202 protein-coding genes, 9 tRNA genes and 4 pseudogenes (2 of these 215 running past the window's edge) are annotated in these 230686 nt (G+C 63.2%); 118 read left to right on the top strand and 97 right to left on the bottom strand.

Annotated elements, in window-relative coordinates; translation table 11 throughout:
- From pgm to CE_RS12010, 7 genes are all read left to right on the top strand, one after another.
- On the top strand, positions 1-995 hold the 3' portion of the coding sequence (pgm, locus tag CE_RS12040; RefSeq protein WP_006768439.1) for a phosphoglucomutase (alpha-D-glucose-1,6-bisphosphate-dependent). It extends 670 nt beyond the left edge of the window; 995 of the gene's 1665 nt are visible here — the last part of the coding sequence; the start codon falls outside the window, past its left edge; it ends in the stop codon at positions 993-995.
- 188 nt (positions 996-1183) lie between these two features.
- Positions 1184-1921 carry a DsbA family protein gene (locus CE_RS12035; protein ID WP_006768437.1) on the top strand — a complete coding sequence of 246 codons (738 nt, stop codon included), beginning with the start codon at positions 1184-1186 and terminating at the stop codon, positions 1919-1921.
- Positions 1922-2126: 205 nt separating this feature from the next.
- Positions 2127-2199, top strand: a tRNA-Ala gene (locus CE_RS12030).
- Between the two features lie 31 nt (positions 2200-2230).
- Positions 2231-2303: transfer RNA gene (locus CE_RS12025), tRNA-Ala, on the top strand.
- 140 nt (positions 2304-2443) lie between these two features.
- Positions 2444-3496, top strand: coding sequence for an MDR family oxidoreductase (locus CE_RS12020; RefSeq protein WP_006768436.1), 1053 nt, complete (start codon positions 2444-2446; stop codon positions 3494-3496).
- Positions 3497-3600: 104 nt separating this feature from the next.
- Positions 3601-4023 (top strand): pyridoxamine 5'-phosphate oxidase family protein, encoded by a 423-nt coding sequence (locus tag CE_RS12015; protein WP_006768435.1) that lies wholly within the window; start codon positions 3601-3603, stop codon positions 4021-4023.
- A gap of 6 nt (positions 4024-4029) precedes the next feature.
- Positions 4030-4779, top strand: coding sequence for a fructosamine kinase family protein (locus tag CE_RS12010; protein WP_006768434.1), 750 nt, complete (start codon positions 4030-4032; stop codon positions 4777-4779).
- A 7-nt stretch (positions 4780-4786) separates the two neighbouring features.
- Here the strand turns inward: CE_RS12010 and nadE are convergent, their stop codons facing one another.
- A complete protein-coding gene (gene nadE, locus CE_RS12005; RefSeq protein ID WP_035108878.1) occupies positions 4787-5620 on the bottom strand; it encodes an ammonia-dependent NAD(+) synthetase in 834 nt (277 codons plus the stop codon).
- Positions 5621-5818: 198 nt separating this feature from the next.
- Between nadE and ykgO the strand changes: the two genes are divergently transcribed.
- The 4 genes from ykgO to nrdE all read left to right on the top strand — a co-directional run bounded on the left by ykgO (position 5819) and on the right by nrdE (position 9621).
- Complete coding sequence (gene ykgO, locus CE_RS12000) at positions 5819-5941, top strand: type B 50S ribosomal protein L36 (RefSeq protein WP_003857945.1); 123 nt, start codon at positions 5819-5821, stop codon at positions 5939-5941.
- A gap of 518 nt (positions 5942-6459) precedes the next feature.
- Positions 6460-6693 carry a glutaredoxin-like protein NrdH gene (nrdH, locus tag CE_RS11995; RefSeq protein WP_006768431.1) on the top strand — a complete coding sequence of 78 codons (234 nt, stop codon included), beginning with the start codon at positions 6460-6462 and terminating at the stop codon, positions 6691-6693.
- A 219-nt stretch (positions 6694-6912) separates the two neighbouring features.
- Entirely contained in the window at positions 6913-7371 is a 459-nt protein-coding gene (gene nrdI, locus CE_RS11990) for a class Ib ribonucleoside-diphosphate reductase assembly flavoprotein NrdI (protein ID WP_006768430.1), read from the top strand.
- Positions 7372-7515: 144 nt separating this feature from the next.
- Positions 7516-9621: a class 1b ribonucleoside-diphosphate reductase subunit alpha gene (gene nrdE / locus CE_RS11985; protein WP_006768429.1), complete on the top strand. Its 2106-nt coding sequence runs from the start codon at positions 7516-7518 to the stop codon at positions 9619-9621.
- Positions 9622-9684: 63 nt separating this feature from the next.
- Here nrdE and CE_RS11980 read toward each other — a convergent pair whose 3' ends face one another.
- On the bottom strand, positions 9685-10419 hold the full coding sequence (locus tag CE_RS11980; protein ID WP_006768428.1) for a FadR/GntR family transcriptional regulator: 735 nt from the start codon (positions 10417-10419) through the stop codon (positions 9685-9687).
- Positions 10420-10655: 236 nt separating this feature from the next.
- Positions 10656-11144 carry a ferritin gene (locus CE_RS11975; RefSeq protein ID WP_006768427.1) on the bottom strand — a complete coding sequence of 163 codons (489 nt, stop codon included), beginning with the start codon at positions 11142-11144 and terminating at the stop codon, positions 10656-10658.
- A gap of 506 nt (positions 11145-11650) precedes the next feature.
- Between CE_RS11975 and nrdF the strand changes: the two genes are divergently transcribed.
- From nrdF to CE_RS11955, 4 genes are all read left to right on the top strand, one after another.
- Complete coding sequence (nrdF, locus tag CE_RS11970) at positions 11651-12655, top strand: class 1b ribonucleoside-diphosphate reductase subunit beta (protein ID WP_006768426.1); 1005 nt, start codon at positions 11651-11653, stop codon at positions 12653-12655.
- Between the two features lie 660 nt (positions 12656-13315).
- Positions 13316-15058, top strand: a complete 1743-nt coding sequence (ctaD, locus tag CE_RS11965) for an aa3-type cytochrome oxidase subunit I (protein ID WP_006768424.1) — start codon at positions 13316-13318, stop codon at positions 15056-15058.
- Positions 15059-15145: 87 nt separating this feature from the next.
- Positions 15146-16444: a phosphoserine phosphatase SerB gene (gene serB, locus CE_RS11960; RefSeq protein ID WP_006768423.1), complete on the top strand. Its 1299-nt coding sequence runs from the start codon at positions 15146-15148 to the stop codon at positions 16442-16444.
- A gap of 7 nt (positions 16445-16451) precedes the next feature.
- Positions 16452-17180 (top strand): aminoacyl-tRNA hydrolase, encoded by a 729-nt coding sequence (locus tag CE_RS11955; RefSeq protein WP_006768422.1) that lies wholly within the window; start codon positions 16452-16454, stop codon positions 17178-17180.
- Here the strand turns inward: CE_RS11955 and CE_RS11950 are convergent.
- Both CE_RS11950 and CE_RS11945 read right to left on the bottom strand, forming a co-directional pair.
- Positions 17177-19192, bottom strand: a complete 2016-nt coding sequence (locus tag CE_RS11950) for an ATP-dependent DNA helicase (protein WP_006768421.1) — start codon at positions 19190-19192, stop codon at positions 17177-17179. The two genes, CE_RS11955 and CE_RS11950, sit on opposite strands and share 4 nt — an antisense overlap.
- 40 nt (positions 19193-19232) lie before the next feature.
- Positions 19233-20471, bottom strand: coding sequence for a glycosyltransferase 87 family protein (locus CE_RS11945; RefSeq protein WP_006768420.1), 1239 nt, complete (start codon positions 20469-20471; stop codon positions 19233-19235).
- A 171-nt stretch (positions 20472-20642) separates the two neighbouring features.
- Between CE_RS11945 and CE_RS11940 the strand changes: the two genes are divergently transcribed.
- Positions 20643-21590 (top strand): SGNH/GDSL hydrolase family protein, encoded by a 948-nt coding sequence (locus CE_RS11940; protein WP_006768419.1) that lies wholly within the window; start codon positions 20643-20645, stop codon positions 21588-21590.
- Here the strand turns inward: CE_RS11940 and CE_RS11935 are convergent.
- Both CE_RS11935 and CE_RS11930 read right to left on the bottom strand, forming a co-directional pair.
- Positions 21587-22924 carry a nicotinate phosphoribosyltransferase gene (locus CE_RS11935; protein WP_011075909.1) on the bottom strand — a complete coding sequence of 446 codons (1338 nt, stop codon included), beginning with the start codon at positions 22922-22924 and terminating at the stop codon, positions 21587-21589. The two genes, CE_RS11940 and CE_RS11935, sit on opposite strands and share 4 nt — an antisense overlap.
- 21 nt (positions 22925-22945) lie before the next feature.
- On the bottom strand, positions 22946-23482 hold the full coding sequence (locus CE_RS11930) for a CAP domain-containing protein (RefSeq protein WP_006768417.1): 537 nt from the start codon (positions 23480-23482) through the stop codon (positions 22946-22948).
- Between the two features lie 359 nt (positions 23483-23841).
- Between CE_RS11930 and clpS the strand changes: the two genes are divergently transcribed.
- The 5 genes from clpS to CE_RS11905 all read left to right on the top strand — a co-directional run bounded on the left by clpS (position 23842) and on the right by CE_RS11905 (position 26955).
- Positions 23842-24102 carry an ATP-dependent Clp protease adapter ClpS gene (gene clpS, locus CE_RS11925; RefSeq protein ID WP_006768416.1) on the top strand — a complete coding sequence of 87 codons (261 nt, stop codon included), beginning with the start codon at positions 23842-23844 and terminating at the stop codon, positions 24100-24102.
- 11 nt (positions 24103-24113) lie between these two features.
- Entirely contained in the window at positions 24114-24656 is a 543-nt protein-coding gene (locus CE_RS11920; RefSeq protein WP_006768415.1) for a DUF2017 domain-containing protein, read from the top strand.
- A gap of 19 nt (positions 24657-24675) precedes the next feature.
- Positions 24676-25611 (top strand): P1 family peptidase, encoded by a 936-nt coding sequence (locus CE_RS11915; RefSeq protein WP_006768414.1) that lies wholly within the window; start codon positions 24676-24678, stop codon positions 25609-25611.
- On the top strand, positions 25608-26369 hold the full coding sequence (locus tag CE_RS11910; protein WP_011075905.1) for a rhomboid family intramembrane serine protease: 762 nt from the start codon (positions 25608-25610) through the stop codon (positions 26367-26369). Before CE_RS11915 ends, CE_RS11910 begins: the two co-directional genes overlap by 4 nt.
- An 85-nt stretch (positions 26370-26454) precedes the next feature.
- Positions 26455-26955, top strand: a complete 501-nt coding sequence (locus CE_RS11905) for a MarR family winged helix-turn-helix transcriptional regulator (protein ID WP_173362578.1) — start codon at positions 26455-26457, stop codon at positions 26953-26955.
- An 18-nt stretch (positions 26956-26973) separates the two neighbouring features.
- Here CE_RS11905 and CE_RS11900 read toward each other — a convergent pair whose 3' ends face one another.
- Positions 26974-27609, bottom strand: coding sequence for a hypothetical protein (locus CE_RS11900; RefSeq protein WP_006768411.1), 636 nt, complete (start codon positions 27607-27609; stop codon positions 26974-26976).
- A 135-nt stretch (positions 27610-27744) separates the two neighbouring features.
- Between CE_RS11900 and murI the strand changes: the two genes are divergently transcribed.
- From murI to CE_RS11880, 4 genes are all read left to right on the top strand, one after another.
- Positions 27745-28566, top strand: coding sequence for a glutamate racemase (gene murI / locus CE_RS11895; RefSeq protein WP_006768410.1), 822 nt, complete (start codon positions 27745-27747; stop codon positions 28564-28566).
- 63 nt (positions 28567-28629) lie between these two features.
- Positions 28630-29397 carry an MBL fold metallo-hydrolase gene (locus CE_RS11890; RefSeq protein ID WP_011075903.1) on the top strand — a complete coding sequence of 256 codons (768 nt, stop codon included), beginning with the start codon at positions 28630-28632 and terminating at the stop codon, positions 29395-29397.
- A gap of 58 nt (positions 29398-29455) precedes the next feature.
- A complete protein-coding gene (gene rph / locus CE_RS11885; protein ID WP_006768408.1) occupies positions 29456-30193 on the top strand; it encodes a ribonuclease PH in 738 nt (245 codons plus the stop codon).
- Between the two features lies 1 nt (position 30194).
- Positions 30195-30818 (top strand): non-canonical purine NTP pyrophosphatase, encoded by a 624-nt coding sequence (locus CE_RS11880; protein ID WP_006768407.1) that lies wholly within the window; start codon positions 30195-30197, stop codon positions 30816-30818.
- A gap of 100 nt (positions 30819-30918) precedes the next feature.
- Here the strand turns inward: CE_RS11880 and CE_RS11875 are convergent, their stop codons facing one another.
- On the bottom strand, positions 30919-31296 hold the full coding sequence (locus CE_RS11875) for a DUF3817 domain-containing protein (protein WP_035109013.1): 378 nt from the start codon (positions 31294-31296) through the stop codon (positions 30919-30921).
- Between the two features lie 109 nt (positions 31297-31405).
- Complete coding sequence (locus CE_RS11870; RefSeq protein WP_035108872.1) at positions 31406-31885, bottom strand: membrane protein; 480 nt, start codon at positions 31883-31885, stop codon at positions 31406-31408.
- A 133-nt stretch (positions 31886-32018) separates the two neighbouring features.
- Here CE_RS11870 and CE_RS11865 point away from each other — a divergent pair.
- A tRNA-Leu gene (locus tag CE_RS11865) sits at positions 32019-32100 on the top strand.
- Between the two features lie 153 nt (positions 32101-32253).
- Here the strand turns inward: CE_RS11865 and CE_RS11860 are convergent.
- Positions 32254-32835 carry a M23 family metallopeptidase gene (locus CE_RS11860; RefSeq protein ID WP_006768404.1) on the bottom strand — a complete coding sequence of 194 codons (582 nt, stop codon included), beginning with the start codon at positions 32833-32835 and terminating at the stop codon, positions 32254-32256.
- A 592-nt stretch (positions 32836-33427) separates the two neighbouring features.
- Between CE_RS11860 and CE_RS15520 the strand changes: the two genes are divergently transcribed.
- From CE_RS15520 to CE_RS11835, 6 genes and pseudogenes are all read left to right on the top strand, one after another.
- A complete protein-coding gene (locus tag CE_RS15520; protein WP_006768403.1) occupies positions 33428-33892 on the top strand; it encodes a GntP family permease in 465 nt (154 codons plus the stop codon).
- A complete protein-coding gene (locus tag CE_RS11850; RefSeq protein WP_006768402.1) occupies positions 33889-34842 on the top strand; it encodes a GntP family permease in 954 nt (317 codons plus the stop codon). Before CE_RS15520 ends, CE_RS11850 begins: the two co-directional genes overlap by 4 nt.
- A gap of 51 nt (positions 34843-34893) precedes the next feature.
- Positions 34894-35654 (top strand): annotated as a pseudogene (locus tag CE_RS11845) (3-hydroxybutyrate dehydrogenase).
- Positions 35655-35719: 65 nt separating this feature from the next.
- Positions 35720-35926 carry a hypothetical protein gene (locus CE_RS11840; RefSeq protein ID WP_006768399.1) on the top strand — a complete coding sequence of 69 codons (207 nt, stop codon included), beginning with the start codon at positions 35720-35722 and terminating at the stop codon, positions 35924-35926.
- 313 nt (positions 35927-36239) lie between these two features.
- Positions 36240-36944 (top strand): annotated as a pseudogene (locus tag CE_RS15880) (hypothetical protein); the annotation flags it as partial.
- A gap of 102 nt (positions 36945-37046) precedes the next feature.
- Positions 37047-45308, top strand: coding sequence for a fatty acid synthase subunit beta domain-containing protein (locus tag CE_RS11835; RefSeq protein WP_407921260.1), 8262 nt, complete (start codon positions 37047-37049; stop codon positions 45306-45308).
- Here CE_RS11835 and CE_RS11830 read toward each other — a convergent pair.
- On the bottom strand, positions 45305-46432 hold the full coding sequence (locus CE_RS11830; protein WP_162096722.1) for a KUP/HAK/KT family potassium transporter: 1128 nt from the start codon (positions 46430-46432) through the stop codon (positions 45305-45307). The genes CE_RS11835 and CE_RS11830 overlap by 4 nt on opposite strands.
- A 202-nt stretch (positions 46433-46634) precedes the next feature.
- Between CE_RS11830 and CE_RS11825 the strand changes: the two genes are divergently transcribed.
- Positions 46635-48095 (top strand): MDR family MFS transporter, encoded by a 1461-nt coding sequence (locus tag CE_RS11825; RefSeq protein WP_006768395.1) that lies wholly within the window; start codon positions 46635-46637, stop codon positions 48093-48095.
- 6 nt (positions 48096-48101) lie between these two features.
- On the top strand, positions 48102-48527 hold the full coding sequence (locus CE_RS11820; RefSeq protein ID WP_006768394.1) for a holo-ACP synthase AcpS: 426 nt from the start codon (positions 48102-48104) through the stop codon (positions 48525-48527).
- Here CE_RS11820 and CE_RS11815 read toward each other — a convergent pair.
- Together CE_RS11815 and bcp are read right to left on the bottom strand one after the other, a co-directional pair.
- Positions 48500-49198, bottom strand: coding sequence for a TetR/AcrR family transcriptional regulator (locus tag CE_RS11815; protein WP_006768393.1), 699 nt, complete (start codon positions 49196-49198; stop codon positions 48500-48502). The two genes, CE_RS11820 and CE_RS11815, sit on opposite strands and share 28 nt — an antisense overlap.
- A gap of 12 nt (positions 49199-49210) precedes the next feature.
- Positions 49211-49687 (bottom strand): thioredoxin-dependent thiol peroxidase, encoded by a 477-nt coding sequence (gene bcp, locus CE_RS11810; protein ID WP_006768392.1) that lies wholly within the window; start codon positions 49685-49687, stop codon positions 49211-49213.
- Positions 49688-49836: 149 nt separating this feature from the next.
- Between bcp and CE_RS11805 the strand changes: the two genes are divergently transcribed.
- The gene (locus tag CE_RS11805) at positions 49837-50112 is read left to right on the top strand and encodes a DUF3618 domain-containing protein (protein WP_006768391.1); all 276 of its coding nucleotides are present in this window, start codon (positions 49837-49839) and stop codon (positions 50110-50112) included.
- A gap of 71 nt (positions 50113-50183) precedes the next feature.
- Here CE_RS11805 and CE_RS11800 read toward each other — a convergent pair whose 3' ends face one another.
- The 10 genes and pseudogenes from CE_RS11800 to CE_RS11760 form a co-directional block, all read right to left on the bottom strand.
- On the bottom strand, positions 50184-50744 hold the full coding sequence (locus CE_RS11800; protein WP_006768390.1) for a nicotinamidase: 561 nt from the start codon (positions 50742-50744) through the stop codon (positions 50184-50186).
- Positions 50745-50859: 115 nt separating this feature from the next.
- Positions 50860-51360, bottom strand: a complete 501-nt coding sequence (locus CE_RS11795; RefSeq protein ID WP_006768389.1) for a gluconokinase — start codon at positions 51358-51360, stop codon at positions 50860-50862.
- A gap of 233 nt (positions 51361-51593) precedes the next feature.
- On the bottom strand, positions 51594-52235 hold the full coding sequence (locus CE_RS15875; RefSeq protein ID WP_231295055.1) for a cytidylate kinase-like family protein: 642 nt from the start codon (positions 52233-52235) through the stop codon (positions 51594-51596).
- Between the two features lie 195 nt (positions 52236-52430).
- Positions 52431-52868: pseudogene (locus tag CE_RS15870) on the bottom strand (MFS transporter); the annotation flags it as partial.
- A complete protein-coding gene (locus tag CE_RS15865) occupies positions 52751-53698 on the bottom strand; it encodes an MFS transporter (RefSeq protein ID WP_011075890.1) in 948 nt (315 codons plus the stop codon). The pseudogene CE_RS15870 and the gene CE_RS15865, both read right to left, overlap by 118 nt.
- 39 nt (positions 53699-53737) lie before the next feature.
- Positions 53738-54166 (bottom strand): glycoside hydrolase family 2 TIM barrel-domain containing protein, encoded by a 429-nt coding sequence (locus CE_RS15760; protein ID WP_006768386.1) that lies wholly within the window; start codon positions 54164-54166, stop codon positions 53738-53740.
- Positions 54167-54200: 34 nt separating this feature from the next.
- Entirely contained in the window at positions 54201-55580 is a 1380-nt protein-coding gene (gene uidA, locus CE_RS11775; RefSeq protein WP_006768385.1) for a beta-glucuronidase, read from the bottom strand.
- Between the two features lie 11 nt (positions 55581-55591).
- The gene (locus CE_RS11770) at positions 55592-56977 is read right to left on the bottom strand and encodes a mannitol dehydrogenase family protein (protein ID WP_006768384.1); all 1386 of its coding nucleotides are present in this window, start codon (positions 56975-56977) and stop codon (positions 55592-55594) included.
- Complete coding sequence (gene uxaC / locus CE_RS11765; RefSeq protein ID WP_006768383.1) at positions 56974-58383, bottom strand: glucuronate isomerase; 1410 nt, start codon at positions 58381-58383, stop codon at positions 56974-56976. The genes CE_RS11770 and uxaC overlap by 4 nt, the downstream gene beginning before the upstream one ends.
- A gap of 140 nt (positions 58384-58523) precedes the next feature.
- Positions 58524-59666: a LacI family DNA-binding transcriptional regulator gene (locus CE_RS11760; protein WP_006768382.1), complete on the bottom strand. Its 1143-nt coding sequence runs from the start codon at positions 59664-59666 to the stop codon at positions 58524-58526.
- 192 nt (positions 59667-59858) lie between these two features.
- Here CE_RS11760 and CE_RS11755 point away from each other — a divergent pair, with 192 nt between their 5' ends.
- Positions 59859-61130: a glutaminase gene (locus CE_RS11755; protein WP_006768381.1), complete on the top strand. Its 1272-nt coding sequence runs from the start codon at positions 59859-59861 to the stop codon at positions 61128-61130.
- Positions 61131-61178: 48 nt separating this feature from the next.
- Positions 61179-61859 (top strand): hypothetical protein, encoded by a 681-nt coding sequence (locus tag CE_RS11750; protein ID WP_231295038.1) that lies wholly within the window; start codon positions 61179-61181, stop codon positions 61857-61859.
- Positions 61860-61878: 19 nt separating this feature from the next.
- Here the strand turns inward: CE_RS11750 and CE_RS15755 are convergent, their stop codons facing one another.
- The 3 genes from CE_RS15755 to CE_RS11735 form a co-directional block, all read right to left on the bottom strand.
- Positions 61879-62115, bottom strand: a complete 237-nt coding sequence (locus CE_RS15755) for a TspO/MBR family protein (protein WP_011075888.1) — start codon at positions 62113-62115, stop codon at positions 61879-61881.
- Positions 62116-62157: 42 nt separating this feature from the next.
- Positions 62158-62233, bottom strand: a tRNA-Lys gene (locus tag CE_RS11740).
- Between the two features lie 93 nt (positions 62234-62326).
- Positions 62327-62399, bottom strand: a tRNA-Lys gene (locus CE_RS11735).
- A gap of 397 nt (positions 62400-62796) precedes the next feature.
- Between CE_RS11735 and CE_RS11730 the strand changes: the two genes are divergently transcribed.
- Positions 62797-63972, top strand: coding sequence for a L,D-transpeptidase (locus CE_RS11730; protein WP_006768378.1), 1176 nt, complete (start codon positions 62797-62799; stop codon positions 63970-63972).
- 205 nt (positions 63973-64177) lie between these two features.
- On the top strand, positions 64178-65428 hold the full coding sequence (locus CE_RS11725; RefSeq protein ID WP_006768377.1) for an alpha/beta hydrolase: 1251 nt from the start codon (positions 64178-64180) through the stop codon (positions 65426-65428).
- Positions 65429-65441: 13 nt separating this feature from the next.
- On the opposite strand, the gene orn is transcribed toward CE_RS11725, so the two are convergent.
- The 6 genes from orn to CE_RS11695 all read right to left on the bottom strand — a co-directional run bounded on the left by orn (position 65442) and on the right by CE_RS11695 (position 69455).
- On the bottom strand, positions 65442-66107 hold the full coding sequence (gene orn / locus CE_RS11720; protein ID WP_006768376.1) for an oligoribonuclease: 666 nt from the start codon (positions 66105-66107) through the stop codon (positions 65442-65444).
- A 13-nt stretch (positions 66108-66120) separates the two neighbouring features.
- Positions 66121-66921, bottom strand: a complete 801-nt coding sequence (gene cmrA, locus CE_RS11715; protein ID WP_035108869.1) for a mycolate reductase — start codon at positions 66919-66921, stop codon at positions 66121-66123.
- Between the two features lie 34 nt (positions 66922-66955).
- Positions 66956-67717, bottom strand: a complete 762-nt coding sequence (locus tag CE_RS11710; protein WP_006768374.1) for a hydroxypyruvate isomerase family protein — start codon at positions 67715-67717, stop codon at positions 66956-66958.
- Between the two features lie 338 nt (positions 67718-68055).
- Positions 68056-68532 (bottom strand): BLUF domain-containing protein, encoded by a 477-nt coding sequence (locus CE_RS11705; RefSeq protein ID WP_006768373.1) that lies wholly within the window; start codon positions 68530-68532, stop codon positions 68056-68058.
- Positions 68533-68537: 5 nt separating this feature from the next.
- Positions 68538-68801 carry a hypothetical protein gene (locus CE_RS11700; RefSeq protein WP_006768372.1) on the bottom strand — a complete coding sequence of 88 codons (264 nt, stop codon included), beginning with the start codon at positions 68799-68801 and terminating at the stop codon, positions 68538-68540.
- Positions 68802-69382: 581 nt separating this feature from the next.
- Positions 69383-69455 (bottom strand) — tRNA-His (locus CE_RS11695).
- A 494-nt stretch (positions 69456-69949) separates the two neighbouring features.
- Here CE_RS11695 and nrdD point away from each other — a divergent pair.
- The 3 genes from nrdD to larC are packed head-to-tail and all read left to right on the top strand — an operon-like array spanning position 69950 to position 73905.
- A complete protein-coding gene (gene nrdD / locus CE_RS11690) occupies positions 69950-72136 on the top strand; it encodes an anaerobic ribonucleoside-triphosphate reductase (protein ID WP_006768369.1) in 2187 nt (728 codons plus the stop codon).
- A 9-nt stretch (positions 72137-72145) separates the two neighbouring features.
- On the top strand, positions 72146-72733 hold the full coding sequence (gene nrdG / locus CE_RS11685; protein ID WP_006768368.1) for an anaerobic ribonucleoside-triphosphate reductase activating protein: 588 nt from the start codon (positions 72146-72148) through the stop codon (positions 72731-72733).
- Positions 72730-73905 (top strand): nickel pincer cofactor biosynthesis protein LarC, encoded by a 1176-nt coding sequence (gene larC, locus CE_RS11680; protein WP_006768367.1) that lies wholly within the window; start codon positions 72730-72732, stop codon positions 73903-73905. Before nrdG ends, larC begins: the two co-directional genes overlap by 4 nt.
- Positions 73906-74050: 145 nt before the next feature.
- Here larC and larB read toward each other — a convergent pair whose 3' ends face one another.
- From larB to CE_RS11665, 3 genes are read right to left on the bottom strand one after another with little or no spacing between them, the layout of a single operon-like run.
- Complete coding sequence (gene larB, locus CE_RS11675) at positions 74051-74707, bottom strand: nickel pincer cofactor biosynthesis protein LarB (RefSeq protein ID WP_173362616.1); 657 nt, start codon at positions 74705-74707, stop codon at positions 74051-74053.
- An 11-nt stretch (positions 74708-74718) separates the two neighbouring features.
- Complete coding sequence (gene larE / locus CE_RS11670) at positions 74719-75573, bottom strand: ATP-dependent sacrificial sulfur transferase LarE (RefSeq protein ID WP_006768365.1); 855 nt, start codon at positions 75571-75573, stop codon at positions 74719-74721.
- Between the two features lie 25 nt (positions 75574-75598).
- Positions 75599-76921, bottom strand: a complete 1323-nt coding sequence (locus CE_RS11665; RefSeq protein WP_006768364.1) for a lactate racemase domain-containing protein — start codon at positions 76919-76921, stop codon at positions 75599-75601.
- Between the two features lie 216 nt (positions 76922-77137).
- Between CE_RS11665 and CE_RS11660 the strand changes: the two genes are divergently transcribed.
- The 3 genes from CE_RS11660 (at position 77138) to CE_RS11650 (ending at position 79522) form a co-directional block, all read left to right on the top strand.
- The gene (locus CE_RS11660) at positions 77138-78106 is read left to right on the top strand and encodes an asparaginase (protein ID WP_006768363.1); all 969 of its coding nucleotides are present in this window, start codon (positions 77138-77140) and stop codon (positions 78104-78106) included.
- A gap of 37 nt (positions 78107-78143) precedes the next feature.
- Positions 78144-79022 (top strand): polysaccharide deacetylase family protein, encoded by an 879-nt coding sequence (locus CE_RS11655; protein ID WP_006768362.1) that lies wholly within the window; start codon positions 78144-78146, stop codon positions 79020-79022.
- A 98-nt stretch (positions 79023-79120) separates the two neighbouring features.
- Positions 79121-79522, top strand: coding sequence for a hypothetical protein (locus CE_RS11650; protein ID WP_006768361.1), 402 nt, complete (start codon positions 79121-79123; stop codon positions 79520-79522).
- Positions 79523-79590: 68 nt separating this feature from the next.
- On the opposite strand, the gene CE_RS11645 is transcribed toward CE_RS11650, so the two are convergent.
- From CE_RS11645 to CE_RS11630, 4 genes are all read right to left on the bottom strand, one after another.
- Positions 79591-80943 (bottom strand): SLC13 family permease, encoded by a 1353-nt coding sequence (locus CE_RS11645; RefSeq protein ID WP_006768360.1) that lies wholly within the window; start codon positions 80941-80943, stop codon positions 79591-79593.
- Positions 80944-81141: a hypothetical protein gene (locus CE_RS11640; protein WP_006768359.1), complete on the bottom strand. Its 198-nt coding sequence runs from the start codon at positions 81139-81141 to the stop codon at positions 80944-80946.
- Positions 81142-81426: 285 nt separating this feature from the next.
- Positions 81427-81855: a hypothetical protein gene (locus CE_RS11635; RefSeq protein WP_049783620.1), complete on the bottom strand. Its 429-nt coding sequence runs from the start codon at positions 81853-81855 to the stop codon at positions 81427-81429.
- Between the two features lie 149 nt (positions 81856-82004).
- A tRNA-Arg gene (locus CE_RS11630) sits at positions 82005-82078 on the bottom strand.
- Between the two features lie 219 nt (positions 82079-82297).
- On the opposite strand from CE_RS11630, the gene CE_RS11625 reads away from it, so the two are divergent.
- From CE_RS11625 to CE_RS11605, 5 genes are all read left to right on the top strand, one after another.
- A complete protein-coding gene (locus CE_RS11625) occupies positions 82298-84517 on the top strand; it encodes a cytochrome c oxidase assembly protein (protein ID WP_011075878.1) in 2220 nt (739 codons plus the stop codon).
- A 166-nt stretch (positions 84518-84683) separates the two neighbouring features.
- A complete protein-coding gene (locus tag CE_RS11620; RefSeq protein WP_011075877.1) occupies positions 84684-85337 on the top strand; it encodes a single-stranded DNA-binding protein in 654 nt (217 codons plus the stop codon).
- A gap of 181 nt (positions 85338-85518) precedes the next feature.
- The gene (gene ettA, locus CE_RS11615) at positions 85519-87189 is read left to right on the top strand and encodes an energy-dependent translational throttle protein EttA (RefSeq protein WP_006768355.1); all 1671 of its coding nucleotides are present in this window, start codon (positions 85519-85521) and stop codon (positions 87187-87189) included.
- 195 nt (positions 87190-87384) lie between these two features.
- Positions 87385-87846 (top strand): acyl-CoA thioesterase, encoded by a 462-nt coding sequence (locus CE_RS11610; RefSeq protein WP_035108867.1) that lies wholly within the window; start codon positions 87385-87387, stop codon positions 87844-87846.
- Positions 87846-88481: a hypothetical protein gene (locus CE_RS11605; RefSeq protein WP_006768353.1), complete on the top strand. Its 636-nt coding sequence runs from the start codon at positions 87846-87848 to the stop codon at positions 88479-88481. Before CE_RS11610 ends, CE_RS11605 begins: the two co-directional genes overlap by 1 nt.
- Before the next feature lie 5 nt (positions 88482-88486).
- On the opposite strand, the gene chrA is transcribed toward CE_RS11605, so the two are convergent.
- Together chrA and CE_RS11595 are read right to left on the bottom strand one after the other, a co-directional pair.
- The gene (chrA, locus tag CE_RS11600) at positions 88487-89620 is read right to left on the bottom strand and encodes a chromate efflux transporter (protein ID WP_006768352.1); all 1134 of its coding nucleotides are present in this window, start codon (positions 89618-89620) and stop codon (positions 88487-88489) included.
- Between the two features lie 25 nt (positions 89621-89645).
- Positions 89646-90056: a globin gene (locus CE_RS11595; protein ID WP_006768351.1), complete on the bottom strand. Its 411-nt coding sequence runs from the start codon at positions 90054-90056 to the stop codon at positions 89646-89648.
- A 66-nt stretch (positions 90057-90122) separates the two neighbouring features.
- On the opposite strand from CE_RS11595, the gene CE_RS11590 reads away from it, so the two are divergent.
- Positions 90123-90929, top strand: coding sequence for an ABC transporter ATP-binding protein (locus tag CE_RS11590; RefSeq protein ID WP_006768350.1), 807 nt, complete (start codon positions 90123-90125; stop codon positions 90927-90929).
- 27 nt (positions 90930-90956) lie between these two features.
- Positions 90957-92186: a cystathionine gamma-synthase gene (locus CE_RS11585; RefSeq protein ID WP_006768349.1), complete on the top strand. Its 1230-nt coding sequence runs from the start codon at positions 90957-90959 to the stop codon at positions 92184-92186.
- A 102-nt stretch (positions 92187-92288) separates the two neighbouring features.
- Here the strand turns inward: CE_RS11585 and CE_RS11580 are convergent, their stop codons facing one another.
- From CE_RS11580 to CE_RS11575, 3 genes are read right to left on the bottom strand one after another with little or no spacing between them, the layout of a single operon-like run.
- Complete coding sequence (locus tag CE_RS11580) at positions 92289-92939, bottom strand: response regulator (RefSeq protein ID WP_006768348.1); 651 nt, start codon at positions 92937-92939, stop codon at positions 92289-92291.
- The gene (locus CE_RS15380) at positions 92936-93085 is read right to left on the bottom strand and encodes a hypothetical protein (RefSeq protein WP_006768347.1); all 150 of its coding nucleotides are present in this window, start codon (positions 93083-93085) and stop codon (positions 92936-92938) included. Before CE_RS15380 ends, CE_RS11580 begins: the two co-directional genes overlap by 4 nt.
- Before the next feature lie 56 nt (positions 93086-93141).
- A complete protein-coding gene (locus tag CE_RS11575; RefSeq protein WP_162096721.1) occupies positions 93142-94248 on the bottom strand; it encodes a sensor histidine kinase in 1107 nt (368 codons plus the stop codon).
- Positions 94249-95046: 798 nt separating this feature from the next.
- Between CE_RS11575 and CE_RS11570 the strand changes: the two genes are divergently transcribed.
- On the top strand, positions 95047-95289 hold the full coding sequence (locus CE_RS11570; protein WP_006768343.1) for a hypothetical protein: 243 nt from the start codon (positions 95047-95049) through the stop codon (positions 95287-95289).
- A 59-nt stretch (positions 95290-95348) separates the two neighbouring features.
- Here CE_RS11570 and CE_RS11565 read toward each other — a convergent pair whose 3' ends face one another.
- Positions 95349-96092 (bottom strand): TetR/AcrR family transcriptional regulator, encoded by a 744-nt coding sequence (locus tag CE_RS11565; RefSeq protein WP_006768342.1) that lies wholly within the window; start codon positions 96090-96092, stop codon positions 95349-95351.
- Positions 96093-96210: 118 nt separating this feature from the next.
- Between CE_RS11565 and CE_RS11560 the strand changes: the two genes are divergently transcribed.
- Complete coding sequence (locus CE_RS11560; protein ID WP_006768341.1) at positions 96211-96924, top strand: SDR family oxidoreductase; 714 nt, start codon at positions 96211-96213, stop codon at positions 96922-96924.
- Here CE_RS11560 and CE_RS11555 read toward each other — a convergent pair.
- Complete coding sequence (locus CE_RS11555) at positions 96921-98321, bottom strand: aspartate aminotransferase family protein (protein WP_006768340.1); 1401 nt, start codon at positions 98319-98321, stop codon at positions 96921-96923. The genes CE_RS11560 and CE_RS11555 overlap by 4 nt on opposite strands.
- 76 nt (positions 98322-98397) lie before the next feature.
- The gene (locus tag CE_RS11550) at positions 98398-100389 is read right to left on the bottom strand and encodes an FAD/NAD(P)-binding protein (RefSeq protein WP_006768339.1); all 1992 of its coding nucleotides are present in this window, start codon (positions 100387-100389) and stop codon (positions 98398-98400) included.
- 257 nt (positions 100390-100646) lie between these two features.
- Between CE_RS11550 and CE_RS11545 the strand changes: the two genes are divergently transcribed.
- From CE_RS11545 to CE_RS11525, 5 genes are read left to right on the top strand one after another with little or no spacing between them, the layout of a single operon-like run.
- Positions 100647-102344: a TIGR04028 family ABC transporter substrate-binding protein gene (locus CE_RS11545; RefSeq protein ID WP_006768338.1), complete on the top strand. Its 1698-nt coding sequence runs from the start codon at positions 100647-100649 to the stop codon at positions 102342-102344.
- Complete coding sequence (locus tag CE_RS11540; RefSeq protein WP_006768337.1) at positions 102345-103286, top strand: ABC transporter permease; 942 nt, start codon at positions 102345-102347, stop codon at positions 103284-103286.
- A 4-nt stretch (positions 103287-103290) separates the two neighbouring features.
- Complete coding sequence (locus CE_RS11535; RefSeq protein ID WP_006768336.1) at positions 103291-104172, top strand: ABC transporter permease; 882 nt, start codon at positions 103291-103293, stop codon at positions 104170-104172.
- A gap of 5 nt (positions 104173-104177) precedes the next feature.
- The gene (locus CE_RS11530; RefSeq protein ID WP_006768335.1) at positions 104178-105863 is read left to right on the top strand and encodes a dipeptide ABC transporter ATP-binding protein; all 1686 of its coding nucleotides are present in this window, start codon (positions 104178-104180) and stop codon (positions 105861-105863) included.
- Positions 105864-105889: 26 nt separating this feature from the next.
- Entirely contained in the window at positions 105890-107134 is a 1245-nt protein-coding gene (locus CE_RS11525; protein ID WP_006768334.1) for an alkylhydroperoxidase domain protein, read from the top strand.
- Positions 107135-107203: 69 nt separating this feature from the next.
- On the opposite strand, the gene CE_RS11520 is transcribed toward CE_RS11525, so the two are convergent.
- The 8 genes and pseudogenes from CE_RS11520 to pepN all read right to left on the bottom strand — a co-directional run bounded on the left by CE_RS11520 (position 107204) and on the right by pepN (position 120807).
- On the bottom strand, positions 107204-110401 hold the full coding sequence (locus tag CE_RS11520; protein ID WP_006768333.1) for a type I restriction endonuclease subunit R: 3198 nt from the start codon (positions 110399-110401) through the stop codon (positions 107204-107206).
- Between the two features lie 104 nt (positions 110402-110505).
- Complete coding sequence (locus tag CE_RS11515; RefSeq protein WP_006768332.1) at positions 110506-111663, bottom strand: restriction endonuclease subunit S; 1158 nt, start codon at positions 111661-111663, stop codon at positions 110506-110508.
- Positions 111660-113231 (bottom strand): type I restriction-modification system subunit M, encoded by a 1572-nt coding sequence (locus tag CE_RS11510; RefSeq protein ID WP_006768331.1) that lies wholly within the window; start codon positions 113229-113231, stop codon positions 111660-111662. The genes CE_RS11515 and CE_RS11510 overlap by 4 nt, the downstream gene beginning before the upstream one ends.
- Positions 113232-113388: 157 nt before the next feature.
- On the bottom strand, positions 113389-115185 hold the full coding sequence (locus CE_RS11505; protein WP_006768330.1) for an N-6 DNA methylase: 1797 nt from the start codon (positions 115183-115185) through the stop codon (positions 113389-113391).
- Positions 115186-115239: 54 nt separating this feature from the next.
- Positions 115240-116437: pseudogene (locus CE_RS15005) on the bottom strand (IS3 family transposase).
- 641 nt (positions 116438-117078) lie between these two features.
- Entirely contained in the window at positions 117079-117210 is a 132-nt protein-coding gene (locus CE_RS15750) for a hypothetical protein (RefSeq protein ID WP_006768326.1), read from the bottom strand.
- Between the two features lie 187 nt (positions 117211-117397).
- Complete coding sequence (locus CE_RS11490; protein ID WP_006768324.1) at positions 117398-118126, bottom strand: GntR family transcriptional regulator; 729 nt, start codon at positions 118124-118126, stop codon at positions 117398-117400.
- Between the two features lie 80 nt (positions 118127-118206).
- The gene (gene pepN, locus CE_RS11485) at positions 118207-120807 is read right to left on the bottom strand and encodes an aminopeptidase N (protein ID WP_006768323.1); all 2601 of its coding nucleotides are present in this window, start codon (positions 120805-120807) and stop codon (positions 118207-118209) included.
- Positions 120808-120976: 169 nt separating this feature from the next.
- Here pepN and CE_RS11480 point away from each other — a divergent pair, with 169 nt between their 5' ends.
- Positions 120977-121597, top strand: a complete 621-nt coding sequence (locus CE_RS11480; RefSeq protein ID WP_006768322.1) for a DsbA family protein — start codon at positions 120977-120979, stop codon at positions 121595-121597.
- 48 nt (positions 121598-121645) lie between these two features.
- Positions 121646-122119, top strand: coding sequence for a ribose-5-phosphate isomerase (locus tag CE_RS11475; RefSeq protein ID WP_006768321.1), 474 nt, complete (start codon positions 121646-121648; stop codon positions 122117-122119).
- Positions 122120-122253: 134 nt separating this feature from the next.
- On the opposite strand, the gene CE_RS11470 is transcribed toward CE_RS11475, so the two are convergent.
- The 3 genes from CE_RS11470 to CE_RS14995 all read right to left on the bottom strand — a co-directional run bounded on the left by CE_RS11470 (position 122254) and on the right by CE_RS14995 (position 123876).
- A complete protein-coding gene (locus CE_RS11470; protein WP_011075862.1) occupies positions 122254-123075 on the bottom strand; it encodes a hypothetical protein in 822 nt (273 codons plus the stop codon).
- A 252-nt stretch (positions 123076-123327) separates the two neighbouring features.
- Complete coding sequence (locus CE_RS15000; RefSeq protein WP_006768319.1) at positions 123328-123585, bottom strand: helix-turn-helix transcriptional regulator; 258 nt, start codon at positions 123583-123585, stop codon at positions 123328-123330.
- A gap of 96 nt (positions 123586-123681) precedes the next feature.
- A complete protein-coding gene (locus CE_RS14995) occupies positions 123682-123876 on the bottom strand; it encodes a hypothetical protein (protein ID WP_006768318.1) in 195 nt (64 codons plus the stop codon).
- A 337-nt stretch (positions 123877-124213) separates the two neighbouring features.
- On the opposite strand from CE_RS14995, the gene CE_RS11465 reads away from it, so the two are divergent.
- From CE_RS11465 to CE_RS11445, 5 genes are all read left to right on the top strand, one after another.
- A tRNA-Gly gene (locus CE_RS11465) sits at positions 124214-124285 on the top strand.
- Between the two features lie 371 nt (positions 124286-124656).
- Positions 124657-124730, top strand: a tRNA-Pro gene (locus tag CE_RS11460).
- Positions 124731-124847: 117 nt separating this feature from the next.
- Positions 124848-126212 carry a trigger factor gene (tig, locus tag CE_RS11455; RefSeq protein WP_006768317.1) on the top strand — a complete coding sequence of 455 codons (1365 nt, stop codon included), beginning with the start codon at positions 124848-124850 and terminating at the stop codon, positions 126210-126212.
- Between the two features lie 205 nt (positions 126213-126417).
- A complete protein-coding gene (locus CE_RS11450) occupies positions 126418-126999 on the top strand; it encodes an ATP-dependent Clp protease proteolytic subunit (RefSeq protein WP_407921259.1) in 582 nt (193 codons plus the stop codon).
- A 30-nt stretch (positions 127000-127029) separates the two neighbouring features.
- A complete protein-coding gene (locus CE_RS11445) occupies positions 127030-127656 on the top strand; it encodes an ATP-dependent Clp protease proteolytic subunit (RefSeq protein ID WP_006768315.1) in 627 nt (208 codons plus the stop codon).
- Positions 127657-127942: 286 nt separating this feature from the next.
- Here CE_RS11445 and CE_RS11440 read toward each other — a convergent pair whose 3' ends face one another.
- The 6 genes from CE_RS11440 to benA form a co-directional block, all read right to left on the bottom strand.
- Positions 127943-129355 carry an MFS transporter gene (locus CE_RS11440; protein WP_006768314.1) on the bottom strand — a complete coding sequence of 471 codons (1413 nt, stop codon included), beginning with the start codon at positions 129353-129355 and terminating at the stop codon, positions 127943-127945.
- Positions 129356-129638: 283 nt separating this feature from the next.
- The gene (locus CE_RS11435) at positions 129639-132326 is read right to left on the bottom strand and encodes a helix-turn-helix transcriptional regulator (RefSeq protein WP_006768313.1); all 2688 of its coding nucleotides are present in this window, start codon (positions 132324-132326) and stop codon (positions 129639-129641) included.
- 49 nt (positions 132327-132375) lie between these two features.
- A complete protein-coding gene (locus tag CE_RS11430) occupies positions 132376-133206 on the bottom strand; it encodes a 1,6-dihydroxycyclohexa-2,4-diene-1-carboxylate dehydrogenase (RefSeq protein ID WP_006768312.1) in 831 nt (276 codons plus the stop codon).
- Positions 133203-134768, bottom strand: a complete 1566-nt coding sequence (gene benC, locus CE_RS11425; protein ID WP_006768311.1) for a benzoate 1,2-dioxygenase electron transfer component BenC — start codon at positions 134766-134768, stop codon at positions 133203-133205. Before benC ends, CE_RS11430 begins: the two co-directional genes overlap by 4 nt.
- A 10-nt stretch (positions 134769-134778) precedes the next feature.
- Positions 134779-135285 carry a benzoate 1,2-dioxygenase small subunit gene (gene benB / locus CE_RS11420; protein WP_006768310.1) on the bottom strand — a complete coding sequence of 169 codons (507 nt, stop codon included), beginning with the start codon at positions 135283-135285 and terminating at the stop codon, positions 134779-134781.
- Between the two features lie 70 nt (positions 135286-135355).
- Positions 135356-136852 (bottom strand): benzoate 1,2-dioxygenase large subunit, encoded by a 1497-nt coding sequence (gene benA / locus CE_RS11415; RefSeq protein ID WP_006768309.1) that lies wholly within the window; start codon positions 136850-136852, stop codon positions 135356-135358.
- Positions 136853-137332: 480 nt separating this feature from the next.
- Here benA and catA point away from each other — a divergent pair, with 480 nt between their 5' ends.
- From catA to pcaC, 7 genes are all read left to right on the top strand, one after another.
- A complete protein-coding gene (catA, locus tag CE_RS11410; RefSeq protein ID WP_006768308.1) occupies positions 137333-138193 on the top strand; it encodes a catechol 1,2-dioxygenase in 861 nt (286 codons plus the stop codon).
- A gap of 77 nt (positions 138194-138270) precedes the next feature.
- Positions 138271-139392: a muconate/chloromuconate family cycloisomerase gene (locus tag CE_RS11405; protein WP_006768307.1), complete on the top strand. Its 1122-nt coding sequence runs from the start codon at positions 138271-138273 to the stop codon at positions 139390-139392.
- Between the two features lie 9 nt (positions 139393-139401).
- The gene (gene catC / locus CE_RS11400; RefSeq protein ID WP_006768306.1) at positions 139402-139695 is read left to right on the top strand and encodes a muconolactone Delta-isomerase; all 294 of its coding nucleotides are present in this window, start codon (positions 139402-139404) and stop codon (positions 139693-139695) included.
- Positions 139696-139926: 231 nt separating this feature from the next.
- A complete protein-coding gene (gene pcaH, locus CE_RS11395; RefSeq protein ID WP_006768305.1) occupies positions 139927-140619 on the top strand; it encodes a protocatechuate 3,4-dioxygenase subunit beta in 693 nt (230 codons plus the stop codon).
- A gap of 36 nt (positions 140620-140655) precedes the next feature.
- The gene (pcaG, locus tag CE_RS11390; protein ID WP_006768304.1) at positions 140656-141270 is read left to right on the top strand and encodes a protocatechuate 3,4-dioxygenase subunit alpha; all 615 of its coding nucleotides are present in this window, start codon (positions 140656-140658) and stop codon (positions 141268-141270) included.
- A gap of 37 nt (positions 141271-141307) precedes the next feature.
- The gene (gene pcaB, locus CE_RS11385; protein WP_006768303.1) at positions 141308-142414 is read left to right on the top strand and encodes a 3-carboxy-cis,cis-muconate cycloisomerase; all 1107 of its coding nucleotides are present in this window, start codon (positions 141308-141310) and stop codon (positions 142412-142414) included.
- Between the two features lie 3 nt (positions 142415-142417).
- Positions 142418-142816 carry a 4-carboxymuconolactone decarboxylase gene (gene pcaC, locus CE_RS11380; RefSeq protein ID WP_006768302.1) on the top strand — a complete coding sequence of 133 codons (399 nt, stop codon included), beginning with the start codon at positions 142418-142420 and terminating at the stop codon, positions 142814-142816.
- Positions 142817-142944: 128 nt separating this feature from the next.
- Here pcaC and CE_RS11375 read toward each other — a convergent pair whose 3' ends face one another.
- The 4 genes from CE_RS11375 to CE_RS11360 are packed head-to-tail and all read right to left on the bottom strand — an operon-like array spanning position 142945 to position 147979.
- Positions 142945-145128, bottom strand: coding sequence for a helix-turn-helix transcriptional regulator (locus CE_RS11375; protein WP_006768301.1), 2184 nt, complete (start codon positions 145126-145128; stop codon positions 142945-142947).
- Positions 145129-145172: 44 nt separating this feature from the next.
- On the bottom strand, positions 145173-145931 hold the full coding sequence (gene pcaD / locus CE_RS11370) for a 3-oxoadipate enol-lactonase (protein ID WP_006768300.1): 759 nt from the start codon (positions 145929-145931) through the stop codon (positions 145173-145175).
- Positions 145932-145933: 2 nt separating this feature from the next.
- Positions 145934-147154, bottom strand: a complete 1221-nt coding sequence (locus tag CE_RS11365) for an acetyl-CoA C-acetyltransferase (RefSeq protein ID WP_006768299.1) — start codon at positions 147152-147154, stop codon at positions 145934-145936.
- Between the two features lie 57 nt (positions 147155-147211).
- Complete coding sequence (locus CE_RS11360; RefSeq protein WP_006768298.1) at positions 147212-147979, bottom strand: IclR family transcriptional regulator domain-containing protein; 768 nt, start codon at positions 147977-147979, stop codon at positions 147212-147214.
- Positions 147980-148050: 71 nt separating this feature from the next.
- On the opposite strand from CE_RS11360, the gene CE_RS11355 reads away from it, so the two are divergent.
- From CE_RS11355 to clpX, 3 genes are all read left to right on the top strand, one after another.
- Entirely contained in the window at positions 148051-148794 is a 744-nt protein-coding gene (locus tag CE_RS11355; protein WP_035108993.1) for a CoA transferase subunit A, read from the top strand.
- A complete protein-coding gene (locus CE_RS11350; RefSeq protein WP_006768296.1) occupies positions 148794-149444 on the top strand; it encodes a CoA transferase subunit B in 651 nt (216 codons plus the stop codon). Before CE_RS11355 ends, CE_RS11350 begins: the two co-directional genes overlap by 1 nt.
- A 158-nt stretch (positions 149445-149602) precedes the next feature.
- Positions 149603-150883: an ATP-dependent Clp protease ATP-binding subunit ClpX gene (gene clpX, locus CE_RS11345; protein ID WP_011075854.1), complete on the top strand. Its 1281-nt coding sequence runs from the start codon at positions 149603-149605 to the stop codon at positions 150881-150883.
- 161 nt (positions 150884-151044) lie between these two features.
- Here the strand turns inward: clpX and CE_RS11340 are convergent, their stop codons facing one another.
- A complete protein-coding gene (locus tag CE_RS11340) occupies positions 151045-152493 on the bottom strand; it encodes an IS1182-like element ISCef1 family transposase (RefSeq protein ID WP_006770545.1) in 1449 nt (482 codons plus the stop codon).
- A gap of 456 nt (positions 152494-152949) precedes the next feature.
- On the opposite strand from CE_RS11340, the gene CE_RS11335 reads away from it, so the two are divergent.
- Together CE_RS11335 and CE_RS11330 are read left to right on the top strand one after the other, a co-directional pair.
- Positions 152950-153486, top strand: coding sequence for a hypothetical protein (locus CE_RS11335; protein ID WP_143758466.1), 537 nt, complete (start codon positions 152950-152952; stop codon positions 153484-153486).
- 6 nt (positions 153487-153492) lie between these two features.
- On the top strand, positions 153493-154425 hold the full coding sequence (locus tag CE_RS11330) for an AEC family transporter (protein WP_006768292.1): 933 nt from the start codon (positions 153493-153495) through the stop codon (positions 154423-154425).
- A 6-nt stretch (positions 154426-154431) separates the two neighbouring features.
- Here CE_RS11330 and CE_RS11325 read toward each other — a convergent pair whose 3' ends face one another.
- Complete coding sequence (locus tag CE_RS11325) at positions 154432-155211, bottom strand: TetR/AcrR family transcriptional regulator (RefSeq protein WP_035108988.1); 780 nt, start codon at positions 155209-155211, stop codon at positions 154432-154434.
- A 454-nt stretch (positions 155212-155665) separates the two neighbouring features.
- On the opposite strand from CE_RS11325, the gene CE_RS11320 reads away from it, so the two are divergent.
- Entirely contained in the window at positions 155666-156637 is a 972-nt protein-coding gene (locus CE_RS11320; protein ID WP_006768289.1) for a malate dehydrogenase, read from the top strand.
- A gap of 96 nt (positions 156638-156733) precedes the next feature.
- Here the strand turns inward: CE_RS11320 and CE_RS11315 are convergent, their stop codons facing one another.
- Together CE_RS11315 and CE_RS11310 are read right to left on the bottom strand one after the other, a co-directional pair.
- On the bottom strand, positions 156734-158209 hold the full coding sequence (locus tag CE_RS11315; RefSeq protein ID WP_006768288.1) for an Hsp70 family protein: 1476 nt from the start codon (positions 158207-158209) through the stop codon (positions 156734-156736).
- Between the two features lie 360 nt (positions 158210-158569).
- On the bottom strand, positions 158570-158872 hold the full coding sequence (locus CE_RS11310) for a hypothetical protein (protein ID WP_006768287.1): 303 nt from the start codon (positions 158870-158872) through the stop codon (positions 158570-158572).
- 121 nt (positions 158873-158993) lie between these two features.
- On the opposite strand from CE_RS11310, the gene CE_RS11305 reads away from it, so the two are divergent.
- Genes CE_RS11305 through CE_RS11295 form a run of 3 tightly spaced genes read left to right on the top strand, consistent with a single transcriptional unit; the run spans position 158994 to position 163656 of the window.
- Positions 158994-161705: a valine--tRNA ligase gene (locus CE_RS11305; RefSeq protein WP_035108985.1), complete on the top strand. Its 2712-nt coding sequence runs from the start codon at positions 158994-158996 to the stop codon at positions 161703-161705.
- On the top strand, positions 161705-163225 hold the full coding sequence (folC, locus tag CE_RS11300) for a bifunctional tetrahydrofolate synthase/dihydrofolate synthase (protein ID WP_006768285.1): 1521 nt from the start codon (positions 161705-161707) through the stop codon (positions 163223-163225). Before CE_RS11305 ends, folC begins: the two co-directional genes overlap by 1 nt.
- Positions 163222-163656 (top strand): DUF4233 domain-containing protein, encoded by a 435-nt coding sequence (locus tag CE_RS11295; protein ID WP_006768284.1) that lies wholly within the window; start codon positions 163222-163224, stop codon positions 163654-163656. The genes folC and CE_RS11295 overlap by 4 nt, the downstream gene beginning before the upstream one ends.
- A 99-nt stretch (positions 163657-163755) precedes the next feature.
- Here CE_RS11295 and CE_RS11290 read toward each other — a convergent pair whose 3' ends face one another.
- Positions 163756-164106, bottom strand: coding sequence for a GNAT family N-acetyltransferase (locus CE_RS11290; protein ID WP_035108864.1), 351 nt, complete (start codon positions 164104-164106; stop codon positions 163756-163758).
- A gap of 88 nt (positions 164107-164194) precedes the next feature.
- On the opposite strand from CE_RS11290, the gene CE_RS11285 reads away from it, so the two are divergent.
- Both CE_RS11285 and ndk read left to right on the top strand, forming a co-directional pair.
- On the top strand, positions 164195-164503 hold the full coding sequence (locus tag CE_RS11285) for a hypothetical protein (protein WP_006768282.1): 309 nt from the start codon (positions 164195-164197) through the stop codon (positions 164501-164503).
- Between the two features lie 58 nt (positions 164504-164561).
- Positions 164562-164972, top strand: a complete 411-nt coding sequence (gene ndk / locus CE_RS11280; RefSeq protein ID WP_006768281.1) for a nucleoside-diphosphate kinase — start codon at positions 164562-164564, stop codon at positions 164970-164972.
- A gap of 65 nt (positions 164973-165037) precedes the next feature.
- On the opposite strand, the gene CE_RS11275 is transcribed toward ndk, so the two are convergent.
- The 3 genes from CE_RS11275 to CE_RS11265 all read right to left on the bottom strand — a co-directional run bounded on the left by CE_RS11275 (position 165038) and on the right by CE_RS11265 (position 167339).
- Complete coding sequence (locus CE_RS11275; protein WP_006768280.1) at positions 165038-165490, bottom strand: carboxymuconolactone decarboxylase family protein; 453 nt, start codon at positions 165488-165490, stop codon at positions 165038-165040.
- Positions 165491-166534 carry a pirin family protein gene (locus CE_RS11270; protein WP_035108862.1) on the bottom strand — a complete coding sequence of 348 codons (1044 nt, stop codon included), beginning with the start codon at positions 166532-166534 and terminating at the stop codon, positions 165491-165493.
- A gap of 76 nt (positions 166535-166610) precedes the next feature.
- On the bottom strand, positions 166611-167339 hold the full coding sequence (locus CE_RS11265; RefSeq protein ID WP_006768278.1) for a hypothetical protein: 729 nt from the start codon (positions 167337-167339) through the stop codon (positions 166611-166613).
- Between CE_RS11265 and CE_RS14990 the strand changes: the two genes are divergently transcribed.
- The 4 genes from CE_RS14990 (at position 167338) to rpmA (ending at position 171887) form a co-directional block, all read left to right on the top strand.
- Complete coding sequence (locus tag CE_RS14990) at positions 167338-167565, top strand: hypothetical protein (RefSeq protein ID WP_006768277.1); 228 nt, start codon at positions 167338-167340, stop codon at positions 167563-167565. The genes CE_RS11265 and CE_RS14990 overlap by 2 nt on opposite strands.
- Before the next feature lie 20 nt (positions 167566-167585).
- Complete coding sequence (locus tag CE_RS11260; RefSeq protein ID WP_006768276.1) at positions 167586-171032, top strand: translation initiation factor IF-2 N-terminal domain-containing protein; 3447 nt, start codon at positions 167586-167588, stop codon at positions 171030-171032.
- Positions 171033-171275: 243 nt separating this feature from the next.
- Positions 171276-171581, top strand: coding sequence for a 50S ribosomal protein L21 (gene rplU / locus CE_RS11255; RefSeq protein WP_006768275.1), 306 nt, complete (start codon positions 171276-171278; stop codon positions 171579-171581).
- 39 nt (positions 171582-171620) lie between these two features.
- Entirely contained in the window at positions 171621-171887 is a 267-nt protein-coding gene (gene rpmA, locus CE_RS11250) for a 50S ribosomal protein L27 (RefSeq protein ID WP_006768274.1), read from the top strand.
- Positions 171888-172436: 549 nt separating this feature from the next.
- On the opposite strand, the gene CE_RS11245 is transcribed toward rpmA, so the two are convergent.
- Positions 172437-173102: a hypothetical protein gene (locus CE_RS11245; protein ID WP_006768273.1), complete on the bottom strand. Its 666-nt coding sequence runs from the start codon at positions 173100-173102 to the stop codon at positions 172437-172439.
- 110 nt (positions 173103-173212) lie between these two features.
- Here CE_RS11245 and CE_RS11240 point away from each other — a divergent pair, with 110 nt between their 5' ends.
- On the top strand, positions 173213-174130 hold the full coding sequence (locus tag CE_RS11240; RefSeq protein ID WP_006768272.1) for an aldo/keto reductase: 918 nt from the start codon (positions 173213-173215) through the stop codon (positions 174128-174130).
- On the opposite strand, the gene CE_RS11235 is transcribed toward CE_RS11240, so the two are convergent.
- Complete coding sequence (locus tag CE_RS11235) at positions 174127-176061, bottom strand: solute carrier family 23 protein (RefSeq protein WP_011075843.1); 1935 nt, start codon at positions 176059-176061, stop codon at positions 174127-174129. The two genes, CE_RS11240 and CE_RS11235, sit on opposite strands and share 4 nt — an antisense overlap.
- 216 nt (positions 176062-176277) lie before the next feature.
- Between CE_RS11235 and obgE the strand changes: the two genes are divergently transcribed.
- The 3 genes from obgE to CE_RS11220 all read left to right on the top strand — a co-directional run bounded on the left by obgE (position 176278) and on the right by CE_RS11220 (position 180296).
- Complete coding sequence (gene obgE / locus CE_RS11230) at positions 176278-177786, top strand: GTPase ObgE (RefSeq protein WP_006768270.1); 1509 nt, start codon at positions 176278-176280, stop codon at positions 177784-177786.
- A gap of 448 nt (positions 177787-178234) precedes the next feature.
- Positions 178235-179344: a glutamate 5-kinase gene (gene proB / locus CE_RS11225; protein WP_143758542.1), complete on the top strand. Its 1110-nt coding sequence runs from the start codon at positions 178235-178237 to the stop codon at positions 179342-179344.
- 79 nt (positions 179345-179423) lie between these two features.
- Positions 179424-180296, top strand: a complete 873-nt coding sequence (locus tag CE_RS11220) for a D-isomer specific 2-hydroxyacid dehydrogenase family protein (protein ID WP_006768268.1) — start codon at positions 179424-179426, stop codon at positions 180294-180296.
- A 35-nt stretch (positions 180297-180331) separates the two neighbouring features.
- On the opposite strand, the gene CE_RS11215 is transcribed toward CE_RS11220, so the two are convergent.
- Positions 180332-181630, bottom strand: a complete 1299-nt coding sequence (locus CE_RS11215) for a DUF2254 domain-containing protein (RefSeq protein ID WP_173362577.1) — start codon at positions 181628-181630, stop codon at positions 180332-180334.
- Between the two features lie 74 nt (positions 181631-181704).
- Positions 181705-182259, bottom strand: a complete 555-nt coding sequence (locus CE_RS11210; protein ID WP_231295037.1) for a hypothetical protein — start codon at positions 182257-182259, stop codon at positions 181705-181707.
- 441 nt (positions 182260-182700) lie between these two features.
- Between CE_RS11210 and CE_RS11205 the strand changes: the two genes are divergently transcribed.
- From CE_RS11205 to CE_RS11175, 7 genes are all read left to right on the top strand, one after another.
- A complete protein-coding gene (locus CE_RS11205; RefSeq protein ID WP_006768265.1) occupies positions 182701-184017 on the top strand; it encodes a glutamate-5-semialdehyde dehydrogenase in 1317 nt (438 codons plus the stop codon).
- A 47-nt stretch (positions 184018-184064) separates the two neighbouring features.
- Positions 184065-184937: a hypothetical protein gene (locus CE_RS11200; RefSeq protein ID WP_143758465.1), complete on the top strand. Its 873-nt coding sequence runs from the start codon at positions 184065-184067 to the stop codon at positions 184935-184937.
- Between the two features lie 62 nt (positions 184938-184999).
- Positions 185000-186148, top strand: coding sequence for a cutinase family protein (locus tag CE_RS11195; protein WP_231295036.1), 1149 nt, complete (start codon positions 185000-185002; stop codon positions 186146-186148).
- Position 186149: 1 nt separating this feature from the next.
- A complete protein-coding gene (gene nadD, locus CE_RS11190; RefSeq protein ID WP_006768262.1) occupies positions 186150-186776 on the top strand; it encodes a nicotinate-nucleotide adenylyltransferase in 627 nt (208 codons plus the stop codon).
- Between the two features lie 198 nt (positions 186777-186974).
- Positions 186975-187448: a ribosome silencing factor gene (gene rsfS, locus CE_RS11185; RefSeq protein ID WP_006768260.1), complete on the top strand. Its 474-nt coding sequence runs from the start codon at positions 186975-186977 to the stop codon at positions 187446-187448.
- A 65-nt stretch (positions 187449-187513) separates the two neighbouring features.
- A complete protein-coding gene (locus tag CE_RS11180; RefSeq protein WP_006768259.1) occupies positions 187514-188227 on the top strand; it encodes a histidine phosphatase family protein in 714 nt (237 codons plus the stop codon).
- A 55-nt stretch (positions 188228-188282) separates the two neighbouring features.
- Positions 188283-189083, top strand: a complete 801-nt coding sequence (locus CE_RS11175; protein ID WP_006768258.1) for a DegV family protein — start codon at positions 188283-188285, stop codon at positions 189081-189083.
- A gap of 244 nt (positions 189084-189327) precedes the next feature.
- On the opposite strand, the gene CE_RS11170 is transcribed toward CE_RS11175, so the two are convergent.
- Together CE_RS11170 and CE_RS11165 are read right to left on the bottom strand one after the other, a co-directional pair.
- Positions 189328-190542, bottom strand: coding sequence for an IS4-like element ISCef4 family transposase (locus CE_RS11170; protein WP_011074783.1), 1215 nt, complete (start codon positions 190540-190542; stop codon positions 189328-189330).
- A gap of 38 nt (positions 190543-190580) precedes the next feature.
- Positions 190581-191291: a superoxide dismutase family protein gene (locus CE_RS11165; protein WP_143758464.1), complete on the bottom strand. Its 711-nt coding sequence runs from the start codon at positions 191289-191291 to the stop codon at positions 190581-190583.
- Between the two features lie 230 nt (positions 191292-191521).
- Here CE_RS11165 and CE_RS11160 point away from each other — a divergent pair, with 230 nt between their 5' ends.
- From CE_RS11160 to CE_RS11140, 5 genes are all read left to right on the top strand, one after another.
- On the top strand, positions 191522-192235 hold the full coding sequence (locus tag CE_RS11160) for a ComEA family DNA-binding protein (RefSeq protein ID WP_006768256.1): 714 nt from the start codon (positions 191522-191524) through the stop codon (positions 192233-192235).
- Positions 192232-193878 (top strand): ComEC/Rec2 family competence protein, encoded by a 1647-nt coding sequence (locus CE_RS11155; RefSeq protein ID WP_006768255.1) that lies wholly within the window; start codon positions 192232-192234, stop codon positions 193876-193878. Before CE_RS11160 ends, CE_RS11155 begins: the two co-directional genes overlap by 4 nt.
- Positions 193879-193895: 17 nt before the next feature.
- Positions 193896-194882 carry a DNA polymerase III subunit delta gene (holA, locus tag CE_RS11150; RefSeq protein ID WP_006768254.1) on the top strand — a complete coding sequence of 329 codons (987 nt, stop codon included), beginning with the start codon at positions 193896-193898 and terminating at the stop codon, positions 194880-194882.
- 94 nt (positions 194883-194976) lie between these two features.
- Complete coding sequence (locus CE_RS11145) at positions 194977-195378, top strand: ankyrin repeat domain-containing protein (protein ID WP_006768253.1); 402 nt, start codon at positions 194977-194979, stop codon at positions 195376-195378.
- A 4-nt stretch (positions 195379-195382) separates the two neighbouring features.
- The gene (locus CE_RS11140) at positions 195383-196057 is read left to right on the top strand and encodes a LysE family translocator (RefSeq protein ID WP_006768252.1); all 675 of its coding nucleotides are present in this window, start codon (positions 195383-195385) and stop codon (positions 196055-196057) included.
- A 121-nt stretch (positions 196058-196178) separates the two neighbouring features.
- Here the strand turns inward: CE_RS11140 and rpsT are convergent, their stop codons facing one another.
- Entirely contained in the window at positions 196179-196442 is a 264-nt protein-coding gene (rpsT, locus tag CE_RS11135) for a 30S ribosomal protein S20 (protein WP_006768251.1), read from the bottom strand.
- A gap of 224 nt (positions 196443-196666) precedes the next feature.
- Positions 196667-197296: a type II toxin-antitoxin system PemK/MazF family toxin gene (locus CE_RS11130; RefSeq protein ID WP_006768249.1), complete on the bottom strand. Its 630-nt coding sequence runs from the start codon at positions 197294-197296 to the stop codon at positions 196667-196669.
- Positions 197297-197611: 315 nt separating this feature from the next.
- On the opposite strand from CE_RS11130, the gene lepA reads away from it, so the two are divergent.
- From lepA to CE_RS11105, 5 genes are all read left to right on the top strand, one after another.
- On the top strand, positions 197612-199459 hold the full coding sequence (lepA, locus tag CE_RS11125) for a translation elongation factor 4 (RefSeq protein WP_006768248.1): 1848 nt from the start codon (positions 197612-197614) through the stop codon (positions 199457-199459).
- 384 nt (positions 199460-199843) lie between these two features.
- On the top strand, positions 199844-200887 hold the full coding sequence (locus tag CE_RS11120; protein WP_006768246.1) for a TRAP transporter substrate-binding protein: 1044 nt from the start codon (positions 199844-199846) through the stop codon (positions 200885-200887).
- Positions 200884-201462, top strand: a complete 579-nt coding sequence (locus CE_RS11115; protein WP_006768245.1) for a TRAP transporter small permease — start codon at positions 200884-200886, stop codon at positions 201460-201462. The genes CE_RS11120 and CE_RS11115 overlap by 4 nt, the downstream gene beginning before the upstream one ends.
- The gene (locus tag CE_RS11110; protein ID WP_006768244.1) at positions 201462-202778 is read left to right on the top strand and encodes a TRAP transporter large permease; all 1317 of its coding nucleotides are present in this window, start codon (positions 201462-201464) and stop codon (positions 202776-202778) included. Before CE_RS11115 ends, CE_RS11110 begins: the two co-directional genes overlap by 1 nt.
- A 312-nt stretch (positions 202779-203090) precedes the next feature.
- On the top strand, positions 203091-203651 hold the full coding sequence (locus CE_RS11105) for a CAP domain-containing protein (RefSeq protein WP_006768243.1): 561 nt from the start codon (positions 203091-203093) through the stop codon (positions 203649-203651).
- Between the two features lie 313 nt (positions 203652-203964).
- Here the strand turns inward: CE_RS11105 and CE_RS11100 are convergent, their stop codons facing one another.
- Both CE_RS11100 and CE_RS11095 read right to left on the bottom strand, forming a co-directional pair.
- Complete coding sequence (locus tag CE_RS11100) at positions 203965-205956, bottom strand: lamin tail domain-containing protein (protein WP_011075832.1); 1992 nt, start codon at positions 205954-205956, stop codon at positions 203965-203967.
- A 198-nt stretch (positions 205957-206154) separates the two neighbouring features.
- Complete coding sequence (locus tag CE_RS11095) at positions 206155-207147, bottom strand: hypothetical protein (protein ID WP_006768241.1); 993 nt, start codon at positions 207145-207147, stop codon at positions 206155-206157.
- A 395-nt stretch (positions 207148-207542) separates the two neighbouring features.
- Between CE_RS11095 and CE_RS11090 the strand changes: the two genes are divergently transcribed.
- Positions 207543-207818, top strand: a complete 276-nt coding sequence (locus tag CE_RS11090; RefSeq protein ID WP_006768240.1) for a three-helix bundle dimerization domain-containing protein — start codon at positions 207543-207545, stop codon at positions 207816-207818.
- Between the two features lie 96 nt (positions 207819-207914).
- Positions 207915-208508: a metallophosphoesterase gene (locus CE_RS11085; protein ID WP_006768239.1), complete on the top strand. Its 594-nt coding sequence runs from the start codon at positions 207915-207917 to the stop codon at positions 208506-208508.
- Between the two features lie 19 nt (positions 208509-208527).
- On the opposite strand, the gene CE_RS15745 is transcribed toward CE_RS11085, so the two are convergent.
- On the bottom strand, positions 208528-208656 hold the full coding sequence (locus tag CE_RS15745; protein ID WP_006768238.1) for a hypothetical protein: 129 nt from the start codon (positions 208654-208656) through the stop codon (positions 208528-208530).
- 68 nt (positions 208657-208724) lie between these two features.
- Positions 208725-210020 (bottom strand): isocitrate lyase, encoded by a 1296-nt coding sequence (aceA, locus tag CE_RS11080; RefSeq protein ID WP_006768237.1) that lies wholly within the window; start codon positions 210018-210020, stop codon positions 208725-208727.
- A 515-nt stretch (positions 210021-210535) separates the two neighbouring features.
- Here aceA and glcB point away from each other — a divergent pair.
- On the top strand, positions 210536-212740 hold the full coding sequence (gene glcB, locus CE_RS11075) for a malate synthase G (RefSeq protein ID WP_006768235.1): 2205 nt from the start codon (positions 210536-210538) through the stop codon (positions 212738-212740).
- Positions 212741-212867: 127 nt separating this feature from the next.
- Here glcB and CE_RS11070 read toward each other — a convergent pair whose 3' ends face one another.
- A complete protein-coding gene (locus CE_RS11070) occupies positions 212868-213632 on the bottom strand; it encodes an aldose 1-epimerase (RefSeq protein WP_006768234.1) in 765 nt (254 codons plus the stop codon).
- A gap of 151 nt (positions 213633-213783) precedes the next feature.
- Here CE_RS11070 and CE_RS11065 point away from each other — a divergent pair, with 151 nt between their 5' ends.
- Both CE_RS11065 and thpR read left to right on the top strand, forming a co-directional pair.
- The gene (locus tag CE_RS11065) at positions 213784-214812 is read left to right on the top strand and encodes a bile acid:sodium symporter family protein (RefSeq protein ID WP_006768233.1); all 1029 of its coding nucleotides are present in this window, start codon (positions 213784-213786) and stop codon (positions 214810-214812) included.
- A 363-nt stretch (positions 214813-215175) separates the two neighbouring features.
- Positions 215176-215733, top strand: a complete 558-nt coding sequence (gene thpR / locus CE_RS11060) for an RNA 2',3'-cyclic phosphodiesterase (RefSeq protein ID WP_006768232.1) — start codon at positions 215176-215178, stop codon at positions 215731-215733.
- A 23-nt stretch (positions 215734-215756) separates the two neighbouring features.
- Here thpR and CE_RS11055 read toward each other — a convergent pair whose 3' ends face one another.
- The 5 genes from CE_RS11055 to CE_RS11035 all read right to left on the bottom strand — a co-directional run bounded on the left by CE_RS11055 (position 215757) and on the right by CE_RS11035 (position 221385).
- Entirely contained in the window at positions 215757-217217 is a 1461-nt protein-coding gene (locus tag CE_RS11055; RefSeq protein ID WP_035108861.1) for a dipeptide ABC transporter ATP-binding protein, read from the bottom strand.
- Positions 217180-217941 (bottom strand): ABC transporter permease, encoded by a 762-nt coding sequence (locus CE_RS11050; protein WP_231295053.1) that lies wholly within the window; start codon positions 217939-217941, stop codon positions 217180-217182. The genes CE_RS11055 and CE_RS11050 overlap by 38 nt, the downstream gene beginning before the upstream one ends.
- 107 nt (positions 217942-218048) lie before the next feature.
- A complete protein-coding gene (locus CE_RS11045; RefSeq protein ID WP_006768229.1) occupies positions 218049-218984 on the bottom strand; it encodes an ABC transporter permease in 936 nt (311 codons plus the stop codon).
- On the bottom strand, positions 218981-220522 hold the full coding sequence (locus tag CE_RS11040; RefSeq protein ID WP_006768228.1) for an ABC transporter substrate-binding protein: 1542 nt from the start codon (positions 220520-220522) through the stop codon (positions 218981-218983). The genes CE_RS11045 and CE_RS11040 overlap by 4 nt, the downstream gene beginning before the upstream one ends.
- Before the next feature lie 149 nt (positions 220523-220671).
- Entirely contained in the window at positions 220672-221385 is a 714-nt protein-coding gene (locus tag CE_RS11035; RefSeq protein ID WP_143758463.1) for a GntR family transcriptional regulator, read from the bottom strand.
- Positions 221386-221507: 122 nt separating this feature from the next.
- Between CE_RS11035 and CE_RS11030 the strand changes: the two genes are divergently transcribed.
- Genes CE_RS11030 through CE_RS11020 form a run of 3 tightly spaced genes read left to right on the top strand, consistent with a single transcriptional unit; the run spans position 221508 to position 225856 of the window.
- The gene (locus CE_RS11030; RefSeq protein ID WP_006768226.1) at positions 221508-224363 is read left to right on the top strand and encodes an FAD-binding and (Fe-S)-binding domain-containing protein; all 2856 of its coding nucleotides are present in this window, start codon (positions 221508-221510) and stop codon (positions 224361-224363) included.
- A gap of 6 nt (positions 224364-224369) precedes the next feature.
- A complete protein-coding gene (locus tag CE_RS11025; RefSeq protein WP_006768225.1) occupies positions 224370-225296 on the top strand; it encodes an AEC family transporter in 927 nt (308 codons plus the stop codon).
- Positions 225297-225316: 20 nt separating this feature from the next.
- A complete protein-coding gene (locus tag CE_RS11020) occupies positions 225317-225856 on the top strand; it encodes a hypothetical protein (protein WP_231295034.1) in 540 nt (179 codons plus the stop codon).
- Positions 225857-225882: 26 nt separating this feature from the next.
- On the opposite strand, the gene CE_RS11015 is transcribed toward CE_RS11020, so the two are convergent.
- Together CE_RS11015 and CE_RS11010 are read right to left on the bottom strand one after the other, a co-directional pair.
- Positions 225883-227730 carry an FAD-dependent oxidoreductase gene (locus CE_RS11015; RefSeq protein WP_049783619.1) on the bottom strand — a complete coding sequence of 616 codons (1848 nt, stop codon included), beginning with the start codon at positions 227728-227730 and terminating at the stop codon, positions 225883-225885.
- 250 nt (positions 227731-227980) lie between these two features.
- A complete protein-coding gene (locus CE_RS11010; protein WP_231295033.1) occupies positions 227981-228976 on the bottom strand; it encodes a helix-turn-helix domain-containing protein in 996 nt (331 codons plus the stop codon).
- 204 nt (positions 228977-229180) lie between these two features.
- On the opposite strand from CE_RS11010, the gene CE_RS11005 reads away from it, so the two are divergent.
- A protein-coding gene (locus CE_RS11005; RefSeq protein WP_006768221.1) for a BCCT family transporter crosses the window boundary here: on the top strand, positions 229181-230686 show its 5' portion. Its footprint extends 342 nt past the window's final position; the window shows 1506 of its 1848 coding nt (coding positions 1-1506); it begins with the start codon at positions 229181-229183; its stop codon lies off the right edge, out of view.

Genomic DNA, 230686 nt, shown 5'->3' with positions numbered 1-230686 from the left:
CCAATGTGATCAACATCGAGGCCATCCGGGAGGCCGGCGTCCGCATCGGAGCCGACCCGATGGGTGGGGCCTCCGTGGACTACTGGGGTGCCATCGCCGAGACCCACGGCCTGGACCTCACCGTGGTCAACCCCCATGTGGATGCCACCTTCCGTTTCATGACACTCGACTCCGACGGCAAGATCCGCATGGACTGCTCCAGCCCGCACGCCATGGCCTCCCTCATCGCCAACCGGGACAAGTTCGACGTGGCCACCGGCAATGACGCGGATGCGGACCGTCACGGTATCGTCACCCCGGACGCGGGGCTGATGAACCCGAACCACTACCTGGCCGTGGCCATCGACTACCTGTTCGCGAACCGTCCGGGCTGGTCGGAGAACACCGCGGTGGGCAAGACCCTGGTCAGCTCCTCCATGATCGACCGCGTGGTGGCGAGCCTCGGCCGCACCCTGGTGGAGGTGCCCGTGGGTTTCAAATGGTTCGTGCCCGGCCTGATCTCCGGTGAGATCGGTTTCGGTGGCGAGGAATCCGCCGGTGCCTCCTTCCTGCGCATGGACGGCACCACCTGGTCCACCGACAAGGACGGCATCATTCTCAACCTGCTGGCCGCCGAGATCATCGCCGTGACCGGCAAGACCCCATCCCAGCGCTACGCCGAACTGGCGGAGCAGTACGGTGCCCCGGCCTACGCACGCACCGATGCCGAGGCCAACCGCGAGCAGAAGGCTATCCTCAAGGCCCTGTCACCGGAGCAGGTCACCGCCACCGAACTGGCCGGCGAACCGATCACCGCCAAGCTCACCGAGGCACCCGGCAACAACGCCGCCATCGGTGGCCTCAAGGTGACCACCGAGAACGCCTGGTTCGCCGCCCGTCCCTCCGGCACCGAGGACAAGTACAAGATCTACGCGGAATCCTTCAAAGGCGAGGAACATCTCAGGCAGGTCCAAGAGGAGGCACAGGCTCTGGTCAGCCAGGTGCTGGGTCAGTAGAGCATGCTCACTGGTGGGGCAGTAGTGGACATGTCAAACAACCGGTTGATGGTTTAAAGTCTAAGGTCATGCCCGTTTGCGGTAGTTCCGCACCGCAGGGGTGGGACACCGGTTCTGCTCAAGGCGCGTGAGGGGCACCCCGATCGGCGCGCGGGAAAACAACATAGGAAAACAAGGTAAGGCATTACATGAGCAACAAAGTACAAAACCCCAACCAGGGAGGCAGCAAGGCTTTCCTCTGGGCACTGGTTGCCGTTGTGGTCGTGGCGATCGTCGTTGTCGCCTACATCGTCATCAACGGTCAGGGGGCAAAGACGGAATTCGTCGCGGACCGGGAGTATGAGAATACCTCCATCAGCGCCACCCTCAACGAGGACAAAATCACCCTGGAGGCCGAGGACGGCGCAGCCGACGATGCCGATGTGGTCCAGCTCTACGAGGACTTCTCCTGCAGCTACTGTGCACTCCTCGCAGAGAACACCGATGATGACATGAGGGCCGACATCGAATCCGGTGACCTGGTCGTCGAGGTCCATTCCCTCAACTTCCTGGACCGGGGTAATGCCGAGGGACACTCCACCCGTTCCCTCGCAGCCATCCTCGCTGTAGCCGATTCCGGTGACTCCGATCTGTACTGGAACTACCGCACCCTGCTCCTGGAGGAGCAGGATGACGTGATCAACCAGTGGACCAATGATGACTTCGCCGATGCCGCCGGCCACATGGGTGCGGAGTCCAGCGTTGTGGACGCCATCCGCAACGGTGACAACATCGAGCGGGCCGTGGAGATAGCCACCTCCAACGCCGAGCTGCTCAACCAGCAGACCGGTTCCGTCTCCTCCCCACGTGTCCTGCAGGACGGCCAGGATCTGCCGGTTGATGACATCAACCAGTGGATCGAGTACCTGCGCGCACAGCGGGCCTGACCCACTGCGGTACCTCTCCTGAATGTGATCCCCCACCCAGTCTCCCGGGCGGGGGATCACCGCATTCTGTGGGTTGCCAATCAGGGAGGCGACCGGTGTGACGGAGCGGCCGGTGAGGGCTGGGGGATGGAGGGGGGGATAACTGCACAACCTGCCGATTTGGATAAAACACCGGGTGGGATGTAGATTTACATGAGTTGAAAGCGGGGCTATGGCGCAGCTGGTAGCGCACCACACTGGCAGTGTGGGGGTCACGGGTTCGAATCCCGTTAGCTCCACTGGGTTGAATCCCACTAATTGAATATGCACGGGGCTATGGCGCAGCTGGTAGCGCACCACACTGGCAGTGTGGGGGTCACGGGTTCGAATCCCGTTAGCTCCACTGGATAAGAAAACCCTGTTCCACCCCCTGAGGATGGAACAGGGTTTTTCTGTGTCACGAGATTGGGTTGCGAACGGCCCATCGGAACGGCCCGGTGAATCCCCGCAACCGGTGGGTTGTTTTCATTACACTTGGGCGACATGACATCAACGACGCCAGACAATACAGACCAGATCAACAGCATCGTCGTCTCCAAGGCTGATACCCATGCTGATTCCACGGCGGGGGATGGCCAACCGGAGATCACCGTCTCCTACACAGACACCTCCGCCCAGCCGGAGTTCCTCGGAGATGGTGACCTGCTCATCGAGGTGGGCTGGAGCAGCCTGAACTACAAGGATGCGATGGCGTTGCGCGGGGACCAGGGGGTGGTGCGCACCTGGCCACTGATCCCCGGCATCGATGCGGTGGGCACGGTCATTGAATCCCACAACCCGCGTTTCGCGCGTGGGGATGAGGTGGTGGTCAACGGTGCCGGACTGGGGGAGAACCGTCACGGCGGCTACACCCGCAGGCTGTGGGTGGAATCAGACCATACCCTCCACATTCCCTATAACCTCAGCGCACAACAGGTCGGGGCGCTCGGCACCGCGGGTTACACCGCGGCCCTGTGCGTGGATGCCCTCCTGCACCAGGGGGTGACACCCGGGGACGGGGAGATCCTGGTGACCGGTGCCACCGGTGGCGTGGGATCCATCGCCCTGCATCTGCTCAACCAGCTGGGCTACACCACCGCGGCGGTCACGGGACGCCGGGAGGAGCACGCGGACTACCTCACGGGTCTGGGTGCATCGGAGATCATCGACCGCGCCGGGTTGAGCGAACAGGGCCGACCCCTGCAGAAAGCCCGCTGGGCGGGTGTGGTGGATTCAGTGGGATCGCACACACTTGTCAACGCCCTCGCGCAGACCAGGTGGGGTGGAATCGTCACCGCCTGTGGTCTGGCACAGGGTGCCGATCTGCCGGCGACCGTGCTCCCGTTCATCCTCAGGGGTGTGCACCTGGTGGGGATCAACTCCGTCGATGCGCCCCGTGAGCTGCGGCAACGTGCCTGGACGCTGCTCTCGGAGTACCTGGACCCTGACGTGCTCGATGCCATGACCACCGTCATTGAGCTCCGTGACGTGCCCCAGGCGGGGGTTGATCTCATGGCCGGGAAGCTGCATGGCCGCACGGCGGTGCGTATTCATTAGACCCCCGGGATGAGCGCCGGCGGGTAAACTGGTTAATGGAAAACATTTCTAACCTGGAGTGTCTCCTCCAGGCCTCTCATCCATCACCAGGGAGTGTTGCAGCGATGTCAGACGTAAACGGCCCAGTTCAGGAACTCACCGAGGCGGAGTCAAGGGAGCGACTCGCAAGGACCACTCTCGGGCGGGTTGTCGTCCGTCGAGGCGATGATCTTGATATCTTCCCGATCAACTACGTCACCAATGGTGAGAACCTCTATTTCCGTACCGCGGAGGGCAACAAGCTCTTCACCATCACCCTCAACCATGATGTCCTCTTCGAGGTGGATGAGGTCAGGGATGGTGTGGCCTGGTCCGTGGTGGTCCGTGGCGACGCGGAGCTGGTGCAGGACTTCAAGGAGATCCAGGAGGTCGATGAGCTCGATCTCAAGCCCTGGGTGCCCACCCTGAAATACAATTATGTCCGCATCACCCCGAATGAGATCACCGGCCGTGAGTTCCAGCTCGGTGAGGAACCGGCGCGGTACTGATCAACCGTGGAGATCTTCACCAAGAGGCCCGGCGAGCCCCAGTCAGCACTGGCTGAGGCCGCCGGGCTCAGTTGGCTCGGTGAGGCTTCTGATGCGGTGGCCCGGGTGGTCAGTGCGGATGAAACCCACATCTCCACCGTCAGGGTCGAGACCACCCGGCCGACACCCGAAGCCGCCCGTATCGCCGGTCGGGAACTCGCCCGCATCCACCTCGCCGGTGCACCCGCCTTCGGCTCACCACCCCCGGGCTGGAAGGGACCCAACTACATCGGCACCCAACGCCAGGACTGCTCACCCACCGACAGGTGGGCTGATTTCTACGTGGAGCAACGTGTCCTGCCCTTTGCGGAAAACGCTTATCGACGCGCGCACCTCAGCCCCGACGGTCTGCGCACGGTGCAGGCCGCCTGCGCGGTGATCAGGCAACAGGATGTCGAGGTGACCCCCGCCCGCCTCCATGGTGACCTGTGGAGCGGGAATCTCCTGTTCGGGATGCAGGGGCCGGTGATGATTGACCCAGCCGCGCACGGCGGGCACCCGGAAACCGATCTGGCGATGCTGGCACTGTTCGGCGCACCCCACCTGGATCAGATCCGCGCCGGGTATGAGGAGATCAACCCATTGGGTGATGGGTGGTTGGCACGCACCCCGGTGCATCAACTGCACCCCCTGGCCGTCCATGTATCCTCCCACGGCCCGGGTTATGCCGCCCCGTTGATCCAGGCTGCGGAGGCGACCCTCGAGCTGTGGGGCTGACCCCCGTCTACTGACGCCACCACTGATCCTGTGGGGTGACCGGCATGTGACGTTTATGCTGGCCGACCTTCCACAGGTGTTCAATGCGCGCGGCTGCCTCGGGGGAGACCTCTCCGCTGTTCTCCAGGTAGGTGTCGATCTCCCGGTAGGTGACACCGAGTGCCTCCTCATCGGGAAGCGCCGGGCGGTCCTCCTCCAGATCGGCGGTGGGAACCTTGGTCCAGGTGGACTCCGGGGCGCCGAGGTGCTGGAGGAGCAGTGCGCCCTGGCGCTTGGTCAGCCCGGCGAGGGGGAGAACATCAGCGGCCCCGTCACCGTATTTGGTGAAGAAACCGGTCACGTTCTCGGCCGCGTGGTCGGTTCCCACCACCAGCAGCCCAAGCTCCCCGGCGATGGCGTACTGTGCCACCATCCGCTGACGGGCCTTCACATTGCCCTTGTTGAAATCCCCCAGTTCATCGATGCCGAGGGCGGCGGCGGTGGCGGCCGACAGGACATCGGTGGCCTCGCGGATGTTGATACTGATGCTGCGGTCCGGCTGGATGAAGTCGAGGGCCACCAGGGCGTCATCCTCATCTGCCTGCAAACCGTGGGGTAGGCGCACACCGACGAACTGATGATCGCTGCCATCCTCACGGCGGATGCGTTCCACAGCGAGCTGGGCCAGGCGACCTGCGATGGTGGAATCCTGACCGCCCGAGATACCCAGGACATAACCCCGGGCATGGGAAACCCGGAGGTAATCCACCAGGAACTGCACCCTGGCTTCGACCTCGGCCGCGGGCTCGATGCTGGGAACGACGGAAAGTTGTGAGATGATATGGTCTCGAGTGTCTGTCATGGTTTTCATCGTAGGCTTTTATGCTCCCCGACGGCGTCGCGCAGCTGTAGAGGATGCTGAAAGCAGACGGGGTTTGGTGTTTACCGCCGCGTCAGATAAGATAGATCCTCGTGTCATAGCTGGTATGACGTGCGGTTTATCCCGCACCTCACTCGAGCTTCAATAGCCTTATAGCGCATGAGAGAAAGGAGCGCCCGAATGAAGGTACGCAATTCCCTTCGGTCGCTGAAGAACAAGCCGGGCGCCCAGGTCGTGCGTCGCCGTGGCAAAGTCTACGTGATCAACAAGAAGGAGCCACGTTTCAAGGCTCGCCAGGGTTAATCCCGGGTAAAACTGGAACAAGCCGTTGTCCACCATGATTTTCATGGTGGACAACGGTTTCTTCTTTTTACGTGCCGCCCGGGTGGGTATCCCCGGGAGCGTGGGCGAGGGGCCAGGGGTGGTGGGGTCGGCGGGGGTAACCCAGCAACGAGTGCTGTTTATAACAAATTAATAACACCGACAAGGGTGCTCACTGGACGTGCTGGGTAAATGACAACTTTGTAGTTACAGTGCCTGGGTTCCTGGGCGGCCCAGGGCGCAACATGTGGGGGCTGGAGAAGTGATGTACTGGGAATACCCTTCGTGTAACTACTATATGTAGTGCTTCTTGCACTAATTCACCACAAAGTATAGTGTCTGTGTTGTCGCCGTAAGAGAACACACCACCAGAGGTGGGAACTCGGAAACTGGCTGATCATTCGGCCAGAGATGGCAGAAAAGACTTAATAAAACCGAAAAAGTGAGATGAGGTTCCAGCCCACGGCGGCCGGAGCTGAAAGGGAAAAGGGTCCGAAAACATGGCCATCACTGTTTACACCAAGCCAGCCTGCGTCCAGTGCACCGCAACCAAGAAGGCCCTTGATCGCGCCGGCCTGGACTACGAGCTCGTGGACATCAGCCTGGACGATGAGGCCCGCGACTACGTCCTCGCCCTCGGTTACCTCCAGGCGCCGGTTGTTGTGACCGAGGCCGACCACTGGTCCGGCTTCCGCCCGGAGCGCATCCGTGAGATGGCCGCGGCTGTCGCTTAACACGCCTGCGCCTTCACCGGTCTGGAGGCTACTGCGCCCGGGAGTCCCCGATGGGGATCGTCCGGATGCCCACGTCGCCTATCTGGCGGCGTTTTGTCTTTCTCTACCCGTGGGCGGGGAAAATCATTCCGGGAGTATCCTCAACAGGGGATATCCTCACCGGGCCGCCCGCACCGTCGGACACGGTGCGAGTTCTTCAGAAGGGAAGTGAGTTCGGGGATGCTGGTTGTGTACTTCTCCTCGGCCACCGACAACACGCACCGTTTCGTGCAGAAGCTCGGGCTACCCAACGTTCGTATCCCATTGACCAGGATGGAGGAACCACTCCTGGTCGATGAACCCTATGTGCTCATCGTGCCCACCTACGGCGGGGGAGTCACCATGAGCGGGAAGAATTCCCGCCCGGTGCCACCCCAGGTCATCCGGTTCCTCAACAACAAACACAACCGCAGCCTCATCCGCGCGGTCGTGGCGGGCGGTAACTCCAACTTCGGAGCCGATTTCGGGCTCGCCGGAGATGTGATCTCCCGGAAGTGCAAGGTGCCCTACGTCTACCGGTTCGAACTGATGGGCAATGAAGAAGACGTGCGGATACTCCGTGGCGGGCTCATCCAGAACGCCGAGGCACTCGGCCTGGGTCCCGTCCCAGAATCCCTGCAGGAGTTGGTGGGGAGCTGACCCCAACCCGACACTTCGGCGTCATGGATCAGACATCCCGGTTGAGCCCACCGACTGGCCACCGGATCTAAGTTAAAAACAATCTTGAAAGGGACCATTCCTTTGACTGCAACGGGAACCTCCGTCATACCACGCGGAGACCAGATGGATTTCCACGCTCTCAACGCGCTGCTCAACCTCTACGATGATGACGGAAAGATCCAGTTCGACAAGGATCGTGAAGCCGCGAATCAGTACTTCCTTCAGCACGTCAACCAGAACACCGTCTTCTTCCACAACCTCCACGAGAAGCTCGACTACCTGGTGGAGAACAATTACTACGAGAAGGAGGTGCTGGACAAGTATGACTTCGAGTACATCAAGGACCTGTTCAAGCGCGCATACTCCTACAAATTCCGTTTCAAGTCCTTCCTGGGTGCCTACAAGTACTACACCTCCTACACCCTGAAGACCTTCGATGGTCGTCGTTACCTGGAGCGCTTCGAGGACCGCGTGTGCATGGTCGCCCTGACCCTCGCCGACGGCGACCGCGAGACCGCCAACGCGCTTGTCGACGAGATCATGACCGGCCGTTTCCAGCCGGCGACCCCCACCTTCCTCAACTCCGGTAAGGCACAGCGCGGCGAGCCCGTGTCCTGCTTCCTCCTGCGCATCGAGGACAACATGGAGTCGATCGGCCGCGCCATCAACTCCGCACTGCAGCTGTCCAAGCGCGGTGGCGGCGTGGCGCTGCTCCTGTCCAACCTCCGTGAAGCCGGCGCGCCGATCAAGAAGATCGAGAACCAGTCCTCCGGTGTCATCCCCGTGATGAAGCTCCTCGAGGATGCCTTCTCCTACGCCAACCAGCTCGGTGCCCGTCAGGGGGCCGGTGCGGTGTATCTCAACGCACACCACCCGGACATTCTGTCCTTCCTCGACACCAAGCGTGAGAACGCCGATGAGAAGATCCGCATCAAGACCCTCTCCCTCGGTGTGGTCATCCCGGACATCACCTTCGAGCTGGCCAAGCGCAACGACGACATGTACCTCTTCTCCCCGTATGACGTCGAGCGCATCTACGGCAAGCCCTTCGCGGACATCTCCGTCACCGAGCTCTACAACGAGATGGTCGACGATGACCGCATCCGCAAGACCAAGATCAACGCCCGCCAGTTCTTCCAGACCCTGGCGGAGATCCAGTTCGAGTCCGGTTACCCGTACATCATGTTCGAGGACACCGTGAACGAGGCCAACCCGATCGAGGGTCGCGTCACCCACTCGAACCTGTGCTCGGAGATCCTGCAGGTCTCCACCCCGTCGACCTACCATGAGGATCTTTCCTACGATGAGGTCGGCGAGGACATCTCCTGTAACCTCGGTTCCCTCAACATCGCCATGGCGATGGACTCCCCGGACTTCTCCCGCACCATCGAGACCGCCATCCGGGGTCTCACCGCGGTGTCCGAGCAGACCAGCATTGATTCCGTCCCGTCGATCCGCAAGGGCAACGAGGCAGCACATGCCATCGGACTGGGACAGATGAACCTCCACGGCTACCTGGGCCGCGAGCACATCTTCTACGGATCCGAGGAGGGTCTGGACTTCACCAACGCCTACTTCGCGGCGGTGCTCTATGAATGCCTGCGTGCGTCCAACAAGATCGCCCGTGAACGCGGCCAGCGGTTCGCCAACTTCGAGAACTCCGATTACGCCTCCGGCGTCTACTTCGACCGCTTCGACCCGGCTGAGTTCGCCCCGAAGACCGACAAGGTGAAGGAGCTGTTCGCCAACTCCACCATCCACACCCCGACCGCGGAGGAGTGGGCGCAGCTCAAGGCTGATGTCATGGAGCATGGTCTGTTCAACCGTTACCTGCAGGCTGTCCCGCCGACCGGGTCGATCTCCTACATCAACAACTCGACCTCGTCGATCCACCCGATCGCCTCGAAGATCGAGATCCGGAAGGAAGGCAAGATCGGCCGCGTTTACTACCCGGCGCCCCACATGGACAATGACAACCTGGAGTACTTCCAGGATGCCTACGAGATCGGCTACGAGAAGATCATCGACACCTATGCGGTGGCCACCAAATACGTGGACCAGGGCCTGTCGCTGACCCTGTTCTTCAAGGACACGGCAACCACCCGTGACATCAACCGTGCGCAGATCTACGCATGGCGCAAGGGCATCAAGACCCTGTACTACATCCGTCTGCGTCAGGTAGCCCTCGAGGGCACCGAGATCGACGGTTGCGTCAGCTGCATGCTGTAAGGCCACGGCCATGACAAACACCCCGGAGGAAATCCTCCGGGGTGTTTGTCATAGGGGGGAGTGTCACCGCAGGGATGACAACGTGTCCCGGACCTCGTTGAGGATCTCGCGGGAGGCGGACTCCGCGCCGTCGGCATCACGGGCCACGATGGCGTCGGCAAGCCGGTCGTGGTTGTCCAGGGCAACCTGCTCAGGGGTGTCCGGCTGCAGACCGTGGGCGGTGCGCCCCTCGAGGACCGCACTGATCGAGGGGATCAGGGCGGCGAACATCTCATTGTGGCAGTAGCGCAGGATCAGCTCATGGAACATGATGTCTGCATCCAGGAAATTCTTGGACGCGCCCATGCCGGATTCTCCGAGCTCACGCATCTCGGTGGCCAGCTCCTTGAAACGCCTGCGCTCCTCATCCGAGGCATGAAGGGCCACGCTGCGGGCCGCAATCGGTTCGATGGCGATGCGCAGCTCCGTCAACGACTGCAGCTGACCCTCGCGCTGGCCTTCGTCGTTGAGCCGCCAGCGGATGATGGACTTGTCGAACACCGCCCACTCGTCGCGGGGACGCACTGTGATACCGATGCGCCGGGAGGAAGACACCAGCCCGAGTTGTTCCAGGGCGCGCATGGCCTCACGGGCAACCGTCCGGGAGATCCCGAAACGCTCGCTGAGATCCATCAATTTGAAGGTATCGCCCACGGCGACTTTGCCACTGACGATCTCCTGACCAAGTTCGTCGAGAACATGCTCGAGCAGTGGCTTGGCGGGCGAGCCCGTTGATTTCTTTTCAGGGATCGGGGGCACCGTGCCTCCTCGTTTTCTATCTGATTGTTGTGCGGGCGGAAAAGACATCGAGGTGTTAATCCTGAGACATCATTAATGTGATTACCATTATTACTTTTTTTCACTTATTTTTCGAGGTTTTGCTACCCCCGATATCCAAAATCACAATAAAATCCATCTTCGAAACAGTAAAATCCCGGGTGTCCCTCCCCGCTGAGGGGTGGGACGCAACCCGGGATGGTCGGATCAGGTGGGGATTAACGTGCGCCCAATTCGGCATCGAGGTGTAGCAGACCGGAGCCGGAGTTACCTGCGATGCGGAGGCGGTCGAGGATCTCACCGACAGCTGCCTCCTCCTCGACCTGCTCCTCGAGGAACCAGTTGATCAGGGCGCGGGAATCATAATCCCGCTCAGCGTCCTGGACGGCGGCGAGTTCACGGATGAGACCGGAAATCTTCTGCTCGTGTGCCAGCGCCGCCTCGAATGCGTCGACGGCTGTGGATATGTCCAGCTTCGGAGGGGCGATGTCCCCGATCTGGGGGACGTATCCGCGGTCCAGCAGATGCTGGGAGAACTTGTGGGCGTGTTCCAGCTCCTCCTCACTCTGGGTTTTCATCCAGTCACGCATGCCGACGAGACCGAGATCATCAAGGACGTAGGAGAGCTGGAGATAGACCAGTGAGGCCTCCAGCTCTGCGGTGACCTGACTGTTCATTGTGTGTGCGAGTCGTTCGTTGATAGCCATGTTCCCGAAGATACACCCGCCTCGCCGTTGCGTCAGCCAAGGTTAGCGCACCATAACCTCCCTTTTTGTGAGTTGATGGAGCCGGTGTGGGCCATGTGGTGTGGCGCACGGCTCCCTTTTGTGGAAGGGGTGGAACGTGGCTGGTCTTCAAGACGTATTTAACTGCTGTGGTCAGCGTCATAATCGCCCGACTGTGCTCCCCGTGGCCGTGAGGGCTGTCTCCGGCACCGGTTCCGGAGGGGTGGGGTGGGTCCCGGTCGGGGCGGGGAGGGGGCGGCTGAAAATATATGCAGTTGTGATGAAATTAACTACCGGATCAGCGCTTCCTGGTAGTTCCGGTGGGGGTCTGAATGCCTCCTCACCCACAGGTGCGGCCGCCTACCTGAATGGGGCCGTAGCAGGTAGGGTCAGAGGGGTAATCGGGCCCCCATGCTGAGCGATGAGCACTGCTCGCGGGTTGCCCCGATCCCCATCCCCTTCATTCCTAGAGAGGAACAGCGCACCCCATGGCTGTAGATTCTGATCTGAGTGTCCACGAGGCATATCTGGCGAACCACCCGGCGCCCGTCGCTGCCATCAACTGGAATTCCATTCCTGATGACAAGGATCTCGAGGTGTGGGATCGCCTCACCGGTAACTTCTGGCTGCCGGAGAAGATCCCGGTGTCCAATGACATCAAGAGCTGGGGGACACTCACCGACAAGGAAAAACAGGCCACCATGCGTGTCTTCACCGGCCTGACCCTCCTGGACACCATCCAGGGCACCGTCGGTGCGGTATCTCTGCTGCCCGATGCGGAGTCCCTGCACGAGGAGGCCGTGCTCACCAACATCGCCTTCATGGAGTCGGTGCACGCCAAGTCCTACTCCAATATCTTCATGACCCTGGCCTCCACACCGCAGATCAATGATGCATTCCGGTGGTCCGAGGAGAATGAGGCGCTGCAGCGCAAGGCCAAGATCATCCTCGCCTACTACGAGGGGGAGGATCCGCTCAAGCGCAAGATCGCCTCGGTGATCCTGGAGTCTTTCCTCTTCTACTCGGGTTTCTACCTTCCGATGTACTGGTCCAGCCATGCGAAGCTCACCAACACCGCCGATGTGATCCGTCTGATCATCCGTGATGAGGCCGTGCACGGTTACTACGTGGGTTACAAGTATCAGAAGGCACTGGCGCGCGAATCTGCGCAGCGCCAGGAGGAGCTGAAGGAATACGCCTTCGATCTGCTCTACGATCTCTACGAGAATGAGACCCAGTACACCGAGGATCTCTACGATGAGCTCGGATGGACCGAGGATGTCAAACGATTCCTGCGGTACAACGCCAACAAGGCGATGAACAACCTCGGCTATGAGGGGCTGTTCCCGGCGGATGAAACCAAGGTCTCGCCGGCGATCCTTTCTGCGCTGTCCCCGAATGCGGATGAAAACCACGACTTCTTCTCCGGGTCGGGCTCCTCCTATGTCATCGGCAAGGCTGAGCACACCGAGGATGAAGACTGGGACTTCTAGGATTCCCGCGGCCTCCGTCCGATCCGCCTGGGGAGGGATGAGGGGGAGACGATCAGATCGCACGCCTGGCGCGTGCGATCTTTTTGTTTTTCGACACCTATATATAAGGAAGGCCATCGATGGGGGAGTGCCCGCACGGGGTCCGCGGGTAGGGGAAAACTTGTAATTCACTCCACCCGTACCCGGTGTGCGTCGGATTCCGTACCTGGGACTTGATCGCGGGGGTCCGCAGTGGGACAGCGAATTACAAGTTTTTCCTACCGTTGGATGGAGGGGTACGTCGTGGATAATTTTCGCCACGACAGCGATTTCCCCCTCGTTTCGGCCGGTCTCAACCTTTAGGTTGAGCCCACACGGGGGGTTATCCGGGTGGGGGTGGGGCGGGCCGATCGGGGTGTACCGTGCTGGTGAAATACAGCCCGGGTGTGAGGGGGTTCACACGAATGAATGAAACCCCATGGGAAACATCAACCGGTAGGTGAGGGGGAGGTCATCCAATGTAGGGAAAACATTTTTTCTCGGCCTGAAAAGGGATTACAGTTAGCTGCATACCGGCCTTTTTGGGCTGGCTTCGGATCCTGCCTGTCACCTAAGATAAGGCAGTGTTGTTAAAGGACGATCGGTAATCCGAATGGATCGTCCCGTAGTCAGGAGGAACCTATGACCGCTGTGGCGCCCAGGGTCGACGGACACGTCGCCCCGCAGAGGCCCGAGCCGACAGGCCATGCACGCAAGGGCAGCAAAGCATGGTTAATGATGACCACCACCGACCACAAGCAGCTGGGCATCATGTATATCATCATGTCCTTCAGCTTCTTCTTCCTCGGTGGCCTGATGGCTCTGCTCATCCGAGCTGAGCTTTTCACCCCGGGTCTTCAGTTCCTGTCGAATGAGCAGTTCAACCAGCTGTTCACCATGCACGGAACCGTTATGCTGCTGCTCTACGGCACCCCGATCGTTTGGGGCTTCGCCAACTACGTCCTGCCGCTCCAGATCGGTGCGCCTGACGTTGCCTTCCCTCGACTGAACGCCTTCGGCTTCTGGATCACCACCGTCGGTGGTGTCGCGATGCTGGCCGGCTTCCTGACCCCGGGTGGTGCTGCTGACTTCGGTTGGACCATGTACTCCCCACTGTCTGACTCCATCCACTCACCGGGCATCGGCTCCGACATGTGGATCATCGGTGTCGGCGCAACCGGTATCGGTTCGGTGGCATCCGCCATCAACATGCTCACCACCATCCTGTGCCTCCGTGCACCGGGAATGACCATGTTCCGTATGCCGGTCTTCACCTGGAACATCTTCGTCACCTCTGTTCTCGCTCTGCTGATCTTCCCGCTGCTGCTCGCTGCAGCCCTGGGTGTTCTGTACGACCGTAAGCTCGGTGGACACATCTACGATCCGGCCAATGGTGGCTCCATCCTCTGGCAGCACCTGTTCTGGTTCTTCGGCCACCCTGAGGTGTACGTCCTGGCACTGCCGTTCTTCGGCATCATCTCCGAGATCATCCCTGTGTTCTCCCGCAAGCCGATGTTCGGTTACATCGGCCTGGTGTTCGCAACCCTGTCCATCGGTGCACTGTCCATGGCTGTGTGGGCTCACCACATGTTCGTCACCGGTGCGGTTCTGCTGCCGTTCTTCTCCTTCATGACGTTCCTGATCTCGGTTCCGACCGGTGTCAAGTTCTTCAACTGGGTGGGAACCATGTGGAAGGGTCACATCACCTGGGAGACCCCGATGATCTGGGCTGTGGGCTTCATGTCCACCTTCCTCTTCGGTGGTCTGACCGGCATCATGCTGGCCTCCCCGCCGCTGGACTTCCACCTGTCCGACTCCTACTTCCTGATCGCGCACTTCCACTACACCCTCTTCGGTACCGTGGTGTTCGCATCCTGTGCAGGCGTCTACTTCTGGTTCCCGAAGATGACCGGCCGCATGATGGACGAGCGTCTGGGCAAGATCCACTTCTGGCTGACCTTCGTCGGTTTCCACGGCACCTTCATGGTCCAGCACTGGCTGGGCAACATGGGTATGCCACGTCGTTACGCCGACTACCTGGACTCCGATGGTTTCACCACCCTCAACCAGATCTCCACGATCTTCTCCTTCCTGCTCGGACTCTCCGTCATCCCATTCGTGTGGAACGTGTTCAAGTCCTGGCGCTACGGTGAGCTTGTGACCGTCGATGACCCATGGGGTTACGGCAACTCCCTGGAGTGGGCTACCTCCTGCCCTCCTCCTCGCCACAACTTCACCTCCCTGCCCCGCATCCGCTCCGAGCGCCCTGCGTTCGAGCTGCACTACCCGCACATGATCGAGCGCATGCGCCGTGAGGCTCACGTCGGTGAGCACGATCTGCGTGCAGAAACCACCCAGTCGCCTACTCCAGCTGAAGTACGCTAAGGGCTAGATAAGTCCCCTCCGACTGCAATGACCCCGGTAGATAATCTGCCGGGGTCAATGTCGTTTCCCCCGTTGAATCATGAGAGAATGATCGTCGTGACTGAAAGTTTCCAGATCGATAACGAACCCGCCCAGACCGGTCAGCAGGTGGCGCTGCGTGAGGGATACAGCCCCGCAGTGATCACCGTCAGCGGCAAGGACCGCCCCGGTGTCTCCGCCGCCTTCTTCCGGGTGCTGGCGGCCAACAAGGTGCAGGTTCTGGATGTTGAACAGACCATCTTCCGTGGCTTCCTCAGCCTCGCCGCCTTCGTCGGCATCGAGCCGGGCCGCGTGGAGACCGTGACCGATGGTCTGACCGAGACCCTCAAGGTGCACGGACAGTCCGTTCTCGTGGAGATGCAGGACACCCTCGTGTCCTCCCGTCCCCGTTCCTCCCACGTCGTGGTCATCCTCGGTGATCCGGTAGACGCCATCGATCTGTCCCGCGTCGGCCAGACCCTCGCCGATTACGATGCCAACATCGATACCATCCGTGGTATCTCCGATTACCCCGTCACCGGCCTGGAGCTGAAGGTCACGGTGCCGGACACCAGCCCGGGCGGTGCCCAGAAGATCCGTAAGGCGCTTGCCGGACTGACCACGGAACTCAATGTTGATATCGCCATCGAGCGTTCGGGTCTGCTGCGTCGATCCAAGCGGCTGGTCTGCTTCGACTGCGATTCCACCCTCATCACCGGTGAGGTCATCGAGATGCTCGCGGCTCACGCCGGTAAGGAGGCTGAGGTCGCCGAGGTCACCGAACGTGCCATGCGCGGTGAGCTGGATTTCGAGGAGTCGCTGCGTGAGCGGGTCAAGACGCTCGCCGGTCTGGATGCCTCCGTCATCGACGAGGTGGCCCGCGACATCGTCCTGACCCCGGGGGCCAGGACCACCATCCGCACCCTCAAGCGCCTCGGTTACAAGACCGCGGTGGTCTCCGGTGGGTTCATCCAGGTGCTCGAGGACCTGGCGGAGGAGCTGGAGCTGGATTATGTCCGCGCGAACACCCTGGAGATCGTCGACGGCAAGCTGACCGGCCGTGTGACCGGTGAGATCGTGGACCGTGCCGCCAAGGCGAAGCTGCTGCATGAGTTCGCCGAGGATTCCGGGCTGAAGATGTATCAGACCGTGGCTGTCGGTGATGGTGCCAACGACATCGACATGCTCTCCGCCGCGGGTCTCGGCATCGCCTTCAATGCCAAGCCGGCGCTCAAGGAGATCGCGGACACCTCCGTCAATCACCCGTTCCTGGATGAGGTCCTCCACATCCTGGGTATCTCCCGCGATGAGATCGACCTCGCCGACCTCGAGGACGGCAGCTACCGTCGCGTCCCCCTGGAGCGCTAGACCACCGATGCTTGACGACGCTTCGCTGGCCACCGCCCACCGTCTGCTCAGCGCGCGGGTGTCCGACGGGCCCCACTCGGAGGACCCGTCGGACCCGTCCACGGTGCAGGCCATGCAGTTGGCACTGCATATCCCGAAGACTGATCCGCCGCGCAGGACAGATGTGTTGGATGCGGCGGCGAGAAGCGTCGTCAAGCTCTGTCTCGACGGGCGGGTGGCCACCGACCCGGATTTCCGCGCGGCGCTGGAGCGCTGGTATGACCACCTGATCCGGAAGGTGGCGCGCAGGGCGCGCAACGCCGCATGGGACCGGGTGCAGGAGCTGCCCGGTGTCACGGTCACCGATGATTCCGCCCAGGTGCGTGCCTTTGTGCCCTGCGCGGTCAGTGAGGTGCCGGACGCGGTCCGGAAACTGCAGATCTCCGGCACGGAGCTGCCCCTGGATGAGCCGAAACCCATTGACGATGATCATCCGGTCATTTACATCGACGCCTCCCTGGAGATGACCTTGGGCAAGGCCGCCGCCCAGGTGGGTCACGCCTCGATGCTGCTGGCGGCACATCAACCACTCGAGTGGGTCCGGGAGTGGGCCGCCGCGGATTTCGCCCTGCATGTCCGTGAGGTCCCACCGGCGGAGTTCGCCGGGAAGCTCTCCGCCCCCGGTGCGGTGCCGGTCCGTGATGCCGGTTTCACCGAGGTCGCAGCGAATTCCGTGACGGTGGTCGCGGTTCCCTAGTCGGTAGCCACCAGGCGTTTCAACGCCGCACGCACGGTATCACCGTTGGTGGTCTCCCAGAACCGCGGCATGGAAGAGCGCAGGAAACTGCCGTAGCGTTTGGTCACCAGCCGCGAATCCAGCACCGCCACCACGCCACGGTCGGTGACGTGTCGCAGCAGGCGGCCGGCGCCCTGCGCCATGAGCAGGGCCGCGTGGGTGGCGGCGACCTCCATGAACCCGTTGCGTCCCTCCGCGTCGGCAGCCTCCTTGCGGGCCTGCAGCAGGGGATCATCCGGGCGGGGGAAGGGGATGCGGTCGATCAGGACCAGCGACAGGGACCTCCCCGGCACATCCACACCCTGCCACAGGGTGAGCGTGCCGAACAGACAGGTGTTCTCGGACTCGGCGAATTTCTTCACCAGTGCGCCGGTGCTGTCATCACCCTGGCACAGCACATCAAAGGGCAGGCGCAGGCGCATGGCCTCGGTGGCCTGGACCGCGGCCCGCTTCGAGGAGAACAACCCGAGGGTCCTGCCACCGGCGGCCATGATGAGCTCGTAGATCTCATCCAGGGTCTCCTGTGGCAGGCCATCGCGTCCCGGATCCGGCAGGTGCCGTGCGGTGTAGAGGATCCCCGACTTCGCCGGGTCGAAGGGGGTGCCGGCGTCGAGGGAATCCCAGGTGCCCTTCGGCAGCCCCCAGCTGGCGGCCATGGCATTGAAATTGCCGCCGATGGTGAGCGTCGCACTGGCCAGCACCACGGTGTTGTCGGTGAACAGTTTCTGGTGGAGCAGCCCCGCCACGGACAGCGGCGCCACGTTGAGGGAGTCACCGCGCCGATCATCCTGGTTGTGCCACACCACGTCCTGCTGCTTGGCGGCGTCCTCCTCCTCGAATACCTCCAGGATGCGCACGATGGAGTCGTGGATCTCCTGCAGATGGTTGGTGAGGTTCTGCCGCTCGGCGTTGCGCTCGGGATCGTTGGCGGCCTCGCCCTCGGGGGCGGCGGCGATGGTCTGGCGCAGTGACCACAGGGCGTCGCGAAGCGCCACGAGGGTGCCCTTGGAGCCGTCGTCGAGATCGCGCCACCTGCCGGGACGCATGGTCTGGAACAGCAGCTCCAGGTCACCGGCGAGCTCGGTGAGCTTCTCCTCGCGGCCGTTGGAGTCGAGCTTCCCGGCGCGGCGGGCCGCCAGGTTGAGGGAGTTGACGGTGATCTCCGCGGAGGCAACCGCGGTGATACGGCCATCGAGTTCATGGGCCTCGTCGATCACCACGACATCATGCTCGGGCAGGACATTGACATCCGAGAGCGCATCGATGGCGAGCAGCGCGTGATTGGTGACCACCACGTCGGATTCCCGGGCGGTGGCGCGGGCGAGTTCGGCGAAACACTCCTCACCGTGGGGGCAACGGGAGGCGCCGATGCATTCACGGGCGGTCACACTGACCTGCTTCCACGCCAGGTCCGGCACACCCGGATCCAGATCGTCGCGGTCCCCGGTCTCAGTCTCATTGGCCCACTCATGCAGCCGGACGATGTGTCTGCCCAGCCAGGAGATGTCCTCCTCCCCGATGAGGGCATCCTCCGGTTCCGGTTCGCGGGCGATCTTGTTCATGCACAGGTAGTTGGACCGGCCCTTCATGATGGCGAAGGTGGGACGTCGTTCCAACAGGGGTTCCAGGGCATCGGCCAGACGTGGCAGGTCACGGTTGACCAGCTGACGCTGCAGGGCGATGGTGGCGGTGGAGACGATCACTGTGGAATCAGTCGTCTGCGCGTACCGGATCGACGGCACCAGGTACGCCAGGGATTTACCCGTGCCGGTACCGGCCTGGACCGCGAGGTGACGTTTGTTGTCGAAAGCCCGGGTCACGGCCTCGGCCATGGCCTCCTGGCCCGCGCGCCGGGCACCACCGAGTGACTCGACGGCGGCGGTGAGCAGCTCCCCGGTGGTGGGGGTGCTGGTTTCCTCCGTGCTGGTTTCTTCCGTGACGGACTGCTGGGTGGTGGGATCGGCGTCAGACATCCCCCACAGTGTATCGGCCGGTGTGCGGGGTGCGAAAACCTCAGGATCGGGGGGAATCACCTGCGCTTTCGGCCCTGTGTTCGGCAACCAGACAGACCCAGGCCCACCGGCAGGCCAGTACCGTCACCACGAGCATGAGGAGGTTGCGCAGGGTGAGGACGACCACCGACAGCAGTGATGGTGGTCCCTCAATGAAGTAGTCGAAGAGCAGGGGGAAGAACCAGGATGTCAATCCGGCGGCGATCACCATGAGTACCCCGATGGACCGGGTGGGGCGACCACCGTCGAGGGCGATCATCACCGCGATGAGCGGGCCGAACCACAACAGGTACTGTGGCGAGAACACCTTGGAGGTCACCACGATGAGCAGGACCAGCGCCAGCCAGTAGGCACGGGTCGCCACAGGGAGGGGCTCCCCGGTGCGGAGGAGGCGTCGGGTGGTCACCACCACAGCGGTCAGCGCCACACCCAGAGAGGCCACGCCCGACATGATCAGTGCGGCATTCACGCCGGTGCCGAAGACCTCGAAGCTTTTCGACGATGCATACGTGACGCTCCACCCAGTATCGAACGCAGCCAACCAGATGAAGGGAGTGGCCAGCAGCGTCTCCGACTGGAGTCCACGGTCCACCTGGTACTGCAGGGGTGAGACCACCCGCCACCACCCGGAGGTGACCAGGGTCAGCACCGCCAGAAGGAGGATGGCACCGGCCCACCAGGCGAGGCGGGCCCAGGTCCCACGGTTGCGCCACGGCCCCACCAACCCCGTGGCCAGCGCCAGCGGCCAGAGTTTCACCGCGGTGGCCACCCCCAGGAATGCGGCAGCGATCCGGGGGTTCCTCCCGATCCACACCGCCGCCCCCGCCACGAGGACACCGGGCAGCAGATCCAACCGGGCGATCATCACCGGCCCGATGAGCATGCCGAACAGAATCCAGAAGGAGAAACCCCACCACGCATCCCACCGGTTTTCCCCTCCGGCGCAGCGTCGCGCGAGCCAGACCGAGAGTGCGGCATCCAGGAGCAGACAGAAGATGATCACCCCCAGGGTGAAGGAGTTCAACCCCTCGGTGAGCCATCCGATCACCCGCAGCGGGATGACCGTGGCATCCGGGTATTCCACGAGGGCACGGCCCCCGACGGCCTCCTTCTCCACCCCCTCCAGGTAATAACGCACATCACCCCACTGTTCGTGCTGTCGCAGTGAGAACCACACCATGACCAGCCGGGTTGCCACCCAGGAACCAGTGGTGAGGAGGAGGGATGCGCGTCGGGACATAGCGGAAATCTTAATGGCTGTGCCCACACCGGGTAGTCACTACTTGGGCTGGGTGATGCACGCTACCGTTGCAGGCCGGTGGAGAGGTGTCTTAACCTGGAGAAATCACGTCACTATCCACACCCGGACTATGAAGACGGCCCCCGTACGGGCCGGCGCAGGAGGACGCCGATGACGCAGCAACTGGTACGCAGGGCAACGACGATCCTGGCGATGGCGATCCTCACCACCTCCGCCGGTGGGGTGGTGGCTTCCGCGCAGGAATCCACCGTCCCGGGTTCTATCGGGCAGCGGCTCACACAGACGTCCACGGACCTCATGCCGGAGATCCGCCCCCCGGCGACCACCGCCCGTGCCTACGTCGCCTTCGGTGATTCCTTTGCAGCCAACCCCGAGATCCCCCTGCAGATGGTGGGCCTGCTCAACCGGAAATGTGTGCAGAGTCCCCAGGGATACCCGGAACGGGTGGGCAGGGAGCGGTTCGAGGGGGATTACGCCAACTACACCTGTAATAATGCGACCCTGACGGGTGCCGCCGGACGTGGCGTCATCGACATGATCCACCAGGCGCAGGCCAATGGCGATCTCGGTTCTGACACCCGATTGGTCACCCTTGGCGCCGGGGGTGCGGATGACTGGAACCCCCAGCTGGGTGGGCTGCCTGATTTCGGAGCGTTCCTCGGTGGCCAGAACGTCACGCGGGAAGCATGGGTGGCCAGGATGACCCCGGTGCTGGAGGCACTACGGGCCGCGGCACCCCGGGCGAGGGTGATGTTCATCGGTTATCCGGAGATCGACGATGGCAGGGGCGGTGTCTGTGTGCTCAACCTCAGCGACGGGCCCGGGGGCAGCAGCGACACCAACCTCCCGGTCGCGGTGCCGGTGCGGATCGGAGAGCTGCTGGACACCATCAACGGTCATGCCGCCGACAATGAGCACCTGGGGTATGAGTTTGTCGATACCGATGTCCCCGGGACGGGGACCTGTGCGGATCCGAGCCAGCAGTGGGTGCGCTCCGTGGTTGATCTACCCGGCGCAGGTGACGGACTGCGGATGCCGGTCCATCCCACCGCACTGGGGGAGCGGGGTATGGCCGACCTGATCATCTCCCGTCTCTAGGAGGCGGGGAAGCCGGTGAACCGGGTGTGCAGGACCGGTTCATCCCGGGATAACGCCAACCCCTCCCAGGGCAGGGTCACCAGCTGATCAGCCAGGTAGGACCGTGACTGCTCCAGGGTTGCCAGGCCATCGACCGCCTCACCATCGCGCATGAGGGGAATGGTCAGGTCCAGGGTGGCCAGCTTCCCGGTGTCCGGACGGTCGGAGTGGTAGGGGTAGACGATCTCCTCGATGGCGGTGCCGGTGGAACGGTGGGTGCGCACCGCCTTCTTCGCACCACCATGGCTGGCCTTGTTGCGTGACCGCTTGGCCACGGGGTGACCGTCGACCTCCACCAGCTTGTACACCAGGCCCGCGGTGGGCGCCCCGGAACCGGTGACCACCGAGGTACCCACGCCGAACACATCGACCGGTTCACCGCGCAGCCCCGCGATGGTGAACTCATCCAGGTCGGAGGAGACCACGATCTTGGTGTTGTGTGCACCCAGGTCATCGAGCTGTTGCCGCACCTGTCGCGCCAGAACACCCAGATCCCCGGAGTCGATCCGGACCCCACCGAGGTCGGTGCCGGCAACCTCGATGGCGGTTTCCACACCCCGGGCGATGTCATAGGTGTCCACCAGCAGGGTGGTCTCCACACCGAGCTGATCCACCTGGGAACGGAAGGCCGCGGCTTCATTCGGGGTGCCGTCATCATTGATGTGCAGCAGGGTCCACGCATGCGCCGAGGTGCCGGAGGCCGGGATTCCGTAGCGGAAGGACGCCTCCAGGTTGGAGGTGGCGGAGAACCCGGCGAGGTAGGCGGCACGGGAGGAGGTTACCGCGGCATATTCATGGGTCCGACGTGACCCCATCTCGATGATCGGGCGGCCATCGGCTGCGGTGACCATCCGGGCGGCGGCCGAGGCGACGGCGGAATCCGCATTCATGATCGAGAGGATGACGGTCTCCAGCACCACGCATTCCGCGAAGGTGCCACGCACGGTGAGCAGCGGGGAGTGGGGGAAGTAGAGCTCGCCCTCGCGGTAACCGTCGATCTGACCGGTGAACCGGTAACTGGCGAGGAAATCACGGGTGCGCTGATCCAGGAAATCAAGATCGGCGAGCTGCTCGTCGGTGAAGGTGAAATCCTTGACCGCGTGGAGCACCCGGGCGGTTCCGGCCACCACACCGTAACGGCGTTCATTGGGAAGGCGGCGACTGAACACCTCGAAGGTGACCTGGCGGTCGGCGGTGCCGTCCGCGAGCGCCGCCTGGAGCATGGTGAGCTCGTACTTATCGGTCAACAGTGCCGTTGACCTCTCTGGGGGGATGGAGGATGCGGTTGATTTCACCCCTTCGATCCTACGGAAAAGCTACAGCTGTCTGAACTGCACCACGGCATAGGTGGTTCCGTCGGTCTCGGCGACCCCGACTCCGATCTCCCGGTTATCCGGGTGCATCAGTGCGGCGTAGTTCAAACCATCGTCCGCCCACAGCTCGAGAAAGTCATCCACGGAGGCACTGTCGGTGTCCTGGTGGGCCTGGAGCATGAGGATGCGCCCTGAATCGGCGGTGGTCATTTTATGTCCACCTGCGGTGGCGTTGACCACGGCCTGTCGCTGGGCGCTGGCATGCAGTTCGAGGTCGAAATCGACCGGGATGTCCCGGTGGTAGTTGATCGCCCGGAGCAGGTCGGTGCGCATCTGTTCATTGACCACCGGCGGCGGGTTGTCACCATCGGTGTCACCACTGGAATCATCCAGACCGGTGAGCACCGTGGCGACGGTGATGACCAGCGTCAACAGGACCGACAGGATGGGTACCAGGTTGGTCAGGGAATCCACCACGGTGCCGTTGGTAATGCCGGGCCTGCGGATCGCAGCCCTGATCGAGGAATCGAGATCCCGCATCGAGTCGACCTCCCGTCGAATGCCTGTCGTATTGTCCGTTCAACGATAACAGAGCGCCGTTGCAGTCAGCGAGCCCCGCGGATGCCGCACCGACGGTGACCGGTCCGGGAAATCCCCTGGTAGAACCAGTGCTGTGGAGCCGGGAGTGGATTAACCGTGATGTGCCCTGCACCGGTGGAAGGGAGTTGACTAGGCTGAACCATATGAATGGCCTGCATCACTTACACTGTCACGGGGCTGTTGACACACCCGACCTGCCTCCGGTGTCCGCAGAATCGGACACCGCGGTGGTGGGGGCATCCGGCGTGCCACCCGTGTGTTCATCACCGTCCGCACCCACCGCCGAACCCGATGTGGAGATGGATGTCCACACCGTCTCCAGCGAGAACCTGCCCTGGTTGTGCATCGTCTGGGATGACCCGGTGAATCTGATGAGTTATGTCACCTACGTCTTCCAGACTGTGTTGGGCTATAGCAGGAAACGTGCCAATGAGCTGATGATGCAGGTACACACCGAGGGCAAGGCGGTCGTCAGCTCCGGGGAGAAGGACAAGGTTGAAGGTGACGTGAAAAAGCTTCACGTCGCGGGCCTGTGGGCAACAATGCAGCAGGCCGGATAGGGGATTAGTATATGCAGCCATGGAAGCGCAGGAAGGCGCTCATGAGATCCGCCCGGTACACCTGTGTGCTGGAACCGATGGAACGCGAGGTGCTGGGTAATCTGTCCGCGGTGGTGCTGGAGGCCCTGATCCACCGTGCGCAGGACGCGCCGAAGGATCCCCTGGCCGAATTGACCGGCATCCCGAGCGGGCACAAGGAGGCGCCCCGGGACCCCGCCCTGGCACGGTTGCTCCCGGATTTCCAGCAGGAGGGCGATGAGGAATACGACGGTGACAACTCACTCTTGCGCTCCCTCCATGAAAATGACATCACCCGGCAGAAGATCGCCAACCTGCAGGTGATCAACTCCGCACTCGGGCCGGATGGGGGCGTCGCGGTCTCCATCCCCGAGGAGGAGGCCCACGCCTGGCTGGCGGGACTCAATGACATCCGCCTCTACCTGGCCTCCGGGGAGCTCAAGGGCGGGGAGGCCGCGGAGGAGGACCGCGAGAATCTGGTGCAGTGGCTGGCCTACAACCAGGAATCCCTGCTGGAAGCGATGATGGGGTCCTGAGATGAGCCCTGTCGGCGGAATGCTGTGCGATGTCCCGGGAATCCACCTGGGCCATGTCACCTCAGGTGACACCGGTGTGACCGTCGTGGTGGCACCGGGTGGTGCCTTCGCCGGGGTGGATGTCCGCGGCGGGGGACCGGGCACCCGGGAGACTGATCTCCTCGAACCCCACAACACGGTGCAGCAGGTCCATGCCGTGGCCCTGTGCGGTGGATCGGCCTATGGGCTGGCCGCCGCCGACGGGGTGATGTACGCACTGGAGGAACGCGGAATCGGTTTCCCGGTGCTGGGACCTGACCGACCGGGGCCGATCGTCCCGATCGTGCCCGCCGCGGTGATCTTCGACCTGCTGGTCGGTGATCCCACCAACCGTCCCACCCGTGAGCACGGGCTGACCGCCGTGGACCATGCGCTCGCCGGCCGCCAGCGTGAGGTCTCCGGCAGCATCGGCGCCGGCACCGGGGCCACCGCCGGTCACCTGCGTGGCGGTTTCGGTCAGGCCTCCACGACGGTGGGGGAGTTCGTGGTGGCCGCGGGCATCGTGGCGAACCCGGTCGGGGAGGTCGTCGACCCGACAACCGGCACCCTCTACGGGGCGCCGGGACGGCCGGCGGTGGACGTCGACAAGCTCGCTGCCGTGCCGCACCCCGCCGCGGACCTCAACACCACCATCGGCGTGATCGCCACCAACGCGCCCGTGACCAAGGCGCAGGCCAAACGCCTGGCACTGACCGGGCACGACGGGCTGGCGCGGGCGGTGCGTCCCTCGCATTCGCCGATGGACGGTGACACCCTCTTCGCCCTGTCCACCGGGGATGGAACAGGCGTGGACGCGACACTTCTGGCATCCTTGTGCGCAGCGGCCGCCGACTGCGTGCAGAACGCCATCGTCGACGCCGTCACCTCCGCCAGCCCGGGCCACGGGCTGACCACCTACCGAGAACTGATCCCATGAGTTACAACAACTTCGGAAATTCCCCCTACAACAACACCGGATTCGGTTCCAGCGGATTCACCCCACCCACCGGCGGGCCTGTCAAACCCTGGCAGCGCCGCACACCCCAGATGGGCCAGCAGCTGAAGGACAAGTCCTCCATCCGGACGGGCCTGACCTTCGCGGTCGGTTTCGTGGTGGTGATCTGGGCGGTCCACTTCATCAACGTACTCACCGGTGGGCTGCTCAACTACTGGGGTATCCACCCCCTGGACACCAGCGCCCTGTGGCATATCTTCACCTCACCGCTGCTGCACTCCAACTTCGACCACCTCATGAGCAACACCGTGCCCGGTGCGATCTTCTGTTTCATCATCGGCATGAGTGGCAAACGGGTGTTCTGGGAGGTCACGCTGCTCATTGTGCTCATCGGCGGCATAGGCACCTGGCTGTTCGGCGGGGTGGGAACCAACCACATCGGTGCCTCCGGGCTGATCTACGGCTGGCTGGGATATCTCATCGTCCGGGGCCTGTTCAACCGTGATTTCAAACAATTCCTCGTCGGCCTGGCACTGGCCTTCATCTACTCGGGTCTGTTCTGGGGCCTGCTGCCCATCTACCCGGGTGTGTCCTGGCAGGCGCACCTGTTCGGTGGCGTCGGTGGCGTGGCCGCGGGGGCGTTCATCGCCTCCGATGACCCGGCGGCGCTGCGGGCGAAAAAGGAGAAGAAACAGCTGAAGAAGCAGATGAGGAAACAGGGGCGACAGCAGGGATACTGAAAAATCCGACCTGCGCGCCGATCAGGGTGTGTTAACAGGGCCCTCGATGGGCGGGCAGTAGCGAATGTCACTATCCTGGGTTGACATGACAAGCGAGAACACAGTTTCAGCGACTTCGGATGATGTCTGGTTGAACCAGGAACAGCAGGATGTATGGCTGAACATCTGGTCCATGCGCGTATGGCTCCCCGCTCGCCTTGATGCCCAGCTGAAGAAGCAGAACGGCCTCAGCAACTTCGACTACTTCGCCCTCGCACAGATCTCCATGGCTCCCGAGCGTCGTCTGCGCATGAGTGAACTGGCGGAACTGTCCGACATGACCCTGTCCCACCTCTCGCGCGTGGTGACCCGCCTGGAGAAGGCCGGCTGGGTCCGCCGCGAACCCGACCCCACCGACGGCCGTGCCACCGTGGCGGTGCTCACCGAGGACGGGTGGGACAAGGTGGTGGAGGCCGCGCCGGGACATGTCGGTGAGGTCCGCCGTCTCATCTTCGACAATCTCACCGATGAGGAGCTCAAGGTTCTGGGCACCGCGATGGAGAAGATCATCGCCGCGCTCGACCCACCCCGGATGCCCCGGGTGTAGCGGCCGGGGTGGAAGGGATCAGCTGATGTAGATCACGGCGTTCTCACCCGCGGTGCAGGTGACAAACTCGCCGTTGTCCACGCAGTCGACATCGTAGGTCATGCCGGTCGCCGGGCTGGTGGCGCGCACCTGCCCGTTCAGCTGCCCGGTGTCCAGGTAGTAACGGACGAAGGCATCCCGGACATTGAGCGCGAACCCCGGTGAGGTGCTCGAGGTGCCGGTGTAGACATTGTTGAGGTCCCCACCCGGGAGATTCTGGGTGGCTGCATCATTGACGGGGGAGTGTCCGGCGGGCAGCGCCGGCGCGGTGGGGCGCCCGGCCGGAATGTCGGTGGGCTCGGCGGGTTCCGGGGTGGGCTCGGGGGCAGGTTCGGGTGCCTGCTCCGGTTCGGCCTCCACAATCGGGGTCTCGGTGACCACCACGGTCTGCGGCACCGGATCGTCGGAGCCGAGACCTGTGACCACATAGGCGACCGCACCCACGACAACCAGCAACAACACCACCAGGAGACCGATGGTGATCCCGGTGGCGCGGGTGTCGCGCCGCACCGGCGCGACAGTGATCCCCGGACCGTGCACAGCGACCGGGGCGTCCATGCCCTCCTGGATCGCGGGGAATTCATCGGTATCGGGACCGGGCCGCGTATCCGACATGGGGGAGTGTCCTCTCGATCAGCAGGGGGTGTGCCCATATTGTGGCATATCCCGCCCATGACATCAGCTGGTCCCGTCTGGGCCAGTGGTGGCGCCGGGCTACTATTGGACCCTGTGAGTGATTATAGTGCCTCAATGATCGAACGACCCATCCCGGGTGCGGACGCCCCCATCGGAATCTTCGACTCCGGGGTCGGGGGGCTCACGGTGGCCCGCACGATCATCGACCAGCTGCCGCATGAATCGATCATCTACATCGGTGACACCGCCAACGGACCCTATGGTCCGCTGCCCATCGCGCGGGTCCGTGAGCACGCGCTGCGAATCGCCGATGAACTGGTGGAGCGCGGGTGCAAGATGATCGTCATCGCCTGCAACACCGCCTCGGCAGCCTTCCTGCGCGACGCCAGGGAGCGTTACGACGTCCCGGTGGTCGAGGTTATCCTTCCCGCGGTACGCCGTGCGGTGGCCGCCACCCGCAATGGGAAGGTCGGTGTCATCGGCACGGTGGGCACCATCAACTCGGGGGCTTACCAGGATCTGTTCGCAGCCAGCCCCTCCATCGAGGTGCATGCCGCGGCCTGCCCCCGGTTCGTTGATTTCGTGGAACGCGGCATCACCTCCGGCCGACAGATCCTCAACATCGCCGAGGGGTATCTCGAACCGCTCCAGGCACAGGGGGTGGACACCCTCGTGCTGGGGTGCACCCACTATCCGTTGCTCTCCGGTGTCATCCAGCTGGCCATGGGGGATCATGTCACCCTGGTCTCCAGCGCGGAGGAAACAGCCAAGGACGTGTTGCGCATCCTCAGCCAGAATGACCTCCTGGCGGATCCCACGATGCACCCCACGCCCACCTACAGCTTTGAATCAACCGGCGATCCGGAATTGTTCTCCCAGCTCAGCCGGAGGTTCCTCGGCCCGGTTGTGACCCAGATCCGTCATAATATGGTGTAAGGGTTTGACTACAAAAAGGGCCAAAAGCGCGCACCTGGGCAGAACTCGTGGCAGAGTAGCCGTATGAGATTGACCATCCTCGGAAGCTCCGGAAGTGTGCCCGCACCGGGCAATCCCGCCTCCGGATATCTGGTGTCCTCCCCGGGCGCGCCCTCCCTGCTCATGGACATGGGCCCCGGGGTGCTTGCAGCTCTCCAAAAGATACAGGACCCCACGGACACCCATGTGGCCTTCTCCCATCTCCACACCGATCACTGCGCGGATTTCGCCTCCCTGTTGGTGTGGCGCCGCTTCCACCCCTACGCCCCCGCACCGGGGCGTAATCTGTGTTTCGGCCCCACGGACACCCCCAACCGTCTCGGGCGTCTGAGTTCGGATGATCCCGAGGGGATCGATGACATGGCCGACACCTTCGCCTTCTCCCCCTGGGTCAGTGGTCAGCCGGAGCTGGTGGACAAATTCACCGTCACCCCCTTCCGTGTGGTCCACCCCATCCAGGCCTATGCCATGCGGGTGGAGGAGCACGGCACCGGTGCCACCCTCGCCTATTCCGGGGACAGTGCCTACACCGAGGCGCTCATCGACGCGGCCCGGGATGTGGATGTCTTCCTCTGTGAGACCACCTGGGGTCCGTCGTGTGAGGGTAAGATCCCGGGCATGCACATCTGTGGTCAGGATGCCGGTCAGATCGCCGCGGCCGCCGGGGTGAAGAAACTGATCGTCACCCATGTCCCGCCGTGGGCGGATAAGGAGGCAACCCTCGCCGCCGCCGCGCAGTACTATGACGGACCCATCGAGCTGGGTGTACCGGGAATGGAGATGACCATCTAGGGCTGTCGGTGTTTCGTCGATAAGCATCCCCGGGTGGGGCACAGGTAACCTGTTACCCATGACTTCAACAACGAGCTTCACCCGCGCCGACGGTCGCGCCCAGGACCAGATGCGTACCGTCAAGATCACCCGTGGTTTCACCACCAACCCCGCCGGCTCCGTGCTCATCGAGTTCGGCAACACCCGCGTCATGTGCACCGCATCCGTGGAACTGGGGGTACCCCGCTTCAAGCGTGACTCCGGCGAGGGCTGGCTCACCGCCGAGTACGCCATGCTGCCCGCCGCCACCGCGGAACGCAACCGCCGCGAGTCCATGGCCGGCAAGGTCAAGGGCCGCACCCACGAGATCTCCCGCCTGATCGGCCGTTCCCTGCGTGCCGCTGTGGACCTGTCCCAGCTCGGTGAGAACACCATCGCCATCGACTGTGATGTCCTCCAGGCCGACGGTGGCACCCGCACCGCCGCGATCACCGGTGCCTACGTCGCCCTCGCCGATGCCATCCGGGTGCTCAAGGAACAGGGCGTGGTCCCCGGCGACCCTCTGCTGCCCCCCGTGGCCGCCGTCTCCGTCGGGCTTATCGACGGCCAGCCCTGCCTCGACCTGCCCTACGAGGAGGATGTCCGCGCCGACGTGGACATGAACGTGGTCATGACCGAATCCGGTGAGTTCGTCGAGATCCAGGGCACCGGTGAGGAAACCACCTTCACCCGCGCCCAGCTCAACGAGATGCTCGACATCGCCGAGAAGGGCTGCCGTGAACTCGTCCATGCACAGAAGGCCGCCCTGGGAATCTGATATGAAGCTGCTTGTCGCCTCCAACAACGCCAAGAAACTGGGTGAACTCCAGCGCATCCTCGACCAGGCCGGCATCGAGAATGTGGAACTGCTCGCCCTGGCGGATGTCCCGTCCTACCCCGAACCCGTGGAGGACGGCCGCACCTTCACCGAGAACGCCCTGATCAAGGCCCGCGCCGGGGCCTCCAACACCGGCCTGATCACCCTGGCCGACGACTCCGGTCTGGAGGTCGATGCCCTCAACGGCATGCCCGGCGTGTTGTCCGCCCGGTGGGCGGGTAAACACGGCAACGACCAGGCCAACAATGATCTGCTGCTGGCACAGATTGCCGACATCCCGGAGGAACACCGGGGCGCGGCGTTCGTCTCCGTATGCGCGATCGTCACCCCGGATGGGCGGGAGTTCGTGGAGGAGGGCCGCTGGCATGGCACCCTGCTGCGCGAACCCGTGGGCACCAACGGCTTCGGCTACGACCCACTGTTCGTCCCCATGGAGGAATCCCTCATCGAGGGCCGCGACCGTTCCTCCGCGCAGCTGACCGCGCAGGAGAAGGACGCCCTGTCCCACCGTGGCAAGGCGCTGCGTGCCCTGGTGCCCGCCATTGCAGAGCTCGCCGGGCAGTAGACCCACACCTGCACAACAACAGCACTGTGGCCGCTCACATCCCTTCGGGGATATGGGCGGCCACAGTGCTGTCAATGCTGTCGGGCCGGTTGCCGGTGGCTCAGACCGTGTCCGGCTGGTCGAGCTGAAAGGTCTCGATGACCTCCTTGCGACGGTTGTTCTCCACGAAGAAGGACAGCAGGGGCACCACACCGGCGATAGCGGTGGTGAACCAGCGCTTGGGATCCCACCGCGCCTTCAGACCCAGGTTGAGGGTGCACAGCAGGAAGACGATGTACACCCAGCCGTGGGCGATGGGGATGAACGTGGCCCAGGAGGGGAGGTCCATCTGCAGGATGTATTTCATCACCATCTCCACCACCAGGGCCAGCAGGAACACACCGGTGACCCATGCGGCAACAGAGAAGGCGGTCAGTGCTGTGCGGACGCGTTTCTTGCGCTCCGGGTGGATCTGGATGGTCTGGGTCGGCGTAGTCACGGGGTGAAAATCCTCGGGGTCCTCGGGGGCGGAAAACCGCTGGGCGGTTCTACTGGAGTGGTTCTGGTGAACAGGTCGGTTGGTGGGCCGGGAAAGTTCCCCGGTGGGGTCAGGCCCGGTGGCGTCGACGACGCGATGGATCATTGAGGCGGTTGAATTCCTCAACATCAAGGGTGGGCCGGCTGGGGAGGAAGTCATCATCGATCTCAGTGACCGCGTCCGGGTTGTCCACCAGGCTGGGGCGGCGGGAGATCATGAAATCCTCCTCCTCGGCATCCCCTGCAGGCGGGGTATCCCGCGGCTTGTCCGCGTCCGGATGGCGGGCGAGTTCGGCCGCCAGGTTCTCCCGGTCAATCGACTGGTTTTCATACTCCAGATACTTGCGGTAGGCGAAGATGAGGAAACCACCGATCACCGGCCACTGGAAGGCATAACCCAGGTTCTGAAACGTACCGGAACCCGACTGGAAGCGGGTCCACTGCCACCACGCCAGGGCCAGAGCCACAGCGAAGCAGATAATAAGGAAAACGACATGGCTCAGTCGTACCTTCTTCTTGGTTTTCAATTCAGACCGACCTTGCTCACTCACAAATACCAAGGATACCCCCGTTTTCCTTCCACGCGAATTTCGTTATGGACACCACATTGTTTGTTGTGTATCAGGCACCATGTATGATCAAGTGCGCTGTCGCACCGGGATCACCCCGGGCAGATACAATACGGCGCCTGTGGCGGAATTGGCAGACGCGCTGGATTTAGGTTCCAGTGTCCCAGGACGTGAGAGTTCAAGTCTCTCCAGGCGCACAGAATAGTTGCACAACAGGTACAGGGAAAATGCCCAGTAGGAGTGACAACGGATAGCCCGGTCGATTGACCGGGCTATCTCTGTATTGTCTTCACCTTTTCCGGGGTCTGCGAAGCGCAACGGTGAGTTGTGTCGGGCTGTATAGGACGCTACTAGAAGTAGATGCCGTGGTTGGCGAACCAGCCGACCGGATCAACCGGTCCCATGCCGGCGGGGTGGATCTCGAAGTGGAGGTGGGAGCCGGTGGAGAAACCCTCGCTGCCCATGCCGGCGATGGTCTGGCCGGCAGACACCCGCTCGCCGACGGAGACATAGAGTGCGGACATGTGTCCGTAGACCGCCATGGAACCGTCGTCGTGCTGGACGCGGATCCACTGGCCGTAACCGGAGGCGGGGCCGGAGTTGATCACGGTGCCGCTCATGACGGAATAGATCGGGGTGCCGATGGCGTTGGCGATATCGATGCCGTTGTGCATGGTTCCCCAGCGGGGACCGAACCCGGGGGTGAAGGTACCGTGGGCGGGGCGGACCACACTGGGTGCTGCGATCGTGGCGTTGTATGGCGCGACGGTGGTCAGCTGGGAGGACATGGCGGCGAAGTCCGCGGGGATGGCGGGCTGTGCGGTGGCGGTGGGTGCGCCGGCCAGTCCGGCGGTTGCGACGGTGCCGGCTGCCACGGCGGCCAGGGTGAGGCGCCTGCGGAAGATGTTGCGGGTGCATCCGGAGTTGAACATGGGGTTCCTTCAGGGGGATCGACGACAAGCCTTGAATCATTTTGTGATTGGCTCGTTATTAATTTGTGATCACCCTAGGGACAATTCCCGCCGTGGGCCAAGTTCCGGAGGCGGTTAAACTTATGTATTTATCAGCCTTTGACACCTGTACGCAGGAGTTCCGGCAGGATTGTTAGATGGCTCACTAATTGATGCTCCCCCGCGACCCGGAGGGGAAAAGCCGTGCCCCTTTGACACTGTCATGCCCCCGGATGGGATGGGGTATCTCGGGCCCCATTCCCGCCCCCTGGGCAGAGGGGATGGTTGACGTGTGACTGTGCCCTTCGGTGACATCCGGCGATTCTGACCTGCCGCGGATTCGGCCCATTCTCACGCCGTCGCGCTGGCGGTCGGATCGTGTCACACTGGCCCGTGGCCATATGGAGAAAACTGCAAAAAACGCCGAAAAAGCTTGGGGCTTTAGATGTAGCCTGGGTCACGCCTGGTGATGCATCCTGAACAGGTCACCGCATGTTGGTGCCCTCTGACCTTGGGATCGGAGGGTTGAGCTCTGTGGCGAACCACATGTCCGCATTTGCCAAAGGAGGTGCCAATGATCCTCGGCATCATTGGAATCCTGTTATCTCTGGCCCTGTTGATCACACTCGCGTACCGGGGTATGCCGGTTCTCATCGCCGCCCCCATCGCATCAATTGTGGCGCTGGTGTTCTCCCAGGCGCCGCTGCTTCCGGCCTACACGGAGATCTTCATGCCCGCCATGGCCGGGTTCATCGGAAGCTTCTTCCCGGTGTTTCTCACCGGTGCCATCTTCGGCATGTTGATGACGGTGACCGGGTACGCGAAATCGATCGCCGCCACCGTCACCTCCCTGATCGGGAGCAAGGCTGCGATCGCCGCCACCGTGATCACCTCGGCCCTGGTGACCTACGGCGGCATCAGCCTCTTCGTGGTTGCCTTTGTCATGTACCCACTTGCCCGTGAGCTCTTCCGGGTGGCGGACATTCCCCGCCGGTTGATTCCCGCAACCATTGCCCTGGGCTCTTCACCTTCACGATGACCGCACTGCCGGGCACACCCCAGGTGCAGAACATCATCCCGGGTCAGTTCTTCGGAACCGGCTCCTTCGCCGGTGCGGCTATCGGCATCATCGGTTCCATCTTCGTCATGGTGTTCGGCCTGGCCTGGTTGGAGTTCCGTACCCGTCAGCTGCGTAGGAAGGGCGAACACTTCTCCAGTGTGCATAACGGTGGAGAGGAGGAGCTGCAGAATGGAAACGGCACCAAGCAGGCCACGGTGACACTCGCAGAACCCGCCAACCGGGTTATCCCTTTCCTTCCCCTGCTCACGGTGTTCGCCGTCAACTTCGCCTGCACGCTGTACATCTTCCCCGCAATGGACTGGAGTTATCTCTCGGGTGAGCAGTACGGCGGGATCACCCTGGCCAACAGGGCGGCACTGTGGGCAGTTCTGGTGGGTATCACCGCCGCTATCCTACTCATCCTCCTGATCAATGCCCGACATTTCCGGGAGCTGGTCCGTGCCGTGGGTGAAGGGGCGAAAAACTCCATGTTCCCGGCATTCAGTACCGCCTCCGAGGTCGGATACGGTGCGGTTGTGGCCTCGGTGGCAGCGTTTGCCGTGGTTCGTGATTCCATCTTCAACATGGGTGCCAATGCCATCATCACCTCGGTGGTGACGGTTTCGATCACTGCTGGCCTGACCGGATCCTCCTCCGGTGGCATGACCATCGCCCTGAATGCACTGGGCGATGATCTCCGAGAGATGGCCATCGCCGATGACATCAGCCTCGAGGTCATGCACCGTCTGACCGCCATGGCCTCCGGTGGCCTGGATACGCTGCCACACTCCGGTGCCGTTGTCACGCTCCTGATCGTCTGCGGTCTCACCCACAAACAGTCCTACAAGGATGTCGCGATGATCACCATCGTGGGTCCAGTCACCGCCGTGGCACTGCTGGTCGGCGCGGTTTCCCTCGGAATGTTCTAAATCGACACATCACTCCTTGAACACCATCTCCCATCATCGAAAGGCGGAACAATGAACACCACCAATGGAATCTCTCTGGACGGCCGTAAGGCACTGATCACAGGAGGTGCCTCCGGTATCGGAGCGGCCTGCGCCCGGGCCTTCTCCCGGGCCGGTGCCCATGTGACCATCTGTGATCTCAATGAGGATGCGGCTCGCGACCTGGCCGCCGAGGTCAACGGCGACCACTGGGCCTGGACCTCTCGGACACCGCTGCGCTGGAGGACCTCACTCTCGAGGTCGATATCCTGGTCAATAATGCCGGTGTCCAACGTATCTCCCCGATCCATGAATTCGATCCCGAGAACTGGCGTCTGATCAACCGGCTCATGCTGGAGGCCCCCTTCCTCTTGATGCGTGCCGCGATCCCCCATATGTATGGGCAGGGCTTCGGGCGCATCATCAATATCTCGTCGGTCCATGGATTGCGTGCCAGCGCGTTCAAGTCCGCATACGTCGCCGCGAAACACGGTCTGGAGGGGCTGTCCAAGGTCGCGGCCCTGGAGGGCGGCCCACACGGGGTGACCTCCAACTGCATCAACCCGGCCTATGTGCGCACGCCCCTGGTGGAGAAGCAGATCGAGGATCAGGCAGCCATCCACGGCATCGATCCGGATGAGGTGGTGGAGAAGATCATGCTCACCGAATCCGCCGTGAAACGGCTGGTGGAATCTGACGAGGTCGCGTCCCTGGCCACCTGGCTGGCCTCCGAGCATGCTGGGATGGTCACCGGCGCCGCCTACACCATCGATGGCGGGTGGACCGCGAGCTAGGTTCCATCGGGGGATGTTCAGGAAGGGGATGTTCAGAAGGAGGTGTTCGCGTTAACCTGGGGTGCATGAGTATCTCCAGGGATTTCGACGCGTGGATGGCTGACAACGGCATTGTTCCCGAGGTTGAGATCGTGCCCGATCATGCCTGTCAGGTTTTCCTTCCGTCCGATGGTGTGAGAATTTCCCTAGACCGGACGGAAGGTGAAGAAGGACACACCTCTTCCGCCGTCCTCTCGGAGGCGCGCGACCTCATCTCGCGACATCTCCGCTGAGATGAAACCGCAGGTATCCACCCCGAATGGTCCATCCCTGATTTCGACGGGGAAGTTTTTGTATCAAACACGCGAGGTGGCACGATAGGGGGAGCGGAATGATCCCATTCGGGACCGCAGGATGCAGCGGAAGACGCGCGTCAACAAAAGATGACGTTTTCCTCATGATTTATGGCATATTGTTTCCTATCCAATGACACCCTGGTGTAACAGGTGTGCCATTTTCCAGTTTTCATTATCTGAGCATGCACAGACCGATGGTTCCGGCACGGGGCCTTGAGGTGTCTGAGTCAAACAAGGAGCGAGTTCACACGTGACCGAACCAGGCAGCAACTTCGGGACCAGCCGACTGATCAACCGCTTCGATCAGGAACCCTATGCCTTCGCCTTCTCAGGCCAGGGCTTCAACTGGTTGAAGACCCTCCGCGCCGCGGTCGCCGCAGGCGCCGGCACCAATGTCCAGGGAATCGTCGAGCGCGCGCAGGAGCTGCTGGCTCCCGTCGCTGATGAACTTGCAGGTACCTTCCCCTTCGGTTTCGACCCGGTTGCCTGGGCCAACGCCGTGGACACCCCTAACTTTGATACCGCCCAGGCCGCCGTGAGTGTGCCCGGCATCTTCGTCTCCCAGATCGCCACCCTGGATTCCCTGGAGTCCCAGCGCCTGGATGTGGAGAAGTCCGTGGCAGCCATCGGCCACTCGCAGGGTGTGCTCGGTGTGCACCTGCTGAGGGACCTGACCCGTGCTGATGAGTATGTGGCACTGGCGCAGCTCATCGGAGCCGCCATCACCCGCACCGGCCGCATGACCGGACTTATCGCCCAGGGCACCCGGTCCCCGATGGTCGCCGTCGCCGGGGTCACCCGTGAGCAGCTGCAGGCCGCCATAGATAAGGCCGCCGCCGATGTGCCCGAGGAGATCCGCCCCGTCATCGGTCTGCGCAATGCCCGCACCACCTATGTCCTGGTCGGTCGCCCCGATGACAACCAGCGTGTGATCACCGCGCTGGAGGCCATGGCCGCCGCTGATGCCAAGGCGATTGAGAACAAGGAGCGCGGCGGTCAGCCGTTCGCCCCGCGCATCACCCAGCTGGATGTCCAGGCCGCCTTCCACCACCCGGCGATGTCCATGGCGGTTGAGCAGACCGTCGCCTGGGCGACGGCCTGTGGCCTGGACGCGGAGACCTCCCGTGAGGTCGCCGCCGACGTGCTGGTCAACCCCGTCGACTGGGTGGCTGCCGTCACCGGTGCGCTGGATGCCGGCGCCCGGTGGATCCTCGATGTCGGTCCCGACGGTGGCGTGGTGCCCCTGACCAACTCCATCCTCGCCGGCCGCGGTGCCGCCTCCTTCGCCGTGTGCGACACCGACGGTCAGGCCCGGGTCTTCGATGCCGGCATGGCACCGGAGCTGCCCCGCTCCTATGACGAGTTCGCCCCTCGGGTGGAATCCATCGATGGTCGTCCCCGCCTGGTCACGCGCTTCACCGAACTGACCGGCCGCAGCCCCATGCTGCTCGCCGGCATGACCCCCACCACCGTCGACCCCGAGATCGTCGCAGCCGCCGCCAACGGTGGACACTGGGCCGAGCTCGCCGGTGGTGGCCAGGTCACCCCGGAGATCCTCGAATCCAATATCGAGAAGCTCACCGGGCTGCTCGAACCGGGCGTCAATGTCCAGTTCAACTCGATGTTCCTCGATCCCTACCTGTGGAAGATGCAGATCGGTGGCAAGCGCCTGGTGCCCAAGGCACGCGCCAACGGTGCCCCCATCGACGGCATCGTCATCACCGCCGGCATGCCGGAGAAGGACGAGGCCGTCAGCCTCGTGCGCGAGCTTGTCGACGGCGGATTCCCCTGGATCTCCTTCAAGCCGGGCGCCGTCAAACAGGTCCACGCCGTCCTCGCGATCGCCCGTGAACTGCCCGACACCCCGATCATCATCCATGTGGAGGGCGGGATCGCCGGTGGTCACCACTCCTGGGAGAACCTCGACGATCTCCTGATCGCCACCTACGCCGACATCCGCGCCCTGGACAACGTCGTGCTCTGCGTCGGCGGTGGCATCGGCACCCCGGAACGCGCCGCTGACTACATCACCGGTTCCTGGGCGACCGCCCACGGCCTGCCCGCCATGCCTGTCGACGGCATCCTCATCGGCACCGCCGCCATGGCCGCCAAGGAGGCCACCACCTCCCAGTCCGTTAAGGAACTGCTGGTGGCCACCCCGGGCACCACCGAATGGGTCCCCGCCGGTGGCGCCGCCAACGGTATGGCCTCCGGACGCTCCCAGCTGGGTGCGGACATCCATGAGATCGACAACTCCTTCGCCCGCGCCGGACGTCTCCTCGATGAGGTCGCCGGTGATGAGGAAGCCGTCCAGGCCCGTCGTGAGGAGATCATCGCCGCCATCGGCAAGACCGCCAAGGTCTACTTCGGTGACCTCGGTTCCATGACGTACCAGCAGTGGCTCAACCGCTACCTGGAACTGTCCGGACCGGTCAACGGTGAGTGGATCGACGTCTCCTGGGCGAACCGTTTCGCCCAGATGCTCGAACGCGCCGAGGCCCGCCTCATCGACCAGGACCACGGACAGTTCACCCCGTCGCACACCCTGGAAGACGGAGTGGAGCCCCAGCAGGTCGTCGACAAGCTCGTCGCCGACCTCCCGCACGCCGCCACCGACCTGCTCACCCCGGCTGATGCGGCGTGGTTCCTCGGACTGTGCCGCACCCCGGGCAAGCCGGTGTGCTTCGTGCCGGTCATCGACAAGGACGTGCGCCGCTGGTGGCGTTCGGATTCCCTGTGGCAGTCCCACGACGAGCGTTTCGACGCCGACCAGGTCGCCATCATCCCCGGCCCGGCCGCGGTCGCCGGCATCACGAAAGCCAATGAGCCGGTCGCTGACCTGCTCGACCGGTTCAACGCCGCCTCCATCGAGCGCATCACCGAGGTGCACGAGGTCGAGCGCGACCTCATCGACGAGCTGCTCACCGCGCCGGGCACCTACTGGGCCGGCCGCAACACCATCTCCATGATCCACCGCCTCGGTGACGTGGACGCCTGGGAGCGCGACGGTGAGACCGCCCACCACGCCCCGACCGGTGCCCGCCTCGAGGTCGAGGACACCGAGCATGTCCTGCTCACCGTGCCGCTGGCCGGATCCACCGCGTTCGGCACCACCACCGATCTGGTCATCCGTTTCACCCTGCCCGGGGACACCATCCCCGGTGCCGTCCCACAGGTCACCCAGGCTGACGCCGAGGCCGCCATGGGTGAGCTCACCCGTGTCGCCGCCGGTGGCACCCTGGCCACCATCACCGATGGTGTCGCCGAGTGGGAGACCACCCTGGACGCCAGTCACCTGGCCGACTATGACAATGTCACCGCCGCGCACCTCCCGGCCACCGTGACCCCGGCCGCCACCGCACCCGATGTGCTCGTCGGTCGCGCCTGGCCCGCCGTGTTCGCCGCGGTCCGTTCCGCCGTGATCCCGGGTACCGATTCCGCGTCCGTGGTTGAGGGCATGCTCTCCCTGGTCCACCTCGAGCACCACATCAAGCTCACCGCCGAGCTGCCCTCCGTGGCCGACGGTGAGGTAGCGCTGCAGGTCACCGCCACCGCCGATGAGGTCTCCGATACCTCCATGGGCCGTGTCGTGGTGGTCCGCGCCCGCATCACCGCCGGTGATCAGCAGATCGCCACCCTGTCCGAGCGTTTCGCCATCAAGGGCCGCAACGGTGACACCGTCGCACGCACCAACACCTCCACCCTGCCCACCATCATCGACACCCCACGCTCCCACCGGGCCGTGGCCGAGGTGGTCGCACCGGAATCCATGCGCCCCTTCGCCGTGGTCTCCGGGGACCGCAACCCGATCCACGTCTCCGACACCGCAGCAGCCCTTGCCGGCCTGCCCGGCGTGATCGTCCACGGCATGTGGACCTCCGCCATCGGCGAACTGATCGCCGGTGCCGAGTTCACCGATGAGCAGGCCCACACCCCGGCCGCCCGCGTCGTGGAGTACACCGCCACCATGCTGGCCCCGGTCATGCCGGGGGAGACCATCGTGTTCACCGTGGAACGCTCCGCCGTGGATTCCCGCCCCGGCCACGGCGAGGTCCGCTCCGTCACCGCCACCGTCAACGGCAACCTGGTGCTCACCGCCACCGCCGTGATGGCCGCGCCGACCACCTTCTACGCCTTCCCCGGCCAGGGCATCCAGTCCCAGGGCATGGGCATGGAATCCCGCCGCAACTCCGCGGCCGCCCGCGCCATCTGGGACCGCGCCGACGCACACACCCGCGCCAAGCTGGGCTTCTCCATCCTCGAGATCGTGGAGAACAACCCCACCGAGGTCACCGTGGGCGGGGAGAAGTTCTTCCACCCCGACGGCGTGCTCTTCCTCACCCAGTTCACCCAGGTCGGCATGGCCACCCTCGGTGTGGCCCAGGTCGCCGAGATACGCGAGGCCCACGCCCTGAACCAGCAGGCGTTCTTCGCCGGTCACTCCGTCGGTGAGTACAACGCCCTGGCCGCCTACGCCGGTGTGCTCTCCCTGGAGTCCGTGGTGGAGATCGTCTACCGCCGCGGCCTGACCATGCACCGTCTGGTCGACCGCGATGAGAACGGCCTGTCCAACTACGGCCTGGCCGCCCTGCGTCCCAACAAGATGGGCCTGACCGCCGATGATGTCTTCGACTATGTCGCAGGTGTCGCTGAGCAATCCGGGGAGTTCCTCGAGATCGTCAACTACAACCTGGCCGGTCTGCAGTACGCGGTCGCCGGAACCCAGGCGGGCCTGAAGGCCCTGCGTGCCGACGTGGAGCACCGCGCACCGGGCCAGCGTGCCTTCATCATGATCCCGGGCATCGACGTGCCCTTCCACTCATCCAAGCTGCGTGACGGCGTGGGTGCCTTCCGCGAGCACCTGGATTCCCTCATCCCGGCCGAACTGGATCTGGAGACCCTCGTCGGTCGTTACATCCCGAACCTGGTGGCCCGTCCCTTCGAACTCACCCGTGAGTTTGTCGAGTCCATGGCCGAGGTCGTCGACTCCCGGTACGTCAACGACATCCTCGCCGACTTCGAGGCCGCCGCACGCGAGGAGCAAAAGCTCGCCCGCACCCTGCTCATCGAGCTGCTGGCCTGGCAGTTCGCCTCCCCGGTCCGCTGGATCGAAACCCAGGACCTGCTCATCCGTTCCCGCGAACAGGGCGGTCTGGGTGTTGAGCGTTTCGTGGAGGTCGGTGTCGGTTCCGCCCCGACCGTGGCCAACATGATGGGCCAGACCCTCAACCTGCCGCAGTACCGCGAGGCCGAGATCGAGGTCCTCAACATCGAACGCGACCGCCCGGTGGTCTTCGCCACCGATGAGGTGGTCCGCGAACTGGCCTCCGAGCCTGCCGACGCTGACTCCTCATCCGTCGACACGCCTGCGACGGAAGGTACCCAGGTTGCCGCCACCGCAGCGCCCGAGGCCGCACCGGCCGCTGTGCCCGCCGCACCCGTGGCCACCGGTGGCCCCCGCCCAGAGGACATCGAGTTCACCCCGGCGGATGCCACCGAGATGCTCATCGCCATCTGGACCAAGGTCCGCCCGGATCAGATGGGTGCCACCGACTCCATCGAGACACTCGTGGAGGGTGTCTCCTCACGCCGCAACCAGCTGCTGCTGGACCTCGGCGTGGAATTCGGCCTGGGTGCCATCGACGGTGCCGCCGACGCGGAACTCGGTGACCTCAAGGTGACCGTGTCCAAGATGGCCAAGGGCTACCAAGCCTTCGGGCCGGTGCTCTCCGATGCCGCAGCCGATGCGCTGCGCCGTATCACCGGCCCCACCGGCAAGCGCCCGGCGTACATCGCCGAGCGTGTCACCGGCACCTGGCAGCTCGGCCAGGGCTGGGCCGATCATGTCGTCGCCGAGGTGGTCATCGGTGCCCGCGAGGGAGCCTCCCTGCGCGGTGGTGACCTGGCCACCCTGGCTCCCGCCGCACCGTCGAGCGCCGCCGAGCTTGATGCGCTTATCGACGCCGCCGTGGCCGCCGTCGCCGCCCGCCTCGGCGTTGCCGTCTCCCTGCCGTCCGCAGGTGGCGCAGCCGGTGGAGTTGTCGACTCCGCAGCACTCGGCGAATTCGCCGAGCAGGTCACCGGTAAGGCCGGTGTCCTGGCCGCGACCGCACGCACCATCCTCTCCCAGCTGGGTCTGGATGCCCCCGCACAGGCCGCCTTTGAGGAGGCTGAGTCCGACAACGAGCTCTATGAGCTGGTCTCCCGTGAGCTCGGTTCCGACTGGCCACGCCAGGTCGCACCCAGTTTCGATGCCGACCGCGTGGTGCAGATCGACGACCGCTGGGCCTCCGCCCGCGAGGACCTCACCCGTGTCGCCCTGGGCGAACTGGATGAAGCCGACATCGATGTCACCGGCGCCGGCGAGGTCGTGGCCGTCCAGGCCGAGTACCTCGGTCTGGACGCGCTGGCCGAGCAGGCCCGCGACACCGCCGCTCTGGAGTACGCCGATGATGTCGCCGTGGTCACCGGTGGGTCGCCGAACTCGATCGCGGCGGCGGTCGTCGAGAAGCTCCTGGCCGGTGGTGCCACCGTGGTGGCCACCACCTCCAGCCTCAACCACGACCGCCTGGAGTTCTACAAGGAGCTCTACGCCCGTTCCGCCCGTGGCACAGCCGCCCTGTGGGTGGTCCCGGCGAACCTGAGCTCGTACACGGACATCGACGCGATCGTGAACTGGATCGGCACCGAACAGACCGCGACCGTCAACGGCAAGTCCAAGCTGATCAAGCCGGCGATGATCCCGACCCTGCTGTTCCCGTTCGCCGCACCGCGTGTGTCCGGGTCCATGGCGGATGCCGGTGGTCAGACCGAGGCCCAGATGCGCCTGTTGCTGTGGTCGGTGGAACGCCTCATCGTGGGACTGGCACCGCTGGGGGCTGACACCCGCGTCGGCCACCGCCTGCACGTGGTCATCCCGGGTTCACCCAACCGTGGCCGCTTCGGTGGCGACGGTGCCTACGGTGAGTCCAAGGCCGCCCTCGATGCCGTGGTCACCCGCTGGAATGCCGAGCAGAGCGCCTGGGGTGCACACACCTCGCTGGTCCACGCCCACATCGGTTGGGTCCGTGGCACCGGCCTCATGGGTGGCAACGACCCGCTCGTGGCCGCCGCCGAGGAAGCCGGCGTGGAGACCTACTCCACCGGGGAGATCGCCGAGAAGCTTATCTCCCAGGTTGCTGCTGAGGTCCGTGAGGAGGCCGCGCAGTCCCCGATCACCGTTGACTTCACCGGTGGCCTGGGGGAGTCCGACATCAACCTCGCGGAGATGGCCCGTGCACTGGAACAGGCACCGGCCGAGGAGATGGACAAGCCCCGCACCATCGCGGCACTGCCCACCCCGTACCGCCCGATTGTGCAGACCACCCCGGACTTCGACGGTCAGGTCACCCAGTCGCTGGACGGCATGGTGGTCATCGTCGGTGCCGGCGAGCTCGGACCGGTCGGTTCCGCCCGTACGCGTTTCGACGTCGAGGTCTCCGGCGAGCTGTCCGCCGCCGGTGTCATCGAACTGGCCTGGACCACGGGACTGATCCACTGGGATGAGGACCCGACACCTGGCTGGTACGACGCCAATGACGAGGCCATCGCCGAGGAGGACATCTACGAGCGCTTCCACGACGAGGTCCTGGCACGTGTGGGTGTGCGCCGCTACCACGACATGCCCGCCTACGGCATGTTCGACAACTTCGCCCCCGAGCTGACCACCGTCTACCTCGACCACGACCTGACCTTCTCGGTCGGGTCCCGCGAGGAGGCACTGACCTATGTGGAGTCCGAACCGGAGCTGACCACCGCCTCCTACAACGAGGCCGATGGTGAGTGGTCGGTCACCCGCAAGGCCGGTTCCGCCATCCGCGTGCCACGCCGCATGGCCATGACCCGCTTCGTCGGTGGCCAGGTGCCCAAGGACTTCGACCCTGCCGTCTGGGGTATCCCGGCCGACATGATCGACAACCTCGACACCGTGGCACTGTGGAACATCGTCTGCACCGTGGATGCGTTCCTATCCTCCGGTTTCGACCCGGCGGAGCTGCTCGCAGCCATCCACCCGGCACGCGTGTCCTCCACCCAGGGCACCGGCATGGGTGGCATGGAATCCCTGCGCGGTATCTACGTCGACCGTCTGCTGGCCGAGCCGCGCGCCAACGATGTTCTGCAGGAGGCCCTGCCGAACGTGGTGGCCGCGCACGTCATGCAGTCCTACGTCGGTGGCTACGGCCAGATGATCCACCCGGTGGCCGCGTGCGCCACCGCGGCTGTGTCCGTGGAGGAGGGTCTGGACAAGATCCGTGTGGGCAAGGCCGACTTCGTGGTCACCGGTGGTTTCGATACACTGTCCGTGGAGGGTATCACCGGCTTCGGTGACATGGCGGCCACCGCCGATTCCGCGGAGATGGAACGCAAGGGCATCGAGCACCGCTTCTTCTCCCGCGCCAACGACCGCCGCCGTGGTGGGTTCATCGAGTCCGAGGGTGGTGGCACCATCCTGCTGGCGCGTGCCTCCCTCGCCGCCGACATGGGACTGCCGGTCCTCGGTGTCGTCGGTTTCGCGGAGTCCTTTGCCGACGGTGCGCACACCTCCATCCCGGCCCCCGGCCTGGGTGCGCTCAGTGCCGCCCGTGACGGTGTGGAATCGCGCCTGGTCCACGCACTGGCCGAGGTGGGTGTGACCGCTGATGAGATCTCGATCATCTCCAAGCACGACACCTCCACCAACGCCAATGACCCGAACGAATCCGACATGCACGAGCGCATCGCCGCCGCGATCGGCCGGACCCCGGGCAACCCGCTGTATGTGGTGTCCCAGAAGTCCCTGACCGGCCACGCCAAGGGTGGTGCCGCAGCCTTCCAGCTCATCGGCCTCACCCAGGTGCTGCGCTCCGGCATCGTCCCGGCCAACCGTGCACTGGACTGCGTCGACCCGGTTCTGGCCCGCCACCAGCACCTGGTGTGGCTGCGCAAGCCGCTGGACCTCTCGTCCAAGGCGCCGAAGGCCGGTCTGGTGACCTCGCTTGGTTTCGGTCACGTCTCCGCGCTGGTCGCGGTCGTGCACCCGGATGCCTTCCACGAGGCGGTCCGCGTCGAGCGTGGCGACGACGCCGCCGAGCAGTGGCGCGCCGCCGCCACCGCCCGCGAGGATGCAGGTCTGCGCCGCATCGTCGCCGGCATGCACGGTGGTGTGCTCTATGAGCGCCCCGTCGAGCGCAACCTCGGCGTCCAGGCCGGTGCGGCCCGTGAGATCGAGGCGGCCGTGCTGCTCGACTCCCGCGCCCGGCTTGTCGACGGTGTCCTCAAGCCGACCGGTTACGAAGGCTAAACCCGGTGCGCCAAACCCGCCCTGTGGACCGTTGGTGGTCCGCAGGGCGGGTTTCGCCTTTCCCACAGTTCCGGGTGGATTACAGATGCAGTTCGGTGCCCAGCACAATGGTGCGGGTGGGTGGGGGGGTGGAAGATCTCGGTCCGGTTGGCCTGGTTCTTCTCCAGGCTGAGGAACAGTCTCTGCCGCCAGTCGCGCAGGCGGGACACCCGCGATGGACGTAGCGTCAGTACCGACAGCACATAGGATGCCTGCTCAAGATCGATCGTCAACTCGGGGGTCGTATCGACAGCCAGGGCGAGGTTGCGGGGGATGTCCTGATCATCGGTGAAACCCACCCGGATCCCCACGTGGACGATCCCGTCTGAGGCGGAGCCCACCTCATCCACCGTTATCCGATCACCGGGCTGTATATGGGGGACATTCTCGTGGATGATCCGCACGATGACCACATGTCCGGGGAGGATGTGGAAATCGGTGACGAATTTGACCAGCGCCAGGGGTGTCGTCCCTGCTGATGCATGCGGGAACACCGCCACCCCGGGAACCCGACGGATCTGCCGGTGGGGGAGGGATGCCATAAACTGGTGCAGTGGGCCCTCCAGCGCTCTGCGGGTCCGGGCGACATGCCGGCTGCCTGATTCCCAGGTTGTCATCACCACCATCAGGATCAGCGCGATCAACAGGGGCAGCCACCCACCGTCGAAAAGCTTCGTGGCACTGGCGGAGAACAACCAGATCTCCACCGAGCCCATGATGACGGCGAAGAGCGAGATCCTCCACGCAGCCCAGTGCCATACCCGGGCAGCGAACAGTGAGAACAACACGGTGACCAGCAGGAGGTTCCCGGTCACCGCCAGGCCGTAGACATTGTCCGGGGCGATGGTGACAGCATTGTGCTCCATGCTGAAGGCAGTGTGGAGCGCATACAGGGGGCTGGTGCCGATGTCACCGAAGACCACTCCCAGCGCACCGAGTGCCAGCAGCCACGAGGGGGAATGGGTGGGTTGGTCCGGGGCTTCTGGGGGGTCTGCGGGATCCTCGGGTGCAGGTGATGAGGTGTCCGTGGACTGTGGGGTCGGTTCGGTTGACCCCATCGGCCCGGTGGGCCGGGAATGTTCCATGCGGTAATTATGCGCCTGTGAATCCCGAATCGCTACAGTTTTTCTGGGTACGGGCAACAGGGCAGGTATGTCCACGGTGGGCCCGGCTTTATGGCCCGGCTGGCTGCGGAACGGGATCGTGGGGACGCTGATAGGATCTCCTGGTCGCATCAACCTTGACAGGTCCCACCCCCCCGTGACATGAAAGGATCCGCGGTCCACCATGACCTCCACCAAGACCAACCCGGATAACACCGTCATCCCCAGGCCCGTCGTGCTCATCCTCGCCGTCCTGGTGTTCACCGCCTTTGTGATGATGCTCAACGAGACCACCCTGGCGGTGGCGCTGCCGGCGATCATGGCGGACTATTCGATCGAGGCGAACACCGCGCAGTGGCTGCTCACCGGTTTCATGCTCACCATGGCCGTGGTCCTGCCCGCCACCGGGTGGATCCTGGAGCGGTTCACCACCCGACAGGTGTTCATCTTCGCCACCGCGGTCTTCCTGCTGGGTACCGTCATCGCCGCCCTGGCACCGACCTTCCCCATCATGCTGGGCGCCCGCGTGGCGCAGGCCATCGGCACCGCCGTGATCATGCCCCTGCTGATGACGGTGGCCATGACCGTGGTGCCCGTCCCGCGCCGGGGTGCGGTCATGGGGTTGATCTCCGTGGTCATGGCGGTGGGGCCGGCACTGGGGCCCTCCGTGGCCGGGGTGATCCTGAGTGTTGCATCCTGGCACATGATCTTCTGGGTGATGGTGCCACTGGTGGGTATCGCGGCCGTTCTCGGTGCCGTGAAGATCGGCAACATCAACGAGCCACGTTCCACCCCCTTCGATGTGCTCTCCCTGGTGTTGGCGGCCCTCGCCTTCGGTGGTCTGGTCTACGCGCTGAGCTCCATCGGGGTGATCCTGGACGGCGGTGACACCGCCCGCAACGCACTGATCATCCTGGCCGTCGGCGTGGTGGCGTTGGTGGTGTTCGTCTGGCGTCAGCTGTCCCTGGCGAAACAGGACCGTGCCCTGCTGGATCTGCGTCCCCTGGGCATCCGCAACTACACGGTCTCCCTGATTGTGTTGTTGGCGTTGTTCGGGGCGCTGCTCGGCGTGATGAACACGCTGCCGCTCTACATGCAGGGCTCACTGCTGGTTTCCGCGCTGGTCACCGGCCTGGTGCTGCTGCCCGGTGGTCTGCTGGAGGGTGTGCTGTCACCATTTGTGGGTCGCATCTACGATCGACGTGGCCCCCGGGCGCTGGTGATCACCGGCATGATCGTGGTGGTCGGTTCGCTGTTCTGGCTGTCGACGGTGGATGAGACCACCCCGGTGGGCATGCTGGTGGCGGTCCATGTGCTCTTCTCCATCGGCCTGGCACTGCTGTTCACCCCGCTGATCACCACCGCCCTCGGATCGGTGCCCAAGCACCTCTATGGGCATGGGTCGGCGATCATGAACACCCTCCAGCAGCTCGCCGGTGCCGCCGGCACCGCCGTGATGATCGCCGTCTACAGCGGGGTCAGCCAGTCGGCCATGGCGCGCGGGGTGCGGGAGGAGGTGGCGCTTGCCGACGGTGCGAACTCCGCCTTCTTCGCGTGTGCCTGCGTGGCGGTGGTGGCTCTGGTCTTCGGGTTGTTCATCACCCGTGTGCCCACCACGGATGGGACCTCCGATGGGGCAGAATAGGAACCCATGATCTCGATTGGAACCGATCTCGTCCATATCCCGGCCTTCGCGGACCAACTCGCCCAGCCGGGCAGTTCCTTCATGGATGTGTTCGGGGCGGGGGAGCGTCGTCTGGCGTCGAGACGCGCCGGCAACCGCAACGCCGAACACCTGGCCGGCCGCTGGGCGGCGAAGGAGGCCTTCATCAAGGCCTGGTCGCAGGCGATCTACGGGCAGCCCCCGGTGATACCTGAGGAGGATGTGCAGTGGGCGCTGATCGAGGTGCGCGCCGACCGCTGGGGGCGGGTGGCCCTGGACATCGCACCGTCGCTGGACACCCAGGTCCGGGAGAGCATCGGTGATTACACCACCAGCCTGAGCATCAGCCACGACGGCGACTACGCCACCGCGGTGTGCGTGCTGAGCTACGCCGTGGCCACCGAGAACAGGTAGGACACGAGCATCCGCTTGATCTCCTCGACGATGGATTCGAAGGCTTCGTCATACTCCGGGCCGCTGCCGATGTCACGCACCGCGTAGTTGAGCAGGGAGCTGACGGTGTGCACCAGCAGGCCAGCCAGTGACATCCGCTCCTCATAGGAGGCGCCACGGGCCAGTGGTCTCATCACCTCGGCGATGATCTCCAGCATCTCCTTCTCCGTGGCGGCGGCCGTGGCACGGGTGGCCGGGGTGGACTGGATGGCATGCCACACCGCACGGCGGGAGGGGTCCTCCCGCCACAGACCAGCCAGGTGCTCGATGAACTCATCGAGGATGTCCGGCCACTGCAGCGCCGGGACCTGCTGGGAGAACTTCTTCAGCTCCGCCACCGCCTCGGCGTTGTCCACCCGGTCCAGCTCGCAGATGAGCACATACTTGTTGGCGAAGAACTGGTACAGGGTGCCGATCGGCACCTCCGCACGCTTGGCCACCTCATCGAAGGTGAAGGATTCAAAACCCAGATCGACCAGCACCGATCGGGCGGCGGTGAGGATACGGTTGAACCGCTCCCGGCTGCGCTGCTGGGCGGGACGCCGCCTCGGAACCAGAATCTCGGTTCCGTCGAGGGCGGGGTCGGCTGGGTCGGCTGTTCCTGCCGTGTCTGAATCTCTACTGGAATCCATGGTGGCTGAGGTTTACGCGGCCTCGAGATCGCGCAGGATGCGCGCGACATGACCGGTCGCACGGACATTGTACTTCGCCAACCCCACGGTGCCATCGGGTTCGATGACGAAGGTGGAGCGGATGACGCCCTGGACAATCTTGCCGTAGTTCTTCTTCTCGCCGAAGGCACCCCAGGCGGTCATGACGGCCTTGTCCTCATCGGACAGCAGTGGGAAGTTGAGATCATGGTCCTCCCGGAACTTCACCAGCTTGTCCACCGGGTCCGGGGAGATGCCGATGACCTTGACACCGAGATCATTGAGCTGAGCGAGGGAGTCACGGAAATCGCAGGCTTCCTTGGTGCATCCCGGGGTGTTGGCCTTGGGGTAGAAGTAGACCACCACGCGCTCACCGGCGAAATCGCTGAGGGAGGTGGTGGAACCCGAATCGTTTGGAAGGGTGAAGGCTGGTGGGGTGTCTCCAACATCAAGGCGTCGCGCATCAGTCATGACTTCCACAATAGCGGGTGCCGTCGTGTTTTCGGGGATGGGCGTACGCTCAGGTGAGGAGTTAAGTAATATGGGTCCGCAGTAACGGGTTTTCATGACGCGTTAAGACAAAACAGTTGACCGCAGATATACCAACCAGGAGTAGCCCCGTGGCACGCAATATTGATGACATTCAGCGCGACATTGAACGCACCCGCCGTCAGCTGGCGAACACCCTCGACGAGCTGGCCGAGCGTGGCAAGCCCGCCAACCTGGTTGATGATGCCAAGTCACAGGCAACCGCGAAGCTGCAGGACCCGGATGTGCAGAAGATCCTCATCGGTGCAGCCAGTGTCGTCGTCGGTGCCATCCTGTTCAGCATCGCGCGTAGCCGCAAGAAGTCCAGGGATCTCAGGGAGATCCAGCGTCTGCTGTCCGAACGTTAGGAAAAACATCCACAGGACCCGGCCACCATCATCGGTGGCCGGGTCCTGTGGTGTGTGTCCGTCGGCCCTGCTCAGAGCAGCTCTGCGCCGGCGGTGTGCATCTCCTCCAGGGCGCGATCGCCTGTTTTCGTATCCACCGCCGCGCAGAAACCGGTGAGCACACGCACCCGGAACCCTGCCTTCAGGGCATCGAGGGTGGTGGCCTTGACGCAGTGGTCGGTGGCGATGCCGGCGATGTCCACATCGGTGATCCCACGGGCGTGCAGCCAGTCCACCAGAGGGGTGTCATCACTGACCGCGGTGCCCTCAAATCCTGAGTAGGCCGCCGAGTACTGGCCCTTGCGGAAGAACTCATCGATGCGGTCGGTGTGGATCTTCTCGTGCATGGCGGCACCATCGGAGTCGGCCACGCAGTGGACGGGCCAGGAATCGACGAAGTCGGGGCTGTCGGAGAAGTGGCTGCCCGGATCGATATGCCAATCCTGGGTGGCCACCACGGCGTCAAAGTCCTGGGGGTGGGAGAGCTGGAAGGCACCGAGCAGTCCTGCGACCTCATCACCCCGGGCGGTGGCAAGTGTCCCACCGGGACAGAAATCCTTCTGGACATCAACCAGAATCAGTGCGCGAGACATAATATGGGGCCCTTTCACGTATCCAAGTGTGTTACCTGAACCCCAAGTTTACGCACTGGAGGGTGACACGCACGCGCGCACGGTGGGGGACGCGGCGTCGACAAGCACGCTTGTGCTACCTGTTGCGCACCCAGTCGGCGGCCTCGGCGACGATCTCATCGACCGACAGGGCGATGTCGAATACCTTCGCCTCCTCGTCCTCACCGAGCGGCTCCAGGGTGGCGAACTGCGAGTCCAGGAGAGTGGATGGCATGAAGTGGTCCTCACGGGAATTCATCCGGGAGAGCAGCAGGTCATAGTCACCGTGCAGGTGGACGAAGATGGTGCCCGGCGCCTTGGTGCGGATCAGGTCGCGGTAGGAACGCTTGAGGGCGGAGCAGGCGATGACACCGCTGTCGCGGTCGCGCAACCACTTGCCCACCTGGACGAGCCACCAGGCGCGGTCATCATCATCGAGGGCCTGGCCTGAGGCCATCTTGTCAATATTGGACTGGGGGTGCAGTTCATCACCGTCCTTGTACTCCAGTCCGAGTTCTGCGGCCAGGTGTTCGCCCACGGTGGATTTACCGCAGCCGGACACCCCCATGACGACTATTTTTCTGTTCTGCGTGTCCATCGTGACAGTTCCTTTCTCAGTGCAACCCTCTCAGGGGTGCGGGGGCGAGACGCCGGAGTTAATGGTAATATCATATCGCGTTTGGCGGGGGAAAGTAGGATCACCGCGCAGTTGTCGCGGTGTGATTACTCACATCGGATCCGTGGGGCGGGGTATCTCGGAGCAGAAAAGGGAACATCCCACCGGCGCGCGGTGCAAACGGGGCGCGCTGGTGGGATGAGCGGTGCGGTGCATTACCTGGATGGGGGCACGCTGTCCGGGTACTTGGAGCGGTAGAGATCCGCAATCAACTCAGCGATCTGCTGATAGGTGATCGAGGCGGTGTTGATCGTCAGGTCGTAGTCCTCATCCTCGTTCGGGTCCCACTTGTAGAGCTTGAGACTCATCTCGGCGCGGAGGCGGTCCTCGATCTCACACTGTTCCGCAGCCGCGGAGGCGGACAGGCCGGCCTTCTGCATGACGCGTTCGATGCGCTTGTCCATCGGTGCGACCAGACGCACGTGCAGCGTGCCGACGACCGGCCCCAGCACCAGTGCGCCATTGCGTCCCAGGATGACACCGCCGTCTTCCACATCCGCCAGGACCTCGGCGGTGTTGGCGGTGGCCATCTCCCGGTTGGAGGCGGATTCCATGGCGGCACCCAGTTCGGTGCCCTGACCACCCGCACCGGAGAGGCCACGCAGGAATCGGTCGAAGGCGGAGTCGGACAGCAGGGTGCTCTTGTCCACCTGCGCGAGTTCCTTGGAGGAGAACTTCTGGTCGATGTACTTCACTCCGAGCAGTTCCGCCACCAGCGGACCGATATCGGTGGCACCGGAACCACGCTGACCGAACAGGGTCACGATCGGTGGGTTGGGCAGACCGGGTTTGCGCATCAGGGTGGTGCTACCATCACCCGCACCAGCCTCACCGAGCCTGGTGAGCTCGGCGTCGACGCCCTTGGCGGACGCGATGGAGGACTGCGTGCGACGCTGCGTCAGGTCATCCACCACCTTCATGTGGGTGTCACCATCGAGACGGTAGAAGAAGGCGGCAGCCAGGGCGATGATCGCCAGGAGGGCGGGGACAGCACCGGTGGCCACGCGCAGGCCCAGGGAGATCTGGTCACCGTCGACGATCTCAGCACCGGCGACGTAACCGTAGGCGCCGATGACCGCGCCACCGACCCAGCCACCGACACCCTGTCCGATCTTGCGGGTGAAGGAGAGGATGGAATAGGAGCCACCCTCGGAACGGATCCCGGAGACCCACTCGCCGTAGTCGACGGTGTCGGCCTGCATGGAGAACATCATGGCGTTGGAGCCACCCACACCCAGGCCGACGAAGAACGAGGCAATCAGGGCGAAGGAGAGGGTGCCACCGGGGATGAAGAAGACCAGGCCGTAACCGACTACGGCGAGTAGGGCGGCCAGCATATAACCGGTGCGTTTGCCGTATCGACGCGTGATAGTCGGGGCGAAGGAGGCGAACAGGATGGTACCGCCGGTCTGGGCCAGCTGCAGGAAGACGAAGTAGGCTGCGTTACCCGTGATCGCACGGACGTAGTACACAGTGCCACCGCATTGAAGACGAAGTTCGCGGTCAGGAACAACAGGGCCACGAGCAGCAGGATCTGCAGCGGACGGTTCTGCTTCAGCATGGTGAAGGTCTGCTTGAAGGAGATGGACCCCGCCGCACGCGGGACGACCTCACGGGAATTGGCGAAGCAGATCAGATACAGGATGACCGCGAGGATGATACAGGTGATCGTGAACTTCAGGCGGATACCATCAGCCTCGGTGTCCTGGAACTGCGGGGAGACAACCCAGGCCAGGGCAACCGACGCCAGTGCGGAGGCGATGGCGCGGGAACCGGACAGCTTGGAACGGTCAACTGGATCCTGAGTCATCGACGAGGCCAGGGAGCCGTAGGGGATGTTGATGAAGGAATAGGCCAGCTGGTACAGGGCATCGAAGATGAAGATCCAGGCGATCGTCGCCGTCATGCTCATGTTCGCCGGGGTGGAGAACAGAGCCACGAAGACGATGGCCAGGGGAGCCGGGCCGAAGAGGAGGTAGGGACGCAGGCGACCCCACCGGGAATTGGTCCTGTCGACGGTGTTGCCGGCGATCAGGTCGGCGCAACCGGCCCAGATCTTGGTGATGCCGTAGATGGCGCCGGCGACACCGGCGGAGAGGCCAACGATGTCGGTCATGTAGACCATGAGGAACATCGAGGTCATCATGAACGAGAAGTTGTTGGCTACATCACCGAAGGAATAGGTCAGAACCCGGTGGCCGGGCATCTGACCCTGGCCGGGTTTGCCGGCCTTGACCGGTGACGAGGTTTTAGTGGACACGGTTGCTCCTTTGTAAGAAAACCATGATAGGGGGAGTATTTAGTTCTGTTTCGGCTCGCGGCGTCCATAGGCCGCGGCGTCAAGATTGGTCCAGCGTTCCCGGAGATAGCGGGCTACCGCCTTGGGGCGACGGTCACGGGTGAAGGCACCCTTCTTGTTGCCATCCACACGCACGATCCCGAACTTCGTCTGGAAGTCGGCGAAATTCCACATCTGCTCACCGATGATCTCGTCATAGGCATCGAAGACCCGGGGGTTCATCCGGTGGTAGGCCACCTGGAAATCCTCGGTCCACGGCTGGTCGTAGATCGAGTGGAGGCCGGCGACGGTGTCGGCGCCGAACTCGGTGAAGATGATCGGCTTGCCGGGGTGTGTGGTGATCCAACCTTCGACCTCGGCGCGCATCTCGCGCTCGGCGTTGGCGAGGTCCCCGGTCTGGAAGTACCAGCCGTAGTAGCGGTTGAGCATGATGACATCGAACAGGTCGGTGATCTTGTCCCGGTCATAGGGGGGCGAGCATGACGTTGACGAATCCGACGGGCCGGGTGGGATCCGCGTCGCGGGCTGCCTGCGCGAGTGGGGCGAAGTAGTCACGGGAGGCGTCCGTCTGAGACTCCGGCTCGTTGGCGATGGACCAGAGAACCACCGACGGGCGGTTCTTGTCACGGGAGATGAGACGTTCGATCTCTAGTTTGTGCTGGGCCTGGGTCTCATGGTTGAGGGTGTCGGGGCCGAAGGTGGAGGGGACTTCGGTACCACCGAGGATGCCCCCGGCCACACCGAGGTTGAGCCCCACCGCCGGGGTCTCATCGATGACGACGATGCCCTGACGGTCGCAGTAGTCCATCCACTGTTCGGAGTAGGGGTAGTGCGAGGTGCGCAGGGAGTTCGCGCCGATCCAGCTGAGCAGTTCCATGTCCTGGAGGACATGCGCATCGACATGGCCCTTGCCCACGGTCTCATGATCCTCATGCATGCCGAAGCCGGTGAAGTAGAAGGGGTGGCCGTTGATGAGGAACTGGTTGTGGGCGACCTCGACGGTGCGGACACCGAAGTGCTGGCGGTAGAGGTCGATCAGCGTTCCATCCGGCCCGGTGAGACGGATCTCCAGGTCGTAGAGGCCTCCGACACCCGGTGTCCAGAGGTTGACGTCGGGGATGGTGGCGGAACCCACGCGACCGGAACCGGAGGCCACCGGTTCGTCGGTGCGCTGGTCGATGATGGTGACTGAGCAGTCGGCTGGCTCGCCCTCGGTGGTGATGTCCCAGTTGACGCTACCGGTGGTGCCAGCATCATTAGCAGTGAAATCCGTGGTGATGGTGACATCGGAGACATGCGTCCGGGGACGGCTGATCAGATGCACCGACCGGTGGATGCCTGAGTAGTTGTAGAAGTCATGCAGGTACTCCTGCTCCCTGCGGCCATCACCGAGGACGTTGATGCGCCCCGGCGGGATGCAGGTGTAATCCAGGCGGTTGTCCACCACCACGGTCAGGCGCACCGTCCCGCCCGGGGTGGCGTGGGCGGTGAGATCTGCCTCAAACGGCATGTACCCGCCCTTGAACCGGGCGATCTCGGTCCCGCCGGCGAAGACCACCGCGTGAGGGGTCACGGACCCGAACCTCACCACGATCTGCCGGTCAACCCACTCCACCGGGATCTGGACATCACGCTGGTAGAAATAACAACCAACGTGGTTACGGACCGCCTCGTCGGCGAAGACATCATTGACGGAGGCGGGCACCGCCATCTCGTGGCGTGTATCCAGACGGGAGTTCTGCCATCCGGGGTCGATTCCGTCATTGTTCCAGTCCACCCGGAAACGCCACATGCCATCCAGGGAGATGACAGTCCGGGTCGGAGTGAGCTGTGGGGCGAGCATGATGAGTGGGCTTATTCCTGGATCAGTGCGATGTGGGAGCGGATGAGGGAGACGGTGGCGGTGTCCGCTGCCAGCTCCTCATCGAGGACGGCAACCAGGGCCTGCACCGGGTCAGCGGCAGCCTTGGCGGTGGCGATCTCCACGGCGCGGGTGTCGTTGACATCCTCCACGCCGAGGACGAAGGCGATCCAGGCGGCGATGGAGAATGCAGCACCGGTGCCACTGCGGCCCGACGCGAGTTCTGCCTTGAGGATCGGCACGGCACGCATGCGCTGCTTGGTGCCGCCGTCAATGGCGATCTGGGCGAGGTTGTGGACGATGCGGGGGTTCTCGAAACGCTCAATGAGTTGGGCCCGATACCCGGAGATGTCCAGCCCCTCAGCGGTGAGGTGGCGGGCCGCCTCATCCCACAGCTCCTCCACCCGTGCCCGGCAGTCGGGGTCGTTGATGGCATCGGCGACGGTGGCATGCCCCCTGAGCTGGCCGTAGTAGGCCATGAGGGAGTGCGAGCCGTTGAGCAGCCACAGCTTGCGACGCTCGAACTGATCGATGTCATCAACGAACTGCACGCCCGCGTTCTCCCAGGCCGGACGTCCGGCGGGGAACGCACCCTGGATGATCCAGGAGGCAAACGGCTCGGTGACCACGGGGGCGCTGTCCCGGAAACCGGTCTGCTGCTCCACATCGGCGATCAGGGTGGCCTCGGTGGCCGGGGTGATGCGGTCGATGGAGGTGGAGGGGAAGCTCACGTATTCCCGGATCCACGCAGCCAGATCGGAGTCGACCCGGTCGGCCATACCCAGGATGGAGGCCTGGGTGGTCTCACCATTGGCGGCGATATTATCGCAGCTCATCACCGCCAGACCGCCGACACCCGCCGCGCGCCGCGCAACCAGACCGTGGATGATCTTGCCCGCCGCGGTCACCAGTGCGGTGACAGGCACATTGTCATGGGCGGAGGTCAGGGCGGCGATGTCATCACGCACCGCGGGGTCATCGGCATCGAGCTCACCCGCGGCATCGAGGTGGTAACCCGCCTCGGTGACGGTGAGGGTGACCACCGCGACCTGCGGATCGGCCATGAGCTCCACCAGACGGTGCAGGTTGTCGGCGGGCTGGGCCTCCACCAGCGCGGTGATGAGCTCAGGGGAATCCCCCGCACCGGAGCGGGTGACCAGGGTGTAGAGACCATCCTGCGGGGACAGGGCATCAGCCATGGTGGGGCGACGACCGGTGAAGGAGGCATAACCCCACTCCGGATTCTCCGGATCAGCCTCGGCACGCTGGGTGTACCAGACCTGGTGGGCACGGTGGAAGGCACCGAGACCGAGGTGGACCAGACGCGCCGGGGCTGTGGTGGTGACACCGGCGTTGGCGCGGTTCAGTGGCTTGCTCATAGCTTGAAGACCCTCCTCGGGGAGGCATCGATCAGGTCGACGATGATCTCGGAGGCACGGGTCTCGGAGATGCGGTGCTCGGCGACCAGACGTGCCAGGTAGTTGGCCTCCACGCGTCGGGAGGTGTTGTGACGTGCGGGGATGGAGCAGTAGGCGCGGGTGTCATCGATGAACCCGGAGTAACGGGAGAACCCGGTGGTGCCGGTGGTCAGGGACCGGAAGCGGTTCATGGCGTCGATCTCGTCGATGAACCACCAGGGGGCACCCACGTAGGCGGCTGGGTAGTACCCGGCCAGGGGTGCGACCTCACGGGAGAAGACGGTCTCGTCGATGGTGAACATGACGAAGTGGAAATCCTTGTTCTCACCGAAGTCGGAGAGCAGTGGGCGCAGACCGCGGGTGTATTCCAGCTGGAAGGGGATGTCGGCGCCGATATCGTTGCCGAACTTCTTCTGCGCGGAGGCGGAATGGTTGCGGTAGACACCGGGGTGGAGGGTCATGACCAGACCATCGTCCTGACACATCTCCGCGAACCGGTAGGTGGTGTTGGCCTCGAATGCGCGCATCTCCGCCAGGGTGGCGGTGCCGGCCAGGCCCTTGTCCAGGATCCGCTGGGCATCCTCGTGGGACAGGGGGGTGGTGTCCGTGTCGTGGGTGCCGTGATCGGCGGAGGTGGCGCCGTGGTCGATGAAGTACTGGCGACGGTTGCGCATCGCCTGCAGGTACCCCTCCCAACCGGCCTTGCCGTCACCGGCGACGTCGATAAGCCTGGTGGTCTTCTCCGCCCAGCCCGGGTTGTACATCTTGGTGTAGGCGTCCGGGCGGAAGGTCGGCAGCACGCGCGGGGAGAAGGTTGGGTCCTGTGCCAGGGCCTTGTGATCGGCCAGGTCATCGAGGGGATCATCGGTGGTGGCGAGGATCTCCAGGTTGAACTGTTCCGCCAGGGCACGCGGGCGGAAATCCGGGCGGGCAAGAATCTCGGAGAGCTCATCGTAGATGTCATCGGCGTTCTCGGCGCTGAGGCGATCCGGGTTGATGCCGAAGACATGCTCGAACTCCTGCTCCACCCAGTAACCGGTGGCGGTGCCGGTGTAGAGATCCCAGTTGGAGGCGAAGATACGCCAGGCCTCACGGGGGGTCTTACCCTCGGTGCCACCGACGCGCAGATCGGCGAGGTCAACCCCGGCCGAATGCAGCACGCGGGTCAGGTAGTGGTCCGGGCTGATGAGCAGGGTGGTGGGATCCGCGAAGGGCTCATCCTTCACGAACATGGAGGCCTCGAGGTGACCATGGGGGGAGATGATGGGAAGGTCCTCAACATAGGTGAGGAGACGACGGGCGATATCCCTGGTTGCGGGATCTGCAGGCAGGAGCCTGTCCGGGTGGGCAGCGTGTGAAGTACTCATATGACCATTTTGGGTCTGTTCGGAGACCGTACTCAATTAGTTGCCAAAAGTTTCAGTGGCCCAGATGCAGATATCGCCCGTTCATGAGGTAATTCACTACATCTGCTGGTTGGGGTCATCCAACCAGCATCAATGGTGGATCAGAGGTCCAGCCGTAATGAGGATTCCCGGACGATGAGCCTGGTGGGCAGTTCACGGGGTTTGGCCATCAGCGGTGCCTTCATGCCGTTGATGATGGCGATCAGGTTGGCGGTGCCGACCCGCCCCACCGACCTCAGGGGACCTGCCACGGTGCTCAGCGAGGGGGAGACCAGGACGGAGATCTCGGTGTTGTCGAACCCCACCACCGCCACATCCGCGGGGACCCGGATCCCCGTCGACTCGGCCTGCTGGATGAAACCCACCGCCACCATGTCGTTGAAGCAGATGACGGCGTCGGTAGGCTCCTTCGCCCACTCCCCGAACGCGCGCCGACCACCGACCAGGGAGGGCTCGTCGGCAGGCAGCTGTCGCACCGTCGGGCGGGTCAGATGCCGCATGCGTGACGGCTGGACGGTGACGGTCCGCGAGACCCGGAGCGACGCGCTACCGGCCTGGTCACCGGCCAGGGTGCCCAGCGCTGTGGCCGCGTCGACAATGCCGCGCCACCGCGTGGAATCCGACCAGGATCGGTGCGGGCCGGAGACATAGGTGATGGAGCGACAACCCTGATCCACCAGGTGCACCAGGGCCTTGACCGCGCCGTCATAATTGTCCACCATCATGCTCGGGATACCGGAGATGGGACGACTCACCACCACCGTGGGCACCGCCCGCGCGATCTTCTGGATCTCGCTGGAATCCATCCGTGAGGACACCAACAACAGTCCATCCACATGTGGGGTGATCCGCTCGATGGCGGTGCGGGCCCGCGAGGTGGATTCATTGGCGTTGAGCAGGGTGACCACCATGCCCTGGGCGGCGGCCGCGTGTTCGGCCCCGCGGAAGATCTCCACGAAGAATGGATTGGAGACATCCGGGGCGACCATGCCGATGATGCCCGTACGCCGTGTCCCGAGCCCCCGGGATTCAGGCCGCGCATCCACCCCGGTTTCCAGCTCATTCCCATAACCGACCTGCCGGGCTGCGATGCGGACCTTCTCCGCCGTCTTGTAACTCACGCGCCCCGGCTGGGTGAACACCCGGGACACCGTCGAGGGGGAAACCCCTGCCACACGGGCGACATCGTAGATCGTGGCCTTCGGTTGAGTTCCAGACTGAGCCCCGTCACCCCTGTGTGTCATGGCCCTGAGTATATCGCCGCGACTCACGCCCGGGGTGGTGTACAGACGGTATGCGACAGTGTCATCCTGGTGATTTCCGTAAGGTGGCAGAGGTGACGCGCGCGCGGGGCACCGCCTGTATCAACCAGCTCCACCCGCGTCACCCGAGAAACACGCGCTGGAAAATATCGAAGGACACCAAAGGACACAGTCATGACCACCCATCCCCTGACCATGCCCATCCCCGAGTATTTCGAGGAGATCCTGGAATCCGTCCGCTCTGATGTCAGTGGCGAGGTGGCACAGTACATTCCGCAGTTGAAGGATGCCGACCCGAATCCCCTGGCCCTGGCCATGTGCACGGTGGATGGACACATCTATGGTGCGGGGGATGATGAGCATGAATTCACCATGCAGTCGGTTTCGAAGCCGTTCGCGTATGCGCTCGCGCTCCAAGAGCAGGGCCCGGAGAAGGTTTTCGCCACGGTGGGGTTGGAACCGTCCGGTGAGGCGTTCAACGAGTTGTCCCTGGACGGTAGTACCAACCGGCCGATGAATCCGATGATCAATGCCGGCGCGATAGCGGTCAACCAGTTGATCAACGGGTCGGAATCCTCGGTGGAGGACCGTGTGGAGAAGATCCGTTCCTATTTCTCCGCGCTGGCCGGTCGCGAACTCAACATTGACCGCCAGCTCAGCGAAACCGAGATCGAGGGCGCTGACCGCAACCTCTCCATCGCCCACATGCTGCGCAATTACGGGATCATCGAGGATGATGCCCATGACGCGGTACTCAGCTACACGCTGCAGTGCTCGGTGAAGGTCACTGCGCGTGACCTCGCGGTGATGACGGCGACGTTGGCGGCCGGCGGCACCCAACCGCTCACCGGGGAGAAGCTTGTCGACGCCAGGGTCGCCCGCCTCGTACTCTCCACGATGGCCTCGGCCGGCATGTACGACGAGGCCGGTCAGTGGCTGGCCACCGTGGGCATCCCCGCGAAATCCGGTGTCTCCGGTGGGCTCGTCGGTGTCCTGCCCGGTCAGCTCGGCCTGGCGACCTTCTCACCACGGTTGAATTCCCAGGGCAACCCGGTGCGCGGTGTGGAGATCTTCAAGGCCTTGTCCGAGGACATGGGTCTGCACCTGATGTCCGCCGAACTGTTGACACAGCATGCGGTACGTGCGATTGAGGAACGCGGCGATACCACGGTCATCCAGCTGCAGGGTGCGATGAACTTCTCCGCAGCCGAGAATTTCCTGTTCACGGTCACCGACCACGACTTCACCGGTGAGAAGGTTGTGCTGGACATCTCCAGGGTGCCGATGTTCCGACCCATGGGGCGCCGCCTGGTCAAGGAGGGTCTGCGACGTATCCGCGACAACGGCTTCAAGGTCGCCATCTATGACCCCGAGGATATCCTGCCCGATTTCGACTTCTCCGACGGGACCAAGTCCCCGCAGGTCGATGACCCGGAGGAGCTGTAGTTCTCGGGTAACTTTGACATGAACCTTTACCACGACCCAGGAGTGCTCATGACCAGGAAAATTATCAGACCAGCGTCGGTTGCGGTCGGTGGTCTCGCCCTCGCGTTGGTGCTGACAGCCTGTGGCGAGTCCAACGAGGTGGAATCCGTGGCGGCCCAGGATGGTGCGACACTCCAGGAGCTGCTGCTCACCGATGAGGAAAGCGGCCTGGACGGTGCCACCGGGGTTAATGACACCATGCTGGAGGGGGAGACCATCCCGCTGGTGGTGGTTGCCGAGGCCGGGAAATTCGAGGGTGCCTGTGGGGAGGCGCTGCAGGCTGCGGAGTCTGCGGAACTGGGGACCGTTGGGTCCGCGGCCCGGACCTTCCAACGGGAGGACGGCACCGGGGTGGCGGTGGCACAGTTCTCCACCGACACCACCGATGTCTCCCCGGCTCAGCTGTACAACGACATCGCCGAGGCCTGCGGTGAACCACTCAAGGATGAGGAAACCGGTGCGGAATACACCTTCACCCCGCTGGATTCCGATGCGTCCGGTTTCATCTTCGATATCACGGTGACCCCCGGCAATGAATCCTCCAGCGTCATGATGCTGAAGGACCTGGGGCACCATCACATCCTGGTCGCCGGGGTGGATGCGGATGAGGCTGATGTCAAGGCTGTCTTCGACGCGCAGGTGGAGAAAACCGAACAGGGGTTGCGCGAGGTGGCTGAGCAGGGGGCATAGTCCAAACCCCGCGGGCCGGTCAGCGGTTCTGGTGCCAGATGGTGGCTGTGAGCACGGTGGCGAAAGTTGTCCAGGCGGTATAGGGCAGCAGGAACACGCCACGGGTGGGGTTCACCGCCCGGCTGCGTCGGACCAGGTCGGCGCTGGAGACCGCCAGTGCCGCCGCCTCCACCGTCGCGGGCCCGGGGAGTGGTGAGAGCGCGGGTATCCATAAGTCATAGTGTATTGAATTCCGGTGGGGAGCGTGGGCGCACAAAGAAACCCTCCACCCGGAGAATCTCCCGGTGGAGGGTTTGAATGGTGCGTCATCAGGGAATCGAACCCCGAACCCTCTGATTAAGAGTCAGATGCTCTACCAATTGAGCTAATGACGCATGGTGTCTGCTGGAGATGAACTTACCCGCAGGGGCTGTCAAGAAGCAAACCGCAGCCTGTGCGTGACAGGCTGCGGTTTGTCTCTTTCGCTGTGCGTCATCAGGGAATCGAACCCCGAACCCTCTGATTAAGAGTCAGATGCTCTACCAATTGAGCTAATGACGCGTGCTCTGCGTGAGATGAATACCTCGCTTGCAACGAGGAAAAATATATCAGCTGTCTTCGTTCCTTGTAAAATCTGCAGGTCACGGCCGATGGTGGGGTGCGTGTTCCACACGCTCCCGGGTAACGGGAATCGACTGTGTTGCGATAGAAGAGGCGATATCATGGTCCAGCGGACAACCCAGTCACCCTCGCGCCGGTCTAGACGTTTATGTCTTTCTGCTAACAATTTGGGAAATTATTGGAATGGCGCGCGTGAGGGTTGCGTTGAGGGGGCTGTGGGCTTGTAGCGTTATCCCGTGGTTGGTTCGATGTTTATCTCACCCACCACCTTTATTGCTTTGTTGCCAGGAGGGCGAAACAGTTGAAGAGAGTTCGTGGATTTGTCACGGGTTCGATATTGGCACTTCTCACGGTTGGTGCCCTCACCCTTAGTGGTTGCACCATTGAACGTAGTGGTCACGCCCAGGAGGAAGAGGGGAACTCCGCCGCCTCCGGCACGGAGGAGACCACTGAACTCGCCGCCCCGGCTGTCTCGGTGGAGGATGACGCCACCGACGTGGACCCCTCGGAGCCCGTGGTGGTCAAATCCCTCGGTGACGGCCTGGAGAAGGTCACCATGCTCAACGAGCAGGGGTACGAGGTGGAGGCCGACTACAGCGATGACCGGCGTTCCTGGACCACCTCCGAGGTGCTCGGTTACAACCGCACCTATACCCTGACCGCCACTGACCGCAACGGCGAAACCAGCACCACTGTGTTCTCCACCGCGCAGCCGGCGGCCACGACCACGGTGGCGCTGTCCCCCCTCGCTGATTCCGTGGTGGGGGTTGGCCAGACCATCGCCTTCCGTTTCGGCACCCCGATTGCAGACCGCCACGCGGCTGAGGAGGCCATCACCGTGACCACCTCGCCGGAGGTGGAGGGTGGTTTCTACTGGCTCAACAACAGTGAACTGCGCTGGCGTCCGGCGGAATACTGGGAGCCGGGTACCGAGGTCACGGTGGAGGCCGATATCTACGGCACTGACCTCGGTGATGGTGTCTGGGGTGCCTCCGACAACGCCACCAACTTCACCATCGGTGACCGCGTTGAGGCCGTGGTTGATGACAACACCAAGACGATGGAGGTCTACCACAATGGCACACTGCTGCGGACGATCCCCGTGTCCCTGGGCCGTGACACTGATGAGTGGGCCACCCCGAACGGCATCTACATCATCGGTGACCGCAATCCCTCGATGATCATGGATTCCACCACCTTCGGCCTGGGGTATGACCAGGGTGGATACCGCACCCCGGTGGACTTCGCCACCCAGATGTCCTATTCCGGCATCTATGTGCATGCGGCGCCGTGGTCGGCCGCGGAGCAGGGGTACAGCAACGTCTCCCACGGGTGTATCAATGTCACCACCGAGGCGGCGCAGTGGTTCCAGAACACTGTGAAACGTGGTGATATCGTCACCGTGAAGAACACCGTCGGTTCCACCCTGAGTGGATATGACGGTCTGGGTGACTGGAATATCCCGTGGTCGGTCTGGAAGGACGGCAACGCTGACGAGACCTCGGCATGGTGATCCCGGGAGCTTAAATCCCTGGTCGCCTATTAATATTGCCTGCATGAAATCTCTGAACTAGACTGACTATCTGTTTTTCAACCGGCAGACATTCTCCGGCGCACCACCAGCCATGTCGGTTGCGCCAGCAGAGGGGATTGACTGCCGGTGTTGCACGTTCAGCAGCTACATTGCTCATTATCGTAAAGGCCAGGGTTATTTTCAGATGCCACCGTTGAGGCAGACGAAGGTGTGGGTGGACCGTTTCGGTCGCACCCACCGCGAGCTGTCTCCGGTGACCTTCCCCACCGCTGATCTGCGCGCCGCGCGGGTACCGGGCCCCATCGAGAAGGCCTGGACCCAGGCGCTGAGCATCGGTGGGGAACAGGCCGCCCGCCAGTGCGGGGACATGGCGGTTGCGGCCCTGGCTCAACCCAATCCCATCATCACGGAGGATCCCGAGGGGGATCCCGACATGCGTCTGTACACCTGGGTGGTGGAAAGCCCGGGGGCCACCGCTGTGCTCATGTGGGCCAATGGAGTGTTCGATCATGACAATGTCACCGGTTCGGAGATGCACCGCCTCGAGGGTTCTGATCTGTGGACGCTGACCCTGCGCATGCCGGCGGACTGGCGGGCCAGTTACACCATCACCTCCTGGGATCACGATGAGACGCCTCCGTGGCGTGCGGCCACCGGCCGCATGGAGATCCGCCGCGCCGCGATGGCCGATGGTCGCCTGGATGAGCGCAACATCGGGCGCGTCATGAACTCCTCCCTCGTGGAGGGTCCCGTGGCGCTGGCTGACCGGTGGGCTGCGGCGTCGCAAAGCACCTGCGCCGACGAGCACGTCCTGGAGGGGGTGCGGTACTGGGTGTACGCGCCCGAGACCAGCGAGAACACCCCGCTGCTCATCCTGTTTGACGGCCAGCACTGGAACGGCCCGCTCAACCTGCCGCGACAGCTGGACGCCGCGATCCGCTCCGGCGCGATCCCGCCCGTCCACGTGGTCATGATCGATTCCCGCGATGTGGAGCACCGCTGGGAGAACCTCGGCGTGCCGGGTGGCCAGGTGGATGTGCTTATCGACGCCATCCTCCCGCACGTCCGCGCGACCTACCGCGTGTCCCCGAGCGGGGAGGACACGATCATCTCCGGCGCCAGCATCGGCGGACTGGCCTGCCTGTGGGCGCTCGCCCTCTCTGATGGGGAGATCGGTCACGCCATCGCGCAGTCACCGAGCCTGTGGCGTTTCGACATCGCCGATGCACTCTCCGCCGCGGAGAACTGGGTATCCATCCACCTCCAGGCAGGCGAATACGAAAGCGAGATGCTGCACCTGTCGCACAAACTCGCCGAGGACCTCTCGGGGGATATCCGGGATGTCCGCGTGCGTGCCGTCACCGGTGGTCACGACTGGGCCTGGTGGCGGGTGCACATGCTCAACGAGCTCACCAGGCTGTTGTCGGACCGCTGACGCTACTCCGGGTCTATTCCAGGTAGTGGGCGAAACGTGCGACCGAGGTCTCCGCGTCCGCCTCACACTGGGCTGAGGTGGGGCCGGGATCGGCCACGAAGAAGGACCGGCGGTAGTAGTCCAGCTCGCGGATCGACTCGACGATATCGGCCAGCGCGCGGTGGGCCAGGCCCTTGGTGGGCTGCTTGTAGTACACGCGCGGACACCAGCGGCGCGCCAGCTCCTTCACCGAGGACACATCCACCATGCGGTAGTGCAGGGCCGCATCCAGACGGGGCATCTGCTCCCGGATGAACGCACGGTCGGTGGCGATGGAATTACCCGCCAGCGGAGCCGGGTGGGCCGGATCGCAGTGCTCCTCGATGAGGGCCAGCACCGCATCCTCCGCATCCTTCAGGGACACGGTGGAGGCTCTGATCAGCGGGGTCAGACCGGAGGAATCGTGCATCCTGGTCACGAAATCATCCATCCGGGCCAGCTCCTCATCGGTGGCGTGCACCACCAGATCCACACCCTCGCCGAGGATGTTGAGGTTGGCGTCGGTGACCAGGGCGGCGACCTCCACGATGACATGGCGTTCCAGATCCAAGCCGGTCATCTCCAGATCCACCCACACCAGGCGGTCATCGCGGGCGGCGACGGCGGGGAAGTTCTCGCCGTTTCCAACAGTTTCAGACATTATTATTTCCTTGTCAGCTCATCTTCGAATAGACCCAGCCCATGACCGGGGACAGCACCGCGGTGGGGGCGATGGTGGAGATCGCGTTCATCGCCTTGGACAACGGGCCCGGCACCACACGGCGACGGTTGCGTGACAGGGCACGCAGGGTCTCGGCGGAGCAGGATTCATAGGTGGTCCACAGGAAGTCCGGCACCACCTTGTCCACAATGGACTGCTCGGATTCCGGTACCACCGATTCCCGCACCGGACCCGGTGCCAGGAGCGTGCAGGCCACGCCGGTGCCCCGCAGCTCATAGTGCAGGGCCTCGGTAAACGCGTTGACCCCGGCCTTGGTGAGCACATAGGTGGCGTTGTTGGGGATCGGCACATTACCGGCCGCGGAACCGACATTGCAGATCGCACCGGTGCCACGTTCCAGCATGCCGTCGAGCACCGCGCGGGTCAGCTCGAACACGGCGGTGGCGTTGAGATCGAACTGCGTGGTCTCATAGTCCCAGTCCTGATCCTTGAAGGGGCCGAAGCTGGCGATACCGGCGGAGTTGATGATGATGTTGATCTCACGCCCCCTGATCTCCTCGATCAGCTCCGCGCGCTGCTCCCGGTCGGCCAGATCCACGGCGCGGACCTCCACGATCACGCCGTGGCGGGACTCGAGCTCCTCCGCGATCTCCTGCAGCAGCTCGCCGCGGCGGGCCGCCAGGATGAGGTTGTGGCCATAGCGGGCGAGATCCCGGGCAATGGCCAGGCCGATTCCCTGGCTGGCGCCGGTGACCAGTGCGCGGGCACTGTGGCTCGGGGTGGGCAATGCCATGGCAAACTCCTTGGATTTGATAATCACTACCGGGCTAATGGTACGTCACCCATGGCTGTAGCCAGCCGAGTCCCTCAACGGTGGTGTCCGCGGGATGGTATTCGGCGCCGACGAAACCGGGCCAGGGGAGGGCGTCGATAAGCTCAAAGAGGCGGGCGTCATCCACCTCGCCGGTGCCGGGTTCGTGGCGGGAGGGCACCGCGGCCACCTGGAGGTGGCCCAGGAGATCCTGCTGGTGCAGCGCGGTGAGCCGGCGGGTGAGATCGCCGTGGATCTGCTGGATGTGGAAGATGTCGAAGAGGATCTTCACATTGGGGATGTTCTGGATGAGTCCAAGGGCCTGATCCAGGTCGTGCAGGAAGTAGCCGGGAACCGTGTGGTGGTTGATGGGTTCGACCACGATGAGCACGCCACGTTCTGCGGCCATGCGGGCAGCGGTGGTGATGTTGCGGCGGTACAGGGCGGTGGCGTCGGGGGATGGTTCCGTGATGCCTGCCATGACGTGTAGCTTCTCGGCGCCGAGTGCGGTGGCGTAGCGGAGAGCCTCGGTGATGGATGACTCGAAATCGGTGGAGTTCAGGGCCGCCTGGCCGAAGGTGTCACCCGGCGGGGCGTTGATGAGTGCGACGGGCAGACCGGCCTGTTGTGCGGTCTGGGTGAGCGTTTTCAGGTCATGGTCGTAGGGGAACTGGAACTCCACGGCCTCGAAGAGCCCGGTGTTGGCCGCAGCGGCGAACCGCTCGGGGAAGGGCAGCTCCGTGAAGAGCAGGGAGAGATTCGCGGCGAATTTCGGCATGGGCAACTCCTCGTGACCAGATTCATAACCCCCGGGGCAGGGTGGGGTCTGGCACCGAATCTACCCACGAAACCCCAGCTTTACGACGCCCGGATGTCTCCAGGGTGCGACGTTTGCGCAGGGGGTCGGTGTCGGCGCGGGCGTCGGGGTGGGGTAATATACGCCGTTGGTTTTCCCGCCATCTCAGGCGGTGTTAAGGTGGTGGACGGATTCAGTCCCATTTCTAGAGTGGGATGAGCAGGAGTTTTCTTGCCTGGATCCGGTAGGGGCGAGGGCCGCAATCTGTAGGGGGTTGCGGTCCTCCTTGCATTTCCGGATGCGGTATTTGGCACCTCGCGTTAGTGGGAGCCGGAGGCTTCCGTCACCTTGAACCAGAGGGAGAACTCCCGGGCGGCTCTTTCGATGACAGCCCGCCTCGAGTCGGAGGTGATGTCCGTGAAGCTGTCGCGCATATTGGCCTGGCGGAGGGAATTCGGTTCAAGGGGAACCCGGTACCCCATGCGCCAGTCGGGGAAACGTCGGTGGTCTACCGGCTCCTCGATGATCACCCGGACGTCCTGATGGCGGTCATCGAGGCGGATGCGGGAGATCAGCTGATCAATCTCCTCTGCGGCCCCCTCGAGGAACTGAATGAAGGTGCCGGTCCTGAACAGGAGCAGTCCGGTGATCTCGGCTGAGGCGTTATGTTCCCTGGCTGTGGTCAACATCGACTGCACGCTTTCCTCAGTCAGATCAGGGGAGGCGATGCTCGTATAGACGAGATACTTCAGTTTTCCTGTGTACCGGGCGCTATCGGCATGGTTGGTGAGCGACATCTTCCCTATACCTCTTCTTCCGGTTCTTCCGGGGACAAGAAAAACGCCGTCAGGTTCTCAATGGCGTCATCGATGGTGGGAAATTTTCCCCTGACCCTGGATTGCATATCGTGTGCGACAAAGGCTCCCCGCGCATTTCGTTCGATATATCCGACGAAGTTGCCCTCACAGCTGCCCGCGTAGAAACCCCGGGCAACCTCAGACCAGGTGAACTCGGGTTCTTCTCCCTCCGCTCTCTCTAGGCCATCTACTATCGAATGTGTATTCATTTGGTCCTTTGAAGTGGAGAATTAGTTATATCTAATATGTAGCCGGGAGATCGGCATGAAATATGGGCGCCTGCGTGATATTAGATATTATTAATCTTAGGGTACAGGCCTTTTCGGGCTGCGGCCGGGCGGGGTGCTGGTCGGGTGATCTCTGGCGTGGCACCCTTTGTTGGCGGGGTGCCTGTTCGGCATGGCATCGTCCCAGCTGGCCCGTGGGTGTTCCAGTGTGGGCGCACTAAAAAAATTCCTGACTCCCAAATGTGCGGAGTCAGGAATTGGTAGAAATGTGGGCTGGGCCCGGTTAAGTCAGGCCCAAGGTGCTTTTCTACACTAGGCCCAGGGAGATAAGGAGGAGGTAGAGCAAACCGGCGATGGAGAACATGGGGACAACCTTTCTTTGAGTGGGCAAGGCGGCACTGGCCTCCCTGTCATCATAAGTGCTATCCGTCCGGTGGCGGGCGGGATGATGTTGTGATTATTTCCGCACCGGGTTTGTCGGCGCGGGGGCCGGGCGGATCTCGCGTGGCATGCTATGACGAAACCCCTTGGCCTTATATCTAAGGCCAAGGGGTTTCCTTGGGGGTGGCTGACGGGGCTCGAACCCGCGACACCCAGGATCACAACCTGGTGCTCTACCAGCTGAACTACAGCCACCATCGCTGTTCAAAAGCAGCGAGACTAACATTAGCCCACTCTCTGGAAATAACAAAAACGCCTGTTCATGGCCGGTAAGAGGGTTTGATTCGAGGTCTTGGTTGCCGTGATGACCTTTGGGGTGTGGTGAGTGGTTTTACCTGTCGTCGTCCGGTGCTCCCGGTGGGGCGGGGTTGATTTTCCGGGATTCTTCGGGATTTCCCTGGCCGTGGATCCCTCTTTCGGGGGTGTTTGGCGTTCGGGGAGGGTTCTAGATGTGGGCCCCTGTCAATGGGGTGACATTTATGGACCCGACTTATCCTGCTGGGTCGGCGGGGATGATCTCGCCGGTAGTTGATCGCCTATTCGGTGGTTCAGTGGCGGGGGTGTCACTAGATGTAGTGGTTGGGGTGGGAATTATTCCTATGGGTGCAATATGAATAAATAATGAATGGGGGTTATGGTGCTTTACAACAATGTAATTACACCGCCTTTTCAGAAGAAGAGAGTTTCACATGACCGCACCCGACACGCTCCCCGCCGAAGAACTGATCATCGGACTTTCAGTGCTCAAGAAAGATGGCCGTGTCGTCGACTACCGTCCCCGCAAGATCCTCAACAGCCTGGAGGCAGCGGAACGCACTTCCGGAGAACCGCTCCACGCACCCAGCGACCAGCTGCTGGGGGAGATCACCCGGCGTGTGGCCGAGCACCATATCATCAGCACCGAGGATCTGTCCCGCCTCGTGGAGCAAACCCTGGCGCAGTCTCCCGCTGTGCTGGCCGCCTACCGTGATTATCAGCGCAGGCAGGAGGAGAAGATCAACAGCTCCACCGATATCACCCACGCGATCACCGGGGTGGTGGAGGGTGATGCAAAGATCCTGGCAGAAAACGGCAATAAGGATGCCCGCACCTTCACCACCCAGCGCGAGATTCTGGCCGGTGCTGTCAGTAAGGCCAAAGGGTTGCAGATGCTGCCGGAGGATATCCGCCGTGCCCACCTCAAGGGGCTCATCCATGTTCACGATCTGGACCGGTCGCCTTTTGCCGCCATGCCGAACTGCTCGCTTCCGGATTTCGACTACCTGCTCTCCCATGGTTTCACCCTGGGCAACGCCCGGATCGAACCTCCGCGTTCCATCGGGGTGGCGGCCACGCTCCTGGTGCAACTGCTCGGTGCGATCTCCGGGGAACAGTATGGTGGCATCTCCATCCATGAGATCGACCGTCTGCTCGAGCCCTATGCAGAGCTGACCCTGCAGAAGAACCGACGTCTGTACAGCGATGCCAGTGGGCTGCTGTGCTCTGATTCCGCAACCGATGCGCAGGATGACCTGGTGGAGGAACTGGCCCGTAGGAAGACCGCCAAGGACATCTTTGATGCGATGCAGGCGTTTGAATACCAGGTCAACACCCTGACCACAGCTGCGGCCCAGACCCCCTTCACCTCCATTTCCCTGGGTATGACCACATCCTGGTGCGGCCGCGAGATCCAGAAATCCATCCTGGCGGTGCGGGAGAACGGTATGAGCGGGGAGACCGCGATCTTCCCCAAGATCATCTTCTTCGTCGATGAGGGCGTCAACCATGCGCCCGGGGATCCCAACTACGACATCAAGATGGCGGCCATGCGCTGTTCCATGCGGCGTATCTACCCGGACCTGGTGTCGGTACCACGGATCCGTGAGCTGAAGCAGGGACAACTGATCACCCCGATGGGATGCCGCTCCTTCCTCCACCCCTGGAAGAACAGCGACGGCGACTATGAACTCCTGGGCCGTAACAACCTCGGCGTGGTGTCCATCAACCTGCCCCGCATCGCGATCGCGGCACAGCAGTCAGTGGATGATTTCTTCACCGGACTGGACGAGGCCATCGACCTCGGTGTCCGTGCCCTCCGGATCCGGGAGGAGGTGGTCCTGTCGGCTGATCTCGAGCAGGCCCCGATCATGTACACCCAGGGTGGGATGGGGAACCCGGCGGGGAAGACCAGTGTGCGTGATTTCTACACCGGTGATAATCACAAGAGATCATCGATCTCCCTGGGGTACACCGGAATCCACAACGCCATGGTGGCGCTGACCGGGGAGGAACACTGGCACACCGTGGCCGGCCACCGTGCCCTGTCCCACCGGATCCTGGAACACATGAATACCCGCGTGGTGGCCGTACAGGATCAGTTCCATGCCACGGTGTCGGTCTACGCCACCCCCTCGGAATCCCTGTGCGACCGTTTCGCCGAACTGGACCGCGACCGTTTCGGTGAACTGCCCGGCATCAATGACCGGGACTACTACGAGAACTCCTTCCACTTCCCGAGCTATCTCCACACCAATCCGATGGACAAGATCCACTTCGAGGCCCAGTACATGCCCCTGACCCCGGGTGGGTTCATGTACTACGTGGAGGCACCGAACCTGCTGGTCAACCCGATGGCGTTTGAATCGATCTGGGACGAGGCCTTCGACCACGTCGGTTATTTCGGGATCAACTCGCCGGTGGATCACTGCCTCGTCTGCGGTTTCGAAGGCGAATTCCACTGTGATGAACAGGGCTATACCTGCCCCGGCTGCAGCAACCGCGATGAGACGCAGGCCTCGGTGACCCGCCGACTCTGCGGTTACCTGGGGGCGCCGATGAAACGGCCGGTGGTCAGTGGTCGGCAGGCCGAGATCAACTCCCGCATCAAACACATGTGAGGTAACCCCATGACCTATCACGAGCGCGTGGCGCGCATGGATTACCGGTCCCGCACCTGGGCGCAGACCGACACCTTCCGCATCGCCGATTACAAACCCTTCCAGACCCTCGACGGGGAGGGGCTGCGTTGCTCGCTCTATGTGTCCTATTGTCCCTTCAACTGCCTGGGGTGTTACAACAGGGCCGCGCAGAAGAAGGGCTACGGGATGGAGTACACCACGGAGCTGGAGGACCGCATCCTCGGTGATCTCGCGGGGCGTCACGTCGCCGGTCTCACCCTGGTGGGCGGTGAACCGTTTCTCTCTGCGCGGTACCTGCTGCCACTGGTGCGCCGCATCCGCCGCGAGCTGCCGACCAAGACCATCTGGGCGTATTCCGGGTACACGTGGGAGGCCCTGCAGATCTTCACCGATGAGCGTCGCGACCTCCTCCGCTCACTCGACGTGCTTGTCGACGGCCAGTTCATCCAGGAACTCCGCAACGAGACCAGCCCGCCGGCGTTTGCCGGCAGCAGTAACCAGATGCTTATCGACGTCCCCGCTTCCCTCAGCACCGGCCACCCCGTGGATCACCGGGTTGTATCCTTGACCGCATGAGCCTGTGGATTGATGCGAGCGCCGGTGTTGCCGGAGACATGTTGCTGGGAGCCCTGGTCGATGCCGGTGCGGATCTGGATCAGATCCAGCAGGTGGTGGATGCGGTGGTACCCGGTGATGTGCGCCTGACCTCCGAGGTGGTCCAGCGCGCCGGGCAACGTTGCCTCAAGGTGGAGGTGCATACCACCCATGAACACCACCCGCACCGCACCTGGACCACCATCCGCACGATGCTGCAGGAAGCTGACCTCCCCGACCAGACCCACGCAGACGCCCTGGCGGTCTTTGAGCTCATCGCGATTGCCGAGGGCGCCGTCCACGGCGTGGACCCGGAGACCATCCACTTCCACGAGGTGGGTGCCCTGGATTCCATCGCTGACATCGTCGGTGTGTGCGAGGCCATCCGGCAGCTGGGGCAGACCCGCATCTCCTCGTCACCCATCGCCTTGGGATTCGGTCGCGTGCAGGCTGCCCATGGTGACATCCCCGTCCCGGTGCCTGCCGTGGCGGAACTGGCCCGTGACTGGCCGACCCTCTCCGGCGCAGTGGGGGGTTCCCCGGAGCCGGTCGGAGAGCTGGCGACCCCGACCGGTGTCGCCCTGGTCCGGCACTTCGCCAGCCAGGCCGGCCCGCTTCCCGACGGAGCCATCACCACCATCGGTGTGGGGGCGGGAACCAAGGACATGCCGGGGCGCCCCAACATCACCCGCGTGCTGCTCCTGGATGATGCGGCCCCCAACGCCGATACCGGAAAACTGGTCCAACTGGAGGCCAACATCGACGACATGGATGCCCGCCTGTGGCCCGGTGTCCTGGAGCAGCTCCTGGACTCCGGTGCACGGGATGCGTGGCTGACCCCGATCATCATGAAGAAGGGTCGGCCCGCGCACACCATCCACGTCCTGGCGGCTGCTTCAGAGGTCGAGATGGTGAAACAGGTGTTGTTCGCCCACACCACCACCTTCGGGGTGCGGTCCTGGGCTGTGGACCGTGAAGGTCTGGACCGCCGGTGGGAGACCGTGCACGTGGATGGCCATGAGGTGCGCGTGAAGATCGGCTCCCGCGGCGGCGTGGATCAGACCACGCAGCCGGAATTCGAGGACGTCCGGGCAGCCGCCCAGGCCCTCGGGATCAGCGAATCCGAGGTGCTCCGCCGGGCCCAGGGGCAGTAGCCGCGTTAACCCCGAGATCCTGTCCCCAGAGACCACTGTGCTTAACCCAGAGATCGCTGGTGCTCTCTGGGGACAGGATCTCTGGGTTAAGCACAAGGCCCACCCACGACCTCACTGCTGAGGTCAGGGTGGGAAGAAAAACAGGTCAACGGGCCGCGATCTGCGCAGCCAGATGCCCGGCACCGTACCCATTGTCGATGTTGACCACTCCCACACCCGGCGCGCAGGTGTTGAGCATGGTCAGCAGGGGAGCGATGCCACCGGCCCCGGCGCCGTATCCCACGGAGGTGGGCACGGCCACCACGGGGCAGGACACCAGGCCCCCCACCACGCTCGGCAGGGCCCCGTCCATGCCCGCGGCGATGACGATGACCCCCGCAGCCTGCAGTTCGGCCTCGTAGCTGAGCAGGCGGTGGATGCCGGCGACACCGACATCGGCAATCAGTGACACCGACCGGCCCAGGTAGCTAGCGGTGTGCAGGGCTTCCCTGGCCACCGGCAGGTCGGAGGTTCCGGCGCACAGCACCAGCACCGACACCCCGGTCGGTTCGGGTGCCGCCGCGGGATAGGCGAGGAAACCAGCCACCGGGTCATAGAAGACATCATCCAGCACCTCCATCACGGCGGCCGCATGGTCCGGGTTGGCGCGGGTGAACAGCGTGGTCTGGTCCACCTCCCGCAGGCTCGCGGCAATTGCGGCGACCTGCTCCACGGTCTTGCTCTCGCAGTAGATCGCTTCCGGGTACCCACGGCGGCGGACCCGGTCCAGATCCAGGTGTGCGAAATCGCCTACTTTTTTCATGCGCTCGTCGGTCACAGGGTTCCCTTCGCGTTGAGGATGGACAGCGTCATGGCGCCGGACTGGATGCCGCGCAGATCCACCACAGCGTAGGTGAAGCCGGCTGCGCTCGCGGACGCCTGGATCTGTCGGGCCACGTCGGGGGTGGTGGCGCGGGGGAGTTCGTCGATAAGCAGCTCGATGCGGGCGATGTCGCCGTGGTGGCGCACGCGGGAATCGCTGAACCCCAGTTCATACAGGGTGAGTTCCACCGCCTCGATCTGCTTGAGTTTGGCCTCGGTGACCTCCTGGCCGTGCGGGATGCGCGACGCCAGACAGGGGGCTGCGGGTTTGTCGGCGACGGGCAGCTGGAATGCCCGGGCGACGGCACGGACATCGGCCTTGGTCAGGCCGGCCTCCGACAGTGGGCGCAGCACCCCGTGTTCGGTGGCGGCCCGCGCGCCGGGTCGGTCGATGCGACGGGAGTCGTCGGCGTTCTCGCCGTACGCTACCGCCACCAGGTTGTGCTTGTCGACGACCCCCTCATCAATCCGCTCGAACATCTCGTTCTTGCAGAAATAGCACCGGTCCACATCATTGTCGCGGTACCCCGCCACGGCCTGTTCGTTGGTCCGGATCTGGAGCACCTCCGTGCCGATGAACGTGGCTGTGTCCAGCGCCATCGCCTTCTCCCGGGCGGCCAGGGAGGGGGAGACCGCCATGATGGCCAGGGTGCGGTCGAGGCCCAGGACGTGGTGGGCGATGGCGAGCAGCGTCGCGGAATCCACGCCGCCGGAGTAGGCGATGCCGAGCCTGCCGGTGGTGGGCAGGTGCGCGGCGACGCGGTCGATGAGGTCACCGGCGGCGGGAGCCGGCTGGGGGAGAGACATGAGGCGGGGAACTTTCGGGGTCAGGTCAGTGCTGGGATTCAAGGCGGTGCAGGATCTCGCCTGCGTGTTCCACCACGAGGGTGTCGGGGTCGGCCTCGAAGGCGGCCCAGTCGAGGGTGTCGGGATCGGCGTAGCCGAGGTTGTAGGCCGCGCACACCTCCGGGGGTACCTGGGAGGCCAGGGTGATGTTGATGCGCAGTTTCTCCTCACCGGTCTCCGGATCATAGGTGCCCAGGCCGCGGACGTGGGTGGAATGCGCGATCTCACCCCAGGGGTGGTCTTTGAACTTGTCCCACTGCTTGGTGAAGTAGTCGATGCAGTGATATCCGATCTTGCCGATGCCGGGGTGCATCTCGGAGATCTCGGTGATGTGTGGGGCGTAGACGATGATCTCGCCGCCGTCGGCGCAGACCGGTTCCATCTTGTACACACCCTTGGCTCCGGTCCACAGGTCCTCGTACATCTCCGGGACCTTGGACACGATGCGCGGGTAGGGCCGGTCCATCCATTTGATGTGGGTGCGTGACGCGATCTGCGCATTGGCGGCCCAGGCAGCCCGGGTGGTGCCGAACGCCACCGAGTGCAGGTTGGAACCACCCCCCTTGGCGGAGGTGGCCACATAGGTGATGGCGAGTTTCTCACCGGGGATCATGTCGGAGGCGGTGTCGATGAGCTGGCGCACCGGGGTGATCCCGAGGGTGCCGATGATATCGGAGGCGGTGATCAGTGCCCCGACCCAGTGGGAGATGTCGATGACATCATGGACTGAACAGCCGGGGAAGAAATACTTGTTGCCGCCGGAGAAACCCACCACCTCATGCGGGAAGACGGGGCCGACCACCAGGTTGATGTCCGCCTCCGCGACGATCTTGTTGATCTGCACGGCCATATCACGGTCGGTGAGGAGACCGCGGGTGAGGCGTTCGATCTCCGCGGCGGGCACGGTACCCAGCGTGGCGATGGCCTCTGGGTTCTGCCAGTCGTGGTTGAGCACCTGCGCCTTGGGGAAGCGCTCACCGATGCGGCCCGGGGGGACGTCGAGAAGCTTTGCGACGGCCGGCTCCTCCATCGCGGCGTGGGTACCCAGGGCGATGAGGATGGTGATGGACCCCGCGCGCTCCGCGATGGCATCATAGGCCGCCTGGATCATCAGGCCGTGCGGGCCGGATCGGGTGCCGTCGGGGATGATGATGCAGACATTCTTGCCCTCCACATCCACGCCGGACACCTGCTCGATGACGAAATCACGAGCCTGCTCGGCGGTGAGATGGCTGGTGGCACTGCCCAGCAGCGCCGCGGACTCGGCGAGACCCGCCGGGACGGGCAGGGTGAGACTTTCGTTGTTCATACCTTTCAGTGTTCTCGGTGGCCAGGTACTTTTCAACACCTTGCCAGTTGTTGCAGGCGGTGATGGGGTCAGCCTTCCTAACGATTGGGAAACATTCATCCGCTGTGACAGCGGGCCAATCCATTAACTTTGTTCTATGTGACGTGGTGTCCGCTTTTCGTTTCTGGTGTCCCAGCTCGCAGGGAAAGTGCGGGAAAAGAAGAAGAGAGGTGCTCTATGACCCACGTCCTCGTCCTGGCAACGGGTGGGACCATAGCGTCGACAGCCGGGCCGTCTGGATCGGGTGCCGTCGCCACCGAAGGTATCGATGCGCTCCTGAACAAGGTGGAGGTCAGTGGCATCACGGTGAGTGGACGCAATGTCCTCACCACCAATTCCTTCCTCCTGTCACATCGGGACCTACGGCTGATTGTCGAGGCGGTCACAGACGCGCTGCGGGACGAGGGCGTGGACGGTGTGGTGTTGACCCACGGCACCGACACCATGGAGGAATCGGCCTACCTTTTGGACCTGATCCACGACAGTGACAAACCCGTGGTACTCACCGGCTCCCAGCGATCCAATGATGGCATTGGATACGACGGGGATATCAACCTGGTGGACGCCATCACCGTCGCAGGAGCCCCCGAGGCGCGGGGACAGGGGGTCCTCATTGCATTCGCCGGTGGGATCCACCCTGCCCGTGGCACCCGGAAACTCCACACCATTGACCCGTCGCCCTTCGGCGGCACAGGGCCCCTCGGCTATGTCACCGGCGGGGCGGTGGGGTTTCACGCCACCGCACGCAGGGGTCCGGCACTTCCGCCACCCGACAGGGGCTTCGATGACACCCGGGTGGATGTTGTTGTCTCCCATCCCGGAGCGGACGCCACCGCCGCTCGGGCAGCGGTGGCAGCCGGTGCCAGAGGTGTGGTCATTCTGGGCACCGGTGCCGGTAACGGCAATCAGGAGATCCGGTCATGGGTGGCGGAGGCTGTGAGCCGGGACATCACCGTGGGGGTCAGCTTCCGCGCGGTCGGCGGTCCGGTTCGTCCGCTCTATGGCAACGGTGGCGCCTCGGACCTGGCGGACGCCGGTGCCCTGTTACTGGGTGACCTGCCGTGGCCCCAGGCCCGGATCCTGCTCGCCCATCTGATCTCCATTCACGGCATCGTGTCCTCGTCGATGGTGGCTCCCTATATCTGATCGGTTATCCACTTCCCACTACAGAAAGGCTCCACTCATGTCCAAGAAGATCACCATTGCATTCGGTGTCGATGTCGATGCCGTCGGCGGCTGGCTCGGTTCCTACGGCGGTGAGGACTCACCCGGTGATATCTCGCGGGGAATGTTCGCCGGCGAAATCGGGATCCCACGCCTGGTTGACCTGTTCAGGAAATACGACCTGCCGGCCACCTTCTTCTGGCCCGGCCATTCGATCGAGACCTTCCCCGAGCAATTCGATCTCACCGCCAACGAGGGTTTCGAGATCGGCGTCCACGGCTACTCCCATGAGAACCCGCTGGCCATGACCCGTGAGCAGGAGGAGGAGATCCTCGACTACTGCATCGAGCTGATCACCAGGCGCACCGGCAACCGACCCACAGGCTACGTCGCACCCTGGTGGGAGTTCTCACATGTGACCAACGAGCTCCTCATCGACCGGGGCATCAAGTATGACCACTCCCTCATGCACCGTGATCACGAGCCCTACTACGTGCGGGTGGGTGATTCCTGGACCAGGATCGATTACGACAAGCCAGCCTCGGAATGGATGAAACCCCTGGTCCGTGGTGAGGAAACCGACCTGGTGGAGATCCCCGCCAGCTGGTACCTGGACGATCTACCCCCGATGATGTTCATCAAGTCCAGCCCGAACAGCCATGGCTTTGTCAACCCCCGAGATATCGAGGAGCTGTGGCGGGATCAGTTCGACTGGGTCTACCGCGAATATGACAATGCGATCTTCCCGATCACCCTCCACCCGGATGTCTCCGGTCGGCCGCAGGTGCTGCTCATGCTGGAACGGTTGATCGATCATTTCAAGACGCACGAGGGTGTTGAGTTCGCCACCTTCGATGCCATCGCCGATGATTTCATCGCGGCCAACCCACGATCCTGATCCCGGGGACCTGAATGTGCGGAGCATGTGGAATCAAGGTGGACTGGGCCGGGCCGGTGGTAGCCGGGCCACTCCGTCGCAGGGACATCGCCCGGTGTATGACGGCCGTGTGCCCCACCGTCACCGTGGACGCCATTTCCCGGGGCTGGATGGTCAGGGGACGCACCGGGGTGACCACACCGGCATCCACCCTCGATGAGCTTTGCGACGCGCTGGTTCCACATGTCCGTCTCCCCGGGTGGGAACACCTGGAGGAGGCCCTGCTCACCGTACCCGCTCCGTCACGGGTTGATGCCCCGGAGGGGGAATTGGCTTGCCCGTCCATGATCCCGGAGGGGTCGACACCGGTGCTCGGTGCGGTCACCCACCTGCCGGGCCATATGAAGCTGGCTGCATTTGCCCTCGGTGTGCGCTCCTTCGCCTCTGCTGCAACGGTGGTCACCACTATCGACCCGGGCTACCACCTCGCAGCTCGGGGTGGGCATCTTCTCGGTATATAACGACGGGAAAGCCCCGGTGGTTGGGACCACCGGGGCTTCTCATGGTGACAGGGGAATGTCGACCGCTTCTAGACGCTGACGTTGAACACCAGCGGCACCAGGGTGTACAGCACGATCATGACCAGGATCAGGGAGATGACGTTCAGCCACACACCGGCCCTGACCATCTGTTTGATGGTCACCTCACCGGAACCGAAGGCCACGGCGTTGGAGGGTGTGGCCACCGGCAGCATGAAGGCGGAACACACCGCCAGGGTCACGGCGATCGTCATGATGAGCGGATCCACACCCACGCCGACGGCCACGGCCTCGAAGATCGGGAAGAAGGCGGCTGCGGTGGCGGTGTTCGATGTCAGCTCTGTCAGGGCCAGTCCGACGATGATCACCACGAGGATGATGCTCCAGTTGGGGAGGTCAGCCAGTCCGGAGACCTGGTTGCCGATCCACTCGGACAGACCGGCGGCGGTGAACATGGCAGAAAGCGACAGGCCACCACCGAAGAGCAGCAGCAGACCCCAGGGGATCTCACGCGACGCCGACCAGGCGAGCAGCGCCTTGCTGCGGGGATTCTCGCTGCGCTTTTCAGCAGGCACGATGAAACACGCCACGGCGGCTGCGATGGCGACCTGGGTGTCGGAGATCGACGACAGGAAAGGCAGGTATTCCGCGACCACCGGGATGTCCGCGATGAAGGGGACGAACACCCAGAAGAAGATGGCCATCAGGAAGATGAGGCCGACCCGCTTCTCGGGGGTGCGCATCGCGCCGAGTGCCTGGTATTCCTCACGGATCATCTCCTTGCCACCGGGGATCTCATCGACCTCGGGACGGAAGACAATCTTGGTCAGCACGAACCAGGCCACCGCGGTCATGACGATCGCCCACGGCACGCCAACCAGCATCCACTGGCCGAAGCCCATGTCGAAGTCCTGTGACTCCAGCAGGTAGGCCTTCATCAGGGCCATCGGGGGCTGGCCGATGAGGGTGGCGGTGGAGCCGATGGTGACACCGTAGGCAACACCGAGCAGCATGGCGGCGGAGAATTTCCTTCCGGTGGCCTTGCTATCGACCTTGCGCACCAGCTGGATGATGGAGGTGGCGATCGGCACCATGATCACCGCGGTTGCAGTGTTGGATACCCATGCGGAGATGAATCCGGAGGCGATCATCATGCCCAGGACGATCTGGGCGGGTTTGGTACCGACAGCCCTGATGGTCAGCAGCGCCACCCGCAGGTGAAGCTTGGACTTCTCGGTTGCCAGACCCAGGATCACGCCACCCATGACCAGGAAGACCACGGAGTTGGCGTAGGGCGCGGCGACCTGTTCCATGGTGCTCGCCCCGACGAGCGGGAAGAGGATCAGGGGGAGCAGCGAGGTCACCGGGATCGGCACGGCCTCGGTCATCCACCACAGGGCCATCTAGATGGCGATACCCGCGACGGCGCGTCCCTCAAAGGCGAGACTGTCGGGGAGCAGGATGGTCAGCACGATGGCGACTACGGGCCCGGCGAGGATCAGCCACCAGTTCCGGCCACCGCTGGAATCCATCGGGTCAACGGGTTGTGAGGAGGCGGTGGAGATTCTCTCACCGGTCGTCACGTTTTGATGTTCACTCATCGTTTACTTTCTGTGTTCCGAATAACTTCGGGACACGGTACAGACCCATCTCATAATGCGAGATTCGGAATGCTTACTATTCCCCCCGCTGGGATGGCCTGCGCTATTGCTTACCAAATCCTGAAATGAAATCAGCGGTCTGCTGAGATCCTCATGGGGTGTGCCCGAATCCTGAGGTCCGATGCCGGATCCCGAGACCCGGGTAGGGCATCGGGGAATTTTCTGCCCGGTATGTATTAGATGCCAATTATATGTAGCCCCTGAAATAAGCCCGCCTGTGACTAGCTATGACCTCCGTGAGGCGGCCCAGCGCAGGACTGAAACGGTTATCACCGTGATCAGACCGGTGCCCATGAGTGAACATGCCACCAGGATCACGAAGCCCACCCCCCACAACCCGGTGGAGTCAGAGGGCGCCGCAATCGCGGCGAATGCAGCGCCGAAGGCCGTGCTGAGGCTGATTGTCACGGTTCCGGCGGTCCGGGTCGCAGGGATGTTCATGCGATAACCCAGATAGGTCAGCAGTGCGGTGACCACCACGACATTGATGCTGGCCCCGGCGACCTGGGCATGCGAAAAATCATGGCGTCCGCCCATGACCAGCACGCCGTAGATCCATGCCGCAGCGAATACCGCACCCACCGTGAAACTGACCATGCCCAGCGTCAGTGCGCTCCCATTGCCATTGCCCGCATGCGGCCGCGTGGTTCCCATATATCCTCCGGGGATGAAAAATGTGGTCAGGTACTGGGCAGTGTAGCGGGGAGAATGCATCCCCGGGGAGTTTTATGTATTGCTGCATAAAGGCGTCAGGGGCACTCTCCGAAACCATGGAGAGTGCCCCTGAACTGGTGAAACTCTTGCGCCCCCAGCAGGATTCGAACCCGCGACCAACCGGGTAGAAGCCGGTTGCTCTAATCCACTGAGCTATGGAGGCATTGGACGGTAGCCAGGTCGGAAGAAAGACCCGGTCAGCGTATCCAAGAAATACACTATATAGGGTGCGTTTGGCAGAAGGTTATTGACCCTCCTGTGTGAAAGCCCACAAAAACTGCCCGTGGTGGAACTTTAGCGCACACCCGGGTTCGGCTACCAGCCGGATCGGCCGAGAAGTGAAACTAGGGATACCGGTGGGGGCGGGGTTACATTAGGGGGTATGGATGAGCAGGTCGCAGTCAGTGGCACTCCGGGGCGTTCCCGGGGTGCCTCTACCTCAAGTGCCCCCGGTGTTGGAAGTGAATTGAATCAACCCACCGTAAACCCAACCGCTGCTGATAAAGCGTCGACAAGCACCGCCCGCAACCGTCGGGTGCGGCCGACCTGGCCGCTCTACGTCCTCTTTCTCGTGGTGGCGGGCGTGGTCGGTGGCACGATCTCGTGGGGGTTCCTCTCGGATTCCCTGGCGGCCCTCGGTATCCCCGATCCCGGTGCCGTGACCACCGCCGGTCTACCGTCCCTGCGTGCCGCCGGGTGGATGATCGCGGCGTTGTCGGTGGGTAGTTTCCTCGCCTCGACGTTTCTGATCAGTCCGCGCACCGTGGACGGGGTCAATGATCTGCGCAGGGCGGTGCTCAACGTGGATGGCACGCTTGCTGCCCGCACGGGGGCTGTTGCCGCGCTCTGTTTCGGGCTGGTGGGCATCCTAATGATCCCGCTGGTGATGTCTGATCTGTCGGGTCAGCCCTTCTCGGTCGCGGTGCAACCGGCGAACTGGCTGGTCGCCTTCGAGCAGGTGGCGGTGGCCAAGGCGTGGCTGTGGTGTTCGATCTTCGCCTTCATCACCGGTGTCGGCGGGTTACTCACCCACCGGTGGTTGGCCCAGCCGTTGCTGTTCATCGGATCGATCGCCATGATCGTGCCGCAGGGCCTGGAGGGACATTCCGCGGCCGGCGGTAACCATGATTACGGCACCAACTCCCTGCTGTGGCATCTGTTGTTCATGGTGTTGTGGGTCGGTGGCCTGATGGCGCTGATCGCGCACTGCAGGCGCCTGGGGCCGGACCTGGATCTGGCCATCAGGCGGTATTCCACCATCGCCACCTTCGCGCTGGTCGGCATCGCCGCCTCCGGTGTGGTCAACGCCGCGATCCGTATTGAATGGTCCGACTGGTTCACCACCCGTTATGGCCTGATTGTGGTGGCCAAGACCGTCGGTCTCATCGTGCTGGCCGGGTTTGGTTTCCTCCACCGCGCGATGGTGATCCCGAAGATCAGGAGGGATCCCGGCAACTCGCGACTGTTCGCCAGCGTGGCCATCGTCGAGGTGCTGGTCATGGCGGCGGTCGTGGGCATCGCCATCTCCATGGGGCGCACCCCGCCACCACCGCCACGTGATCCGAACCTGTCCTACATGGCCATCGAGATGGGCTACGACCTCTATGAGGAACCGACCCTGACCTCGGTGTTCACCATGTGGCGTTTCGATATCATGCTCGGCACCATCGGCATCCTGCTCGCTGCGTTCTACCTGCGTGGCCTGTATGTTATGCACCGTAAGGGCAAGACCTGGAACCACCTGCGCACCTTCTGGTGGCTCCTGGGCTGTGTCACCCTGGTGGTCACCGTCTCCTCGGGTATCGGCATGAACATGCCGGCGACCTTCTCCATGCACATGGTCGCCCACATGCTGCTGTCCATGGTGGTGCCGGTGTTCCTGGTGCTCGGTGCGCCACTGACCCTCATCCTCGAATCGGTGGACCCGGGTGAGCCGGGCCGACCCACCATGCACGACTGGGTGAAGGCGATGGTGGACAACCCGCTGCTGGATTTCATCCTGCACCCGGCGGTCAACACCATCCAGTTCATCATCATCTTCTACGTCCTCTACCTCACCCCGCTGTATGACCTCATGGTCTCCGAGCACGCGGGCCACCTGATCATGAACTTCGTGTTCGTGATCTCCGGTTACCTCTACTACTGGGAGATGATCGGGCCCGATCCGACACCGGTGCAGCGCACCCACGTCTCCCGCCTGGCGTGGTTGACCTTCTCCATGCCTTTCCACCTCTTCTTCGGCGTGTATCTCATGCAGCTGCAGGAGATCCTCGCCGAGGACTTCTACACCCGCCTGGACCTGCCGTGGGAGGTCGATCTGGCCTATGACCAGCTGGTCGGTGGCGGTATCGCGTGGGCGTCGGGATCCTTCCCGCTCATCGTGGTCTTCGGTTACCTCTTCCGCGGCTGGCTGCGTGAGGAACGCATCGTGGAGCAGAAGTATGAACAGCATGCCGAGGAAACCGGGTTCGCCGACATGGAGGAGTACAACCAGATGCTCGCCCGCCTCAACCAGGGCCAGGACATGCACCAGGATTACTACGCTGCGGAATTCGAGACAGAAGGCGAACCCACCCGGGAACAGCCCAAACAACAAGAATAAGGGCGCTTGTCGACGCCCTGTCAAGCCCGCCCCACCCGCGCCGGCGTCAGCCTGTGGATAGACCGAAACGATCCACAGGCTGACGCCTGTGGTGTTTTACGGGGTGAGTGATTGCTGCCAGACTGCGCGGTGAAACCACACACTGACAATGAAAGGCACGACAACCATGTTCAACTCACCAGTCACCATCACCGGCCGCATCGTCGACGACCCCGCCTACCACCTCACCCCGGATAAGAAGGATGGGGTCATGCGCATCCGCGTCGCTTCCTCCCGCTCGTACCTCAAGGACGGTGAATGGAAGAACTCCGATGTTCTCTACGTCAACGTCGAGGCATGGGGCCGCCTCGGGGTCAACGCACACCAGGCCCTGCTCAAGGGCACCGCCGTGATCATCCAGGGCATCCTCTATACCAATAGGTGGGTGATCCAGGAGGGGAAGGACACCCCGGACGGCAAAGATGTCATCCGTCAGGACAACCGCCTGCGGGCCACCTCGATCGGCGTGGACATGAGCTTCTACAAGGTCGGTTACAAGGATGCCCGCCCGCAGCTGGCGAGCAATCTCAACGAGGTGGAGCTTGCCGACGGGACCGATGCCCACTATCCATCCTTTGAGGTACGCACTAGGACTGCCCGGGATGCTGCCCCCGCCGAGACCACCCAGGAACAGGAGAACCAGGAGCAGGACCGCCGGGAGCAGCCGGGAGACCAGCACCCCGAGCAGCACCCCGAGCAGCAGCCCGACCACGAATCCGACCGGGAGCATGAGCTCGTCGGCGCCACTGCCGGTGCAGATCAGGAGGAGGCACCGTTCTAGACGGCTCCCCGCTGGCCGGTGACCCCGGTAAACCCCCACTGCGGGTTGTCCGGTGTCGTCGGTACTGCGCGGTTCGCAGCCCGGTTTGATGTCCGGTTTTATGCGAGGTCACTTTCTGGGGCGTGCTCATGTAATCTGATGCGTTGAGTACTCAAACGCAATACGCATAAAAGGGGATACATTGGCCGAGTTCATCTACACGATGAGAAATGTGCGCAAGGTTATCGGTGAGAAGGTCATCCTGGATGATGTCACCATGGCTTTCTACCCGGGCGCCAAGATCGGTGTCGTCGGCCCGAACGGTGCCGGTAAGTCCTCGATCCTGAAGATCATGGCAGGCCTGGATCAGCCCTCCAACGGTGATGCCTTCCTTGATCCGGGTGCCACCGTCGGTATCCTGCTGCAGGAACCACCGCTGAACGAAGAGAAGACCGTCCGCCAGAACGTGGAGGAGGGTCTCGGCGAGATCTTCGAGAAGAAGCAGCGCTTCGAGGCCATCGCCGAGGAGATGGCCACCAACTACACCGATGAGCTCATGGAGGAAATGGGTGTGCTCCAGGAGGCTCTCGACGCGGCTGACGCGTGGGAGATCGACTCCAAGATCGAGCAGGCCCTGGAAGCCCTGCGCTGCCCTCCGGGCGATGAGCCGGTCACCCACCTCTCCGGTGGTGAGCGTCGCCGCGTCGCACTGGCCAAGCTCCTGCTCTCCGAGCCGGATCTGCTGCTGCTCGATGAGCCCACCAACCACCTGGACGCCGAGTCCGTGCTGTGGCTGGAGAAGCACCTGGCCGACTACAAGGGTGCCGTCCTCGCCGTCACACACGACCGTTACTTCCTCGACCACGTCGCGCAGTGGATCTGTGAGGTCGACCGCGGCAAGCTGCACCCCTACGAGGGCAACTACTCCACCTACCTGGAGAAGAAGTCCGAGCGCCTCGAGGTCGCCGGCAAGAAGGACCAGAAGCTGCAGAAGCGTCTGAAGGACGAGCTCGCCTGGGTCCGCTCCGGTGCGAAGGCACGTCAGGCCAAGAACAAGGCCCGTCTGCAGCGCTACGAGGAGATGGTCGCCGAGGCCGAGAAGTACAGGAAGCTGGACTTCGAGGAGATCCAGATCCCGACCCCACCACGCCTGGGCAACAAGGTCGTCGAGGTCGAGAACCTCACCAAGGGCTTCGATGGTCGCACCCTCATCAAGGATCTGTCCTTCACGCTGCCACGCAACGGCATCGTCGGTGTCATCGGCCCGAACGGTGTGGGTAAGACCACCCTGTTCAAGACCATCGTCGGTCTGGAGGAGCCGGATTCCGGAAAGGTCACCGTCGGTGAGACCGTCAAGCTGTCGTACGTGGACCAGAACCGTGCCAACATCGACCCCGAGAAGACCGTCTGGGAGGTTGTCTCCGACGGCCTGGACTACATCATCGTTGGTCAGAACGAGATGCCGTCGCGCGCGTACCTGTCCGCCTTCGGTTTCAAGGGTGGGGATCAGCAGAAGCCGGCCAAGGTGCTCTCCGGTGGTGAGCGCAACCGCCTCAACCTGGCGCTGACCCTCAAGCAGGGCGGCAACCTGATCCTGCTGGATGAGCCGACCAACGACCTCGACGTGGAAACCCTGGGTTCCCTGGAGAATGCCCTGGTCAACTTCCCGGGTTGTGCCGTGGTCATCTCCCACGACCGCTGGTTCCTGGACCGTACCTGTACCCACATCCTCGCGTGGGAGGGCAACATCTCCGAGGGCCAGTGGTACTGGTTCGAGGGTAACTTCGAGGACTACGAGAAGAACAAGGTCGAGCGCCTCGGTGCCGACGCCGCACGTCCTTCCCGTGTTACCCACCGCAAGCTGACCCGCTAGGGTCTGACCTCCGCGGTTCACACCACCCGCATCCATCTCCCCGCACCGGGGAGTGGGGATGCGGGTGGTGTTTCCGGGCCCGCCCGCTGGGCAGGTGACTATATGTCTGTGGTGAGTACCCGCTTGCCCACGAGGTCGGTAGAATGCTTCCAGACGCACGAACACCCCTATAAGAAAGAGGCCGAGGTTAAAACCATGGCAGCCAGCGAAGAGAAGAACCACCAGTCCCTCCACACCGCGGAGGTTGAGTTGCGTTGGTCTGACTTTGACCGTTTCGGGCATGTGAACAACGCCGCATTCATCGAGATCGCCCAGGAGGCACGCCTGGCCTTCGCGGAGGATCAGTTCCGCGAACGTGGATATGAGATCCCGGCGGTGTTCGTCCGCCACCTCGAGGTGGACTACCTGCGGGCGATCCTGCCGGACACCACCACCGCGATCGTGGAGACGGTGGTCACCCACCTCGGCAACACCTCCTTCACCACCCGCCAGGAGATCAAGGACCGCACCGGGCGTGTGTGCTGTGTGGTGGAGTGTGTGCAGGTCACGGTGAACATCCAGACCGCCGCGCCCCGCGCGATCAGCAAGACCGAGCGCAAGGTCCTCACCCGCGTCGCCAGCTCCGAGGTGCAGGAGAAGGAAGCACTCGAAGCCTAGTGGTTGCACAGGAGACCTTCACCATCACCGCCGGCGCTGCGGGGCTGCAGGCGCTGCTCGCGCGGGCGGTCGGCATTGACTCCGGGGCGAGTGTGCGTTTCCGGCAGCTCGACGAGGGCACCGTCGATGTCTTTGTCACCACGCCCTTCGATGTGACGGTGTCCAGGCGTGTGCAGGGTGTGGTCGGACGTGACGGAGCGACCGTCGGTGCGCAGGACCTGCTGGGTGCCCTGACCGATAACCGCGCGGAGATCGGTCCGGCGCGCGATGCGAGCTGGCCGGGGTCGCTCCCCCCGGCCCACGGTTTCACGCTTGTCGACGACATCCCCGTCACCGTGGTCCGCCAGCTCGCCGACCAGGGCCAGGCCCTGGCCCGGCAGTTCTCCGGACCACTGGGTCCGCCGTCCTCACTGATGGATCAGAAGGTGATCTCCGTGGAGGGCAATGGCCAGACCGCGCAGATCCCGATGCGGACCATCTTCACATGCACCTCGCTGGGCCTCATCCCGGGGTTCTCCGCACCGGATCATGTTCCACGTCACCTGCGGGTCTCGGTCAATGGCCGGTGGACCCGCGTGGATGCCCCCTTCGGCACCGTCTACCGCTCCACGGGTCTGGGCCTGAGCGTGTTCTAACTGCCCTAGAGCAGCACCCACCCCGCCATGGCCGCACCCACTGCGACGGACCAGGGCGGGGTCTTCCATTTCGCCAGCCCCAGCCAGCACACCGCGGCGATCGCCAGGGTGGGCACACCGGTGATGCCGTGGGTGAACACCGGATCATAGAGCGCTGCGGCCAGCAGGCCGACCACGCCGGCGTTGATGCCCCGCACCGCCGCCTGCAGTGTGGGCTGGGTGCGCCACTTCCCCCAGAAGTGCAGGCCAGCGAGCATGAGCAGCGCGCCGGGCAGGAAGATCAACACCGTCGCGATGACGGCACCCAGCACCCCGCCGTGCACGGCACCGAGGTAGGTGCCAAAGGAGAACATCGGCCCGGGAACCGCCTGCGCGGCAGAGTAACCGGCGAGGAAATCCGTCTGGTTGATCCAGCCCGGCACCACCACCAGCTGCTCCAGCACGGGCAACACCACATGGCCGCCGCCGAAGACCACGGAACCCGCCTGGAAGAAGGCGGGGTAGAAACCACCGACCACGACCGCGGCGACCAGGCCAACCGCCAACAGTACCAGTGAGCCCACTCCGGCCCAGGCCGGGACCGGGCGGGTGCCGGTGGCCTGCTCCGCAGCCCCATTGCTATCGGATCGCAGCAGCACCGCCCCCACCACACCGGCGACCACGATGATCAGCAGGTGCGTGATGGTGGAGGGCAACGCCAGCACCGCGATGCCGGCGGCGACGGCGATGCTGGCGGTGATCGCGGTGGAGGCCATGGACCGGGCCATGCCGCTGACGGCGTGGAACACCACGGCGACGGCTGCCGCCAGGAGACCCCGGGTCCAGCCGGCGTCCGGCGCGTCGATAAGCATCGCGAACGCGGTCATGAGGACGGCCGCGGGCAGGGTGAAGGCGAACCACGCCGCCAACAGCCCGCCAAAACCGGCGCGGTGATAACCGAGTGCCAGGCCGACCTGGGAGGAACCGGGGCCGGGCAGCAGCTGGCTGATGGCCACCACCTCGGAGTAGTCGGTGTCGCTGAGCCACCTGCGCCGCACCACGAACTCCTCGCGGAAATAACCCAGGTGGGCGGTGGGGCCACCGAAGGCCGTCACACCGAGCAGCCCGAAACTACGTAGCACTTCCAGGATTCGAGTCATGATTCATGACTCTAAACCCGATTGGTCAATCCCGCTGGTGGGGGTCCGGATTGGAGTTGATGAGCATATCGGCCGCGCGCACCATGTGATCCCAGATGGCGGCACGCTGATCATCGGTGAGGGTGCCCTCCTCCAGGCTGTCGAGAGCCCTGGTCATCAGCTCCAACCAACGCTCGGCGGCGGTGACACCGATGGGGAAGTGGGCATGGCGCATGCGCAGGCGCGGATGGCCACGCTGCTCGGAATAGTCCTTCGGCCCACCCCAGTACTGGACCAGGAACATCCGCAGACGTGCTTCCGCCCCCTCCCAGTCATCCTGCGGATACATCGGCCCGAGGATGTCATCGGTGCGCACCTGCTCGTAGAAGCGGTGGACGATGAGGTTGAAGGTCTCCTCGCCACCCACGCTGTCGTAGAAATTCTCCGTGCTTGTCATGCCATCAAGTCTAGGCCCGGTGCCCGCTGACGGAACCCGCGGTGTCCGGATTGTAGGGTGGGTTCCATGCCAGTCGATGCTCAGCGGGAAAACTGTCTCGCCTTCACCAACGTGACCGTCCGCCGGGGTGCCACCCGCCTGGTGGAGGACATCACCCTGGAGTTCCCGCGGGGTTCCCACTGGGCGGTGCTGGGGCCCAACGGCGCCGGCAAGACCACCCTGTTGAAGATGGCCGGCACGCTGCTCTACCCCTCCGAGGGGACCGTCGACGTGCTCGGCCACCGTTTCGGGCGGGTGGATACCCGCATGCTGCGCCGCCACATCGGTTATGTGGATCCGCGGCAGCGCCTGGATGACATCCCCGTCCATGAGGCCGTTCTGTCTGGCCTGACCGCCTCGAACGGTCTGTTGGATCGGTGGGAACCCACCCGGGCCCAGCTGATCCGGCGTGATGAACTCCTGGCGCTCGTCGGTATGGGGGACCGCGCCGACCGCCGCTGGTCCGCACTGAGCCAAGGGGAACGCGCCCGTACCCTGATCGCCCGCGCGCTCATCCCCTCACCCTCCCTGCTGCTTCTCGACGAACCATGCACCGGCCTCGACCTGCCCGGTAGGGAGATCCTCCTGACGGTCATCGACACCCTCCGCCGGGAGACGGAGGGGCTGAGCACCATCATGATCACCCACCATGTGGAGGAGATCGCGGCAACCACCACCGATGTGCTCATGATGCGTGATGGCCGGGTGCTGGCCACCGGCCCGGTGGGGGAGATCCTCACCTCCGGCAACCTCAGTGAGCTGTACGGCATGGATGTTCACCTGGAACAGATCCGAGGACGGTGGTTCGCATTCGGGGCGGGTGATGGGGCATGAATCTAATACCCGTGGGTTTGCCCTGAAATGGACAGCTTGGTCTATTATTGCCCACAGCCCCGCAGTATATTTCTTCAGGAGTTGATCCAGTTGTCCCACAAGCCCACCGACCAGGGTTTTTCCACCGCCTCGATCCACGCCGGATACGAGCCGGACGAATACTATGGTTCGATCAACGTCCCGATCTACGCCTCCACCACCTTCGCGCAGAACGGCCCCAATGAGCTGCGCCGTGGTTATGAATACACCCGTGTGGGTAACCCCACCATCACCGTGCTGGAGCAAACCGTCGCCGCACTCGAGGGCGCCGAGTACGGTCGTGCCTTCTCCTCCGGCATGGCGGCCACCGACATCCTGTTCCGCATTCTGCTCAAGCCGGGCGACCACATCATCCTGGGCAATGACGCCTACGGTGGCACCTTCCGGCTCATCGACACCGTCTTCGTCGCCTGGGGTGTGGAATACACCGTGGTGGACACCTCCAACGTTGATGAGGTCAAGGCCGCCATCCGCGACAACACCAAGCTGATCTGGGTGGAGACCCCCACCAACCCGGCACTGGCCATCACCGACATCGAGGCCGTGGCCAAGGCCGCCGAGGGCACCGACGCCAAGCTCGTGGTGGATAACACCTTCGCCTCCCCCTACCTGCAGCAGCCGCTGAAGCTCGGCGCCTACGCCGTGCTGCACTCCACCACCAAGTACATCGGTGGTCACTCCGATGTGGTCGGTGGACTCGTGGTGACCAATGACCAGCAGCTGGATGAGGAACTGCTGTTCATGCAGGGTAGCATCGGCCCGATCCCCAGCGTGTTCGACGCCTACCTCACCGGCCGCGGCGTCAAGACCCTCGCTGTGCGCATGGACCGCCACTGCGACAACGCCGAGAAGATCGCCGAATTCCTTGACTCCCGCCCCGAGGTGTCCACCGTGCTCTACCCGGGCCTGGAATCCCACCCGGGACACGAGGTGGCCAAGCGCCAGATGAAGCGCTTCGGCGGCATGATCTCCGTGCGCTTCGCCGGCGGAGAGGAGGCCGCCAAGAAGTTTTGTACCTCCACCAAGCTGATCTGCCTGGCGGAATCCCTCGGCGGTGTGGAATCCCTGCTGGAGCACCCCGCCACCATGACCCACCAGTCCGCAGCCGGTTCCCAGCTGGAGGTGCCCCGTGACCTGGTGCGCATCTCCATCGGCATCGAGGACATCGAGGACCTGCTTGCCGACGTTGAACAGGCCCTGGACCAGCTGCCCCAGTAGCACCCCCGGTTTCCCCCGCCCCGGAGCGTGACCAGCGCGCCACCTCCGGGGACCTATGCTGACCTGGTCCTCACCGGGGGCACGCAGGCTGGCCGTCTGGTTTCAGTTCCTGTTCTGCCCCATGCCCAGCGCCTTGACGGCCAGCGCCACCCGGGAACCCACCTGGAATTTACGGAGCATGGCGGAGACCTGCTTTTTCACCGCGGCCTCCGAGTAGTGGAGCTGCCGGGCGATCTGCGCGTTGGTCAGTCCCTGACACACCAGATCGAGGGTTTCCCGCTCGCCGCTGCTCAACTCCACACCGAGTGCCCTGGGTTGGGGAGGTTCTCCGCGCCGGATGGTCGCATCCACCAGACGGGACGTGCAGGATGATGAGAGCGCCGTGCCACCCTTGATCGCTTCCCGCACCGACCAGATGACGGACTCCGGCGGATCACTCTTGGCGAGGTAGCCGGCGCTGCCCGCAGCGAGCACACCGAGCATGGCCTGATCCGTGTCGAAGCCGGTCATCGCTATGAAAATCGGTGGGTTGTCCAGTTCCCTCACCGCTGACAACAACTCGATACCGCTCATGCCGGGCATGCTGAGATCCGACAGGATGACATCGCACGGGGTGTGCTCCATAAAGGCCAGTGCGTCCCGGCCGCCTGCTGCGGTGCCGACCACGGTGAGGTCCTCGGCCATGGAGAAGAACACCGGGAGGTTCCGGAGAATGGTGGGGTCATCGTCGACGATGAGGATCCGGTAGGTCATCGGCACCAGGGGCGTTGTGGGTTCCGGTCGCAGCTGAACCAGTCCCCGATGCTCTGGATGGCAGCTACGGGTTCGGTCACCACGGGAGCAGATACCGGGGAGGTGATAACCGTCACGGACAGCAGGACGGGAATGAGCATGTTCATGTTTCAAGGAGACCTTTCACAACAGGGATCGGGGTAACGGCAGCTTGGTGGTGGAATCATGTGGTTGGAATGGAGATCACCACCGTCCACACCCGCCCGCTGTCACTGATGTGGAGATCACCACGATCAGCGGCGAGATGACGCTGCATGGTTTCAATCCCAAGCCTGTTCGAACCCGTCCTCGCCTCCTCATCTGTGTAGGAGTTCTCGATGGTGATCTCCGTCCTCCGCGGTGAGCAGTCCGCCACGATCCGGACCTGCTCCTCTGGATCCCCATGTTTGGCGACATTCGCCAGTGCCTCGCCGAGTACCTTGTCCAGGGAGGCACTGATGAGGGGAAGCCCGGTGGTGCTTCCCGATCTGATGTCACAGTTGACGTCGAAACCCTGTCTGCGCAACGAGTCCGCTCCGTGCATCAGGAGGGGAACGAGTGATGTTCTCCCGGTGTCCGCCACCGCGTCGACGGGCGAGCTGAGATTGTCGATCAACATGCGTAACGACGCCAACGTGGTGCGCACGGCGAGTGCCGAGTCTGTCAGGTCGGCGACAAGGGCGGGATTACTGTTGGCGGATCTGATCCCGGCGGCTTCCAGCTGGACAATGACCGAGCTCAGACGTGTTGCGATGTCATCATGAAGGGCATGGGACAGCTCCTCCCTCCTCTCCCGGATTCTTCTCTGTTCCGCTTCCCGGGAACGGGCTACGGCACCGAACCAGCTGCCACCACCGAGGGGAAGAAGGAACATCAGGAACCCGATGAGAAAGGATTCGACATCGACAACGAACCGGCCTTCAGACGGTTGATGGAAACCGGACAGCATGGCCGTGGCCAGTGGGAGGAGGGCCCACCACCAGTGGCGTCGAAAAGCAAGGACCCCCACCACACAGGGCGCGATGAGGAACAACAGACCCGGTCGGGCATCGGCGGCCAGCACGCCGAGATAGGCAATCGCCAGCATGATTGCGGTAGCCCGGGGGAAATGGACGGACAGCGGGAGGGAACTCGCGATGGAGAGGAACAGGATCAACTCGATGCCCGACCACGTGGGTTCTTCCGGGAACCATTGGAGGGCGAAAATGAGGAAGGCGAGGAGGGCGAAAGCCGCCGTGAGCGCTGGCGTGCCCGGAAACCGGGACGTGGGAACGAGCCGGGACGTGCCCATTTCTTGCATTATCGTGATCCTCGCATTAGTTTTCACACTACCGCTGCCGCCTGCCCAGATCAGAGGTCTGCCGTGGCGGGTGAGCTGATCACCGGAAAGCAGAAAACAACAGGGAGAATTCCGATGACCAGCGCTATGTTACCGAGGACCTCACAGGCAATGAAGTCCCTCACGACACCGTGATGATGCGCGTCCAGCCGGGCCCCTGAGGGTGGGCCACCCGCACGTGGAGATACAGCCTTCAAGTTTAACTCCGTGGCCCACGTCATCAGGGGAATCGGATCGGGAAGTAGTCTTTCGGATACGGTGAGCGTAAAACGGTTGACTTATCTCCGCGGGGGAGTTCAGCCGTTCTCGGTGGATACCTGGGTATGTCCGTGGGGACGGCACTGCCATATGGGTTGCAGGAAATCAATGGGTTTCATCATCCGGTAGTCGAAGGTATACAGGTGAGCTCCGGAAGGCACAATGCCCTGGTGGAAGAGCTATGGTCAGAACTACGGGAAAACCACGGGCTTCAGGGGCATCGGTAGGTGAAGAGGCGGAGCCGGTAGCTTTGCACTCTCCACCCCGGATAGCGGATGGATGAACGGGATTATTGTGACACCCTCTGAAAAACAGCGGTGAGGCGCTGGTTTCGGAGGGAGCTCCGGGCCGGTTGGCTGCCACGTCTGCCGTCCCTGCAGATGATCGCATTGCGCATGTGAGCGCCGGGATGTGCTCACATGCGGTGGTGGGATCCCAGATGGGTCTCCGGGGTGACAGCCCGGGGAGAACACACTACAAGGAAAGAACACTATGTCATCGCCCAACAGCATCGGAGACAGGGAAGTGCATTCCTCCTGCACCCAGAACTACTTCGGTGGTCCGGGAATCCTCGTGATGCTCCTGGCCGCAGCCGTGCTCATCGGCTCCATCATCATCGACGCAACGACGGGCATGGAGTCGTCGCGGTACATCGCCACCGTTGTGGGAGTCGTCTTCCTGGCATCTGTGGCCTGGAAGGCGTTCCGCGCCACCCGCAGGGCTGATCAGCGGTAGTGCCCCGGCGGGGTGGGTAGCGACGTTCCCGGGCTGAAGGGCTCCCGGTGGGATGAGGTCTACAGCTCGGTCCGTCCTTCGAGGACCTTCTCCACATAGGCGATGCGGGCCTCCACGATGTAGCTGAACAGTTCGTCGGAGGTGGTGACGGCCTCGTCGACTGCCTTCCGGGTCAGAGGCGCATCCACATCGGGTTCCTCATCTAGCCACGCCTGGGGGACCGGCCGGAAGGTCTCCGCTCGGGTGTCTTCATCCCGACGGTCGTAGTTGTAGTCCGCGTTGAGGGCGAAGTTGAACAGGTCCGCCATGAGCATCTCGCGGATCACGATGGCCTGCCGCAGGGTCAACCCGATATCGACGAAGAACTGTAGGCTCTTCTCCACCAGGCCGATACCGATGGGGGAGGTCGCAGAGGTGGTGATCGTCTCGTCCTGGGCGACGAGCAACAGGCGCGGGTGCTTGCGGAACTGCTGCCGCAGTGATCCCCACAGCTCGTGGAAGGAGTCACGCCAGTTCTCGGGGTCCAGATCGGGTACCTCGAGCGCGTCGGTGAACCGTATCCAGACGCGGTCGATGATCTCCTGACGGTTGGCCACGTGGTTGTACAGGGCCCTGGGGGTCACGCCCATCTCGCGGGCGAGACGGTTCATGGTGACGGCCGCGAAGCCCTCCTGGCCGGCGATGGTGAAGGTACGGTCGATGATGGACTCAACAGTGAGGATTCGTTGTGTTGGCCGTCCCGGGCGACGACCTGTGGAACCGGTGACGGGGGATGCAGCGGGTTGTGAGTTTTCGCTTGGCATGACTCAAGAGATTACGCTGTGCCTACAATTAAATCCATAGGATTGAGATAATTAACATCACAGTCCCTACAGCTACACCTGTTTTTGGGTAGAAACTATTTTCTGAGGAGTAACCATCATGAGTGAAGCAGTGGCAGTGGTTACCGGGGCGACCGGTGGAATGGGCGTGGAGATTGTCCGTGATTTAGCCCGTGACCACAGGGTTTATGCGCTCGGTCGTAATGCCGGGGTGCTCGCACAGCTGGAGGGGATCGACAATGTCGTGGCGGTGGAGACCGATATCGTCTCCGATCTCCTCGGTGACAACGGGGCTGGAATCCCCCAGCTGCCCGACCTCCGGCGTGTGGATGTCCTCGTCCACGCCGCGGCGATCGCCCACAACCGGAGTGTGGAATCCGCCACGGTGCGGGACTGGCACGATCACCTGGATCTCAATGTGGTGGTGCCCGCGGAACTGACCCGCCAGCTGCTGCCGGCGCTGCGTGCGGCACAGGGACAGATCGTGTTCATCAACTCCGGTGCCGGCACCGGTGCCCATCCGGGCAACACCATCTACTCAGCGAGCAAGCATGCCCTGCGGGGCCTGGCCGATGCGCTGCGCAGGGAGGAATCCGTCGCCGGGGTACGGGTCTCCACCGTCAGCCCCGGACCGACCGACACCCCCATGCTGCGGGGCCTGGTGGAGGACAAGGGTGGTGAGTACCGGCCCGAGTGGTATATCGAGCCGGTGGAGGTGGCCCGCGCGATCCGCTTTGTGGTGGATGCGGGGGAGACCACCCAGATCACCAATGTGGATGTGCGTCCCCGGGTGGAGCTGGCCGACAGGAACTAACGCGCCAGGGCGAAGATCTCCGCATCCACCGCGGCAGCCGCCACATCGATGGCCTCCAGCAGCTGCTCCAGCTGGGTCTCGGTGGTGATCAACGGGGGTGCGATGTGGAAGCGGTGTCCGGAGACCATCGGCCACACGCCGTGTTCCTTGAGTGCGGCGGCACCGGCGGCCATGGCATCGGCGCCGGCGGGGGTCTTGGCCTGCGCGTCGCTGACGAACTCCAGGGCCCAGAAGAAGCCGATGCCCCGCACATCACCCACGGCGGCGTATTTCTGCCCGATCTCCGCCAGGCGGGGACCGATGAGGTTCTCGCCCAGGGAGGCCACCCGCTCGAAGATCTTCTCATCCTCATAGACCTTCAGTGCGGCCAGTGCCGGGGCCACCGCCAGGGGATGACCGGAGTAGGTCAGGCCACCGGAGTAGGCCTGGGCGTCGAAGGTGTCACGGATGGCGCGGGTCATCACCACACCACCGAGCGGGGCGTAACCGGCGTTGATGCCCTTGGCGAAGGTGATCATGTCCGGCTCGACATCCGCCCCGGCGTGCTCATAGGCGAAGAATTTGCCGGTGCGGCCCAGACCCACCATGACCTCATCGGCGATGAGCAGGATGCCGTGCTGGTCACACAGCTCACGGACACCTGCGAGGTACCCGGCCGGCGGGACGATGATGCCGGAGGAACCGACAACCGGTTCGATGACGATGGCTGCGATCATGCCCGGCCCCTCGAAGGCGATGGTCTCCGCGAGGTGGGTCAGGGCGCGCTCACACTCCTGTTCCTCGTTCTCTGCGAAGAAGGAGGAGCGGTAGAGGAATGGTGCCCAGAAGTGGTAGATGTCACCGTCGGTGGTGGGGTTGCCCAGACGACGGTGCTCACCGGTGAGCATCATCGCGGATCCGGTCGCGCCGTGGTAGCTGCGGTAGGCGGAGAGGATCTTGTTGCGGCCGGTGTGCAGGCGGGCCATGCGGATGGCGTGTTCGATGGCGTCGGCACCACCGTTGGTGAAGAACACGTGGGAGAACTCCCCCTGCGCGCACGCGATAATCTGCCCGGCCAGCTCGGAGCGGATGTCATTGGCGAACGCCGGGTTGAGGTTGGTGATGCGACCGGCCTGGGTGCGGATCGCCTCCACCAGCGCCGGGTGGTTGTGGCCCAGGTTGGCGCTGACCAGCTGGGATCCCATGTCGATGAAGGCCCTGCCCTCATAGTCATAGAGAATCGCACCATCCGCGGTGGCCCAGGCTTTCGGGGTGATCTTGTCCTGGGCGGACCAGGAGTGGAAGACGTGGTCCCTGTCCAGTGCGGTGGTGCGGGCCTCCTCCGCGAGGGCCTCGGGCGAACCGAATTCAATGAAATCGCCGTTGAAATTGGTGTACCCGGTGGGGGCTGCGGACATGGCTATCACTCCTGGAGAAGGTGGTTGGTTGTTGGTGGGGGTGTCTGAGGCCCAACCACCGACTCTATCCCGGCGGTTACGCCAGTCCCACCCGGCGCAGGAGATCCACCGCTGTTTTATCCGTTTCCTGCAGCATGAGGGGGTCGGTGCCGGGCATGGGGGAGATGGTGGTGTCGGGCAGCTGGGCGTAGGTGGGGATGCCGATCAGCTGCACGCGTGGATCGAGGTCGCCGTCGGGGTGGATGAGCAGGCGGGTGTCGGGGTCCACCTCGGGGGAACCGGAGGGGGCCTCGGTGCCGTCGGAGGTGTAGTTGGCGAAGGGACGCACGCGGCCGTCGGCCATGAGTGCCTGGCCGAGTGGGTCACCGGGGACGCGGATGTCGGGGTTGTGCATCCAGGCGTCGATAAGCACCCGGGAGCGCAGCGGCGTGTCGCCGGTGGTGGGGGAGGTGAGCTGCCACGTGGCGGTCCCCCCGTCCGTCTGGACGCTGACCTGCGGGCGGGCGCCGGCGAAGGTAGCCAGGCCGGCGTCGACAAGCGCGAGCAGTTCGCGGGTGCGGAACAGCGGCGGGCCGGACCCGACCATCTGGCCGATCGCCATGACCGCGGCGAAGCGGTTGCGGCGGGATTCGAAGGTGAGGCGGCCCTCCGCGCCGAGGAGGCTGCTGGGTTTGCGGGACGCGGAGATCGACCACAGGGCGGATTTTAAGGGGCTGTCCCACGCCAGTTCCGCGTGTCGGATGTCCTCGGCCATGCGCGCGGCGATGCGCGTGGTGACATCGGCGACGGTGCCGTTGACCCCGGCCAGCGGGTACTCCCACGCGCGCAGGTCGAAGACGTGGTCGGTCGAGGTGACGTGCGGGCGCAGTGCGGTGGGGAGCTTGTCGACGTCCACCGCATCGATCGTCTCCGTAATGGCCTGCAGGGAGGTGGTGATGGCCTCCGGGTTCACGCGGTGGAGGTTTTCGTAGTAGGCCTCGTAGGCATCACGGGCGACCGCCGGCCACACCTCGGTGTCGTAATTGATGGAGGCGACGTCACGGTTCTGTGCTTTAAGCGCACTGATGACAGCCTTGAGGCGGGCGAGTTTCGCGGATGGGGGCAGGGACTTGTAATCGGATTTGGGCAGGTAGGGATAGCCACGCCCGGAGGAGATGACAAAGTGGGGTTCCCGGCCGGTGGGTTCATAGCGCAGGCCGGAACGGGTGGTGGGATCCTCGTGGAAGACGCCGCCGCGGTCGATCGTGGTCAGGGCCATGATGTCGAAGAAGCCCATGCCGAGTCCGCGTACGAGTACCGTCTCCCCCTCGGGGATATCCCGGTGGTTCTGCTCCACCGGGTTCCCCGGGCGGATCCAGATGAGCTCGGGATGATCCTCGACCGCCTGCGCCAGGGCCTGCTCCTCGGCGTTGGGGGCCGGGGTCTGCCACCCGACGGCCAGGACGGTGGCATCGGCGGTGACCATGCTGGCATCGGACAGGGTGATCACATCCCGGTCGCCGTCCTCGCGGATGGTCACCGCGCGGGCGTGGTGCTGTTCCACCTGCACCCAGTCCGGCAGCAGGGCGAGTGCAACATCGAAGGCCCACCGCAGGTAGGCGCCGTAGAGGGCGCGTGAGGGGTTGGACTGTGGCACGGTTTGGTCGATCTCCTCCCGGAAATCCTCGGCGACCTCCGGTGCCGGTGGGTGGGCCCGGAAGAGGTCAATGGCCGGTTCGGGGATGTCGGTGAGGGTGTCCTCGGCGTCACCGCGTAGCAGACGGATCCAGTCGTACTGGGTGGGGCCCTCCACGACCGGTGCGGTGACGGTGGAGCCGGGTTCGGTGAACAGGGTGACCGCACCGGCGAGGGTGTTCATGCACAGGGTCCGGGTCTGGTCGGTGCGCCAGATGTTGCCGGCGCCCATCTGGGAGTCCTCGATGAGGTGGAGGATGAGGCCACGCTCTGGTTGTCCGGTGGCGTCTGTCGCGGTGAGCTGGGCGGCGATGCGTTCGATGACGGAGATGCCCCGCGGGCCGACACCGATGATCGCGACCTCTGCCGGGGGTGTGTGCGGGGACTGGTTCACGGGAAACTCCTGCTCAGAAAGATATAGTGCTTGTGCTAGACAGATTGGTCTACTGCAATAGTACCGATCAGTCTAATTGTGTGTTAACTTCTAAGTCTAATTAATAAATGACGAAGAAAGTAAACGACGGATCCAGAAGGGAAACGCAAGTGTTAGGAAAGCACGTGTGGGGCAAACGCCCACGACGGGCGGATGGACCGGTTGGTCGGGATAAGCATACCGCTCGGTTCAGTAAGGTGGCCGGATCGGTCGCAGCGATGGTCACCAGCCTGGCGGTACTGGCCGGGTGCACCACCGCACCCGCCGAGGAGGGGGACCGCAACAGCCTCACCTACCTGGAGCCCGGATTCTTCGCCACCCTCTACCCACCGTCCGCCGGTTTCTACCCCAACGGTGCCGTGGTCAACAACATCACCGACCGCCTCCTCTACCAGGACCCCGAGACCCTTGAGCTCAAGCCCTGGATCGCCACCGAACTGCCGGAGATCAATGAGGACGCCACCGAGTTCACCTTCACCATCCGCACCGATGTCACCTACTCGGATGGCACACCCCTGACGGCTGAGAACGTGGTGAAGAACTTCGATCTCTACGGCAGGGGTGACAAGGACCGCCGCCTGACCACCTCGGAGCAGATCACCAGCTACGACTACGGCGAGGTGATCGACGAGAACACCGTCCGCTTCCACTTCACCGAACCGGCCCCGGGTTTCGCCCAGGCCACCAGCTCCTTCAACGCCGGCCTCTACTCCGACGCCACCCTGGACCTGAGTACCGAGGAGTTCGCACCGGGCAACGCCGTCAACATCATCGGCTCCGGCCCCTTCGTGATCACCTCGGAGACCCTCGGCACCAACCTCACCCTCACCCGCCGTGAGGATTACAACTGGGCACCACCGTCACGTGACCACCAGGGACCGGCCAAGCTCGAGGAGATCGAGTACGTCCTGGCCGCCGAGGAATCTGTGCGCACCGGTGCGCTGGTCTCCGGGCAGGCGGACATCGCCCGCCAGATCGAGGCCCCCGTGGAGGCACACCTCATCGATGAGGGCCTCAATGTGGTCTGGAACTCCACCAGCGGTGTCAACAACGGGTACTTCTTCCGTTTCAAGCACCCCCTCCTCCAGGACATCCGCGTACGCCAGGCACTGATCCGGGGCGTGGACCGCGAGACCATCATGGACGTGCTCTTCAGCCCCTCCTACAAGCTCGCCACCTCGACCCTGGCGTCCAACGCCCTGGGCTACAAGGAGCAGGAGGGCGCCTACGACTACGACCCGGCGGAGGCTGAACGTCTGCTGGACGACGCCGGTTGGGTCATGGGGCCGAGCGGCTACCGCGAAAAGGACGGCCAGATCCTCGAACTGACCTTCAACGAGGCCGTCCCGCAGCCACGCTCCCGCGAGGTGACCACCATGGTCCAGGACCAGCTGGCCGCCATCGGCGTCAAGGTCAACCTCAACCCCGGTGACCACGCCACCCAGACCGCGGATTCCCTGGACATGGACAAGATCCAGGTGCGTCACTCCATGGTCGGCCGCGCCGACTACGACGTGTTGAAGTCCAAGTTCTACTCCACCAACCGCAACGCCTTCCTCAACTTCACCACCGCTGAGGACGGCACCGAGGACATCGGTGATCCGAAACTGGAGGAGCTGCTCTTCGCCATCGCCTCCAGCCCGAAGGAGGAGGACCGTGCCGCAGCGTCCGCCGCGGCCCAGGACTACATCACCGAACAGGCCTACGCACTGCCCCTGTTCGAGGAACCCGTCGTCTACGGCCTGCAGCCCTATGTCCAGGGTTTCGCCCCGGAGGTCATCGGCCGACCGGATTTCTACGAGACCTACCTGGATTTCTCCGTCGAGGACGACGGATCCGGTGAGGTTGAGGGCGACACCGACACCACTGCCCCTGACGGAACCACTGATGCAGCAGCCCGCAAGGAGGAGGACTAGATGACCACCGCACAGATTCTGCGCCGCATCGGTCAGGCGGTGGTGGTGCTTCTTGTCACCTTCGTCCTGGCTTTCATCCTGCTGTCCGCACTGCCGGGCGATGCCGTCAGCGCACGCTACGCCAGCCCCGATCTCGGTCTGTCACCTGCCCAGCTGCAGGACATCAGGGAATCCTACGGTGCCGATCAACCACTGATCGTCCAGTTCTTCCTGGCGCTGGGAGGCTTCCTCACCGGTGACTTCGGGTACTCCGTCCAGTACGGCACCCCGGTGTCCACCATGATCGCCGAGGCCTTCCCCGGCACCCTCACCCTCGCCGTCCTGGCGTTCAGCCTCGCGGTGGTCCTCGCCCTGGGGATCGCCATCCTGGCCACCCTGGACCGGTTCGCCTGGCTGCGTGCCTTCTTCAACGCCCTGCCACCGTTCTTCGTCTCCCTGCCCAGCTTCTGGCTCGGCATCATGCTCATCCAGGTGGTGTCCTTCCGCCTGGGGTGGGTCCCGGTCATCGGTGCCAGCACCGGCCAGGCCCTGATCCTGCCGACCATCACCCTGGCCATTCCGATCGCAGCCCCGCTGGCCCAGGTGCTCATCCGCTCCATCGAAGAGGTGAAGAACCAGCCGTTCATCGCCGCGGTGCGGGCACGTGGTGCCAGTGAGATGTGGGTCTTCTTCCGCAATGTGCTCCGCAACGCCCTGCTGCCCACCCTGACCATGGCGGGCATCCTCTTCGGCGAACTCGTCGGCGGTGCCGTGGTCACCGAGACCGTCTTCGGTCGCGCCGGCATCGGAGCCATGACGGTCAACGCCGTGGCCAACCGTGACACCCCGGTCATGCTGGCCATCGTCGTCATCGCCGCCGCCATCTACGTCCTGATCAACCTCATCGTCGACCTGCTCTACCCGGTCCTCGATGCACGTCTGCGCCACAGGGAGAGGGCATAAACCAATGAGTAACACAGAGATGCCGAAGAAAATGGTGTTCCCCAACCCGCGCAGCGGTACCGCCGATGGTGCCCGGAAACGTCGCACTGCCACCAACCCGTGGACCCGCCCCGGCGCGCTCCTGTCCATCGTGGTCCTGGCCCTCGCTGTTCTCATGGCGCTGATTCCGGGCCTGTTCACCTCCCAGAGCCCGTTTGATTCCCAGACCACCGCGCTGCTGGCCCCCAGTGGTGAGCACTGGTTCGGTACCGACTCGGTGGGCCGTGACCTCTACGCCCGTGTGGTCTACGGTGCGCGTGAAACCCTGCTGGGTGCGCTCATCGCGGTGCTCGTCGGCCTGATCGTGGGCACCCTGATCGGCCTGCTGGCCGGTTCGCAGCGTGGCTGGGTGGATACCCTGCTCATGCGTTTCGTGGATGTCCTGCTGTCCATCCCGGCGCTGCTGCTGTCCCTGTCGGTGATCATCCTGCTGGGATACGGCACCATGAACGCCGCCATCGCGGTCGGTGTGACCTCCGTGGCCACCTTCGCTCGCCTGGCCCGCTCCCAGGTCATCACCGTTGCGGGTTCCGATTTCGTCGAGGCCGCCTACGGTTCCGGTGGCACCCAGGTGCAGGTGCTGTTCCGCCACATCCTGCCGAACTCCCTGACCCCGGTGTTGGCATTGGCCGCCCTGCAGTTCGGTTCCGCCATCCTGCAGCTGTCCATCCTCGGATTCCTCGGTTACGGTGCACCGCCACCGACCCCGGAGTGGGGTCTGCTCATCTCCGATGCCCGTGACTACATGGCCACCTCCTGGTGGCTGACGGTCCTGCCCGGTCTGGTCATCATCGTCGTCGTCCTGTCCGCCAACTACCTCAGCCGCATCATCCGAAAGGAGGCGTAACCCTGATGAGTACCCCACTGTCTGCCACGAACTCCGCAGCAGGCGCCACCACCCAGCCACTGCTGGAGATCGAGGACCTGGTCGTCTCCTACGGCACCGCCAAGGGTGTCGTGCACGCCGTGAACAACGTCAGCCTCACCGTGCACCCGGGACAGATCACCGCCATCGTGGGTGAGTCCGGTTCCGGTAAGTCCACCACCGCGCAGGCGGTCATCGGCCTGCTGGCCGATAACGCCGAGGTGGATTCCGGTCAGATCCGTTTCCAGGGCAAATCCCTGGTGGGTCTGACCCCGCGCGAGTGGCGGGAGATCCGCGGCACCAGGATCGGTCTGATCCCGCAGGATCCCAACAACTCCCTCAACCCGGTCAAGACGATCGGTGCATCGGTGGGGGAGGGCCTGGACATCCACCGTCGCGGAACAACGGCGGAGCGTAAGAAACGGGTCATTGAACTGCTGGCGCGTGTGGGTATCGACAACCCCGAGGTCCGCTACAACCAGTACCCGCATGAACTCTCCGGTGGTATGAAACAGCGTGCCCTCATCGCCGCGGCCATCGCCCTGGAACCGGACCTCATCATCGCCGATGAACCAACCTCCGCCCTGGATGTCACGGTGCAGAAGATCATCCTGGATCTGCTGGAGGAGATGCAGGCCGAACTCGGTCTGGGCATCCTGTTCATCACCCACGACCTGGCTGTGGCCGGCGACCGTGCTGATCAGATCGTCGTCATGCAACAGGGTGAGGTCCGCGAACACGGACACGCCGCATCGGTCCTCACCGACCCCCAGCACCCGTATTCCCGGCAGCTGCTAGCGGATGCGCCGTCGCTGACCATCGGTGATATCACTACCCGTGTGCCGGCCGTCGACCCCGCCGAGGCCCGCGCCAAGGGCCCTCTGCTGGTGGTGGACAACCTCCGCAAGGAATACACCCGCGGTAAGGACGAGGTCTTCGTCGCCGTCAACGATGTCTCCTTCGAGGTGCTGCCCGGCACCACCCACGCGGTGGTGGGCGAGTCCGGTTCCGGCAAGACCACCATCGGCCGGGCGATCTCCGGGTTCAACACACCCACCTCGGGTTCCATCGTCATTGCGGGCCGTGACACCACCACGCTGAACAAGACGCAGCGTCGGGAGTTCCGCCGCGAGGTGCAGCTGGTCTACCAGAACCCGTACTCCTCCCTGGACCCGCGCCAGACCATCGGCGCCACCATCGGGGAGCCGCTGCGCAATTTCACCAAACTGTCCAAACAGGAGATCAACGCCAAGGTCGAGCACTACCTCGATTTGGTGGCACTGGATCCGCGGATGTCCACGCGTCGCCCGCGGGAGCTCTCCGGTGGCCAGCGCCAGCGTGTGGCCATCGCCCGCGCCATGATCCTGGAGCCCGAGCTCGTCGTCTTCGATGAGGCGGTGTCCGCCCTCGATGTCACCGTCCAGGCGCAGATCCTGCGTCTGCTCGATGATCTGCAGCGCGAACTGGGGTTGACCTATGTGTTCATCTCGCATGATCTCGCGGTGGTTCGTGAGATATCCGACACCGTTTCCGTCCTGAGTCGGGGACAACAGGTGGAATACGGTCCTACGATGGATGTGTTCAACAATCCGCAGTCCGATTTCACCCGCCAGCTCATCGACGCGATCCCGGGTTCCCGGTACCGTGGCGGTGACCTCAACCTCGGCCTCTAACACGCCGTTCAACAGGAGATATTTACATGGCAGACATCATCGACATGCTTGTCGGCACCGATCTTCCACACCTGCGTGACAACCGTCCACAGGCGCGCGACAACGCCCAGAAGAGCTTCGAGGCACTCCTCGAGCCCATCAACCCGGGCACCTTCAGCTTCGGGGAGCGTTATGCCGTGGCCACCTATGTGGCAGGCCTGCACCAGTTCACCCCGGCGGTCGAGCTCTACTCGGATCTGCTTCTCGACGACGCCCCCACCACCCTGGCCAACGCCGTCACCGACGCCATCGACGCGACCCTGTCCGCCGGACCGTATGGCACCTACCGCGAACCGGGCCTGGCTGCCGAATCCCAGCCAGGTGGTTCCGTACACACCGACGCCTCCGTGCTCGGCGAGCGCCTGGCCGCGGCCTTCGATTACGCCCACCTGCTGGTGTTCCACCCGCGTGATTCCCGCCCCGAGGTCCTCGGTCGACTGTCCGAGGCCGGCTGGAGCGCGGATGACACGGTGTCACTGTCCCAGCTGATCAGCTTCCTCACCTTCCAGCTGCGCGTGGCCTACGGTCTGCGCACCCTGAATGGTGAGGACATCAAGGTCAAGATCAAGGGCCGCCTCGCCGTTCCCGAGGTCGAGTGGACCCTGTCGGACAAGGGTTTCCCCATCACCACCTACGAGGACATCAACCGACCCGAGGCATTCGTCAACCACGCCCTCGGTTGGAAGCCGTGGGTGCCACCGGTGGCCAAGGCGGATCTGACCGAGGAACAGCTCGAATCGCTCATCAAGCCCGAGCGCGCTGACATGCCGTACTTCCGCCTGCTCGCCCGCGACCCCCAGGCGCTGAAGGCCCGCACCCTGACCGACCTTGACATCTTCTACAACACCGACGGTGAGGGCGTGGGCCGCGCCGAGCGTGAGATCGCCGCCACCGTCACCTCCCGGTTCAACGGCTGCGTCTACTGCGCCTCCGTACACGCTGGCCGTTCCGTCGAGGAGGCCCCGGAGCGTCTCGATGATGTCAACGCGCTCATCGACAACGGTGTCGACGCCGACCTGGGGTCCGATCAGTGGAACGTCATCCGCGATGCCGCCCGTGCCCTGACCGCCACCCCGATGGCCTTCAACCAGGGCTGCATCACCAAGCTGCGTGGCGTTGGCTTCACCGATCTGCAGATCGTCGACCTGATCAACTCCGTGGCCTTCTTCAACTGGGCCAACCGCCTCATGCTCTCCCTCGGCGAGCCCGAGGTGCCGAAGCGCTTCCTCTAGAGCGCTTGTCGACGCCCCACCCCGACGGTCCCTGCGCACCGTCGGGGTGGTTTCCGTTCCCCACCTGGTCTACGCCCGGTGTTGGGCCATCGTCTCCATCTGCTCGATGACCAACTTGATGGCCTCCGGTTGCTTGTCCGGTGGATAACCATTGAGTATCAAGAGTCGCTTCACCGAGGACCGAAGTTTTGCCCGGACATCCTCCCGTACGGTCCAGTCAGTCCGGACATCACGTCGCATCACGGCCACCAACTGGCGTGCGATCTCAGCCAGCATGTTGGGTCCCTGTTCAGTGACGGCCGATTCGTTCACCGCCACGGCATCATAGAAGGCGAGTTCATCCTCATTGAGGGGTGGGGAGAACTGCTGTCCACGGTTGGATTCCTGGGCCACCTCCTTGGCCAGGGCGACCAGCTCGGCGATGACCTCAGCAGACGTCAACTGCTGGTTGGTGTACCTGTTCATCAGCTCGGTGATCCGTTCGGAAAACGCCCGCTGCCTGATGGCGTTATTCCGCGTGCTCCGTCGGGACTCCTCGGAAATCAGAGCACGTAGCGCCTCGATCGCGAGCTGCGGGTTGCGCGCCTTCTGAGTCCTGGCGATGAACTCGGGGGTCAGATCATCTAGAGAGGGGTGGGGCATGCCGGCAGCCTCGTAGATGTCCAGGACCTCGCCGGTGGCATCGGTGGCGGTGGCGATGAGTTGGCCGAGCATGCGTTGAACATCCTCAGGCACGGGTTCACCACGGCTGGCGCGATCCTGGGCATCATATTTGCCCATCCACACCCTGATCTCCTCATATACCTGAATCTCAGGCCGCAGGTCCTCCAGCTGCCCGGAACCGGTGCACAACGCCCACGCCCTCGCCAACTGCCCGGCGGTGTTCCGGTAGCGGGCAGCCAGAGTCTCCGAGTCATCCTCGGCTGCGGCATTGCCCGGAGTGGCGGGATCACGCAGGTAGTTCACCGTTCCGGTCACGGCGTTCAAGAAGGACTTCGGTCCTGGTTGGTTCAGCACCGCCTGCCAGTCGTGATCGGCAAGTAGTTCCCGGAGCCGGCCCACGAGCACGGTGACCATGGCGGCGGCTTCGTCGATATTCTTGCCGACGGGTTTGCGGGCCTGGTCGGTATTCGAGTATTCAGCTAGAGCTTTGGCGAGGTTGTCGGCCAGAGGAGCGTAGGCGACGAGCAGACCGTCGGTTTTCCCGCGGAAGGTGCGGTTGACCCGGGCGAGGGTCTGCATCAGCAGTGCACCCTTGAGCGGACGGTCGAGATAGAGCGTATGTAGTGGCGGGGAATCGAAGCCAGTGAGCATCATGTCCTTGACGATGACCAGCTCAAGTTCATCTTCCGGGTCTTTCAGACGCTCCTTGATCGTGTTGTTCGCCGATTGACGGCGCACATGATCTGCGACCGGCGGGGTGTCGGAGGCGGAGCCGGAATAGACGACCTTGATCTTGCCCTTGTCGATCTCCTCAGAGTGCCAGTCCGGGCGCAGGGTGGTGATCGCGGTGTAGAGGTTCGCGCAGATCTCCCGGGTTGCACCGACGATGAGTGCCTTGCCGAAGGTGGGGGCGCCGTCCGGGTCAGCGATAAACGGTGCCACGGCCCGGTGGCGTTGCTCCCAGTGGGTGACCAGATCCTGGGCGAGGATGGCTAGGCGGTCCGGAGCACCGTAAACGGCGTTGACCACGGCCGCGGACTGCTCGATCCGGGCCCGGTCCTCTATCCCCAGCCCGGTCGTGGCCTCGTCGGCGGCAGTATCCAGGTCATCCTCGGTGACGCCGTCTGCCAGTTGTACCTTGATCAGGCGGGGCTCGAAGTACACCGGGACGGTTGCCCCGTCGTCGACGGCACGCGACAAGTCGTAGATGTCGATGTAGTCGCCGAACACGTCGCGGGTATTGCGGTCCTCAAACGAGATCGGCGTGCCGGTAAACGCGATAAGCGTGGCATTAGGCAGCGCATCACGCAGGTGGCGGGCATAACCGTCGAGGTCGTCGTAGTGACTGCGGTGGGCCTCATCGACGATGACGATGATGTTTTTCCGGTCGCTGAGCAGTGGATGCTCGGTGCCGGAGTCTTTTTCCACTTGGGTGAGGCTGAATTTCTGCAGGGTGGTGAAGTAGATTCCGCCGGTTCCCCGGCTGGTGAGTTCTTCGCGTAGTTCCGCACGTTTGCTGATTTGTTTCGGGGTATCAGGCAACAGCTGGGAGCGGGCGAAGCTGGAGTAGAGCTGGCCGTCGAGTTCGGTGCGGTCGGTGACCAGGACGACGGTGGGGTTTTTCAGCACCGGGTGGCGCATGACCGCGGCGGTGTAGAGCTCCATTTCCATGGACTTGCCCGAGCCCTGGGTATGCCACACCACGCCAGCCTTGCCGTTGGTGCGCACCGCATCAATCGTCGATCCCACGGCCTTGGTCACCGCGAAGTACTGATGCGGCTTGGCGATCCGTTTGACCAGGCCTTCGGCCCCGGCATCGAACGCGGTGTAGGAACGCAGCAGCTGCAGGAACCGAGTGGGGTTGTACAACCCGGCGATCGCGGTTTCGATCGGCAGCACGGCTTCCCCGTCGAGGGTGTGGCCGGCAGGGACGGGGGCTCCGTCGTCGTCGACGTTCCAGGGGGAGAAGTGGTTGAGCGGGGTAAACGGGGTACCGTACTTGGCGTCCAACCCATCGGAGGCAAAGGTAAACACGCAGAAGCGAAACGCCAGGGGAAACTCACGCAGATAGGTCTGCAGCTGGGCGTGCGCGGCGGCGACATCAGCTGTATGTGAGCCGGCTTTTTTCAGCTCCATGATGCTCACCGGCATGCCGTTGCAGTACAACACCACATCGAACCGGCGTCGGTAGTCGCCCTGGACGAGGGGGACCTGGTTGACGGCGAGGAAGTCGTTGTCGATCTCCTCGGTGCCGATGATCCGCAGGGTGGGGTTGTGCTCGGTTCCGTCGGCGTCGAGGTAGGTGATGCGGTGACCATCAACGAACATTTTGTGGATGCGGTGGTTCTCGGTGATCGCATCCTGCGACGAGGGCGCGATGATCTCAGCTAACGCCTGCTGCAGGTACTGATCCGGCACCTGGGTGTTGAGCCGGCGCAGCGCAGCCAGCAGGCGGGGGCGGATGAGCAGCTCATCCCAGGAGTCGCGCTCACCGGTGCCAGGAGCGATGTCATCACCGTGGACGGGCAGCCAGCTGTTCTCGCCGAGCTGGTCGAGGACTAGGGCTTCCCAGTCGGCCTCGGAAAAACTGGTCTGCATTCCCATCACACGCCTCTGTCTTCATATATTTAGGTTCTTTGACCTCACTCTAATCAGCCCCACCTGCAGCTCAAGCACAAGTGCAGACAAAGACGGCACCATCGGGTGGATCAGAACGCGTCCTTGACGATCTTCTCAGCGTCCTTGACCCGGAGATTACCCGACATTAGCTGGGGTAACAGGGCATCACGGGTGGCGACGAGCGTCCGATTTTCCGTGGTAAAAGCGCGTTTAGCGGCTACCTCAGCAGCAATTATGGCTTCCGTGGAGGTTCGAGATTCGGGGGCGGGAAGGGCAAGCTGAAGACGTTTGAGATTTCCCATATTTATCTTCGGTTGAACCGCTCCGGTAACCAATGTAGACACTTGGCTTCGTCGGATGGCGTAGTAAAGGAGTTCCGTTGAAACCAGTTTCCCCTTCAAAGCATGAGCATGATTATTGACCCACGAGGGTCCCCAGATGTATTGGATGACAGGTGTTCCGTCGGAGTTGATCACTGAACCGTCTTCTCCTACCAACACAAGAGGCTCATCGAAGATCGCCTCGTTCACATAGCCGAAAACCCCACTTGCTCCGTAGTAGGGTACGGCTCCCGGGCGTTCATCTCGCTGCTTAGCCGATAGTGGGATGCGGCGCTTGTTATGGAACTCCGCGATAACTCCTAGCTCTTCGACGACCTCTCCTTGTTGAAGAGTCCGTTCGTATTCGGCAGCTAAGTGTTCATCGATAAGACGGATGCAAGCGCTGTTGGCGGCGATCTTGTCGTCGAGAGCACCCAGAACCTCCGCGATGGCCTGCTGCTCGCCCAGGTCGGCATGAACCGAGAGGACTAGCTTAGGGAAATCGCCCTTCTTGAAGTGAGGAATCATTGTCCCAACATGCATATTTTCTATCTGATGTCGGGTTTTTTGAGATTGCAACATGTAATACAAGTAACGATTATTTACGACTGTTGGATCCACACGAAGTGCCACCATGTCCTGTGCTATGCAAAATGAGACGGGGTCAGGTACAAGAGCTGTTCTCCCGGGACTTCCCTTGCAAACAAAGAGTATGTCTCCAGGTTCTGGATGAGCCCGGAACCACGTCTCGTACGTGGTTTCGTCGACAAACCGGACTTTCTCGAAAACAGGGTACAGCTCATCGTCTTTAACGCAGTTTGTCGCGATAAGGGGGATCCCGGTTTCGGATGTAGGACAAGTCCTGCCGCGATTGTCCACGATGAAAGACAAGAGGTCGGTAAGCCTGCGTTGTACCAACTGGCTCATGACACCCCCCTAAGCTGCTCGCGCACTACAGCCGCAAGTCGCTCAGATTCGTCGAACTGGTCGAGCAATTCTTTCTTTAGGCGTTCGATCTTTTCATCGATCGGCTCGCCGTCGTCTTCGATTTCGGCTGCGCCCACGTAGCGGCCCGGGGTCAAGGCGTAATCGGCGTCCTTGATTTCTTCCAGGGTGGCTGAGTAGCAGAAACCGGCCTCGTCTTCGTAGGTCCTGCCCTTAGCGGATGGGGTTCCGCGCCACGTGTGGAAGGTATCGGCGATCTTGGCGATGTCCTCATCACTCAAGGCCCGTTCAGCGCGGTCGATCATGTGGCCGAGGTTGCGGGCATCGATAAACAGCACCTGACCGGTACGATCAATCGCCCCTTGGTCGCCGACGGTTTTGTCCTTGGCGAAGAACCAGACACACACCGGGATTCCGGTGGAGCGGAACAACTGGGTGGGCAGTGCCACCATGCAGGAGACGAGGTCGGCTTCGACCAGTTCGGCACGGATCTTGCCCTCTCCACCGGAGTTCGAGGACATGGACCCGTTGGCCATGACCACACCGGCGGAGCCACCGGGGGCGAGTTTGGAGATGATGTGCTGGATCCAGGCGTAGTTGGCGTTATTTTTCGGTGGCACCCCGTAGCGCCAGCGGGGGTCTTCTTCGTTTCGTGCCCAGTCCTTGATATTGAACGGGGGGTTGGCCATGATGTAGTCGGCTTGCATCTCTGGGTGCAAATCGCGGGCGAAGGTATCTCCCCAGCGGGGGCCGAGGTTGGCGTTGAGACCGTGGATGGCCAGGTTCATCTTGGCCATACGCCAGGTGCGTTCGTTGAGCTCCTGGCCGTAGACAGCGATAGCGGTTCGATCTTTGTTATGGGCATCGAGGAACTTCTCCGTCTGCACAAACATGCCACCGGATCCACAGCAAGGGTCGTAGACGCGTCCACTCGTCGGTTCCAGGACTTCAACCAGAACTCGGACAACACCAGCAGGAGTGTAGAATTCTCCGCCGCGTTTTCCTTCGGCGCGGGCAAATTTCTCTAGGAAGTATTCGTAGACCTCACCCAGGAGGTCTCGGGCTCTTCCCGGGCCCTGGCCGGTGAAACGGGCGGTGTTGAACAGGTCGATCAGCTCACCCAGACGACGCTGGTCGACTGATTCGCGGTTGTAGATCCGGGGCAGAGTGGCTGACAGCGCCGGGTTGGCAACCATGATTGCATCCATGGCGTCGTCAACAAGTTCACCGATGTTCCGCGGTGCGTTACCATAGTTTGCCGAAAGCCCTTTGGCGTTCTGGGCCAGGTACTCCCAGCGGGCGTTGTCGGGAACCCAGAACACGCCGTGACCGGTGTATTCATCAGTGTCGTCGATAAGCATGGCGGTCTGGTCGTCGGTCATACCTTCGGCTACGAGCTCGTCGTGAAGCTGGGTGCGTCGCTCGGCGAACGCGTCAGAAACATACTTGAGGAAGACCAGGCCGAGGATGACGTCCTTGTATTGGGAGGCATCCATGGAACCACGCAGCTTGTCGGCGGCCTTCCAGAGTGTGTCTTTGAGTTCTTTCATGGTCGAGGGTGTGGCCTCGACGGTGTTCTTCGGTGGCACTATGAGTGTTTCTTTCTACGAAATGTTTATTAAGAGTCTAGATGGTAGTCAGGACACGGATCCTGACTACCTCAGTGGGAATCGAACGTACTTCCGTTCGTGGGTAATTAAGCGGCTGCTATGCGGGGCGGTTGTCGAACCGCACCGCATTAAGGACAGCGGCTTCCGCTGCCGCCGCCTGCTGGGCAAGATCCTCAGCGCCGGTCTTTAGCGAGGACAGTTTCTCCAGTGACGCCGTCAGCTGCTGCTGCTGATCGTGATCAAGTTCCGGAATCTGAATCTGTTTGAAATCCCGACGCGGAATGGCAGATCCCTTGGTGGCGGGCTCATTGAAGGGAGCATTGATACAGGAGACGAGGTATTGCGGGTCCAGGTCCGGGTCATTTACCCGTAGCACGATAATGCTCGGGGACACCACCCAATTGTTGCCATCGGCTTTGAAAATCCACGCGGAGCCCATGGAGTGAAGAGGGACGACAATGTCACCGTCCTGAATCCAGAGGTCGGCTTCCGTCGCCTTCACCTTCTTCGGCTGACGATTGCTTTTCGCCGGTGACAACATGAATGCCTCGATGCCGTCCTTCGGCGCATTGTCACGTCCCTCCAAAAAGGGTTTGCGGATCCGGGTGATTGCGTTGGTGTCGATGAGCTGCTTGAGGTTCGTGAAGCTTCTCGACGAAGGAACCCGCTCGACAATCTGCTCGTCAAGGTCGAGATCACGCAGCTTTTTGACGCTGGAGGAAAGAGCACTCATGGCCTTCTTGAGATCCTCCCGGACCTCATCCTCCTCGAGTTCCGCGCGCAATAGTGCTGGGGGAACGATCGAACCATCATTGGTGATCAACTCAGCCAGGGAAAGTCGACGCGCCGGAATGGCGATCTCTCGCCCTGCCCGCAGGTCTGTCAACCACTGTGCAATTTCATCCTGCGGATCGGACACAGTGGAGGCATCAGCAATGAGCAGCGAGGTCTCTGGGTCTCCTACAGGACGGTGGAGAACCCACAGCAGAGTGGGAATGCCCGAATACGGGAGCAACCGTGACGGAAGCTGAATGACTGCTTCCACCAGTCCGCGGGCGACCAACTCCTGACGGATTTGTTGGGATGCTCCTCGGAAGCCTGCGGCGGTGCTGGTGAGAACATATGCATACCCACCAGGGGTTAAGTTGCTCAAAGCCATGTAGAGGAACAATTCGTCGGAAGTCAGTGCACCGGCAGCGTCGAATCCGGCCCGGGCCAGAACGTTCTGTTGGACATCCCGGTCAGGGCGCATTCCCATCGGAGGTTCTGTAATGATTGTCTGACTACGGAGTTCCCCATGGATCTCGCTGGTCAGGGAATCAGAATGCGTGAAGGTGGCAGGGATACCTGCCAGGTACGCATGCAACTGGGCGATCGTAACGGCGACCCCGTCGATATCGTTGCCGATCAACGCCAAGTTCTGCTGTTTGTTATAAAGCCTCAAGAGGGTGCCACCGATGCCGCAGGCAGGATCGAATACTGTCGTGTCGCTCTCGAGCGTGGTTGCAGCAGCATTGATCAAGAGAGCTGACTGGCGTGAATTCGAAGTGCTCAGGGCGCTCAGGTCTCCGCGCCCTCCCAAGCCAAAAAACCTATCGACGATAACACTGGCGGTGTCTCCGTAATCATCGATCTGAATGTTGTTCACAGTGGAGACCAGCTCAACAACCATCGAGTCTGTGAGCGCGGGACTGATCAGTTTAACCACCCTGGTGGGCACGGAACGGTCCACCCCATTCGGAGCTTCCGCCTCGATCAGGGGCCTAGAAAGCCCCTCCACAGTTGGGGTGGCGGTGATGGTCTGCCAGGTCGAATCAGATGTGTCTGATTCAGACCTCTTCCGGAGGGCTAGAAGATAAAGCACCAGGATTGCAATGTCGCGGGGATCTGCCACTGCACCGCGAAGGAGGTGGGCCCGACCCCCGGATAGTAGACACGGAGGATTTAATCAGGAAGCAGATTTCAGGATAGCAGGACAGCGCTCCTCAAACACCGTTGGCGCGAGATATTTACACCAGGAATGCCGGCGCACCGTGTTGTAACGAGTACACCAGCGGAAAACATCCCGGCGGCAGATCAACTGGTTCGCAAAGGTCTTGGAATCTTGAAGGACTTCCCGCTTCATCGCGGCATTGAAAGACTGAAGCCAACGCGTTATCCGCACTGGTCCCGATTGATCCCATCGACTCCCCTCGATACCCAGGTCCTTGCAGGTGTCCTGGAATGCATGAGAGGTATAAACACTGCCGTGATCTTCAGTGGAAAATCGCCCCAGTCAGGCTTCCACGCTGGCCCTTGGCCATGGTCAGTGCGTCCTGCACCAGGGAGGTACGCATGTGATCTGCGATAGAAAAACCCACCAACCTGCGGGAATAGCAGTCAATGACGGTGGCCAGGTACATATTCGACCCATCCGCGATCGGCAGGTAAGTGATGTCCCCGACGTACACCTGATTCGGCTTCTCAGCAGTGAACTTCCGGCCCACCAGATCAGGAAACACTGGTTTCTTCTGATCCGACACGGTGGTGGTGACCTTGCGTTTCTTCGTGTAGCCAAACAGCTTCAACGACCGCATGATCCTCGCGACCCGCTTGTGATTTACGGGGTCATGATCGGCCTGGTCTTTGAGTTGAAGCGGTAATCCGCTTGGCACCATAGCAACCTTTTTCAGCAGTGAAGACCGTCTTGACCCGGACACCGAGGAGGGCGTCGGACATGAGGCGTTTGCTGCGTGCTGAACTGCTGTTTTTCCATTTGTAATAGGAGGACCTGTTGAGTTTCAACACCTCGCATAACCGCTTAACTTCAGTGGTTCTTCTGGGCGTCATCAACGAACCGGAAGCGGATCTAAAGTCTCGTCTCTTCCGCGAAATACTTTGCTGCCTTGGCGACAGGATGTCGCGTTCCTCCCGGAGTTTGCGGACTTCGCGTTCCAGCTTTCGGATCCGCTCGGCTTCGTTCACGGAGGTTGGCGAGGGTTTTTCAGTGGCAGCCGCGGTGCCGTATTTTTTCACCCAGTTCGCTAACGTGGCTCGGTTGATCCTTCAGATCGGTGGCGATGGTCTGGATTGAGGCGCCGTCGGAGTTCTCGTACAAGGCGACTTCCGTCGCGCTTGAACTCCTCTGTGTAGGTCTTGCTTGGCATGGTGGCAGATTACCTTTCGGTCCCAGATTGTTGGGATGTTAGGTGTCCACCAAACGGGGGTCAGGTCCCTCGCACCAGTATTTCTCTCCATCCGAGGCTAGGCAAAGGAAAGGTTTACTCCCGGTATTGTGTGCTATCCGAATTGGTACTTGAACGAAAGGTCTACGCCTCCGGGCATCAAGACTGATGATGTTGTTGGGCAACTCACTCATAATAGACAATTCTTATATTTCCCAGTCGTATATTTCCCGAATCCGCTTGTCATAGCTTACGGGCTCAGAATGGGCGAGATGGGGGAACTTTAAATCTGGAAGAACCATCCCGCTACGGCCCTGGGGGCACATTACAACTTCGCCTTTTTAAAACTAGCGCTCTCATGAAACCCCAGAGAGGTATTGTTAACTCTGGTCGGCTACCTGCAGGACCGTATACAAAAAGTACATAGAGACGATTCATTCGTTCTCGCTGGTTGCGCCTTATCTAAAGATGATTTTGTCTAAGTCTATTTATACGCATTCGCTCTTCACGAATGAGATGTTCATGGATAGTTGAATTGGACTTAGCGGCATCAGGGCGGGCGTGCTTAGGGCTGTCTGCGAACTAGGGGGCCACAGGTCAGATCTAGTGCAAGACATGGCAGTTCAATCGTTGAGCTGGTGGACCAGGAACTGCCACTGTCCGGGCGGGGAATCCAGCATCTGGTCCTCATCATCGCCCATGGCCTGTTCAATGGCGGAGAACTCCACCCGGCCCTCCAGCCACAGGTTCTTCATTGTGGCGAGTCACGCGAGGGCCTGGGGGTGGGTGGTTCGTCGAAAAGCGCGGTGAACGGTGCGGCGAAGGTGGGCACCCGCGTGCCTGCCAATCTCATTCATCGACGTGGCGTGACACCGCTGCCGGGTGTCGGCGGCCTTCCGGTCATAGACGTGCATGGTGTCCTCCCTGGCTGAACACACCACACTAGTTGGAGAACGCCGTGGACACCCGCACCGCCGCAGCATCCGAGCGCAGCACATCCTCGGAGTACTCCAGCACACGGTGGTTGTGCAGCTCGGTGATCCGCTGGATCCGCAGCAGCGGCATGGCGGGGCTCACGCCCAGGTGTTCCTGCTCGAAGGGGGTGGCCACGCCCGGGGCCAGGGTCTCCTCCTTGCGCGCCGGGGACAGGGACCAGTGACGGTCCAATAACTCCGCCAGGGACCCGTTGAGGTCCATGTGTGCGATGCCGGGCACCAGGTGGGCGGGGAAGTGGGAATCGCTGATCAACACCGGGGTGTCCGCGGCATGGTGGACCCGCACGATCCTCACCACCGGCTCCCGGAAGGGCACCCGCAGTTTCGCGGCGAGCGTGGCCGGGGCGTTGAACTCCTCCACCGTGAGCACCTCGGTCACCACCGCATGGCCGCGGGCATCAAGCTGGGGGAGAATGCCCCGACGGTGGGTGAGTTCCACCACGGGGCGGTTGCCCAGGACGAAACTACCCCCCGAGCGCCCACGTTTCCGGCCGATGACCCCATCCATCTGCAGCTGGTCCAGGGCCTGCCGCACCGTCATGCGTGCGACGCCGAACTCCTCGGCGAGGTCACGTTCCGCCGGCAACCGGTCGCCGGGGGAGAGGGCATTGGCCTCGATCCGGGCGATGATCTCAGCGGCGATCCGGGCGTAGGCGGGACCAGAACGGGAAGTCATGGTCCTTATAGTGCCGTCAACCCGGAGGTTGCGCAGCGCAAGGGGAGGGGGTGAAACCCCCACCCGGCGGCCGGGGTGCGTCAGCTGGCGTCGACCTCCCGGTTGCGCAGCGCACGGGCGACACGGTCGCGTTCCTCCGACACCACGCGCTTGAGACCCGCGGAGTGCTCCCCGGCCAGGAAATCATCCGCCAGGGCCAGTGCCTCGGCGGTGACGTTCCACGAGGGGTACAGGCCGGTGAGGATCTGCATGGCGATCTCATTGCTGAACGCCTCCCACACCGTCGGCGCGATCTCGAAGTAGGTGCCGGTGTAGTTGTTGAGCAGGTCAGCGGAACCGGTGAAGGTCAGGCCCTCGATGGTGTGGCGCAGCTCCAGGTTGCTGAAGGTGTTGTCGGCGGAGACCGCCTCGCCGTAGATGCTGGCCTTGTTCTCCGCGGTATTGACCGCCGCCCGGGCGCGCAGGGCCGACAGGTTGGAGGCAGACGAGCGGTCACGGGTGAGTTCCTCGGCGATGGCCGCATCCGGGTCCTCCACCGCGCCGTGGGCGATCAGGGCGGTCAGCGCCCACCAGCGCAGGTCGGAATCCACCTCGATGCCTGCCTCGGATCCGTCGAGAAGCCCCCGGAAGAACGCCACAGCGTCCTCATCCAGCGCCGTCTTGGCCAGCGTCTGGATGAAGGCGAGCTGGGTGTTGGTGTTGTCACCTGCCGTGCGCACCCCGTCGAGCAGGAGCTTTGCGACGACCGATTCCCCCTCAGCCTTCACCCACTCCGGATCGGCATAGTTCTTCAACGCCGAGACCGCCTGGGTCAGGATGCGTTCCAACACCGCGATCTCGGTTTCCGCGGAGGCACCCCGGGCCACCAGCGCGATGAAATCACGGGCCTTCATCTGGCCTGCGCGGGTCATCTCCCAGGCCGCAGACCACGCCAGGGTGCGTGGCATCGGATCGACAAACTTGTCAATATGGTTGACCACGAAATCCAGGGACCCCTGATCCAGATCCAGCAGGGCGTAGGTCAGATCATCATCATTGACCAGGACGACATCAGCCTTGTCCACACCGATCAGCTCCGGCACCGCGGTGGAGGCACCGTCGATGTCCAGTTCGACCTGTTTGAAGCGGGTGAGCTGGTCGTCGATAAGCGTGTAGAGCCCCACCGCGATGCGGTGGGTGCGCAGCTCACCCGCGCCGGGGACGGCACCGGTCTGCACGACGTTGAAGGAGGTGTAGGTGCCGTCCTCGACGGTGAAGTCCGCGGAGAGGGTGTTGATGCCGGTGGTCTTGAGCCACTCGCTGGCCCACCCCGACAGGTCACGGCCCGAGGCCTGCTCGAGGGCGGACAGCAGATCATCGAAGGTGGCATTGCCCCACGCGTGGTTGGCGAAGTGCCTGCGCACACCGGCGAGGAACTCCTCCCGACCGACATAGGCCTGCAGCTGCTTGAGCACCGACGCGCCCTTGGCGTAGGTGATGCCGTCGAAGTTCTGCTCCACGGTCTCGATGTCGTGGCTGTCCGAGGACACCGGGTGGGTGGAGGGCAGCTGATCCTGCTGATAGGCCCAGGACTTCTCCACATTGGCAAAGGTGACCCACGCGCTGGTGTACTCGGTCTCCTCGGCCTGGGAGATCACCGCCGACCAGGTGGCAAACGACTCATTGAGCCACAGATCATCCCACCAGCGCATGGTGACCAGATCACCGAACCACATGTGTGCCAGCTCGTGCAGGATGGTCTCCGCGCGACGCTCATAACGGTAGCGCGTGGCCTTGGAGGCGAAGACATACTCATCGCGGATGGTCACCGCACCGGCGTTCTCCATCGCGCCGGCGTTGAACTCCGGCACGAAGATCTGGTCATATTTGCCGAACGGGTAGGCCACCCCGAAGTTGCGGTGGTACCAGTCAAAACCCTGCTTGGTCTCGGTGAAGAGCCGCTCCGCATCGAGGTGCGGGGCCAGGGAACGACGGCAGAACAGACCCAGCGGGACGGTGAGTTCGGTGGGCTGACCGGCGGGGGTCTCGGGGTGGTGGGTGAGCTGGCCGGCCCAGGTGTCGTGCACCTCGTGGTAACGCCCGGCGCAGATAGCCACCAGGTAGGTGGAGATGGGGTAGTCCACCTCGGAGACATGGGTGTCATACTCCGGGTGCTGGGTGGACACCTCCTGCTCCGCATTGGAGATGACCTTCCAGCCCTTCGGGGTGGTGATGTGGAAATCATAGGTGGATTTCAGATCCGGCTGGTCGAAGCAGGCGAACACCCGCTTGGCATCGGCGGTTTCAAACTGGGTGTACAGGTAGACCTCATTGTCGGCCGGATCCACCATCCGGTGCAGGCCCTCACCCGTGCGGGAATAGGGGATGGTGGCTGCGACCCGCAGGGTGTGCTGCCCGGGCGTGAGACCACGCAGGGTGATGCCCGGGGTCTCGTCATAGCCGTTCACACCCAGGGTGATGGCGCGGTCGCGGATGTCCACCCCATCGAGGTAGACCTCATCCACAGTGGCGGCACGCAGATCGATGAAGGTATCACCCGCCTCACGGACGGTGAAGCTGACCACGGTGATGGAGGTGAACACATCCTCCCCGGTGAGATCCAGGGAGATTGAGTAATTCTCCACACTGAGCAGCCAGGACCGCTCGTCCGCCTCGGTCCTCGTGAGATTGATTGACGTCATGTACCGCTCCTGGTGGTTGGGGAAACTTCGGGGAGGTGCCGGCGTGACGACGGGAGATGGTGCCCCATTCCCCGAATACAACCCGACACCTGTGATGACACCACGATACTTCCGGCCTAGGCTTGGGTGCCACGTACCCATGTTCTAAAAGGATAGGAAGAAACCACCCATGGCCGAGAAAGTCACATTCTGGTTCGACACGAGCTGCCCATTCGCCTGGGCGACCTCCCGCTGGATCAAGGAGGTGGAGAAGGTCCGTGACATCGAGGTCGCCTGGACCCCGATGAGCCTGGCCATCCTCAACGACGGCCGTGACATCCCCGCAGACTACGCAGACATGATGAAGGCCAACTGGGGTCCCGCCCGTGTCTTCGCCGCGGTGGCCACCAAGGAACCGGAGAAGGTCGGGGACCTCTACACCGCAATCGGCACCCGCGTCCACCATGAGGGCAGGCCTGAGGTGCGCAACGATTACGGTGCCTACAACGAGGTGATCGCCGAAGCCCTCGCCGAGGTCGGCCTGGATGCCTCCTACGCCGAGGTTGCCGATACCGAGGAATGGGATGATGCACTGCGCGCCTTCCACCAGTCCGCCATGGATGAGGTCGGCGATGATGTGGGCACCCCGGTGATCAAGCTGGGCGACACCGCCTTCTTCGGGCCTGTGATCACCCGCATTCCGACCGGGGAGGAAGCCGGGGAGATCTTCGACGCCTCCGTCCGCCTCGCCGCCTTCCCCTACTTCTTCGAACTCAAACGCTCCCGCACCGAAAGCCCGCAGTTCGACTAATCCATAGGTGGTCACCCACGGTGGTTTCGCTCCAGTAGACTAAACCGCATGCGCGTATACCTTGGAGCAGACCACGCTGGTTTCGAAACTAAAAATGCAATTGCAGAGCACCTCAAGGCCCACGGCCACGAGGTGATCGACTGCGGAGCCCACACCTACGACCCCGACGATGACTACCCGGCCTTCTGCATCGAAGCAGCCAACCGGACCGTCAACGACCCCGGTTCCCTCGGCATCGTGCTGGGTGGATCCGGTAACGGTGAGCAGATCGCCGCGAACAAGGTCAAGGGCGCACGCTGCGCACTGGCCTGGTCCGTGGAGACCGCCCGCCTGGCACGTGAACACAACAACGCGAACCTGATCGGCATCGGTGGCCGCATGCACTCCACCGAGGAGGCACTCGAGATCGTCGATGCCTTCCTGGATCAGGAGTGGAGCAACGCGGAGCGCCACCAGCGACGCATCGACATCCTCTCTGATTATGAGCGCACCGGTGTCGCACCGGTTGTCCCCAACGAGTAAGCAATAGGCAGATAATCAGTCTCGACAGAGTTGAAGGCCGGAGGGAAAGGTTCCTCCGGCCTTTGGTTATGTGTTAGGTGGCATCCAACCGCACCCCATCCGGGTGGGATGCAGGATGCCGTGGTGATGGCGCGTTAGAAATCGAAGTCGAAACCGCCGCCGTCGAAGAATCCTCCGCCGTCACCGCCGAAGAACCCGCCGCCGTCACCACCCATGTCGCCGCCCATGTCGCCACCGGCATCGCCCATGTCTCCGCCACCGTCACCCATGTCGCCGCCGGCATCTGCCAGACCGTCTTCGTATCCTTCGCCATAACCGCTTTCAAAAGCCTGTGCGGAGTACCCCACACCCGCCATCCCACTGAACAGGGCAGAGAACATGAAGACCGAACCGGCGGTCCAGATACCCGTGCGCAGGGCGCTGGCCCACCACGGCTCTGAATACCAACCCGCGGGAACCGGGCGGCCTGCAACATTGCCACCCGGGTAGTAGTTCGGGGTGGCATCCGTGGCCACCGGGGAGGCCGTGATGGAACGACCATCCTGCTCAATGGTGCGGGTCTCGGTCACGCGACCTGCATTGCGCTGACCCTCCAGAGGCGGCAGTTCAGGACCCGCAGGCATGCCCATGATCTCACGCGCTGCATTCATGTAGTGGAGACCCTCAAGTGCGGACTCCCTGGCCAGTTCAGCCTGGCGCACCGTCTGGGCGGTGCTGATCTGGGAGGATGCGGCATTGTAGCGCTCGGAGGCATCAGCGATGGCCTGTGTGGAGGCGGCATCATTTCCGGCGATGGTGAGCACCTGCGAACCGAGACGTTCGATCCACCGACGCGCATCAGCCTGGGCATCCTCGAACTTCTGTGCTTCCTGCTTCTTGGTGTTGTTGCCCGACATTCTGGAGGCGATGAACACACCACCTCCGACGACGATTGCAATTAGGAGTAGTGCTTCCACTAATTCTTCAACTCACTCAGATCTCCTGGCCGACCGATGAACGATTCCACATGCAACCGCACACAATCGGCGAAATGTTCTTTACACCCTGCCCAACGAAGAAAACGACCGGATAGTTCCCCTGAAACCTCCAGGGCCTGCCCCCAGCTCCTGATGCTCTTCCGGGGAGAATCGGACGTGGGGGTGGGAAGAGAAAAACCACCGCATTCACCTGGGTGAATGCGGTGGTTGGGTGATGAACCCCGGAGGGTTCTACTGGGTGACTGAATCCTCTGAACCGACACCGACTGTGGTCAGGCCCTTATTGCCTGCAGCTCGTTCGTCGACCCATTCACGAATAGTCTGTGAATCCCACAGAGTTAAACCGTGGAGCTTAGCGACGGGCTTAGGTGCCCGTCCACGTCCGGCATAACTGGTGAAGGTGCCGCGGGCTGTGCCGGAAAACTCTGCACACTCAATGGCGGTCCACAGCTCTCTTCCTGATTCAGCATCAATGATGGTTGGCTTCATGACCGATAGATTACGCCACCAATGGCAGTTGTGTCGAAAACGTGAGCGTAAGGCAACAATGATGGGGAAAAATCGTTTGATTATTGGTGCTACAAGCTAAATCCATGGCTTGAGCAGTGAGTATAAACCGATAATGATATCCCAGTCCGCAGCCAGTTTTTTCAGGCTATTTCCAGAAATGACAGGTGTGGAGGGTTGATCTGACGCAATCCGTCCGATCGGTGTATGCAGTGTCGGAAAATGCGCGTGGAAAGAGGAAAGCGGAAATGTGGTCTTGGTCACGAGTGGCATGCGGGGGCCTGTGGAGTGTGTTTCTGTGAATCTACTACCACCTTTTCAGCCCTTTTGTGGTGACCCCAATTGTGGGGGATTGTTGTTGCGGAGTGGTAGCAAACTTATGTTTCCTAAAGAACATTTTAAGGAAATGTTGTATTGCTTTTGACGACACTCTGTCGTGGCTGGCGGGCCGGTGGGACTGGGCGGCCCTGTCGTGGGGTGAGGGGTGCTGGGCGTGTGGGCAGGGGAATTGCCTGCCGGGGGTCTGGGGTTTGGCCTGCGGATTTTTACCTGTTGTGATTTTGGGCTAACATGATCCCAGACCGAACCGGGTGCGCCCATATTCGGTTGTGGGAATGTCGTATAATGGCTATTACCTCAGCCTTCCAAGCTGATGACGCGGGTTCGATTCCCGTCATTCCCTCAGGGTAAATCCCCCAGGCCAATCAGGCTGGGGGATTTTGCGCTTCCTGTATGTGGGCTTTCTATTTAATCGTTCTGTTTAAACGGTTATGACGCTGTGTTTTGCCCCACGTTTGGTCGGTGGTGCCCCATATATACAGGGACAGTCTGTATGAAGGTGTGTTCCGTGGTGGTGCAGGTATGCATTGTGGGGTCCTTTGGGTGGCATTTATCCCCTCTTTCCTGCTGGTTCCTTCCCTGGCAGGGGGTCGTTTAGGTGAAATCACCATGACCATGTACACTTTCAAATCGAACCACAGAACGCATCAGGGTTTATCACTGCCATTTATGTGGTGGGATTCACCATGTGCCCTTGTGGGGAAAAATTAATATCGGGGCGTGGCGCAGTTTGGTAGCGCACCTGCTTTGGGAGCAGGGGGTCGCAGGTTCAAATCCTGTCGCCCCGACTTGAGGACGAGCCCGGTTTCGGACGAACGCGAAGAAAATCGCAGATCGTCGGAAACCGGGCTTGTTTTTGAATTTACTGAGTTTCAATCCTATCCGACCACCCAGGAGATTTCCTCGTGAAGAGTTCCGTCGAGCAGCTGAGCGACACCCGTGTAAAGATCACCGTTGAAGTTCCCTTCGAGGAACTCAAGCCTGAACTTGATCAGGCTTACGCTGCACTCGCTCAGCAGGTCCAGATCCCTGGTTTCCGTAAGGGCAAGGCTCCCCGTCAGCTTATCGACGCACGCTTCGGTCGTGGCCCTGTTCTGGAGCAGGTCGTCAACGACATGCTGCCGACCCGCTACGGCCAGGCCATTGAAGAAAATGACATCAAGGCCATCGGCCAGCCTGATGTTGAGATCACCAAGATCGAGGACAACGAGGTCGTCGAGTTCACCGCTGAGGTTGACGTCCGTCCGGAGATCACCCTCCCAGACTTCTCCGCCATCAACGTCGAGGTCCCTGCAGTCACCGTTGATGACGCAGCTGTCGACGAGGAGCTCGAGAGCCTCCGCGCTCGTTTCTCCACTCTCAAGGATCACAACCACAAGCTGAAGAAGGGTGAGTTCGTCACCCTGAACCTGTCTGCATCCGTGGACGGCGAGAAGGTTGAAGAGGCCACCACCGAGGGCCTGTCCTACGAGATCGGCTCCGGCGACCTGATCGACGGCCTGGACGAGGCTCTTCTCGGCCAGAAGAAGGACGACACCGTCGAGTTCACCACCGAGCTCGCTAACGGCGATTACCAGGGCAAGGAAGCCGTGGTCACCGCCGAGATCACCGCCACCAAGCAGCGTGAGCTGCCCGCGCTTGACGACGAGTTCGCTCAGCTGGCCTCCGAGTTCGACACCATGGAAGAGCTCCGCGAGTCCACCAAGACCCAGGTCGAGACCCGTCTGAAGAACGAGCAGGCCGCCAACATCCGCGATGAGGTTCTCAAGGCCGCACTGGAGTCCTCCGATTTCGCCCTGCCGAACTCCATCGTCGAGGAGCAGGCCCACTCCCAGCTGCACCAGCTGCTCGGTGAGCTCGCACACGACGACGCTGCACTGAACTCCGTTCTGGAGTCCCAGGGCACCACCCGGGAAGAGTTCGAGAAGCAGAACCGTGAGGATGCCGAGAAGGCTGTCCGCACCCAGCTGTTCCTCGACGTGCTCGCTGAGACCGAGGAGCCTGAGGTCTCCCAGCAGGAGCTGACCGATCACATCCTGTTCACCGCACAGAGCTACGGCATGGACCCGAACCAGTTCATTGGCCAGCTGCAGCAGTCCGGTCAGATCGCTAACCTCTTCGCTGATGTCCGTCGTGGCAAGGCACTGGCCCAGGCCATCTGCCGTGTCAACGTCAAGGACTCCGAGGGCAACGAGATCGACCCCAAGGACTACTTCGGTGAGGAAGAAGTCGCCGAGGACAGCAACGACGAAGCAGCTGACCAGGAGTAGAATCCCCCAGCACTAAAGCCCAGCAGACAAATGTGTGCTGGGCTTTTGCCATGCCTGGAAAGGCCAGGGGAACCACCCCGAAACGCTGTTAGCGAACAGAGGCGGTGTCCCGGAAATACGCGGGTAGTCTGGTGACATTGAAACCGACGTACCCAAAAACAATTCACTTGTAGGAGTTGACACATTCATGAGCGATAACCTCAACATGACGGCACCGGGCGCAGGGACCGGTTACAGCGGCGACATCTTCGACCGTCTGCTGCGCGAGCGGATCATCTTCCTGGGCAGCCAGGTCGATGATGAGATCGCCAATAAGCTGTGCGCCCAGATCCTGCTGCTGTCCGCCGAGGACCCCACCAGGGACATCTCGCTGTACATCAACTCCCCCGGTGGCTCTGTCACCGCCGGCATGGCCATCTACGACACGATGAAGTACTCCCCGTGTGACATTGCCACCTACGGCATGGGTCTCGCCGCCTCCATGGGACAGTTCCTCCTCTCCGGTGGCACCCCGGGCAAGCGCTACGCCCTGCCACACGCACGCATCATGATGCACCAGCCCTCCGCCGGTGTCGGCGGTACCGCGGCCGACATCGCGATCCAGGCAGAGCAGTTCGCCCAGACCAAGCGCGAGATGGCCAAGCTCATCGCCGAGCACACCGGCCAGACCTTCGAGCAGGTCACCAAGGACTCCGACCGTGACCGCTGGTTCACCGCCGAGCAGGCCAAGGAATACGGACTCGTCGATCATGTGATCACCCTCGCCGAGGGCCCGATCAGCAACTAGGCACACGGAAACTTCAAGGAGATTATTCAAATGAGCAACGGATTCCAGATGCCTTCGTCCCGTTACGTGCTGCCTTCCTTCATCGAGCAGTCCGCCTACGGCACGAAGGAGACCAACCCCTACGCCAAGCTGTTCGAGGAGCGCATCATCTTCCTGGGTACCCAGGTCGATGACACCTCCGCCAATGACATCATGGCTCAGCTGCTCGTGCTTGAGGGCATGGACCCCGATCGCGACATCACCATGTACATCAACTCCCCGGGCGGTTCCTTCACCGCCCTCATGGCCATCTACGACACCATGCAGTACGTCCGCCCGGATGTCCAGACCGTCTGCCTGGGTCAGGCAGCCTCCGCAGCAGCTGTTCTGCTGGCCGCGGGTGCACCGGGTAAGCGTGCTGCACTGCCCAACGCCCGTGTGCTCATCCACCAGCCGGCAACTCAGGGTACCCAGGGCCAGGTGTCCGATCTGGAGATCCAAGCAGCCGAGATCGAGCGCATGCGCAAGCTGATGGAGACGACCCTCTCCCAGCACACCGGCAAGACCCCGGAGCAGATTCGCATCGACACCGACCGCGACAAGATCCTCACCGCCGAGGGTGCCCTCGAGTACGGCATCATCGACCAGGTCTTTGATTACCGCAAGCTCAACACCTAAGCCCGCTTAGACACCGGAGGTGGCACATGCCCACCTCAACGAACTGCCCCCAGATACTGGATCTGATTCTTCAATCCGGATATCTGGGGGCAGTTTCATGTGGGCCCACATCGTCGATGTTACTGACCGGGGGAGACATCTTCTTCCCGTCGCTGGCGGGTTTGGCCTACGTAACGCCGCTTGTGCGACAGGGAGGGACGTGGGTGGAATACGTTTCATAGCGAGGACCGGCCCCCTGCTGGTGCAGGGGGCCGGTCGTGTCATGGCTGCTTAATCAGTATGGAGATCAGCTCTGTGGCTGGGGGGTGCGACGCGGTGCGACTGGTTCCCTGGAGGCGCTGGGCAGGGTGGAGATCGTGACCTCGGCGGGGGAACGCGGGATCAGGGCGGTGCAGATGGCACCGAGGATGGCGGCACCGGCGAAGATGAAGAAGGCGACGGTTGGTCCGAGGCCCATGCCGATGATCAGGCCACCGACGGCTGGCCCGACAATTCCACCGAGGCGACCGAAGCCTGCACACCAGGCCACACCGGCGGCGCGGCAGGCGGTGCCGAAGTAGTTGGAGGTGAGACCGTAGGTGAGCACCTGGGTGCCCAGCACGCCGATGCCGGCGAGTGCGATGGCGGTGTACATGAGAGGCCATGCGGAGATGAACGGCAGGGCGCCCAGGCAGAGTGCGGCGAGGAAGAAGGTGGAGGTGATGATGGTCTTAGCGCCGATGCGGTCAGCGAACCAGGAGGCGATAAGACCGCCGATAACCGCACCACCGTTGAGGAAGAGCAGGGAGTAGAGGGAATCGTGGGCGCTGGCGCCGTTGGACTCCATGATCTTCGGCAGCCAGGTGTTGAGACCGTAGGTGGACAGCAGTCCGATGAAGCTCATGGCACCGATCAGCAAGGTACCGGGCAGGTAGGCGCGGGAGAAGATGCCGGCGAAACCGGTGCGCTCGGTGGCTGCCGGGGCGGTAACCGCGACGGACTCGGAAGCAACCGGGGCGGGGGTTGAGGGAACGAAATCTGCAATGGGCAGACCCTTGCGCTCACACAGGGCGATAGCTTCTGCACGACGGCCACGCGACGCCAGCCAACGGGGGGATTCCGGCAGGGCGAACAGTGCCAGGGGGAACAGGAACAGCAGGGGGGTGGCACCGATGAAGAACAGTCCACGCCAGCCGAGGTAATCCTCGAAGAGCAGGGCGAAGACGGAGGCCATCACGCCACCGGCGGGGACACCGGAGTAGACGATGGCGTTGAAGAGGTTACGGCGGTTGCGCGGTGCGAATTCGGCGATGATTGCTCCACCGGTGGCGACGATCATGCCGACACCCAGGCCGGTGAGGAAGCGCAGGAAGCCGAACATGGTGATGGAGGTGGCCATGGCGGTCAGTGCCATGCCGACGGAGAACCAGATGATTGCGGTGAGCATCACCTTGCGGCGGCCGACCCAGTCACAGATGGCGCCTGCGGTCAGTGCCCCGATCATGACACCGATCAGGGCGTAAGACCCCAGGGTGCCGGCGACGGCCGGGCTGAGTGCACCGATGTGGGATGGATCGTTCAGCAGAGTGGACAGGACCGCGCCGTAGATGACGAGATCATAACCGTCGAAGAGGATTGAGATGCCGACGATGGCGAGAACGGAGTAGACGGTGCGACGATGCCGTGGGCTTTGCCAGACATCGGGGGAAGAGGTGGCCATGACGCCCTCCTTTGGACGGTGAGTGATCTTTTCATCACCCTGAGCAGGTGATCTGATTCACAAGTCAATCCTGTGGTGCCGTCTTAATAAACTAGGGAACCCCCTAAAGACTTCTAGGGGGTCATTGTCCGTTGCTGTTTTTGCTGCTAGGCGGGGTGCATAATCCGGGTAACAGATCATCTCCCGGGCTGTTCGTGCCGGTTTAACTGGGATTATCCGGCGGGATGAAGGCGGAGCGGAGGCGGTCGGGCGTCGATAAGCACCCCGCTGCGGCGACCGCCCGCTAGAGGGTGGCCCGGTACTGCTCCAGAGCATCCCGCAGCTCCATGCGGGTGCGGATCTGGAGCTTCCGGTACACACGGGTCAGGTGGTATTCCACCGTCTTGGGGGAGAGGAAGAGCTCGTGGGCGACCTCCCGGTTCGAGTTGCCGTCGGCGACAAGCAGCGCAATCTCGTATTCCTGCGGGGTCAGGCCACCGGTTTTGCCCGACCGTGGCCCCAGGCCACCGACACGACGTTCGCGGTTGGCCATGGACACCAGTGCATTGGCACCCATCTCCTGGAACATCGAGGAGGCACGGGCGAAAATCTCATCGGCGCGCCGGCGCTGCCCCTGCCTGCGCAGTGCCTGGCCGTACTCGAAGAGGATCCGTGAACGGTAGAAGGGCAGCGTCAACCCGTCGAGCATGTCCAGGGCCTCCTCGAAACGTGCGAGGCCCCTGCTCACATCCCCGTGATGGATCATCAACATCGCCTCGGGAACGGCAATTTTCGCCTTCACGGACATGATATCGGTGGTGCGGTAGCTGTCGATGGTGGATTCGACCACCTCCGTCGCACGCTCGATATTGCCCATGCGGATGAGGTTGGTGGCGTGGATGTCCTCCCACGGCCAGAAACCCGGCTGGCTGATGTTGTGGTTCGCGGCGATCTTCTCCATGGTGCCGCCCGCGATCCGGGCGGCCGCCATCTCATTGCGACGCGAGTACACCCACATCCGACACATGGCCGAGGGGATGGACTGGATTACAAAGGAATCCTGATCGGAGCTCAGGCGACTGAGGTAATGGCGCGCCAGATCATTGTTACCCTTGGCGGTGGCTACGGTCGCACCGGTCCACAACAAAAGGGGCTCGAGGAAGCGGATACCGAACTGTTCGGCGCGGGCCAGACCCACCTCCACGGTCCGCAGGGCTGATTCCCACTCACCGAGGATGAGCTGCGCGCGTGCCAGCCACGCATCCTGCCACAGACTGATGCGCTCGGAGCCACTGATGAAGGTGCGGCGTTCCAGTTTCTGGCGCGCGGTGATCGGATTGTCATGGATCAGGTTCAACCAGCCCATGGCCATGTGGCGGCGCTGCGCATGCAGGGTGGTCTCACCGGGGATGGGGGCATCCTCGGGGAGCTTGCCATCAATGATCGATTGGCCGATCAGTGAGATCGCCTGTGCCTCAACCTTCTCCCCGGCGTCCTCATCAGACCAGTCGATGGCCCGGTTAGCCCAGAGAAGAAGCTCCTCCGGATCCCAGTCGAGGAGGTTGAGCAGCACCTTCCTGGCTGCCAGGCGGGGTCCGTGGATCGGGTCGATGGGGTCCTGCGCGAGGATCGCCTTCGCGGTCCGGTCCAGAAGGCTGCGGGCCTCCGATTGCCGGCCCTCATGGATGGCGAGATAACCCAGCATGGAATCCTGCTGGATCCCATGCTCACCGAGATCCAGTGTGGCGGCCCGGATGCGGGCCTGTGGCAGGTCGGAGGCGGAGATCAACGCGTCGATGGACTCCAGCATGTAGCGGTCCGCCTCCTCAGAGTAGGCGGTCCGGTTCGTGGCCAGCGACAGAGCGTGTGCGGCCTCCATCCACCGCCCGCTGCGTCCCAGTGCCAGACCCCGCTCGGCCAGCGCCTTGACCGCGGGGCTGTCCGGTTCCGTGGCCGCGAAGGCCTCGTGCTGGAGGGCCTGGTCGATCTGGTCGAAGGAACGGTAGTACTGCGCTGCCTTCAGATGCAGATCGGTGAGCACCTTCAACGGAGTCCGGGAGCGGATCACTGCCCGGTCCGTCGGCAGCGCCAGGTCCAGCGTGGGGGGACCATCGAGCGGCAGGATGGTCAGCAGATTATGCCTGACCGCCTCATCGCAGGCGGCCCCATCAGGATCATCGGCCAGCTTCTTGATCAGATCGATGGGGCCACCACCCGGTAGCACGGAGGTGGCCAACAGGACCGGCCACAGATCCATTCCCCTGATGCGGCGGGAGAGATTGCTCCACCAGCTTTCCGGAATGGGCACATTCGGATTGGTCTGTTTCCAGTGATCGGGGGAGACGGCGTGCAGGACCTCCAGCACATGCCCGAAGACCCCACCGGTGATTCTCTGGATGTCCGTGGCGGTGGAGGCGGTGATCCGACCACGCACTGTGGTCAGCGCCACCTGCCTGATCTCCTCGATGCTCATCGGGGGCAGCACATAGGTGACATCGGCCAGATCCTGGAAGTTCAGGGAACTGCCGTCCAGATTGGGGGTCTGCCCCTCCAGCCCAATGAGGATGAGAACGAACCTGCCGGAGACCATCCGGCGGCTGAACTCGATGAGTTTATGCAGGGATTCCTGGTCCGCCCAGTGGACATCATCGACGATGACCACCGTTGACGCCCCGCGGCGGTCGATCACACCGCGGATGGCATTGGATGACGAAGCCCCCAGCTTGTGTCCGATGTGGGTGAGCAGTGCCCGCTGGGAATCCTGCAACCAGGACAGTGCTGACACCTTCACCACGGACCAGCCGGGGAGCAATTCGGTCAGGCTCGAGGCGAACTCGGATTTTCCCGCACCGTGCCGCCCCCCGATATAGAACAACCTGCCCTCGCAGTCCGGGAGCTTCAGGATGGCAGAGGACATCTGCTCCAGAATGATCGAACTGCGTGGCAGGAAGGTCTGAGAAAAGGAGGGGGTGAACGGCACGGACGAAACCATGCCTAGATTCTAGCCCTAGAGGTCACTCAGGAATCCAGGCATGGATGTGCTAACCCTGGTCGCCTCCACCCACGGGCAGCACGGTGCCGGTGATGTAGGAGGCCTCCTCGGAGGCGAGGAAGCAGATCGGTGCGGCCTGTTCCTCCAGGGTGGCGTAGCGGCGCATGTGGCTGGAGTTGATCGTCTGGTCGACGATCTCCTGATACCACTGCTGCTCCTTCTCACCCTCCGGACCCGGACCGCGTTTGACCTTACGCTCCGGGGCCAGGGTGCCACCCGGAGCCGTGGCGACGACACGCACATTGTGGTGCGCGGCCTCATGGGCAAGCGCCGAGACGATGCCGTTGACCCCGCCCTTGGCCGCCGCATACGGCACCCGGTTGATGCCACCGGTGGCGATGGACGAGACATTGACGATGGTGCCGCCACCATTTTTGATCAGGCACGGCAGGGTCGCACGACACATCCACAGGGTGGGGAAGAGGCTGCGCTGGATCTCCTTGGTGATCTCCTCCTCGGTGTACTCCTCGAAGGGCTTCGCCCAGATGGTGCCACCGACATTGTTGATCACGATGTCCAGGTTCTTGAACTTCGTGCGCGCGAACTCAATCGACTGCTGGGCACCCTCATAGGTTTCCAGATCCGCAGTGACGGAGTCCACGGTTCCCTTACCCACGCCACGCAGCTGCTCGGCGACCTCATGCACGAGCTCGGAGCGGTCGACGAGCACCAGGTTGCCATCCTCGTAGGCGATGCGGTGGGCGACGGCGAGGCCGATGCCCTGCGCAGCACCCGTGACGATGATGCTCTGGCCGAAGAACCGCTCGGCCGTGATGTGGGTGGGTGGGCCTGAGATCCCCTGTCCTACAGGTGCGTTCATTCAGACTCCGCCTTCCGCATGGTCTCAATGCCGTGCTGCGCGTGGGTGCGGATGATCTCACGGGCCTTCTCGATGTCCTTGGCTGCGACTGCGTCGACAAGCTCAAGGTGCTCGGTGGCGATGTTGGGATCGATCCACTCCGCGCCGGGCAGCGCCTTCTTCATCTCGGTGATCACGGTGAGGTTCTGGTAGGCACCCATCAGTGCGGAGTTGTCCGCACGACGGAACAGGAACTCGTGGAAGTCCGCATTCGCCTCGGTGAACTTCTCCGCGTCGATGATGCGGTCACCATCGATGAAGGAGTTCGCGGTCTCGGCCAGGGTACGGAAACGCTCGATGTCGCGGTCGCCCAGCTTGCGGATCGCCAGCTCCAGGGCACCCAGTTCGAGGGCCATACGGGCCTCCAGCTGGGACTCGGAGTCCGGACGGGACACGTGGACCTCACCGGTGGTCATACCCGGGGTGGAGACCTCCACCACGGAGCGCTCCTCGCCGTCACGGGCGGACTCGACGGTTTCGGTGGTGACCTCGACATCGGTCTTGCCCGGGGTGCCGGCAGCGGAGGTGAACTTCTCGTAGTAGAAGTCCAGCGGCGGGTTCTCCAGGGTGCCGAAGAACTGACGCACGGCCTCGACCATCGGTGGCGGGCCACAGAGGTAGACGTCGGTGTCCTCGTCCGGCTCGTACTCACCGGTCAGGTGCGCCGGGACGTAACCCTTGCGCTCATGGTTGGACGCATCATCGGAGATGACCGTGATGTAGTCGAAGTCCTTGATCTTGTCCTTGAAGGAGTCGATGCGGTCGAGCTCCACCAGGTCATGATCGAAGGTGGCGCCGTAGACCATGCGGATCGGGACGTCGAGAAGCTCATCGGTGGCGAGCTTCTCCAGGATGGCCAGGATCGGGGCCAGACCGGTGCCACCGGCGAGCAGCAGGATCGGACGGACCGGCTCACGTAGGAAGAACGAGCCCATCGGGCCGGTGAGTTCCAGCTTGTCACCGACGGCGGCCTGCTCATCCAGGTAGGTGGTCATGAGACCACCCGGGGTGTTCTTGATGAGGAAGCTGACCTTGTCATCCTCGGTGGAGGAGGAGAAGGAGTAGGAACGGGTCTGGCCCGTCCCGGGAACCTCGATGTTCATGTACTGACCCGGCAGGAAGGCCAGATCAGAACGGTTCTCCAGCTCAATGGTGATGCCGAAGGTGGAATCGGACAGGCGGTTCAGCTCAACCAGCTCACCGGTGAAGGTGGCGGCGCCTGTCTTAGCCAGAACCGAGGTGGTGGCGATCTGGAGGATCAGATCGGTGCGGGGGAACATCTGGCAGGGCAGGCAGTAACCCTGCTCAGCCTCGTCCTCGGAGAGGGCATCCTCGATGTAATCGCCCTCTTCGTAGTCGCCAGACTCGCAGAACGCCTTGCAGGTTCCGCAGGCGCCATCGCGACAGTCGAAGGGAATATTGATGCGTGCCTGGTAGGCGGCATCGGCAACAGTCTGCTCGTCCTCGCATTCGATGAAACGAGTGATTCCGTCTTCGAAAGCCAGTGCAACTTGGTGGGACATGGGGTGGCTCCTAGACGTGATAGATATCGATGACGTGGTGAATGTAGTCGTTCTGGAGAACGACCTTCTTCTTGGTGATCTTCATCGACTCACCACTGGTGTCGATGGTCAGGAAGGTGTTTCCGTAGTACATGTCGGTGTTGTTGTACCGGAAGTAGTTGGTGATCCAGTTGAAGCGGATGTCCACCTCACCGTCACGCTGCTCCAGGATCTCCACGTTGGAGATGTTGTGGACGGTGCGTGGCTCCGGCAGGGAGGTCGCGGAGGAACGCTCGGTGCGGATACGGAACACACGGTCCTCGAGGCCACCGCGGTTCGGGTAGAAGATCAGGGAGATCTCGGACTGGGGATCTTCGGTGAGCTCACCGTTGTCGTCCCAGGCCGGCATCCAGAATTCTGCGTCCTCGCGGTAGCACTGCAGCCAGTCCTCGAAACGGCGGTCGTCGAGGAGGCGGGCTTCATAGTAGAGGAAATCTTCAATGTCGTTGCGGGTGACCTGCGCAGCAGTGGTGGTCATGGGTTTCTCCAATGAAAGTCGGAATAAGGGAGGGGAATCAGGAAATTCGAGAGGGGATTAGCCACTGAAATTAGCCGCGGGAGCGGCGACGGCGGCGGGGCTGCTCGCCGGTGCTGGCCTTGGCTGCAGCCTTGGCTGCCTCACGGGCCTGAGCTGCTGCGCGGGTGACCTCAGCGGTGGCGAGGTCATCGTTGGCTTCCTTCTCCTGGATGCTCTGGGCGTTGACAGCCCTCTGCATGAGGTCGTGCCAGTAGTGGTGCTGGACCGGGTAGAGTCCCTCATCCTCGGTGCGGGCACCGGAGGAGAGCACCTCGTTCATGCCCAGGCCCTTGGCGACCTCGTTGGGCCCCTCGATCTGGTGGCCGAGTCCGCGGGTCATGTCGTTCCATGGGAAACCGGTGGCCAGGTAGGTCTTCTGGCAGGAGCGGAACTCCTCCAGGTCATCCGGGGTGGCCATGCCGGTGGCGTTGAAGAAGTCCTCGTACTGGCGGATGCGGTTGGCGCGTGCCTGTGCAGACTCACCCTTGGGGGCGATGCAGTAGATGGTCACCTCGGTCTTGTCCACGGAGATGGGACGGAAGTGACGGATCTGGGAGGAGAACTGGTCCATGATGTAGACGTTCGGGTACAGGCACAGGTTGCGGGATGCGCCGACCATGAACTCGCCCTTCTCCTCGCCGAACTTCTCCTTGAGCTCGTCACGGCGATCGTAGAGTGGGCGGTCCTCCGGGTTGCCCCACCACATCCACAGCAGCATGTGGCCGTTGGGGTAGGAGAAGTAACCGCCACCCTGCTTACCCCAGGTGCCGGCATCCATGGCCTTGGTCTCGTTGGCGGACTCGCCGGTGCCACGGCGGGAGGTGGTGGCTGCGTAGTTCCAGTGGGTGGAGGAGACGTGGTAGCCGTCAGCGCCGTTCTCGGTCTGCAGCTTCCAGTTGCCGTCGTAGGTGTAGGTGGAGGAGCCACGCAGCACCTCGAGGCCGTCCGGGGACTGGTCGACCAGCATGTCGATCACGGTGCGGGTGTCGCCGAGGTGCTCCTCGAGGGAGACAACGTCGGGGTTGAGGGAACCGAAGAGGAAACCACGGTAGGACTCGAACTTGGGCACGCGACGCAGGTCGTGGGAGCCGTCCTTGTTGAAGTTCTCCGGATACGCCCCGTCCTTCTCATCCTTGACCTTGAGCAGGGCACCGTCGTTGGAGAAGGTCCAGCCGTGGAAGGGGCAGGTGAGGGTGGTGCGGTTGTCGGTCTTGCGACGGCACAGCATGGCGCCGCGGTGGGAGCAGGCGTTGATCAGGCAGTTGAGCTCGCCGTCCTTGGAGCGGGTGATCATGATCGGCTGGCGGCCCATGTAGGTGGTGAAGTAGTCACCGGGGTTTGGGATCTGGGACTCATGTGCCAGGTAGATCCAGTTGCCCTCGAAGATGTGGCGCATCTCCAGCTCGAAGATCTCCGGATCGGTAAAGATGTTGCGGTTGACGCGAACAATGCCCTCCTCGGGGCGGTCCTCGAGTGCGCGGTCCAGGGTGTTCTGGACGCTTTCAAGGTTAACGATAGGGGTGGACATGTTGTACCTCCGTGAGTTGCTGATGAGGGGATTGCCAACCGTTTTCCCAGGTGTCGCGCCTTGCGCATTGTCTCCAGCGGCAGGTGACAGGGTGGAAATGCAGATGGTGCTCTGGTGGCGTAGTACCCACTATGCACCACCCATGACCTGAATCACATTAGGGAAAAACCTAGGGTTACATCGGGGGTTCTTGTTCGCAGAGTGAATTATTGTACGAAAAGCGATTCTGCGACCAGCGATAATGTCGCTCTGCGCCCGTGAAATGGTCTGAAAGTGTCACATTGGGCCAAAAGTGACCTCTTGACTCCCATCATGAATGGGGCCACAGTAGTGATATCCAGTTGGACGGATCACATGACGGGTCGGAAGCGTCACGTGAAACGAGAAGACTGCTGGACCTCAACTCGCCGGGCGGGCGGGGTGGAGTGGGCATTTCCCTCCCATCACCCCCGCCTTGCCCCCGCACTAAGGAGTATCAAGATGACTTCGGTCGAGAATCAGACTGTTGATCCCACTGCCCACGACTCGGGCAACAAGGCCACCGAGAAGTTCAAGGCGCAGCGCGTGTCTTCTGACACCTCCAAGGAGCGTGCCAACGCGATCTACACCGATCTGCTGGCCGCCATCGCTGAGGTTGCCCACAAGCACGAGGTCACCTACGAAGAGTACGCAGTGCTCAAGCAGTGGATGATCGATGTCGGCGAGTACGGCGAGTGGCCACTGTGGCTCGACGTCTTCGTGGAGCACGAGATCGAGGAGATCAACTACAACCGCCACGACTACACCGGCACCAAGGGTTCCATCGAGGGCCCGTACTACGTCGAGAACTCCCCGAAGCTCCCATGGAACGGTGAGATGCCGATGCGTGACAAGGACAAGGCCTGCACCCCGCTGTACTTCGCTGGCCAGGTCACCGACCTCGACGGCAATGGTCTCGCCGGCGCCGAGATCGAGCTGTGGCACGCCGATGAGGATGGCTTCTACTCCCAGTTCGCACCGGGCATCCCCGAGTGGAACCTGCGTGGCACCATCGTCACCGACGAGGAGGGGCGCTACAACATCAAGACTCTGCAGCCTGCTCCGTACCAGATTCCTCACGACGGCCCCACCGGCTGGTTCATCGAGTCCTACGGTGGACACCCATGGCGTCCAGCCCACCTCCACCTGCGCGTTTCCCACCCGGGTTACCGCACCATCACCACCCAGCTGTACTTTGAGGGTGGCGACTACGTCGAGAACGACGTGGCAACCGCTGTGAAGCCTGAGCTCATCCTCCACCCGGAGGCGAAGGAGGACGGCAACCACGTCCACTACCCATTCGTCCTGGACAAGGAAGACTAGAACTCTCCGCCCTTTGCTTGAAGTCCCGATCACCGTTTTTCCGGTGTCGGGACTTTGGCCGTATTGAAAGTGATTTGATGGCTGACCTGACTATCAACCGAGTTGAATCCCGAATCCTCGATGTTCCCCTCATCCGTCCCCACGGTTTCGCCACCACCACCTCCACCGTGCAGCACATCCTCCTGGTGAGCGTGCACCTGGACAACGGCGTGACCGGTTACGGTGAGGGCGTTGTCCCCGGTGGTCCCTGGTGGGGTGGCGAGTCCGTCGAGACCATGAAGGCGCTTGTCGACGGCTACCTCGCCCCCGTACTCGTGGGCCGCGAGGTCTCCGAGCTGGCCGGCATCATGGCCGACCTGGAGCGCGTCGTCGCCCGCGGTCGGTACGCGAAGGCCGCCGTGGACGTCGCAATGCACGATGCCTGGGCGCGTGCCCTGAACGTGTCCGTCCGCGACCTGCTCGGTGGCACCGTGCGCACCGAGCTCGACTGCACCTGGGCACTGGGCGTGCTGCCCCTCGAGGTGGCTGTCGAGGAGATCGAGGAGCGTATCGCCACCTGGGGTAACCGTTCCTTCAAGCTGAAGATGGGTGCCGGCGAGCCCGCCGAGGATACCCGTCGTGTGGCTGAGCTTGCCCGCGAGGTCGGTGACCGGGTGTCCCTGCGCATCGACATCAATGCCCGCTGGGACCGCCTCACCGCGCTGCGCTACCTGCCCGAGCTTGCCGACGCCGGCATCGAACTCTTCGAGCAGCCGACCCCGGCCGATGACCTGGAGACCCTGCGCGAGATCACCCGCCGCACCAACGTCTCCGTCATGGCCGATGAGTCCGTCTGGACCCCCGCCGAGGCACTCGCCGTGGTCAAGTCCCAGGCCGCCGATGTCATTGCGCTGAAGACCACCAAACACGGTGGTCTGCTGGAGTCCAAGAAGATCGCCGCCATCGCCGAGGCCGGGGGACTGGCCTGCCACGGTGCCACCAGCCTGGAGGGCCCGATCGGCACCGCCGCCTCCCTCCAGTTCGCCGCTTCCACCAAGGCGGTGTCCTACGGCACCGAGCTGTTCGGTCCGCAGCTGCTCAAGGACACCTACGTGGTCCAGGACATCGAGTACCGCGACGGCCTGGTCATTGTTCCTCAGGGTCCGGGTCTGGGCGTTGAGCTGGACATGGACAAGATCAACTTCTACACCCGCAACTAAGGAGCTTCAATGCTGTTTCTGGCACGTATGGATGTCCACTTCCCCGAGTCGATGACCCAGGAGGTCATGGCTGACTACCAGGCCCGTGAGAAGGCCTACTCCGGTGATCTGCAGTCACGCGGAATCATGAAGGCCATCTGGCGCGTGGTGGGGGAGTACGCCAACTACTCCATCTTCGATGTCAATGACCATGATGAGCTGCACTCCATCCTCGGCGGCTTCCCCATGTTCAAGTACATGGATGTCAAGATCACTCCGCTGGCCAAGCATCCCAATGCCCTGGAGTACTACCTGTTCGACTAGTTGTCGCACGGGATCATTAAGGGGGAGGTGTCACCACCCGGTGGTGACACCTCCCCTTATCTTTACCCTAAACCCTTATGCACACCCCTAGTTAACCCCTTGGTACCCCCAAAGCTGCTGGTGGTCACCCCACGCCCCTGCGCCCATCTGTCCGCTCTGCGAACTCCTTGTCTGTGCTGTGGAAACTCTCTACTTTGAGATCTACATCACTGGATAAGAAAGGCCCCCGTAATGGAGATTCCACACTTCGCGCCGACGGCCGGGCAGTACGCCCCCCTGCACTTCCCCGAATACCGCACCACCATCAAGCGCAACCCCAGCAACGATCTCATCATGATCCCGGACCGCCTGGGTGAGTCCACCGGGCCGGTCTTCGGTGATCGTGACCTCGGCGGCATCGACAATGACATGACCAAGGTCAACGGTGGCGAGGCCATCGGCCAGCGCATCTTCGTCCACGGACGCGTCCTCGGCTTCGACGGCAAGCCGGTGCCCCACACCCTCGTGGAGGCCTGGCAGGCCAACGCCGCCGGACGCTACCGTCACAAGAACGACTCCTGGCCAGCCCCCCTGGACCCGCACTTCAACGGTGTGGCCCGCACCCTGACCGACAAGGACGGCCACTACAGCTTCTACACCGTCATGCCGGGCAACTACCCGTGGGGCAACCACCACAACGCCTGGCGTCCGGCGCACATCCATTTCTCCCTGTACGGCCGCCAGTTCACCGAACGCCTGGTCACCCAGATGTACTTCCCGAATGATCCCCTGTTCTTCCAGGACCCGATCTACAACGCCGTGCCCAAGGGCGCCCGCGAACGCATGATCGCCGTCTTCGACTACGACGAGACCCGCGAGAACTTCGCCCTGGGATACAAGTTCGACATCGTCCTGCGTGGCCGCAACGCCACCCCCTTCGAATAGCAGCCGCCCCTTTCAACAGAAACAGGAATCACCGCAATGATTGACACCGGGAAGAACGGCGAGTTCCGTTACGAGCAGTCCACCATCACCGACCAGGATGAGGCCGAGTTCGGCATCACCCCGTCCCAGACCGTCGGCCCCTATGTCCACATCGGCCTGAGCCTCGAGGATTCCCACCTCATGGTCGAACCGGGCACCGAGGGCGCGATCGAACTCGAGATCACCGTGGTTGACGGTAACGGCGATCCCATCGCGGATGCCATGTTCGAGATCTGGCAGGCAGGCCCCGACGGGGTGCATAACTCCGACCTGGACCCCAACCGCACCACCCCGGCCACCGTCGACGGTTTCCGTGGACTCGGTCGCGCCATGGCGGATGCCAACGGTGCCGCCACCTTCACCACCCTGACCCCGGGTGCGGTGGGCGACGAGGCCCCCCACTTCAAGGTCGGCGTGTTCGCCCGTGGCATGCTGGAGCGTCTCTACACCCGCGCCTACCTCCCGGATGCCGATCTCAGCGCCGACCCGGTGCTGAGCGCCGTGCCGGATGATCGCCGCGACCTGCTGGTCGCCACCGCAACGGACAACGGCTACCGTTTCGATATCACCGTCCAGTCCGAACAGGGCGAGACCCCGTTCTTCGCCCTGTAGGATCCGTACTCTAGGCTCCCAGGAGACCACCGACCCGATGACCCGCTCCCTCTACTCCGATCTCGCCGGCGAATCCGCCGCGCACCGACACCTCTCCGACGAGGCCTTCCTGACCGGTCTGTTCACCGTCGAAGCAGCATTGTCGGTGGCTGCGGCCCGGGCCGGGGCTCTCAGTGATGCCGAGGCCGCCACGGCGGTGGAGACCATCCGGAACTACCAGCCCGACCTCGAGGAGATCTCGCGACAGTCGGCGGAGGGGGCGAACCCCACCATCCCGGTGGTCAAGGCCCTGAAAGCCATTGATCCCACCGGGATCCACCCGGGCGCGACCAGCCAGGACATCATCGACACCTCCCTCATGCTGTGCCTGAGGGACGCCACCGGGGAGATCATCGCGGACCTGGGAGAACTGGCGGAACTACTGGCGGAACTGACCCGCACGCACCGTGACACCCCGATGATGGCGCACACACTCGGGCAGCAGGCCGTGCCCACCACCGTCGGGTGCATCACCGCGGGGTGGCTCCAGGCCGTCCTGCGCTCCAGGGCTGCCCTGCAGGAGCTCCGCTTCGAGGTCTCCTACGGCGGTGCCGCCGGTACGATGACCGCCACCCACCCGCACGGGTTCGCCATCCAAGATGAGCTGGCCGCGGAACTCGGGTTGCACAATTCAGGCCTGGTCTGGCACAGCGACCGTATCCCGGTCACCACCATCGCCGCAGCCCTGGCCACCGCAGCCGGCGCGGTCCGCAAGATCGCCGGTGATGTCATCTTCCTCTCCGCCTCGGAGATCAGCGAACTGCGCGAGGCACAACCCGGCGGCAGCTCCGCCATGCCCCACAAGGCGAACCCGGCGGCGGCGATCGCCTGCGACGGTTATGCCCGCCGCGTCCCCGGCCTCCTGGCGACGCTTTTCGATGCCCTCGACTGCCGCCTCCAGCGCGGCACGGGAAGCTGGCATGCTGAATGGCAGACCATCCGGGAACTCGCCGCCGCCACCGCATCCGCCGTCGGCAGATGCCGACGCAGCATCGATGGCATCGTGGTGGACACCGGCCGCATGCGTGAACACCTGACCGGCCTGGATGTCGGCCACGCCCCGGAGATCGCCGACCGGGTACTTGAACTCTACGAAGGGAAATAACCGATGAGCCTGTATGACCAGGGCCGCGAGGCCGCCTACGAGACCGGGATGAAAAACCGCCGCGCCGTCCTCGGGGACGCCCACGTCGATGCCGCGCTGGAGAAACAGACCGAGGTCACCCGGCCGTTCCAGGATTTCATCACCCGCACCGCCTGGGGGGATGTCTGGGAACGTGAGGGACTGGACCATACCCAGCGCCGTCTGCTGACCATCGCCATCCTCACCGCCGTGGGCAACCACGGTGAATTGGACATGCACATCCGCGCGGCACTGCGCGCCGGGGTGGATTCCGAGACCATCGGTGAGACCCTGCTGCACACCGCCATCTACGCCGGTGTGCCCAATTCCAACCACGGTTTCAAGTTGCTCAATGATGCCGTTGAGGAGCTCGGGGGCAAGTAACGCCTGACTTTTTCGACACAACCGGGCCATGGGGGAGGGGTTGTGTCGAAATAATCGCGTGTCGGCGGGGGTTGGCCTTCGACTTTTTCGACACCGATGCTCCCCGGGAGCGCCGGTGTGTCGGGATCCTAGATGGCCTCCAGTGCCGTGCCCAGGGCCGCACGCCCATTGACGCCGAACTTCTTGTACACGCGTGTGAGGTGGTACTCCACGGTCTTGGTGGACAGGGAAAGTTCCCGGGCCACCTCGGCATTACTGGCACCCTCGACCACCAGGGCGGTGATCTGTTCCTCCTGCGGGGTCAGTCCCTGCGGGGAGCGGCGGCTGCCACCGAGACCACTGACCCGGCGCTCACCGGCGCAGCGTGCGGCCATGGTGACCGCGCCCATGGCGGTGAAGACCTCCTCGGCGCGGGTGAACATCTCGGCGGCCTGACTGCGCCTGCCCATCCGGCGCAGCACCAGCCCGAATTCGAAGAGGATGCGGGCCTCATAGGCGGGCATGGTCACCGAGGTGATCGCATCGACAGCCTCGGACAGCATCTTCACACCCCGGGCGGCGGCACCGCGCTGGATCTCGATGATCGCGGAGGGCACCAGGTTGCGGGCCCGCAGCGACAGGATCCCGGAGTCCTGCTGGCGCTGCGCACTCTCCTCCATCACCAGTGCCGCGGTGTCCACGCGCCCCGACCGGATCAGGGACAGGGCGTACATGTCCTCCCAGGCCCAGAAACCGGGTTGTTGGGTGTCGGTGTCGTAGACGATGGAGGCCAGGTTGTCACCGGCTGTTGCGGCGGTCCGGGTGTCATAGACCATGGCGGCCACGATCATCCGGCCCATTGCGGCGGGTAGTTTCTGGATCATGAAGGCATCACCGGGCACCGCGATCCTGGACAGGTAGTGCCGTGACAGGTTTTCCTGCCCACTCAGTGCGGCCACCTGCGCGCCGGTCCACAACAGCACCGGCTCCAGGAGTGGGGTGCCGGTGCGGTCGCCGGTGGCCAGGCCCCGTTCGACCACCGCGGCGGCCTGGGGGAACTCACCGAGCACATAGTGGGCACGCGCGAGGAAGGCGGACTGCCACAGTCCGATGAGTTCGGAATCGCCGTGCCGTCGGCGGGACAGGAGTTGTCTGGCCTGGGTGGGATCGTCATAGACCAGGGACAGCCATCCGGTGATGAAATCACGCAGCTGCTGGCCCGTGGCGGTCTCAGGTGTGGGGAGTGCGCCGACGCGTGGCCTGGTGCCGTGTTCCAGGGCGTCGGCAAGCAGACCGAAGGTCGCGGCATCGTGGGAACCGCCATGGGTGGCGAACTCCCGAATTCCCCGGGGATCCCAGCGCGCCACGCTGTGCATGGCGGTCAGCAGTGAGGGAGGGCAGCCGTCGAGAAGCTGTGCGGTGGCACGGGACTGCCCCGCATACAGGCGCAGCTCGGCGCGGTCACCGGGCAGATGGTGGGCGTGGATCCGGGCCAGGTGGAGATTACCCCGGGCGATGTGCTCATCCACCACGGCCTCCGAGGTGCGCCACCCGCTGGTATCCAGGTGGTGGGAGAGCTGACGGGCCACACCCGGTGGGGTGGCGGACCGGACCGCGGCGCGGACCTCCGGCCGGGGGAAACGGACATGGTCGGAGTGCACAACGAGCCGTCCCGCCGCCACCTGCTCATCCAGTTCGGCAGCGAGATGGTCGGGGAGCTCACCGAGTGGGGCGCCGTCCAGGGGGTAGGAGGCCACGACCTGCAGCACTTCCCCGGTGTGTCGTTCCCAGTGCTCGGGGATGATGATGGCCGGTTCGTCCTGGGACCAGTGGTCGAGGGGGGCGGCGTCGACAAGCTCCCGGACCAGATCGGACAGACCCCCGGAGGTGTCGTGGAGGCGGTGGGCGGTGACCGGCGTGCAGCGCCCCACCAGCTGCAGCACCAGCTCGTAGACCTCATCCACCGTCAACGGCGGCAGGGGCACCACATCGGTGGCCTCAGCCAGCCGACGCGTCGAGGTGCCGAGGATGATCACCTGCGGGGTGTCCGGATCGTGGACGACAGCCAGGACCTCGTCGAGGTTGGTGGCGCGGTCCACATGGTCCGCGACGATCACCGTCGGCGTGGTCGGAGGGGTGAAACCCGACAGCGAGGGCAGCGTGAGCACCTGGTGCTCGGTCAACTGCCGGGCCAGCTCCCGGGTGAAATGCTCCCTGTTCACCCCGGCCGGGCCCGTCACCAGGATGAAGCGACTGCGATCCGAGGACGCGATGTCCGCCAGGATCCGCTGCCGCAGCAGAAGACGCCTGGGGAGGAGACCGGTGGTGAGCATGAACTGGGGCACTTCCTAACTATTTTCCCAACTATGGAACTGGATTACCTGAAATGAGCGGCCAGCAGCGCGTTGACCTCCTCCGGGCGCTCGAGGGTGGGCACGTGCGCGCCGGGGGAGAGGACCTCGGCGGTGCCGGGGCCTGAGACACCATCGGCGATGATCTGCAGGGTCTCCGGCGGGGTGGAGGGGTCATCGGCACCGGCGATGGTGAGCACCGGAACGGTGATCTCACCGAGACGGTCGGTGAAGTCCCAGGTGGCCAGGGCCTCACAGGCCAGGGCGTAACCTTCCGCGGGGGTGTCGATGATCATGTGCTCGTAGTTCTCCTTCGACGCGGGGTGGGCCTCGAGCCACCCCGGGGAGAACCACCGCTCGATGACGGCCTGGGACAGCGACGCCGTGCCGTTCTCCCGGGTGGCGGCGGCGCGGTCGTACCAGCCCTGTGGCTCACCGAACTTCGCGGCGGTGCACAGGAAGGCGGCGGCGGTGACGCGGTCGGAGGTGGCGGCCAGGTACTGGGCCACGGCGCCGCCCAGGGACAGGCCGATCACACCGAACTTCTCCACACCCAGCGAGTCGAGGGTTTCCAGGACATCGGTGGCCAGGTCGGCGACGGTGGGGGTGACGTTGACCAGGGGGGAGCTGCCGTGTCCGCGGTGGTCGACGGCGATGACGTGGAAGTCCTTGTGCAGGGCGTCCAGCTGCGGCACCCACATGGCGGTGGTGGACCCCAGGGAACCGATGAATACCAGAGTCTTGTCGTTATCTTCGCCATAGGCGACGTGGTGCAGGATGGTCATGTTTAGTTCTCCTTCTCAAAGACTGCTGCCAGGCCCTGTCCGCCACCGATGCACATGGTGCACAGGCCGTAACGGGTGTCCTCGCGCTGCATGCGGTGGGCGAGGGTGACCACCATGCGGGCACCGGTCGCGCCGACGGGGTGGCCCAGGGAGATGCCGGACCCCAGTGGGTTGAGGCGCTCATCCTCCCAGGTGATGCCCCATTCATCGAGCACGGCCAGGGCCTGGGCGGCGAAGGCCTCGTTGAGTTCGATGGATCCGATGTCGTCGAGGGTCAGGCCGAGGCGGTCGAGGACCTTGCGGGTGGCGGGGACGGGGCCGATGCCCATGGTCTCCGGGGGCACGGCGGCCAGGGCCCAGCCGGCGAGGCGGATCATGGGGGTCAGGCCGAGCTCCTCGGCCTTGGCGCGGGTGGTCACCACGACGGCGGCGGCGCCGTCGTTCTGGCCGGAGGCGTTGCCGGCGGTGACGGTCGCGTCCTCGTCCTGGCGTCCCATGACGGGACGCAGCTTGGCGAGCTTCTCGACGGTGGTATCAGGCCGCGGGTGCTCATCCTGATCGATGACAATCGGGTCGCCCTTGCGCTGCGGGATGGTGATCGGCACGATCTCATCGGCGAAGAGGCCGTTTTCCTGTGCGGCACCGGCGCGCTGCTGGGAGGCGGCGGCCATCTGGTCCTGGGTCTCGCGCGGGATGTTGTACTCGCGGCGGAGGTTCTCGGCGGTCTCGATCATGCCACCGGGGATCGGGTGGTTGCGGCCACCGGCGGTCTCACGTGCCTCGGAGAGACGGTCACGCAGCTGCATGTCGCCGCCCTTGACGCCCCAGCGGATGTCACCGGAGACGGTGTACTCGGTGCGGCTCATGGACTCCGCACCGCCGGCGATGATCAGGTCGGCGGCGCCGGCGGAGATGTGCGCGCCGGCGGTGACGATCGCCTGCAGACCGGAGCCACAGCGGCGGTCCAACTGCAGACCGGGGACGTTCTGGCCCAGCTTGGAATCCAGCGCCACCACGCGACCCAGTGCCGGGGCGGAACCGTTGGGGGAGCCCTGGCCGAGGATCAGGTCATCCACATCGTCACCGGTTAGGCCGGTCTTGTCCACGATGGCATTTACCACCGCGGTGGCCAGTTCCTGGACCGGGACTCCGGTGAAGACACCACCGTAACGGCCCACGGGGGTGCGCAACGGGGAGCAGATGACAATATCTTGGGGATTCATGAAAAAAGCATCCTTACAGGTTTGTGTTGTCTGGTTGTTCTGGACGGCCCGGCTGGTCTAGATGGTGGCAGCCAGGTCCGCGGAGATGGCCCGCGCGGTGTCCAGCAGGTGGGGCAGGAACTCCCGGCGGACATCCTCCACGGAGTTGGAGGCCGACTGGGTGGAGATGTTGATCGCCGCGACCACCTCGCCGTGGGCGTTGGTCACCGGTGCCGCCAGTGACCGCAGACCAGGTTCGAGTTCCTGATCCACCAGTGACCACCCGCGTTGGCGGGTCGCCTCGATCTCATCCCGGATCATCTCCGGCGACAGTGCCCGGGCGGTCAGCTGGACCGGCGGTGTCCGGGTGAGGATGGATTCCATCTCCTCTGGGTCGAGTCCCGCCAGCAGCACGCGCCCCATCGAGGTGGCATAGGCCGGGAACCGGGTGCCCAGGGTGATCGATACCGTCATGATACGCCTGACCGGCACGCGGGAGACGTAGATGATGTCGGTGCCGTCCAGCACCGACATGGAACTGGATTCACCGACCTCACGCGAGAGTGCCTCCAGGCGGGGCTGGGCGATGGCAGGTAGGGTCAGCGCGGAGAGATAACTGGTGCCCAGTTCCAGCACACGGGGGGTGAGCTGGAACTGTGTGCCGTTGGTGACGGCGTAGCCGAGATCTACCAGGGTGTGGAGGAAACGGCGTGCCGTCGCCCGGGAGAGTCCGGTGGCGGTGGCAACCTCGGAGAGGGATTGGGATGGGGAATCCGCGCTGAAACTGCGGATCACGGATAGTCCTCGGGCAAATGACTGCACGAAATCCGGGGAGGTTTGGATCATTCGATCAACTCCTTTTTGTTCGCTCAGCGAACTCTTGTGCATTGGATGAACATTACGATAGCATGGACCGCATGATTGACAAGACCTTTTCATCCACTGCTGAAGCCGTGGCCGATATCCCGGACGGCGCCTCCATCGCCGTCGGCGGATTCGGCCTCGTCGGTATCCCCACCCTGCTCATCAACGCACTGCGTGAACAGGGCGCCGGTGAACTGACCATCATCTCCAACAACTGCGGCACCGACGGCCAGGGACTCGGACTGCTGCTGGAGGATGGCCGGATCGTTAAAACCATCGGCTCCTACATCGGCTCCAACAAGGAGTACGCACGCCGCTACCTCGAGGGTGAGCTCACCGTCGAGTTCACCCCCCAGGGCACCCTCGCCGAGCGCATGCGCGCCGGTGGCGCGGGTATCCCGGCTTTCTACACCACCGCCGGTGTGGGCACCCAGGTCGCCGAGGGTGGCCTGCCCCAGCGTTACAACAAGGATGGCTCCGTGGAGATCTACTCCAAGCCGAAGGAGACCCGTGAATTCAACGGGCAGCTCTACGTCATGGAGGAGGGCATCCGCGCTGATTTCGCCCTGGTCCACGCCCACAAGGCCGACCGCTTCGGCAACCTGGTCTTCCGCAAGACCGCCCGCAACTTCAACCCTGATGCCGCGATGAGCGGCAAGATCACCATCGCACAGGTCGAGCACCTGGTCGATGACCTTGACCCCGATGAGGTGCACCTCCCGGGTATCTACGTCAACCGTGTGGTCCATGTCGGCCCACAGGAAACCGGTATCGAGAACAGGACGGTGTCTAACTAATGACTTGGGATCACAACCAGATGGCTGCACGCGTAGCCCAGGAACTTGAAGACGGCCAGTACGTCAACCTCGGCATCGGCATGCCGACCCTCATCCCGGGCTACCTGCCCGAGGGCCTTGAGGTCATCCTCCACTCCGAGAACGGTGTCCTCGGTGTCGGACCGTACCCGACCGAGGAGGAGCTCGACCCCGAGCTCATCAACGCCGGCAAGGAAACCATCACCGTCAACCCGGGTGCCTCCTACTTCTCCTCCTCCGATTCCTTCGCCATGATCCGCTCCAAGTCCGTCGATGTCGCCGTCCTCGGTGTCATGGAGGTCTCCCAGTACGGTGACCTGGCGAACTGGATGATCCCCGGCAAGCTGGTCAAGGGCATGGGTGGCGCCATGGACCTGGTCCACGGCGCCTCCAAGATCATTGCCATGACCGATCACGTGACCAAGAAGGGTGCCCCCAAGATCCTGGAGGCATGCCGTCTGCCACTGACCGGAGCCAAGTGCGTCGACATGATCGTGACCACCCACGCCGTCTTCGACGTGGATCCGGAGAAGGGTCTCACCCTGGTGGAATGCGCCGATGGTGTGACCGTGGCCGAGCTGCGTGAGATCACCGAGGCCGATTTCGCACTCGGTGAGGGTGTCACCGAATAATCGGATGAACGTCACACGCTGGTGTGATGAACCGTCCAGTGGCCCGCACCCCTCACCGGTTGCCCCGGCGCGATAAGATGGAACAACCCCTCGCCAATATTGTTGGTTAGAGTTGTAAGCGGTAAATCTTTCGATGTGGAAGCGGGTCACACACTCTTATGGCACGAATGCAGGAAAGCGCCGATCTGCTCAAATGCTCTTTCTGTGGCAAGAGTCAGAAACAGGTCAAAAAGCTCATCGCCGGTGGCGCGGTCTACATCTGTGATGAGTGCATCGAGCTCTGCAACGAGATCATCGAAGAGGAACTCGGGCAGGCTCAGGGGCAGGAGGAGGAGCACGGCGAACTCCCCAAGCCGTCGGAGATCTCCGCGTTTCTGGACAAGTATGTGGTGGGCCAGGACCAGGCGAAACGGATCCTCTCCGTTGCGGTGTACAACCACTACAAACGTCTGCGGGCCCATGAGCAGATCGGTGGCCGTCGTCGCCGCGACGAGGAGGACACCGAGCTGATCAAGTCCAACATCCTCCTGTTGGGCCCGACCGGTTCCGGCAAGACCTACCTCGCCCAGACGCTGGCGAAGCTTCTCGACGTCCCCTTCGCCATCGCCGACGCCACCTCCCTCACCGAGGCGGGTTATGTGGGTGAGGACGTGGAGAACATCCTGCTCAAGCTCCTGCAGGCCGCCGACTTCGATGTGGAACGCGCCCAGCGGGGCATCATCTACATCGATGAGGTGGACAAGATCTCCCGCAAGTCGGAGAACCCCTCGATCACCCGGGATGTCTCGGGTGAGGGTGTGCAGCAGGCACTGCTGAAGATCCTCGAGGGCACCGTGGCCGCGATCCCACCCCAGGGCGGACGCAAACACCCCAACCAGGATTTCATCCAGCTGGACACCACCAACATCCTCTTCATCGTGGCGGGTGCCTTCTCCGGTCTGGAGAAGATCATCGGCGAGCGTCGGGGCAAGAAGGGACTCGGTTTCGGTGTGGAGGTCGCCTCGAAGAAGGACGAGGAGAAGGAGGACATCTTCAAGGATGTCCGCCCGGAGGACCTGGTGAAATTCGGTCTTATCCCCGAGTTCATCGGCCGTCTGCCCGTGGTGGCCACCGTGGCCAACCTGGATCAGGAGTCCCTGGTCAAGGTGCTCACCGAACCGCGCAACTCCCTGGTCAAGCAGTACAAGCGTCTGTTCGAGATGGATGACACCCTGTTGACCTTCACCGATGATGCCCTCGAGGCGATCGCTGATCTGGCGCTGGAGCGTAAGACCGGTGCCCGTGGTCTGCGTGCCATCCTGGAAGAGATCCTCGTGCCCATCATGTACGACATCCCCGACCGCGATGATGTCACCGAGGTGGTCATCACCGGTGAGGTGGCCCGTGGGGAAGCCGAGCCCGAACTGATCACCCACACGGCGGAGGAGAAGACCGCCTAGGAGCGTGGGTCGTTAGTCGGTAGCGGGGGACACCAAAATTCGGTTCCCCAGAGCCACCACCGGCCCCGACCCGCCCAGAATCACTCGATCGGACCCCGATATCCGCCCCCGGCAGGAAAGCCGTGGTTCGGGCCACCGGGCCTGCCGGTTTCCCGGCGGGCTCAGGCCGTCTGTCGGAAGGAAAACAGCTTCAACAGGTTATGACACCCCGCCACCAGATCCCACTCCGCCCGAGCCGCCGCCAACCCCCGCAGCACCACGTGCTTGCCCTGCCGCGTGGCGATCTGACCGAACACCGGCTCGATCACTGACTTACGTTTCCCGTACACCGCCTTGCCCCGCTTCGTGCGCAGCCTACGTCCCATCCGCTCCCGTAAGGTGGCATCGTTAGGGATCCTGCCGCGTGGGGCATCCGGGATCTTCTCTCCGTGTTTGACCCGCCCGGTCGCGATGAAAAACTCCGTGTCGTGCGTGTCCTCCAGGCCAGCGACTTCGGTGAGGTTCTTCTTCGAGCAGTACCCGGCATCCATCAACCACCGGGCCGGCCAGACCCCCAATTGCTCAGCCGTGGCCAGCACCATCGGCACCGTCGCACCGACATCGGTGGCGGTGTTACTCAACTCGGTGGCCACGATCACCTGATGCTCAGCATCCACCACCGTCTGCGCGTTATAGCAGTAATCAAACCCACCGGAACTCAGCTTCATGATCCGGGCATCCGGATCCGTGAAATTACGCTGCGCCGAGGGTTTCACCACTGCCGTATCCGCCGCGGCCTGCCCCTTGTCCGCGACCGTGTCGTCATCATCACCCCGGTCCCGTGCCTTGGTTTCCGCCACCTGCCGTGCTTTGTCCGCGGCGTCCTGTTCCAACTGCTGGCGCGCCCGACGCAGCGTTGCCAACCGGGCGGACCGGCTGACCAACTCCTCAGGCAACTCATCACCGCGGGCATCGACCCCGTAACGCTGATCCTCGACCTCATCCGTGGTCGCCGCATCGTTAAGCATCTGCTCGACCTGCTCAGCCAGCTTCTCCTCGGCCGGGACCAGGCGCTGGTAACTCATGGCCTTACGACGGGAGGCATTCGCCTGCACCTTCGTCCCGTCCAACGCAACCGTGCCCAGTTTCACCATGCCCGCTTCCCGGCACAGGGCCAACGCCTGGACAAACACCCCGGCCAACGCCTGAAGGTGGCGGGCCCGAAACCGGCTAAACGCCCGGAAATCCGGGCCTGCGCCAGCGGCGAGCCAGCGAAACGCCACGCTGTCGATACACGCTGTTTCCAGTTTCCGGGAGGACCGTACCCCGGTGCAGTAGCCGTAGAGCATGACCCGCAGCATCATCCGGGGATCATAGGGTGGGCGCCCCTTGGACCGGGTGTAGGAATCATAGAACCCGGTCAGATCCAGTTCCGTGTCGACGAGGTCGGCGATGAACCGGGCGAGGTGGTTATCAGGCAGCCACTCATCCAGCGACGGCGGCAGCAGCATCACCGCGTGGGGGTTGAACGGGGCGAAGCGTTTATCCACCGGCGCTTCCACCGGGTCCGGGGCCGGGACCCGCTGGAGAGTCTCTTCGGGGAACAAGCCATCATCGGATCCACCACTCATGGAGGTTATTATCCCACGTCACCCAGCAGGACCGGGGGGAGACACCCGGGTTCAGGTCACCGACTAAAGACCCACGCTCCTAGGGGGTTCCCCGGGGACGGCCGTCGGTGCAGCCAGTGCTGCGTCGGCGGTCGTTTCTGTCTGTCTGGAGTGCATAAATAGCGGGGTAACGCCGTCCCCGGGCGGGGAAGCCCTGTACGGTCATGCCAGTGGTATCGCCCGGCGTCACCCTGATCATCTCAGGTGGAGGCCCCGGGGCGGCCCAGAGACCCCAGTGCCACCGGTGTCCGGTACAGCCCCCATCGCGGGGGCCGGTACCCCCGGTCACCTGTTCCCCGCGCACGAACCCGTACGAACCCAGGAGAAACCGTTGTTAGATGTCATCACCGGGTTGCCTATCGTCGTGAATTCTCACACTAGCCCAGTGCTAATCCAGGCTGCGCTACCGTGATGAGAATGACTGACCAGCCCGAAATGCCCCGAGGATTCGGCATCGAAGACCTTGACCTGTCGAAAATCGAAGAGGCTTTGACCCCTCGGCTCAACGGTTTTATCTCCTCGGAGAACCTTTACCCGCACGAAGGGACTCGGAAAGAGCCAAAGTTCACCGTTGTCGCTATTTTCAGGCATGAACTGGCCATCGATACTGTCCTCGCCATTGAAACTGACTACGACCCGGGAATCGCATTTGCGGGTTACCAAGTGGTGGGGGCAAGAACACGTTTCCACCGTGATCTCAGTACCTCCGATCTCTACCACGCAGTCGCTTCAATGCTGTGGGTCGATCAACTGGCAGGAGATTATCCGGTGGGTAAAGTCGATTTCGATAATCCGCGTAAGATCACCTGGCCCTTCCATGACGATCATGAAGTTCACCTAGGGACGCTGGAAGAATTAATCGAGTACAGCCAAGCCCTTATCGACAGTGACGACCTGTGGCTGAATGTCGCTTTCGTTGAAGGAAAAGCAGCACTTTTGAAAGGCGATGAGTAGAAAACATTGTTAAACGTCATTACCGGATTCGCCATCATCCTCTCCGTCATCGGGGTGGGACTGCTGCTGGCCAAGGGCGGGGTCATCTCCGACGATAAACAGCGACTGGTGCTCAACCGCATCGCCTTCTACGCCGCGACCCCGGCGCTGTTGTTCTCGGTGGTGGCCAATTCGGACCCGCAGCACCTGCTGTCGCCGGTGATCGTGGTGACGTTCATCGCCACTCTCCTCACCGCCGCCCTCTACTGCGTGATCTCCGCGGTGTTCTTCAAGAAGGACGTTGCGACCACCGCGATCGGCGCGGCGGCGGCATCGTATGTCAACTCCAACAACATCGGCCTGCCGGTGTCCATCTACGTCCTGGGAACGGGCGCCTACGTGGCCCCGGTCCTGGTGATCCAGATGGTGATCTTCGCCCCCATGATCCTCGCGGCTCTGACGACGGGGGAGCAGGGCGGATCGCGGGGGGCGAAGATCTGGGCGGCGTTCCGGGGGTCCATCCTCAGCCCCGTGGTGTTGGCGTCCATCGCGGGACTGGTTGTCAGTCTGACACGGGTGGAGGTCCCGGCGGCCATCATGGAGCCTGCGGTGATTCTGGGCGGGGCGTCGATCCCGTTGATCCTCATCAGCTTCGGTGCGTCTCTGCCGTCGACCAATGTGTTGTCATCGCGCGCCGACCGGGCCAGCGCGATCACGGCCACCGCTATCAAGATCGTGGGCATGCCGGTGATCGCGTGGCTCATCGGCCTGGCCTTCGGGCTGGAGGATGAGGAGATGTATGCCGCCGTTATCCTGGCTGCCCTGCCCGCCGCCCAGAATGTGTACAACTATGCGGCCACCTACCGTCGGGGTGAGATCCTGGCGCGGGACACTGTCTTCCTCACGACGTTCCTGGCGCTGGGCGGCATGCTCGGGGTGGCCTTCCTCTTCGGGCGGTAATCCGCCCTATTCCTCGAACAGGTCGGTATCGAAGGCGTAGATGTCGGTGTCCTGGGTCGGGGCGGTGGAGCTTTCGCGGGTGGTGAGGTAGCTGGAAGACTCGGCATCGGGCAGGTTCGAGGTGAGAAACGCCAGGACCGTGTCCACCACCAGGCGGCGCATGCCCTCGATATTGGAGTCGCTGGTGAGGTCCACATCGTAGATCTGGTCCATGGTCAGCTGGTTGGAGATTCGGAAATATCCTAGTGAGCTGATAAGCACCAGAACATCCTCGGCGGAGATGCCGGGGCGGAATGCGCCGGCATCCTGGCCGAGCATGAGAAGCTTGTCCAGGTTGAGCAGCAGGTTACTCTCGTCGTTGAGGGCGGCTGCGCTCTCCACACCACCGTGGTTGTGGAGGTTTTCTATCAGGATCAGGCGGATGGCCTCGGGGTTGTTGATGATGCAGTTGTAGATCGCCTCCACGATCTTGCGGACACCTTCGACGGGGACCGCGGATTCCAGCTGCATGGCCTCCGCGTCGGGGCGCAGCATGTCCAGGGCGTGGGAGATGGTCTTGACGTACAGACCCTTCTTGTCCCCGAAGTAGTAGTGGATCATGCGCTTGGACATCCCGGACGCCTTGGCGATCTTCTCCAGCTTGGTCTCGTTGAATCCATGCTCGGCGAAGTGGCTCAGCGCGATGGCCACGACATCATCCGGGGTCGCCGCGTGGGCGTTGTCCGGGGTGGCGATGTCGTGGTCATCAGCATGGGGGTCTGCTGAGCCTCGGTCGGAAACGGCCATGATCTCTTCGGTCCTTTCGGGTGACATGGTGGAGAGTGGTCCGCGTTCATGTGAGAAAGCGGAACAAGACGTGGCAGGGTTCACGCCACGGGCGATAAAGGTCATATCTTTAAGTGAAACCCAACCAACACTATCAAATGGTGCCCGAAATTCCCGGGAAATGCTCGTGTACGTCCGCATGATCCTGCTTTCCCACGGGAATCTTTGGGATAGGGGTACAGGAAAGCGGTGAACGGGGGTGGTTATCAGTTCCGCTTACGTGGGGTCATGGCATGCCCAAACACTGGTAGGAACCTGTAACCGTCGATAGCATAGGGGGCATGGTGATTGCCCTGACCCCCAGGGGTGTGATGTTGAAGGGAATCACTGAGAGCACTGACGCTTCTGACAACCCTGTCAGCGCTGGCAGTACTGATAACGCCACGTTCAACCACATAAGGATTGAGGATCATTAATGAATTCCCCCAAGAAGATCACCGTGACCGGAGCCGCCGGCCAGATTGCCTACTCACTGCTCTGGAGGATCGCCAATGGTGAGGTGTACGGCGCAGACACCCCGGTTGAACTCAACCTGCTGGAGATCCCCGATGCACTCGGTGGTGCCGAGGGCGTGGCCATGGAGCTGTCCGACTCCGCCTTCCCGCTGCTGCACAACATCAATATCACCGCGGACCTGAACGAGGCCTTCGACGGCGCGAACGCCGCCTTCCTGGTCGGTGCCAAGCCACGTGGCAAGGGCGAGGAGCGCGCTGCGCTGCTGTCCAACAACGGCAAGATTTTCGGCCCCCAGGGCAAGGCCATCAATGACCACGCCGCCCAGGACATCCGGGTGCTGGTGGTGGGCAACCCGGCCAACACCAACGCGCTGATCGCCATGTCCAACGCCCCTGATGTCCCGCAGTCCCGTTTCAACGCCATGATGCGCCTGGACCACAACCGTGCGATCTCCCAGCTGGCCACCAAGACCGGTCGTCTGTCCTCGGAGTTCCAGGATGTCGTCGTGTGGGGTAACCACTCCGCAGCCCAGTTCCCGGACATCACCTACGCCACCGTCGGCGGCGAGAAGGTCTCCGACCTGGTGGACCATGACTGGTATGTCAACGAGTTCATCCCGCGCGTGGCCAAGCGTGGCGCGGAGATCATCGAGGTCCGCGGCAAGTCCTCCGCCGCATCCGCCGCGTCCTCCGCGGTTGACCATATGCGTGACTGGATCCAGGGCACCGAGACCTGGGCCTCCGCCGCGATCCCGTCCACCGGCGCCTACGGCATCCCCGAGGGGATCATCCTCGGCCTGCCGACCGTATCCCGCAACGGCGAGTGGGAGGTCGTCGAGGGCCTGGAGATCAACGACTTCCAGCGTGCGCGCATCGACGCCAACGTCGAGGAGCTCCAGGGCGAGCGCGAGGCCGTCAAGGATCTGCTCTAACACCGTCGTGAACTGACGTAAAGCTCAACCCCACCTCTTGCGCGAAGAGGTGGGGTTGTTGCCTTCCGCGGCCGGGGTTGCTTGTCGACGCCCGACCTACTGCAGCGCCAGCGTCACCTTGGGGGTGTGTTCCACCACCACACCACCCTGCACCGCGATGCGGATGGAGGCAATACCGTCGGAGTTGACCATCACGGTCTCCTCGATCTCCGGGCCGTCGAAGTGGGTGATCTCCACTGCATCGACATCGATGATGGAGGGGTCGAAGGGAACCTTCAGCTCACCCAGCAGGGAGATGTCCCCGGGGCTGCCGTCCTCCTCGTTGAAGCTGTCATATTCCACGAACCGGAACCAGCCGACATTGTGTGCGGCGCGGTAGCGACGGGTGACCGTGATGCGACCATCGGCATCCGGCTTGGTCTCCCGGGTGATCAGCGGGTCGAAGCTCACGGTACGGCCGCCGTCGAATTCGCGGAACACGCCGATGCCACGGGAGAGCTTGTCACGCAGGTGGAAGCCCGACTCCGGGTCGGCGGCGATGGCCAGTCCGACGGCGGTGGCCCCGGCGGTGAAGGGCGCGCGGTGGACCCGCCGGCCGAAGCGTTCACGCAACACCCGTGAGATCAGCGGCAGGGAGGACGCCCCGCCGACCAGGTAGATACCGGCGATCTCGGATTCGCGGAGATCATCGGTGCCGATGAGTGGGGTCATCACCTCGATGGTCTGCTCGACCGGCGGCATCGCGGCGTCGTAGAAGTCGGCGACCGGCACAACAACATCCTCGCCGTCGACATCGATCACCAGACGGCGGGACTGGGGCACAAGGGACTCCTTGGCGCTGCGGGCTTCGTCGATAAGCGTCCGGCTGGGGACGCCGGGCTTACCGGCGGCTCGGAGCGCGCACTCGGCGAGGATCACATCGAAGTCATCGCCACCGAGGTGGGAGATGCCCAGCGATCCCATGACCTCATGGGTGGTGCCGTCGACGCGGATGAGTGAGGCATCGAAGGTGCCGCCGCCGAGATCGTAGATGACGATGCCGGAGCGACGGGAGTTCAGGGTGCGCGCATGACGGTGTGTGTACTCGAAGGCCGCCGCACTCGGTTCATTGACCAGGCCCGCGACCTCCGCGCCGGCCTCGCAGAACGCGGAGAGGGTGAGCAGCCGCTGGGCGGTGTGGGCGTTGGCCGGGATGCCGAGCACGACCTCGATGGGGGAGGAGTCATCCAGTGTGGCCTGGAAATCCCGCAGGGTGTCCACCACGGTCTCGGCATACGCGCGCAGCACCTCACCGAGGGGGCGGGTGGTGTGGCCGAGCTGGACCGGGGTGTCCGCGGTGACGGAGTGGTCCGACATGATCCGTTTGAAGGAACGCACCAGGCTGGGGTCATCGGGCCCGAGCTTCATCGCCTCCCAACCCACGACGATTCGATCCCCGTCCAGTGCCACCACTGAGGGGATGTATTCCTGTGCATCGCCGAGGTAGTCCTCCACGGTCACAACTGGATAGTTTCCGCGGTCGACTACGGCCGCAATTGTGCGCGTCGTTCCGACGTCGATCCCAAAACGCATGTTTCTGACCCTAGCAGCATTTTCAGCTCGTGCACGGGAAAGAAAAAGATGTATTCAGCAGTTGTTGAAATGAGATGACCGTGGACTGTCCAGGATGGACGGGTATATCAGACAACTTGAAGCAGATCCCATAATATTGCCAATATTGCCTGCACGTTCCGGCTTTCAGCGTACTGAAGCCAGATATCCGCCCCAGCGGAAGTCGCAGAAGAGAAAACAGGAAATAAAACTCAGGGTGAACCCTTCCGCAGCCAGGTACGGCGAGTCGGATGAAGCCCATGGCTGCTGTGCAGAGGGGCGACGCTGCTTCCAGGATGGGTCCGGATCTTCTCCCCATCCCGGGTTATCTGGTGGGCGACCTCAACCCTGGGACAGACCACCGTGTTTCAACTGATGGTTGTGGATGCTGAACAACACCACTTCCGGCAGCGCCATGACGATGAAGAGAAGGTAGGCATAAGCCCCCCACTGGTCGCTGAGCATGAGAACCGCAAAAATAGAGGAGCCATACCCCACCGCCTGAAGCAGGATGATCGGCAGGGGCCGGTCTCGGGGAGGGCAGATGAGGGGGATACGGCGGTGGGGGTTGGCCTCCACGGTTTTCCAGGCACCGATGCTCAGCACAACCACGCCGATGGCAGCAAACAACAGGAATGAACTCATATATTGAGCCTAGGTGCGGAACACTGGACCTGCAGTGCGAATGCGCAGGCCATACAGGGGTGCTGCCGGTGATAAATGGCAGAAACACCTGCATATAGAAAGCAGCACCCCAGGGGTTATGATGGTCTGCGTGACTGACCAGAATAATGAGAACCCAAGCCAGAACCGCGCAGACAAACTGCCCAAATCCTGGGATCCGAAGGCCGTGGAGGCGGATCTCTACCAGGGTTGGGTGGATGCCGGTTATTTCACCGCCGATCCAGCTAGCGAGAAGCCTGGCTACTCCATTGTTCTGCCACCTCCGAATGTGACCGGCCAGCTGCACATGGGCCACGCACTCGACCACACCCTCATGGATGCCCTGGCGCGACGCAAGCGCATGCAGGGCTTCGAGGTGCTGTGGCTGCCGGGCATGGACCACGCGGGCATCGCCACCCAGACCAAGGTGGAGGAGATGCTCAAGGAGACCGAGGGCAAGTCCCGCTATGACTACTCCCGCGAGGAGTTCATTGAGAAGGTCTGGGAGTGGAAGAAGGAATACGGCGGCAAGATCGGTGAGCAGATGCGCGCCATCGGTGATTCCGTCGACTGGTCCCGTGAGCGTTTCACCCTGGATGAGGGCCTGTCGCGTGCGGTGCAGACCATCTTCAAGAAGCTCTATGATTCCGGCATGATCTACCAGGCCAACCGCCTGGTCAACTGGTCCCCGGTCCTGGAGACCGCCGTGTCCGACATCGAGGTCGTGTACAAGGACGTCGAGGGCGAGCTGGTCTCGATCCGTTACGGTTCGCTTAACGACGACGAGCCACACGTGGTTGTCGCCACCACCCGCGTGGAAACCATGCTCGGCGACGTCGCCGTGGCCGTCCACCCTGACGACGAGCGCTACCGCCATCTGGTGGGCACCACCCTGCCGCACCCGTTCCGCGATGACCTCACCCTGAAGGTGGTCGCCGATGATTATGTGGATCCGGAGTTCGGTTCCGGCGCGGTGAAGATCACCCCGGCACACGACCCCAATGACTACGCCCTGGGACTGCGCCACCACCTGGATATGCCGACCATCATGGACAAGACCGGCCGCATTGCCGACACCGGCACGCAGTTCGACGGCATGACCCGCGAGGAGGCCCGCGTCAAGGTCCGCGAGGCACTCGCGGAGCAGGGCCGCATTGTCAAGGAGGTCCGCCCCTACGTCCACTCCGTCGGCCACTCCGAGCGTTCCGGTGAGGCCATTGAGCCACGCCTGTCCCTGCAGTGGTGGGTCAAGGTCGAGGAGTTGGCGAAGATGTCCGGCGACGCCGTCCGTGCAGGCGACACCACCATCCACCCTAAGTCCCTGGAGCCACGCTACTTCGACTGGGTTGATGACATGCACGACTGGTGCATCTCGCGACAGCTGTGGTGGGGCCACCGCATCCCGATCTGGTACGGACCCGACGGTGATGTCATCTGCGTCGGACCCGATGAGCAGGCCCCTGAGGGTTACACCCAGGACCCGGATGTCCTGGACACCTGGTTCTCCTCCGCGCTGTGGCCGTTCTCCACGATGGGCTGGCCGGACAAGACCCCGGAGCTGGACAAGTTCTATCCCACCTCCGTGCTGGTCACCGCCTATGACATCCTGTTCTTCTGGGTTGCCCGCATGATGATGTTCGGCACCTTCGCCGCGAAGGAGACCCCGGAGTTGCTCGGTGAGGGCACCGACGGCCGCCCGCAGGTCCCGTTCACCGACCTGTTCCTCCACGGCCTGGTCCGTGATGAGCACGGCCGCAAGATGTCCAAGTCGCTGGGCAACGGCATTGATCCCATGGACTGGGTGGACAACTACGGTGCGGATGCCCTGCGCTTCACCCTGGCCCGTGGTGCCAACCCCGGTGTGGACCTGCCGGTCGGTGAGGACTCCGCGCAGAGTTCCCGTAACTTCGCCACCAAGCTGTTCAACGCCACCCGTTTCGCCCTCATGAACGGTGCGGTGTCCGAGGGGCTGCCCGAGCGTGCCGAGCTCACCGACGCCGACCGCTGGATCCTCGACCGCCTCGAGGAGGTTCGTGGCCACGTCGATGACTACCTGGACAACTACCAGTTCGCCAAGGCCAATGAGGAGCTCTACCACTTCGCGTGGAATGAGTTCTGTGACTGGTACCTGGAGATCGCCAAGGTCCAGATCCCCCGTGAGGGCGTCACCGAGCGCGGCCGCAACACCCAGCAGGTGCTCGGCCATGTCCTGGATGCACTGCTGCGTCTGCTGCACCCGGCCATGCCGTTTGTCACCGAGGTGCTGTGGAAGGCACTGACCGATGGCGAGTCCATCGTCACCTCCTCCTGGCCCACCCCGGCCGACACCAACGGTGGTGCCGCCGTGGATGCCGATGCCGCCCGCCGCATCGCGGACGTCGAGAAGCTCGTCACCGAGATCCGTCGTTTCCGCTCCGACCAGGGGGTCAAGCCCTCCCAGAAGGTGCCGGCCCGCCTGGACTTCGCCGCGTGTGACCTCACTGAGCTCGAGGGTGCGGTGCGTGCCCTGGTGCGCATCGAGGAACCGGCTGAGGATTTTGAGGAGTCGGCAAGCCTGGAGATCCGCCTGAGCACCGCCACCATCACCGTGGAACTGGACACCTCCGGCACGGTGGATGTGGCCGCGGAGCGCAAGCGTCTGGAGAAGGACCTCGCCACCGCCAACAAGGAACTCGAGACCACGGGCAAGAAGCTCGGCAACGAGGCCTTCCTGGCCAAGGCGCCGGATGCGGTGGTGGAGAAGATCCGTGGCCGCCAGCAGGTGGCCCGGGAAGAAGTGGAACGCATTACCAAACGACTGGAGGAACTGGGTTAGTGGCAACACAAGACGAGCGTGAATACGGCGAATTCGGCGACGTGACGCTCAATGAGGCAGGACTGTCCCTGCCGTTGGATCTCGCAGGCGACCTCGATGAGGAACGGGAGAACCCCGCGCCCCTGGAGATCACCCCGGAGGAACTGGCGCAGCTGGCCATCGTCGAGGCGGAACTCGATGAGCGCTGGCAGGAAACCAAGATCGACCCCACCTTCAGGCGCATGTCCTATGTCATGGACCTGATGGGCAAGCCACAGGACACGTTCGCCTCCATCCATATCGCGGGCACCAACGGCAAAACCTCCACCACCCGCATGGTGGAGTCGCTGCTGCGTGCCTTCCACCGGCGCACCGGCCGGACCACCAGCCCGCACCTGCAGCTGATCACCGAACGCATCGCGATCGACGGGAAGCCGATCCACCCGCGTGATTTCGTGCGCATCTACAACGAGGTCAAGCCGTACCTCGAGATGGCCGATGAACACTCCCTCTCCGAGGGTGGCCCGCGGATGAGCAAGTTCGAGACCCTGATCACCCTGGCCTATGCAGCCTTCGCGGATGCGCCGGTGGATGTCGGTGTCATCGAGGTCGGCCTGGGTGGTCGTTGGGATGCCACCAATGTGATCAACGCGCAGGTCGCGGTGATCACCCCGGTGGGCATGGACCACACCGACCGCCTCGGCAACACCATCGCCGAGATTGCCGGGGAGAAGGCCGGCATCATCAAGGCCCGCCCGGCCAGCGATGATGTCAACGCCCCGCAGGAGAACGTGGTCATCGTGGGCAAGCAGGATCCGGAGGCCATGCGGGTGATCCTGGAGCAGGCCGCCGAGACCGGTTCCGCCGTGGCGCGCCTGGGCATGGAGTTCGGCGTGGTGGAGTCCACCATCGCCGTCGGCGGCCAGCAGCTGGTCCTGCGTGGTCTGGGTGGTGAGTACACCGATATCTTCCTGCCACTCTCCGGTGAGCACCAGGCCGACAACGCCGCCACCGCCCTGGCCGCCGTGGAGGCGTTCTTCGGTGCCTCCGCGGACCGCCCGCTTGATGCTGACACCGTCCGTCAGGGCTTCGCCCAGGTGGAATCACCGGGCCGTCTGGAGCGTCTGCGTTCCGCCCCGACCGTGTTCATCGACGCCGCCCACAACCCGCACGGCGCCGCGGCCCTGGGGGCGGCACTGGACCGGGACTTCGATTTCCGCCGTCTCATCGGTGTCATCGGTGTGCTCGGTGACAAGGACGCCCGGGGCATCCTGGGGAGCCTCGAGCCCTACCTGCATGAGGTGGTGTGCACCCAGACCACCTCGGAGCGTGCACTGGATGCCTATGAGCTGGCCGAGTACGCCCGTGAGATCTACGGTGATGAACGCGTGCACGTCGCCGACACCCTGCCGGGTGCGGTGGAACTGGCCATCGAGCTGGCCGAGGACACCGATGTCCAGTCCGGTTCCGGTGTGGTGATCACCGGATCCATCGTCACCGCCGGTGACGCGCGCACCCTGTTCGGAAAGGAACCTGCATGAGCCCCCGTGACGCACACGGAGACCCGGTGGAGTACGGCCCCCTCGGCCCGGGCCACGAACCGGCGAAGGATCCCATGAAGGGTATCCGCGGGGTGATGGCCGGCACCCTGGTCATGGAGTCCATCACCATCGCGCTGGTGCTCACCGTGATCCTGAGGGTGGACGGCGGTGCCTACTGGACCACCTTCAACTGGGTGTATGTCACCGCCGTGGCGGTGGTCATGTTCCTCGCGGCGTTCCTCCAGCGGTTCAGCTGGTCGATCCCGATGAACGTCGCCCTGCAGGTGTTCGCCCTGGCCGGTGTGTTCATCCACTATTCCATGGGGATCGTGGCGGTGATCTTCATCCTCGTGTGGGCGTATCTGCTCTACCTGCGCAAGAACATGATCGAGCGCATGCGGCGCGGCCTGCTGCCGACCCAGCACACCTAGAACGCTGCTTGACTGCTGCTTGACTGCTGCTTGTCGACGAACAACCCCGGCGCCCCACTTCGGTGCGCCGGGGTTGTGTCATTACTGTTAGCGCCGTGGTTAGCGCTGCATCTCCTTGACGAAGGCCTCGTCCTCCGGGGTGCCGGCGCGGTAGCCACCGTCGTAGCCGTTCTTTTCCACATATCCGCTGACAAACGGGCACACACCGACCACGACCTGCCCGGTGGGGAAGGTGTCCTCGATGGCCTCACGGATGAGGATGGACGCCAGGCCCCGTCCGCCGTAGTCCTCATCCACCTTGGTGTGGTAGAAGATGCGGTCATTGTCATTGATCACGTAGTCGGCGAAACCGACCACCTCGTCGCTGTCGGCGTAGGTGATCTCGTAGCGGCTGTCCGCCTCGTTCCTGCTGACCCGGACCTCGTTGTCCTGCTTATCAACCAGAGTCATATTCTTGTCCTCCTTTAGTGATGTGATGGGTCCCACTGTATGGAAAAGTTTCCCGGCCCGCCGTAACGTGCTGGGTATGAAAAACCCCATGACCAATCTGGCTTTCTCGGTGGCGGCACTGTTCTGCGTGGTCGCGTTGATCACCAGGTTCGCAGGGTCCCCGGTGATCGTGCCGATCCTGTCTATCATCATCGCGGCCATCGCCCTGGTGGTGGGCATGCGCTCCCGCGCCGCCGGATTGACCGTGGACCAGCCGGTGGTGTTCACCGCGGACCAGGTGAAAAAGATCCAGGAATTAAAGAGCCAGGGGCAAGAGGGTTCAGCCATCCGTCAGGCACAGCTGTGGAGCAGGGGAGCATCCGCGGAGGCCGTCGCCGAGGCTGTTCGTAAGCTCTAGATCACATTCGGTGACCTCGTTGCGACAGGACCGGGGTCGTTCTGTAGACTCTGCGAGCATGACTGAACGTACTCTCATCCTCATCAAGCCAGACGGCGTCACCAACGGCCACGTCGGCGAAATCATCGCACGCATCGAGCGCAAGGGCCTCAAGCTTGCCGCGCTTGACCTCCGCGTCGCTGACCGCGAGACCGCAGAGAAGCACTACGAGGAGCACGCTGACAAGCCGTTCTTCGGTGAGCTCGTCGAGTTCATCACCTCCGCACCGCTGATCGCCGGCATCGTCGAGGGCGAGCGCGCCATCGACGCATGGCGCCAGCTCGCCGGTGGCACCGACCCAGTGTCCAAGGCCACCCCGGGCACCATCCGCGGCGACTTCGCCCTGACCGTCGGCGAGAACGTCGTCCACGGTTCCGACTCCCCTGAGTCCGCTGAGCGCGAGATCTCCATCTGGTTCCCGAACCTGTAAAACACAAAAAAACTGCACCCACCGTCCCTCTTGGACAGTGGGTGCAGTTTTTTTTACACCGTGGCTCAGAGCAGCGGGTGACCGCTGGCAATGGAGATGCGGTTGAAGGCGTTGATCATGATGATCGACCACTCCAGCGCCGCCACCTGTTCCTCCGCGAAGACACTACAGGCCGTGCGGGCTGCCAGGTGTCCCTCATTGCGGTCGAGCAGGGTGAGGGATTCCGCCAGCTGCAGGGCAGCCTTCTCCTCGGCGGTGTACTCATCCACCATCCGCCAGGCCGGCAGCGCATCGAGCTTCTTCTCCGGGACACCGGCCCTGCGTGCGGCGGGCACATGGATGCTGAGACAAGTGCCGCAGCCGTTGATCTGGGAGACGCGCACGCTCACCAGCTCAATGAGGGATTCCGGGAGATCCACCTCGGGGTAGATCTTCTTCAACGTCTTGGACACCTCCACCAGCTGCTTATAGGGCTCGGGGTAGAACTTATCGATGTACGGTCCGTGCTTGGAGCGCATTTAATTAATCCTCAAATCTGGTCGTGCGGTTGGATCCGGATTCACCCTGGCCTTGATGGAGGCATTGGGCAGCTTGGGGGCCGGCAGGCGATGCAGGCCATCGGTGTGGTGGCTGACATATCCGTGGGTGGTGCCGAAGCGCTCATCATGTGATTCCCACTGCTCACGGAATTGTTCAATCTCGGCGTGGTCGCGTCCGATGAAGTTCCACCACATCACGATGTCCTCAGTGAAGGGCTCACCACCGATGAGTACCAGTAGTGCCGGGGTGTCGCCTGTATTGCGGATGCGCAGCACCGTTGCACCCACACCGGTATAGGCGAGCTCACGCGGGGCGACGGTGACGCCCTCGAGCTGGATGTCCCCGGAATCCACGAGGAGACCGTGCTCATGATCGGGGTTGACCTCCAGGGACATGGTTTCACCGGGGTTTACGTGCAGTTCCGCGCCGATCAAGGGGGTGAAGGTGGTGACAGGGGAAGATTCACCCAATAGATCGCCGAGGAAAACCCGTGCGGTACCACCCTCGACGCTGATCTGCGGGGGCTCATAGTGGTCGAAGCGGCGCGGTCCGTGGCGGTCTTTATCCGGCAGGACGGTCCACAGCTGAACCCCGTGGAGGGTGGTGACCGGGGTGGCTGAGACCTCGGAGTGGCAGATGCCGGCACCGGCGGTCATGAGGTTGACCTCACCCGGCAGGACCACCGCGTGGTTGCCACCGGAATCGTGGTGGGTGACCTCGCCCTCGAACAGCCAGGTGACGGTCTGCAGGCCAGTGTGGGGATGGGGTGGCACATCCATGCCGCCAGTTTGAGAGACATTATCGGGGCCATAGTGGTCAACGAAGCACCAGGCACCGATGAGGGTGCGTTGACGCTGGGGGAGCGTGCGGTAGACCGTCATGGCTCGGGGCCCGCCGAGGGGGACCTCACGTGCGGTGATGATCTCCACATCGGCACCGCCCTCACATTGTGGGTTCATCGGGGTGCCGGGTTGCGCGCTGGGAAGATCATATTCATCTGGGTGGGGATCAAGATTGGACATGGGTGTGGCTCCTGGGCTGAGGACGTCAAAGCGGTGCCTCAAGTATAACCATAAAACTTGTTGATATGTCTACAATCTAACGTCCGCGGTGCAGTTCACTCAACAGCACCACACCCTTTTCAGTCAGTTCCACATAGATCTTTGCGGGATCCCCACCCGACATGATGGTGGAACGGCTCGTGATTCCGTGCTTATCCAGGGGGCGGGCGACCTCGTGGACCTGCTCCACGCTCCAGTCCAGAACCTTGGCCAACTGGCGGGCCATCACGCGCGTGCCATCAATGGCACCATGGGCCAAGAGTGCTCTGCCCAATATCCGTGGTTCAGGATGGTCCAATGCGTCCAGGTCTGAGGTGGTGACCTCCTCCAATGAGGAGTTGCGGAGGATCAGCTCGACGTGTTCGCGGGTTTTACGGCGGTACACCGCGGTGGTTCTGGTGACGGCGAAGACAGTGGAAACCCCGAAGGCCACGCCGAGTCCAATCGAGGACACCAGAGGTGGCAGGCCCAGCGGAGAGTCCTCGATAAAGATATTTCCCGCAAAGGCCGCGGCGGGGATCACCGTATGCATCACCGCATAGTTCTTATCCGCCTGTGTGAACGGTGCGATCTTCCAGGAATCGATATCCTTCGGGTAGTTCTGGGTGGGGATGGCCAGGGATGCGATGCCAATTGCCATCAGCGCAATGCTGAGCACCATCTGGATATCCCAGAAGATCAGGCCGATGGATAACAGGGCCGCGCTGGGGATGTACTTCCACAGGGGCGTGGGTTCCATCCCGGCGCGTTTCTCAATTTCTCCCATGGGTTCGGATCGTACCCCGGCGGATTGTGTGGTGGGATACAAGCCTCAACCCGCGGATGTGGAACAATGGTTCACAGGGTTGTTAGAGAACCGCCCGAATATTTTTGAAAACCTGCACATAGACGTCGAGGATCGCGCCACCACCTGTGCGGCGGCGGCAGTGGAAGACCGGTTGGATGACCGGGTCACCTGCCAGCGCCCGGGTTCAGCGAGTGCGATCAAATGATAAGAGAATAGGAGTCCGCCTTGGCAAAGAAGAAGGCATCCGCAACTGCACATGACACGGACGTGTCCCCCTCGGCCGTGCTGGCCGCGGATTTTGACCGTTCGCAGTTGGGGGAGAAGACCCGTGTTCACCAGCTGGCCAAACAGCTCGGCCTGACCTCCAAGGACCTGGTGGTGGCACTGGATTCCATCGGTCTGGTCAAGGTCGCCCAGTCGACCCTGAGCCGTGAGGAGGCCACCCGTCTCCTCGATCTGCTGGCCAAGCCGGTGGAGGAGGCCCCGGCCGAGGTCGTCCCGGATGTGGAACCGGTGGAGAAGATCCGTCGCCGCGTGGAGAAGAACGTGGCCAACGAGATCCAGCAGATCCAGGAGAAGGTCGAACGCGAACTCGCCGACGTGGTGGAGGACACCCCGGAGGACGCCCCGGAGGACACCCCGGAACAGGCCCCTGCTGACACCGACGCTGCGGACCCATCAGAGGACGAGGAGATCCGTCGCCGCGTGGAGAAGAACGTGGCCAATGAGATCCAGCAGATCGAGAACAGGGTTGAACGCGAACTGGCAGAGGTGGTGGCCCGGTCTCAGGACGAACAGCAGTCAGATGAGCCGGTTGATCTGATGGCCGCAGCCCAGGCGGAGGCCCACGCTGAACTGCTGGAGGACATCATCCCCGAGATCACCCCGCCGCCGACGGAGGCACCGGTGTATGCACCGATCTTCGTCGCACCCGCGATCATCCCCACCGAGGACCTCAATGACACCGATGACCCGGATGCGCAGGAACGCGTGGCCCGCAAGCGTCGTGGTCGTCGTGGTACCGGACGTGGCAAGGGCACCGGTTCGGCATCGGGTTCCGATGTTGAGGCCGTCCAGCAGAAGGCGGAGGATGAGGCGTCGACAAGCACCGTTGACACGCCGGAACCCGAGGCGGTTGACGAGCCCGTGGGCATCAAGGGCTCGACCCGCCTGGAGGCGCAGCGCCGCCGCCGCACCGAGATGCGCGAGGAGGGCCGCAACAAGAAACGCCACGTGGTGAGCACCCGCGAGTTCATCGAACGCCGTGAATCCATGGAACGCCGCATGATTGTGCGCGAACGCCAGCGCACCGACGGCACGGGTCTGGTCACCCAGGTCGGTGTGCTGGAGGATGATCTGCTGGTCGAGCAGTTCGTCACCTCCGATTCGCAGTCGTCGATGGTGGGCAACATCTACCTGGGGCGCGTACAGAACGTGCTGCCGAGCATGGAGGCCGCCTTCATCGACATCGGCAAGGGCCGCAACGGTGTGCTCTACGCCGGTGAGGTGGACTGGAAGGCCGCCGGTCTGGGGGGACGTGGTCGACGCATCGAACAGGCCCTGAAATCCGGTCAGAAGGTCCTGGTCCAGGTGACCAAAGACCCCGTCGGGCACAAGGGTGCCCGCCTGACCACCCAGATCTCCCTGGCCGGCCGCTACCTGGTTTACGTGCCCGGTGGTCGCAGCGCCGGTATCTCCCGCAAGCTGCCCGGACCGGAGCGCAAGCGTCTGAAGGAGATCCTCGGTCGCGTCGTGCCACCACAGGGCGGCACCATCATCCGCACCGCCGCGGAGGGGGTGTCGGAGGAGAACATCGCCGCCGACGTCAACCGCCTGCACACTCTGTGGGAGCAGATCCAGGAACGCACCAAGCAGGAGAAGAAGTCCCGCAACACCCGCCCGGTGACCATGTATGAGGAACCGGACATGCTGGTCAAAGTCATCCGTGACCTGTTCAATGAGGACTTCACCTCCCTGATCGTCGACGGCGACCGCGCATGGAACACCGTGCGCGCCTACATCCAGTCCGTCGCCCCGGACCTGGTCAGCCGGGTGGAGCATTTCGACCGCGCCGACTATGACGGCAAGGATGCCTTCGAGGCCTTCGGTCTCAACACCCAGCTGGAGGAGGCGATGTCGAGGAAGGTGAACCTGCCGTCGGGTGGTTCGCTGATCATCGACAAGACCGAGGCCATGACCGTCATCGACATCAACACCGGCCGCTATGTGGGCAAGGGTGTGGGCAACCTCGAGGAGACCGTCACCCTCAACAACATCGAGGCCGCCGAGGAGATCGTCCGCCAGCTGCGTCTGCGTGACATCGGTGGCATGATCGTCATCGACTTCATCGACATGGTCCTGCCCGAGAACCGTGACCTGGTGCTGCGTCGCCTCAATGAGGCACTGGAAAACGACCGCACCCGCCACCAGGTCTCCGAGGTCACCTCGCTGGGTTTGGTGCAGATGACCCGCAAGCGCATCGGTGCGGGCCTGCTGGAGACCTTCTCCTCCGAATGTGAGCACTGCGCCGGACGCGGCCTGGTGATCCACCCCGATCCGGTCGACAATGTCGACGAGCGTGTGGAGGCCAAGGCTGAGGAGCGTGCTCGCCGCCACAAGAACCAGCAGGAGGATTCCCGCCCCCAGCAACCAGTCCGGGATCCCGCCCGGCACCCGATGGTGGTGGCGATGCAGGACCTCGTCGAGGATGAGGACCACGACCTGGACAAGGAGTTCGAGGACCTCGCGGCATCGGTGATCATCACCGATGATGCTGAGGACACGGCGGACACCGCGGGCACTGTGGATACCGCGGACGACACCGAGCCCGAGATCACCGCCGATGAGGTCATCTCCACCGTGGAACCGGAGGAGGGGCCACGCCGACGTGCGCGCAGGCGCCGGGGCCGTCAGCAGGAGACCCCGGAGACCCCGGTTGAACCCGAGGCCACCGGCGACACCACCGCCGATGATATCGCCGCGATCGCCGCCGCAGCCGTGGACATCGCCGATGCCGAGGATCCGGACGAGCCCTCAGGGGCCAACTATGTGTCGGATGCTGCAGGGGCGGCTACCTCCTATGAGCAGGCACTCGCCGAATTCGAGGCCAGCCCACGTCGCCGCCGCGCCACCCGGGGCAACTCCCGGTCGGATCACGCGCCGAAGCCGGAGGATTTCAAGTCCGAACCGGCCCGTCGTGAGGTCGAACCGATCCCGGTGGAGGAGATCGGGGAAGCCGAGGAGAAGCCACGCCGCCGCAGCCGTGGTCGTGGACGCAGTCAGCGTCCCGCACCGGTCGTGGAGACCACCGTGGAAACCGCAGTCGAGGACATCCCGGAGGAGACACCCCGCCGTAACCGTCCGAGCGAGGTCGCAGCCAGCGCCCCATCGCGCCCGGGACGTGGGCGACGCCGCGCGGTGCGCCGGTCGAGCGGTCACATCGAGACGCTTGACGACGCAACCCCCACCCCCATCACCCCATCCCCCGCCGATAAGGCAGGGGACGGGGAGCGGGAGGCGTCGCCAAGCAAGGGCCGTCGACGTCGCCGTCGCGCGATCCGGGTTTCCGGTAAGGCACTTTCCCAGTCAACTGCGGAGAAGCAGCCCGAACCCGCCGCCCCCGCCGGCAGCGGTCGTCGACGCAGGGGAACCCGTAAGCCACAGCGTGGTTAGCGCGTGGGATAGGGTATAGGCGCGGTTTGTATTTGAGCCGCGTTTAGCGGTAGTCTTGGACAGTCGCTGTTTTAGGCTATGACCGTAATGCCCATTAGCCCATTTCACGGCGAATGAGTGCGTGATATGGGCTCTTAGTTGGCCCATCATGCCTGAAACGCAATTGTAAACGTAAGTCCATTCAGGCGCTCCCCAACTATGTGGAAGTGCCTGAGCTGAGAATCAGATAAGGGGTAGCCCTCTATGTACGCGATCGTCAAGACCGGCGGAAAGCAGTACAAGGTTGCCGAAGGTGACCTCGTAAAGGTCGAGAAGATCGAGGGTGAGCCGGGTGCCTCCGTGGCTCTCACCCCGGTTCTCCTCGTCGATGGCGCCGATGTAACCACCGCTGCTGACAAGCTTGCTTCTGTCAGCGTCAACACCGAGATCGTCGAGCACACCAAGGGCCCGAAGATCAAGATCCTGAAGTACAAGAACAAGACCGGTTACAAGAAGCGCCAGGGACACCGTCAGAAGCTGACCGTCCTGAAGGTCACCGGAATCAAGTAAGCCTGTCGGCTTTATTTCCTTTGAAGGAGGGAATTCAGAATGGCAACCAAGAAGGGTGCATCCAGCTCCAGCAACGGTCGTGACTCTGAGGCCAAGCGCCTTGGCGTCAAGCGATTCGGTGGCCAGCAGGTGAACGCAGGAGAGATCCTCGTTCGTCAGCGCGGCACCAAGTTCCACCCGGGCGAGAACGTCGGTCGCGGTGGCGACGACACCCTCTTCGCTCTGAAGACCGGTGCGGTCCAGTTCTCCACCAAGCGCAACCGCCGCATGGTCAACATCGTCGAGAACGAAGCTGTCGACGCTTAAGTCAATCCACAGCACAGACACTGCCCGTCACTCCCAACCAGGTTGGGGGAGGCGGGCAGTTTTTGTATGACCTGCTGGGCTTGGATTCTAGGGGCCGGGATCGGGGGATTGCGCGCAACTGTTGGTCTGTGAGCAGCCTGGTGCGCACAGGACAACAGGTGGGGCTGCGGGGCATGGAAAGTGGTGCTGGAGGGTGCGTTTTGTTGGTATGTGAGCAATCTCGTGCTCACAGAACAACAGGTGGGGGTCGTCCGGTTGAGAACAGGCCCTAAAGTGGCTGATCTGTTGGTCTGTGAGCAACCTGGTGCGCACAGGACAACAGGTGGGGCTGCGGGGCATGGAAAGTGGTGCTGGAGGGGGCGGTTTGTTGGTATGTGAGCAATCTCGTGCTCACAGGACAACAGGTGTGGGTCGTCCGGTTGAGAACAGGCCCTAAAGTGACTGATCTGTTGTCCTGGGAGCAACCCAGTGCTCACAGGACAACATCTGTCCTGCCAGCCAGCCCGAAAGGACCTGTGCCTCAGCGCACCGGCCCAGGAAAAAACAGCCCTATTCCTCTACATCCACCCACTCGTGGCCGTCCCCGAAGCTCTCGGCGCCGTCAAACCAGTCCCTGATCAGGCCGATGACATCCTTCGGGGTTTTCACGGTGGTGCCCTGCGCGGTGCTGCCTGTCCCCGCGCGGTATTCCACCAGCCAGTTCTTCTCCTCGGGCCGGTAGAGGGTCTGGATGAAGTGGGCATCATCCGTCACCCGGGTGACCCGCAGGTAGGGCACCGCCGAATCCTTCAGGCGTAGGACCTCCAGCAGTAGATGGGGCAGGCCGTAGGCGGAGAAACCGGGGGAGAAGAAGGAATCGGTCTGGACCACGGCGTCGGTGTCCTCGTCGCCGAAGAGGAGGATGGCGTCGGAGTTCATGTCGGCCAGCCCCAGGCCGTAGTCGATGGCCACGGTGGTGAGCCAGGCGGCGGTGGCGTCGGCGTCATTGTAGCTGGTGGCCACGTAGAGGCAGCGGTCGCCGGTGAGTTGGATGGGGGAGTCGTCGTCAAGCGTGATGCCGTCGGGGAGCTCCTCGGCGAGGCCCGCAGCGAGGGATTCCAGCACCGGGGTGGTGGCGGGTGCGGCGTAGTCGATGCGCTCGGTCAGCGGGGATTTGGAGATGCGGGCGTTGCCGGGGTCGCCGTCGGTTTCGAAGAGGACGAAGTCATAGCTCATGCTGTCCAAGCATAGAGCTGTCGTCACGGGTGCCCACACCGGCCCGGCATTCGGTCATATAGTGGGGCGGATAGTTACTGCCCGTTGATCTGAATGCAAGGAAGTACGTTATGTCGATTGTTGGTACCGGTAATTTCTTCGGTTCGCCCGAGGAGGAGCGCGACAGGTTGGTGCAGGCCCTGCAGGGTGGCAAGCGGCAGACCACGAAGCCTGCGGAGATCCCGACGGTGAGGCTGAATGACGGCAACAAGATCCCGCAGCTGGGTTTCGGTGTGTTCAAGGTGGACCCCGCGGAGACGGAGCGGGTGGTCAGTGAGGCCCTCGAGGCGGGTTACCGTCACATCGACACCGCGGCCTTCTATAACAATGAGGAGGGCGTGGGCCGGGCGATCGCCGCATCCGGCATCCCGCGGGAGGAGCTGTTTGTCACCACCAAGCTGTGGCCGACCCGTTTCGATGACGCCGAGGCAGGTTTCAACGAGTCCCTGGAGAAGCTCGGCATGGAGTATGTCGATCTGTTCCTGCTGCACTGGCCGGCGCCGCGCAACAACAACTTCGTGCAGGCCTGGAAGGTTCTGGAGCAGCTGGGGGAGCGCGCACGCTCGATCGGGGTGTGCAACTTCCTGCCGGAGCACCTACGTCAGCTTATCGACGAAACAACCATCGTCCCGGCCGTCAACCAGTTCGAACTCCATCCAGCCCTGCAGCAGCGCGACATCCAGGAGGCATCGAAGGCCGCGGGCATCGCCATCGAGTCGTGGGGTCCCCTCGGCCAGGGCAAGTATGACCTGTCCAAGGAGGCACCCATCGCGGCGGCTGCCCGGAGTCATGGCAAGACCCTGGCACAGGTGGTGATCCGGTGGCATCTGCAGCACGGGTTCATCGTGTTCCCTAAGACCGTCAATCCGGAGCGGATGCGCGAGAACCTCGACGTCCTCGATTTCGAGCTGACGGCGGAGGAGATGGTGGCCATCGACAATCTGGAGCGCGGTGCCCGGGGTGGGTCGCACCCGAATGACATCAACTAGCTCATGAAGTCGGTGTCGGTGAACTTCCGGTCGAAGGCGGTGCGGGCGGGGTTGGCGTCCTCCAGGACGATGTCGAAGCGGTCGTTGGCGATCTCGATGATCTCGCTGAGCGCCTGACGGTGTTCCTGCTCATCGGAGTTGTCCAGGCGGCGTAGGCCCTCGGCGACGACATCATCGACGGTGTCGGTGGTGTCGTAGTACGCGACATAGGGCATGCCGAAGCGGTCGCGGTAGTTGCTGGTGACGGTGAGGAGTTTGTCGCGATCGACGTCGTCAAGCTCCTCCAGCCCGATGGAACCGCGGTCGCGGGAGATCTCGGCGGCCTCGTCCTGGTCGGCCAGCAGCAGCTGCGCCATGTCGGGGTAGTCGTGGATGAGGTCCTCGCGTGCCTCGAGCGGTGCGGTGAGCACGGAGATCTGGATGGCCTCGCGCAGGGCGGTGACGTTGGCGAAGGGGCGGGACTCCCAGGCGATCTCGAGCGGCCAGGTGCGGCTGTTGAACAGCGGGGAGAGCGTGTCGACGAACTGTTCACGGTCCATCGCGTTGATCTGGTCCAGGGTCAGTTTCTCACCGGAGCCCGACACCGCAACGTTGGCCCCGGTCTGGCGTCCGACGTGGAAGAACAGCAGGTTGAGGATGATCGCGGTGATCGCACCCACGGACATGCCGGAGGAGACGAAGATGCGAGCCCACTCAGGGAAGGCCTGGGCGATGTCGGGGCGGAAGGTCACCAGCATGGCCAGACCCAGCGCGGAGGTGACGATGACGGCATTGCGGCTGTCCCGCAGATCGGACTTGGCGATGGTCTGCAGACCCACCCACGCGACGTTGGCGAACAGTGCCAGGGAGGCACCGCCGAGGACAGGGGAGGGGATGGATGCGACGATCGCGCCGGCCTTGGGCAGCACACCCAGGATGATCATGAACACGGCCGCGGAGGCGGCGACCCAGCGTGACTTCACCCCGGTGATACGGACCAGACCGACGTTCTGGGCGAAGCAGGTGTAGGGGAAGGAGTTCATGATGCCGCCGATGAAGGTGGACAGGCCGTCGGCACGCAGGGCCCGGGTGATGTCGTAGCGGCGGGTGCGTTTGCGCACGATCTCACCGGTGGCGAAGACGTCGCCGGTGGTTTCCACCATGGTGATGATCATGACGATGATCATGGAGAAGATCGCCACCAGGTTGAACTCGGGCAGGCCGAAGTAGAAGGGGGTGGTGATCCCGAAGGCGTCGGCGTTGGAGACTTCGTCGAGGTTGGCGTCGCCAAGCAGCAGGGCGGTGACCGTGCCCACCACCAGGCCCAACAGCACCGCCAGGGTGCCGAGGAACCCGCGGAGGAAACGCTGCGCCAGGATGATGATCAGCAGGGTGCCGAAACCGTAGGCGAGGTCACGGGCGGCGGGCACACCGTCGGCGTAGTTGACGAAGTCATTGGCCGACACGGACAGCAGGGAGGTACCCATGACCAGCAGCACGGTGCCGGTGACCACCGGCGGGAAGAAGCGCAGGAAACGGGTGAACACCGGCGCGGCGAAGAAGGTGAACAGGCCGGCGACGATGACAGCACCGTAGATGGCGGGCAGGGAGGCGACCCCGCCCTCCCCGTCGGTGACACCCAGCCCGATCGCGATGATGGGGGCCACCGCGGTGGTGGTCACACCCTGGACGATGGGGAGCCGCACACCGATGTGCCTGCCGATGCCGACGGACTGGATCAGCGTGGCGATGCCGCAGGTGAGCAGATCGGCGTTGATGAGGTGGATGGTCGTCGCGGCATCCAGGTTCAGCGACTGCGCGATGAGCAGCGGAACGATGACCGCTCCGGCGTAGAACGCCAGAACGTGTTGCAGGCCCAGGGCTGCCAGTTTGGGTGCTGGTGGCACCTGGTCAACCGGATGTACAGTCCGGATGGGGGTTTGAGTAGTCACGGCGGTTCGGGGGTGTCCCTTCGTCCAGGTTGGGTAATTTATCCTCCGCTATTGTGCTCCCATTTGTGGGGCCAGCAAAATAACCGCCCGGGTCAGGCCTTCCTCGGCTGTTAAATGTGGTATGGGCACTGGTAGGATCGAGGAACCTTGAAGCGCATGTTGTCAGCACCATGCTGACGCGCTCGTTTTACCTTGATCAGGAGTGACACCGAATATATGAACCGCTTTATCGACCGCGTTGTTCTTCATCTCGCCGCAGGCGACGGAGGCAATGGCTGCGTCTCGGTGCACCGTGAGAAATTCAAGCCCCTGGGCGGCCCCGACGGCGGCAACGGTGGCCATGGTGGAGACATCATCCTCGAGGTCAGCCCCCAGGTCCACACCCTCCTCGACTTCCACTACCACCCGCACGTGAAGGCCCCGCGTGGTGCCAACGGCGCCGGTGACAACCGCAGTGGCGCCCGCGGTGAGGACCTCATCCTCGAGGTACCCGCCGGCACCGTGGTGCTCAACTCCAAGGGGGAGACCCTCGCGGACCTGACCACAGTGGGCATGAAGTTCATCGCCGCCGCCGGTGGCCAGGGCGGTCTGGGCAATGCGGCCCTGGCTTCCCGTGCCCGCAAGGCCCCGGGTTTCGCCCTCAACGGTGAGCCGGGTGAGCAGCATGACCTCATCCTGGAACTGAAGTCCATGGCTGATGTCGGCCTGGTGGGTTTCCCCTCCGCCGGCAAGTCCTCGCTCATCTCCGTGATGTCGGCGGCGAAGCCGAAGATCGGTGACTACCCCTTCACCACCCTCCAGCCGAACCTCGGTGTTGTGGAGGTCGGACACCAGACTTTCATCATGGCCGATGTCCCCGGTCTGATCCCCGGTGCCTCCGAGGGCAAGGGCCTGGGTCTGGACTTCCTGCGTCACATCGAACGCACCTCCGTGCTCGTGCACGTGGTGGATACCGCCTCCATGGATCCGGGCCGTGACCCGATCTCTGATATCGAGGCGCTGGAGGCGGAACTCGCCGCGTACCAGTCCGCCCTCGATGAGGACACCGGCCTGGGGGATCTGGACAAGCGTCCCCGCGTGGTGGTGCTCAACAAGGCTGATGTCCCCGAGGCGTTGGAACTGGCTGAGTTCCTCAAGGGCGATATCGAGCAGCAGTTCGGGTGGCCGGTGTTCATCGTCTCCGCGGTGGCGCAGCGTGGCCTGGACCCGTTGAAGTACAAGCTGCTGGAGATCGTCCAGCAGGCGCGTAAGAAGCGTCCGAAGGAGAAGCTGGCGGAGAGCGTGATCATCAAGCCGAAGCCGGTGGATGGTCGTCGTCGCCGCGAGGAGTTCGAGATCAGGAAGGACCCGGACAACCCGGGTGGGTTCCTGGTCGTCGGTGAGAAGCCGGAGCGCTGGATCCTGCAGACCGACTTCGAGAACGATGAGGCTGTGGGATACCTGGCCGACCGTCTGGCCAAGCTGGGTGTGGAGGACAAGCTGCGCAAGGCCGGCGCCCAGACCGGTTCCGAGGTCACCATCGGTGGTGTCACCTTCGAGTGGGAGCCGATGACCTCCGCCGTGGATACCGCGGCCTCCCCGCGTGGCACCGACATCCGCCTGGAGAAGAACGAGCGTATCTCCGCGGCCGAGCGCAAGCGTGCGTCCCAGGTCCGCCGTGGGCTTATCGACGAGTTCGACTACGGCGATGGGGAAGAGGCCTCCCGCGAGCGCTGGGAGGGGTAAACCCACCGGTCCGGCTCAGCTCCGTCCGCCGGGTGCACGCTGCACCCTGGGACGGAGCTTTGTTCGTTTATGCCCGCTTATTCCTGTTTGTGCCCGTTTGTCCAGGTTACTGGCTTCCGGTGCCGTGTGGGAGAGGGAAACAGGGCCGGTAGCACCCTTCATGTTCACTGATGGCGAATACGGGCGGTAATATCCGCAGGAACCGCCCCGGCGTGTATACGATGGAATCGCTATGAATCACGTGACATCAGCTCAGCCAGAATCCGAACCACCCACTGACGAACCGGACGCGGTGACGCTCCGCGATGAACTGCCCACCCCCCACCCGGTGAGCCCGGTGACCGGTCTGCCCGTCACCCCCTACAAGCAGGAGGACAGCATCGGCGCCAGTTTCCCGGCGCCGTCACCGGGGACCGAGGACAGTGCTGCCTTCGGACATGAATCGAATATGCGTGAGCGTATCGCCACGGCGAAACGTGTGGTGGTTAAAATCGGATCCTCCTCGCTGACCAGCGATGAAGGTGGTCATACGGTGGATCCCAACCGCATCAACACCATCGTCAACGCCCTCCAGGCCCGGATGGAGGCCGGCTCAGATGTCATCGTGGTGTCCTCGGGTTCCGTCGCCGCGGGCATGGCACCGCTGGGTCTGACCACCCGTCCGACGGATCTGTCCATGAAGCAGGCCGCGGCCGCCGTGGGCCAGGTCCACCTCATGCACCAGTGGGGCCGGTCCTTCGCCCGCTATGGGCGCCCCGTCGGGCAGGTCCTGCTCACCGCGGGCGATGCCGGCCAGCGTGACCGCGCGAGAAACGCCCAGCGCACCATCGACCGTCTGCGCATGCTGGGTGTCATCCCGATCGTCAATGAGAATGACACCGTGGCCACCACCGGCGTGAACTTCGGTGACAATGACCGCCTGGCCGCCATTGTCTCCCACCTGGTCAGTGCCGATGCCCTGGTGCTGCTCAGTGACGTGGACGGCCTCTTCGACAAGAACCCCGCGGACCCCACCGCCCGGTTCATCTCCGAGGTCCGTGACGGCAATGACCTCAAGGGTGTGCTCGCCGGGGACGGCGGCAAGGTCGGTACCGGCGGCATGGCCTCCAAGGTCTCTGCCGCGCGCCTGGCGTCCCGCAGTGGTGTGCCCGTGCTGCTGACCTCCGCCGCCAACATCGGCCCCGCCCTCGAACACGCCCAGGTGGGCACCGTGTTCCACCCCAAGGAGAACAGGCTGTCGGCCTGGAAGTTCTGGGCACTCTACGCCGCAGACACCGCCGGCAAGATCCGCCTGGACCAGGGTGCGACGGAGGCCGTGACCTCCGGTGGCAAGTCCCTCCTCGCAGTGGGGATCACCGAGGTCATCGGTGATTTCCGCGCCGGGGAGATCGTGGAGATCCTCGGTCCCAACGGCGAGATCATCGGCCGCGGCGAGGTCAACTACGATTCCGAGACCCTCATGCCGATGCTGGGGATGAAAACCCAGGAACTCCCCGACGATATGCAGCGACCCGTGGTCCACGCGGACTACCTGTCGAATTACGCCAGCCGGGCGTAGACGGAGAGGGGGTGGGAGTTCGTCGACAAGCATCCTTGGCTACCGTGGTGGAAACCGTAACCGCAAAGGAGCACCCCAGATGAAGTTCACCTTCGCCCCCCACGTGTGGGAGGAAACCGTCGCCGAGATCGAGGCAGCCGGGCACGAATACGTCGATGATCTCCACGAGGCCGAGCTGTTGTTCTACAACGGTTCCGCCCCGGAGTTCCCGGACCTGCCCGACAACATCAAGATCGTGCAGGCCTCCATGGCCGGCATCGACGCCCTGGTGAATCGCGGTGTGGTGACCGCCAAGGCACGCTGGGCGAACGCCGGTGGCCTCTACGCCGATACCGTGGCCGAATCCACGGTGGCGCTCCTGCTCGCGCAACTGCACCGCCACAACGTCACCGCGCGCCGGAAGACGTGGGCACGTGGGGAGGTGCAGAGCACCAAGCAGTGGCTTTACGACGGCAAGACCATCGCCATCATGGGCGCCGGGGGCATCGGGGTTCGACTCATCGAACTGCTCAAACCCTTCGGCGTCCGAATCATCGCCGTGAACAACTCCGGCCGCCCCGTCCCGGGTGCCGACGAAACCCTCCCCATGTCCGCCGCCGACCACGTCTGGTCCGAGGCCGACTACTTCGTCCTGCTCATGCCACTGACCGAGACCACCACCGGCATCGTCAACCGTGACACCCTGGCGAAGATGAAACCCAACGCCGTGGTGGTCAACGTCGGACGTGGGCCCCTGGTGGTCACCGACGACCTGGTCGACGCCATCCGGAATGGCACCATCGCCGGCGCCGCCCTGGATGTCACAGACCCCGAACCCCTCCCGGACGGCCACCCGCTGTGGGACCTGGAGGATGTGGTGATCACCCCGCACACCGCCAACACCTACGAACGTATCCGTACCCTCACCGGTGCGCTCACCGTCCGCAACATCGAACTGTATGAGGCTGGCTAGCAGATGGAAACCGAGGTGGATGTGGTGGCGGGGTACTAACCCGCTGGCCCGGTGTCCAGGATGCTGCGGGCACGCTCGACGGCGGGCCGGGCATGACCGGTGGCGGCGGTCGACAGATCCTCGACCATGGTGCGCAGCAGTTTCGGAATCATCATGGAATCCGACCCATAGAAATGGATCTCACGGACCACCTCACAGAGCATGTCGCCGATGCGTTGCGGATAATGCACCACCCGGACCTGACCGTTGTCATCAGCGATGTAGGGGCTCGGTTCGGTGACAGTCACCAGATAACGGAACACCCGGTGGATCTCTTGGACACACTGGGCTGCGGTGGCCGGATCGTTGATGCTCGGGGACAGGGCGCGATCCGCAATATCGACCAGTTGACGCAGCCCGAAGGCCAGGTCCTGATGAAGCTCCCTCTCCGTTCGCACCTGCACAGCGGAACGCAGAACGCGCAGGTCCCGGTCACTGAGTTCCCCATCCCACCAGACCCGCAGCAACGGCTGACCCCTGATGAGGAAATCGCCTATCGACCGGTCGACTGTGATCACAGCCTCGTGCTCCGTGGCCCAGGACAGGAGTTTCCGGTAGTTGATCCACACCAGTGAACCATGGCTGTCCGCCCGGATCTCCTCCCGCGGGTCACCGGGCCTCGGTGACCAACCCGGACCCTGGACAGGACCCGTCTCACTGCTCTGCACGGGGTAGAGTCGCTCCGCCAGATCCATGGTCTCCTCCCCGATCTCGGAGATGGCATTGGCCACCCGCATCGAATAGGTGATCAAGCGGATGAATGCCAGGAATAACCCCAGGCACCCGAGCACCAGCAGGAACGCCACCGACACGGACGCGTGGGGGACGAATCCCGTGAGGTCATCCTCGTCGCTCCATACGTACCGGATGACCGTCAGCGAAAACGCGAACGTTCCCAGGAACATCCCGAGAGTTGCCTGCACGATACGGTTGCGGAGAAAACCGTTGAGCATTCTCGGACTGAACTGACTGCTCACCAGCTGCAGAACAACCAGGGTGATGGAGAAGATGAGACCGGTGACCGAGATGGTGGATGAAGCAATGGTGCTCAAGACCTCCCGGGCAGCGGTGGGGCCACCACCGAAGAAGACGCCCAGGGCAGGGCTGGAGGCTTCGCGTTCCCAGGCAGGAAGCAGGAAGCCGAGGGCTACAGCGGCGACCACACTGGTAGCTGGAACCATCCAGAAGGGTCGCCAGATCCGGTCCCATAACCTCTCCCGGGGAATTTCCGGGATCGACCCGCGGATCCGGAAACTCGTCGCCCCATTGTTGGTGTCATGGTCATTGTTCTTCACCACTCCATTGTGACACCGATCACTGCCCTGGGGGTGTGCTTCGTGGCCGGGCTCCGATGGAGGGCGAAACGGAACTAATAGGCGTACACCGCGGCGTTGTTGCCACCCGTGCAGCTCATGAGGATGTGATCCAGCTGCCTGCAGGTCAGGTCGTAGGTCAATCCCGTTGTCGGGCTGGTCACCCGGATATGTTGTTTCAGGTGCGCACGGAGATTGTCATAGGTGGGATTGAGACCCCTGGTGAGCTCCTCCTGCACCGCGGTGACAAACCTACAGCTGGTCTGCGCATTACCCGCCCACACATTGGTGCCCCACCCGTCGCCGTAGATACAGATGGTGGAGGGTTCGCCGTTGATGGTCACCTGTGCACCCCGTGGATCCTGCGGAAGCTCACTCCACTGTGGAACCAGCGGTGATGCAGGAGACCGAGCCGGGGGAAGAAACCCGGAGCTCAGGTTGCTCAGGTCGGTGGATGCCTGTGCGTAGTCCATCTCCGCGGTGGGTGTCGGGGTGGTGGGTTCAGTCGGCGCCGTAGACCGGGTGGCCGGTGCGATCAGTGCGATCAGCAACACGGCGACAGCGATGAACACCAGCGTGGCGCGGGCGATTCCGGTGCGTGTGGAGACCACGTCAGGCTCCTTCGTAAATAGGGTCTTTCTTGGCGGTATTTCTGTGTATATCTGCAGACTAACCCACTTGAAGAAGGCATGGTAGGGAGTTACCCAACCGTGAGCGCCGTGCAACCTCGGCGCGACTTGACCCCGCGGTGGGTGGGGTGTCGGATCTGTTTGTTGTCTTGTGAGCAGTCAGGTGCGCCCAGACCAACAGCTGTGGGGGTTCGGGCTTGTCGGGTGGGGTGTCGGATCTGTTTGTTGTCTTGTGAGCAGTCAGGTGCGCCCAGACCAACAGCTGTGGTGGTTTCGGGCTCCTGGGATGTGTTGTGAGGCCCATCTGTTGTCCTGTGAGCGACTGCCCGCTCACAGGACAACAAACAGGGCAGCTGCCGCCGCCCTGTAAGCCGGCAGCGATCCGGGTGATCAGGTGTGCTCCCGTCTGTATGCTAGGAACATATGACTGCACAGACTTCTTCAGATGTAACTGACCAGAAGACCGACCTGACCCGTGAGAGTGAGCGGGACGAGGTTCTAGCCAAGGCGACCCTCGCCAAGAAGGTTGCCCCGGAGATCGCCCAGCTGGGCACCGGTGTGAAGAACCAGATTCTCCTCGCCGCAGCCGAGGCGCTCCTGGAGCGTTCCGCAGAGATCATCGAGGCCAACAGCAGGGACATCGCTGCTGGCCGTGAGAGTGGAATGGCGGAGTCGCTCATCGACCGCCTTGCACTCGACGAGGGGCGCATCGAGGGCATTGCCGGTGGCCTGCGCCAGGTCGCTGGGCTGACTGATCCGGTGGGGGAGGTGCTGCAGGGCCGGGTCATGGAAAACGGTATCCAGATGCGCCAGGTCCGCGTGCCGCTCGGGGTGATGGGCATGGTCTATGAGGCCCGCCCGAATGTCACGGTCGATGCCTTCGGTCTGGCGTTGAAGTCGGGCAATGTGGCGCTGCTGCGGGGATCGTCAACCGCGGTGCATTCCAACACCACCCTGGTCGGGATCCTGCAGGATGTGCTGGCCACCTTCGACCTGCCCCGTGAGACCGTGCAGCTGCTGCCATGTGCCACCCGTGAATCCGTCCAGGATCTCATCACTGCCCGCGGCCTGGTGGATGTGGTCATCCCCCGCGGTGGTGCGGGCCTGATCAATGCGGTGGTCATGGGCGCGACCGTGCCCACAATCGAGACCGGTACCGGCAACTGCCACTTCTATATCGATGGGGATGTGGATGTTGATTCCGCGATCGCCATGCTCATCAACGGCAAGACCCGCCGCTGCAGCGTGTGCAATGCGACGGAGACGGCGTTGATTGACAGTGCACTTCCGGACGTCGACAAGCTCAGGGTTGTCCGCGCGCTGCAGGATGCCGGGGTCACCGTGCACGGCCGCGTCGCGGAGCTGGAGGCGTTCGGGGCGACCGATGTTGTCGAGGCAACCGAGAACGACTGGGATTCCGAGTACCTGTCCTTCGACATCGCTGTCGCCGTGGTCGACGGAGTGGATGCGGCCATCGAGCATATCGAGAAGTACAGCACCCACCACACCGAGGCGATCGCGACCAACAATGTCTTCACCGCCCAGCGTTTCGCCGACCACGTGGATGCCGCTGCCGTGATGATCAACGCCTCCACCGCCTTCACCGACGGCGAGCAGTACGGAATGGGCGCCGAGATCGGCATCTCCACCCAGAAGCTGCACGCCCGTGGGCCGATGGCACTGCCGGAGCTGACCTCCACCAAGTGGATCCTGCAGGGAACCGGCCACACCCGTCCATAACACCCTGCTTATCGACGCCCCACCCCGCCGTCCCTACACTGGTTCCCATGGGAAGAACCGCTCGTTCGCTCACCGGCATGATGGCCACCATGCTGGCTGCCGTCACACTGCCGGTGGCCCACGCCGGTGACATGGGCAGTGACCCGGGGGAGTGCCCGGCCACGGTCATCGTCGCAGCGCGGGGCAATGAAGCAGACCATGCCGCCAGCCCGGTTCGGTACAGCAAGGAATCCGACGCCGTTTCCAACGGCTGGGAGGGCCCCAACATTCAGGCGTTTCTGCAGTATGTGGAACAGCGCCATCTTGACCGGCACGGTGAATCCCTGTTGCGGGACACCCAAGTGCTGGGACTGGGCGCGGAATACCACCCGGCTGATATCCACATCCCGGAGATCACCGACGGCGATGGGCTCATGGAAATCCTGCCCCGGGCAGGTGAGCTGGTCACCAGCATGGTGGAGGGGGTCAGACGGACCCTTGATGTGGGTATCCCCGGGGCGCGTCTGGCCATCGAAGACTATGAGGCCGCCACGGGGTGCGCACCCCGCTACATCCTCATCGGGTATTCCCTCGGCGCCACGATGCTCTCCCAGCAGGAAGAGTGGCTGGCGGAGAAGGGACAGCTGGGCGGTGCCTTCTACTTCGGCACCGCACACCTGGCTCCCGGGGACCCCGGTGCCATCGGAGCCACCGCCACCGGTGGGATATTCGGGCAACTGCCCTCCAACTCGCTGGAGACCGCCCGCACTCCCACCCGGATGATCTACTGCCTCCCCGATGACTTCGCCTGCGATGTCACACCCACCGCGTTTCAACGGGCCCTCGATGAGGGCAGTCAGAGCCCCCACGCCCGCTATTTCCTCGATCCTGACACTCACAACACAGAGGTGACGGATAGGTTCATCAGCTGGCTGGTATGACCACAGCGCACCTGGGGTGGGTTTCCCCGCGTGACACCGGGTGGTGAGATAAATTGAACGCCATGTACCGACGAGCGTGTAGGACGAAGAAGATGGCCGCGGCCGTGCTGGCAGGTCTGGTCCTGCTCAGCCCCCTGATGGCCAGCCCAGCTGAGGCGTTCAGCAGCGGCTCCTCCGGCTCCTCCGGTTCGTCCGGCTCTTCCGGTTCGTCCCCGCTGGTGGTCAGCTCTGAACCCGGACTGTTGAGCAGTGCCGGCAGCAGTCTCCTCGACCGGCTCTTCCCGGAAAGTGAGGAGGAGTTCCTCGAGCGGATCACCAACCCGCTGGATCCGGATTACATCCCGGTGCACCCCGCGTTGCAGAGTGATCTCTATGAATCGGTCGTGGACCTGCCGCAGTCCGGGGAGTGCCCGGCTGTGACTGTGGTGGCGGCGCGGGGCAGTGAGCAGAACACCCAGATCCGCCCGGCCCGGTACAGCCCGGAGGCGCCGTGGACCTCCAATGGGTTTGAGGAACGCAATATCCGGATGATGTTCGGACGTCTGGAACAACAGCATGTCCGGGAGACCGGTGAATCGCTGATGAAGGATGTCTATGTCATGGGGCTGACCGACAACGACTACCCCGCGTTACTGCCGTTGTCCTCTGAGGGGTCCTCCGCCATCGATTTCGGTTCCTCCCTGCTCGCCGGGCGCCAAGGTGTGCTGACTTCCATCGACCGCTTCGAGGCAGAGACCGGGTGCAGATCCCAGTACCTGCTGGTGGGGTACTCCCAGGGCGTGTTGGTGATTGATGGTCAGGAACAGGAACTGATTGACCGGGGTCAGTATGTCGGCTCGGTGTTGATCGCCAACCCCAGTCTCCACCCCGATGACCCCACCGTCATCGGACACCAGCCGACCACCGGTGGGCTGATGAGCTCCGTGGTGCCACCACCTCTGGTGCACCCCAACCGCATCAACTACTGCCTTCCCGGGGACATCGTGTGTGACCGGTCCGCTGAGCAGTTGTCCACCGGCGGGTCCTCCGTCGCCTCGGCTCAGTTGAGCACGGGTGACATCCGCGCCGGGCGGATCCACCTGCACTACTTCACCAGGCCCCGGTCCTGGGATGGGGAGGTGCTGTCCACGGTGGCCGGGTGGATCAGCGACGCCATCCACATCTCCGATGGTGTCGACCCCACCGGAACCGCTGTGGATATACTTCCCTGATATGACTGCTCCCGAGGCAAATACACGCCGGAAAATCGGCATCATGGGTGGTACCTTCGACCCGATTCACCATGGTCACCTGGTGGCGGGGTCGGAGGTGGCCAACCGGTTCGGCCTGGACATGGTGATCTATGTGCCCACCGGCCAGCCGTGGCAGAAGGCCGACCGGGTGGTCAGCCCTGCGGAGGACCGGTATCTGATGACGGTGATCGCCACCGCCTCCAACCCGCGGTTCCATGTCTCCCGTGTGGATATCGACCGTGGGGGTGGCACCTACACGGTGGATACCCTCAGGGACATGCGCAGCCAATACCCGGATGCTGATCTGTTCTTCATCACCGGCGCGGATGCGCTGGCGCAGATCGTCACGTGGCGGGACTGGGAGAGCATGTTCGGCCTGGCACATTTCGTGGGTGTCACCCGGCCGGGGTATGAACTGGATGACGATATCATCCCGGAGGTACACAAGGACCGCATCTCACTGGTGGATATTCCGGCCATGGCGATCTCCTCGACGGATTGTCGTCAGCGGGCGGCCGAGGGGCGACCGGTGTGGTACCTGGTGCCGGACGGGGTGGTGCAGTACATAGCCAAGCGTGGGATGTACCAGGCGCACCCCGGCAGCTAGGCTGGGGACGCGCGCCCGGGTGGGCGTCGACAAGCGTCATGACAAGCACGCTGGCGGGACGACCGTCAACTCAACCCCCAAAGTAGGTGAAACCGCCCGGTTCGTGGAAAACTGGGAGGGGTTGACGCTCGGGAGGATACCTGAGTGTCGGTTCTCCCTGTTCGGGGTGGGACTACGACAGCAGTTTTAAGGATTTTTGTGTCTGCAACTAATGAGTCAATTCGCCTGGCCACCATCGCGGCCCAGGCAGCCGATGAGAAGAAGGCCGAGGACATTGCCGTCCTCGATGTCTCCGACCTGCTCGCGATCACCGATGTGTTCGTTCTCGCCTCCGCTGATACGGAGCGTCAGGTGGCGGCTATCGTCGAGGAGATCGAAGCCGAGATGACCGACGCCGGTTTCGAGCCGAAGCGTCGTGAGGGCAACCGTGAGAACCGTTGGGTGCTGCTCGACTACGGTGTGCTCATCATCCACGTCCAGCGTCACGCCGAGCGTGAGTTCTATGGTCTGGACCGTCTCTACCGGGATTGCCCGCTCATCGAGGTTGAGGGCCTGGAGACCATGCAGCGTCCGGCGTCCTGGTCGGATGAGGCGGATATCCGCACCGTGGATTCCATTGATGACCTGCCACCGGTCCCGGCAGAGTACGAGCCCGATTTCGAGGACGACTAGGCCACCGCCAGACGACTGCCAGACCACGCCCACACCCGGCCACCAGCAGGTACGAGAGGACCATCATGACGCGACGCCTGATTCTGCTTCGCCACGGACAGACCGAATACAACGCGACCTCCCGCATGCAGGGTCAGTTGGACACGGAACTGTCCGAGGTCGGTCGCCGGCAGGCGGAGGATGTCGCCCGTGTCCTCGCCAGGCAGAAGATTGTCCGCCTGATCAGCTCCGATCTCTCCCGCGCCCACAACACCGCGCTCGCGGTGGCCAGGCTTATCGACGCCGAGGTCTCCACCGACCGTCGCCTGCGTGAAACCCACCTGGGTGAGTGGCAGGCGAAAACACACCAGGAGGTGGATCTCCACTATCCCGGTGCGCGTGCGAAATGGCGCCACGACCCCCAGTGGGCACCGCCGGGTGGCGAGTCCCGCATCGAGGTGGCCCGCCGGGCCAGGCAGCTTGTCGACGAGCTCATGGTCGACCTCACCGAGTGGGACAACAGCACCGTCCTGCTCGTCGCCCACGGTGGCACCATCAACGCATTGACCTCCAACCTTCTCGACCTGGATTTCCACCAGTATCCGATGTTCTCCGGCCTGGGTAACACCTGCTGGGCGCAGCTGACCGCCCGTCCGCGCTATTACCCGGGCAGTGAGAACCCGGAGGATGACCTGAAGAATTCCGCCGTGAAGACCCCGGGTCCGGTGTTTGACCGTAATAATGTGGGTAACGCCCAGTGGTATCTTGACGGATGGAATATGGGCGTCACCACCACCTAGGAACGCAGGGGTGGGGGATGCAGGTCAATCCGAATGAAGAGGGAAGTTGAGTGCCATGGCAGTTCGCGTCATTACGGATTCATCAGCGTGTCTGCCGGACACGGTCGCGGATGAACTGGACATCACCGTCCTCGACCTGCACCTGATGCAAAACGGTGAGGAACGCACCACCTCGGGGTTGTCCTCCCTGGAACTGGCCGCCGCCTACGCCCGCCAGCTCGAACGCGGTGGGGACCAGGGGGTGCTGGCCCTGCACATCTCCAAGGAACTGTCCTCCACCTGGTCGGCGGCGGTGGCCGCGTCAGCGGTGTTCGTCGATGGTGCCGTCCGGGTCGTGGATACCGGTTCCCTCGGCATGGCTGTGGGGGCCGCCGCCATGGCCGCGGCGAGACTGGCCCGCGATGGGGCCTCCCTGGAGGAGTGCTATGACATCGCCGTGGACACCCTCCACCGCTCCGAGACCTGGGTGTACCTGCACCGCATTGATGAGCTGCGCCGCTCGGGACGGATCTCCACTGCCACCGCCGTGATGTCCACCGCCCTGGCCAACCGGCCCATCATGCGGGTGAACAACGGCCGTCTGGAGATTGCGGCCAAGACCCGCACCCAGTCCAAGGCATTCGCCAAACTCGTGGAACTCGCCCAGAACCGGGCAGATGGTGAACCGGTGTTTGTGGCCATCTCCCAGAACCAGGCCCGCGAGACGGCGAAATCACTGGAGACCATGCTCACCGACGCCCTCCCGGAGGGGTCCAGCTTCATGATGATGGAACTCGACCCCACGCTCGCGGTCCACGCCGGGCCCGGCGCGATCGCGGTGTCGTGTGTGTTCGCTGATGAGCGGGCTGACGGTTAAGGGCCCGTCGCCCACTGCGCGCGGGGTTTACGGGGTTTAACCGCAATACCGTTAAGTTAGTGGTGGGATGACGGTGACCACTGGGCCGAGTGGCCGACCACAATGATGGGATCGTTTCACCGGCCATTTCGACATCTTTCGTTTAATCACCCGCGGATTCTTCCGCCTTCGTCGCGGTGGGTTGAGGTACCTGGCCAGCCAAGACACTGCCCGATCCCATAAACTTCGGGCGGTGTGCGGGTCGTCAGGGGGGAAAAGAGCCCTGGATCACCGAACGACGGGTAAGCTTCAAGGCCTTAACAAATGACACCCGCACCGGAGGGTGCTCACTGGCAGTGGCCGCATCAGCCATCAGTGTCCTGATCGCGTAGTGGCAGCACAGATGCCCCCAGATCTCCTGACGCACCAACTCCGGGGACTTTGACCGCAACACCCTTTCTCGTCCACGCTGATGGGTTTTCAACTCATCGAAAGTGTTCTCGATCTCCCACCGGGCGTGATACGCCGCGATCAGATCCTCCACCGACACCTCATCAGGATCCAACAAGGTGGTCAACAACCGATGCTGCTGGTCGACAATGCCAGCCTCATCGTCACCGGTATCGATGTGGTAGTCCACCACCCGCACCATCCTTGGGGCAACCTGCCGCCACCCCGGCCCACTGCTCGGGGTAATCGTGGCCAACCATGTTCCATCCTCCAGGGTTCGCACATGGTGTGGTTTCACATTGTTCCGGATCCGCCACACCAGATCCGCACCACGGTCCTGGGCGGTAGCCCACCGGTGGAAACTATAAAACCCCCGATCAGCGACCAGTACTGAGCCTGGATCCAGCCGGTCGATCAGTTCATCAGCCAGGGTCGTTTCCCCGGTGCCCAGCCCGCCGATGACCGCGTCCAGGATCGCATGTGATCCACATTCCGCGATCGCCACGACACGGGCCTGCGGGTACCCGGCCTGACCACGTCCGGTGCCGGGACGCCCGAAATGCTCGACATTGGCTGGCGTATCCGGGACATCCAAGGTGGTGCCATCAACAGCCAACAGGCGTTTGCCCGCCAGCCAGGCCCCCTCCCACCCCGGCCGGGCCAATGGTTGGGCAACACGGGCAAACAACGCTGCCATCGGTTCATGTCCCAGCCTGACCCTGGCCTGGAAAATCGCGGAGCGTGACGGAGCAGGTACTGCCTGTTCCTCCCACCTGCAGGCCCAGGACAGTCCATCGGTGAGATCGGCGTAGATATCCTCATAGGATCCATCGGAGTTCAAAGCCATTGTGATGGTGTAATACACCATTACCCGGGAGGGCAGGATGCGGGATCGTTGCTGGGTACGACCGGCCTGCGCGACGACCTCGTCCACGACATCGGCCGGAAACACCCGGGTGAGCAGGCCCACCGAGATTAAATCCGATAACCGACGATCAGTATCAGGTTGTGTCCGTCCATGTCGAGGCATAGCACAACACTACACCCACTAACTTAACGGCATTGGGTTTAACCGATGACACCACAGGCCAGTCGGCTGCCCGCATCACCGGTGCCCAGCGTGTCCTCATCCGCCCCGTCGGGGGAGTAACGCTCCGGGATGTTCGCGAAGTTGTCCGCATCGGAGTGGATCATCAGGGCGGATCCGTCATCGTCCTCCAGGTCGGCCAGGGTGAACCGGTCGGTTTCAACGGTCATGACGGCAGTGCCGTCGTTCTTCACCAGCAGCTGCGGGAGATCCCCGGGGTGATCCGGGTGATCTGACTCCCCGGCCCCCAGGTGGCTTCCGGCGGACAGGAAATCACCGGTGTTGTCCGGGTTGTCCGGGGCGGCGCTGTCGGTTTCACACACCCCGATCTGGTGGATGTGCAGGCCGTAGAAACCGGGTTCCATGTCATTGAATCCGACGGTGATGCTCACGGCCCCGTCCTGCTCCCTGAATTCCGCGGTGCCGACCTCGGCGCCCTCGGCGGTGGTGACGGCCGCGGTCAGGTCTGGTTCCGACCCGGTGTCTGCACCCGTATCTGCACCGGTGTCCCCTCCGGCGGTGGTGGCTGTGGTGGTCTCGAGGGCGGTCTCGGTGGTGGTGTCCGTGGTCGTCCCGTTGTTCTGTGTGTCCTCCTCCGAGGCGCACGCGCTGAGGGCGAACAGTCCGGTGGCTGCCAGGGTGGCGATCACTGCCCGGGGCAGGGGCCCGGTGAACAGGGGTGTGGTTTTCATGATGTGCTCCTTCGTGTCTGATCCCGGTTCTCCCGACTCAAGGTGACCGGGGGATCTGTTGGTGCTCTTCGTCATGACTCGGGTGGTGTCTGCCAGTGTACGAATATCCGCAGGGACAGGTAAGACACCACAGGACTTATCCACAGCACGGGGTTCAGGGTCAGTGTTATCCACAGGTGGGGCACCCTGCGGCTTGGCCACCGGGAGCCGGCGCTTTATCGTCAGCGGTTATGAAGCCCGATATCGCAGCCAGGTTGAAGGACCTGACCCGTCCGACCGGGACGGAGGATCTGTTGGACGTGGAGTATCCCACCCCCAGATTCACCATCTCGCTGCGCCATGCCGTCCTCGTGGCGGCGGTCGCCGCAGTCGGGATGGGAGGGGTGTATCTGTTGCAGGATGACACCCCCGACCCGGTGACGGTGACTGCCCTGGCACAGCCCTCGATCACCACCACGGCCTCCGAGGCGGATGTGGGGATCGTGGTGTCGGTGATCGGGCATGTCGCCCGCCCGGGTCTGGTCACACTGCCCTCCGGTGCCCGGGTTGCTGATGCCCTCGCCGCCGCAGGTGCTTTTCCTGATGCGGAACTGACCACCCTCAACCTGGCGCAGGTGCTGGAGGACGGGGTGCAGATCGTGGTGGTGGCGCAGGGGACGGAACCACCCGCCGCAGCAGGAAGTCCCGGGGTGCAGGACCCGGGCGGAACACCGGGAATGACAGGCATCACCGGTGGCGGGACGGGGGAGGGTGGTCTGATCTCCCTGAACACCGCCACCGCCGCGGAGCTGCAGACGCTGCCCGGGGTGGGGGAGAAGACCGCCCAGGCGATCATCCAGCACCGGGAGGCCAACGGTGGGTTCTCCGCGGTGGATGATCTGCTGGAGGTTAAGGGGATCGGTCCGTCGAAATTCGCCCAGATCTCCGGGGCGGTGACCCTGTGAGGGAACTGCGCCTGTTGCCCGCAGCGGGGCTGGCCTGGGCGGTGGTGTTCTCTGTGATCCTCACCCGGGGGCTGATGGTGGCAACGCTGCTGGTGACAGCCGTGCTCGTGGGGGCAGTGATGCTGAGACAACCCGGCCAGGCGGTGACCACGGTGGCGGTGGGGATGGCGACCATGTTGGTGGCCCGGATGCGGGTCGGCCAGGCGGAGCGGTTTGTCTTCCCCGACCCACTGATCGGGACGGTGGGATCGTTCAAACAACTGGAGAGTGACCTGGCGATCCTCCGGCTGAAGGTGGAGGGCTACCCCGCGCTGATTCCGGTCCTACTACGCGGGGACCACGCAGTACCGCACTCCGCCCAGGTGGTGGTGGAGGGACACATCAGGGACAGTGACCGGCCAGGTGTGGGTACGGTGCTCGTCACCGCGGATCAGCTGGAGGTGGTCGAGGAGGCCACCGGATACGCCAGCTGGGTCAACCAGGTCCGGGACGCGTTCCAGGAATCTGTGCTGGCCACGGTCGGACCATCCTCCCAGGGATTACTACCCGGCATGGTGCTGGGGGACACCCGCCTGCAGGACACAGTCGAGGAACAGATCTACATCGACACCGGATTATCGCACCTGTCGGCGGTGAGCGGGTCGAATGTCTCCATCACCACCACCTCGGTGATGGTGGTGTTGGCGTTGCTCACCATCGGCCCCCGCATCCAACTGGCGGGTGCGGCCATCGCACTGGTGGTGTTCGTGTCCCTGGTGGGCACCGAACCCAGCGTGCTGCGCGCCGCGGTGACCGGGATGGTGGGTCTGCTCGCGGTGCTGAACTCCCGGCGCATGGAACCGGTCCACGGACTGTGTCTGGCGGTGATCGGTCTGCTGCTGTGGGACCCGGACCTGGCGGTGCAGTACGGATTCATCCTGTCGGTGGTGGCCACCGCCGGGATCGTCATGCTCTTTCCGCTGCTCTACCGGGTCCTGGCCAGAACGGGGTGGCCGGATATCCTGGTGCGTGCGGTGGCGGTGGCGGTGGCCGCCGATGTGGTGACCATGCCGGTCATCGCGGTGATGGCGGGTCAGGTGTCCCTCGTGGCGGTGCTGGCCAATGTGCTGGTGGCCCCGGCGGTCGCCCCGGTGACGGTGGTGGGGCTGATCGCGGTGGTCCTCACCCTGGCCCCCGGTGGCCTGGAGGTGCTGGCCTTGAGGATCTGCGAACCGTTCACCTGGTGGATCCACCAGGTCGGGTCCGTCTGCCAGGGGTTGCCCATCTCTACCGTCGGCACAGGTGAGGGACTGCTGGGCACATTGTGGGTGGTCACCGCCTGCTGCTGGATCATCGTGGGTATCCATCGCGGCCTGGCCAGGGTGATGGCGGTGCTGTTCACCGTGTTGTTGGCGTTCCACTGGTACGGTGGCCGCCTGCCACCGCGGGTGGACCCGGCAGACGTCGGGTACGTGGTCGTCGACAAGCTCCCTGGGACCGTGCCCCCGGGGACGGGGTTGATCATCGTCACCGACCCGGACGGGGCACCCGCGGACCGGCCCACCGCGACCCGGGAGGGGATACCGGTGATGTACCCCAACCGCGACGGGGAGGTGACCCTGCACACCGACGGTTCCCAGCACGCAGCCGACGGCCGGTTCTGACGATCAGGTGTGGCACGATGGATCCCGTGACCCCAGCATTGACCCCACCTGTACCACTGGTTCATCTCATCATCGGGGATGATGAATACCTGGCCGAACGCGCACGCTTGAACATCACCGCCCAGATCAGGGAGGCATCCCCGGAGGGGGAGGCCCTGCCGGTGACGGTGATGCGCGCCGGGGAGGTCTCCGAGGGGGAGCTCCTGGATCTGCTGTCACCGTCGCTGTTCGGGGAGGACCGCGTCGTGGTGCTCACCCACATGGACCAGGCCGGCCAGGAACCGGCGAACCTCGTGCTCAAAGCGGCGATCGATCCCGCGCCGGGTATCCACATGATCATCATCCACTCCGGTGGGGGCCGCACCAAACAGATGGTGCCCAAACTGAAGAAGATCGCCGTGGTGCACGAGGCGGCGAAACTCAAAGACCGCGAACTGCCCGCCTGGGTGATGCAGGAGTTCCGCAACCACGGGGCGAAGGTCACCCCCGACGTGGTCCACTCCCTGCTGGAGGGGGTTGGCTCCGACCTCCGTGAACTCGCCTCCGCGGTGGCGCAGCTGGTGTCCGATACCGACGGCAACGTCACCGTGGAGAAGATCCGGACCTACTACCGGGGCGTGGCCGAGGTGTCCGGTTTCGACGTGGCGGACCTGGCCTGTGCCGGACAGGTGTCCAAGGCGGTGGCCAGCACGCGCCGGGCACTCCAACTCGGGGTGAAACCGGCGGCCCTGTCCGCAGCCCTGAGCATGAAGGTGGGACAGATCGCGCGGCTGTACTCCACCCGCGGGCGGATCGATTCGGGGCGGCTGGCCGGTGTCCTCGGCGTGCCACCGTTCGTGGTGGAGAAGGTGGCCAAGCAGGCCCGCACCTGGTCCGGGGAATCCGTCAGCGAGGCGGTCATCCTCATGGCGGAGCTCGATGCCGCGGTCAAGGGGCAGGGTGGTGATCCGGAGTTCGCCATCGAGTTCGCCGTGCGCCGGGTCGCGGAGCTGGCGCGCAAGTAGGCACACCGGCAGGCGGGTGGCGGGCGGGGTGCTTATCGACGCCGACTCATGCCCGCTCCACCGGCCTGCTGCCCGCAGAGTAGGATGTCCTTCCATGACGGAATCACAATTGCCCGATGATGTCCAGGAACTGGTCAACCGCCTGTTCGGTTATGCCCGCCAGGGTGGCGAGGAGGCCGCCCAGGCACTGGATGCCTACCTCCAGAACGGACTGGACCCCAACCTGAGCAACCAGGACGGCAACTCCCTGGTCATGCTGGCCGCATACGCCGGCAACGCGGACGTGCTGGAGGTGTTGATCAAACACCGCGCCAATGTGAACAAGCTCAACAACCGCCAGCAGTCCCCGCTGGCCGGGGCGATCTTCAAGAAGGAGGATGAGATCATCGACCGCCTCCTGGCCGCCGGTGCCGATCCGACCTGGGGAACCCCCAACGCCATCGACACCGCCCGGATGTTCGGCCGTGAGGATCTCGTAGCCCGCTTCGAGTCATAACCCAGTGGACTGGGCTGCACTCGGAACCCTGATTCTGCTCAATATCGTGGGCAGTCTGTCCCCGGGTCCCGACACGTTCTTCCTCCTGCGTCTGGCCACCCGGTCACGGATCCACGCGATCATGGGGGTGACCGGTATTGTCACCGGTCTGACCGTCTGGGTGACCCTCACGGTGGTGGGTGCGGCCACCCTGCTCACCACCTACCCCGACATCCTCGGCGTCATCCAGCTGGTCGGCGGTGGCTACCTGACCTGGATGGGGTACCGGATGGGGCGGGGAGCGGTCAGGGAGCTTCTCGACGCCCGGGCCTTCCGCTTCAATTCCGCCACCCGCCCCATCCCCGATGCGGTGGCTGCACTGGGCACCCCGGGGCAGGCGTACCGGCAGGGGATGGCCACCAACCTGTCCAACCCCAAGGTGATCATGTACTTCGCGGCCATCCTGGCCCCGTTGATGCCGGCGAACCCCTCGTTGGCGGTTGCCCTGACCATCATCATCGCGATCTTGGTGCAGACCTGGGTGGTGTTCACCTTCATGTGCGTGATCGTCTCCACCGAGAGGATCCGCAAGGCGGTGCTGCGGGCCGGCCCCGTCTTCGACGGGGTGGCGGCGGTGGTGTTCATCGCGGTTGGTCTCACCCTCATCTATGAGGGTGCATCCCAGCTGCTCCTGGGGTAGGGCACCCCCGCGGGCCGACCGCTGGCCGCCAGCACGGGCCGCCAGCACGGGCCGACCGCGGGAAAACAAAAACCCAGGCCGGTGCGGACACCGGTCTGGGTTGTTGACTGCCTGGCGTGAATTAGCCGAGCTTGTTGAATGCACGTGCCAGGGAGGACTTCTTGTTGGCCGCGTTGTTGCGGTGGAAGACACCCTTGGTGACAGCCTTGTCCAATGCACGGGAAGCAACGCGCAGCTGGGACTCAGCTGCAGCCTTGTCGCCACCGTCGATTGCAGCGTGGAACTTACGGATCTCGGTGCGGACTGCGGAGCGGATGGCCTGGTTGCGCAGGCGAGCCTTCTCGTTGGTCTTGTTACGCTTGATCTGAGACTTGATGTTTGCCATCGGACTACCTCTTGAACTTTCTGATTAAAGTTGTGTACAAACCCAGGTCCGGACCCTTCTCCCACACCCACTTGACTCAGGGGATGTTCGACATGCCCAGCTGCGAACCCAAGGTCCTGCCCGCATGCATGCACATGTTGTTCCGGAAATGGACAACAGCCTAAAAGGTTATCACCCAGTGGGTTGAAACCGCAAAAACCGACGGTGGTAACTGTCCCGGGGCCTCAGGCCCAGCTGAACTCATTGCGCAGGCGGTTGGCGATGCGTTCGAAACGACCCCGCGGGATCACCACGCCCTGACGGCGGATGCCCAGCTCGGACACCTCGAGGATGCGATCGAGCCTGACCCAGCTCTGACGCCCCCGGGTATCCCACCCTCCGGCACCGATATCGATCCAGTCATCATCCCCCCGGTGTTCAGGGTTGGAGGAGATCAGCAACCCGAGGATCGTGTTGCGGGTGCGACCGACGACTACCATGGCGCGTTCGCGGGGTGGGGAACCGGGGCCGTCGGAGGGGGCCCAGATCCACACCACCTCGCCGGGGTCGGCCTGGCCATCCATGTCTGGGGCGTAGAACAGGGCCCGGGCCATGGACTCGGTGGGCAGGACATTGATCTCCGTCTGGACGGGGGCGGCCTGGGGCCCGATCATGGTGCTCAGCTTGTTCTGGTCGGGGTCCGCGGAGTGGTCCCGGTTCTCCTCGATCCCCAGCCCATCCCGGATGATGGCCAGACTCTCGTCCACCTTGGTTTTCTGTGGGTGGAGGATGAACCTGAACAGGCGTGTGAGCAGGCCAGGCTCACCATCCCGGGGGTCATCGCCATCGGAATCGCGTGCGCGCGGGGAGCTCATATGTCACCTGATCTTCGTACCTGTGCTCGGGGGGGGTGAGCGGTATATAACAAATTGCCAAAACCCGCCACCCATTGTGGGATTTCAGAAGAAATATCGCAAGGCTGCCGTATGTGTTACATCACACGGGGGTGGTTTGTGTGCGCTTGCCGGTGGGACCGGATATTTTCACTCCATCTCACTGCCCTTACTGCCGGGGGCCTCTGTTTTCGCAGGAAGGGGCGTATTCTGGAGTTGTTCAGACGTTGTTTAACAGCAGGCCAACCCTCAGGTAGAGTATGGGACGTTATTTAATCGAAGGGACCCCTGACGCATATGGCAGAGAAATTTGCAGAAAAGACTTTTACGGACCCATCCAGGATTCGTAACTTCTGCATCATCGCCCACATTGACCACGGAAAGTCGACGCTCGCCGACCGTATCCTCCAGCTCTCGAATGTTGTGGATGCTCGTGACATGCGTGCGCAGTACCTGGACAACATGGATATCGAGCGTGAGCGCGGTATCACCATCAAGGCGCAGAACGTCCGCCTGCCCTGGATCCCCCGCAGTGGTGAATACGAGGGCCAGGAGATCGTCATGCAGATGATCGACACCCCCGGCCACGTCGACTTCACCTATGAGGTCTCCCGCGCGCTTGAGGCCTGTGAGGGTGCGATCCTCCTGGTGGATGCCGCCCAGGGCATTGAGGCCCAGACCCTGGCCAACCTGTATCTGGCCATGGAGAATGATCTTGAGATCATCCCCGTCCTCAACAAGATCGACCTGCCGGCGGCAGACCCGGATAAGTACGCCCTGGAGATCGCCAACATCGTAGGCTGCGAGCCGGAGGATGTCCTGCGGGTCTCCGGCAAGACCGGTGTGGGGGTGCCGGAGCTGTTGGACAAGGTCGTGGAGCTCATCCCTGCTCCATCCCCCGGCCCCTCTGAGGATGCCCCGGCTCGTGCCATGATCTTCGATTCCGTCTACGACACCTACCGTGGTGTGGTGACCTACATCCGTGTGATGGAGGGCAGGCTCACCCCGCGCCAGAAGATCAAGATGATGTCCACCGGTGCCACCCATGAACTACTGGAGATCGGCATCGTCAGCCCGACCCCGAAGAAGTGTGAGGGGCTGGGCCCGGGCGAGGTCGGTTATCTGATCACGGGTGTCAAGGACGTCCGCCAGTCCAAGGTCGGTGACACCGTCACCTGGGCGCACAACGGTGCAGAGGAGCCACTCCAGGGGTACCAGGAGCCGACACCGATGGTGTACTCCGGTCTGTTCCCGGTCTCCCAGGCGGATTTCCCCGATCTGCGTGACGCGCTGGAGAAGCTGCAGCTCAACGACGCCTCCCTGACCTACGAGCCGGAGACCTCCGTGGCACTGGGCTTCGGTTTCCGTTGTGGCTTCCTGGGCCTGCTGCACATGGAGATCACCCGCGACCGCCTGGAGCGCGAATTCGACCTGGATCTGATCTCCACGGCACCGTCGGTGAACTACCGGGTGGTCGATGAGGCTGGCCAGGAGCACCGCGTGCACAATCCATCCGACTGGCCGGGTGGCAAGCTCCGTGAGATCTATGAGCCGATCGTCAAGGTGACCATCATCGTGCCGAGTGAGTTCGTCGGCCCGACGATGGAACTGTGTCAGGCCAAGCGTGGTCAGATGGGTGGCATGGACTACCTGTCCGAGGACCGCGTGGAGCTGCGCTACATCATGCCGCTCGGTGAGATCATCTTCGACTTCTTCGACATGCTCAAGTCCCGCACCAAGGGTTATGCCTCACTCAACTACGAGGAGGCCGGTGAGCAGGAGGCGGATCTGGTCAAGGTGGACATCCTGCTGCAGGGTGAGCCGGTGGATGCGTTCTCCGCCATCGTCCACCGTGACAATGCGCAGTGGTATGGCAACAAGATGACGGTGAAGCTGAAGTCGCTGATTCCCCGCCAGCAGTTCGAGGTGCCCATCCAGGCGGCCGTCGGTTCCAGGATCATCGCACGTGAGAATATCCGCGCGCTGCGCAAGGATGTTCTAGCCAAGTGTTACGGCGGTGATATCTCCCGTAAGCGCAAGCTCCTGGAGAAGCAGAAGGCCGGTAAGAAGCGCATGAAGAACATCGGTTCCGTGGAGGTTCCGCAGGAGGCCTTCGTCGCGGCGCTGTCCACCGACGAGGGTTAAGCGCCCACCAGGAGAGCTTCTCGACGCCCGTGCCTGCGCACGGGGAATGTCGGGGAGCTTTTTTGTTTCCGCCGGTGTGTGCTGCGTGGGTCGTCGACAAGCATTCCGGACACCAACGACATGAAGAATGATCACATCTAACCCTGAATTGGGGTGGGTGCTGTATTGATTCGGTTTCCCCTCTGTTAACCTTCTCCTAATCAATGGTCATTCCATTTCTGTTTCTGGGCGCGTCACCGAGGCGGCGACGCGCCCCGACGGAGCCATTGGTCCATGCGGTCATATGTTGTGGCGGGACAGGGACACCATGCCTCGATCGTGATCGACGCGGTGTGCACCCCCGGTCTTCTCCCCAACATCCCCGAACGATTTGGAGAAGCACCTATGCGAACCCGCGCTCCCGCACTGGTCAGCCTGCTGGCGATAGCCAGTCTCGGACTGTCGTCCTGCGCCGACCTTGGTGGCCTCGACCTGGAGTCAGTTGGTGATGAGGGGAAAACCACCTACATCAAACTGGCACTGAATCAGGCTGAGACCCACCCCAGCTACATTGCCCTGGATAATCTTTCCACCCGTTTCGAAGAAGCCACGGACGGTCGCTGGAAGATCGAGGTGTTCCCGAATGAACAGCTCGGCTCCCAGCAGGAGGTCCTCCAGTTTGTGAAATCCGGTGCCATCGAGATGGCCATCGTGTCCGGCACCCAGCTGGAGAACATGAACAAGGACTTCCAGGTTCTCAACATGCCCACCACCTTCAGTTCCATCGACCACCAGATGAGCGTCATCCGTGACCAGGACCTCATGGAACCGCTGTTCCAGTCCCTCGCCGAATCCGACAACATCTCCGTCATCGGTGGTTTCACCCAGGGCACCCGCAACCTCTACACCACCGATGGGGCGGTGGTGACCCCCGCTGACCTGTCCGGAAAGAAGATCCGCGTCCAGGAATCGGCCATGCACATCCGCATGATCGAGCTCATGGGTGGCTCCGCCACACCACTGTCCTACGGCGAGGTCTATACCGCGATGCAGTCCGGTGTCCTCGACGGCGCGGAGAACAACGAGGTCGGCTACGTCACCCAGAACCACCACGAGGTGGCCCCCTTCCACAGCAACACCGAGCACCTCGTGGGCCTGGACTACATGGTCATGCGCCACGATCTGCTCGAGGCCATGGACGCGGCAGACCGGGAGCTTTTTCTCTCAGAGTGGGATGCTGCGATGACCGAACACACTGAGCTGTGGAACACCCAGACCGAGGCCGCCTTCGAGCGCGCCGGGGCCGCCGGGGTGGAATTCGTCCAGGTGGATGAACAGGCCTTCGCTGAGGCGCTCGCCCCCATCCGCGATGAATTCCTCACCAGCGACTTCCAGCGTGACCTCTTCGAGGCTGTGCGCGCCGCCGACACCGGGGAGGAGGCACCATGACCGCCCTGAAAGCCACCATCACCAGAATCCTCGGTGCGGTCAGTGTCATCCTCTTCGCCGTGCTGGTGTGTGTGACCGTGTGGCAGGTGTTCACCCGCCAGGTAGTCCACAGTCCCTCCACGTGGTCGGAGGAACTGTCCAAGATCCTGTTCGTGTGGCTCGCGTTCGCCGGCTCCGCCTTCCTCTTCGGAGAACGTGGTCACATCGCCGTGGACTTCCTCGCCCGCAAACTTCCCGTCCCAGTCCAGCGCATCCTGCAGGTCATCGTGCAGGTGGTCATCCTCGTATTCGCGGTGCTCGCCATGATCTGGGGTGGTTACCTGGCTGCCTCCATCGCCTGGAATCAGCAGATGACCGCGCTACCGCTGACCCTGGGATGGGTCTATGTGATCATCCCGATCGCCGGTGTCTTCATCGCCTTCTTCGCTGTGGTTGATCTCATCGCCGTGGCCACCGGTCGTGAGCCCGCCTACCCGGAGATTGACGAGGGGGAGGAGCCCATCCACATGGAACAGCTCGAGGGGCATGACCCCGCGCACCCCGATGTCATCTCCCCTGAGAGGAGGGACTCCTGATGTTGTCCCCAGCTCTTGTTGCCGCCCTGATCCTGCTGATCGGCATCGTGGTGCTCATCATCGCGTCCGTCCCGGTGGCCATCGCCATCGGCCTGCCATCATTGTTCGCGGCCATGGCCGTGCTCGGTCCGGAGAACGCCGCCCAGGCTGTCACCCAGCGGATGTTCACCGGCACCAACTCCTTCACCCTCCTGGCCATCCCCTTCTTCGTGCTGGCCGGGTCCCTGATGAACTCCGGTGGCATCGCCACCAGGCTTATCGACGCGGCCAAGGTGCTCGTCGGTCGCATGCCGGCCTCCCTGGCCAACACCAACATCGCCGCCAACGGCATGTTCGGTGCAGTCTCCGGTGCGGCTGTGGCCGCTGCTTCAGCCGTGGGTACGGTCATGACCCCGCGGATGCGGGAGGAGGGTTATTCCCGGCCGTACTCGGCCGCGGTCAACGTCGCCTCCGCCCCGGCCGGCATGCTCATCCCGCCGTCCAACACCTTCATCGTCTACTCCCTGGTGTCCTCCACCTCGATTGCGGCCTTGTTCATGGCAGGTGTCGGGCCGGGACTGCTGTGGCTGCTGGCGGTGGCGATCGTGGGTACACTGCTGGCACGCAGGGAGAACTACAGGCGGGCCGTTGATCGTCCGAGTCTCGCCCAGGCACTGCTGATCATCTGGCGTGCCGCCCCCTCCCTGTTGATGATCTTCATCGTGGTCGGTGGTATCCTCCTCGGCTGGTTCACCCCGACCGAATCAGCCGCCATCGCGGTGGTCTACTGTCTGGTCCTCGGTTTCGCCTACCGTGCCATCCGGGTGCAGGACCTGCCGGATATCCTGCTCAAGGCGACCCGCACCACCTCGATCGTGATGATGCTGATCGCGGTGTCCTCGGCACTGTCCTGGGTCATGGCGTTCGCCCGCATCCCGCAGATGATCTCCGATGCGCTACTGGCGGTGTCCGACTCGAAGGTGGTCATCCTGCTCATCATGATGGTCATCCTCCTGCTCATCGGCACGGTCATGGACCCGACCCCGGCGATCCTCATCTTCGTGCCGATCTTCCTGCCGGTGGTGACGGAACTGGGCGTGGACCCGGTGCATTTCGGCGCCATGGTGGTGATGAACCTGTCGCTTGGCGTGATTACCCCACCCGTGGGCAATGTGCTCTTCGTCGGTTCTCAGGTTGCGGGTCTGCGGGTGGAGACGGTCATCGGACGCCTGTGGCCATTCCTCGCTGCCATCCTCGTCGCACTGTTTCTGGTGGTATTCATTCCGCAGATCTCCCTCTGGCTGCCCACCATCATGGGGTTGGTGGGCACCGGCTAGTCCCCGGGCACGCTGACTGCCAGCAGATTTGCTTAATAAAAACTGAGTCCGGATCCCTCTCTGTGAAGGGTCCGGACTCAGTTTTGTTGTAGATACCATCTCGACCAAATCTGCAAATGGTAGTACATGTGATAATAATCTCATTGCAACATGAGAGGTAAATAAACACGGGTCTAGCTGGGTAAATGCATTTCCTCAGCTTAATCCACCCGGTTTATAAAGGTTTGCGCCCTTTTACTTATCTCAAACTCAACTTATGCTTAAAAGTGTTAAGGAGAAACTCTCAGGATATAAACCGAACAGGAGAAGAGAATGTTCCCCTCCACCGCCAAGAAACTCGGCGCTTTCGCTGCGACCACCCTCATCGCGGCCACCGCAATCCAGGGGGCCGTCATGGCCCCGGCACATGCCTTCAGCTCATCCGGAATGGGCACCAGCGTCATCAGGGAGATGACACCGCCAGTCGCGGGTGTCCCGTATGCGGAGCCTGCCCCCATCTCCTCCGATGAGGCCTACGTCCTCGGTCTGATCAACGACTACCGTGCCGAGAAGGGCATCAGGTCGATCTCCTACGATACCGGATTTGCCAACGGTGCAGCTCAGTGGGCCCAGTACCTCGTCGATCAGGGTCGTGGACCGGCGCATCCCACCGGGGCTAACTTCTTCGAGAATGTCGCCTATGCGGGCTCTCTCGAACAGGCTGTCGCTGTCTGGAAGACCTCTCCCGCCCACAATGACAATCTGCTGGACAGGCGCATCACCCACGCCGGTATCGGCATCGCGCAGCAGTCCAATGGCGCCTACATGGTTGTCTTCCGTGGGCTGTGGGAGCCCGCCAACGCAGTGAACAGTAAGGGTGCTCCCAACTGGTAAACTTGGGTGGGGGAAGCTCATATTTCTAAGAGTTCTCTCAAGTTATGTAGCGTAAGGGCCTTATTCTTAGAATAGGGCCCTTTTACTCATCTTTATCCCTAAATATAAGAAGGTAACTTCTTTACCCACCCCGGAGGGGACGTCAGTCCGGTAGGGGAGGGCTGGGCTGCGCGGCGATCGTTCACCCGTCTCTCCTGAGGTGATCCTGAGGGTTTTCTTTAAGACCGGTATTGCCGGTAGCAATGGATAATGCCCCGGGCCTCCACGGTTGAGTGTGGGAGCCCGGGGCATTACCCAGTGTGTCAGCTCTGTATCAGAAGCGGATGTATGCCTTCAGTGCGGGAAACGCAGCGAGAAGCTGCTGGATGATTCCTCCCAGCACACCGAAGATGCCCAGGACGCCGAGCGCGCCGGTGGTCAGCGAACCCAGGGCGCTTCCTGCGGCGAAACCGGTGGTAGAACCGGTGGCAGAACCGGTGGAGGAACCCGTCGCGGAGCCAACAGGTGCGCGGTCCTCATCAACCGGCGCCCCGTCGGTCCGGCACTCGGCCGTATCCACGATCTCCTGCGCGGAACGCAGGCTGATGCCGTCAGAGACGGAGTCATCGGCCCACAGGTGGTTGACATAGGTGTTCTTCACACCGTCGGTGCACTCACCCTCCGCAGTGTAGGAGGCATAACCCTCGTTGGCGAAGTTGCCCAGGTTGGCGGGACGGGCGTAGATGTTGTCATCCGTGGACTCCAGTTGGGTGCCGTTCCAGGTGAGGAACTGCGAGGCCCCCTCGCAGACCTCATCACACAGGACATGGAGCTGGCGGGTGGTGGCGTTATAATCCATGGCCATGACCCCCTGGAATTCGGACTGGAAGGTCTGCAGGTGGACGGGGGTATCGGCGTCGAGATCCACGACGATGACCTCGCCGGTGCCCTCGACGCCGACGGCGAAGATGGAGCCCTCCAGGTGGGTGATGGTTTCCAGGCCGGAGTTGGCACCGATGGGTCCGGTGAAGTCGGAGAGGTTCCACTCGTGGGTGGCGGTGAGCAGCCCGGAGGTGCCGGTCGGGGCGTCGAAACGCAGGACGGAGGGGCGGGAGGTGGTCTTGTCGTCGTTGTTGCGTTCGGTGGCCAGGTAGATGGAACCGTCGGCAGTGACGGTGATGCCCTCACCGTCCGGGGTGCCGGTGCCCTCCGGGTAGGTGACCTGCCAGTGGCCGGCCGGGGTGTAGGTGTCGGTGTCCACATCATGGTCGAGGGCGTAGATATCACCCGCATCATTGTTGACCACCCATGCGCGACCGTCCGCGTTGAACTCCACCCCAGACATGTCCTCTACGACGAAGGACTCGCCGAGCTCCAGGTCGGTCACCGGGATGGTGTGGAACGGCAGCTGGGCGTTGGTGATCTCCTCGCGCTCACCGGTGGGAATATTGATGCCGTTTCGGGTGGGTTCACCGGTGACCGCCCACTCGGGGTCCTGCCCGGGGAAACGGCCCCAGGTGGTCTCCGCATGCCCGTTCCAGCCGAAGTGCTCGACGATGCGTCCCTCCGCGTCGAAGAGGGTTACGGAGTCATTGGCACCGAGGCCGAAGCCGCCGGTCTCCTCGGTGTAGAAGGAGATGTACCCACCGGATTCCACGATGGTGCCCTCCGGGATGTAGAACGGGGCATGGGTTGGATCATTGTCCACGAATGACCATCCGGAGATGTCGTAGGAGTTGACGGTGTCGGTGTTGTACAGCTCAATCCAGTCACCGACGGGATCACCATTGGACTCGATCTCACTGAGGATGATCGGATGCACGCCCTCCGCGGTGGCGGCGGTGTTGGCGGCGTTACGGGTGGGGTGTCCGGTGACGGCGAATCGGCCGGTCATGTCGGGGATCCGGCCCCAGGTGGTGGCGGCATGTCCGGACCACTGGGTGAAATCGACCTGGTTGCCGTCTGCATCGAAGAGGGTGACTGAATCATTACCACCCAGGCCGAACCCGTTGACGGGGTCGAGATCCGTGTAGAAGGAGATGTGGGCACCCGGCTGCAGGACGGTGCCGGCGGGGATCACCTGTGGGGTGTGGTCGGGATCGTCATCGACGAAGGACCAGCCGGAGATGTCCACGGCCACCCCACCGGTGTTGACCAGCTCAATCCAGTCACCCACCGCGTCGCCATTGGACTCCACCTCATTGATGATCACTGGGGAGGCCACATCGACAGGCTGGGCCGCGGCCGGCACCGGTGAGAGCGGGGTCAGGGTGGTAAAAGCCATGGCGGTGGCCATGGACAAGGCGATCAGGGGACGCTTTTTCACGTTCGCGCTACTTTCACAACATGCCCCCGGGTGGTATTCCGGGGGCCATATTTTCCTCGGACCCCCGAACGGTAGGTGTCCCAGGTAAGCGCTCTGTGTGATCTGGGTGAACAGATGATGAAAACGTCTGTCGATTGGTTGGTGGACGGTAACCGGGTACGGTTCCTCTCCTTATATATAAGAGGAGGAACGATAAGGTCAGCCCGCGGTGTCCTCGCCGTAGGCGGTGACCGCCACTGTATCGCCGCGCAGCAGGTTCTCCACCTGGTGTGAGGCCTCGAGGACCACATCCCACCGGAAGGCCGGTGACAGCGGATGGGTTGAGATGTAGCTGTTGGACCAGGCGGTGTTGCCGGTGCGGTCGGGGAGTCCGAGACGGGCGAGTGCGATGTAGGTTGCGGCCTCAGATTCCTGGATACGCAGTTTGCCGGAGGGGACGGGATCGCCGTCCCAGAACTGTGGATGGTACCCGGTGAAGATCTCGGCTACGCACCTGATGATCTCCGGTACCTGGTTCTCCCCGAGTTCCTCGGAGATCTGGATGTGGTACCAGCAGGTCTTCTCATCCATGAGGGGGAAGGGTTTGTCACCGGGTTCGGGGGTGTTCACCACATCGCAGAAACCGAGCTTGCTGCGGGTGTTGCGGGTGACCACGATGCCGTTCTTCCACAGGTTGCCCAGCATCTGGACCGCGCGTTCCGCATTGCCCGGACCGGTGAACTCCTTATAGATCAGTGTGTCCTCCGTTGCCGATCCCAGGCGGTTGCGCCACAGGGCCTGGTTCTCCTGGAAATCGGGGACGGTGGCCTCCGGATCCTCGGAGGCGACATCAGAGCGCAGATAGAAGATCTCGATCTGGGGGATGGCCACCATGAGGGGGTGTGCGGTCTCCACGGGGTGGAAGCCGAAGGAGCGCCATTCTGCGTCGCTGCGCACCTCCAAGTCGGTAGCCATCTCGGCGAGCGCGTTGAAGTCCTGGGCCTGCATGATGGGGGAGCTTGTCGACGGGCTCCCCGACGAGTCTGCGAACTGGAGGGCCTCCAGCAACTGGATGGACAGGGATGCCGCCTGTTTGGTGGTCAGGTTGGGCAGGCTGCGGACAACCTCCACGATGAACTGCTCCACCCGACCACGGGAGGAGGGGTCCTGTTCCCGGCGGATGCGGTCGATGGTGGTTTCGAAGGCGTGCATACCATCTCCTGTCACTCAAAAGGTCTCGACTGGCGTTCTGATGTACTGCCAGCCAGCTTAGATCCCACGCCCCGGGTGTGGGTTGAAACCCGCGTTCAGCCGGTATTATTCACGCCCGGGGGTGATGGTGATCACCTTACTTTGTTTTAGTGAGGAGCACATCACTTCACCCGAATAAAGGGGGCCTGAGCTGCATGTTTGTGGATGCGTCCACCTGAATAATTATTTTCGAACAGCCGATAGGGTGGGGGTGGTCGGGGAAAAGTCCACCTCAAACCCGCTGACAGTTCATATTGGGTTCTTGTATATTGCTCTTAGGTGAACTAAAGTTAACGTTAGGTAAACAGCCGGGGGTTGGAAAGTGAACTCCCTCGGACGAAGAAAGGATAACGACAATGGCTACCAAGACCACCGCACTCCGCGCGATCAAGGCCGATCCGCTGTGGAGCGTCCGCGAGGACCTGCATGCACGCTTCGACGGCCTCGTCGAGCCTCATCTCGTCGACAGGGTTCTCGATTCCATCGCTGCCAACCGTGATGCCAAGATCACCGTGTTCAGCAAGATCTTCATCGAGCGGGAGGCCACCGCCGCCCTCCAGAACATGGCGGGAACCGTCGATGGCGGTCTCCTTGACTTCATCGCCCTCAACCGGGGCGACATGGCAGCATAGTCGTATACGCCAGACAGACGTGGGCGGGGACACCATCATGGTGTCCCCGCCCCTTTGTGTATCAACGCCTGTGACCGGGATGGCTAGACTGGCCGCATGGCTACGACGTGGTTCACCTCCGACCTCCACCTGGGGCACCGCTTTCTCGCCGAGCTGCGCGGTTTTCCCACCACGGATGACCATGATGGGGTGATCCTTGACAACCTCACGGCAGCGGTGCGCCCGGGGGATACCCTCTGGGTGCTCGGGGACCTGTCCAGTGGACGCTCCGAGGCGGAGGAGCGGGCGTTGGGGCTTATCGACGAACACCTGCCCGGCATCGTCAAGCACCTGGTCCCCGGAAATCATGATTCCTGCCACCCGCTCTTCAGAAACGCCTACAAACGCCAGCGGCGCTTCCTGGAGGTCTTCGACTCCGTGCAGGCCTTCCAGAAGATGAGGTGGGACGGCGAGGACGTCTATCTGAGCCATTTCCCGCGCCCCGGACAGGACCATGTGGGGATGTCCTCCCGGTATGACGATCTGCGTCTGACTGTTCCCCATCTGATCCACGGGCATCTCCACTCCACATTCCCGGTCACCGGCCGGGGCCAGGTGGATGTCGGTGTTGAGGCATGGGGTCTCAAACCTGTTCCCCAGGAGATCCTGTGTGAAACCCTATGGGGCTCCCTGTCCCGGTATCCTGACTGACGCCACTGCCCGCACCACCTCATACGGGGAGGGCGGTCCGGGTGGGGGAGGCGTCGACAAGCTCCCCGGCCGGGGAAAATGGAAACACCGCGCGCCCCGCCTGCGAGGAGGTGGCGGGGCGCGCGGTGTGGAGATGGCCGATGTGCACAAAGGAGTACTGGAGTGCAAAGGGAGGGGCGGTGCCGTCAGGCCATACGGCACCGCATCAGGTGGTTCCTAGTGGAACTGGCCTTCCTCGGTGGAACCCTTCAGCGCGGTGGTGGAGGAGTTCGGGTCAACGGTGGTGGCGATGGTGTCGAAGTAGCCGGCGCCGACCTCACGCTGGTGCTTGACGGCGGTGAAGCCGCGCTCCTCAGCTGCCTTGAACTCACGGTTCTGCAGGTCGACGAAGGCGGGCATGCCTTCACGGGCGTAGCCGTATGCCAGGTCGAACATACCGTAGTTGAGGGAGTGGAAGCCAGCCAGGGTGATGAACTGGAACTTGAAGCCCATGGCACCCAGTTCCTTCTGGAACTTGGCGATCTCGTCGGCCTCGAGGTGTGCAGACCAGTTGAAGGACGGGGAGCAGTTGTAGGACAGCAGCTGGTCCGGGAACTCGCTGCGGACGCCCTCGGCGAACTTCTTGGCCAGCTCGAGGTCAGGGGTGCCGGTCTCCATCCAGATCATGTCTGCGTAGGGAGCGTAGGACTTCGCACGTGCGATGCAGGGCTCGAGACCCGGCTTGACGTGGTAGTAGCCCTCGGCGGTGCGCTCGCCGGTGATGAATGGGCGGTCGCGCTCATCAACATCAGAGGTGATCAGGGTGGCGGCCTCTGCGTCGGTGCGGGCGATGACGACGGTCGGGGTGTTGGCCACGTCAGCTGCCAGGCGGGCGGAGTTCAGGGTGCGGATGTGCTGCTGGGTCGGGATGAGGACCTTGCCACCGAGGTGGCCACACTTCTTCTCGGAAGCGAGCTGATCCTCCCAGTGGGTGCCTGCGGCACCAGCGGTGATCATGCCCTTCTGGAGCTCGTAGACGTTGAGGGCGCCGCCGAAGCCGGCCTCGCCGTCGGCGACGATCGGGACGAGCCAGTTGTCGACGGAGGTGTCACCCTCGACGCGTGCGATCTCATCGGCGCGCAGCAGTGCGTTGTTGATGCGACGGACAACGTTCGGGACGGAGTTCGCCGGGTACAGGGACTGGTCGGGGTAGGTGTGACCGGCGAGGTTGGCGTCACCTGCGACCTGCCAGCCGGAGAGGTAGACAGCCTTCAGGCCGGCACGGACCTGCTGGACAGCCTGGTTACCGGTAAGGGCGCCCAGTGCGTTGATGTAGTCGTCGCCCTCTGCGGAAACTGCATCCCACAGGATCTCGGCGCCGCGCTTTGCGAGGGTGTGCTCCTCGACGACGCTGCCCTGGAGCTCAGCTACCTGCTCAGCGGTGTAGTCGCGGGTGATTCCGTTCCAGCGTGGGTTGGTGTCCCAATCCTGCTGGATTTCCTGTGCGGTACGTGGCGTTCCAACGTTTGACATCTAAGAGTCACTTCCTTCTTGGTGCTGCTGTAAGGCGCATTCGGTAGAGGTGCCGCCCTGCACACTGTGTGATGCGAATCCCCCACATCATGGTGAGTGATCCACAACCTGTGTTCCGGTGGCGTGCTTCACACATTGCTTCATCGGGCATGGGTCCGTCAACGGATTTGGGTTTTTAAGTTTTGCGCGGGGGTAGTCACCCCTTTTGCAAATATTGCAAAGTGCAATCTCCACAATGTTCCCCGTGATCCTCATCACTAGTACGTTTGTACTGGGAAAACCTCGGGTGGCAAGGATTTGCCACTTCACGTGCATCTTCGGAAAAGCGACAGCCTTCGAGCTGGTGTGATCAAACAAAAGCGGGGGTAGCGTCACGGTAAAGTTCGCAAACCCATTGGCAAGGTGATGGTTATCACTTAACCTGGTCACATCGCCAGCTCCCCCTGGGGCGCAGCGAGGGCTTCCCCCGATAGGTGCCCGCACACACCCGATCTCTTGCTTCGAAGGAGCTTTGCATGAACCATCAGCAGATTGACGCCGCTGACAAGACCGAACGCGTGACCGTCGGTGGAATGCAGGTGGCGAAAGTCCTCCGCGACTTCCTCACCGAGTCCGTTCTGCCACGGGTGGGTGTGGACGCCGAGCGTTTCTGGAACGGTTTCGGGGACATCGTCCGCGACATGACCCCACGCAACCGCGAACTGCTCGCCCGCCGTGATGAGCTGCAGGCCCAGCTCGACGAGTACTACCGTGAGAACCCGGGCAAGCCTGATCCGGAGAAGTACGAAGCCTTCCTCCGCGAGATCGGCTACCTCGTCGATGAACCCGCACCGGCTGAGATCCGCACCCAGAACATCGATTCCGAGATCGCCACCACCGCCGGCCCCCAGCTGGTGGTCCCGATCCTCAACGCCCGCTTCGCCCTCAACGCCGCCAACGCACGCTGGGGTTCCCTCTACGATGCCCTCTACGGCACCAACGCCATCCCGGACGAGGACGGCGCCGAGCGTGGTGCGGAGTACAACCCGGTCCGTGGACAGAAGGTCATCCAGTGGGGCCGCGACTTCCTCGACGCTGTCCTGCCCCTCGATGGTGCAAGCCACGCTGATGTGGAGAAGTACAACATCACCGACGGCAAGCTGGCTGCCCACGTCAATGACGGCATCTACCGTCTCAAGGACCGGGATGCCTACCTCGGATTCACCGGCTACTTCGAGGACCCCACCTCCATCCTGCTGCAGAACAACGGCCTGCACATCGAACTGCAGATCGACCCGACCCACCCCATCGGCAAGGAGGACAAGACCGGTCTGAAGGACATCATTCTCGAATCCGCCATCACCACCATCATGGACTTCGAGGACTCCGTCGCGGCTGTCGACGCGGAGGACAAGACCCTCGGCTACCGCAACTGGTTCCTGCTCAACACCGGTGAGCTGACTGAGGAGGTGGCCAAGGGCGACCGCACCTTCACCCGCAAACTCAACGATGACCGGGTGTTCATCGGCAAGAACGGCGCAGAGCTGACCCTGCACGGTCGTTCCCTGCTGTTTGTCCGCAACGTCGGTCACCTCATGACCAACCCCGCGATCCTCGTTGACGGCGAGGAGATCTACGAGGGCATCATGGATGCCATCATCACCACCGTCTGCGCGATCCCGGGCATCGCACCGCAGAACAAGAAGAAGAACTCCCGCAAGGGCTCCATCTACATCGTGAAGCCGAAGCAGCACGGTCCCGAGGAGGTCGCCTTCACCAACGAGCTCTTCGCCCGCGTTGAAGATCTGCTCGACCTGCCACGCCACACCCTCAAGGTCGGTGTCATGGATGAGGAGCGTCGCACCTCCGTCAACCTGGATGCCTGCATCATGGAGGTCGCCGACCGCCTGGCGTTCATCAACACCGGCTTCCTCGACCGCACCGGCGATGAGATCCACACCTCCATGGAGGCCGGCGCCATGGTCCGCAAGGCCGACATGCAGACCGCACCGTGGAAGCAGGCCTACGAGGACAATAATGTCGACGCCGGTATCCAGCGTGGTCTGCCCGGTAAGGCACAGATCGGCAAGGGCATGTGGGCCATGACCGAGCTGATGGGGGAGATGCTGGAGAAGAAGATCGGCCAGCTGCGCGAAGGTGCCAACACCGCCTGGGTTCCGTCCCCGACCGGTGCCACCCTCCACGCCACCCACTACCACCGCGTGGATGTGTTCAAGGTTCAGGATGAGCTGCGTGCCGCCGGCCGCCGCGACTCCCTGGGCAAGATCCTCGATGTCCCGGTCGCACCCGACACCAACTGGACCGACGCCGAGAAGCGTGAGGAACTGGATAACAACTGCCAGTCCATCCTGGGTTATGTCGTGCGCTGGGTCGAGCAGGGCGTTGGTTGCTCCAAGGTCCCGGACATCCACGACATCGACCTCATGGAGGACCGCGCCACCCTGCGCATCTCCTCCCAGATCCTGGCCAACTGGCTGCGCCACGGTGTGGTCACCGAGGAGCAGGTCATCGAGTCCCTCGAGCGCATGGCCGTGGTCGTCGATGAGCAGAACGCCGGTGACCCGAACTACCTGAACATGGCACCGAACTTCACCGAGTCCGTTGCCTTCCAGGCCGCCCGCGACCTGATCCTCAAGGGCACCGAATCCCCGGCCGGCTACACCGAGCCGATCCTGCATGCCCGTCGTCGCGAGTTCAAGGAACTCCACGGAATCAAGTAATACCTCCCAGGGCACCAGCAGTGGAGATCCCACCCCTGGTGCCCTGATGCTGTAAGGCAGACATAGAGCAGGTGGCCACCCCACTACCCATGGGGTGGCCACCTGCTCTTTACGTGTCGCCCGGCGGTTAGTTTTTAGCTGTCACCTTCACCTCCATGCCGATGCTGATGGAATCACCGGGTTCAACCTTGACACCCTTGAGGTCCTCACCCAGCAGTGCCGGTTCGACGCAGACGAAGTCACGCCACTCGCCATCGCCCAGGTCGTCGAAGGAGGCACCCTTCTCCGCACCGGGGTTCCACACCACCGTCGCGTCATGCCCACGGCCGATGACCTCGATGGTGCGGGAGCCATCGTCGATAAGCATCTCCGGTGAGCCGAGTACCACGCGGTCGTAGAGACCGTCGAAGGTGATGGCACCGTCCTGGGTGCTGGTCTCATCGGTGACCCGGTCGAGGATCTGTGCGCCCTCCGCGCCGGTGACGGTGGTCTTCTCCACATCGGCGACGCGGAAGTAGGGGTGGAAGGCGAGCTGGACGGTTTCCGTCTTATCCGACTTGTTGGTCAGGCCGAGGTTCATCTCAAAACCCAGTTCGGTGCGCCACAGCGACAACTGCAGTTCCAGGCCGTCGCGGACCAGGCCGGCACTGAGCTTGTCACCCTCCATGACCTCCCACTCGGTGGTGCGCGCCCAACCGTGTTGAGGTTCCCTGCCCAACAGTGTGCCGAACCACGGTGCAATGAGCGGGATGCCCCCACGGATGGCGTTACCCTCACCGAACTTGCTTTCCGAACTGAGGAACAGCACGTCCCCGGAGTCGAAATCAACCGAGGTGAGGTGGGCTCCCACGGGGGACAGCGTGAATGGACCGGAAGTGATGAGTTCAGTCATAGTGCCAATGGTAGACACGAATCGCCTCCCGCGTTTCGAATGACTAAAGTATGTGCAGCCATACACCAGGGCAGTATTTTCCCCTTTTTTCTGTGCCCACCCATCAGCACGGTCTTTCCCCAACCAGATCCCATGCTTTGGAGTGGTTTCCATGACTCATGTCCCGTCCGGACATATTTCCCCCGCGCCCGTTCCGCCCGTCCCCGACCCCTCCGGGGAGGAGAAGGAGAACCGGTCCGCCGCGCTCATCGTGGTGGCGTTCCCCGCCTTCATCCTCATCGGTGCCATCGTGGCGTTTATGTTCCCGGCGACGTTCGCGCCGCTGACGAACTACATCAACCTGTTTCTCACCATCATCATGTTCACCATGGGCCTGACCCTGACGGTCCCGGATTTCCAGATGGTGCTCAAGCGCCCGCTGCCGGTGTTCATCGGTGTGGTCGCGCAGTTCGTGATCATGCCGGGCCTGGCGGTGCTGGTGGCCAAGATGATGGGCCTGAACCCGGCGCTGGCGGTCGGTCTGCTCATGCTCGGTTCGGTCCCCGGCGGTACCTCCTCCAATGTCATTGCGTTCCTGTGCCGCGGTGATGTGGCCCTGTCGGTGACCATGACATCTGTGTCCACGATGGTCTCACCGATCATGACCCCGATTCTCATGCTGCTGCTGTCCGGTACCGCCACCGAGGTCGACGGCGCGGGCATGGCCTGGTCACTGGTGCAGACCGTGTTGCTGCCGGTGGTCATCGGTCTGACACTGCGCGTGTTCCTCAGCCGGTGGATCAACCGCATCATGCCGGTACTGCCGTGGCTGTCCATCCTGGGTATCGGCGGTGTCGTCTTCGGCGCGGTGGCCAACAACGCGGAGCGCCTGCTCTCCGTCGGTCTCATCGTCTTCGCCGCTGTCATCGTGCACAATGTGCTGGGATATGTGCTGGGCTATTACACCGGTCGTCTGTTCCGCTTCAGCGAACCGGTCAACCGCACCATGGCCGTTGAGATCGGTACGCAGTCCGCCGGCCTGGCCTCCGGTATGGCCGGCCGGTTCTTCAGCCCCGAGGCGGCACTGCCCGGTGCGGTGGCCGCGGTGGTGCACAACATCACCGGCGCGATCTACACCGCGATCGTGCGCAACCGCCCCGTGGAGCCGGTCGCGGTACCCGAAAAGGTTGCGGTGGGCTGACCGGTTGCTTGTCGACGCCTCCCTCCCCATCGCCATGGCCGGGGTAGTGGGTGTACAAACACGATTTTGGGTCTATGATGATCTGCAATGATGAACGCACATGATTTCGAAGCTCAGGTCGAGTACCTGAACCAGATCTTCGAGGTGTCCGAGGAGCACGTGTTATCCCCTGACATTCTTCTGCAGATCACGTCCTCCTAGAATCCTTCTTCTCACCCCGCCCCGGGTTCCGGTGTCTCTACAGACCCCCGGCGGGTCGGCACCCCGGTATCCCCATGTGGATGCCAGGGTGCCCTTGTTCATTCCCCGGGGGTTCATTTCGGGCTGGTTCCCTGTAACTGGAGCCCCCGCTATCATGGGCACATGAGACTGTTCGCCGCGATCACACCGCCCCCGGAGGTCACCGAGCACCTGGTCCGGACCCTCCGCCCCCTCCACGGCGATCTGCGTTGGGGAGATCCCGACAACTGGCATATCACCCTGGCCTTCTATGGGGAACAGCCCAACGGTGTGGTCGAGGACCTCGTTGACCACCTGAGTGTGGCCGCGCGGATGAACGAGGACTTCACCATCCGGCTCAAGGGGGCGGGGTCGTTCAACAACAGGAACCTGTGGATGGGCGTGGGCGGGGATACCCGTGCATTGCGCACACTCATGGCGGACTGTCTGCTGGACCCGTCGGAACGCAAACGGCAACGCGCCCACCTCACCGTCGCCCGGCCCTCCCAGCGCATGCGGATCCGGGGGTGGGACCCGGTGATCCCCGATCTGGTGCGCGCCCTGGCTGTCTATGAGGGCCCCGACTGGCATGTCAGCGAGATCGAACTGGTGTCCTCCGAACTGGGCAAGGGCCGCAGTGGTGGACCCCTTCATGACACGGTGGCCACATTGGCGCTGGCATCCGCCGGACGGTTTGTCTGATCCTTTAAATCCCCCGCGCACGCCTACAACCGGGGAACCGCCTCCAGGAGGGTGCGGGTGTAGTCATGCTGGGGATCGGCGTAGACCTCATCCACCCGTCCGCGTTCGATGATGCGGCCCTGATCCATGACCACCACGCTGGTGCACACGTGCCGGACCACGGCGAGATCATGGGAGACGAACACCAGGGTGATGCCGTATTCCGCGACGAGGTCGGCCAGTAGATCGAGGACCTGTTTGCGCACGGAGACATCGAGGGCGGAGACGGGTTCGTCGGCAAGCAGGATCGCGGGTTTCGGGCCCAGCGCCCGGGCGATGGAGATGCGCTGGCGCTGCCCACCGGAGAATTCATGTGGGTAGCGGCCCAGCACCTCAGGTCCCAGCCCCACCTCACCTAGCACCTCCACCACACGGGCGTGTTTCTGTGCGGCCGACCACCCGATGAGGGGTTCGGCGACGATGTCCGCGATCCGCATCCGGGGATTGAGACTGGACAGTGGATCCTGGAACACCATCTGGGTCCCGCCCTGCACCCGGACGGTGCCGGAGGTCGGTTCATCCAGACCCGCCAGCAGCTTCAGCAGGGTGGTCTTGCCGGACCCTGACCCACCGACGATGCCCAGGCGTTCACCGGAACGCACCGTGAGCGACACCGACTCCAGCGCCGTCATCTTCCTGAACACCCTGGTGACACGATCGACCTCCACGACCGTCCCACCGTAGTTCTCCTCAATGACGGGGGTGTCCAGCCGGGAGGCAGACAGCAGGGTGCGGGTGTAGTCATGCGAGGGGGTCGACAGCACCTCTGCCACCGGCCCACGTTCGACGATCCGGCCCTGTTGCATCACCATCACCCGCTGACAGGTGCGCGCCACCAGGCCGAGATCATGGGTGATGAACAGCAGGGAGGTGCCCCGCTGGTCCGCCAGGCGCAGCAGCAGGTCAGTGATCTGCTGTTGCACCGTGACATCGAGTGCGGTGGTGGGTTCATCACAGATAAGTACATCCGGGTTGTTCACCATCGCCATGGCGATCAGGGCGCGTTGACGCTGCCCGCCCGAGAGTTCATGTGGGTAGGCACGTAGTGCCCGCTGGGGCAGCGCGACATCCTCCACCATCCGGGCGGTGCGCTCACGCGCCTCCCGCCTCCCCACACCGTGGATGCGCATGATCTCCTTGATCTGGGCACCCACCCGCATGAGGGGGTTGAGGGCGGTCATGGGTTCCTGGAAGATCATGGTGATCTTCCTCCCACGGTGTGTCCAGGAGGAGATGCCGTCGACAAGCGTGGTGCCGGACCGCGGCAGGTCGGTCAACCCCATGACCGCCAGCGCCGTCAGGGTCTTACCCGACCCGGATTCACCGATCAGGCCCACCCGTTCCCCGGGTGCGATGGTGAAGGAGACATCCCGCACCAGGCCGTCACCGATGGTCAGATCACTCACCTCAAGCACGGCCCACCTCACGTTTCGGGTCGGTGGCATCACGCAGGCCATCACCCAACAGGTTGAATCCCAGCACCGTCACGGCGATGGCCACACCCGGCCACACCGCCAGCATGGGGGTGACCCCCAGGGATGCCTGCGCGGTCTGCAGCATGCGGCCCCAGCTGGGATCCGGGGGAGGGGTGCCCAGGCCGAGGAAACTTAAGGCCGCCTCCGCGAGGATCGCCAGGGCGAACGCCACTGACGCCTGGACGATGAGGATGCTGGTGATATTGGGCAGCACATGGCGCACCGCGATCACTGGTTGTGTGATCCCGGCGCTGCGGGCCGCCAGCACGAAGTCGCGGCTCATCACCTGCAGGGTGCCCGCGCGGGCCACCCGTGCGAAAGCGGGGATCCCGGCAACGCCGATAGCCACCATCGCACTCAGCGTGGAGGCACCGAACACCGCACCCGACACGATCGCCAGCAACAGGGCGGGGAAGGCGAGCATGAGATCAGCGCCCCGCATGACAAAGGTCTCCACCCAACCCCGGCGCATGCCGGCGAGGATGCCCAACGGGGTGCCGAGCAGTCCGGCGATCGCCACCGCGACCAGCCCGACGAACAGGGTGATCCGGGATCCCGCCATGATCTGCGAGAACACATCCCGCCCGTAGCGGTCCGTGCCGAACAGATGCGACCACGATGATCCCTCCAGCCGTTCGGATGGGTAGACCTGGATGGGGTCATAGGGGGTCCACACCAGCGACACGACGGCCATAACCACCACGGTGGCCACAATCCCGGCGCCGATCCGACCCGACCACGGCAGACGGGTGAGCAGGGAGCGGGGGTTGTCCACTGCGTGTTGTTCCAGAGCCATCCCGGTCATCTCCTGATCCTCGGGTCGAGCACCTGATAGAGCAGGTCCACCGCCATGTTGACCACCAGCGTGAACACCACCAGCACCATGACGATGGACTGCACGGCCGTCAGATCCCGGTTGGACACCGACTCCAGCAGCATCGACCCGATACCGGGAAGGACAAACACCTGCTCGATCACCACGGCACCGATGACCAGGGAGGTCAACTGCACTCCGGTCACCGTCAGCACCGGCAGCGCCGCATTGCGCAGACCATGCACACGCAGCGCCCGGCCCAGTGACATGCCCTTGGAGCGGGCGGTACGCATGAAATCCTCACCCATCACATCCACCACTGCGGAACGGACATAGCGGGTGAGGATGGATGCCTGCACCGCCGTCAAGGCCAGCACCGGGAGGATGAGACGCTGGAGGAACCCACCGAAATGCTGATCCGGTGGGATCCACCCATTGGCCGGCAACCAGCCGAGACCCACCGCGAACACAGCAACCAGCAGGATGCCGGCGAGGAAACTGGGGATCGCAATGCCGATCTGGCTGGCCGTGGAGATCACCGTGCCACCGCGCCGGGCTGCCAGCACGCCGAGGGGTATCGCGATGAGCAGCGACAACACAATCGAACACCCCACCAGGATGAGACTGACCTGCAACCGGTCGATGACCAGTGGGGAGATGTCCTGCCCTGAGCTCAGCGAGGTCCCAAAATCCCCCGTGGTCATGCCCGCGATCCAGGACAGGTACTGGGCCGGCAGTGGACGGTCCGTGCCCAGTTGGGTCTGGAGCTGGGCGATGGCCTCCGGGGTGGCGGTGATGCCCAGCGCAACCGCAGCCGGATCCCCGGGGATGACCCGGATGAGTAGGAAGATGAGGACGCTGGCGACCCAGATGGTCACCAGGTAGCGCACGAGGGTGGTGGTGATGGTCCTGGTGAGCGTCACGGTTGACCCCCCGAGGGCTGGCCCCCCGCCGGTTCCCGGCCGATGCTACCCAGCGACAATGCCCCGGAGACCACATTGGGATCCACTCCGGTGATGGCCGGGTCCATGACCACGATATTGGCCATGTTCATCAGGGTGTTGGCCGCGGCCTGTTCCATGATGTTGTCCACCGCCTGGCGCATCAGTTCCACCTCATTGTCCGACTGGTCCGCCCGCGCCAGCAGCTCCTGGGTCGGTGCGTGGGAGAAACCCAGGTAGTAACCCTCACTGAACAGGGTGGGGACATCACGGGGTTCCACATGGGCGATCAGGGACATATCGTAATCCTTCTGACCCATCACCTGAGCCAGCCACACGGCGGGGAACTCCGTGGATTCGATGACCGGATCGAAACCCACCTCCCGTAACTGGGAGTAGATGATCTCCGAGGCATTCTGGGCGTAGGGCAGGCTGGGGATGGATAAGGTCACCTCCACGCCCATCGCGCCGGCTTCCGTCAGCAGTTGACGGGCCTGGTCGGGGTCGTGGGGGTACAGGTCTGATTCCTCGAACCACGGGTCGGTCGGTGGGACCGGGACACCCCCGGTATCGGTGCCGTAGCCTTCCATGGCGGTGTCGATGACCGCCTGCCGGTCGATGGCGAACATCACCGCCTGCCGCACCCGTACATCGTCGAAGGGGGCGCGCTGGTTGTTCATGGACAACAACAGCTCACCCTGGGTGGTTCCCACCGCCACCTCATACTCGTCCAGTACCGCCAGCTGCTCCGGTGCCTGCATGGCCCAGATCAGATCCACGTCCCCGCTCTGGAGAGCGTTGGTGGTGGCGGTGGCATCACTGAAATAACGGATGGTGGCCGCGTCATTGGCGGGGGCGGGCCCCCAGTAGTCCGCGCGCGCGGCGAACCCGATCGCGCGTCCGGGTGACCAGTGGGTCACCGTGTAGGGGCCGGTGCCCACCGGGTCGGTGGCGAGCTTGTCGACGCCATCTGGACTCATCATCGCCCCGATCGCGGTGCCCATGTTCCACAACCACTGATTCGACGGGCGGGAGAGTGTGACCTCCAGGGTATGGTCGTCGAGTGCCTGGGTGCGTTCCACCACATCCATCCCGGCTTTGAGTCCATTGGTCCAGTCGGTCTGGACGTAGTCGATGGAGAATTTCGCACTCTCGGCAGTGAACGGGGAGCCGTTGCTGAAGCGGATGCCCTCACGCAGGGTGAAGGTGTAGGTCAGGCGGTCATCGGAGATCCCCCACCCGGTGGCCAGCCACGGTTCCACCTCACCATCGGAGGTGATACGGACCAGTCCCTCGTACACATTCGACATCAATGCCTGGGGAATCGCGGCACCGGAGGTGTTGGTGAAATCCAGGGACGCCGGGGCGGAGGTGGTGGCCACCACGATGGAGGACTGATCCACCTCCGGGGGCACCTGGTAGGCGGTGGAACCCGCGGAACATCCCGCGACACCCAGACTGAGGGCCAGAAACAGGGTCACCAGACGCAGCAATGACACCTGGGGGCTCGCTCTCCTCATGAAGCAGAGGTTAGTCGGTGGGGTCCGTGAACATGTAAGGGGACCACCCCGGATGAGTGGCTGCGCACACCCCCGCGGGCCCATTGCACACAGAAGTATTGCATATAACATGTCACCCGACTGTGGGTGGGGGTCGGCGCCGGAGGAGGCTACACGCCGACCGTGTGCTGCTCCCAGATGATATCCACATCACCCTCCCCGGCTTTCTCCACCGCCTGTTCGAGGAGGAGCCTGCCGGTGACCTGCAGATGTTCCCGCATGGAGGCGCGGGCGATTTCCGCGGAGCCACGGCTGATCGCCTCCAGGATCGGCTCGTGTTCACGCAGGATATCGGCCAGGGTCCGTTTGGATCCCGCGGTGGATGCCCCCAATGTCCGGGTGTGCCCCCGCAGTTTTTCCACCAGTCCGGCACCGCGTTGGGATTGCCCCATGATCATGATCTGCTCATGGAGGATGCGGTCGTGGACGAAGAATTCCTCCTCGTCCTGTTTCTCCATCGAGGCGGTCATGCGGTCAACAGTCTCGTAGGCGGCGTGTAACTGCTCATCTGTGCGCAACAGTGCTGCGCGGTAGGCGGCCGGCGGTTCGATGCCCAGTCGGAGTGCGAAGATCTCGGCGACATCGGAGGGTCTGGTCTCCACGATCTGAAAACCCCGGTTGCGGGTGAATCGGATCAGGCCGGCCTCCTCCAGGCGGAGAAGAGCGTCGCGGACGGGGGAACGGGAGATCCCCAGTTGTTCGCTGAGCTGGTAGACGCTGTACCACTCACCGGTCACCATTGTTTTATCGAGCGTGGCCTCCCGGACATAGTCCATGACCTGTTCCGTGAGTGAGCGCTGGCGAAAGACCTTCCCTGCAGACATGTTTCTCAGTATCCCACATGCCCCGGACAGACCGACTAACATGTTACTGGCGGTTTCTTTTTCTTCCCTTCTACTCCGATCCTGTTCCATCGCCAGCCCGCCCACACCCCAGCGAGGTATCCATGACCCACACCATCAGGTTCAACCGACTCGACCCGGAGATCTATGCCAGACAATCCAGGGCCGGGTTGCGGACCGACATGACCACGCGTGCGGCCTACACCTCGGATGCCGGCATCTTCCGGCGGGTGCCGGCGGCGGTGGCGGAACCCAGGACGGTCGAGGACATCCGGGATGCCATCGCGGTGGCGGTGGCCAGGGAATGGCCCATCGTCGGCCGGGGTGGGGGTTCCTCGGTGGCGGGTAATGCCATCGGGGAGGGGCTGATCATTGACACCTCGCGGTATTTCAACCGCATCCTGGACATCGATCCCGAGAACCGCACCGCCACCATCGAACCGGGAGTGGTGTGTGATGCGCTCCGTGATGCCGTCGCCCCCCTCGGATTGACCTACGGGCCCGATCCCTCCACCCACAACCGGTGCACCATCGGGGGGATGGTGGCCAACAATGCGTGTGGGTCGCATTCGGTGGCCTATGGCACGGCGGCGGACAACCTCATTGATGTCACCCTCATGCTCGCCGACGGTAGGGAGGTCACGGTGAGTGAGGCCGGGTGTGATGATCCGGATATCCACGCCCAGCTCACCGCGCTGGCCACGGATCATGCTGACCTCATCGACCGGGAGCTCGGGCGTTTCCCCCGTCAGGTCTCCGGCTATGGGCTCCATTATCTGGCCACCCACATGGCCCGGGCCGTCGCGGGATCCGAGGGGACAATCGGCATCATCACCCGGCTGACGGTGAAGCTGGTACCCACCCCGAAACACACGGCGTTGGCGGTGCTGGCTTTCGGCACGGTGTTTGAGGCCGCCCGCGTCGCCCACACGCTCCGCCTGCCGGGGGTTTCCACCATTGAGGGCATGGGCGGTGATCTCCTGGCGGCGCTGCGGGCCAAGCAGGGACAGGAGGAGGCCGGTGACACCCTCCCGGGTAATCGTCGGGGTATCCCCACCGGTGGCTGGCTCTACTGCGAAACCGGCGGGGACACCCTCGAGGAGGCTCTCGACCGCGCGCACCTGGTGGTCCGCACTGCCTCCACGGCCCCCCTCATCGATCATCACATCACCCATGATCCGGGTGAGATGCGCGAGTTGTGGCGGATCAGGGAATCGTCGGCAGGCATCGTCACCAGGCTGTCGGACGGGGGAGAGGCGTGGCCCAACTGGGAGGATTCCGCCGTGCCACCGGAGCACCTCGCTGATTATCTCCGGGATCTGTACGCGCTGATGGATAAATTTGACTACCGGGGCATCCCCTTCGGGCACTTCGGGGAGGGATGTGTGCATGTGCGGATCAGCTTCGACTTCGCCACCCCGGAGGGGGTGGGCAACTTCCACGCCTTCATGAATGAGGCCGCCGACCTGGTGACCTCCTACGGCGGAAGCCTGTCGGGTGAACACGGCGATGGCCGCGCCCGGTCCGCACTGCTGGACCGCATGTACTCCGAGGAGATGCGCGGTTTGTTCCAGCAGTTCAAGCTCATCTTCGACCCCGAGCGCATCTTCAACCCCGGGGTGCTGGTGTGGGCTGATCCGATCACCCGGGGTCTGCGGATGGGCCCGGGCCAGCGTGCCCTGGCCATCACCCCGGTGCATAAACTAGGCGATGACCAGGGATCGCTGGTCAACGCCGTCAACCGGTGCGTGGGGGTGTCGTCCTGCCGTTCTGAATCAGGCGCCATGTGCCCGTCGTTCCAGATCACCGGCGATGAGGTGCATTCCACCCGCGGTCGGGCACGGGTGCTGTCCGAGATGTTCCGCGGTGAGTCCGTCACCGGCGGCTACCGCAGCGAGGAGGTCCATGAGGCCCTCGATCTCTGCCTGTCCTGCAAGGCCTGCGCCTCGGAGTGCCCGGTCAATGTGGATATGGCCACCTACAAGGCGGAATTCCTCCACCACCATTACCGGGGGCGCGTGCGCCCCGGGGCGCACTATGTGATGGGGTGGTTGCCGTTGCTGGCGCACCTGGCGCACAAGGTCCCCGGACTGCCCACGCTTATCGACGCCTCCCTCTCCTCCCCTCTTCTCACCCCGGTGATCAGACGCCTCGGTGGCCTGGCGGATCGCCCCCTCATCGGTTTCGCCCGCCGCTCCCTGCGCAGACACCCCCGCGCAGAGCGCCACGGGGAGACCGTGGTGCTGTGGCCGGATTCCTTCACCACCAACCTGGATACCGGACCGGGCCGGGCCGCCATCACCGTGCTGGAGTCACTCGGGTACACCGTGGTCATCCCAGAGGGTTTCGTCTGCTGCGGTCTGACCTGGCATTCCACCGGTCAGCTGGGCATGACGCGACGGGTTCTGGAACACACCGCGACGGTGATGAAGCCCTACCTGGATCAGAGGTTGACCGTGATCGGTCTGGAACCATCCTGCACCGTCATGCTCACCCATGAAACCACCGGCCTGGTGGACAACCCCGACCTTGCACGTCTGTCGGAACTGACCACCTCCTTCGCCGAGTTCATCGCCCCGGAGATCCGCCGGCTGGTCGGGGAGGGGGCACTGCGCCCCGCGAACACCACCGCGTTGACGCAGGTCCACTGCCATGAACAGTCCCTGGGGGATCCTCAGCATGCGGCCCTCCTGCTGGAGGCACTGGGGATCGATGAGGAACAGATCGCCACCGGATGCTGTGGGCTGGCCGGCAACTGGGGATTCGAGAAGAACCATGCGGAGATGTCGTTCGCCCTGGGGGAGCGGGAGTTGTTTCCGAAGGTCCGGCAGGCCACCGGCCATGTGATCGCCGACGGGTTCTCCTGCAGGACCCACATCGAACAGGGCACCGGCACCACGGCCACCCACATCGCGGAGATCATCCTGGACATCCTGCGCGAGAACGGCGTGGCAGAATAACCACCTATGCAACAGGTCCTTCTGGGTTTCACCGTCGTCTTCCTCGTCATCGGTGTCGGTGTCATCCTCGGGCGGACCGGGGCGCTGGGTAAGGGGGCGCAACGGCCACTGGGGTTGTTCGTCTATTACGTGGCCACCCCGGCGCTGCTCTTCGACAAGGTCACCGAGGCGGATCCGGCGGAGATCTTCTCCGCCAACTTCGCGGTCATCGCGCTGTCCGCACTCACGGTCGGTGTCCTGTTCTTCCTGCTCATGCGGTTCATCCTGCGCCGGCAGGTGGCGGATTCCATCGTCGGCATGCTGGCGTCCTCCTACGCCAACGCCGGTAACCTCGGTATCCCCCTGGCCGCCTATGTGCTGGATGATTTCACGGTCGTGGTGCCCGTCATCCTCTTCCAGGTGGCGTTCTACGCACCGGTGACGCTGACCGCCCTGGATATGGTCCACGGCCCGCGCAGCACCAACCTGGTGAAAAACCTCCTCCTCACCCCGCTGTCCAACACCATGGTGCTGGCGGCCATCGCCGGGATCGTGGTGTCCCTGGCGCAGCTCGATGTACCCACCGTCATCGCCCAGCCGGTGGCCATGCTGGCCGGGGCATCGGTGCCGTTGGCGCTGGTGGTCTTCGGGCTGTCGCTGTCGCACGCCCGGATCCTGCGCAAGGGTGAGGTGGCGCGCCGGGATGTGTTCCTGGCGGCGGTGTTCAAGAACATCCTGCATCCCATCATCGCCTACGCCCTGGCGCGGGCTTTCGGCATGGAGGGCACCGCACTCATGGCGGCGGTGGTGCTCGGTGCCCTGCCCACCGCCCAGAATGTCTACACCTACGCCCTACGATTCCGGACCGCGGAGACGATGGCCAGGGACACAGGGGTGGTCTCCACACTGGTTTCCTTCCCCATAATGGTGATTATCTCGGTGGTTCTGGGCTGACACGGATACGATAAATGCCCATGAAGGCTGTCAAGGTCCGCACGGGCACCAGGGCGCTCCTCACCTCGAGGGCGATGATGATCTGCGTGCTGTTCGTGCTCATGTGCCTGCCGTTCCTGGTCTATTTCCTCAACGGTTGGAATGAGGGGGCGGGGACGATGCGCACCCTGTTCGGTATCGCGGCTATTGCCCCGGCGTGCGGGCTGGTGGCCGCCCTGGGGTCGATGCTGGTGGTGTGGTGGCGGCGTCGACAAGCGGTGTTGGTGGTGGGGGACCGGGTCCACATCCCCCGGACCGGGGTGTCCTTCCCGATCGCCGAACTGGCCACGGTGCAGCTGTGGTCCGACCGGACCCCGCGGTCCTATATGGCACTGCTGCCCGCGCATGTCACCGAACGTGCGGACACCACCGGGGTGCGCTCCATCGAACCCTATGTGGTGGCCCTGCCCCAGGGGGCAGAACCACCCGCCTATGAGCTCGCTGATCTGCTGGTGGAGCGCAACTCCGGCGTCACCGTCACCCGCCTCGGCGCGTTGTCACACGGGTTGGTGAAACGGTGACCTCCGTGACCTCCCTGACCTAGTGATCAGGACTGGAACACCACCAGGTCCGCCTCAGTGATCTGCCCGTCGGTGACCCGGTCATTGCTGAGGATCGTGGACAGCACGGCAGCCAGGGCGGATCTGGGGTCCTCCACCATCCGGTGTGCACGCCAACCGATGTGCTTGTCGGGGCGGACCAGGATCGCCCCGTCCTCCTGCACCTCCCGCTGGCGCAGCCAGTCACCGTAGAGATCCTGGTGTACCTCGCCCTCACCGATGACCACGGCCCGGATCTCCATATCCCACTCCCGCGCCAGGTCCTCAGCGGCCTCTGCCCAGGCACGACCGGTGATGCCGGTGAACACGGTGAAACCCGTGCCCGTGGCGATATCGTGGGTCGACTGCTTGTTCAGGGTGTCACCGATCCACGCGTGGGGGAGACGCAGCCCCGGGTAGGTGGATTTCTGATGGTGCAACATGGGATCCTCGGTGACCTCGGGGCGGCCGAGACCGTCACAGACCACCGCCGAGGACTCATAGAACTGGCCGATCTCGGTGCCCTGGGCATTGAACTCGTAGTCCTTGTTGTCCAGAGCCGCACGCAGTGCCTTCCGACGCGCCGCGCCCTCGGCGGTCGGTTCCTTCCGCAGCCTGAGCTTCTCGACGAACTCCTCCTCCGTTGTCGCATCCTTCACGCCCAGCGCCTCGAAGATGGGTCCGTATTCCCGGCTGGAGTTGTTGGCACGCGTCACGATCTGCTTCGCGACGGGAGCGCGTTCCACGGAGTAGGTCTCCAGCAGTTCTTCACCTGCGTGGCCCTTGAGCACCGCGGCGAGCTTCCACGCCAGGTTGTAGGAATCCTGGATGGAGGTGTTGGACCCCAGGCCGTGGCTCGGCGGGTGACGATGCGCGGCATCACCGGCGATGAACACGCGCCCCTTCTGCATGTGGGTGGCGTACTGCTCGTTGTTGCCCCACAGGGAGTAACCGGTGATCTCCATCTCGAGATCAGGGATGCCGACGAGATTGCGCACAATGCGTTTGGCCTCCTCATCATTGAGCTCCGGCGGGGTGCCCGTGATGTCATATCCCCAGACCACGAGCCACTCATTCCAGGGACGCACGCAGCGGACCAAGCCGGCTCCGATGCCACCGATATTGGAACCCGGCGCGAAAACCCAGTAGAGGATCGAGGGGCGGTGGGCGACCAGGTGGGAGAGATCGGCCTTGAACTGGATGTTCATGGATCCACCGATATCCATCGCACCTTCGAAGGGGGTATCAATCTCCTCGGCGATCCTGGACCGGGCACCGTCGGCTCCGATGAGGTACCGCGCGCGGATGGTGTACTCATGCCCGGTCAGACGGTTACGGACCCGGACATTCACACCGTCTGCATCCTGCTCATGGGAAATGTACTCCGTGGAGAACTGGGTCTGCGTACCGCGCTTGGTGGCGTTTTCCACCAGGATCGGCTCCATCAGTGTCTGCGGCAGGTCACACGGCATGGAGGGCGAGGCCAGTTCGTAGTCAGCACGACGATCCGGGCGGAAACCCCAGGTGGGGCGACGGCCGATCTCCTCACCGGCGAGGGATTCGCAATAGATGGTGTCGCCCATCTGGTGGTGGGGAACAGCCTGGGCCAGCACCTCATCCTCGACACCGACATCCCGGAGGATCTCCATGGTGCGCTGGTTGGTGATGTGGGCGCGTGGGGTATTGGCGGTCCAGCGGTACTTGGTGATCATGATGTTGTCGATCCCGTGGGTGGACAGGAACAGCGCAGCTGATGCACCCGCTGGGCCCGAGCCCACGATGAGCACGTCGGTGGTGACCACGTCACTGTTTTCCGGGGTGGTGGTCTCAGCGATTCCGTCATTGAATACAGCCATGATGTTCTTCCTTCGTTCGGTGCGGACTGTCATGGGGGTGCCAGAGGGATTGGGGCACCGGGCCCGTCCTCCAGTTCTCTGCTCTGGCATTGGCACGAATGTATCCGGGATCACAAGAAGGAAGTGCGGTGGATTACAACATTGTCCGGTGGGGGACAGAAGATGTCCGGCGCGGGACAGATTGCCCTGTGAGGGCGGGAAAACTACGGACATCACCGGGGTTGGGGCAGTCAGTCACGGGACAGCCGGCTCAGGACGGGTGGGTGTTCTGCTGAGACTCTCTGCGTGCCTGGAGGGGTGTCATACCGAAACGCTCTCGGTAGGTCCTGCCGAAATGGCTGGGGGAGGCGAACCCGTAACGGAACCCGATCTCACTGACCGGCAGCGCATCCTGCTGTCCCGAGGTGAGCGCCTCGTGGGCAAAGGTGAGACGTCTGTTGAGGATGTACCGGCCCACGGTGGTGCCCTCCGCCGAGAAGATCCTGGACAGATGACGTTCGCTGACCCCGGCGGCAGCGGCAATCTCCTGTGGGGTGAGGTGCCGGTTGGTCAGATGGAGATCGATGTAACTTCGGGCCAGGCTGAACAGGCTCGCTTCCGTGTTCGGGGAGGAACCCAGGATGGGGCCGAGTAGGGAGATTACCTTGTCCTCACCGCCGGGGAGGGGGAGGTCGGTTGAGGTGACATGGGTGAGCTGCAGACGATGCAGTGTCGTCTTGACCAGTCTCCCCAGTGCCTGTTCCGCCGGGCTCCCGCCGGGTCCGAATTCGAACACCATGGGAAGCTTCAGGCCGGAACGGGGTGCGACGTCCCTGAACCGTTCCTTGGAAATGGTGAGCACGTTCTCCCGGAAACCATGGTTGAAGCCACGCAGGAACGGCTGGTCGGCATCATAGAGCAGGGCCTGACCGGGTCTCAATGAGACATGTCCCCCACGGTCGAAGAAGAAGGAATCACCCTCGGTGGCGAAGAAGATCGCCATCATGCCGGTGGGGTTGTCATTGATGAATTTCTCGGACCGTTCCACAATCTGGGAGGTGCCGAAGACGCGGGCGAGACGCATCGACGGCAGATGTAGATTGGTCTCTTCTGAATGCATGGGGCGGCCATCAATGGTTCGGATGTCGAGGGGGATCAGGGCGCGGGCATTATGCGCCTCCCACTGCTCTACGCGGTAGTCCGGGATCAGGCCGCGGGTGGTGAAGCGCAGGATCCTGGTGCCGGTATCGGAGGGAAAGTTAGACATGATGTAGACCACTCTAGGGTTAAAACGTGTCGACGGATACTCCCCGGACCTCGTCTTGCGTTGTCACTCTCTGACGGGGAGCGGTTCCGTGGCGGGACGGTGCCGGGAATGGCTCTCGTGGCCACCGCAGTGCAGTGTGAATATGGCGTCCTATAAGCTTTCATCTACTAATTTCTTTCCAGTCCCCTAGACGAAACCAGTGACATGAGCCAAAAGATAACACTTTCGCAGGACCCTGAAGAGAAACATTTTCTGGGTCTGAAGTCCGACCCTTTCATTTTCCTGCTGTCCGTGGGGATCATCGTGACCTTCGTGGTCGCCACCGTGATCCTGGGGGATACCGCCCGTGATGGTTTCAGTGCTATGGCCGGCTGGCTGCTGGAGAACCTCGGGTGGATGTATGTCGGTGGTGTGTCCCTCATCCTCGTCTTCCTCATCGGTATCTTCGCCTCCCGTTACGGGCGGGTGAAACTCGGTGATGATGACGATGAACCTGAGCACAGATTACTGGTCTGGTTTGCCATGCTGTTCGCCGGTGGTGTGGGGGCGGTGCTGATGTTCTGGGGTGTCGCCGAACCTATCAACCACGCCTTCAATGTGCCGATGGTCAATGAGGAGCCGATGAGCGAGGCCGCCATCGAGCAGGCCTTCGCCTTCACCTTCTATCACTTCGGTATCCACATGTGGGTGGTGATGACCCTGCCGGGTCTGGCGCTGGGATACTTCATCTACAAGCGTAAACTCCCCCCACGCCTGTCGTCGGTGTTCGCGCCGCTGCTGGGTCGCCATATCTACTCCACCCCGGGCAAGCTCATCGATGTGCTCGCCATCGTGGGCACCACCTTCGGCATTGCAGTGTCGGTGGGCCTGGGTGTGCTGCAGATCAACTCCGGCATGAACAAGCTCTGGGGCACCCCCATCGCCTCCTGGACCCAGCTGCTGGTCATCCTGGTGATCACCGTGGTGGCGTGTATCTCCGTGGCCTCCGGCCTGGAGAAGGGCATCAAACTGCTGTCCAACATCAATATCGCCACCGCCGTGGCACTCATGGTGTTCATCCTGCTCACCGGCCCCACCCTCACCCTGATCCGTTTCGTGGTGGAGGCCTTCGGCATCTACGCCGGGTGGCTGCCCGACATCATGTTCTGGACCGATTCCTTCCAGGACAACCCCGGGTGGCAGGGTAAGTGGACCGTGTTCTACTGGGCCTGGACCATCTGTTGGTCACCCTATGTGGGCATGTTCATCGCCCGTATCTCCCGTGGCCGTACCGTCCGTGAATTCATCGGCGGTGCCCTGGCGCTGCCTGCCATCTTCGGCGTGATCTGGTTCGCCATCTTCGGGCGTGCGGGTATCGAGCTGGAGCTGAACAGCCCCGGTTACCTCACCGATCCGGTCGTGGTGGAGGGTGATGTGCCTGCGGCACTGTTCAACCTCCTGGCCGCCTACCCGCTGACAGGGATTGTCTCCGCGCTTGCACTGGCGATCATCGTGATCTTCTTCATCACCTCCATTGACTCCGCGGCCCTGGTCAATGACATGTTCGCCACCGGTGAGGAGAACAAGACCCCCACCAGTTACCGCATCATGTGGGCCTGCACCATCGGTGCGGTAGCCGGGTCCCTGCTGATCATCTCACCGGAATCCGGTATCGCCACCCTGCAGGAGGTGGTGATCATTGTCGCCTTCCCCTTCTTCCTGGTGCAGTTC

The organism is Corynebacterium efficiens YS-314, assembly GCF_000011305.1.
In the GTDB taxonomy this organism is placed as follows: Bacteria; Actinomycetota; Actinomycetes; order Mycobacteriales; family Mycobacteriaceae; genus Corynebacterium; species Corynebacterium efficiens.
Note: the sequence above shows the minus strand (reverse complement) of the source record. Positions and strands in the feature narration are given on the sequence as shown.

Coding starts and splice junctions, on each gene's coding strand:
- CE_RS11710 (WP_006768374.1), bottom strand. CDS start 67,717: ATGCCGAAATTCGCCGCGAATCTCTCCCTGCTCTTCACGGAGCTGCCC.
- CE_RS11860 (WP_006768404.1), bottom strand. CDS start 32,835: ATGTTCAACTCCGGATGCACCCGCAACATCTTCCGCAGGCGCCTCACC.
- CE_RS11535 (WP_006768336.1), top strand. CDS start 103,291: ATGAGTAACACAGAGATGCCGAAGAAAATGGTGTTCCCCAACCCGCGC.
- rpsT (WP_006768251.1), bottom strand. CDS start 196,442: ATGGCAAACATCAAGTCTCAGATCAAGCGTAACAAGACCAACGAGAAG.
- CE_RS14990 (WP_006768277.1), top strand. CDS start 167,338: ATGGGTTCGGATCGTACCCCGGCGGATTGTGTGGTGGGATACAAGCCT.
- CE_RS11445 (WP_006768315.1), top strand. CDS start 127,030: ATGAGCAACGGATTCCAGATGCCTTCGTCCCGTTACGTGCTGCCTTCC.
- CE_RS11440 (WP_006768314.1), bottom strand. CDS start 129,355: ATGGCCACCTCTTCCCCCGATGTCTGGCAAAGCCCACGGCATCGTCGC.
- nadD (WP_006768262.1), top strand. CDS start 186,150: ATGACTGCTCCCGAGGCAAATACACGCCGGAAAATCGGCATCATGGGT.
- CE_RS11475 (WP_006768321.1), top strand. CDS start 121,646: ATGCGCGTATACCTTGGAGCAGACCACGCTGGTTTCGAAACTAAAAAT.
- CE_RS11010 (WP_231295033.1), bottom strand. CDS start 228,976: ATGTCTAACTTTCCCTCCGATACCGGCACCAGGATCCTGCGCTTCACC.
- CE_RS11315 (WP_006768288.1), bottom strand. CDS start 158,209: ATGCGTTTTGGGATCGACGTCGGAACGACGCGCACAATTGCGGCCGTA.
- CE_RS11900 (WP_006768411.1), bottom strand. CDS start 27,609: ATGTCGGATACGCGGCCCGGTCCCGATACCGATGAATTCCCCGCGATC.
- CE_RS11320 (WP_006768289.1), top strand. CDS start 155,666: ATGAATTCCCCCAAGAAGATCACCGTGACCGGAGCCGCCGGCCAGATT.
- CE_RS15520 (WP_006768403.1), top strand. CDS start 33,428: ATGATCCTCGGCATCATTGGAATCCTGTTATCTCTGGCCCTGTTGATC.
- CE_RS11975 (WP_006768427.1), bottom strand. CDS start 11,144: ATGGCTATCAACGAACGACTCGCACACACAATGAACAGTCAGGTCACC.
- benB (WP_006768310.1), bottom strand. CDS start 135,285: ATGACCACCACTGCTGCGCAGGTCACCCGCAACGACATTGAAGATTTC.
- CE_RS11365 (WP_006768299.1), bottom strand. CDS start 147,154: ATGAATCCCCAAGATATTGTCATCTGCTCCCCGTTGCGCACCCCCGTG.
- CE_RS11950 (WP_006768421.1), bottom strand. CDS start 19,192: ATGTCTGACGCCGATCCCACCACCCAGCAGTCCGTCACGGAAGAAACC.
- larB (WP_173362616.1), bottom strand. CDS start 74,707: ATGAAAAAAGTAGGCGATTTCGCACACCTGGATCTGGACCGGGTCCGC.
- CE_RS11360 (WP_006768298.1), bottom strand. CDS start 147,979: ATGATCCAAACCTCCCCGGATTTCGTGCAGTCATTTGCCCGAGGACTA.
- CE_RS11700 (WP_006768372.1), bottom strand. CDS start 68,801: ATGAATACACATTCGATAGTAGATGGCCTAGAGAGAGCGGAGGGAGAA.
- pepN (WP_006768323.1), bottom strand. CDS start 120,807: ATGACGTCAATCAATCTCACGAGGACCGAGGCGGACGAGCGGTCCTGG.
- CE_RS11040 (WP_006768228.1), bottom strand. CDS start 220,522: ATGAGGAGAGCGAGCCCCCAGGTGTCATTGCTGCGTCTGGTGACCCTG.
- clpS (WP_006768416.1), top strand. CDS start 23,842: ATGGATGTCCACACCGTCTCCAGCGAGAACCTGCCCTGGTTGTGCATC.
- CE_RS12035 (WP_006768437.1), top strand. CDS start 1,184: ATGAGCAACAAAGTACAAAACCCCAACCAGGGAGGCAGCAAGGCTTTC.
- CE_RS11520 (WP_006768333.1), bottom strand. CDS start 110,401: ATGGGAATGCAGACCAGTTTTTCCGAGGCCGACTGGGAAGCCCTAGTC.
- CE_RS11160 (WP_006768256.1), top strand. CDS start 191,522: ATGAAGCCCGATATCGCAGCCAGGTTGAAGGACCTGACCCGTCCGACC.
- holA (WP_006768254.1), top strand. CDS start 193,896: ATGGATCCCGTGACCCCAGCATTGACCCCACCTGTACCACTGGTTCAT.
- pcaG (WP_006768304.1), top strand. CDS start 140,656: ATGATTGACACCGGGAAGAACGGCGAGTTCCGTTACGAGCAGTCCACC.
- CE_RS11165 (WP_143758464.1), bottom strand. CDS start 191,291: ATGAAAACCACACCCCTGTTCACCGGGCCCCTGCCCCGGGCAGTGATC.
- CE_RS11825 (WP_006768395.1), top strand. CDS start 46,635: ATGACCTCCACCAAGACCAACCCGGATAACACCGTCATCCCCAGGCCC.
- CE_RS15875 (WP_231295055.1), bottom strand. CDS start 52,235: ATGCGCAAACCCGGTCTGCCCAACCCACCGATCGTGACCCTGTTCGGT.
- CE_RS11110 (WP_006768244.1), top strand. CDS start 201,462: ATGTTGTCCCCAGCTCTTGTTGCCGCCCTGATCCTGCTGATCGGCATC.
- CE_RS11640 (WP_006768359.1), bottom strand. CDS start 81,141: ATGAGTGAACATCAAAACGTGACGACCGGTGAGAGAATCTCCACCGCC.
- ctaD (WP_006768424.1), top strand. CDS start 13,316: ATGACCGCTGTGGCGCCCAGGGTCGACGGACACGTCGCCCCGCAGAGG.
- CE_RS11755 (WP_006768381.1), top strand. CDS start 59,859: ATGACCACCCATCCCCTGACCATGCCCATCCCCGAGTATTTCGAGGAG.
- CE_RS11430 (WP_006768312.1), bottom strand. CDS start 133,206: ATGAACGCACCTGTAGGACAGGGGATCTCAGGCCCACCCACCCACATC.
- CE_RS11015 (WP_049783619.1), bottom strand. CDS start 227,730: ATGGCTGTATTCAATGACGGAATCGCTGAGACCACCACCCCGGAAAAC.
- nrdG (WP_006768368.1), top strand. CDS start 72,146: ATGACCTATCACGAGCGCGTGGCGCGCATGGATTACCGGTCCCGCACC.
- CE_RS11565 (WP_006768342.1), bottom strand. CDS start 96,092: ATGCCAAGCGAAAACTCACAACCCGCTGCATCCCCCGTCACCGGTTCC.
- CE_RS11770 (WP_006768384.1), bottom strand. CDS start 56,977: ATGAGCAAGCCACTGAACCGCGCCAACGCCGGTGTCACCACCACAGCC.
- CE_RS12020 (WP_006768436.1), top strand. CDS start 2,444: ATGACATCAACGACGCCAGACAATACAGACCAGATCAACAGCATCGTC.
- CE_RS11355 (WP_035108993.1), top strand. CDS start 148,051: ATGATTGACAAGACCTTTTCATCCACTGCTGAAGCCGTGGCCGATATC.
- CE_RS11340 (WP_006770545.1), bottom strand. CDS start 152,493: ATGAGTGGTGGATCCGATGATGGCTTGTTCCCCGAAGAGACTCTCCAG.
- CE_RS11510 (WP_006768331.1), bottom strand. CDS start 113,231: ATGAAAGAACTCAAAGACACACTCTGGAAGGCCGCCGACAAGCTGCGT.
- CE_RS11650 (WP_006768361.1), top strand. CDS start 79,121: ATGACGGCCGTGTGCCCCACCGTCACCGTGGACGCCATTTCCCGGGGC.
- CE_RS11580 (WP_006768348.1), bottom strand. CDS start 92,939: ATGACCTACCGGATCCTCATCGTCGACGATGACCCCACCATTCTCCGG.
- CE_RS11130 (WP_006768249.1), bottom strand. CDS start 197,296: ATGAGCTCCCCGCGCGCACGCGATTCCGATGGCGATGACCCCCGGGAT.
- CE_RS11085 (WP_006768239.1), top strand. CDS start 207,915: ATGGCTACGACGTGGTTCACCTCCGACCTCCACCTGGGGCACCGCTTT.
- CE_RS11945 (WP_006768420.1), bottom strand. CDS start 20,471: ATGTCCCGACGCGCATCCCTCCTCCTCACCACTGGTTCCTGGGTGGCA.
- CE_RS11850 (WP_006768402.1), top strand. CDS start 33,889: ATGACCGCACTGCCGGGCACACCCCAGGTGCAGAACATCATCCCGGGT.
- obgE (WP_006768270.1), top strand. CDS start 176,278: ATGAACCGCTTTATCGACCGCGTTGTTCTTCATCTCGCCGCAGGCGAC.
- benA (WP_006768309.1), bottom strand. CDS start 136,852: ATGTCCACCCCTATCGTTAACCTTGAAAGCGTCCAGAACACCCTGGAC.
- CE_RS11705 (WP_006768373.1), bottom strand. CDS start 68,532: ATGTCGCTCACCAACCATGCCGATAGCGCCCGGTACACAGGAAAACTG.
- CE_RS11625 (WP_011075878.1), top strand. CDS start 82,298: ATGGATGAGCAGGTCGCAGTCAGTGGCACTCCGGGGCGTTCCCGGGGT.
- CE_RS11305 (WP_035108985.1), top strand. CDS start 158,994: ATGGTCTGCGTGACTGACCAGAATAATGAGAACCCAAGCCAGAACCGC.
- CE_RS15380 (WP_006768347.1), bottom strand. CDS start 93,085: ATGAACATGCTCATTCCCGTCCTGCTGTCCGTGACGGTTATCACCTCC.
- CE_RS11265 (WP_006768278.1), bottom strand. CDS start 167,339: ATGGGAGAAATTGAGAAACGCGCCGGGATGGAACCCACGCCCCTGTGG.
- nrdH (WP_006768431.1), top strand. CDS start 6,460: ATGGCCATCACTGTTTACACCAAGCCAGCCTGCGTCCAGTGCACCGCA.
- CE_RS11795 (WP_006768389.1), bottom strand. CDS start 51,360: ATGGACACGCAGAACAGAAAAATAGTCGTCATGGGGGTGTCCGGCTGC.
- CE_RS11065 (WP_006768233.1), top strand. CDS start 213,784: ATGACTCATGTCCCGTCCGGACATATTTCCCCCGCGCCCGTTCCGCCC.
- CE_RS11830 (WP_162096722.1), bottom strand. CDS start 46,432: ATGGAACATTCCCGGCCCACCGGGCCGATGGGGTCAACCGAACCGACC.
- CE_RS11575 (WP_162096721.1), bottom strand. CDS start 94,248: ATGGGCACGTCCCGGCTCGTTCCCACGTCCCGGTTTCCGGGCACGCCA.
- CE_RS11585 (WP_006768349.1), top strand. CDS start 90,957: ATGGACAGCTTGGTCTATTATTGCCCACAGCCCCGCAGTATATTTCTT.
- nrdI (WP_006768430.1), top strand. CDS start 6,913: ATGCTGGTTGTGTACTTCTCCTCGGCCACCGACAACACGCACCGTTTC.
- larE (WP_006768365.1), bottom strand. CDS start 75,573: ATGTCTCTCCCCCAGCCGGCTCCCGCCGCCGGTGACCTCATCGACCGC.
- CE_RS11285 (WP_006768282.1), top strand. CDS start 164,195: ATGACCAATCTGGCTTTCTCGGTGGCGGCACTGTTCTGCGTGGTCGCG.
- CE_RS11170 (WP_011074783.1), bottom strand. CDS start 190,542: ATGCCTCGACATGGACGGACACAACCTGATACTGATCGTCGGTTATCG.
- CE_RS11595 (WP_006768351.1), bottom strand. CDS start 90,056: ATGACAAGCACGGAGAATTTCTACGACAGCGTGGGTGGCGAGGAGACC.
- CE_RS11820 (WP_006768394.1), top strand. CDS start 48,102: ATGATCTCGATTGGAACCGATCTCGTCCATATCCCGGCCTTCGCGGAC.
- CE_RS11175 (WP_006768258.1), top strand. CDS start 188,283: ATGGCAGTTCGCGTCATTACGGATTCATCAGCGTGTCTGCCGGACACG.
- nadE (WP_035108878.1), bottom strand. CDS start 5,620: ATGACAGACACTCGAGACCATATCATCTCACAACTTTCCGTCGTTCCC.
- CE_RS14995 (WP_006768318.1), bottom strand. CDS start 123,876: ATGCCACTCGTGACCAAGACCACATTTCCGCTTTCCTCTTTCCACGCG.
- CE_RS11545 (WP_006768338.1), top strand. CDS start 100,647: ATGGTCACCAGCCTGGCGGTACTGGCCGGGTGCACCACCGCACCCGCC.
- CE_RS11240 (WP_006768272.1), top strand. CDS start 173,213: ATGTCGATTGTTGGTACCGGTAATTTCTTCGGTTCGCCCGAGGAGGAG.
- CE_RS11570 (WP_006768343.1), top strand. CDS start 95,047: ATGTCATCGCCCAACAGCATCGGAGACAGGGAAGTGCATTCCTCCTGC.
- ykgO (WP_003857945.1), top strand. CDS start 5,819: ATGAAGGTACGCAATTCCCTTCGGTCGCTGAAGAACAAGCCGGGCGCC.
- clpX (WP_011075854.1), top strand. CDS start 149,603: ATGGCACGAATGCAGGAAAGCGCCGATCTGCTCAAATGCTCTTTCTGT.
- CE_RS15750 (WP_006768326.1), bottom strand. CDS start 117,210: ATGAAGAACCTGTGGCTGGAGGGCCGGGTGGAGTTCTCCGCCATTGAA.
- nrdE (WP_006768429.1), top strand. CDS start 7,516: ATGGATTTCCACGCTCTCAACGCGCTGCTCAACCTCTACGATGATGAC.
- CE_RS11540 (WP_006768337.1), top strand. CDS start 102,345: ATGACCACCGCACAGATTCTGCGCCGCATCGGTCAGGCGGTGGTGGTG.
- CE_RS11560 (WP_006768341.1), top strand. CDS start 96,211: ATGAGTGAAGCAGTGGCAGTGGTTACCGGGGCGACCGGTGGAATGGGC.
- CE_RS11930 (WP_006768417.1), bottom strand. CDS start 23,482: ATGCGGGATCTCGATTCCTCGATCAGGGCTGCGATCCGCAGGCCCGGC.
- CE_RS11590 (WP_006768350.1), top strand. CDS start 90,123: ATGCCAGTCGATGCTCAGCGGGAAAACTGTCTCGCCTTCACCAACGTG.
- CE_RS11760 (WP_006768382.1), bottom strand. CDS start 59,666: ATGACACACAGGGGTGACGGGGCTCAGTCTGGAACTCAACCGAAGGCC.
- CE_RS11645 (WP_006768360.1), bottom strand. CDS start 80,943: ATGGCCCTGTGGTGGATGACCGAGGCCGTGCCGATCCCGGTGACCTCG.
- CE_RS11480 (WP_006768322.1), top strand. CDS start 120,977: ATGGCCGAGAAAGTCACATTCTGGTTCGACACGAGCTGCCCATTCGCC.
- CE_RS11655 (WP_006768362.1), top strand. CDS start 78,144: ATGTCCAAGAAGATCACCATTGCATTCGGTGTCGATGTCGATGCCGTC.
- CE_RS15760 (WP_006768386.1), bottom strand. CDS start 54,166: ATGCTCAACCGCTACTACGGCTGGTACTTCCAGACCGGGGACCTCGCC.
- CE_RS11035 (WP_143758463.1), bottom strand. CDS start 221,385: ATGTCTGCAGGGAAGGTCTTTCGCCAGCGCTCACTCACGGAACAGGTC.
- CE_RS11620 (WP_011075877.1), top strand. CDS start 84,684: ATGTTCAACTCACCAGTCACCATCACCGGCCGCATCGTCGACGACCCC.
- catC (WP_006768306.1), top strand. CDS start 139,402: ATGCTGTTTCTGGCACGTATGGATGTCCACTTCCCCGAGTCGATGACC.
- thpR (WP_006768232.1), top strand. CDS start 215,176: ATGAGACTGTTCGCCGCGATCACACCGCCCCCGGAGGTCACCGAGCAC.
- CE_RS11220 (WP_006768268.1), top strand. CDS start 179,424: ATGAAGTTCACCTTCGCCCCCCACGTGTGGGAGGAAACCGTCGCCGAG.
- CE_RS11835 (WP_407921260.1), top strand. CDS start 37,047: ATGTCCATGGCGGTTGAGCAGACCGTCGCCTGGGCGACGGCCTGTGGC.
- CE_RS11050 (WP_231295053.1), bottom strand. CDS start 217,941: ATGGCCGTCGTGTCGCTGGTGTGGACCCCCTATGACCCCATCCAGGTC.
- pcaH (WP_006768305.1), top strand. CDS start 139,927: ATGGAGATTCCACACTTCGCGCCGACGGCCGGGCAGTACGCCCCCCTG.
- CE_RS11880 (WP_006768407.1), top strand. CDS start 30,195: ATGAAGCTGCTTGTCGCCTCCAACAACGCCAAGAAACTGGGTGAACTC.
- CE_RS11525 (WP_006768334.1), top strand. CDS start 105,890: ATGGCAGACATCATCGACATGCTTGTCGGCACCGATCTTCCACACCTG.
- CE_RS11450 (WP_407921259.1), top strand. CDS start 126,418: ATGACGGCACCGGGCGCAGGGACCGGTTACAGCGGCGACATCTTCGAC.
- CE_RS11025 (WP_006768225.1), top strand. CDS start 224,370: ATGCAACAGGTCCTTCTGGGTTTCACCGTCGTCTTCCTCGTCATCGGT.
- CE_RS11310 (WP_006768287.1), bottom strand. CDS start 158,872: ATGAGTTCATTCCTGTTGTTTGCTGCCATCGGCGTGGTTGTGCTGAGC.
- nrdF (WP_006768426.1), top strand. CDS start 11,651: ATGGCTGTAGATTCTGATCTGAGTGTCCACGAGGCATATCTGGCGAAC.
- CE_RS11095 (WP_006768241.1), bottom strand. CDS start 207,147: ATGCACGCCTTCGAAACCACCATCGACCGCATCCGCCGGGAACAGGAC.
- CE_RS11905 (WP_173362578.1), top strand. CDS start 26,455: ATGACAAGCGAGAACACAGTTTCAGCGACTTCGGATGATGTCTGGTTG.
- bcp (WP_006768392.1), bottom strand. CDS start 49,687: ATGACTGATGCGCGACGCCTTGATGTTGGAGACACCCCACCAGCCTTC.
- CE_RS11245 (WP_006768273.1), bottom strand. CDS start 173,102: ATGAGCTATGACTTCGTCCTCTTCGAAACCGACGGCGACCCCGGCAAC.
- catA (WP_006768308.1), top strand. CDS start 137,333: ATGACTTCGGTCGAGAATCAGACTGTTGATCCCACTGCCCACGACTCG.
- cmrA (WP_035108869.1), bottom strand. CDS start 66,921: ATGGCATTGCCCACCCCGAGCCACAGTGCCCGCGCACTGGTCACCGGC.
- aceA (WP_006768237.1), bottom strand. CDS start 210,020: ATGTCAAACGTTGGAACGCCACGTACCGCACAGGAAATCCAGCAGGAT.
- CE_RS15000 (WP_006768319.1), bottom strand. CDS start 123,585: ATGAAGCCAACCATCATTGATGCTGAATCAGGAAGAGAGCTGTGGACC.
- glcB (WP_006768235.1), top strand. CDS start 210,536: ATGAACCATCAGCAGATTGACGCCGCTGACAAGACCGAACGCGTGACC.
- rph (WP_006768408.1), top strand. CDS start 29,456: ATGACTTCAACAACGAGCTTCACCCGCGCCGACGGTCGCGCCCAGGAC.
- uxaC (WP_006768383.1), bottom strand. CDS start 58,383: ATGAGTACTTCACACGCTGCCCACCCGGACAGGCTCCTGCCTGCAGAT.
- rpmA (WP_006768274.1), top strand. CDS start 171,621: ATGGCAACCAAGAAGGGTGCATCCAGCTCCAGCAACGGTCGTGACTCT.
- CE_RS11120 (WP_006768246.1), top strand. CDS start 199,844: ATGCGAACCCGCGCTCCCGCACTGGTCAGCCTGCTGGCGATAGCCAGT.
- CE_RS11270 (WP_035108862.1), bottom strand. CDS start 166,534: ATGTCCAATCTTGATCCCCACCCAGATGAATATGATCTTCCCAGCGCG.
- uidA (WP_006768385.1), bottom strand. CDS start 55,580: ATGCTCGCCCCACAGCTCACTCCGACCCGGACTGTCATCTCCCTGGAT.
- CE_RS11105 (WP_006768243.1), top strand. CDS start 203,091: ATGTTCCCCTCCACCGCCAAGAAACTCGGCGCTTTCGCTGCGACCACC.
- CE_RS11405 (WP_006768307.1), top strand. CDS start 138,271: ATGGCTGACCTGACTATCAACCGAGTTGAATCCCGAATCCTCGATGTT.
- CE_RS11435 (WP_006768313.1), bottom strand. CDS start 132,326: ATGGTTTCGTCCGTGCCGTTCACCCCCTCCTTTTCTCAGACCTTCCTG.
- CE_RS11555 (WP_006768340.1), bottom strand. CDS start 98,321: ATGTCCGCAGCCCCCACCGGGTACACCAATTTCAACGGCGATTTCATT.
- CE_RS11290 (WP_035108864.1), bottom strand. CDS start 164,106: ATGACTCTGGTTGATAAGCAGGACAACGAGGTCCGGGTCAGCAGGAAC.
- ndk (WP_006768281.1), top strand. CDS start 164,562: ATGACTGAACGTACTCTCATCCTCATCAAGCCAGACGGCGTCACCAAC.
- CE_RS11955 (WP_006768422.1), top strand. CDS start 16,452: ATGCTTGACGACGCTTCGCTGGCCACCGCCCACCGTCTGCTCAGCGCG.
- CE_RS11915 (WP_006768414.1), top strand. CDS start 24,676: ATGCTGTGCGATGTCCCGGGAATCCACCTGGGCCATGTCACCTCAGGT.
- pcaD (WP_006768300.1), bottom strand. CDS start 145,931: ATGACCATCCTGCACCACGTCGCCTATGGCGAAGATAACGACAAGACT.
- nrdD (WP_006768369.1), top strand. CDS start 69,950: ATGACCGCACCCGACACGCTCCCCGCCGAAGAACTGATCATCGGACTT.
- CE_RS11200 (WP_143758465.1), top strand. CDS start 184,065: ATGGGAAGAACCGCTCGTTCGCTCACCGGCATGATGGCCACCATGCTG.
- CE_RS11145 (WP_006768253.1), top strand. CDS start 194,977: ATGACGGAATCACAATTGCCCGATGATGTCCAGGAACTGGTCAACCGC.
- CE_RS11890 (WP_011075903.1), top strand. CDS start 28,630: ATGAGATTGACCATCCTCGGAAGCTCCGGAAGTGTGCCCGCACCGGGC.
- CE_RS11840 (WP_006768399.1), top strand. CDS start 35,720: ATGAGTATCTCCAGGGATTTCGACGCGTGGATGGCTGACAACGGCATT.
- CE_RS11750 (WP_231295038.1), top strand. CDS start 61,179: ATGACCAGGAAAATTATCAGACCAGCGTCGGTTGCGGTCGGTGGTCTC.
- CE_RS11020 (WP_231295034.1), top strand. CDS start 225,317: ATGAAGGCTGTCAAGGTCCGCACGGGCACCAGGGCGCTCCTCACCTCG.
- CE_RS11910 (WP_011075905.1), top strand. CDS start 25,608: ATGAGTTACAACAACTTCGGAAATTCCCCCTACAACAACACCGGATTC.
- CE_RS11490 (WP_006768324.1), bottom strand. CDS start 118,126: ATGACTTCCCGTTCTGGTCCCGCCTACGCCCGGATCGCCGCTGAGATC.
- CE_RS11180 (WP_006768259.1), top strand. CDS start 187,514: ATGACGCGACGCCTGATTCTGCTTCGCCACGGACAGACCGAATACAAC.
- benC (WP_006768311.1), bottom strand. CDS start 134,768: ATGTCCCACCAAGTTGCACTGGCTTTCGAAGACGGAATCACTCGTTTC.
- pcaC (WP_006768302.1), top strand. CDS start 142,418: ATGAGCCTGTATGACCAGGGCCGCGAGGCCGCCTACGAGACCGGGATG.
- proB (WP_143758542.1), top strand. CDS start 178,235: ATGCGTGAGCGTATCGCCACGGCGAAACGTGTGGTGGTTAAAATCGGA.
- CE_RS11295 (WP_006768284.1), top strand. CDS start 163,222: ATGAGCCCCCGTGACGCACACGGAGACCCGGTGGAGTACGGCCCCCTC.
- CE_RS11940 (WP_006768419.1), top strand. CDS start 20,643: ATGACGCAGCAACTGGTACGCAGGGCAACGACGATCCTGGCGATGGCG.
- larC (WP_006768367.1), top strand. CDS start 72,730: ATGAGCCTGTGGATTGATGCGAGCGCCGGTGTTGCCGGAGACATGTTG.
- CE_RS11530 (WP_006768335.1), top strand. CDS start 104,178: ATGAGTACCCCACTGTCTGCCACGAACTCCGCAGCAGGCGCCACCACC.
- lepA (WP_006768248.1), top strand. CDS start 197,612: ATGGCAGAGAAATTTGCAGAAAAGACTTTTACGGACCCATCCAGGATT.
- CE_RS11055 (WP_035108861.1), bottom strand. CDS start 217,217: ATGCCACCGACCCGAAACGTGAGGTGGGCCGTGCTTGAGGTGAGTGAT.
- CE_RS11635 (WP_049783620.1), bottom strand. CDS start 81,855: ATGGGAACCACGCGGCCGCATGCGGGCAATGGCAATGGGAGCGCACTG.
- CE_RS11030 (WP_006768226.1), top strand. CDS start 221,508: ATGACCCACACCATCAGGTTCAACCGACTCGACCCGGAGATCTATGCC.
- pcaB (WP_006768303.1), top strand. CDS start 141,308: ATGACCCGCTCCCTCTACTCCGATCTCGCCGGCGAATCCGCCGCGCAC.
- orn (WP_006768376.1), bottom strand. CDS start 66,107: ATGTCTGAAACTGTTGGAAACGGCGAGAACTTCCCCGCCGTCGCCGCC.
- CE_RS11205 (WP_006768265.1), top strand. CDS start 182,701: ATGACTGCACAGACTTCTTCAGATGTAACTGACCAGAAGACCGACCTG.
- CE_RS11610 (WP_035108867.1), top strand. CDS start 87,385: ATGGCAGCCAGCGAAGAGAAGAACCACCAGTCCCTCCACACCGCGGAG.
- serB (WP_006768423.1), top strand. CDS start 15,146: ATGATCGTCGTGACTGAAAGTTTCCAGATCGATAACGAACCCGCCCAG.
- CE_RS11515 (WP_006768332.1), bottom strand. CDS start 111,663: ATGAGCCAGTTGGTACAACGCAGGCTTACCGACCTCTTGTCTTTCATC.
- chrA (WP_006768352.1), bottom strand. CDS start 89,620: ATGACTCGAATCCTGGAAGTGCTACGTAGTTTCGGGCTGCTCGGTGTG.
- CE_RS11725 (WP_006768377.1), top strand. CDS start 64,178: ATGCCACCGTTGAGGCAGACGAAGGTGTGGGTGGACCGTTTCGGTCGC.
- CE_RS11350 (WP_006768296.1), top strand. CDS start 148,794: ATGACTTGGGATCACAACCAGATGGCTGCACGCGTAGCCCAGGAACTT.
- CE_RS11665 (WP_006768364.1), bottom strand. CDS start 76,921: ATGAACAACGAAAGTCTCACCCTGCCCGTCCCGGCGGGTCTCGCCGAG.
- CE_RS11195 (WP_231295036.1), top strand. CDS start 185,000: ATGTACCGACGAGCGTGTAGGACGAAGAAGATGGCCGCGGCCGTGCTG.
- rplU (WP_006768275.1), top strand. CDS start 171,276: ATGTACGCGATCGTCAAGACCGGCGGAAAGCAGTACAAGGTTGCCGAA.
- CE_RS11815 (WP_006768393.1), bottom strand. CDS start 49,198: ATGGATTCCAGTAGAGATTCAGACACGGCAGGAACAGCCGACCCAGCC.
- CE_RS11115 (WP_006768245.1), top strand. CDS start 200,884: ATGACCGCCCTGAAAGCCACCATCACCAGAATCCTCGGTGCGGTCAGT.
- CE_RS11275 (WP_006768280.1), bottom strand. CDS start 165,490: ATGCGCTCCAAGCACGGACCGTACATCGATAAGTTCTACCCCGAGCCC.
- CE_RS11800 (WP_006768390.1), bottom strand. CDS start 50,744: ATGTCTCGCGCACTGATTCTGGTTGATGTCCAGAAGGATTTCTGTCCC.
- CE_RS12015 (WP_006768435.1), top strand. CDS start 3,601: ATGTCAGACGTAAACGGCCCAGTTCAGGAACTCACCGAGGCGGAGTCA.
- CE_RS11335 (WP_143758466.1), top strand. CDS start 152,950: ATGACTGACCAGCCCGAAATGCCCCGAGGATTCGGCATCGAAGACCTT.
- CE_RS11920 (WP_006768415.1), top strand. CDS start 24,114: ATGCAGCCATGGAAGCGCAGGAAGGCGCTCATGAGATCCGCCCGGTAC.
- murI (WP_006768410.1), top strand. CDS start 27,745: ATGATCGAACGACCCATCCCGGGTGCGGACGCCCCCATCGGAATCTTC.
- CE_RS11375 (WP_006768301.1), bottom strand. CDS start 145,128: ATGCTCACCACCGGTCTCCTCCCCAGGCGTCTTCTGCTGCGGCAGCGG.
- CE_RS11090 (WP_006768240.1), top strand. CDS start 207,543: ATGGCTACCAAGACCACCGCACTCCGCGCGATCAAGGCCGATCCGCTG.
- CE_RS11070 (WP_006768234.1), bottom strand. CDS start 213,632: ATGACTGAACTCATCACTTCCGGTCCATTCACGCTGTCCCCCGTGGGA.
- CE_RS11325 (WP_035108988.1), bottom strand. CDS start 155,211: ATGGCCGTTTCCGACCGAGGCTCAGCAGACCCCCATGCTGATGACCAC.
- CE_RS11660 (WP_006768363.1), top strand. CDS start 77,138: ATGACCCACGTCCTCGTCCTGGCAACGGGTGGGACCATAGCGTCGACA.